The organism is Pseudomonas sp. P116 (assembly GCF_020149425.1).
Classification (GTDB): Bacteria; Pseudomonadota; Gammaproteobacteria; order Pseudomonadales; family Pseudomonadaceae; genus Aquipseudomonas; species Aquipseudomonas anatoliensis.
In genome coordinates this window covers 400,955-631,640 of record NZ_JACVHB010000004.1, presented here as the reverse complement: position 1 = coordinate 631,640, position 230,686 = coordinate 400,955, and the positions used below count along the sequence as shown (strand labels likewise).

General features: G+C 58.3%; 215 protein-coding genes and 1 pseudogene (2 of these 216 cut by a window edge). 80 read left to right on the top strand and 136 right to left on the bottom strand.

All coding sequences use genetic code 11. The features are described from left to right. The 3 genes from ICA15_RS17295 to ICA15_RS17285 form a co-directional block, all read right to left on the bottom strand. A protein-coding gene (locus tag ICA15_RS17295) for a hypothetical protein (RefSeq protein WP_210553934.1) crosses the window boundary here: on the bottom strand, positions 1-392 show its 5' end (the start). Its footprint begins 796 nt before the window's first position; only the first 392 of its 1,188 coding nucleotides appear in the window; the start codon lies at positions 390-392; its stop codon lies off the left edge, out of view. A gap of 157 nt (positions 393-549) precedes the next feature. Then, positions 550-1,347 (bottom strand): substrate-binding periplasmic protein, encoded by a 798-nt coding sequence (locus ICA15_RS17290; RefSeq protein ID WP_210553935.1) that lies wholly within the window; start codon positions 1,345-1,347, stop codon positions 550-552. 92 nt (positions 1,348-1,439) lie between these two features. Further along, positions 1,440-2,063, bottom strand: coding sequence for a TetR/AcrR family transcriptional regulator (locus ICA15_RS17285; RefSeq protein WP_150603388.1), 624 nt, complete (start codon positions 2,061-2,063; stop codon positions 1,440-1,442). A gap of 183 nt (positions 2,064-2,246) precedes the next feature. Here ICA15_RS17285 and ICA15_RS17280 point away from each other — a divergent pair, with 183 nt between their 5' ends. The 8 genes from ICA15_RS17280 (at position 2,247) to ICA15_RS17245 (ending at position 11,552) form a co-directional block, all read left to right on the top strand. Beyond that, positions 2,247-4,037, top strand: a complete 1,791-nt coding sequence (locus ICA15_RS17280; RefSeq protein ID WP_210553936.1) for an acyclic terpene utilization AtuA family protein — start codon at positions 2,247-2,249, stop codon at positions 4,035-4,037. A gap of 12 nt (positions 4,038-4,049) precedes the next feature. Next, positions 4,050-4,919 carry an SDR family oxidoreductase gene (locus tag ICA15_RS17275; RefSeq protein WP_150686748.1) on the top strand — a complete coding sequence of 290 codons (870 nt, stop codon included), beginning with the start codon at positions 4,050-4,052 and terminating at the stop codon, positions 4,917-4,919. A 3-nt stretch (positions 4,920-4,922) separates the two neighbouring features. After that, positions 4,923-6,539 carry an acyl-CoA carboxylase subunit beta gene (gene atuC, locus ICA15_RS17270; protein WP_210553937.1) on the top strand — a complete coding sequence of 539 codons (1,617 nt, stop codon included), beginning with the start codon at positions 4,923-4,925 and terminating at the stop codon, positions 6,537-6,539. A 30-nt stretch (positions 6,540-6,569) separates the two neighbouring features. After that, positions 6,570-7,727 carry a citronellyl-CoA dehydrogenase gene (gene atuD / locus ICA15_RS17265; RefSeq protein WP_042560224.1) on the top strand — a complete coding sequence of 386 codons (1,158 nt, stop codon included), beginning with the start codon at positions 6,570-6,572 and terminating at the stop codon, positions 7,725-7,727. Further along, positions 7,724-8,521, top strand: coding sequence for an enoyl-CoA hydratase/isomerase family protein (locus ICA15_RS17260; RefSeq protein ID WP_210553938.1), 798 nt, complete (start codon positions 7,724-7,726; stop codon positions 8,519-8,521). The genes atuD and ICA15_RS17260 overlap by 4 nt, the downstream gene beginning before the upstream one ends. A gap of 68 nt (positions 8,522-8,589) precedes the next feature. Next, entirely contained in the window at positions 8,590-10,551 is a 1,962-nt protein-coding gene (locus ICA15_RS17255) for an acetyl/propionyl/methylcrotonyl-CoA carboxylase subunit alpha (RefSeq protein ID WP_210553939.1), read from the top strand. A 70-nt stretch (positions 10,552-10,621) separates the two neighbouring features. After that, the gene (locus tag ICA15_RS17250; RefSeq protein ID WP_150615911.1) at positions 10,622-11,164 is read left to right on the top strand and encodes an exonuclease domain-containing protein; all 543 of its coding nucleotides are present in this window, start codon (positions 10,622-10,624) and stop codon (positions 11,162-11,164) included. 103 nt (positions 11,165-11,267) lie between these two features. After that, positions 11,268-11,552 (top strand): pyrimidine/purine nucleoside phosphorylase, encoded by a 285-nt coding sequence (locus tag ICA15_RS17245; RefSeq protein WP_003183665.1) that lies wholly within the window; start codon positions 11,268-11,270, stop codon positions 11,550-11,552. Positions 11,553-11,624: 72 nt separating this feature from the next. On the opposite strand, the gene ICA15_RS17240 is transcribed toward ICA15_RS17245, so the two are convergent. After that, complete coding sequence (locus ICA15_RS17240) at positions 11,625-12,431, bottom strand: MOSC domain-containing protein (protein ID WP_150603381.1); 807 nt, start codon at positions 12,429-12,431, stop codon at positions 11,625-11,627. A gap of 192 nt (positions 12,432-12,623) precedes the next feature. Beyond that, complete coding sequence (locus tag ICA15_RS17235) at positions 12,624-13,559, bottom strand: chemotaxis protein CheV (RefSeq protein WP_150603380.1); 936 nt, start codon at positions 13,557-13,559, stop codon at positions 12,624-12,626. Between the two features lie 453 nt (positions 13,560-14,012). Here ICA15_RS17235 and ICA15_RS17230 point away from each other — a divergent pair, with 453 nt between their 5' ends. From ICA15_RS17230 to ICA15_RS17220, 3 genes are all read left to right on the top strand, one after another. Beyond that, positions 14,013-14,483 (top strand): hypothetical protein, encoded by a 471-nt coding sequence (locus ICA15_RS17230; protein ID WP_150615913.1) that lies wholly within the window; start codon positions 14,013-14,015, stop codon positions 14,481-14,483. Positions 14,484-14,967: 484 nt separating this feature from the next. Further along, the gene (locus ICA15_RS17225) at positions 14,968-15,861 is read left to right on the top strand and encodes a sensor histidine kinase (protein ID WP_210554162.1); all 894 of its coding nucleotides are present in this window, start codon (positions 14,968-14,970) and stop codon (positions 15,859-15,861) included. After that, positions 15,858-16,514 carry a response regulator transcription factor gene (locus tag ICA15_RS17220; protein WP_150603378.1) on the top strand — a complete coding sequence of 219 codons (657 nt, stop codon included), beginning with the start codon at positions 15,858-15,860 and terminating at the stop codon, positions 16,512-16,514. The genes ICA15_RS17225 and ICA15_RS17220 overlap by 4 nt, the downstream gene beginning before the upstream one ends. Here ICA15_RS17220 and yegS read toward each other — a convergent pair. Then, entirely contained in the window at positions 16,498-17,415 is a 918-nt protein-coding gene (gene yegS, locus ICA15_RS17215) for a lipid kinase YegS (protein WP_150603377.1), read from the bottom strand. The two genes, ICA15_RS17220 and yegS, sit on opposite strands and share 17 nt — an antisense overlap. Positions 17,416-17,726: 311 nt before the next feature. Here yegS and ICA15_RS17210 point away from each other — a divergent pair, with 311 nt between their 5' ends. After that, the gene (locus ICA15_RS17210) at positions 17,727-18,026 is read left to right on the top strand and encodes a hypothetical protein (RefSeq protein WP_210554163.1); all 300 of its coding nucleotides are present in this window, start codon (positions 17,727-17,729) and stop codon (positions 18,024-18,026) included. 61 nt (positions 18,027-18,087) lie between these two features. On the opposite strand, the gene glp is transcribed toward ICA15_RS17210, so the two are convergent. Continuing rightward, complete coding sequence (gene glp / locus ICA15_RS17205) at positions 18,088-19,314, bottom strand: gephyrin-like molybdotransferase Glp (protein ID WP_210553940.1); 1,227 nt, start codon at positions 19,312-19,314, stop codon at positions 18,088-18,090. Then, positions 19,298-19,837 carry a molybdenum cofactor biosynthesis protein B gene (moaB, locus tag ICA15_RS17200; protein WP_150593175.1) on the bottom strand — a complete coding sequence of 180 codons (540 nt, stop codon included), beginning with the start codon at positions 19,835-19,837 and terminating at the stop codon, positions 19,298-19,300. Before moaB ends, glp begins: the two co-directional genes overlap by 17 nt. An 81-nt stretch (positions 19,838-19,918) precedes the next feature. On the opposite strand from moaB, the gene mobA reads away from it, so the two are divergent. Together mobA and ICA15_RS17190 are read left to right on the top strand one after the other, a co-directional pair. Then, positions 19,919-20,521 (top strand): molybdenum cofactor guanylyltransferase MobA, encoded by a 603-nt coding sequence (gene mobA / locus ICA15_RS17195; RefSeq protein ID WP_150615916.1) that lies wholly within the window; start codon positions 19,919-19,921, stop codon positions 20,519-20,521. 78 nt (positions 20,522-20,599) lie between these two features. Next, a complete protein-coding gene (locus ICA15_RS17190) occupies positions 20,600-20,821 on the top strand; it encodes a YgdI/YgdR family lipoprotein (RefSeq protein WP_016770600.1) in 222 nt (73 codons plus the stop codon). 80 nt (positions 20,822-20,901) lie between these two features. Here ICA15_RS17190 and ICA15_RS17185 read toward each other — a convergent pair whose 3' ends face one another. The 3 genes from ICA15_RS17185 to ICA15_RS17175 all read right to left on the bottom strand — a co-directional run bounded on the left by ICA15_RS17185 (position 20,902) and on the right by ICA15_RS17175 (position 22,530). Continuing rightward, the gene (locus ICA15_RS17185) at positions 20,902-21,792 is read right to left on the bottom strand and encodes a pseudouridine synthase (RefSeq protein WP_210553941.1); all 891 of its coding nucleotides are present in this window, start codon (positions 21,790-21,792) and stop codon (positions 20,902-20,904) included. A 71-nt stretch (positions 21,793-21,863) separates the two neighbouring features. Next, positions 21,864-22,181: a transcriptional regulator gene (locus ICA15_RS17180; protein WP_042560239.1), complete on the bottom strand. Its 318-nt coding sequence runs from the start codon at positions 22,179-22,181 to the stop codon at positions 21,864-21,866. Between the two features lie 112 nt (positions 22,182-22,293). Beyond that, positions 22,294-22,530, bottom strand: a complete 237-nt coding sequence (locus ICA15_RS17175) for a glutaredoxin family protein (RefSeq protein WP_150615918.1) — start codon at positions 22,528-22,530, stop codon at positions 22,294-22,296. Positions 22,531-22,737: 207 nt separating this feature from the next. Here ICA15_RS17175 and ICA15_RS17170 point away from each other — a divergent pair, with 207 nt between their 5' ends. After that, positions 22,738-24,450: a cation:proton antiporter gene (locus tag ICA15_RS17170; RefSeq protein ID WP_210553942.1), complete on the top strand. Its 1,713-nt coding sequence runs from the start codon at positions 22,738-22,740 to the stop codon at positions 24,448-24,450. On the opposite strand, the gene ICA15_RS17165 is transcribed toward ICA15_RS17170, so the two are convergent. Continuing rightward, positions 24,447-25,655, bottom strand: a complete 1,209-nt coding sequence (locus ICA15_RS17165; RefSeq protein ID WP_210553943.1) for an ammonium transporter — start codon at positions 25,653-25,655, stop codon at positions 24,447-24,449. The genes ICA15_RS17170 and ICA15_RS17165 overlap by 4 nt on opposite strands. A gap of 307 nt (positions 25,656-25,962) precedes the next feature. On the opposite strand from ICA15_RS17165, the gene ICA15_RS17160 reads away from it, so the two are divergent. From ICA15_RS17160 to ICA15_RS17125, 8 genes are all read left to right on the top strand, one after another. Beyond that, positions 25,963-26,277 (top strand): YqjD family protein, encoded by a 315-nt coding sequence (locus ICA15_RS17160; RefSeq protein WP_042560243.1) that lies wholly within the window; start codon positions 25,963-25,965, stop codon positions 26,275-26,277. A gap of 2 nt (positions 26,278-26,279) precedes the next feature. Next, on the top strand, positions 26,280-26,666 hold the full coding sequence (locus ICA15_RS17155; protein WP_150603369.1) for a phage holin family protein: 387 nt from the start codon (positions 26,280-26,282) through the stop codon (positions 26,664-26,666). Continuing rightward, positions 26,663-27,001, top strand: a complete 339-nt coding sequence (locus ICA15_RS17150) for a hypothetical protein (RefSeq protein WP_150603368.1) — start codon at positions 26,663-26,665, stop codon at positions 26,999-27,001. The genes ICA15_RS17155 and ICA15_RS17150 overlap by 4 nt, the downstream gene beginning before the upstream one ends. Before the next feature lie 123 nt (positions 27,002-27,124). Next, entirely contained in the window at positions 27,125-28,288 is a 1,164-nt protein-coding gene (locus ICA15_RS17145; protein ID WP_210553944.1) for an EAL domain-containing protein, read from the top strand. Positions 28,289-28,358: 70 nt separating this feature from the next. Then, on the top strand, positions 28,359-29,687 hold the full coding sequence (locus ICA15_RS17140) for a deoxyguanosinetriphosphate triphosphohydrolase (protein ID WP_042560247.1): 1,329 nt from the start codon (positions 28,359-28,361) through the stop codon (positions 29,685-29,687). Positions 29,688-30,071: 384 nt separating this feature from the next. After that, a complete protein-coding gene (locus tag ICA15_RS17135; RefSeq protein WP_150616398.1) occupies positions 30,072-30,698 on the top strand; it encodes a response regulator transcription factor in 627 nt (208 codons plus the stop codon). A gap of 8 nt (positions 30,699-30,706) precedes the next feature. Then, positions 30,707-34,351, top strand: a complete 3,645-nt coding sequence (locus ICA15_RS17130; protein WP_210553945.1) for a transporter substrate-binding domain-containing protein — start codon at positions 30,707-30,709, stop codon at positions 34,349-34,351. 48 nt (positions 34,352-34,399) lie between these two features. Continuing rightward, positions 34,400-37,345, top strand: a complete 2,946-nt coding sequence (locus ICA15_RS17125; RefSeq protein ID WP_210553946.1) for an HD domain-containing phosphohydrolase — start codon at positions 34,400-34,402, stop codon at positions 37,343-37,345. Here the strand turns inward: ICA15_RS17125 and ICA15_RS17120 are convergent, their stop codons facing one another. Together ICA15_RS17120 and ICA15_RS17115 are read right to left on the bottom strand one after the other, a co-directional pair. Then, complete coding sequence (locus ICA15_RS17120; protein WP_042560251.1) at positions 37,346-37,828, bottom strand: GAF domain-containing protein; 483 nt, start codon at positions 37,826-37,828, stop codon at positions 37,346-37,348. After that, entirely contained in the window at positions 37,825-38,715 is an 891-nt protein-coding gene (locus tag ICA15_RS17115; protein ID WP_150593165.1) for an ATP-binding protein, read from the bottom strand. Before ICA15_RS17115 ends, ICA15_RS17120 begins: the two co-directional genes overlap by 4 nt. Before the next feature lie 165 nt (positions 38,716-38,880). Here ICA15_RS17115 and ICA15_RS17110 point away from each other — a divergent pair, with 165 nt between their 5' ends. Beyond that, entirely contained in the window at positions 38,881-41,202 is a 2,322-nt protein-coding gene (locus ICA15_RS17110; RefSeq protein ID WP_210553947.1) for a response regulator, read from the top strand. Here ICA15_RS17110 and ICA15_RS17105 read toward each other — a convergent pair. From ICA15_RS17105 to msrB, 3 genes are all read right to left on the bottom strand, one after another. Further along, on the bottom strand, positions 41,186-41,647 hold the full coding sequence (locus tag ICA15_RS17105; RefSeq protein WP_210553948.1) for a MarR family winged helix-turn-helix transcriptional regulator: 462 nt from the start codon (positions 41,645-41,647) through the stop codon (positions 41,186-41,188). The two genes, ICA15_RS17110 and ICA15_RS17105, sit on opposite strands and share 17 nt — an antisense overlap. Then, a complete protein-coding gene (locus tag ICA15_RS17100) occupies positions 41,644-42,129 on the bottom strand; it encodes a glutathione peroxidase (RefSeq protein ID WP_150603361.1) in 486 nt (161 codons plus the stop codon). The genes ICA15_RS17105 and ICA15_RS17100 overlap by 4 nt, the downstream gene beginning before the upstream one ends. Before the next feature lie 212 nt (positions 42,130-42,341). Further along, a complete protein-coding gene (msrB, locus tag ICA15_RS17095) occupies positions 42,342-42,737 on the bottom strand; it encodes a peptide-methionine (R)-S-oxide reductase MsrB (RefSeq protein ID WP_150603360.1) in 396 nt (131 codons plus the stop codon). 225 nt (positions 42,738-42,962) lie between these two features. Here msrB and ICA15_RS17090 point away from each other — a divergent pair, with 225 nt between their 5' ends. Then, positions 42,963-44,174: a pyridoxal phosphate-dependent aminotransferase gene (locus tag ICA15_RS17090; RefSeq protein WP_042560257.1), complete on the top strand. Its 1,212-nt coding sequence runs from the start codon at positions 42,963-42,965 to the stop codon at positions 44,172-44,174. A gap of 304 nt (positions 44,175-44,478) precedes the next feature. Beyond that, the gene (htpX, locus tag ICA15_RS17085) at positions 44,479-45,366 is read left to right on the top strand and encodes a protease HtpX (RefSeq protein WP_042560258.1); all 888 of its coding nucleotides are present in this window, start codon (positions 44,479-44,481) and stop codon (positions 45,364-45,366) included. 198 nt (positions 45,367-45,564) lie between these two features. Here the strand turns inward: htpX and ICA15_RS17080 are convergent, their stop codons facing one another. Then, positions 45,565-46,221 carry a thiopurine S-methyltransferase gene (locus ICA15_RS17080; RefSeq protein WP_210553949.1) on the bottom strand — a complete coding sequence of 219 codons (657 nt, stop codon included), beginning with the start codon at positions 46,219-46,221 and terminating at the stop codon, positions 45,565-45,567. Between the two features lie 101 nt (positions 46,222-46,322). Here ICA15_RS17080 and ICA15_RS17075 point away from each other — a divergent pair, with 101 nt between their 5' ends. Further along, positions 46,323-47,090 (top strand): DODA-type extradiol aromatic ring-opening family dioxygenase, encoded by a 768-nt coding sequence (locus tag ICA15_RS17075; RefSeq protein ID WP_210553950.1) that lies wholly within the window; start codon positions 46,323-46,325, stop codon positions 47,088-47,090. A 153-nt stretch (positions 47,091-47,243) separates the two neighbouring features. Here ICA15_RS17075 and ICA15_RS17070 read toward each other — a convergent pair whose 3' ends face one another. After that, positions 47,244-48,917 carry a DEAD/DEAH box helicase gene (locus tag ICA15_RS17070; protein ID WP_210553951.1) on the bottom strand — a complete coding sequence of 558 codons (1,674 nt, stop codon included), beginning with the start codon at positions 48,915-48,917 and terminating at the stop codon, positions 47,244-47,246. Positions 48,918-49,339: 422 nt separating this feature from the next. On the opposite strand from ICA15_RS17070, the gene ICA15_RS17065 reads away from it, so the two are divergent. Then, the gene (locus ICA15_RS17065) at positions 49,340-50,131 is read left to right on the top strand and encodes a crotonase/enoyl-CoA hydratase family protein (RefSeq protein ID WP_210553952.1); all 792 of its coding nucleotides are present in this window, start codon (positions 49,340-49,342) and stop codon (positions 50,129-50,131) included. A 114-nt stretch (positions 50,132-50,245) separates the two neighbouring features. Here the strand turns inward: ICA15_RS17065 and ICA15_RS17060 are convergent, their stop codons facing one another. Continuing rightward, a complete protein-coding gene (locus tag ICA15_RS17060; protein ID WP_210553953.1) occupies positions 50,246-51,001 on the bottom strand; it encodes a spermidine synthase in 756 nt (251 codons plus the stop codon). A gap of 150 nt (positions 51,002-51,151) precedes the next feature. On the opposite strand from ICA15_RS17060, the gene ICA15_RS17055 reads away from it, so the two are divergent. After that, positions 51,152-52,498, top strand: a complete 1,347-nt coding sequence (locus tag ICA15_RS17055) for a class II 3-deoxy-7-phosphoheptulonate synthase (RefSeq protein ID WP_103304747.1) — start codon at positions 51,152-51,154, stop codon at positions 52,496-52,498. A 190-nt stretch (positions 52,499-52,688) separates the two neighbouring features. On the opposite strand, the gene ICA15_RS17050 is transcribed toward ICA15_RS17055, so the two are convergent. Both ICA15_RS17050 and ICA15_RS17045 read right to left on the bottom strand, forming a co-directional pair. Then, positions 52,689-53,915, bottom strand: a complete 1,227-nt coding sequence (locus tag ICA15_RS17050) for a winged helix-turn-helix domain-containing protein (protein WP_210553954.1) — start codon at positions 53,913-53,915, stop codon at positions 52,689-52,691. Positions 53,916-53,979: 64 nt separating this feature from the next. Beyond that, the gene (locus ICA15_RS17045; RefSeq protein WP_150615931.1) at positions 53,980-54,201 is read right to left on the bottom strand and encodes a DUF1127 domain-containing protein; all 222 of its coding nucleotides are present in this window, start codon (positions 54,199-54,201) and stop codon (positions 53,980-53,982) included. Positions 54,202-54,298: 97 nt separating this feature from the next. Here ICA15_RS17045 and ICA15_RS17040 point away from each other — a divergent pair, with 97 nt between their 5' ends. After that, on the top strand, positions 54,299-55,153 hold the full coding sequence (locus ICA15_RS17040; protein ID WP_191626448.1) for a LysR substrate-binding domain-containing protein: 855 nt from the start codon (positions 54,299-54,301) through the stop codon (positions 55,151-55,153). Here the strand turns inward: ICA15_RS17040 and ICA15_RS17035 are convergent. Continuing rightward, entirely contained in the window at positions 55,143-55,892 is a 750-nt protein-coding gene (locus ICA15_RS17035) for a sulfite exporter TauE/SafE family protein (protein ID WP_191626445.1), read from the bottom strand. The genes ICA15_RS17040 and ICA15_RS17035 overlap by 11 nt on opposite strands. A gap of 109 nt (positions 55,893-56,001) precedes the next feature. Between ICA15_RS17035 and ICA15_RS17030 the strand changes: the two genes are divergently transcribed. The 3 genes from ICA15_RS17030 (at position 56,002) to ICA15_RS17020 (ending at position 58,226) form a co-directional block, all read left to right on the top strand. Beyond that, complete coding sequence (locus tag ICA15_RS17030; protein WP_150615933.1) at positions 56,002-56,958, top strand: LysR family transcriptional regulator; 957 nt, start codon at positions 56,002-56,004, stop codon at positions 56,956-56,958. A gap of 73 nt (positions 56,959-57,031) precedes the next feature. Further along, a complete protein-coding gene (locus ICA15_RS17025) occupies positions 57,032-57,487 on the top strand; it encodes a MarR family winged helix-turn-helix transcriptional regulator (RefSeq protein WP_191626444.1) in 456 nt (151 codons plus the stop codon). Between the two features lie 319 nt (positions 57,488-57,806). Next, entirely contained in the window at positions 57,807-58,226 is a 420-nt protein-coding gene (locus tag ICA15_RS17020; RefSeq protein WP_042560269.1) for an organic hydroperoxide resistance protein, read from the top strand. Between the two features lie 144 nt (positions 58,227-58,370). On the opposite strand, the gene ICA15_RS17015 is transcribed toward ICA15_RS17020, so the two are convergent. Both ICA15_RS17015 and earP read right to left on the bottom strand, forming a co-directional pair. Further along, the gene (locus ICA15_RS17015) at positions 58,371-58,940 is read right to left on the bottom strand and encodes an elongation factor P (protein WP_007908599.1); all 570 of its coding nucleotides are present in this window, start codon (positions 58,938-58,940) and stop codon (positions 58,371-58,373) included. 48 nt (positions 58,941-58,988) lie between these two features. Continuing rightward, positions 58,989-60,131: an elongation factor P maturation arginine rhamnosyltransferase EarP gene (gene earP, locus ICA15_RS17010; protein WP_210553955.1), complete on the bottom strand. Its 1,143-nt coding sequence runs from the start codon at positions 60,129-60,131 to the stop codon at positions 58,989-58,991. Positions 60,132-60,255: 124 nt separating this feature from the next. On the opposite strand from earP, the gene ICA15_RS17005 reads away from it, so the two are divergent. Both ICA15_RS17005 and ICA15_RS17000 read left to right on the top strand, forming a co-directional pair. Then, positions 60,256-60,663: a hypothetical protein gene (locus ICA15_RS17005; protein ID WP_150615936.1), complete on the top strand. Its 408-nt coding sequence runs from the start codon at positions 60,256-60,258 to the stop codon at positions 60,661-60,663. 2 nt (positions 60,664-60,665) lie between these two features. Then, positions 60,666-61,148, top strand: coding sequence for a GreA/GreB family elongation factor (locus tag ICA15_RS17000; RefSeq protein ID WP_150593146.1), 483 nt, complete (start codon positions 60,666-60,668; stop codon positions 61,146-61,148). Positions 61,149-61,157: 9 nt separating this feature from the next. Here the strand turns inward: ICA15_RS17000 and cysB are convergent, their stop codons facing one another. The 5 genes from cysB to ICA15_RS16975 form a co-directional block, all read right to left on the bottom strand. Further along, positions 61,158-62,132 (bottom strand): HTH-type transcriptional regulator CysB, encoded by a 975-nt coding sequence (cysB, locus tag ICA15_RS16995; RefSeq protein WP_042560273.1) that lies wholly within the window; start codon positions 62,130-62,132, stop codon positions 61,158-61,160. A gap of 113 nt (positions 62,133-62,245) precedes the next feature. Beyond that, on the bottom strand, positions 62,246-62,749 hold the full coding sequence (locus ICA15_RS16990; protein ID WP_210553956.1) for a universal stress protein: 504 nt from the start codon (positions 62,747-62,749) through the stop codon (positions 62,246-62,248). 97 nt (positions 62,750-62,846) lie between these two features. Beyond that, positions 62,847-63,752: a 5'-nucleotidase gene (locus ICA15_RS16985; protein WP_150603346.1), complete on the bottom strand. Its 906-nt coding sequence runs from the start codon at positions 63,750-63,752 to the stop codon at positions 62,847-62,849. Positions 63,753-63,782: 30 nt separating this feature from the next. Continuing rightward, complete coding sequence (locus ICA15_RS16980) at positions 63,783-64,736, bottom strand: putative 2-dehydropantoate 2-reductase (RefSeq protein ID WP_210553957.1); 954 nt, start codon at positions 64,734-64,736, stop codon at positions 63,783-63,785. Next, complete coding sequence (locus ICA15_RS16975) at positions 64,737-65,123, bottom strand: thioredoxin family protein (RefSeq protein ID WP_210553958.1); 387 nt, start codon at positions 65,121-65,123, stop codon at positions 64,737-64,739. Here ICA15_RS16975 and ICA15_RS16970 point away from each other — a divergent pair. Both ICA15_RS16970 and ICA15_RS16965 read left to right on the top strand, forming a co-directional pair. Next, complete coding sequence (locus tag ICA15_RS16970) at positions 65,122-65,565, top strand: PilZ domain-containing protein (RefSeq protein WP_150603344.1); 444 nt, start codon at positions 65,122-65,124, stop codon at positions 65,563-65,565. The genes ICA15_RS16975 and ICA15_RS16970 overlap by 2 nt on opposite strands. Before the next feature lie 130 nt (positions 65,566-65,695). Further along, positions 65,696-66,772, top strand: a complete 1,077-nt coding sequence (locus tag ICA15_RS16965; RefSeq protein WP_042560279.1) for a 3-deoxy-7-phosphoheptulonate synthase — start codon at positions 65,696-65,698, stop codon at positions 66,770-66,772. Between the two features lie 60 nt (positions 66,773-66,832). Here the strand turns inward: ICA15_RS16965 and ICA15_RS16960 are convergent, their stop codons facing one another. Beyond that, positions 66,833-67,114: a GNAT family N-acetyltransferase gene (locus ICA15_RS16960; protein WP_003226804.1), complete on the bottom strand. Its 282-nt coding sequence runs from the start codon at positions 67,112-67,114 to the stop codon at positions 66,833-66,835. 636 nt (positions 67,115-67,750) lie between these two features. Here ICA15_RS16960 and oprI point away from each other — a divergent pair. Continuing rightward, complete coding sequence (gene oprI, locus ICA15_RS16955; protein ID WP_003183784.1) at positions 67,751-68,002, top strand: outer membrane lipoprotei OprI; 252 nt, start codon at positions 67,751-67,753, stop codon at positions 68,000-68,002. Between the two features lie 122 nt (positions 68,003-68,124). On the opposite strand, the gene ICA15_RS16950 is transcribed toward oprI, so the two are convergent. From ICA15_RS16950 to ICA15_RS16940, 3 genes are all read right to left on the bottom strand, one after another. Further along, positions 68,125-69,096: a L,D-transpeptidase family protein gene (locus ICA15_RS16950; RefSeq protein ID WP_150603343.1), complete on the bottom strand. Its 972-nt coding sequence runs from the start codon at positions 69,094-69,096 to the stop codon at positions 68,125-68,127. A 202-nt stretch (positions 69,097-69,298) separates the two neighbouring features. Beyond that, on the bottom strand, positions 69,299-69,592 hold the full coding sequence (locus ICA15_RS16945; RefSeq protein WP_007908575.1) for a hypothetical protein: 294 nt from the start codon (positions 69,590-69,592) through the stop codon (positions 69,299-69,301). Positions 69,593-69,649: 57 nt separating this feature from the next. Next, a complete protein-coding gene (locus ICA15_RS16940) occupies positions 69,650-70,255 on the bottom strand; it encodes an arylesterase (protein WP_047599834.1) in 606 nt (201 codons plus the stop codon). Positions 70,256-70,265: 10 nt separating this feature from the next. Here ICA15_RS16940 and ICA15_RS16935 point away from each other — a divergent pair, with 10 nt between their 5' ends. The 3 genes from ICA15_RS16935 to greB are packed head-to-tail and all read left to right on the top strand — an operon-like array spanning position 70,266 to position 73,985. Further along, on the top strand, positions 70,266-70,949 hold the full coding sequence (locus tag ICA15_RS16935) for an ABC transporter ATP-binding protein (RefSeq protein WP_150603341.1): 684 nt from the start codon (positions 70,266-70,268) through the stop codon (positions 70,947-70,949). After that, positions 70,949-73,453 (top strand): ABC transporter permease, encoded by a 2,505-nt coding sequence (locus tag ICA15_RS16930; protein WP_210553959.1) that lies wholly within the window; start codon positions 70,949-70,951, stop codon positions 73,451-73,453. Before ICA15_RS16935 ends, ICA15_RS16930 begins: the two co-directional genes overlap by 1 nt. A gap of 34 nt (positions 73,454-73,487) precedes the next feature. Further along, positions 73,488-73,985, top strand: coding sequence for a transcription elongation factor GreB (greB, locus tag ICA15_RS16925; protein WP_025113125.1), 498 nt, complete (start codon positions 73,488-73,490; stop codon positions 73,983-73,985). 6 nt (positions 73,986-73,991) lie between these two features. Here the strand turns inward: greB and ICA15_RS16920 are convergent, their stop codons facing one another. From ICA15_RS16920 to ICA15_RS16910, 3 genes are all read right to left on the bottom strand, one after another. After that, positions 73,992-74,300, bottom strand: coding sequence for a class I SAM-dependent methyltransferase (locus ICA15_RS16920; RefSeq protein ID WP_150615941.1), 309 nt, complete (start codon positions 74,298-74,300; stop codon positions 73,992-73,994). A gap of 247 nt (positions 74,301-74,547) precedes the next feature. Then, the gene (locus ICA15_RS16915; protein ID WP_047302390.1) at positions 74,548-74,982 is read right to left on the bottom strand and encodes a DoxX family protein; all 435 of its coding nucleotides are present in this window, start codon (positions 74,980-74,982) and stop codon (positions 74,548-74,550) included. 107 nt (positions 74,983-75,089) lie between these two features. Further along, the gene (locus ICA15_RS16910; RefSeq protein WP_210553960.1) at positions 75,090-76,511 is read right to left on the bottom strand and encodes a transglycosylase SLT domain-containing protein; all 1,422 of its coding nucleotides are present in this window, start codon (positions 76,509-76,511) and stop codon (positions 75,090-75,092) included. A 236-nt stretch (positions 76,512-76,747) separates the two neighbouring features. Here ICA15_RS16910 and ICA15_RS16905 point away from each other — a divergent pair, with 236 nt between their 5' ends. The 3 genes and pseudogenes from ICA15_RS16905 to ICA15_RS16895 form a co-directional block, all read left to right on the top strand. Beyond that, positions 76,748-77,554: a TatD family hydrolase gene (locus tag ICA15_RS16905; protein WP_210553961.1), complete on the top strand. Its 807-nt coding sequence runs from the start codon at positions 76,748-76,750 to the stop codon at positions 77,552-77,554. Between the two features lie 185 nt (positions 77,555-77,739). Continuing rightward, positions 77,740-79,221: a methyl-accepting chemotaxis protein gene (locus ICA15_RS16900; protein WP_210553962.1), complete on the top strand. Its 1,482-nt coding sequence runs from the start codon at positions 77,740-77,742 to the stop codon at positions 79,219-79,221. A 158-nt stretch (positions 79,222-79,379) separates the two neighbouring features. Beyond that, positions 79,380-79,610, top strand: a pseudogene (locus ICA15_RS16895) (terminase); the annotation flags it as partial. A gap of 21 nt (positions 79,611-79,631) precedes the next feature. On the opposite strand, the gene ICA15_RS16890 reads toward ICA15_RS16895, so the two are convergent. The 3 genes from ICA15_RS16890 to ICA15_RS16880 all read right to left on the bottom strand — a co-directional run bounded on the left by ICA15_RS16890 (position 79,632) and on the right by ICA15_RS16880 (position 81,791). Next, on the bottom strand, positions 79,632-80,426 hold the full coding sequence (locus tag ICA15_RS16890; protein ID WP_210553963.1) for an acyl-CoA thioesterase: 795 nt from the start codon (positions 80,424-80,426) through the stop codon (positions 79,632-79,634). A gap of 241 nt (positions 80,427-80,667) precedes the next feature. Continuing rightward, positions 80,668-81,432 (bottom strand): CHAD domain-containing protein, encoded by a 765-nt coding sequence (locus tag ICA15_RS16885; protein ID WP_210553964.1) that lies wholly within the window; start codon positions 81,430-81,432, stop codon positions 80,668-80,670. A gap of 80 nt (positions 81,433-81,512) precedes the next feature. Continuing rightward, entirely contained in the window at positions 81,513-81,791 is a 279-nt protein-coding gene (locus tag ICA15_RS16880; protein ID WP_150603333.1) for a hypothetical protein, read from the bottom strand. Positions 81,792-82,007: 216 nt separating this feature from the next. On the opposite strand from ICA15_RS16880, the gene ICA15_RS16875 reads away from it, so the two are divergent. After that, on the top strand, positions 82,008-83,054 hold the full coding sequence (locus ICA15_RS16875; protein ID WP_210553965.1) for a patatin-like phospholipase family protein: 1,047 nt from the start codon (positions 82,008-82,010) through the stop codon (positions 83,052-83,054). 251 nt (positions 83,055-83,305) lie between these two features. Here ICA15_RS16875 and ICA15_RS16870 read toward each other — a convergent pair whose 3' ends face one another. The 6 genes from ICA15_RS16870 to kdpF form a co-directional block, all read right to left on the bottom strand. Continuing rightward, positions 83,306-84,004 carry a response regulator gene (locus tag ICA15_RS16870; RefSeq protein ID WP_210553966.1) on the bottom strand — a complete coding sequence of 233 codons (699 nt, stop codon included), beginning with the start codon at positions 84,002-84,004 and terminating at the stop codon, positions 83,306-83,308. Positions 84,005-84,052: 48 nt separating this feature from the next. Then, positions 84,053-86,704, bottom strand: a complete 2,652-nt coding sequence (locus tag ICA15_RS16865; RefSeq protein ID WP_210553967.1) for a sensor histidine kinase — start codon at positions 86,702-86,704, stop codon at positions 84,053-84,055. A gap of 121 nt (positions 86,705-86,825) precedes the next feature. Next, the gene (kdpC, locus tag ICA15_RS16860) at positions 86,826-87,371 is read right to left on the bottom strand and encodes a potassium-transporting ATPase subunit KdpC (RefSeq protein WP_210553968.1); all 546 of its coding nucleotides are present in this window, start codon (positions 87,369-87,371) and stop codon (positions 86,826-86,828) included. Between the two features lie 155 nt (positions 87,372-87,526). Further along, positions 87,527-89,584 (bottom strand): potassium-transporting ATPase subunit KdpB, encoded by a 2,058-nt coding sequence (kdpB, locus tag ICA15_RS16855; protein ID WP_210553969.1) that lies wholly within the window; start codon positions 89,582-89,584, stop codon positions 87,527-87,529. 10 nt (positions 89,585-89,594) lie between these two features. Next, positions 89,595-91,289, bottom strand: coding sequence for a potassium-transporting ATPase subunit KdpA (gene kdpA, locus ICA15_RS16850; RefSeq protein ID WP_210553970.1), 1,695 nt, complete (start codon positions 91,287-91,289; stop codon positions 89,595-89,597). An 8-nt stretch (positions 91,290-91,297) separates the two neighbouring features. Then, the gene (gene kdpF / locus ICA15_RS16845; protein WP_007899818.1) at positions 91,298-91,387 is read right to left on the bottom strand and encodes a K(+)-transporting ATPase subunit F; all 90 of its coding nucleotides are present in this window, start codon (positions 91,385-91,387) and stop codon (positions 91,298-91,300) included. A gap of 423 nt (positions 91,388-91,810) precedes the next feature. Between kdpF and eat the strand changes: the two genes are divergently transcribed. From eat to ICA15_RS16830, 3 genes are all read left to right on the top strand, one after another. Beyond that, entirely contained in the window at positions 91,811-93,175 is a 1,365-nt protein-coding gene (gene eat / locus ICA15_RS16840) for an ethanolamine permease (RefSeq protein WP_150603326.1), read from the top strand. Positions 93,176-93,306: 131 nt separating this feature from the next. Then, the gene (locus ICA15_RS16835; protein WP_100847753.1) at positions 93,307-93,474 is read left to right on the top strand and encodes a DUF2897 family protein; all 168 of its coding nucleotides are present in this window, start codon (positions 93,307-93,309) and stop codon (positions 93,472-93,474) included. A gap of 136 nt (positions 93,475-93,610) precedes the next feature. Next, complete coding sequence (locus tag ICA15_RS16830; protein ID WP_210553971.1) at positions 93,611-94,168, top strand: TetR/AcrR family transcriptional regulator; 558 nt, start codon at positions 93,611-93,613, stop codon at positions 94,166-94,168. Here the strand turns inward: ICA15_RS16830 and fabF (ICA15_RS16825) are convergent. The 4 genes from fabF (ICA15_RS16825) to ICA15_RS16810 form a co-directional block, all read right to left on the bottom strand. After that, entirely contained in the window at positions 94,165-95,439 is a 1,275-nt protein-coding gene (fabF, locus tag ICA15_RS16825; protein ID WP_150603324.1) for a beta-ketoacyl-ACP synthase II, read from the bottom strand. The genes ICA15_RS16830 and fabF (ICA15_RS16825) overlap by 4 nt on opposite strands. A 32-nt stretch (positions 95,440-95,471) precedes the next feature. After that, positions 95,472-96,266, bottom strand: a complete 795-nt coding sequence (locus ICA15_RS16820) for an SDR family NAD(P)-dependent oxidoreductase (RefSeq protein ID WP_210553972.1) — start codon at positions 96,264-96,266, stop codon at positions 95,472-95,474. A gap of 211 nt (positions 96,267-96,477) precedes the next feature. Continuing rightward, positions 96,478-96,813 (bottom strand): ComEA family DNA-binding protein, encoded by a 336-nt coding sequence (locus ICA15_RS16815; protein WP_150615956.1) that lies wholly within the window; start codon positions 96,811-96,813, stop codon positions 96,478-96,480. 110 nt (positions 96,814-96,923) lie between these two features. Then, positions 96,924-98,918 (bottom strand): polysaccharide biosynthesis protein, encoded by a 1,995-nt coding sequence (locus ICA15_RS16810; RefSeq protein WP_210554164.1) that lies wholly within the window; start codon positions 98,916-98,918, stop codon positions 96,924-96,926. Positions 98,919-99,388: 470 nt separating this feature from the next. On the opposite strand from ICA15_RS16810, the gene ICA15_RS16805 reads away from it, so the two are divergent. The 9 genes from ICA15_RS16805 (at position 99,389) to ICA15_RS16765 (ending at position 112,686) form a co-directional block, all read left to right on the top strand. Continuing rightward, positions 99,389-100,300, top strand: coding sequence for a glycosyltransferase family 2 protein (locus ICA15_RS16805; RefSeq protein WP_224450888.1), 912 nt, complete (start codon positions 99,389-99,391; stop codon positions 100,298-100,300). Between the two features lie 660 nt (positions 100,301-100,960). Further along, a complete protein-coding gene (locus ICA15_RS16800; RefSeq protein WP_210553974.1) occupies positions 100,961-101,782 on the top strand; it encodes an ABC transporter permease in 822 nt (273 codons plus the stop codon). After that, positions 101,772-103,115, top strand: coding sequence for an ABC transporter ATP-binding protein (locus tag ICA15_RS16795; RefSeq protein WP_210553975.1), 1,344 nt, complete (start codon positions 101,772-101,774; stop codon positions 103,113-103,115). The genes ICA15_RS16800 and ICA15_RS16795 overlap by 11 nt, the downstream gene beginning before the upstream one ends. Before the next feature lie 130 nt (positions 103,116-103,245). After that, positions 103,246-104,334, top strand: a complete 1,089-nt coding sequence (locus ICA15_RS16790) for a DegT/DnrJ/EryC1/StrS family aminotransferase (RefSeq protein WP_210553976.1) — start codon at positions 103,246-103,248, stop codon at positions 104,332-104,334. A gap of 10 nt (positions 104,335-104,344) precedes the next feature. After that, on the top strand, positions 104,345-105,031 hold the full coding sequence (locus tag ICA15_RS16785) for a WbqC family protein (protein ID WP_224450887.1): 687 nt from the start codon (positions 104,345-104,347) through the stop codon (positions 105,029-105,031). Further along, entirely contained in the window at positions 105,024-105,959 is a 936-nt protein-coding gene (locus ICA15_RS16780) for a sulfotransferase (RefSeq protein WP_210553978.1), read from the top strand. Before ICA15_RS16785 ends, ICA15_RS16780 begins: the two co-directional genes overlap by 8 nt. Positions 105,960-106,052: 93 nt before the next feature. Beyond that, entirely contained in the window at positions 106,053-109,484 is a 3,432-nt protein-coding gene (locus tag ICA15_RS16775; protein ID WP_210553979.1) for a glycosyltransferase, read from the top strand. Positions 109,485-109,649: 165 nt separating this feature from the next. Further along, positions 109,650-111,149 carry an MBOAT family O-acyltransferase gene (locus ICA15_RS16770; protein ID WP_210553980.1) on the top strand — a complete coding sequence of 500 codons (1,500 nt, stop codon included), beginning with the start codon at positions 109,650-109,652 and terminating at the stop codon, positions 111,147-111,149. Positions 111,150-111,159: 10 nt separating this feature from the next. After that, a complete protein-coding gene (locus tag ICA15_RS16765) occupies positions 111,160-112,686 on the top strand; it encodes an alginate O-acetyltransferase AlgX-related protein (RefSeq protein WP_210553981.1) in 1,527 nt (508 codons plus the stop codon). A gap of 231 nt (positions 112,687-112,917) precedes the next feature. On the opposite strand, the gene ICA15_RS16760 is transcribed toward ICA15_RS16765, so the two are convergent. From ICA15_RS16760 to mtnA, 19 genes are all read right to left on the bottom strand, one after another. Beyond that, positions 112,918-114,300: an FAD/NAD(P)-binding protein gene (locus ICA15_RS16760; protein ID WP_210553982.1), complete on the bottom strand. Its 1,383-nt coding sequence runs from the start codon at positions 114,298-114,300 to the stop codon at positions 112,918-112,920. Then, the gene (gene cysC / locus ICA15_RS16755; RefSeq protein ID WP_210553983.1) at positions 114,297-114,890 is read right to left on the bottom strand and encodes an adenylyl-sulfate kinase; all 594 of its coding nucleotides are present in this window, start codon (positions 114,888-114,890) and stop codon (positions 114,297-114,299) included. The genes ICA15_RS16760 and cysC overlap by 4 nt, the downstream gene beginning before the upstream one ends. A gap of 120 nt (positions 114,891-115,010) precedes the next feature. Then, positions 115,011-116,015 (bottom strand): MraY family glycosyltransferase, encoded by a 1,005-nt coding sequence (locus ICA15_RS16750; RefSeq protein WP_210553984.1) that lies wholly within the window; start codon positions 116,013-116,015, stop codon positions 115,011-115,013. Next, positions 116,012-116,971: a UDP-glucose 4-epimerase family protein gene (locus ICA15_RS16745; protein WP_210553985.1), complete on the bottom strand. Its 960-nt coding sequence runs from the start codon at positions 116,969-116,971 to the stop codon at positions 116,012-116,014. The genes ICA15_RS16750 and ICA15_RS16745 overlap by 4 nt, the downstream gene beginning before the upstream one ends. After that, the gene (locus ICA15_RS16740) at positions 116,968-117,891 is read right to left on the bottom strand and encodes a glycosyltransferase (RefSeq protein ID WP_210553986.1); all 924 of its coding nucleotides are present in this window, start codon (positions 117,889-117,891) and stop codon (positions 116,968-116,970) included. The genes ICA15_RS16745 and ICA15_RS16740 overlap by 4 nt, the downstream gene beginning before the upstream one ends. A gap of 55 nt (positions 117,892-117,946) precedes the next feature. Beyond that, the gene (rfbA, locus tag ICA15_RS16735) at positions 117,947-118,837 is read right to left on the bottom strand and encodes a glucose-1-phosphate thymidylyltransferase RfbA (RefSeq protein ID WP_210553987.1); all 891 of its coding nucleotides are present in this window, start codon (positions 118,835-118,837) and stop codon (positions 117,947-117,949) included. After that, positions 118,834-119,715: a dTDP-4-dehydrorhamnose reductase gene (gene rfbD, locus ICA15_RS16730; protein ID WP_210553988.1), complete on the bottom strand. Its 882-nt coding sequence runs from the start codon at positions 119,713-119,715 to the stop codon at positions 118,834-118,836. The genes rfbA and rfbD overlap by 4 nt, the downstream gene beginning before the upstream one ends. Then, positions 119,712-120,788, bottom strand: coding sequence for a dTDP-glucose 4,6-dehydratase (rfbB, locus tag ICA15_RS16725; RefSeq protein WP_210553989.1), 1,077 nt, complete (start codon positions 120,786-120,788; stop codon positions 119,712-119,714). Before rfbB ends, rfbD begins: the two co-directional genes overlap by 4 nt. 223 nt (positions 120,789-121,011) lie before the next feature. Further along, complete coding sequence (locus tag ICA15_RS16720; RefSeq protein WP_210553990.1) at positions 121,012-121,251, bottom strand: lipopolysaccharide assembly protein LapA domain-containing protein; 240 nt, start codon at positions 121,249-121,251, stop codon at positions 121,012-121,014. A gap of 27 nt (positions 121,252-121,278) precedes the next feature. After that, positions 121,279-121,575, bottom strand: a complete 297-nt coding sequence (gene ihfB / locus ICA15_RS16715) for an integration host factor subunit beta (protein WP_003189779.1) — start codon at positions 121,573-121,575, stop codon at positions 121,279-121,281. A gap of 150 nt (positions 121,576-121,725) precedes the next feature. After that, positions 121,726-122,004, bottom strand: a complete 279-nt coding sequence (locus tag ICA15_RS16710; protein WP_210553991.1) for a hypothetical protein — start codon at positions 122,002-122,004, stop codon at positions 121,726-121,728. Between the two features lie 193 nt (positions 122,005-122,197). Next, on the bottom strand, positions 122,198-123,880 hold the full coding sequence (rpsA, locus tag ICA15_RS16705) for a 30S ribosomal protein S1 (RefSeq protein WP_007908431.1): 1,683 nt from the start codon (positions 123,878-123,880) through the stop codon (positions 122,198-122,200). 119 nt (positions 123,881-123,999) lie between these two features. Then, the gene (cmk, locus tag ICA15_RS16700) at positions 124,000-124,689 is read right to left on the bottom strand and encodes a (d)CMP kinase (RefSeq protein ID WP_210553992.1); all 690 of its coding nucleotides are present in this window, start codon (positions 124,687-124,689) and stop codon (positions 124,000-124,002) included. Further along, positions 124,686-126,893 carry a bifunctional prephenate dehydrogenase/3-phosphoshikimate 1-carboxyvinyltransferase gene (locus ICA15_RS16695; protein ID WP_241865730.1) on the bottom strand — a complete coding sequence of 736 codons (2,208 nt, stop codon included), beginning with the start codon at positions 126,891-126,893 and terminating at the stop codon, positions 124,686-124,688. Before ICA15_RS16695 ends, cmk begins: the two co-directional genes overlap by 4 nt. Before the next feature lie 28 nt (positions 126,894-126,921). After that, positions 126,922-128,034 (bottom strand): histidinol-phosphate transaminase, encoded by a 1,113-nt coding sequence (hisC, locus tag ICA15_RS16690; RefSeq protein ID WP_210553994.1) that lies wholly within the window; start codon positions 128,032-128,034, stop codon positions 126,922-126,924. A 13-nt stretch (positions 128,035-128,047) separates the two neighbouring features. Continuing rightward, complete coding sequence (gene pheA, locus ICA15_RS16685; protein ID WP_210553995.1) at positions 128,048-129,142, bottom strand: prephenate dehydratase; 1,095 nt, start codon at positions 129,140-129,142, stop codon at positions 128,048-128,050. After that, on the bottom strand, positions 129,142-130,227 hold the full coding sequence (gene serC, locus ICA15_RS16680) for a 3-phosphoserine/phosphohydroxythreonine transaminase (protein ID WP_150603299.1): 1,086 nt from the start codon (positions 130,225-130,227) through the stop codon (positions 129,142-129,144). Before serC ends, pheA begins: the two co-directional genes overlap by 1 nt. Before the next feature lie 226 nt (positions 130,228-130,453). Next, the gene (gene gyrA, locus ICA15_RS16675; RefSeq protein WP_150615977.1) at positions 130,454-133,228 is read right to left on the bottom strand and encodes a DNA gyrase subunit A; all 2,775 of its coding nucleotides are present in this window, start codon (positions 133,226-133,228) and stop codon (positions 130,454-130,456) included. A 488-nt stretch (positions 133,229-133,716) separates the two neighbouring features. Continuing rightward, a complete protein-coding gene (mtnA, locus tag ICA15_RS16670; protein WP_210553996.1) occupies positions 133,717-134,793 on the bottom strand; it encodes an S-methyl-5-thioribose-1-phosphate isomerase in 1,077 nt (358 codons plus the stop codon). A gap of 108 nt (positions 134,794-134,901) precedes the next feature. Between mtnA and ICA15_RS16665 the strand changes: the two genes are divergently transcribed. The 5 genes from ICA15_RS16665 to ICA15_RS16645 all read left to right on the top strand — a co-directional run bounded on the left by ICA15_RS16665 (position 134,902) and on the right by ICA15_RS16645 (position 139,811). Next, positions 134,902-136,236 (top strand): TRZ/ATZ family hydrolase, encoded by a 1,335-nt coding sequence (locus ICA15_RS16665; protein ID WP_210553997.1) that lies wholly within the window; start codon positions 134,902-134,904, stop codon positions 136,234-136,236. A gap of 58 nt (positions 136,237-136,294) precedes the next feature. Next, entirely contained in the window at positions 136,295-136,993 is a 699-nt protein-coding gene (gene ubiG, locus ICA15_RS16660) for a bifunctional 2-polyprenyl-6-hydroxyphenol methylase/3-demethylubiquinol 3-O-methyltransferase UbiG (protein ID WP_210553998.1), read from the top strand. A gap of 4 nt (positions 136,994-136,997) precedes the next feature. Beyond that, positions 136,998-137,669, top strand: coding sequence for an N-acetylmuramic acid 6-phosphate phosphatase MupP (gene mupP / locus ICA15_RS16655; RefSeq protein WP_150603294.1), 672 nt, complete (start codon positions 136,998-137,000; stop codon positions 137,667-137,669). Between the two features lie 113 nt (positions 137,670-137,782). Then, positions 137,783-138,523 (top strand): YciK family oxidoreductase, encoded by a 741-nt coding sequence (locus ICA15_RS16650; protein WP_042560369.1) that lies wholly within the window; start codon positions 137,783-137,785, stop codon positions 138,521-138,523. A gap of 361 nt (positions 138,524-138,884) precedes the next feature. Further along, on the top strand, positions 138,885-139,811 hold the full coding sequence (locus ICA15_RS16645) for a GGDEF domain-containing protein (RefSeq protein WP_210553999.1): 927 nt from the start codon (positions 138,885-138,887) through the stop codon (positions 139,809-139,811). A gap of 137 nt (positions 139,812-139,948) precedes the next feature. Here the strand turns inward: ICA15_RS16645 and ICA15_RS16640 are convergent, their stop codons facing one another. The 7 genes from ICA15_RS16640 to ICA15_RS16610 all read right to left on the bottom strand — a co-directional run bounded on the left by ICA15_RS16640 (position 139,949) and on the right by ICA15_RS16610 (position 147,971). After that, positions 139,949-140,710 carry a TenA family transcriptional regulator gene (locus ICA15_RS16640; RefSeq protein ID WP_215731397.1) on the bottom strand — a complete coding sequence of 254 codons (762 nt, stop codon included), beginning with the start codon at positions 140,708-140,710 and terminating at the stop codon, positions 139,949-139,951. A 79-nt stretch (positions 140,711-140,789) separates the two neighbouring features. Beyond that, positions 140,790-143,249 carry an EAL domain-containing protein gene (locus ICA15_RS16635; RefSeq protein WP_210554000.1) on the bottom strand — a complete coding sequence of 820 codons (2,460 nt, stop codon included), beginning with the start codon at positions 143,247-143,249 and terminating at the stop codon, positions 140,790-140,792. A gap of 201 nt (positions 143,250-143,450) precedes the next feature. After that, positions 143,451-145,277, bottom strand: coding sequence for an ABC transporter ATP-binding protein (locus ICA15_RS16630; protein WP_210554001.1), 1,827 nt, complete (start codon positions 145,275-145,277; stop codon positions 143,451-143,453). Continuing rightward, positions 145,270-145,872 carry a DsbA family protein gene (locus tag ICA15_RS16625; RefSeq protein ID WP_210554165.1) on the bottom strand — a complete coding sequence of 201 codons (603 nt, stop codon included), beginning with the start codon at positions 145,870-145,872 and terminating at the stop codon, positions 145,270-145,272. Before ICA15_RS16625 ends, ICA15_RS16630 begins: the two co-directional genes overlap by 8 nt. A gap of 35 nt (positions 145,873-145,907) precedes the next feature. After that, positions 145,908-146,849 carry a rhodanese-related sulfurtransferase gene (locus ICA15_RS16620; protein WP_150603288.1) on the bottom strand — a complete coding sequence of 314 codons (942 nt, stop codon included), beginning with the start codon at positions 146,847-146,849 and terminating at the stop codon, positions 145,908-145,910. A gap of 294 nt (positions 146,850-147,143) precedes the next feature. Further along, positions 147,144-147,443, bottom strand: a complete 300-nt coding sequence (locus ICA15_RS16615) for a BolA family protein (RefSeq protein ID WP_150603287.1) — start codon at positions 147,441-147,443, stop codon at positions 147,144-147,146. 12 nt (positions 147,444-147,455) lie between these two features. After that, the gene (locus ICA15_RS16610) at positions 147,456-147,971 is read right to left on the bottom strand and encodes a DUF2059 domain-containing protein (RefSeq protein WP_042560377.1); all 516 of its coding nucleotides are present in this window, start codon (positions 147,969-147,971) and stop codon (positions 147,456-147,458) included. 194 nt (positions 147,972-148,165) lie between these two features. Between ICA15_RS16610 and ICA15_RS16605 the strand changes: the two genes are divergently transcribed. Then, positions 148,166-149,560 (top strand): class II fumarate hydratase, encoded by a 1,395-nt coding sequence (locus ICA15_RS16605; RefSeq protein WP_210554002.1) that lies wholly within the window; start codon positions 148,166-148,168, stop codon positions 149,558-149,560. Positions 149,561-149,647: 87 nt separating this feature from the next. On the opposite strand, the gene ICA15_RS16600 is transcribed toward ICA15_RS16605, so the two are convergent. Further along, entirely contained in the window at positions 149,648-150,601 is a 954-nt protein-coding gene (locus ICA15_RS16600; protein ID WP_210554003.1) for a DMT family transporter, read from the bottom strand. 213 nt (positions 150,602-150,814) lie between these two features. On the opposite strand from ICA15_RS16600, the gene ICA15_RS16595 reads away from it, so the two are divergent. Next, positions 150,815-151,009 carry a DUF6316 family protein gene (locus ICA15_RS16595; protein ID WP_042560379.1) on the top strand — a complete coding sequence of 65 codons (195 nt, stop codon included), beginning with the start codon at positions 150,815-150,817 and terminating at the stop codon, positions 151,007-151,009. A gap of 123 nt (positions 151,010-151,132) precedes the next feature. Here the strand turns inward: ICA15_RS16595 and ICA15_RS16590 are convergent, their stop codons facing one another. Both ICA15_RS16590 and pap read right to left on the bottom strand, forming a co-directional pair. After that, positions 151,133-152,317, bottom strand: a complete 1,185-nt coding sequence (locus ICA15_RS16590) for a thiolase family protein (protein WP_210554004.1) — start codon at positions 152,315-152,317, stop codon at positions 151,133-151,135. A 103-nt stretch (positions 152,318-152,420) separates the two neighbouring features. Beyond that, on the bottom strand, positions 152,421-153,935 hold the full coding sequence (gene pap / locus ICA15_RS16585) for a polyphosphate:AMP phosphotransferase (RefSeq protein WP_150603282.1): 1,515 nt from the start codon (positions 153,933-153,935) through the stop codon (positions 152,421-152,423). 377 nt (positions 153,936-154,312) lie between these two features. Between pap and mnmC the strand changes: the two genes are divergently transcribed. Then, positions 154,313-156,292: a bifunctional tRNA (5-methylaminomethyl-2-thiouridine)(34)-methyltransferase MnmD/FAD-dependent 5-carboxymethylaminomethyl-2-thiouridine(34) oxidoreductase MnmC gene (mnmC, locus tag ICA15_RS16580; RefSeq protein ID WP_210554005.1), complete on the top strand. Its 1,980-nt coding sequence runs from the start codon at positions 154,313-154,315 to the stop codon at positions 156,290-156,292. Between the two features lie 3 nt (positions 156,293-156,295). Here mnmC and ICA15_RS16575 read toward each other — a convergent pair whose 3' ends face one another. Then, entirely contained in the window at positions 156,296-161,110 is a 4,815-nt protein-coding gene (locus ICA15_RS16575; protein ID WP_210554006.1) for an NEL-type E3 ubiquitin ligase domain-containing protein, read from the bottom strand. Between the two features lie 366 nt (positions 161,111-161,476). Here ICA15_RS16575 and ICA15_RS16570 point away from each other — a divergent pair, with 366 nt between their 5' ends. The 5 genes from ICA15_RS16570 (at position 161,477) to ICA15_RS16550 (ending at position 168,748) form a co-directional block, all read left to right on the top strand. Next, positions 161,477-163,246, top strand: coding sequence for a dermonecrotic toxin domain-containing protein (locus tag ICA15_RS16570; RefSeq protein WP_210554007.1), 1,770 nt, complete (start codon positions 161,477-161,479; stop codon positions 163,244-163,246). Between the two features lie 222 nt (positions 163,247-163,468). Further along, positions 163,469-165,241: an N-acetylglutaminylglutamine amidotransferase gene (locus ICA15_RS16565; RefSeq protein WP_150615988.1), complete on the top strand. Its 1,773-nt coding sequence runs from the start codon at positions 163,469-163,471 to the stop codon at positions 165,239-165,241. A gap of 3 nt (positions 165,242-165,244) precedes the next feature. Continuing rightward, positions 165,245-166,993, top strand: coding sequence for an N-acetylglutaminylglutamine synthetase (gene ngg / locus ICA15_RS16560; protein WP_210554008.1), 1,749 nt, complete (start codon positions 165,245-165,247; stop codon positions 166,991-166,993). Between the two features lie 167 nt (positions 166,994-167,160). Beyond that, a complete protein-coding gene (locus tag ICA15_RS16555; protein WP_150596250.1) occupies positions 167,161-168,351 on the top strand; it encodes an osmoprotectant NAGGN system M42 family peptidase in 1,191 nt (396 codons plus the stop codon). 169 nt (positions 168,352-168,520) lie between these two features. Further along, complete coding sequence (locus ICA15_RS16550) at positions 168,521-168,748, top strand: YheU family protein (protein WP_003236706.1); 228 nt, start codon at positions 168,521-168,523, stop codon at positions 168,746-168,748. A gap of 4 nt (positions 168,749-168,752) precedes the next feature. Here the strand turns inward: ICA15_RS16550 and csrA are convergent, their stop codons facing one another. The 3 genes from csrA to ICA15_RS16535 all read right to left on the bottom strand — a co-directional run bounded on the left by csrA (position 168,753) and on the right by ICA15_RS16535 (position 170,298). After that, entirely contained in the window at positions 168,753-168,938 is a 186-nt protein-coding gene (csrA, locus tag ICA15_RS16545) for a carbon storage regulator CsrA (RefSeq protein ID WP_150605426.1), read from the bottom strand. A gap of 148 nt (positions 168,939-169,086) precedes the next feature. Then, positions 169,087-169,419: a YnfA family protein gene (locus ICA15_RS16540; RefSeq protein ID WP_003226957.1), complete on the bottom strand. Its 333-nt coding sequence runs from the start codon at positions 169,417-169,419 to the stop codon at positions 169,087-169,089. 63 nt (positions 169,420-169,482) lie between these two features. Further along, positions 169,483-170,298 (bottom strand): SDR family oxidoreductase, encoded by an 816-nt coding sequence (locus ICA15_RS16535; RefSeq protein WP_150615990.1) that lies wholly within the window; start codon positions 170,296-170,298, stop codon positions 169,483-169,485. A 322-nt stretch (positions 170,299-170,620) separates the two neighbouring features. Here ICA15_RS16535 and ICA15_RS16530 point away from each other — a divergent pair, with 322 nt between their 5' ends. Next, positions 170,621-170,779, top strand: coding sequence for a DUF3309 family protein (locus ICA15_RS16530; protein WP_191626519.1), 159 nt, complete (start codon positions 170,621-170,623; stop codon positions 170,777-170,779). A 70-nt stretch (positions 170,780-170,849) separates the two neighbouring features. Here ICA15_RS16530 and ICA15_RS16525 read toward each other — a convergent pair whose 3' ends face one another. The 10 genes from ICA15_RS16525 to ICA15_RS16480 all read right to left on the bottom strand — a co-directional run bounded on the left by ICA15_RS16525 (position 170,850) and on the right by ICA15_RS16480 (position 180,281). Next, on the bottom strand, positions 170,850-172,943 hold the full coding sequence (locus ICA15_RS16525; RefSeq protein ID WP_150605424.1) for an LTA synthase family protein: 2,094 nt from the start codon (positions 172,941-172,943) through the stop codon (positions 170,850-170,852). A gap of 315 nt (positions 172,944-173,258) precedes the next feature. Next, positions 173,259-173,864 (bottom strand): START domain-containing protein, encoded by a 606-nt coding sequence (locus ICA15_RS16520; RefSeq protein ID WP_150615992.1) that lies wholly within the window; start codon positions 173,862-173,864, stop codon positions 173,259-173,261. A gap of 41 nt (positions 173,865-173,905) precedes the next feature. Further along, the gene (locus ICA15_RS16515; protein ID WP_150605422.1) at positions 173,906-174,160 is read right to left on the bottom strand and encodes a YkgJ family cysteine cluster protein; all 255 of its coding nucleotides are present in this window, start codon (positions 174,158-174,160) and stop codon (positions 173,906-173,908) included. A gap of 166 nt (positions 174,161-174,326) precedes the next feature. Beyond that, complete coding sequence (locus ICA15_RS16510; protein WP_150605421.1) at positions 174,327-174,803, bottom strand: translation initiation factor 2; 477 nt, start codon at positions 174,801-174,803, stop codon at positions 174,327-174,329. 78 nt (positions 174,804-174,881) lie between these two features. Beyond that, a complete protein-coding gene (locus ICA15_RS16505) occupies positions 174,882-176,321 on the bottom strand; it encodes a PLP-dependent aminotransferase family protein (protein WP_042560395.1) in 1,440 nt (479 codons plus the stop codon). A gap of 201 nt (positions 176,322-176,522) precedes the next feature. Next, a complete protein-coding gene (locus ICA15_RS16500) occupies positions 176,523-177,335 on the bottom strand; it encodes an OmpA family protein (RefSeq protein ID WP_150605420.1) in 813 nt (270 codons plus the stop codon). Beyond that, positions 177,332-177,688 carry a DUF4398 domain-containing protein gene (locus tag ICA15_RS16495; RefSeq protein WP_042560397.1) on the bottom strand — a complete coding sequence of 119 codons (357 nt, stop codon included), beginning with the start codon at positions 177,686-177,688 and terminating at the stop codon, positions 177,332-177,334. Before ICA15_RS16495 ends, ICA15_RS16500 begins: the two co-directional genes overlap by 4 nt. A gap of 9 nt (positions 177,689-177,697) precedes the next feature. Further along, positions 177,698-178,519: a substrate-binding periplasmic protein gene (locus tag ICA15_RS16490; RefSeq protein ID WP_150615994.1), complete on the bottom strand. Its 822-nt coding sequence runs from the start codon at positions 178,517-178,519 to the stop codon at positions 177,698-177,700. 80 nt (positions 178,520-178,599) lie between these two features. Further along, complete coding sequence (locus ICA15_RS16485) at positions 178,600-179,529, bottom strand: electron transfer flavoprotein subunit alpha/FixB family protein (RefSeq protein ID WP_042560399.1); 930 nt, start codon at positions 179,527-179,529, stop codon at positions 178,600-178,602. Positions 179,530-179,531: 2 nt separating this feature from the next. Then, positions 179,532-180,281: an electron transfer flavoprotein subunit beta/FixA family protein gene (locus tag ICA15_RS16480; protein WP_007908338.1), complete on the bottom strand. Its 750-nt coding sequence runs from the start codon at positions 180,279-180,281 to the stop codon at positions 179,532-179,534. Between the two features lie 550 nt (positions 180,282-180,831). Here ICA15_RS16480 and ICA15_RS16475 point away from each other — a divergent pair. Further along, positions 180,832-182,496: an electron transfer flavoprotein-ubiquinone oxidoreductase gene (locus ICA15_RS16475; protein WP_210554009.1), complete on the top strand. Its 1,665-nt coding sequence runs from the start codon at positions 180,832-180,834 to the stop codon at positions 182,494-182,496. A 182-nt stretch (positions 182,497-182,678) separates the two neighbouring features. On the opposite strand, the gene ICA15_RS16470 is transcribed toward ICA15_RS16475, so the two are convergent. Further along, positions 182,679-183,569, bottom strand: a complete 891-nt coding sequence (locus ICA15_RS16470) for an AraC family transcriptional regulator (protein ID WP_150605416.1) — start codon at positions 183,567-183,569, stop codon at positions 182,679-182,681. A gap of 189 nt (positions 183,570-183,758) precedes the next feature. Here ICA15_RS16470 and ICA15_RS16465 point away from each other — a divergent pair, with 189 nt between their 5' ends. After that, a complete protein-coding gene (locus ICA15_RS16465) occupies positions 183,759-184,811 on the top strand; it encodes an NAD(P)-dependent alcohol dehydrogenase (RefSeq protein WP_150605415.1) in 1,053 nt (350 codons plus the stop codon). Here the strand turns inward: ICA15_RS16465 and ICA15_RS16460 are convergent, their stop codons facing one another. The 9 genes from ICA15_RS16460 to ICA15_RS16420 form a co-directional block, all read right to left on the bottom strand. After that, entirely contained in the window at positions 184,812-185,615 is an 804-nt protein-coding gene (locus ICA15_RS16460; protein WP_150605414.1) for an IclR family transcriptional regulator, read from the bottom strand. A 60-nt stretch (positions 185,616-185,675) separates the two neighbouring features. Next, the gene (locus tag ICA15_RS16455) at positions 185,676-186,986 is read right to left on the bottom strand and encodes an MFS transporter (protein ID WP_042560404.1); all 1,311 of its coding nucleotides are present in this window, start codon (positions 186,984-186,986) and stop codon (positions 185,676-185,678) included. A gap of 180 nt (positions 186,987-187,166) precedes the next feature. Continuing rightward, a complete protein-coding gene (gene dgoD, locus ICA15_RS16450) occupies positions 187,167-188,315 on the bottom strand; it encodes a galactonate dehydratase (RefSeq protein ID WP_210554010.1) in 1,149 nt (382 codons plus the stop codon). A 46-nt stretch (positions 188,316-188,361) separates the two neighbouring features. After that, the gene (locus tag ICA15_RS16445; protein WP_210554011.1) at positions 188,362-188,982 is read right to left on the bottom strand and encodes a 2-dehydro-3-deoxy-6-phosphogalactonate aldolase; all 621 of its coding nucleotides are present in this window, start codon (positions 188,980-188,982) and stop codon (positions 188,362-188,364) included. A gap of 19 nt (positions 188,983-189,001) precedes the next feature. Next, positions 189,002-189,991 carry a 2-dehydro-3-deoxygalactonokinase gene (locus ICA15_RS16440; protein ID WP_210554012.1) on the bottom strand — a complete coding sequence of 330 codons (990 nt, stop codon included), beginning with the start codon at positions 189,989-189,991 and terminating at the stop codon, positions 189,002-189,004. Between the two features lie 98 nt (positions 189,992-190,089). After that, positions 190,090-190,974: a hypothetical protein gene (locus ICA15_RS16435; RefSeq protein WP_210554013.1), complete on the bottom strand. Its 885-nt coding sequence runs from the start codon at positions 190,972-190,974 to the stop codon at positions 190,090-190,092. Between the two features lie 152 nt (positions 190,975-191,126). After that, positions 191,127-191,627 carry a hypothetical protein gene (locus ICA15_RS16430; protein ID WP_210554014.1) on the bottom strand — a complete coding sequence of 167 codons (501 nt, stop codon included), beginning with the start codon at positions 191,625-191,627 and terminating at the stop codon, positions 191,127-191,129. After that, a complete protein-coding gene (locus ICA15_RS16425; RefSeq protein ID WP_224450886.1) occupies positions 191,627-192,352 on the bottom strand; it encodes an alpha/beta hydrolase in 726 nt (241 codons plus the stop codon). Before ICA15_RS16425 ends, ICA15_RS16430 begins: the two co-directional genes overlap by 1 nt. A gap of 6 nt (positions 192,353-192,358) precedes the next feature. Continuing rightward, entirely contained in the window at positions 192,359-192,853 is a 495-nt protein-coding gene (locus ICA15_RS16420) for a PAAR domain-containing protein (RefSeq protein WP_042560408.1), read from the bottom strand. 29 nt (positions 192,854-192,882) lie between these two features. Between ICA15_RS16420 and ICA15_RS16415 the strand changes: the two genes are divergently transcribed. Beyond that, complete coding sequence (locus ICA15_RS16415) at positions 192,883-193,074, top strand: hypothetical protein (protein WP_210554016.1); 192 nt, start codon at positions 192,883-192,885, stop codon at positions 193,072-193,074. A gap of 101 nt (positions 193,075-193,175) precedes the next feature. On the opposite strand, the gene ICA15_RS16410 is transcribed toward ICA15_RS16415, so the two are convergent. After that, positions 193,176-193,658, bottom strand: coding sequence for a GNAT family N-acetyltransferase (locus ICA15_RS16410; protein WP_042562173.1), 483 nt, complete (start codon positions 193,656-193,658; stop codon positions 193,176-193,178). Between the two features lie 233 nt (positions 193,659-193,891). Between ICA15_RS16410 and ICA15_RS16405 the strand changes: the two genes are divergently transcribed. From ICA15_RS16405 to ICA15_RS16390, 4 genes are all read left to right on the top strand, one after another. Next, positions 193,892-194,545 (top strand): HD domain-containing protein, encoded by a 654-nt coding sequence (locus tag ICA15_RS16405; RefSeq protein ID WP_210554017.1) that lies wholly within the window; start codon positions 193,892-193,894, stop codon positions 194,543-194,545. 110 nt (positions 194,546-194,655) lie between these two features. Continuing rightward, positions 194,656-195,852 (top strand): MFS transporter, encoded by a 1,197-nt coding sequence (locus ICA15_RS16400; protein WP_210554018.1) that lies wholly within the window; start codon positions 194,656-194,658, stop codon positions 195,850-195,852. 82 nt (positions 195,853-195,934) lie between these two features. Beyond that, positions 195,935-196,270 (top strand): hypothetical protein, encoded by a 336-nt coding sequence (locus ICA15_RS16395; protein WP_210554019.1) that lies wholly within the window; start codon positions 195,935-195,937, stop codon positions 196,268-196,270. 44 nt (positions 196,271-196,314) lie between these two features. Beyond that, positions 196,315-196,569 carry a hypothetical protein gene (locus ICA15_RS16390; protein WP_150593055.1) on the top strand — a complete coding sequence of 85 codons (255 nt, stop codon included), beginning with the start codon at positions 196,315-196,317 and terminating at the stop codon, positions 196,567-196,569. A gap of 185 nt (positions 196,570-196,754) precedes the next feature. On the opposite strand, the gene ICA15_RS16385 is transcribed toward ICA15_RS16390, so the two are convergent. The 27 genes from ICA15_RS16385 to ICA15_RS16255 all read right to left on the bottom strand — a co-directional run bounded on the left by ICA15_RS16385 (position 196,755) and on the right by ICA15_RS16255 (position 221,596). After that, complete coding sequence (locus tag ICA15_RS16385; protein WP_210554020.1) at positions 196,755-197,684, bottom strand: PfkB family carbohydrate kinase; 930 nt, start codon at positions 197,682-197,684, stop codon at positions 196,755-196,757. Beyond that, the gene (locus tag ICA15_RS16380; protein ID WP_150605245.1) at positions 197,677-199,143 is read right to left on the bottom strand and encodes a purine-cytosine permease family protein; all 1,467 of its coding nucleotides are present in this window, start codon (positions 199,141-199,143) and stop codon (positions 197,677-197,679) included. Before ICA15_RS16380 ends, ICA15_RS16385 begins: the two co-directional genes overlap by 8 nt. 168 nt (positions 199,144-199,311) lie before the next feature. Beyond that, positions 199,312-200,310 (bottom strand): ADP-ribosylglycohydrolase family protein, encoded by a 999-nt coding sequence (locus tag ICA15_RS16375; protein ID WP_210554021.1) that lies wholly within the window; start codon positions 200,308-200,310, stop codon positions 199,312-199,314. Beyond that, positions 200,307-201,020: a GntR family transcriptional regulator gene (locus ICA15_RS16370; RefSeq protein ID WP_150593050.1), complete on the bottom strand. Its 714-nt coding sequence runs from the start codon at positions 201,018-201,020 to the stop codon at positions 200,307-200,309. The genes ICA15_RS16375 and ICA15_RS16370 overlap by 4 nt, the downstream gene beginning before the upstream one ends. Positions 201,021-201,210: 190 nt before the next feature. Beyond that, positions 201,211-202,179, bottom strand: coding sequence for an L-arabinose ABC transporter permease AraH (gene araH / locus ICA15_RS16365; RefSeq protein WP_042562174.1), 969 nt, complete (start codon positions 202,177-202,179; stop codon positions 201,211-201,213). A 12-nt stretch (positions 202,180-202,191) separates the two neighbouring features. After that, positions 202,192-203,736 carry an L-arabinose ABC transporter ATP-binding protein AraG gene (gene araG, locus ICA15_RS16360; RefSeq protein ID WP_210554022.1) on the bottom strand — a complete coding sequence of 515 codons (1,545 nt, stop codon included), beginning with the start codon at positions 203,734-203,736 and terminating at the stop codon, positions 202,192-202,194. Positions 203,737-203,791: 55 nt separating this feature from the next. Next, entirely contained in the window at positions 203,792-204,796 is a 1,005-nt protein-coding gene (locus ICA15_RS16355; protein WP_150605241.1) for a substrate-binding domain-containing protein, read from the bottom strand. A 135-nt stretch (positions 204,797-204,931) separates the two neighbouring features. Further along, positions 204,932-205,750: an SDR family oxidoreductase gene (locus ICA15_RS16350; protein ID WP_210554023.1), complete on the bottom strand. Its 819-nt coding sequence runs from the start codon at positions 205,748-205,750 to the stop codon at positions 204,932-204,934. Positions 205,751-206,020: 270 nt separating this feature from the next. Further along, complete coding sequence (locus tag ICA15_RS16345) at positions 206,021-206,896, bottom strand: SMP-30/gluconolactonase/LRE family protein (RefSeq protein WP_150605239.1); 876 nt, start codon at positions 206,894-206,896, stop codon at positions 206,021-206,023. A gap of 131 nt (positions 206,897-207,027) precedes the next feature. Further along, complete coding sequence (locus ICA15_RS16340; protein ID WP_150616008.1) at positions 207,028-207,744, bottom strand: FadR/GntR family transcriptional regulator; 717 nt, start codon at positions 207,742-207,744, stop codon at positions 207,028-207,030. Positions 207,745-207,885: 141 nt separating this feature from the next. Then, a complete protein-coding gene (locus ICA15_RS16335) occupies positions 207,886-208,446 on the bottom strand; it encodes a DUF1285 domain-containing protein (protein WP_042560423.1) in 561 nt (186 codons plus the stop codon). Positions 208,447-208,462: 16 nt separating this feature from the next. Further along, positions 208,463-209,068 carry a DUF4823 domain-containing protein gene (locus tag ICA15_RS16330; RefSeq protein WP_150593043.1) on the bottom strand — a complete coding sequence of 202 codons (606 nt, stop codon included), beginning with the start codon at positions 209,066-209,068 and terminating at the stop codon, positions 208,463-208,465. 124 nt (positions 209,069-209,192) lie between these two features. Beyond that, the gene (locus ICA15_RS16325) at positions 209,193-210,161 is read right to left on the bottom strand and encodes a GTP 3',8-cyclase MoaA (protein ID WP_210554024.1); all 969 of its coding nucleotides are present in this window, start codon (positions 210,159-210,161) and stop codon (positions 209,193-209,195) included. 137 nt (positions 210,162-210,298) lie between these two features. After that, positions 210,299-210,937 (bottom strand): TetR/AcrR family transcriptional regulator, encoded by a 639-nt coding sequence (locus tag ICA15_RS16320; protein WP_007908276.1) that lies wholly within the window; start codon positions 210,935-210,937, stop codon positions 210,299-210,301. 473 nt (positions 210,938-211,410) lie between these two features. After that, positions 211,411-212,202: a TatD family hydrolase gene (locus ICA15_RS16315; RefSeq protein ID WP_150616011.1), complete on the bottom strand. Its 792-nt coding sequence runs from the start codon at positions 212,200-212,202 to the stop codon at positions 211,411-211,413. Positions 212,203-212,216: 14 nt separating this feature from the next. Next, a complete protein-coding gene (locus ICA15_RS16310; RefSeq protein ID WP_042560427.1) occupies positions 212,217-212,573 on the bottom strand; it encodes a PilZ domain-containing protein in 357 nt (118 codons plus the stop codon). Positions 212,574-212,630: 57 nt separating this feature from the next. Then, positions 212,631-213,614, bottom strand: a complete 984-nt coding sequence (locus ICA15_RS16305; RefSeq protein ID WP_210554025.1) for a DNA polymerase III subunit delta' — start codon at positions 213,612-213,614, stop codon at positions 212,631-212,633. Next, a complete protein-coding gene (tmk, locus tag ICA15_RS16300) occupies positions 213,607-214,239 on the bottom strand; it encodes a dTMP kinase (protein WP_150605233.1) in 633 nt (210 codons plus the stop codon). The genes ICA15_RS16305 and tmk overlap by 8 nt, the downstream gene beginning before the upstream one ends. A gap of 19 nt (positions 214,240-214,258) precedes the next feature. Then, on the bottom strand, positions 214,259-215,434 hold the full coding sequence (mltG, locus tag ICA15_RS16295) for an endolytic transglycosylase MltG (RefSeq protein WP_210554026.1): 1,176 nt from the start codon (positions 215,432-215,434) through the stop codon (positions 214,259-214,261). A 3-nt stretch (positions 215,435-215,437) separates the two neighbouring features. After that, positions 215,438-216,253: an aminodeoxychorismate lyase gene (gene pabC, locus ICA15_RS16290; RefSeq protein ID WP_210554027.1), complete on the bottom strand. Its 816-nt coding sequence runs from the start codon at positions 216,251-216,253 to the stop codon at positions 215,438-215,440. Next, complete coding sequence (fabF, locus tag ICA15_RS16285; RefSeq protein ID WP_150605230.1) at positions 216,253-217,497, bottom strand: beta-ketoacyl-ACP synthase II; 1,245 nt, start codon at positions 217,495-217,497, stop codon at positions 216,253-216,255. The genes pabC and fabF (ICA15_RS16285) overlap by 1 nt, the downstream gene beginning before the upstream one ends. Positions 217,498-217,605: 108 nt before the next feature. Further along, complete coding sequence (gene acpP / locus ICA15_RS16280) at positions 217,606-217,842, bottom strand: acyl carrier protein (protein ID WP_003442511.1); 237 nt, start codon at positions 217,840-217,842, stop codon at positions 217,606-217,608. Between the two features lie 196 nt (positions 217,843-218,038). After that, complete coding sequence (gene fabG, locus ICA15_RS16275; protein WP_042560433.1) at positions 218,039-218,779, bottom strand: 3-oxoacyl-ACP reductase FabG; 741 nt, start codon at positions 218,777-218,779, stop codon at positions 218,039-218,041. 16 nt (positions 218,780-218,795) lie between these two features. Next, the gene (fabD, locus tag ICA15_RS16270) at positions 218,796-219,734 is read right to left on the bottom strand and encodes an ACP S-malonyltransferase (RefSeq protein ID WP_150616015.1); all 939 of its coding nucleotides are present in this window, start codon (positions 219,732-219,734) and stop codon (positions 218,796-218,798) included. 123 nt (positions 219,735-219,857) lie between these two features. Then, entirely contained in the window at positions 219,858-220,868 is a 1,011-nt protein-coding gene (plsX, locus tag ICA15_RS16265; protein ID WP_080896053.1) for a phosphate acyltransferase PlsX, read from the bottom strand. 4 nt (positions 220,869-220,872) lie between these two features. Beyond that, positions 220,873-221,055 carry a 50S ribosomal protein L32 gene (gene rpmF / locus ICA15_RS16260; protein WP_008152339.1) on the bottom strand — a complete coding sequence of 61 codons (183 nt, stop codon included), beginning with the start codon at positions 221,053-221,055 and terminating at the stop codon, positions 220,873-220,875. A 13-nt stretch (positions 221,056-221,068) separates the two neighbouring features. Continuing rightward, on the bottom strand, positions 221,069-221,596 hold the full coding sequence (locus ICA15_RS16255; RefSeq protein ID WP_150616016.1) for a YceD family protein: 528 nt from the start codon (positions 221,594-221,596) through the stop codon (positions 221,069-221,071). A gap of 105 nt (positions 221,597-221,701) precedes the next feature. Between ICA15_RS16255 and ICA15_RS16250 the strand changes: the two genes are divergently transcribed. Next, positions 221,702-222,280, top strand: a complete 579-nt coding sequence (locus ICA15_RS16250; RefSeq protein WP_210554028.1) for a Maf family protein — start codon at positions 221,702-221,704, stop codon at positions 222,278-222,280. A 118-nt stretch (positions 222,281-222,398) separates the two neighbouring features. Here ICA15_RS16250 and sppA read toward each other — a convergent pair whose 3' ends face one another. The 3 genes from sppA to rluC are packed head-to-tail and all read right to left on the bottom strand — an operon-like array spanning position 222,399 to position 225,021. Continuing rightward, entirely contained in the window at positions 222,399-223,388 is a 990-nt protein-coding gene (sppA, locus tag ICA15_RS16245; protein WP_210554029.1) for a signal peptide peptidase SppA, read from the bottom strand. A gap of 24 nt (positions 223,389-223,412) precedes the next feature. Next, on the bottom strand, positions 223,413-224,075 hold the full coding sequence (locus ICA15_RS16240; RefSeq protein ID WP_150616019.1) for an HAD-IA family hydrolase: 663 nt from the start codon (positions 224,073-224,075) through the stop codon (positions 223,413-223,415). Beyond that, a complete protein-coding gene (rluC, locus tag ICA15_RS16235; RefSeq protein WP_150605224.1) occupies positions 224,062-225,021 on the bottom strand; it encodes a 23S rRNA pseudouridine(955/2504/2580) synthase RluC in 960 nt (319 codons plus the stop codon). The genes ICA15_RS16240 and rluC overlap by 14 nt, the downstream gene beginning before the upstream one ends. Positions 225,022-225,719: 698 nt before the next feature. On the opposite strand from rluC, the gene rne reads away from it, so the two are divergent. After that, entirely contained in the window at positions 225,720-228,953 is a 3,234-nt protein-coding gene (gene rne, locus ICA15_RS16230) for a ribonuclease E (protein ID WP_210554030.1), read from the top strand. A gap of 207 nt (positions 228,954-229,160) precedes the next feature. Here the strand turns inward: rne and ICA15_RS16225 are convergent, their stop codons facing one another. Together ICA15_RS16225 and ICA15_RS16220 are read right to left on the bottom strand one after the other, a co-directional pair. Continuing rightward, positions 229,161-229,751 (bottom strand): nucleotidyltransferase family protein, encoded by a 591-nt coding sequence (locus tag ICA15_RS16225; RefSeq protein ID WP_210554031.1) that lies wholly within the window; start codon positions 229,749-229,751, stop codon positions 229,161-229,163. Then, a protein-coding gene (locus ICA15_RS16220) for an XdhC family protein (RefSeq protein ID WP_210554032.1) crosses the window boundary here: on the bottom strand, positions 229,748-230,686 show its 3' portion. 42 nt of this gene lie beyond the right edge of the window; 939 of the gene's 981 nt are visible here — the last part of the coding sequence; its start codon lies beyond the right edge, outside the window — the gene reads right to left on this strand; its stop codon occupies positions 229,748-229,750. The genes ICA15_RS16225 and ICA15_RS16220 overlap by 4 nt, the downstream gene beginning before the upstream one ends.

Below are 230,686 nucleotides of genomic sequence, written 5' to 3'. Positions count from 1 at the left end.
TCGATTAGAGTCACATCTGGAAGTGCCGGGGCAGGGAGATCAGACATATCCAGATATTGCACCTGGAGTTCAAGCTTCTGTGATTCCCATGAGGTATTGCCTCGAGAAACCTCATACCAGACAAAAAGGGTTTTACCGATGCAGGCACCGATCGTGCAGGCAAGAATCCCGAAATCAACGCTTCCACTTTCATTACCTTGTTTTTCCTCGAAAGTGGGAACCCCTATACCTGCCGGCCCCTCGCAATGAAAAATAATGGTATCGGTCTTCTCCATCTTATATTTGACGGTCGCTGTTGCCCCGTCAAAAGCGTCCATTGGATAGAGCGTATTATTAGTAAGCGCTTCTTTTACTTCCGGGACTGGTAAATCCATTTCCATGAAATGTGTCATTACTCAAACTCCTGCAAGATAAGGTCGTACACCGAGAGTCAGGTACGATCACGATTCAAACAGGAATAATCTGCCCCAACCACTGTCAGGTCTGACAGGTTAAAAAGCCTTCGCTGGGTGGTAGGCTGGCATGTTCAGAGTACCAACAGCATCCCTGTCAGTGATCATGCACCGGCACCACGGCAATCCGATAGGGATCGAAGATCTTCAGCATTTCGCCATTGTCGCGCAGGCCTTGCAGCAACTTGCTGAACGCTTCGCCGGTTATCGGCGCGGCCGGACGCAGGATGGCGTAATGGTGATAGACCTGATCGATGCGCTGGGACACCAGCAATTCATCGCGCACCTTCTCGTTGCGCAGCAGGTAGTCACTCAAGTACGAACGGGTCACCAGCGCAATATCCGCGCGTCCGCGCAGCACCATCAACAGGTTGCTGTCGTGGGAATAGGTCAGCGTGGCCTTGAAGTTTTGCGCGAGGAATTTCGGGTCGGCATTGAAGTTGGCGAACTCGTAGTGATAGCCACTGAACAGCGCCAGACGCTTGCCGCCGAGGTCGGCAAAATAGTTCTGCTGCCGGCCGTCTTCGCGTTGGGCGACAAAAATCTCGGCATCCTCAAGCCCCATGTCGACGTCGTTGTGAGGGATTTCCTTCCAGCCCCACTCAGGGTTCTCGAAGATCGCCATGTCGATCCGGCCCTGCTTGAAATCACCGAAACGGCGCGGAATCGAAGTTGGCACGAGGACGAACTGATAGTCGCTTTGCAGCCGGTTCAAGGCCTCGACCATCTGTGGCAACAGACCGGTGTCGGCACCGTTTTCGGGGCGAACGGTATAAGGCGGAAAGTGCGCTGCACCAACCCGAACCAATTGCGCTGCCTGAGCGGGCAATACCCATAATGCAGCCAGCGCTGCGAGCAATAACCTCGCGGCGGTCCGACTTGGCAAAGACTTCAAAACACCCCACTCCCCGAAAAAATACCGATCAATGCATTCAAGCTAGGCGGTTTCGCCCAGTTAGCCAGTTTCCCGGCCCGATAGAAAGCGCTTCAACGCTCTTCAAGCACCAGAATCAGCGCCTCATCAGCCAACTGATCAAGACTCAGACTGCCGCCGGCACGGAACCAGGTGGTGGTCCAGGACAGGGCACCGGTGAGGAAACGCCGCGTGACAAATACGTCCCCACGAATGAACCCGGCCTCCTTGGCTTCACCGAGCACCTGTAGCCAGATTTCTTCATAGACATCGCGCAAGGCGAGAACCTTGGCCTGGCCTTCTTCGGACAACGAGCGCCATTCATAGACCAGCACCGCCATGGCTTCGCCGCTGCCGCCCATGATCGATTGCAATTCACAGCGAATCAGCGCCAATACGCGCTCGCGCACATTGGTCGCATCGGCGAGCGCCGCGCGCATCAATGCGGTGTTATAGCGGATGGTTTCTTCCATCACCGCACGGAGAATTTCGTCCTTGCTTTTGAAGTGATGAAAAATGCTCCCCGACTGAATACCCACCGCGCCGGCCAGATCGCGCACCGTAGTACGCTCATAACCTTTGTTGCGGAACAGGTGAGCCGCCACTTGCAGCAGTTTGCCGCGGGCGCTGTCCGGGTCGGTCAACTGGCCTTGGTCGACCAATTCGCGCATGACCCTCAGGGCTTTTTGCTCGTCCACCCGTTCTCTCCTACAGTCGATCAGTCTGTTGCCCCCTGAAACCGCAGGGTTGCGCGCAATTTAAGCCGCGGACGGCAACCAAGCAAGCGCTCGGGCAGAAGATATTTCAACTGTTTACAAACCAAGCGCTTGCTTGGTAGCCTCCAGACACTTCTGTCGCAGGTCCCTGAGTCGGAGATGAAAATGCCAACCACCGTTCGCATCGGATGCGCCAGTGCTTTCTGGGGTGACACCTCTACCGCCGCCGCTCAACTGGTGGACGGTGGACGCCTGGATTATCTGGTGTTCGATTATCTGGCCGAGATCACGATGTCGATCATGGCCGGCGCGCGCATGAAGGATCCGCAAGGCGGGTTCGCCAGCGACTTCATCGAAGTCCTCACCCCGCTGCTGCCGCAACTGGCCGAGCAGAATATTCGCGTCATCAGTAACGCCGGCGGCGTCAACCCCCAGGCCTGCGCCGCCGCGTTGCAAGCCGCCTGCGATACAGCCGGCATCAAGCTGAAAATCGCCGTGCTGCTGGGCGATGACCTGCAACCGCAATTCAAGCAACTCGCCTCTCAGGGCATTAGCGAGATGTTCACCGGTACGCCATTGCCTGCGATGTGCGTCTCGACCAACGCCTACCTCGGCGCGCCGGGCATTGTCGAAGCGTTGCGCCTGGGCGCCGATATCGTCATTACCGGACGCGTGGTCGACAGCGCCGTCGTCAGTGCCGCGTTGGTGCATGAATTCGACTGGTCGTGGCACGACTACGACAAACTCGCCCAGGCCGCACTGGCCGGGCACATCATCGAATGCGGCGCGCAGTGTACCGGCGGTAACTTCACCGACTGGCGCGAAGTGCCGGACTACGAGCACATCGGCTTTCCAATCGTTGAAGTCAGTGCCGACAGCCAGTTCATCGTCAGCAAGCCCGAGGGCTCCGGCGGGCTGATCACGCCGCTGACCGTCGGCGAACAGATGCTTTACGAAATCGGCGATCCGCAGGCCTATTTGCTGCCCGATGTCATCTGCGATTTCACTCAGGTCAAACTTCAGCCGCGAGGCAAGAACGCGGTGCAGGTACAGGGTGCCAAAGGCCTGCCGCCCAGCGACAAATACAAGGTCAGTGCCACGTATCCGGACGGCTTTCGCTGTACCGCCAGTTGCCTGATCGCCGGCATCGATGCGGTGGACAAGGCCCGTCGCGTCAGCCAGGCGATCATCGACAAGACCTCGGAAATGTTCAGCCAGCGCGGCTGGGCACCTTACAGCGAAACCCACATTGAATTGCTCGGCAGCGAAGCCACCTATGGCCCTCACGGGCAGCGCCACGACACCCGCGAAGTGGTAATCAAACTTGCCGTGCGCCATCCGGACAAGCAGGCGCTGATCCTGTTCTCCCGGGAGATCGCCCAGGCTGCAACCGGCATGGCTCCGGGCCTGACCGGCATCGTTGGCGGGCGGCCGACGGTCTATCCGGTTATCCGCCTGTTCTCGTTCCTGATCGACAAAAGCGCCTGCAACGTGCACATCAACATGACCGGTGAGAAGCACCCGTGTGCCCTACCCGCGCAGACCGCACTCGACAGCCAGGACTTGCCAATCGCCGAGCAACCACCCAAACCCCAAGGTCGCGCTGACGCCAGCGTACCGTTGGTGAAACTGGCCGTGGCGCGCTCCGGTGACAAGGGCAATCACAGCAATATCGGCGTCATGCCGCGCAAGCCCGAATACCTGCCGTGGATCGCCGAAGCGTTAACGCCAGCGGTCATTGTCGACTGGATGAGCCACGTCCTGGACCCGATTTACGGCCGGGTCGAACGCTGGTATCTGCCCGGCACCCACAGCCTGAACTTCCTATTGGAAAACGCCCTCGGCGGTGGTGGTGTGGCCAGTCTGCGCATCGACCCGCAAGGTAAAGCCTTCGCCCAGCAACTATTGGAAATCCAGATCCCGGTGCCACAAAGCATCGCCGAACAGTTCGACTAGAGGAGGGTTTGCATGGCTTACGCGTCGATTTTCAATGCTGATTTGTTCCGCGGCCAGACCATCATCGTCACCGGCGGCGGCAGCGGCATCGGGCGCTGCACCGCCCATGAACTGGCAGCGCTCGGCGCCCATGTGCTGCTGGTCGGGCGCAAACCTGAAAAGCTGCAAAAAGTCGCCGCCGAAATTGCCGAGGACGGTGGCTGCGCGGATTGGCAGGCTTGCGATATTCGCGATGAGGAAGCGGTCAGACAACTGGTCAGCGAATTGATCGCTGAACACGGGCCGATCCATGGATTGGTCAACAATGCCGGCGGCCAATACCCGGCGCCGTTGGCTTCGATCAATCAGAAAGGTTTCGAAACCGTACTGCGCACTAATCTGGTCGGCGGTTTTCTGATGGCGCGGGAAGTGTTCAACCAGTCGATGAGCAAACACGGCGGCAACATCGTCAACATGCTCGCCGACATGTGGGGGGGCATGCCCGGCATGGGCCATTCGGGCGCGGCGCGTGCGGGCATGGACAATTTCACCAAGACCGCCGCGTTCGAGTGGGGCTACGCCGGGGTGCGGGTTAACGCGGTGGCGCCGGGGTGGATCGCGTCCAGCGGCATGGACACTTATGAAGGCGCGTTCAAAGCGGTGATCCCGACCCTGCGCGAACATGTGCCGCTCAAGCGCATTGGCACCGAATCGGAAGTCAGCGCGGCGATCGTGTTTTTGCTCAGTCCGGCGGCGGCATTCATCAGTGGCAGTACCTTGAGAATCGATGGTGCGGCCAGCCTTGGCAGTCGGGCCTGGCCGCTACACAAGGCGTCTCATAGTGAGTCGTTCAATGGTTTTCACCGGGCCTACCTTCCCGATGTGCTCAAGGACAAGGAGTAAGCCATGGCGCAGATCCAGTCCCGACTCGACCCGCACAGCGAAGCGTTCGCCCGCAACCGTGCGGCGATGCTTACCGCCATCGAGCAAGTGCAACAACTCGAACAGAACCTGCTGAACAAGGCCGGCGAAGCCAAGGCGAAATTCGACAAACGCGGGCAATTGCTGCCCCGCGAACGCCTCAATCTGCTGCTCGACCCCGGCGCACCTTTTCTCGAACTGGCCAGCCTCGCCGGTTACAAACTGCATGACGACAAGGACGGCAGCGCGGCCGGTGGCGGCTTGATCGCCGGCATTGGCTACGTGTCAGGCATCCGCGCGATGGTCGTCGCCAACAACAGCGCAATCAAGGGCGGCACGATTTCGCCCAGCGGCCTGAAAAAATCCCTGCGCCTGCAACAGATCGCCCAGGAGAACAAACTGCCGGTCATCACCCTCGCCGAAAGCGGTGGCGCCAACCTCAACTACGCAGCGGAGATTTTCGTCGAAGGTGCGCGCAGCTTTGCCAATCAGGCACGGATGTCAGCGATGGGTTTGCCGCAGATCACCGTGGTGCATGGCTCGGCTACGGCGGGCGGCGCTTATCAACCGGGTTTGTCGGATTACGTGGTGGTGGTGCGCGGCAAGGCCAAGCTGTTTCTGGCCGGCCCCCCGCTGCTCAAAGCCGCGACCGGCGAAGTGGCGACCGATGAAGAACTGGGGGGCGCCGAGATGCACGCGCAGGTCGCCGGCACAGCCGAATATCTGGCCGAGAACGATGCCGATGGCGTGCGACAAGTGCGCGAGATTCTGCGGATGCTGCCATGGAACGAGCAACTGCCGTGGCTACCGGAGCCGCAATACAAAGAGCCGCTTTACCCCATCGAAGAACTGCTCGGCTTGATCCCGGACGATCCGAAAAAACCTTACGACGTGCGCGAAATCATTGCGCGGATCGCTGACGAATCGAACTTCCTCGAGTTCAAGGGCGAGTTCGACCAGCAAACCATTTGCGGCCAACTGAAAATCCAGGGCCGCGCCTGCGGCTTCATCGGCAACAACGGCCCGATCACGCCGAACGGTGCGAGCAAAGCTGCGCAGTTCATTCAGCTGTGCGATCAGAGCCAGACGCCGCTGCTGTTTTTCCATAACACCACGGGGTTCATGGTCGGCACCGAGTCCGAGCAGCAAGGGGTGATCAAACACGGTTCGAAACTGATTCAAGCGGTGGCCAACGCGCGAGTGCCTAAACTGACGATGGTCGTCGGCGGCTCCTACGGCGCCGGCAACTATGCGATGTGTGGGCGCGGCCTTGATCCACGGTTCATTTTCGCCTGGCCCAACAGCCGCACGGCGGTGATGGGCGGCGCGCAGGCTGGCAAAGTGCTGCGCATCGTCACCGAAGCCAAACAGCTCAAGGACGGCCTGGTACCAGACCCGAAAGTGCTCGACATGCTCGAACAGGTCACCGCGCAGAAACTCGACAGCCAGTCCACCGCGCTCTACGGCAGCGCCAACCTGTGGGACGACGGATTGATCGACCCGCGTGACACTCGCACCCTGCTCGGTTACTTGCTGGATATTTGCCACGAAGCCGACATTCGCGCACTGCAACCCAACAGCTTCGGCGTCAGCCGCTTCTGACGGCCACGGATCTTACGGAGAACAATAAAAATGATCTTCACCCCGGAACACGAAGCACTGCGCCGCACCGTCCGCCAGTTTGTCGAACACGAGATCAACCCGCACGTCGATGAATGGGAAAAGGCCGGACGCTTTCCGATCCACGAGATCTTCCGCAAGGCCGGCGACCTCGGCCTGCTGGGCATTTCCAAGCCAGAAAAATTCGGCGGCATGGGCCTCGATTACAGCTACTCGATTGTCGCGGCTGAAGAGTTCGGCACCATTCATTGCGGCGGCATCCCGATGTCGATTGGTGTACAGACCGACATGTGCACCCCGGCGCTGGCGCGGTTCGGCTCGGATGAACTGCGCGAAGAGTTCCTTCGCCCGGCAATCACCGGCGAGCAGGTTGGCTGCATCGGTGTTTCCGAAGTCGGTGCCGGCTCGGACGTCGCGGGGTTGAAAACCACTGCGCGCAAGGACGGTGACGACTACGTGATCAATGGCAGCAAAATGTGGATCACCAACTCGCCGAGCGCCGACTTCATCTGCCTGCTGGCCAACACTTCGGACGACAAGCCGCACATCAACAAGTCGCTGATCATGGTGCCGATGACCACGCCCGGTATCAGCCTCAGCTCGCATCTGGACAAGCTCGGCATGCGCAGTTCGGAAACCGCGCAGGTGTTTTTCGACGATGTCCGCGTGCCGCAGCGCAACCGCATCGGTCATGAAGGCGCAGGCTTCATGATGCAGATGTTGCAGTTTCAGGAAGAACGCCTGTTCGGCGCGGCGAACATGATCAAGGGTCTGGAGTATTGCGTCGACAGCACCATCGAGTACTGCAAGGAACGCAAGACCTTCGGCAATGCACTGATCGACAACCAGGTCATCCATTTCCGCCTCGCCGAATTGCAGACTGAAATCGAATGTTTGCGCGCATTGGTTTATCAGGCCACCGAGCAATACGTTCGGGGCCAGGACGTTACCCGACTGGCGTCGATGGCCAAGCTCAAGGCCGGCCGGCTCGGCCGCGAAGTCAGCGACAGTTGCCTGCAATATTGGGGCGGCATGGGCTTCATGTGGGACAACCCGGTGGCACGCGCCTATCGCGATGTGCGGCTGGTATCGATTGGCGGCGGCGCCGACGAAATCATGCTGGGGATCATCTGCAAACTGATGGGCATCCTGCCGGGGAAAAAGAAATGAGTGGCCTGCCCGAGTGCCAGACGCTGATTCTGGAATTGCATGGCGGTGTGCTGCACATCACCCTCAATCGCCCGGACAGCCGCAATGCGATGAGTCTGCAAATGGTCAGCGAACTGCGCGCGGTGTTGGCGGCCGTTCGCGATGACCGTGCTGTTCGCGCCTTGGTGCTCAGCGGTAGCGGCGGCCATTTCTGTGCCGGCGGCGACATCAAGGACATGGCCAATGCCCGTGCCGAGGGTGCCGAGGCTTACCGTGATTTGAATCGGGCGTTCGGCGCGCTGCTGGTGGAAGCCCAGCACGCACCGCAAGTGTTGATCTGCGTGCTGCAAGGCGCGGTGATGGGCGGCGGGTTTGGCCTGGCCTGTGTCAGCGACGTAGCGATCGCAGACCACAAAGCGCAATTCGGTCTGCCGGAAACCAGCCTCGGCCTGCTACCGGCGCAGATCGCGCCGTTTGTGGTGCAACGCATTGGCTTGACCGAGACACGCAGACTGGCGTTGACCGCTGCGCGTTTCGATGGTCATCAGGCGCGGCGCTTGGGGGTTGTGCATTTTGTCGAGCAGGATGCGCAGGCATTGGCCGAGCGACTGGATGAGGTGTTGCAGCATGTCTTGTGTTGCGCGCCGCAGGCGAATGCCGTCACCAAACAACTTCTGCTGGCCAGTGCCGGGCAACCATCGACTGAGTTGCTCGATGAAGCGGCGCAGTGGTTCAGCGAAGCGGTGACTGGCGCCGAAGGCATCGAGGGCACCATGGCGTTCATGCAAAAACGCAAACCGGGCTGGGCCATCTGACCCTGTGGGAGCGGGCTTGCCCGCGAAGAGGCCAGATCATCTAGCACAAAACCAAAGGGAAAAAGCCCATGCCCATCATCCACAAAATCCTGATCGCCAACCGCGGTGAAATCGCCTGCCGTATCCAGCGCACCGCACAGGCCCTTGGTTACCGCACCGTCGCCATCTTCAGCGACGCCGACGCCGATGCGCTGCACGTAAAAATCGCCGATCAAGCCGTGCGGGTTGGCCCGTCGCCGGTGCAGCAGTCCTACCTGAACATTCCGGCGATCCTCGACGCCGCCCGCCGCAGCGGCGCCCATGCGATCCACCCCGGCTATGGTTTTCTCTCGGAAAACGCCGGGTTCGCCCGCGCCTGCGAACAGGCCGGCCTGACTTTCATCGGCCCGAGCGCCGAGGCGATCGAACTGATGGGCAGCAAACGCCTGTCGAAACTCGCCATGCTCGACGCCGGCGTGCCGTGCATCGCTGGCTATCAAGGTGCAGCGCAGGACGACGCCACCTTGCTGAGCGAAGCCGAACGCATCGGCTACCCGTTGATGATCAAGGCCAGTGCCGGTGGTGGCGGTCGCGGTATGCGGCTGGTGCACAACGCTGCGCAACTGCCAGCGCAACTGCGCACCGCGCGCTCTGAAGCCCTGAATGCATTTGGCAGCGACGAATTGATTCTCGAACAGGCGCTGATCGACCCGCGACACGTTGAAGTGCAACTGTTTGGCGATCACCACGGCAATCTGATCTATCTCGGCGAACGCGACTGTTCGATCCAGCGTCGGCACCAAAAAGTCATCGAAGAAGCGCCCTGCCCGGTGATGACCGCCGAGTTGCGCCAAGCCATGGGCGAAGCCGCATTGAAAGCCGGCCGCGCAGTGAATTATGTCGGCGCCGGCACTGTGGAATTTCTGCTCGACGCGCGCGGGCAGTTCTATTTCCTTGAGATGAACACCCGCCTGCAGGTCGAGCACCCGGTGACCGAACTGATCACCGGGCTCGATCTGGTCGCCTGGCAATTGTCGGTGGCCGAAGGGCGGCCTCTGCCGTTGACTCAGGCGCAAGTCCAGCTCAATGGCCATGCCATGGAAGTGCGGCTTTATGCTGAAGATCCCGCGCAAGATTTCCTGCCGCAAACCGGGTGCATTCAGGCGTGGGAACCAGCGTTGCAACACGGCGCGCGGATTGACCATGGTTTGCACGAAGGGCAAACGGTCAGCCCGTTCTATGACCCGATGCTCGGCAAACTGATCGCTCACGGTACCACGCGTGAAGAGGCCCGCCGCAAACTGCTGCGCGCGGTGCAGGACACGGTGTTGCTGGGCGTGCAAAGCAATCAGCGCTTGCTCGAAAGTCTGCTGCAACATGCACAATTCATCAGCGGTGAATTCAGCACCGGATTCATTCCCCGGCATTTCAGCGATCACCAAAGCTTGCATGCCTACACGCCGAGTGCCGAAGAACTGGCCATCGCTGCCGTGCTGTTTTATCTGGCATCGGCGCAACAACACCGCGCGCCATTGAGCGGCTGGCGCAACAACGCCAGCGTGCCGCTGCATTATCGGCTGGGTCTTGATGAACAGAACTGGACCGCACAACTGCTCAGGTGCGCGGGGGATGTGATTGAGGTGCAAATCGCTGAACGCGCCCTCGAGCTGAAACTCATCGACCACAGCGCATGCTCAGTGACACTTGAAATCGATGGCCTGCGCCAACGCCACGCCTATCGCCTCGATGCCGGGCAGCTCTGGCTGTTCACCCATCCCGGCAGTCTGCACCTGGAGGATCGAACTCACGCGGTAATCGGCAGTCAGACCAGCGTCAGCTCCGGCACCTTGAAGGCGCCGATGGACGGGGCCATTGTCGACGTCCTCGTCAGCGAAGGCAGTGCGGTCAGCAAGGGTCAATTGCTGGTGGTGCTGGAGGCAATGAAAATGGAGCATCCGCTCACGGCCGGCATCGACGGCGTGCTCAAGCGGGTGCAGGTCAAGGTCGGCGATCAGGTAAAAAATCGTCAGGTTCTGTTGCAGGTCGAGTAGTCGCCCGAGCGCATCCGCGGGGTTTGACTACGCTCTGAATTATCAGAACGCGGAAATCAGGAACCCTGCGATGCCACACTGGCTGGTCATTGATCTGGAAGCTACCACCGACGAGGGTGGCTGGCCGGTCACGGAAATGGAAATCATCGAGATCGGCGCCACGCTGGTCGATCGTGCCGGACGCGAGCAGGATCACTTTCAGCGCTTCGTCAAACCGACACGGCGGCCCTTGCTGACGCCTTTCTGTCGCCAGCTCACGCACATCACCCAGGCCAATATCGACGCGGCACAGACCTTGAACGAAGTCTGGCCGGCGTTCGAACGCTGGCTCGCCCAGCATCAGCCACGTCTGGAAGGCTGGGCCAGTTGGGGCGATTACGACCGCAAGCAATTGCTGCAGGAATGGCAGCGACTGGCAATCGACAGTGGATTGAGCAAAGTGCCGCACATGAATCTCAAGCAACGCTTTGCCAAGGCCCGGCGTCTGGAACGGCCGCTGGGGCTCAACGGTGCGCTGGCGCTCGCCGGCATGCAGTTCAGCGGCCAGCAACATCGGGCGTTGGAGGACGCGCGCAATACGGCGCGATTGTTGCCTTTGGTATTGCCACTCTAGGGTCAATTCTCGACCTGCCGGACAGGCGCCGGGCAGGTGACGGCGTGGAAAGCCTTGTGCATACTGGCCGCCCCACTTTTTAGCCCTTTTCGAGGAATCGCCCATGTTTAAAGTCAACGAGTACTTCGACGGCACCGTCAAGTCGATCGCCTTCGGCACCGCTGAAGGTCCGGCGACCATCGGCGTCATGGCCCCGGGCGAATACGAATTCGGCACAGCCCAGCGTGAAATCATGCACGTGGTGTCCGGCGCACTGACGGTCAAACTGCCAGACAGCACCGACTGGGAAACCTTCGCCGCCGGCAGCCAGTTCAACGTACCGGCCAACAGCAAGTTCCAGCTGAAAGTCGCCGTCGACACTGCTTACCTGTGCGAATACCGCGGCTAAACCGCTGGTTTCAAAGCACCAATGAAAATGCCCGTGTCCAAGGACACGGGCATTTTTTGTTTCAGTGAGGGGTTATTCGAGAATCTCCACCGGCATCCCGACCTCAAGACGACCGTTGCTGTCATTCACCAGGTTCTGCCCAAACATCGCGCCGTCAGCCTGCGCGCGGGTCTTTTGCAACGTCGCCAGCGGTTCGCGGTCAGCACTGCGCTCGCCGGTTTGCGGGTCGATGGTGGTGAGGATGCAGCGTGAGCACGGCTTGACCACGCGGAACTCGACGTCGCCAATGCGAATCCGCTTCCAGCCATCCTCGGCATACGCCTCACTGCCTTCTATCACCAGATTCGGCCGAAAACGCAGCATTTCCAGCGGACGCCCAACCGCCTGCGACAAATGCTGCCGCGATGCCTCACCGATCAGCAACAACGGGAAACCGTCGGCTAACGCGACCTGATCGTCATCCTTGCCAAAACCTGCCTGAGTCATCCGCGCGCGATCCAGCGGCATTTGCACCAGACGGGTCGGTTTACCAATGAACTCACTGACCCATTGCGCCGCCTGATCACCCGCATCCGGCATTCGCAAGGTGTCGCGCCAAATGGTCACGCCGCGAAGTTCGGCGTCGTTGCCGGGCAAGTCGATTTCGATCAAAGCACGCTCGGGCGCACTCAGGGTCAGGCCGCCTTGGGCATTCCACAGCGCCGACAGCTGACTCATCTTCGCTTCGGCGCGCTGGGTCAGGAACCGCCCGCTGGCTTCGTCCACCAGCATCCAGCGTCGATCCCCCTCAAGCCCCAGCTTGTCCAGGTTGATTCCTTGCAGAACCTCGCCCTTGCCGGATTTCAACGGATAACGATAAAGCGCGCTCAGACGCAGCATGGCCAGCTCCCTGGTGGGCAAAAAACGCCACCCTATACGAGCTTCAGCGGCGAATCAAAGACAGAGTTTGGATACTGCTGGCAATCCATGCAGGAGCTGCGGCACGCTGCGATCTTTTGATCTGGTTTTAAAGATCAAAATATCGCAGCCTCGTTTCACTCGACAGCTCCTACAGAAGCGGTGGTGTTGCGATCAGGCCGGTACTTCATCAAGCATCAGGCGCTGACGCACCACGTCGACCAGTTTGTCCGGCTGGAACTTGGAGAGGAAGTTGTCGCAGCCGACCTTCTTCACCATCGAGTCGTTGAAACTGCCGGACAGGGATGTGTGCAACACCACGTACAGCCCGCGCAGGCGTGGGTCATTGCGTATTTCGGTAGTCAGGCGATAGCCATCCATTTCCGGCATTTCTGCGTCGGTGAAGATCATCAGCAGTTTGTCGGTCATGTTCACGCCGGTGTCGGCCCAAGCTTTGAGCATGTTCAGCGCCTTCAAACCGTCGCTGGCAATGTGCATTTTCACGCCGAGCTGACCGAGGGTGTCACGCAACTGCGAGAGCGCCACGTTGGAGTCGTCCACCAGCAACACTTCGCGGCCACGAGCGCGCTCCAGCACCGGATCATCGAGCTTTTCGCGCGAGACCTTGGCGTTGTACGGAACGATCTCGGCGAGCACTTTCTCGACGTCGATGATTTCCACCAGTTGATCGTCAACCTTGCTGATCGCCGTCAGGTAGTGCTGACGGCCGGCGCTGGCCGGTGGCGGCAAGATGGCTTCCCAGTTCATGTTGACGATGCGATCTACACCTCCGACGAGGAAGGCCTGCACCGAGCGGTTGTATTCGGTAACTATGATGGTGCTCGTCGGGCTCGGCACCAATGGACGCATACCGATTGCCTGCGAAAGATCGATCACCGGCAACGTCTGCCCGCGCAGGTTGACCACACCGCAGACAAACGGGTGACGCTGAGGCATCAGGGTCAGCTTCGGCAGTTGCAGCACTTCCTGAACCTTGAACACGTTGATCGCAAACAACTGGCGCCCGGCCAGTCGAAACATGAGTATTTCCAGGCGATTCTCACCCACCAGTTGCGTGCGTTGGTCTACCGTGTCGAGAATGCCGGCCATCAATGACTCCTGGGCTTGTTCTGATGAATTCACTAAGAGGGGTTATCGGCTGCGAATGCCGAATCTTGATCCCCGCAGCAATCGCTCTGAAAATGCCATATCGGGGCATTGATGTCACATTAACATCATGCTTTACTGGCGCTGCATTTTTCATCTGCTAAAGTCTTTGCGGCGCGACCACGGTTCGCACGTTAGGTTCCCGCGCCTAAGGGATTCCCCTAGTATCAATCAGGCCCAACCTGATATTCGCAGTATCCAATAGCCATTAATGTGACGCCATTCTCATTGCATGAACGGAGTCAGGCTATTGTGTGCGATCGCAGTTCAGCGGAAACAAACCCTCTGGAACCTCTCAGTCTGTGCACCTGCACGTCTGGGCGCGATCTCCCGACGATCCACGATCGTCGTCACACACGGCATCCCCTCAGTAGCCATGATGTTGTGGAGATAAGCATGCCGATCGACCGTAAAGAGTGGGCGCAACGCTTCCCCGAATTTCTTGTCGAGGCTGAAACGCTCCTGGCCAAGTCCGAAGAATGCCTCAGCCATCTGCAGATGATCAGCAACGACAAGGACGCTATCGACTGCATGCTCAGTACCCTCCTCAAACTCGCAAGCAGGGCTGAAGCTCTGGCGCTTGAGGCGATTTCCGAGTTTTCCCTGCATATCTACGGTCTGCTCAATCTGGCACAGGATCACGTAGATCTGCACGAGCAGGCCCTGGAGGCGTTGAAGGAATGCTTCACACTGATGGCCTGGCAGCTTGAACTGGTCGATCATAAAACCGGGCAACTGAGCCTCGATAAAACCGAACAGACCTCACTGCTCGAAGCGTTTGCCTCTCAGGTCGGACAAACTCAGTTTCAACCAGCGCTGAAAACCAAACGTTTGCCATTGCTGAACTATTCGGACCGCCAAGCCTGATTCGGCGTGACAGGGCTCGGCGAGGCTGACACACCGCAACGTCAATGTCGCAATTGAATAGCTCGTAGCTGCCAGCGACAAATCGAATAAATATTCATACCGGACAACAGCGTGTATTTCCTGCCGGGCTAAGGGTTTGCCTGTGTCTGAAGAGTTCAACTTCTGGCGATGCAGATACCATCGAACTCAATAAATCGATAATTTCATTATGGAACTCGCGTCCAACATGACGTATTTCCTGACGCATTGGACATATATAGCAAACGCGACCAACGGTATCTTAAGTGGTATTATGCCGCCCATTAAATGCTGCCAAGTTAATGGCACAGTGACTCCAGAGACAGGCCTCCACCCGAAGTTGGTGATCCTGTACATTCACTGAGTCACGTTGAAATCCTAAACATTATTGACACCCTTTACAGACAGAGACCCGCCAGCCACCGGCCGGTCTACCCGCAGCGAACATCCATTGGCTCCATCCGTTATGTACGCCAGCCTCAAGTCAATCACTACATGGCCTCCCTCCCGGGAAAACGCGCGTCGGTTCACACTCATATTGTGCGTCGCGGCAGCACTTGGCAGCCTGCTGACCTACGGGTTTTCCGCGCAACTTCACCTGGGAGTACTGTTGCTGAACATTGCCGCCACCGCCTGTGTCTGGGTGCAATATCGGCTGTCACGCAAATCGATAAAATTCCAGCCACAGGAACTTGCTGACCGTTTGCTGGAAGTCCAGGAAAACGAGCGTCACCGCCTCAGCCGCGAATTGCACGATGATATCGGCCAATTGCTGACCGCCGCCAAGCTGCAAGGCGACTGGCTCAAACGACGAATGCCGGAAGATTTACAGGAACACTGCAGCACACTTTGCGAAACCCTCGAAGAGACGCTGAACAAAGTGCGCGATGTATCGGCCATCCTCAATCCCCGCCAGTTGACCAGCCTCGGCCTTGAGGCCAGCCTGCGAGCGCATCTGCTCAAGACAATGACCAACACCAGCGTGCACTGGAGTCTCGATTGTCAGCAACGCCTCAACGGCATCCCGGAAGAAATGGCGGTCGCCGCTTTCCGCATCACCCAGGAAGCCGTCACCAATATTTTGCGTCATGCACAGGCGAAAAACCTGCTGATACGCGTGCAGCGTCTGCCGAAAGGCCTGACATTGCTGATCAGCGATGACGGCCTGGGATTTGCCCCGGCTGCCAACCCGGGTCGTGAAGGACAGCGGGGCATGGCCGGGATGGCCGAACGGATCGAGCAATTGGGTGGCACCCTGAGCGTTACCAGCGAGCCGGGCAAAGGCACTCAAATCGAAGCACTTTTCCCCTGGGCGCCGCGGGCACTCGAGCGGGCCAGTACGAATAAGGTTATGCGTTGACTTGTAACTTACTTCTGGTGGATGACCACTCGCTGATCAGGGCCGGCGTTCGCGCTCTGGTGCTGGATATTCCCGGTTACGCGGTTGTTGGCGAAGCCAATGATGGCTCGCAACTGCTCGAAATGTTCGAGCAGCTCAGCCCCGATATTGTGCTGCTGGATATTTCCATGAAGCACACCGGTGGCCTGGAAGCCCTGCAACGACTCAAGCAAGTGCGGCCACAGAGCAAAGTGCTGATTTTGTCGATGCACACCGATCCTGCGTTGATCATGCAGGCACTGGAGTCCGGCGCTCACGGCTACCTTCTCAAAGACACCACGGCCACCGAACTCGAACACGCGCTGGAAGCCTTGCGCAATAACGAGCGTTACCTGAGTCCGGCCATCGCTCATACCGTGATCAACCAGGCACTGACTCGCAATCAGAAGCAGCCGGAAATCGCCGATTCGCACAACCTCACGGCCCGACAACTGGAAATCCTGCGCCTGATCGTGCGTGGAAAATCCACCCGGGAAATTGCCAATGGCCTGGGCTTGAGCATCAAAACTGTCGAGACCCACCGCTCGCAGATCATGAAGCGTCTGCAAATCTACGATGTAGCGGGCCTGGTGCTGTTTGCTGTACGCGAACAGATCATCAGTCTGGACGATTGAGCGCCAGATTTTCGCTCAACAGCGGCGAGTCCTTCGGCAGATGTATCTGCAACGCCGCCGGGCGCGCCTCGAAGCGCATGCTGTCGCCTTCCAGTGGCTCCCCATCAAGATTGATGTAGAGCCCCTCGGCCACCTTGATCTCGACCCAAGGCAAGCGGGTTCGGACAAACATGTTGTCGATGCCGAATCCATCGCTGAGCAGGCTTTTCAGTGTGCCCACCAGCTCCTGTGGCGCAGGCAGGATGCTGATATCCAGCAACCCGTCGTCAGCCAGCGCCTGCGGGCATAAAACATGCCCGCCGCCAGCCTGGCGACCATTGCCTATCCCTAATGCCAGCAGCTCGCCACTCCAGTGAAAGTCCGGCCCCTGCAGCTCGCCATACGCGGCGTGCAATTCGCTGAACCGCGACAAACCAGTGAACAGATAGGCCGCCCCGCCCAGTACCTTTTTCAGATCCTCTGAAGTATTGGCCGTGACCTGACTGCCGAAACCGCCGGTGGCCATGTTGAGGAAAATCTGCCCGCCCACTTCACCCAGATCAATGTCACGCGGCGGTACATCGAGGAGTTCAAGCGCCTCGGCCGGCTCCAGCGGAATCCCCGCCGCGCGGGAAAAATCGTTAGCGGTACCCAAAGGCAAAAGGACAAGGCTGGCTTTCCCCGGGTGCGCCGCAAGGGCTTCGGCGATGTCGCGCAACGTACCGTCTCCGCCGCCGGCAATAATTTTCGTGTACCCGTCCGCCAATGCTTGCTCGACCCAGCGTTGGGCATCCCCCGCCTCCCAAGTCAGGCGCACCGCCAACTCCCAGCCTTGCTCGCGTTTGTCCTCGACCGCGGTGCGAACCGCCTCGTTGAGTGCCTGCTTGCCATGCAGGATCAACAGTGCCCGGCGTTCACTCATAGCGTCACTCCCTGAATTGAATCGGTTGAAACATCTTGACCACCGTGGCGCGCAAAAAAGCCCAAAGAATGACAAATAATTCCTTCGTCTGGCTGCGGCGTCCTACACAGCGGTATTTTTTCTTACAAAACATGAGGAATCGGCTTAATTGACCCGGTATGACAGTTGGTTCACCGTGTGCCAGCGGTATCAATCATCAATTCGACTACACAAGGACGTGCATGTAATGAGAGGTTACTCAAGGGTTTTTAACAGTTGGAGAGAGGGCAAAATTTGCAGGAACGGGTTTGAAGCAGCAGATGGATATTTCCATGCCAAGCCGTGAAGCCAGAAAACCAGTGAATCCGATCGCCCCCCTCGCCGAATGTCGCACGAATCACAAGTCCGATTTCAAGAAGACCACTGGAGCAGTTGATATGGAACCACGTGTGACCGAGCTGGAAACCCACCTCAAATATATTCGACGGGACATGGATGAAGTCCGCAGTGACGTCAGAACCATCAAGCATCGCCTGGCCTACTCAGCAGGTGCAACCGCCGTAATAATGGGTCTGCTGGGTTGGGTGGCCAATAGCCGATTCGACCAGCTGGTTACACTGTTGAGCCATTGACCGAATGAAACCTTGCAGGCACCGGCTGGATCAGCCCATGCCTGCATTTGCGAGACAGGATTCAGCCCAAGAGCTCACTTAGCGGGATGAAGACGACGGCGTCTCCTTCAAGCAGAGTGCGACCCTCAAGCACTTCCACCAATCCGTCTGCCCACGCGGCGCTGCGCAGCACTCCCGAGCTCTGGTTGCGGTAGATAGTCGCCCGCCCCTGCTCAAGGCGGCCCCGCAGGTATTCGCGCCGATTACCGGCAACAGGCCAGACAAAGCCTGCTGGCACCGTGAACTTCAAAGGCTCGACGTCCTGCACACCCTGACGTCGCAACAGGTAAGGCCGAGCCAGTAACGCAAACGTGACCAACGTCGAAGCCGGATTGCCGGGCAACCCGATAACCGGCACATCGCGGAAATGGCCGAATGTCAGCGGTTTACCGGGCTTGATCGCCAGTTTCCAAAGGGCCAGTTCCCCTTCTTCTCGCAAGGCGATACCGAGAAAATCAGCTTCACCCACCGAGACGCCACCGGTGGAAAGAATCAGATCAACATCCTGCAACTCACCCAAACGGGCACGGGTGGTGGAAAGATCATCCGGAAGAATACCGGCGTCGATCACTTCGCAACCCAGGCGCTGCAACCAGCTGCACAGCAACACTCGATTGCTGTTGTAGATCTGACCCGGCCCCAGTGGCTGCCCCGGTTCGACCAACTCGTCACCGGTGGAAATCACCGCCACGCGAACCTTGCGCACAACCTTGACGCCGGCACAGCCCAGCGACGCAACCAAGCCCTGCTCTATCGGGCCAAGCTGGGTTCCGGCCGGCAAAATCAACTCGCCGACAGTAGTTTCCTGCCCTTGCGGGCGAATATTCTGTCCAATCTTCATCGGCTGGATGAAGCGCACGCTTCCATCGGCCTGGACCTCGGCGTTTTCCTGCATTTCCACGCAATCGGCACCCGGCGGTACCGGTGCCCCCGTGAAAATCCGCGCACACGTGCCGGGTTTCAGGGTTTGCGGAGATTGTCCGGCGAACACCTTTTGACTGACCGTCATGGCTTCACCCGTCCAGTCGGCCAGGTTCAGGGCATAGCCATCCATGGCACTGTTGGGCCAGGGCGGTAAATCCAGGGTCGAAATGAGGTCCTCGGCCAGCACTCGACCCTCGACCTGCGCCAGCGGCAAATATTCTTGCTCGGCAATCGGCGACGCCTCGGCCATTTCCAGCAGACGCGCCAGCGCAACCTCGACGGGCATCAACGAGCCCGTCTTGCCCGGCTTATCCACGGGATTCACAAGGCGCGGCCTGCTTCAGATGAGGGACGAAATTGCATGGACGGTGGCGCGCGTCCAGTTGCTCACCGAGAATGCCGTCCCAACCCGTGCGCACGGCGTTGGTCGAGCCCGGCAGACAGCAGACCAGCGTACCGTTGGCCAGACCGGCCAGCGCTCGGGACTGCACGGTAGAGGTGCCGATATCGGCCACCGATATCTGTCGGAACAACTCGCCAAACCCATCCACTTGCTTGTCGAGCAGGCAAGCCACGGCTTCCGGTGTACTGTCGCGGCCGGTGAAGCCGGTGCCACCGGTAATCAGTACAACCTGAACAACATCGTCGGCGATCCAGTTGGCGACTTGCGCGCGAATTTTGTAGAGGTCATCTTTAAGCAGGACCCGCGCCGCCAGATTGTGGCCGGCCGCTGCCAGGCGGTCGACAAAGACCTGGCCTGAGGTGTCGGTTTCCAGAGTACGGGTATCACTGACAGTCAGCACCGCGATATTGAGCGGCACGAAAGGTACATCAGCCTTGGCTTTCATAGGCTCGTCCAGTTGTAGGAGAAACGGTGCGGTGTTATATCACAGCGCCCTGTTTTTTCGCCGCCCCTGTGGAGAGCTGCCATGACCTTTGAGACGCAACTGCCGCCCTGCTCCATTCTGCTACTGGCGGGCGGGCGCGGCCAACGCATGGGCGGTCAGGACAAAGGTCTGGTGCAATGGCAGGGCGAACCGTTGATTGCGCATTTGCATCGCAAGACTCGTCCGCTGACCGATGACCTGATCATTTCCTGCAACCGCAATCGCGAGCGTTACGCGCCGCTGGCCGATCAATTGGTGGAGGATGACGAAGGCGACTTTCCAGGACCGTTGGCCGGTATTCGCGCAGGCCTGAAAGCCGCGCGACGTTCGCACTTGTTGGTACTGCCTTGCGATGTCCCGCTGATCGACGATGCGTTGCTGCAAAGCATGCGCGAGTCCGCCAATCAGAATCCTGAAAAACCTTTAATGTTGTGGCATGACGAACATTGGGAACCCCTGTTGTGTGTAATTCCGGTAGCCCTTTCACCGGCATTCGAAAACGCCTGGAACGCTGGTGAACGCAGCCCCGGCCGCGTCATGCGCGGGCTCGGTGCCATGGCGCTGAAATGTCCCGACAACGACCCGCGACTGGCCAACCTCAACACCCCCGAACTGTTAAATGCTCACAACACTGTGTCAGACTGACACTATTCAAGGAACTCTAACGCCTTGTATACGTCTCAAGCTCAGTAACCAAAAGTATTCCCATTCGGAGACACACTCATGACTCAACGGACCCTCGCCACTTTCATGCTCGCACTGGGCCTTGCTACCCTCGCCGGTTGCTCCTCGCCTACAGTGATCACCTTGAATGACGGTCGCGAAATCCAGGCCGTCGACACCCCGAAATACGATGACGATTCGGGCTTCTACGAGTTCCAGCAACTGGACGGCAAAGAAACACGCATCAACAAGGATCAGGTTCGTACCGTTAAAGAGCTGTAAGCTCGACGTCGATCCCGGATACAGAAAAGCCCGCATTGATTGCGGGCTTTTTCATGGGCGCTCGAAAAGTTGCAGCAACCTCACCACTGTAAAGTGATGCGACTTTCGAACTCACGTTCCTCGCCGGTCACCGGATCGATAAAACGCAACCCTTGCGCCAGAAGCTTCAGCGGATGAGCATAGTCATCCTCAACATCCTTCAGTACGTCCGGGTAAAACGGGTCATTGCAGATACTCGCGCCAAGTGCAGTCATGTGTACCCGAAGCTGATGTTTTTTGCCGGTCACCGGGTACAGGCCATAACGCCAAAAGTCGCCGTTCTTTTCCCGAACCTCTACCGCCGTTTCGGTGTTACTGACACCGGGCCCTTCCTGCATACGGAAAAACGGTTCGCCATCGACCAGACGGCTTTTATGCACCAAGGGAAAATCGAGTCCAGGCAATGCCGGGGCAATGGCTTCGTAACGCTTGTCGATCTGTCGCGTTGGGAACAGCGACTGATAGGCGGAACGGGTTTGCGGGTTGGCCGAGAAAATCACCAGCCCCGCCGTATGCCGGTCGATCCGGTGCAGGGGCACCAGATGGGGATTGTCCAGACGCCGGATCAGCCTGCGCAGCAAGGTTTGCTCTACGTACTCGCCGGCCGGCGTCACTGGCAGAAAATGCGGCTTGTCAGCCACCACCAGATGCTCATCGGCATAGAGAATCGACTCGACAACAGGGATCGGTTTTTCGTCCGGCACTTCGCGAAAGTAGTGAATGCGCAGGCCTTCCTTGTAGGGCAAATCCAGCGCAATCGGCTGACCGTGAGCATCCAGCACCCGCCCCCGAGCGATCCGGTCCAGCCACTGCTCGCGTCCAATGGCGCTGAAATGCTCGCACAAGCAATCGAGTACAGTCAGCCAGGCGCCGGGCGGCAGATAAAGCGTGCTGGCCTGATTCTGTGCAGCGGAAAACGTTGACGTGGACATATGAAAATTCGAACCCTCAAGGCAGGCCGGCATTATCCAGCACTGAGGGAAACGAACCTAGCGCAGAATCCTCAAGCCGGAATCGATTTGAGCGCCGCCGCGTCGGTAAACTCCTTGAGCCAGCGCAACACGTCGACAGCTTCCCAGCGGCCCGGGTCATACAAGGCGTACATCAGGCCCTGATACCCGACCACGTCCAGTTGCTTGTGATAACCGGCGCGCTGAAACAAGGCTTCGATCTCTGCAAAGCAGGTATTGAAATGCAGCTTGTTGAATGGCGTCTTGCCTTCCGTGACCAGCCCGTCCAGGCGCAATTCGAGAACCGCCTCGCGCACCACGTCAACCGACATCCGGTTCACGCTGTTCTTCAACTGTTCGACATTGACCACGGTTCGTCCCTCTGACCCAATTACTGTATGAACATACAGTAACCGAATAAGCCGGGAAGTGCCAAGGGATGGATTTGTGCCGGCGACCAGCGGGGCGCTGCGGGAAAACAGCTTAACGCAGGAACGCCACCACCTCGTCGGCGCTGAACGGCCAGCCAAGCTCCGCCCCGGTGTCGACTCGCCGCAGCACCGGAATCCGCAGGCTGTAAGCCTCATACCAGGATTCGTCTTCAGTGATGTCTACCAGTTCCACCAGCAGACCGCGTTCGACAAACTCCATCAGCATGGATTCAGCGACTTCACACAGATGACACCCCAGGGTGCCGAACAGCTGACATTCAGGAAGCATGTGCGCTCAACCACAGATTAATCCGCCTATTCTAGGCCGCCACCGAAAACCCGTCGAGCCACCGCCGCCCAAAGGCTTGAGCGCAGCCGCAAAGGCACATGCGCAAAACCCTGATGCAAATCAGCTCGCAAAAAAGCCAATCAGGCGATGCTCCCGGTCTTTTTGCTTCTACGCTTGAGAAGCCAGAGCCTGACCTCGGAGTGTCTAGTGTTTGCCAACCTGTTGATCATCCTCGCCTCGTCCCTCGTGGTGATTGCACTTTTTCGCCACCTGCGGCTGCCACCGGTCTTGGGATATCTGTGCGTTGGATTGCTGGTCGGACCCAATGCATTCGATTGGGTCAATGAAAGTGAACATCTGCCCGACGTGGCGGAACTGGGCGTGGTGTTCCTGCTGTTTTCCCTCGGCCTCGAGTTTTCCCTGTCAAAGATGATCGCGCTGCGCCAAGTGGTGTTTCGCCTTGGCAGTCAGCAAGTGTTGATCAGCACGGCCGTGCTGGGCCTGTTATTGATGCTGTTGGGCATGCCGATAACGCCAGCATTGCTGCTCGGTGCCGGGCTTGCGTTGTCCTCTACGGCGATCGTCACCAAGGAATTGGGCAGCCTCGGTGAGGTGTTCAGCAGCCACGGTCAGAATGCGGTCGGCGTCCTGCTGTTTCAGGATGTGGTTGCGGTATTGCTGCTGACCCTGGTGCCGGTGTTCGCCGGCAGCAGCGAGCAGGCCTGGTACTGGGCATTACCGCTGACGCTGGCGAAAACCGTGGTGTTGTTTGTCGGTCTGCTACTGGCCAGTCGTTGGTTGCTGCCCCGACTGTTCCATGAAGTCGCGGCCTCACGCTCGGCAGAATTATTTGTGCTGTTGGCGCTGGTGATTGTGCTGCTCACCGCATGGCTGACTCACTTGCTCGGTCTGTCGCCCGCGCTGGGTGCTTTTCTGGCCGGCATGTTACTGGGTGAAAGCCATTACCGGCATCAGATCGAGGCCGATATCCGGCCCTTCCGCGACATACTGCTCGGGGTGTTTTTTGTCAGCATCGGCATGCTGATCGACCTGCAATTGTTCGTCAGCGATGGCCTGCTGATCCTCGGCCTGACTGTCGGCTTGATGATTATCAAAGGCATCGTTGTGGCGTTGCTGGTGAAGTGGCGCGGCAGTGACAGTGAAACCGCATGGCGCAGTGGTCTGGCCCTGGCTCAGGGGGGCGAATTCTGCTTCGCGCTGATGGCGCAGATGCAACAGAACAGCATGCTGCCCGAAAAGCTTGGCGCCTTGCTGCTTGCAGCGACTTTCTGCTCGATGCTGCTGACCCCCATCCTGTTACGCGCAGCCCCACGCATCGCCACGGCCCTGCACCGCAAACCCAATGAGGAAGCACAGATCGAGCACATCAGCGCGCTCAACGCCGGCCTCGACCAGCATGTGGTGATTTGCGGGTACGGACGGGTTGGTCAATCCATCGGTCGCTTCATGCGTAACGCAAAGCAGCCTTACATCGCTTTGGACAATGACCCGGTGCGGGTACAGGAAGCTGCCACCGAAGAAAGTGACGTGCATTACGGCGACTCATCACGCGGTGATTTGCTCATCGCCGTCGGCCTGCTGCGCGCAAAACTGCTGGTGATTGCTGTGGATCAAACCGACGTTGCCCTGCACATTCTCAGGGAGGCACGCCGCCTCAATGATCAGATACCGATCCTGGTACGCACCCGCGACGACAGCCAATTGGCCGAACTCAAAGCCGCCGGCGCTACTGAAGTAGTGCCGGAGCTGTTGGAATCAAGCCTGATGCTCGGCTCTCACGCCTTGATCATGCTCGGCTTGTCGGCGCGCCAGGTACAAGAGAAAGCCGATCAAGTGCGAAGAGACCGCTATCGCCTGCTGCACGGCTTTTATTCCGGAGCCAATGATGAAGAAACCTAATCCTGGCTCACCGCGCCGATCTTGTGCACGGACAGATCGGCACCGTAATACTCTTGTTCCTGACTCAGGCGCAGCCCATGCAGCGCCTTGATCACGCCGTACACGGCAAAACCACCGATCAACGCCACCGCCACGCCGAGCGCGGTGCCGATCATCTGGCTGATCAGGCTGACGCCGCCAAGCCCGCCGAGCGCGGTCTGGCCGAAAACCCCGCAGGCAATCCCGCCCCACACGCCGCACAAACCGTGCAACGGCCACACGCCCAGCACATCGTCAATGCGCCACTTGACCTGCGCGGCCGTAAAGCACCAGACAAACAGCGCGCCGGCGATGGCTCCGGTCACCAGAGCACCGACCGGATGCATCAGATCGGATCCCGCGCAGATCGCCACCAATCCGGCCAGAGGGCCGTTATGCAAAAAGCCTGGGTCATTGCGGCCGACGAGCAATGCCGCCATGGTGCCGCCGACCATCGCCATCAACGAGTTGACCGCCACCAGGCCGCTGACGCCTTGCAAAGTCTGCGCGCTCATCACGTTGAAGCCGAACCAGCCGACAATCAGAATCCACGAGCCCAATGCCAGAAACGGAATGCTCGATGGCGCGAAGGCCACCAGTCGTCCGTCTCGATAACGCCCATTGCGCGGGCCCAGCAACAGTACCGCCGCCAGCGCCAGCCAACCGCCCATGGCGTGCACCACCACGGAACCGGCAAAATCATGAAACGCCGCGCCGAACTGAGTGGTCAGCCAGGCTTGCAGGCCATAGTTGCCGTTCCAGATCATTCCTTCGAAAAACGGATAGATGAACGCGACGATCAGCGCCGTGGCGCACAACTGCGGAACGAAGCGCGCGCGTTCGGCAATGCCCCCGGAGATGATCGCCGGGATCGCCGCAGCGAAGGTCAGCAGGAAGAAAAACTTCACCAATCCATAACCATGATCAGCACTGAGCACTGCTGCCGGCTGCATGAAGGTCACGCCGTAAGAGATCCAGTAACCTATAAAGAAATAGGCCAGGGTCGAGACAGCGAAATCGCTGAGGATTTTCGACAGCGCGTTGACCTGGTTTTTCTGGCGCACCGTACCGACTTCCAGAAAGGCGAAGCCAGCATGCATCGCCAGCACCATCACCGCACCGATCAGGATGAACAACGTATTGGAGCTGTGAACCAATGTTTCCACAGCGCTTTGCAGATTTTCCATAAAGAGGCAGACCTGAAAGATAAAAAGGCACCAAAGCAGTTCATGCACACATTTCTTGCACCAAGTTGCGCCCACGCAGTCATGAACCCGAAGGACCGATGAACCGATTTGGCGCACAAGATCGATGTGCTGGCACGAACCGCTATTATTCGCGTCAGGCTTTTGCGGCCTGTACGCCCGGCAACAGCGCACGACTGACGAACGACGCACCACGACACAGCAAAAGTTGTACCAGTCATTTGTACTGAACCTTCGCGCAAGGCTCATACTCGAACGTTTCAGAAGCCACTTATACGGAGATCCACCCATGGCCAGCATCAAGGCAAAGACTGCTCAAGACATCCTGATGAACGACTTCCAGACACTGGTCGCCGACACCGAGCGGTTGCTCGAGCACACCGCCACTCTGGCCGGTGATCAGGCAGATGAGCTGCGTGCACAGATCCACGACAGCCTGCTGCGTGCACGCGAAACCCTGAAGCTGACCGAAGACACCCTGCGCGAACGCGGCCAGGCAGCGGTTACCGCCACCGAAGATTACGTGTCGGCCAATCCATGGCAGTCCGTCGGCATCGCTGCCGGCGTGGGCTTTTTGATCGGCCTGCTAGCTACTCGGCGCTGATTATGTCGATCGGTGAATCCGGCCCGGCTGCGGGCACCTCATCATCTACGCGGCGTCTGGGCGCCGCTGTCCTTGGCTTGTTGCACAGTCATGTCGAGTTGTTCGGCATCGAACTGCAGGAACAGAAAGCACGCACGGTCAGCCTTTTGCTGTTCGCAGGTTTGGCATTGGTGTTTGCCTTGTTGTTGCTGGTCGGCTTGTCGACGCTGGTGCTGATCTTGTTCTGGGACACGTACCGCCTGCCTGCGATCATCGGCCTGTGCGTTTTCTATACCCTTGCGGCAGCCTTTTGCGGGTTGCGCCTCAAGGCTGCGGTGTTCGATGAATCCTCACCCTTCCATGGCACGCTCGAAGAGCTGGCCAACGACCGGGAGCGCCTGCTGCCATGAGCCTGCCTGAACTTCCACATAACAGCTCACGTCGGGAAATGCGCAAGGCACTGATTCGCCTGCGCATGGAAATGCATCGGCAGGAAATTCGCCATGAGGCCGGGCAAGTACTGCAACCTTTGCAGCGCATGCGTGGCATGTCGCAAAACCTGCAAGGCGGATTCGGCATCAAACACGCGCCGTTATGGGGTGTTGCCGCGGTCACGCTGTTGGGTTTCATCACCGGCAAAGGCGCGAAAAGCGGCGGTGTCGGTGGCCTGACCCGTCTGATTCGCCTCGGTACCAGCCTTGGGCCGTTGATCAGGCTGGTCATGCAGAGCTCTGGCAAGCGCTGAACTGACGTATCTGGCTACATTCTTGCAATGTCGGCGGGATTAACCTCTTTACCTGGAGGTTCAATCCCGCGTGCCTACCCGGTCGGCGGGTTCACTCAGAACAACAACGACTAAGGAGGCCTCGTGATCGACGGGCAACCGCTCGCCTGCTTTCAACCCTTCATCGATACCGCCACCGGACGTATTGCAGGCGTCGAAGCACTTGGCCGCCTGCGCCAGGCTGATGGACAACTGACATCGGTCGGGCCGCTGTTCGCCGATCCGCGTACGCCGGCCATTGCCCTGCGTCGCCTCGACCGACAGATCCGCGACAACGCTTTGAGCCGTCTGCACGAAGCACCGGCAGACTGGTTTCTCAGCCTGAACATGTCGCCCCACTGGATCAGCCGTCTACGCCCCGACCAAGCGCTGCCCAGCCTCAAACAAATGGCGCGACACAATGTCGATCCGCAACGCATCGTGTTCGAGATCACCGAACTTGGCGGCAACAGCCAACGTCTGGCCGAAGTGGTTGGCCGTTATCGCAAGGCGGGGGCGCGAATCGCCATCGACGATTTTGGCGCCGGTCACTCGCAGCTCGACCGGGTGCTGGCCCTGCAACCGGACATTCTCAAACTCGACATGCGCCTGTTTCAGGCAGCCGCTTTAGGCGGGCCAAGCAGCGATGTGGTCAAGGCTCTGGCGCAGATGGCCGAGAAGACAGGTTGCTGGATCATTGCCGAGGGCGTCGAGACCGAGGCTCAGCTGAATTTCGCCCTGGAATGCGGATCGCGTTACGTGCAGGGTTTTCTGTTCGCGCGGGCGCAAGAGGCGTTCTTTGCCACCGACGCGTTTGTGCAACGTTTTGCCGAACTGCGCCAGCGTTACGTTCAGCAGAAGCTCGCCGAGCGAGGACGATTGATGCAGATGCGCCACCAACTCAGCGAATTGATGGCGATCCTGCAGAACTGGGCACACGCTCGTGCGCCACTCAGCGCATTACCGCAACTGGACGCTTTCCCATGGCTGCTGCGGTTCTACCAATGTGATCGTCACGGCACGCAACTGACCCCCAATCTGGAATGGCGCCATAACGGCTGGGTCTCCGACGACCGCTATCTGGGGCACAACTGGTCGTGGCGCCCGTACTTCTACCATTTGCTCGCCGAAGGCTGGGAGGAGCGGCGCCTGACCCTGTCCAACACCTACCGCGATGCCACCAGCAACCAGTATTGCCTGACGGCCGGGCAATTTTTCGACAATGGTGAGCGGTTGCTGTTGATCGACATTGATGCGGCGGGACTGTAGTTGCACTTGCAGGCGCAGACCTGAACCCGGAAGCTAGGGCAATTCATCCATCAGACGGAGAGAATCAGCCTTGGATTGGCAAACCCTGCTCAACCGCGAACGTCTCGGAAAGCCGCTGCACAGTCCGCAAGAACTTGGCCGCAGCCCTTTTCACAAAGATCATGACCGCATCATTTTTTCTGGCGCCTTCCGCCGCCTGGGCCGTAAAACCCAGGTGCACCCGGTTACCAGTAACGATCACATTCACACTCGCCTGACCCACTCGCTGGAAGTCAGTTGTGTGGGCCGCTCGCTGGGTATGCGCGTCGGCGAAACACTGCGCAGTGCGCTGCCGCAATGGTGCGATCCGAGTGATCTGGGCATGGTCGTGCAATCGGCCTGCCTGGCTCATGACATCGGCAACCCGCCGTTCGGCCATTCCGGTGAAGACGCGATTCGCCATTGGTTTCAACAGGCGGCCGGGCGCGGCTGGCTGGATGGCATGAGCGAAGCCGAGCGCGGTGACTTCCTCAATTTCGAAGGCAATGCCCAGGGTTTCCGCGTGCTCACTCAGCTTGAGTACCATCAGTTTGACGGCGGCACGCGCCTGACTTACGCCACCCTCGGCACTTATCTGAAATACCCGTGGACGGCCCGACACGCGGACTCCCTCGGCTACAAGAAACACAAGTTCGGTTGCTATCAGAGCGAACTGCCGCTGCTGGAGCAGATTGCTCACAAGCTTGGCCTGCCACAACTCGAAGATCAACGCTGGGCGCGCCATCCGTTGGTGTACCTGATGGAAGCCGCCGATGACATCTGCTATGCGCTGATCGATCTCGAAGACGGCCTTGAGATGGAGCTGCTGGAGTACGCCGAAGTCGAGTCGCTGCTGCTTGGACTGGTGGGCGATGACCTGCCGGAAACCTATCGTCAGCTTGGTCCGCAGGATTCGCGGCGGCGCAAACTGGCGATCCTGCGCGGCAAGGCCATCGAACATCTGACCAATGCCGCGGCGCGGGCCTTCGTCGAGCAACAGGACGCGTTACTGGCCGGCACGCTGCACGGCGATCTGGTCGAGCACATGCATGGTCCGGCCAAACGCTGCGTGTTGAACGCCAAGGACATTGCCCGCAAGAAGATCTTTCAGGACAAACGCAAGACGCTGCACGAAATCGGCGCCTACACGACACTGGAGATCCTGCTCAACTCGTTTTGCGGCGCCGCACTGGAACAACACAATGGACGCACCCCGTCGTTCAAGAGCCGGCGCATCCTCGATCTGCTGGGCAACAACGCGCCTGATCCGCAAGGTTCGTTGCACACCTCATTTTTGCGCATGATTGATTTCATCGCCGGCATGACCGACGGCTACGCCAGCGACATGGCACTGGAAATGACCGGTCGCTCCAGTCACTGACCTCGCCCCGTTCAGCCGGCCAGCAACCCGGGCCGGCTGAATGCAAGGCGCTCACCCTGCCCGATGCCATTATCAACGGCAAACTCTTGTCGATTTATGACGCAATGTAACCACTAAAAACAACCGGCCAACCCGCCAGATCTCACCAGACTTAAACACTATTGAAAGCCAATTACAGCCGGCACTTGCAAAACAAAAAAGGCGAACTATAAGCCAATACGTTTCTTGCACTTCCTTACGCTCGACCTAGTTCAGCTGTAGTCTTTTTCCTTATTAAATGTAGGAATTATCCGATAACACAACTGAAGTCATGTCAGCTCATGCGAGCGCTCATTCATCTGAGCTAAGGTGCGCGCTTTATTCGTGCTTGTATGGGATTTGATTATGAACTCCGTTTTTATTGTCGATGATCACCCGGTCATTCGTCTTGCCGTACGCATGCTGCTGGAACATGAAGGTTATAAGGTCGTCGGTGAGACCGATAACGGGGTTGATGCCATGCAGATGGTGCGCGAGTGCATGCCTGACCTGATCATTCTCGACATCAGCATTCCAAAGCTCGACGGACTGGAGGTGCTGGCCCGATTCAACGCCATGAGTTCACCTTTGAAAACCCTGGTGCTGACCGCTCAATGTCCGACCTTGTTCGGCATTCGCTGCATGCAATCCGGCGCCTCCGGGTATGTATGCAAACAGGAGGATTTGAGCGAACTGGTCAGCGCGATAAAAGCCGTACTTTCCGGCTACAACTATTTCCCCAGCCAGGCGTTGAATCCGGTTCGCAGTGACGATGTTCGTTATACGGAACTGGAACTCTTCAAGTCCGTCAATGATCGCGAATTGATGGTTTTGCAATTGTTTGCCCAAGGTCGCACCAACAAGGAAATAGCCAAGGGAATGTTTCTTAGCAATAAAACCGTCAGCACTTACAAAAAACGTTTGATGCAAAAACTCAAAGCCAAATCCCTTGTAGAACTTATCGAGATGGCCAAACGCAACGCACTCGTGTGAGACCCCGCATGCACAGCCGTTTAAAGGACTATCTAATTGCGTTGAGTGCAGGTCTTTTCCTGAGCGCCAACGTGTTCGCCATGCAGGGCGGCTCACCGGACTACACCTTGCTCAGCCGGTCGGCAAACGAGTCGATGCCGGTAGCGTTTGAGCAGTCTCAACGACAGTGGCTGCAAACCCGCAGCGAGCTGCTACTGGGCACTTCCGCGCCGAACTATCCGCCTTTCGACATGACTGTCAGTGGCCAGGACTACGAAGGTCTGACCGCCGACTATGCAGGGATTATTGGCGAGGCCACCGGGATGCCGATCCGGATCAAACGCTTTCCCTCCCGGGAGGCCGCGATTCGCGCGCTGGTCGATGGTCAAATCGACCTGCTCGGTACGGCCAACGGCTATGAAGCCGGCAACGCCAACCTTGCGCTGTCCGAACCGTATGCCAATGATCAGCCGGTGCTCGTCACCCGCGAGGACGAAAGCCGCACATTGACCGAAGGCCTGGCAGGATTGCGCCTGAGCATGGTGTATCACTATCTGCCGCTGCATGAGGTCAAGGCGCTGTACCCCAAAGCCCTTATTACCTGCTACCCCTCCTACCAGAATGCAATCAACGCCGTCGCGTTCGACCAGGCCGATGTATTTCTCGGCGATACCATTTCCACGCACTACATGATCAACAAGGGCTACCTCAACAACGTACGCATGGCCAATTTCGGCAAGCAGGAAGCCCACGGTTTCAGCTTCGCCGTACGCCGCAACAATCCGCAGTTGTTGAGTATCATCGACACCGTGCTCAAAGCGGTGCCGCGTAGCGAGCGTGAAAATATCGCCAAACGCTGGAGCGCCGGCAGCGATCTGCTGCTCACCGACAAGAAGCTGCAACTGACCCAACGCGAAGAAGCATGGCGCAACCGGCATCCTGTCGTCAGTGTGGTCGTGAATGAGGCCTATGCGCCGCTGACCTTCTTCGACGGCGACGGCAATTTTCGCGGGATCAGCGCCGACCTTCTCGAACTGATCCGCCTGCGCACCGGTCTGCGTTTCGAGATCCGGCGCAGTCGTAGCGACGCGGAGATGATCCAGCAGATAGACAGCCATCAGGCCGACCTTATTGCAGCCCTCCTTCCGACTGCCGAACGGGAAAAAACCCTGAACTTCAGTCGACCCTATCTGGAAAACTCCTATGTCCTGCTGACGCGCAAGAGCGCCGACAGTCCGACCAATCTGGGCCAGCTCAAGGGCAAGCAACTGGCGATCGCCAAAGGCAATCCGATGGTCGAGTACTTGCGAAGCGAGTATCCGCGTATTCAACTGGTTGAGACGGCGGATACCTTCAGCGCTGTCTCCCTGCTGGCCGAAGGTCACGTCGACGGCGCGGTCAATTCACTGGTGATCGCCAACTACTTCATCTCCTCGCAAATCTTCGAACGAGCGTTGCAAATCACCACCACCATCGGCACCGGGCAGGCTGCGTTTTCTCTGGTAACCGCGCGTGATAACCCGGAACTGAATTCGATCATCAACAAAGCATTACTGAGCATTTCCCCCGAAGAACTGGGCGTAATCAATGGCCGCTGGCGGGGTTACTCCACGGCTTCGCAAAATATCTGGCGCAACTACCAGCGGCTGTTCTATCAAGTAATCATCGGCGCCTGCCTGCTCCTGCTGCTGTTGTTGGCGTGGAACGCCTACATGCGCCACCAGATCAAACAACGCCAGGCGGCGGAGCGGGCCCTGAGCGACCAGTTCGAATTCATGCGCTCGCTGGTCAACGGCACACCACATCCGATCTACGTTCGCGACCGCCAGGGGTTGCTGCAAAGCTGCAACGACAGTTACCTCGAAACGTTCAATGCCAAGCGCGAGGACGTCATTGGCAAAAGCGTCATGCAGGGTACCGTGAGCAACGCCTTTGAGGCTCAAGCCTTCCACGCCGATTACCAGCGAGTCGTCGCTGAAGGCATTCCGCTGTTACTCGACCGGCCGTTGCACATCGGCAACCGACGTCTGACGATCTATCACTGGATAATTCCCTATCGCGATTCCAGTGGTGACGTGAAGGGCATCATTGGCGGCTGGATCGACATCAGCGAACGCCGTCAGCTGTTCGAAGACCTGCGGGCAGCCAAAGAGCAGGCGGATGAGGCCAACCGAGCCAAAAGCACATTCCTCGCCACCATGAGCCATGAAATCCGTACGCCAATGAATGCCGTGATCGGCATGCTCGAACTGACCCTCAGGCGCATGGACCAACAGCATCCGGATCGCTCCTCGATAGACACCGCCTACCATTCGGCCAAGGATCTGCTGGGGCTGATCGGCGACATTCTCGACATCGCCCGGATTGAATCCGGGCGTCTGAGCCTGTGCCCGGAACGGGTCAACCTGGTCGATACGGTGACGTCTGTCGCAAGAATCTTCGACGGCCTCGCCCGACAAAAGAACCTCGCACTGCAAGTCATCTTCAACCCGCCGGATCTGGCAGTCGATGTGCATCTGGACCCCCTGCGCTTCAAGCAGGTGCTGTCGAATCTGGTCAGCAATGCCATCAAGTTCACTGAGCACGGACACATCAGGATCACCCTGGACCTCATGAGCACGGACGTGCCTGCGCCTGCGTTGATGCAACTGACGGTACAGGACAGCGGCGTCGGTATCAGTGCGGAGGATCAGCAGCGATTGTTCGAACCCTTCGCACAGGCGCAGAACAGCCATCAACTGGCCCGCAGCGGTGCAGGCCTGGGGCTGGTCATCAGCCGCAACCTCTGCGAAATGATGGGCGGCCAACTGCAACTGAGCAGCCAGCCCGGCATCGGCACTCAGGTTTGCGTTTCCCTGCCGCTGGAAACTTTTCCGGCGCAGGTGAGCACCGCCAGGAGCGAACCCTCGATCAAGACCTCACAGACACCCTTGCGCGTGTTGGTGGTGGATGACCACCCGGCAAATCGCTTGTTGATGTGTCAGCAGCTGGAGTTCCTCGGTCATCACTTCAGCATCGCCGAGAACGGCCGCAGCGGCTTTGAGCTGTGGAAGGATGGCGGCTTCGACCTGGTGATCGTCGACTGCAACATGCCTTTGATGAACGGCTATGACATGACCCGCGCCATTCGCCAGCACGAGCTGCAGAACCGCTGCCCGCCCTGCACGGTGCTGGGCTTCACCGCCAACGCGCAACCCGAGGAAGTACAACGCTGCAAACAGGCCGGCATGGATGACTGCCTGTTCAAACCCTTGAGCCTGAGTCAGCTCGGCCAGTGGGTCGACGGCATCACCCCGTTATCACCGACACCGGCATTCAATTTGCAAAGTCTGAACATGTTGACCGGTGGCAGCCCCGTACAGGCTCGGCGTCTGCTGGTGGAACTGCTCAAAAGCAGCCGTCTCGATCGTCAGGAGTTACTCACGCTGGCGCTGGAACATGATCGCGACGCGCTGGCGGTGGTCGCCCACAAAATCAAAGGCGCCGCGCGTATTGCCCAGGCATCGCGCGTGATCGAATGCTGCGATGCCCTCGAACAAGCCTGCGCGCAGGCATTGGCAAAAGAGGAGATTGGCCGTCGTTGCGAGGCGAGCAATCAGGCAATGCTCGAACTGGAGCAAGCTCTGCAGCAACAACTGGTTTTGTCCGATCAAGGCGCAATGAGCTTGCCTTAACTATGCTTAGGCGCTGAGCAGTGAGTCAAACGTCATGGAGAACCGGAAATGCCCAGCCCACTGCGCCCGGAACAACGCCGTTTCCCGCTGCACGTGCACATCAGCGTCATGTTCACGTTTCTCCTGCTGCTCACCGGCGTGGTACTGGGGTTGTTCAATTATCGCCAGACCACGCACATCATTCTGTCGAGCAGCGAGAAGCTGTTCAACCGGATCGAACAGGACGTGCGCCTGGACATATCCGCCACCTATCAGCCGATCCGGCACCTGCTGAGCCTGCTGGCGGACTACCCTGCCACTCAAGCGTTGAACCTTGAACAACGCTTGCCGCTGCTCAAGCCGTTCAGCCAGTCGCTCACGGACAACCCGAGTCTGGCTTCGCTCTATATGGGTTATGCCAATGGCGATTTCTTCATGGTGCGTCCGCTACGCACCGCAGCCCTGAAATCGCTGTTCAACGCTCCCGACGCCGCCGCTTACCAGGTCTGGAGCATTGAGCATGACTTGCAGGGTAAAGCGCGCTCGCAATCGCTGTTCTTTGATCAAACGCTGACTCAGCTCAGCCGCAAGGACAATCCCGTAGACTCATACGACCCGCGCAGCCGAGCGTGGTTCGTCAATGCCCGCCAGCAAACCGAACAGATCACCACCGAGCCCTACGTATTTTTTTCAACCCGCAATGTCGGCACCACGCTGGCCCGACGCAGCGGTGAAAACGCGGTAATCGGGGCCGACCTGACATTGGCCGCGCTGTCTGCCACCCTGACCAAACATGTGGTGACGCCGTCTACCGAAATTGCCTTGTTCGATGCCAAGGGCAACGCCGTGGCCTACCCCGACAGCAGCCGTCTGATCGTCGATGACAGTACCGCGCACCTGGTAAAAGCAGCCGACCTGAGCCCGACTTTGCACGCGCTGCTGTCCGATGCCCCCACCGCCAATCGCCTTGAGGCCGATGGCCGGCAATGGATCGTAGCCCGCAGCAGCATTCAGGAAGGCGGGCCGCAAGGTTTGCAACTGGCCCTGCTGGTGCCGGAAGACGAACTGCTGGTCGATGCCTATCGCATGCGCTGGCAAGGCGCGTTGATCACCCTGGCTACGCTGCTGATGTGCCTGCCACTGGGTTGGCTGATCTCACGAATTCTGGTCAAACCGCTGCATGCGCTGGTCAAGGAAGCCGATGCAATCCGCAGTTTCGATTTCAATTTTCCCCTGACTCGACGCTCACCGGTGCTGGAAGGCGACCAACTGAGCGTGTCGATGGCGCGAATGAAAGACACTCTGGCGAGCTTCTTCCGCATCACCGATACCCTGGGCGCCGAAACGCGCTTTGCCCCGCTGCTGCAACGTGTGCTGTTTGAAACGGTGCAAATCGCCCAGGCTCAGGCCGGGCTGATTTATCTGCGTGAAAACGACAGCAGTCGCATGGAGCCTTACGGACTGATCATCGACGGCGCACCGCAGTTGTTGGAGGCGTTCGATATTCAGGGTCACGACTTGCAGAAAAACAGCGGTCCGGCGTGGTTCGAAGAATTGGTCAGCGCCAATAATGTGGTGAGCAATTTCGGTGTCGATCAGGCTGGTGACCTGCAGCGAATCCTGCTGGCAATGGCCTCGCCCCGCGTTCATCTGATCGGCATCCGCCTGCACAACCGCCACAACGAAACCATTGGCTTGCTGATCCTGCTGGTCAACGACAGCGGCACGCCGGCCGACATGGAAAAACTGCGGCCCGACCGCATCGCCTTCTTGCAAGCGGTGTCCGGCGCCGCTGCAGTGAGTATCGAGAGCCAGCGTCTGCAGGACAGACAGAAGCAATTGCTTGATGCGTTCATTCATCTGCTCGCCGGCGCCATCGACGCCAAGAGCCCCTATACCGGCGGGCATTGCCAGCGGGTGCCAGAGTTGACCCTGATGCTCGCCCAGGCTGCAGCGGCGAGCACAGCGACCCCCTTCAGCGCCTATCAACCCACCGAGGATGAATGGGAAGCCTTGCACATTGCCGCGTGGTTGCACGATTGCGGCAAGGTCACGACGCCGGAATACGTGGTCGACAAGGCCACCAAACTGGAAACCATCAACGACCGGATCCACGAGATTCGCACCCGTTTCGAAGTGCTCAAGCGTGATGCCTGGATCAGTTACTGGCAGGCGCGGGCCCTGGGCGGCGACGAACCATCACTGGCTGAACTGCGCGATACCAACCTGTCGGCACTGGACGAAGACTTCGCCTTTATCGCTCGCTGCAATCTGGGCAGTGAGGCGATGGCCGAGGCCGATCTGCAACGCCTCGACAAGCTTTCCCGTCTCACCTGGATGCGCACACTGGATGACCGTCTGGGCGTTTCATGGGAGGAAAACAAGCGTCAGGCACGCACGCCTGCACCGACTTTGCCGGTCAGCGAAAAACTGCTGGCGGACAAACCCGAGCATTTGCTTGAACGCAACGAAAACGAGCTGATTCCCGAAGACAACCCGTGGGGATTCAAACTGGAGGTGCCGCGTTACAAATACAATCGCGGCGAGCTGTACAACCTGAGCATTGCCCGGGGCACGCTGACCCGCGAAGAGCGCTACATCATCAATCACCACATGGTGCAGACGATCATGATGCTCAGCCACCTGCCCTTCCCCAGCCACCTGGACAGCGTTGCCGAAATCGCCGGCGGCCATCACGAAAAAATGGACGGCAGTGGCTACCCGAAACGTCTGAAACGCGAAGAAATGAGCCTGCCGGCACGGATGATGGCAATTGCCGATATCTTCGAGGCGCTGACCGCAGCCGATCGCCCGTACAAAAAGGCCAAGTCGTTAAGCGAAGCGCTGGGAATCATGGCGACCATGAGCCGCGAGGCACACATTGATGCGCAGCTGTTTGGTCTGTTCATCAACGAAGGCGTGTACCTGCAGTACGCCGAGCGTTTTCTCGACCCACAGCAGATTGATGCCGTGGACCCGGCCAGCCTGTTGCACAAGGCTGGCCTCGACGCATGATCAGCAGTCGGTCAGGCGCAGGAAAATCGCCGCCAGTTGCTCAATGCCAGCCTGATCGTGCACACCAAAACGGGCGAGCTTGGGGCTGTCGAGATCGAGCACGCCGATCAGGCGACCGTCCTTGACCAGCGGCACCACCAGTTCACTTTCCGACGCACTGTCGCAGGCGATGTGGCCGGGAAACGCATGAACGTCTTCAACCCGCTGCGTCTGCAGAGTGGCCGCAGCAGCGCCGCAAACACCGCGACCAAACGGAATGCGCACGCAAGCGATCTGCCCCTGGAACGGCCCCAGCACCAGCTCTTCGTTGCGATTAAGGTAGAAGCCGGCCCAGTTCAAATCGTCGAGCTGGTTGAACAGGAACGCCGAAAACTGCGCGGCGTTGGCGATAAAGTCGCGTTCGTCCGCCAGCAGCGATTCCAGTTGTGCGGCCAACATGCCATAGCCTTCGAGGCCCTGGCCGCTCTGTTGCAAATCAATCATGCCTTGTGCTCCAACAATTTCAGTCCCACCCAGTATCGGGCGAATTGGTACGCGCAACGTCCGTTGCGATTGCCGCGGCCGGTGGCCCAGCGCACGGCGAGAATCTCGAGCTCTTCGTCGCGTTGCCAGCTCAAACCGGCCTTGGCAGCCAACTGGCCGATCCAGTGCTCGACGACGTTCAGGAAGTGTTCTTGCGTAAACGGGTAAAACGACAGCCACAGACCAAACCGGTCCGACAGCGCGATCTTGTCCTCCACCGCTTCGCTGGGGTGCAGCTCGCCGTCGACGCGCTTCCAGTTCTCGTTATCGCTTTCCTTCTCCGGCACCAGATGGCGACGATTGGAGGTGGCGTAAAGCAAGACGTTGTCCGGTGCCTGCTCCAACGAACCGTCGAGCACGCTCTTGAGGACGCGGTAATCGCCTTCGCCGGATTCGAACGACAGGTCATCGCAGAACAACACGAAACGTTGTGGCAGTTTGCCGATCTGCTCGACCACCCGCGGCAAGTCGGCCAGATGGTCGCGCTCGATCTCGATCAGGCGCAGGCCCGCCTCGGCGTGTTCCGCGAGCAATGCGCGCACCAGCGAGGATTTGCCGGTGCCACGCGAGCCCCAGAGCAAGGCATGGTTGGCCGGCATGCCATCGAGAAATTGCCGGGTGTTGCGCCCCAGCTGCTCCAGTTGACGGTCGACGCCGATCAGATCGGACAGGCGCATGTCGAGGCTGACTTCCAGCGGCAGCAGGTACCCGCTGCGTCCGTCACGCTGCCAGCGCGCGGCCAGGCAGGTGCCCCAGTCAATCACCGGGCGCGTTGCCGGCAACAAGGGTTCGATCCGCGCCAGAACCGACTCGGCGCGTTCAAGAAAAGCATTTAATCGGGAATCCACGTCTTCTCCTCGGGCACGTTCACAGTGATGATGGCGATCCAGCGACGACACGCAGATAAAATTCCCGCTCCGTGCCTTGTTACAAGGCGATTCGGGAACCTCGGTATCGATGCATGATCGACTATGCTTGAGCAGCGAAGGGAAACGAAAGTGGTTCAACACCCCATGGATATCAAATTCACCCACCGGCTGTCGTACAAGCAAGCCAGGCTTACCGTGCTGGTCGGGTTCATTCTGGGCACGCTGCTCAGCCTGCTGCAAATCGGTATCGATTATGCCAGCGAAGACGCCTCCATCAATCGTGAAATCCTGTCTTTGCTGGAAATCAGCCACAACCCGGCATCACGCATCGCTTACAACATCGATGCCGAACTGGCCCAGGAACTCACGTTGGGGCTGTTGCGCTCACCGGCAATCATTTCTGCGCAGCTGACCGACAACAACAATACGGTGCTCGCCAGCGTCAAACGCCCGGAGCTGCAAAGCGGCTATCGGGTCATCAGTGATTATCTGTTCGGCGCCAAGCGCCAGTTCGAAGATCGCCTGTATCTGGATCATCTGCCCAACGAATCGCTGGGGACCCTGAAGCTTGAAGTCGACACCTATGCATTCGGCAGCCGCTTCCTGCGCCGGGCGGAGGTGACTCTGCTCAATGGCTTCGCCCGCAGCCTGCTCCTGACCGGCATCCTCCTGGCGCTGTTCTATGTGATGCTGACCAAACCACTGGTGCGGGTGATCCGTGAACTCAGCGGGCGTGATCCGCGCAGTGCGGAACCTACAACCCTGGAATGCCCGAGCGGGCACGCCAACGATGAAATCGGCGTGCTGGTCAAAGTCGCCAATCAGCAATTCGAGAACATCGCCACCGAGATCCAGCAGCGACGCAATGCCGAAAACCGTCTGACCGATTACCTCGGTCAACTGGAAAACATCGTCTCGGCACGCACCGTCGAGCTCAAGACGATCAATGCCCGGCTCAGTCAGTCCAACGAAGAACTCGAAGTCGCCCGCAGCACTGCACTGGAAATGGCCGAAGCCCGCTCGGCGTTCCTTGCCAACATGAGCCATGAGATCCGTACGCCGCTCAATGGCCTGCTGGGGATGATCGCCCTGTCACTCGACGGACCGTTGAATGCCGAACAGCAGCAACAGCTGTCGATCGCCCACGACTCCGGCAAGGTGCTGGTGGAATTGCTCAACGATATTCTCGATTTGTCGAAGTTCGATGCCGGGCAACTCGAGCTTGAACACATTCCGTTCGATCTCGGCTCACTGATCGAGGACACCGCCAACCTGCTGTCGCAAAACGCGGCGCCCAGCGTCGAGCTGACTTGCCTGATTGATCCGCACTTTCCGGCGCTGGTGCTGGGCGATCCGACAAGGGTTCGGCAGATCGTCAGCAACCTGCTGTCCAACGCGCTGAAATTCACCCGTTTCGGTCGGGTCGATGTGCGTTTGTCGGCTTACAAGGAGGGTGTGCGTATAGAGGTTTGCGACACCGGTATCGGCATCGCGCAGGAAGCCCAGATGCGAATCTTCCAGCCGTTCACCCAGGCAGGCGCCGGTATCACCCGCCAATACGGCGGCACGGGGCTGGGACTGGCGCTCACTTACAACCTCTGCGAAGCGATGCAGGGACGCTTGACCATCAGTTCAGAGATCGGCTTCGGCAGCCAGTTTTGCGCCGAGTTGCCCCTGCCTTGCCATACCCGCGCGCTGGCCCCGCCGCCCTTGCATGGCAAAATTCTCGCCATTACCGCGGCCAGCAGTGGTCTGGCGGAGTTGCTGAAGAATCTGTTGCCGGTGTGGGGCCTGACCTACGAACAACGCACCATCGACGACTCGCTGCTGGGTGTTATGCCCGACGTGGTGATCACCGATTGCCCGGAGTGCCTGTTCGGGCTGCGTCCGACACTTGTCGCGCCAATCCTGCTGGTGACCGCCTACGGCAGTTTCCTGCCCAGTGAGGAGGCGGCAGCCCTCGCCCCGTTGCAACAACAAGCACGGCCTCTGGCGCGCAATGCGCTCTACCAGAATCTGCGGCGCACCCTGCAACCTGAAGCCGCCACCCTCAACGCTGCACAGCTCGAAACGTCGACACTGGTCGAACGCGCGAAGGTGTTGCTGGTCGAGGACAACCCGGTCAATCAACTGGTGGCAAAAGGCATGCTCGGCAAACTCGGCTGCGATGTCATCGTCGCCGCACATGGCGCCGAAGCACTGGATCAATTGGAGTACCACGAGTTCGACCTGGTGCTGATGGACTGCAACATGCCAGTGATGGACGGCTACGAAGCCAGCCGACAGATACGCCAGAGCGGACGCTGGCCAAACCTGCCGATCGTTGCGCTGACCGCCAACGCCATGTCCGAGGAACGCGAGCGCTGCCGGGCTGCCGGCATGAGCGACTATCTGGCCAAACCGTTTCGCCGTGAAGAACTGGCGGCGCTGCTGGATCAGTGGATACCGACTAGGACAGCGCCTTGATCTGCACGAGCAGTTGATCAAGACCGTTACGCAGTTCGTTGAGCCGGTCCAGGTCCACCCCGCTGTCGCAAAGCAATCGGGCCTTGAGTGGCCCGACCTGTTCACGCAGCGCTTGCCCTTGCGGCGTCAGGCTCAGATGCACTTCGCGCTCATCGCGCGCCGAGCGCTGGCGCTGCACCAGTTGTAACTGCTCCAGACGCTTGAGCAGCGGCGTCAGCGTGCCGGAATCCAGCGCCAGACGCTCACCCAAGGCCTTGACCGTCGGCTGCTCCGGCGCGGCTTGCTGCCATTCCCACAACACCAGCATCGCCAGATATTGCGGATACGTGAGGCCGAGCTGATCGAGCATCGGCTTGTAACCACGAATCACTGCCCGGGACGCGGCGTACAACTTGAAGCACAACTGACTGTCGAGCCTCAGCGAATCAACGGACAGGCTGTTCATTTGAGCAGGGCTTCAATCTCGCGGCTCAGGTCCTGCGGCTTGGTCGCCGGGGCGAAGCGCTTGACCAACTGGCCATCCTTGCCGATCAGAAACTTGGTGAAGTTCCACTTGATGCCTTGGGAACCGAGTACGCCCGGAGCACGCTTCTTCAATTGCACAAACAGCGGATGGGCGTCAGCGCCGTTGACTTCGATCTTTTTGAACAGGGGGAAACTGACACCGAAATTCAGTTCGCAGAACTCGCTGATCGCGCCCTCATTGCCCGGCTCTTGTTTGCCGAACTGATTGCACGGAAAGCCCAACACCACCAGACCTTGATCCTTGTAGGTCTGCCACAGCTCTTCAAGGCCTTTGTATTGCGGGGTGAAACCGCACTTGCTGGCAGTGTTGACCACCAGCACGGCTTTGCCGGCGTAATCGGCCAGGGTTTTCTGCTCACCTTTGATGGTGGTGCACGGGATATTCAGCAGGTTGTCGCTCATGGGACGGTCTCCGCAGATAGTCGAAGGGCAAACATAGCGAGCAATTAAATTGCGTGCAATTTAATTAATAGGATTACCCCCGTGTAGGAGCTGCCGAAGGCTCGGGCCGCGTTCGGACGATCTTTTGATTTTGTTTTTACAGACAAGATCAAAAGATCGCAGCCTTCAGCAGCTCCTACAGAAACGTCAATCAAACCGCTCGACTGTGCAACTTATTCGCGGGGCACCAGATCCAGGCACACCGAGTTGATGCAATAACGCAGACCGGTCGGTGGCGGGCCATCAGGGAACACGTGCCCCAGGTGCGCATCACAGCGGGCGCACTTCACTTCGGTGCGAATCATGCCGTGGCTGACATCGCGAATCTCGGTCATGGCGCTTTCGCCGATCGGCGCATAGAAGCTCGGCCAGCCGCAGCCTGAATCGAATTTGGTCTGGGAATCGAACAGCGGCTCGTTGCAGCAGACACAGTGATAAACACCGTCGGTTTTGGTGGCGTTGTATTTACCGGAGAACGGTCGCTCGGTCGCACTGAGGCGGCACACGTTGTATTGCTCGGGGTCGAGCATGGCTTGCCATTCTTCCAGAGTTTTTTCCAACTTTTCCATCATCACACCTCAGCGGCTGAAAAAGCCCGATCTGTACCTTTTCCACGGATCGGGCGGCACGTATGATTGCGCCTCGTTACGCGCCAGTCTGGCAGCCAGACCGGGCGCATTCAAACGGATTCTTGGAGCCACGCGCTCAAGACGTCCGTCTGTGTGTAAACGCAGGAATCCCAGTACGGTTGTCCATCCGCCGCCTGGATCGTTCATTTTCGGGATCACATCGCCATGCAGTTCAGCAAATCGAACAAGCTCGCCAACGTCTGCTACGACATTCGCGGCCCCGTGCTCAAGCACGCCAAACGTCTGGAAGAGGAAGGCCAGCGCATCCTCAAGCTGAACATCGGCAACCCGGCGCCGTTTGGTTTCGAAGCGCCGGACGAAATCCTCCAGGATGTGATCCGCAACCTGCCGACCGCGCAAGGCTACAGTGACTCCAAAGGCCTGTTCAGCGCGCGCAAGGCCGTGATGCAGTATTACCAGCAGAAGCAGGTCGAAGGTGTCGGTATCGAAGACATCTACCTGGGCAACGGCGTCTCCGAGCTGATCGTGATGTCGCTGCAGGCGCTGCTCAACAACGGTGACGAAGTGCTGGTACCGGCGCCGGATTACCCGCTGTGGACCGCGGCCGTCAGCCTCGCCGGCGGTAACGCCGTGCATTACCTGTGCGACGAAGGCGCCGACTGGTTCCCGGACCTGGCCGACATCAAGGCCAAGATCACGCCGAACACCAAGGCAATGGTGATCATCAACCCGAACAACCCGACCGGCGCGGTGTATTCGAAAGAAGTGTTGCTGGGCATGCTGGAGCTGGCCCGCCAACACAATCTGGTGGTGTTCTCCGACGAAATCTACGACAAGATCCTGTACGACGACGCCGTGCACATCTGCACCGCATCGCTGGCCCCGGACCTGCTGTGCCTGACCTTCAACGGTCTGTCGAAATCCTACCGCGTGGCCGGATTCCGCTCTGGCTGGATCGCTATCTCCGGGCCGAAACACAATGCCCAGAGCTACATCGAAGGGATCGACATGCTGGCCAACATGCGTTTGTGCGCCAACGTGCCGAGCCAGCATGCGATCCAGACGGCGTTGGGTGGCTATCAGAGCATCAACGATCTGGTGCTGCCGCAGGGTCGCCTGCTGGAACAGCGCAACCGCACCTGGGAGTTGCTCAACGACATTCCGGGCGTGAGCTGCGTCAAGCCGATGGGCGCGCTGTACGCTTTCCCGCGGATCGACCCGAAAGTCTGCCCTATCCACAACGACGAAAAATTCGTCCTCGACCTGCTGCTTTCCGAGAAGCTGCTGGTGGTGCAAGGCACGGCGTTCAACTGGCCATGGCCCGATCACTTCCGCGTCGTCACCCTGCCCCGGGTCGATGAGCTGGAAATGGCCATCGGCCGCATCGGCAACTTCCTCAAGTCTTACCGCCAGTAACTGGCCAGCAGTGCGCAACGGCCGAACGTTGCGCACTGTCTGATTCAGCAACACTTCTGCATTCCCTGCTTCCGCTCGCCTTCTACACTTGCGATTCATACCGGTCACATGCGTCTGACGCAATGGCGACGGGTCGCGAGTGTTCGTCATCCGTGTCGGTGTCTGCTGTGGGAAATGGGGTTGCGTGACGAAGAATCAGCTGTAGGACACAGTTTGAAATAGTCACCCGGTTGAATAGCCCGGTGCAGCACCTTATATACCCCGCAGTACGCTACATCTTTAGCTTGAGGAGATTTCTACAACCATGATGCGCATCCTGCTGTTTTTGGCCACTAACCTGGCGGTCGTGCTGATAGCCAGCATCACCCTGAGCCTTTTCGGCTTCAACGGGTTCATGGCGGCCAACGGGGTTGATCTCGACCTCAGTCAGCTGCTGGTTTTCTGTGCGGTCTTTGGTTTCGCCGGCTCGCTGTTCTCGCTGTTCATCTCCAAGTGGATGGCGAAAATGAGCACTGGCACCCAGATCATCAGCCAGCCACGTACCCGGCATGAGCAATGGCTGCTGCAAACGGTCGAGCAACTGTCCCGCGAAGCCGGGATCAAGATGCCCGAAGTCGGTATTTTTCCGGCCTACGAAGCGAATGCGTTCGCCACTGGCTGGAACAAGAACGACGCACTGGTCGCGGTCAGCCAGGGCCTGCTTGAGCGGTTCTCGCCCGATGAAGTGAAAGCCGTGCTGGCTCACGAGATCGGTCACGTCGCCAACGGTGACATGGTGACCCTTGCGCTGATCCAGGGCGTGGTGAACACCTTCGTGATGTTCTTCGCGCGAATCATCGGCAACTTCGTCGACAAGGTGATCTTCAAGAACGAAGAAGGCCAGGGCATCGCTTACTACGTGGCGACCATCTTCGCCGAACTGGTCTTGGGCATTCTCGCCAGCTCGATCGTCATGTGGTTCTCGCGCAAACGCGAATTCCGTGCCGACGAAGCCGGTGCACGTCTGGCCGGCACCAGCGCAATGATCGGCGCCCTGCAGCGCCTGCGCGCCGAACAGGGCCTGCCGGTGCACATGCCCGACACCCTGAATGCCTTTGGCATCAACGGTGGCATCAAACAGGGCTTCGCCCGCATGTTCATGAGCCACCCGCCATTGGAAGATCGTATCGACGCCCTGCGTCGTCTCGGTTGATTCAACCGGTAAAAACAAGAAGGCCCGCAGAGATGCGGGCCTTTTTTGTGGGGGCCATGTACTCGGCTGTTCATGCAGGCCTTATCGCTGGCAAGCCAGCTCCCACAGGGTTGTGTGGTGTTATCCCAATCTTCGATACACCGCAATTCACTGTGGGAGCTGGCTTGCCAGCGATGAGGCCGGAACAGCCAACACAACCTAACGAGTCGAAACCCGATAAACGCGCTCCTCCAGCCGCGTCACCCCTGCCTGCAAAAACTTCCCACTCTCCTGCAACACATCCTGCACTTGCAGCGTCTGCACCTGCCAACCAGTGCCCAGCAACCGCTGCACCTCATCATCCCCCACCGCAAACGGTGGTCCGGGAATCTGCGCCTGATCGTAATCCAGGGTGATCAGCAGCCCATTCAAGCCTTGCGGCAGAATCTGCTGGAGCTGCGCCGCATAGCGCTCGCGCATCGGCGGTGGCAAGGCAATCAACGCGGCGCGGTCATACAGCGCCGTGCAATCCGCCACATCGCTTGCCTTCAAGGCAAAGAAATCGCCGCACCACAGCTCGATGGCGTCAGCGCGATAGACCTTGAATGCACCGCTCTCGCTAATCTGTGGCTGTAGTTGATGCTCAGTGAAAAAGTCTTCGACAGCCTTCTGTGACAGCTCAACCCCGAGCACCTGATGACCACGCTCGACCAGCCACAGCAAATCCAGACTTTTCCCACACAGCGGAACCAGTACCCGCGCCGATGCGCGAATGTTCAGATCCGGCCAGTGCCGTTGTAAATGCGGGTTCACCTGCGGCAGATGAAAGCCGATCTGGTGCGACGCCCACTTCTTGTGCCAAAACTCAGGCTGCATGAATGACTCCCGATAATTCGATCAAAAAGCGTTAAAACTTATATTAGATTTAGATCAATGACTGTCTGAAGATGGGGCATCTTACCGCTCAGGAACCCATCATGTTTCCCAGCCTGTTTATTTCCCATGGTTCTCCCATGCTTGCCTTAGAGCCCGGCGCCAGCGGCCCGGCGCTGACACGATTGGCCGCCGAGCTGCCCAGGCCCAAAGCCATCGTGATTGTCTCCGCTCATTGGGAGAGTCACGATCTGCTGGTCAGCAGCCATGCACAGCCAGAAACCTGGCACGACTTCGGCGGTTTCCCCCGCGCGCTGTTTGAAGTGCAGTACCCGGCGCCGGGCGATCCGCAACTGGCTGCTGAAGTCGCTGACCTACTTACATCCAGCGACCTGCCTGCGCGTCTTGATCCGCAACGACCGTTCGACCATGGCGTGTGGGTGCCACTGTCGCTGATGTACCCGCAGGCGGATATTCCCGTGGTGCAGGTTTCGCTACCGAGCCGTGGCGGTCCGGCGCTGCAAACCCGCGTCGGTCGAGCGTTGGCAGGCTTGCGCGAGCAAGGGATTCTGTTGATCGGCTCAGGCAGCATCACTCACAACCTGGGGGAACTGGATTGGCACGCAGGCCCGGAAAGCGTTGAGCCGTGGGCCCAGGACTTCCGTGACTGGGTGATAGACAAACTCGCGGCCGGTGATGAGGCAGCGCTGCATGACTACCGCCAGCAGGCTCCGAACGCGGTGCGCAGCCATCCGAGTGATGAGCACTTATTGCCGCTGTATTTTGCGCGGGGTGCCGGAGGAGCGTTCAGCGTGGCGCACAAGGGATTCACCATGGGCGCGCTGGGCATGGATATTTACCGGTTCGGTTAAACAGCCAGAGCAAAAGATCGCGCTCCCCCACTGTAGGAGCTGCCGAAGGCTGCGATCTTTTGATCTTTGCTCTTTGCCCTTGAAAAGCAGGCAAAAAAAATCCCCGAACCAGTCGGGGATTTTTTATGTTCGATCAATCAGCCCAAGGGCGGATCAATCTTCGCGATAGCGACGCAGCTTCAACTGCTTACCAGCAACGCGAGTGTCCTTCAGCTTGGTCAGGAGCTTGTCCAGACCATCTTCCGGCAGCTCAACGAGGCTGAAGCTGTCACGCACCTGGATGCGACCGATCGCTTCACGGGCCAGACCACCTTCGTTAAGGATGGCGCCCAGCAGGTTTTTAGCGGCGATACCGTCACGCGCACCCAGCGCGGTACGGCAACGAGCGCGGCCTTCGCCCAATGGAATCGGCGCGCGACGCTCGCGATCACCACGGTCCGGACGATCACCGGTACGCTCAGGACGGTCGCCACGCGGTGCGTTGTTCGGCACCAGTGGACGTTCCTTCTCGATCGCAGCCAGAGTCAGCGCCTGACCATTGGTGGCCTTGCGCAGCAGAGCAGCAGCCAAAGCACGCGGCGTGCAACCGATGTCTGCAGTCAGACGATCGAGCAGGTCACCGTGAGTCGATTCAGCATCGGCAACCAGCGGCGCCAGGCTGTTGGTCAGTTTCTTGATGCGCGCATCGAGAACTGCCTGAGCGTCCGGCAGGCGAACCTCGGCAACTTTCTGACCGGTTACACGCTCGATCACTTGCAGCATGCGGCGCTCACGTGGAGTCACCAGCAGCAGGGCACGACCTTCGCGGCCGGCACGGCCAGTACGGCCGATACGGTGCACGTAGGACTCTGGATCGTACGGCATGTCAACGTTGAACACGTGAGTGATACGCGGAACGTCGAGACCGCGAGCAGCAACGTCGGTCGCCACAACGATGTCCAGACGGCCATCTTTGAGCGAGTCGATTACGCGCTCACGCTGGTTCTGGGCGATGTCACCGTTCAGCGCAGCGGCTTTGTAGCCTTTTGCGTCGAGGGCGCTTGCCAGATCCAGGGTCGCTTGCTTGGTACGCACGAACATGATCAGAGCGTCGAAATCTTCCACTTCCAGCAAGCTGAGAACGGCCGAAGTCTTCTGGTCAGCGTGAACCAACAGGTGAGCCTGTTCGATCGCGGTAACAGTCTGGGTCTTGGTCTGGATCTTCACGTGTTGCGGATCGCGCAGATGGCGTTCGGCAATGGCGCGGATCGACTGCGGCAGGGTCGCCGAGAACAAAACAGTCTGACGGGTAGCAGGCAGAGCCTTGAAGATAACTTCGAGGTCGTCCATGAAACCCAGTTTGAGCATTTCGTCTGCTTCGTCGAGAACCAGGTGGTTCACGGTCGACAGTACTTTTTCGTCACGACGCAGGTGGTCGCACAGACGACCCGGAGTGGCGACAACGATCTGTGCGCCATTACGGATTGCTTTCAGTTGTGGGCCCATAGGCGCGCCGCCGTAAACGGCCACAACGGTAACGCCCGGCATTTGCTTGGCGTAGGTTTCGAAAGCGGTTGCAACTTGCAGCGCCAACTCACGGGTTGGCGCCAGGATCAGGGCTTGCGGTTCGCGCTTGGCAGGATCGATGCAATGAAGAATTGGCAGAGCGAACGCGGCGGTTTTACCCGTACCGGTTTGCGCCTGACCGATCATGTCCTGGCCGGCCATGATGATCGGGATCGATTGCTGCTGGATAGCCGAAGGCTCTTCGTAGCCAGTCGCGATGACGGCTGCAAGAATGTTCGGATTAAGATTAAAAGCGGCGAATCCGCCGGTTTCCTGGGTCATGGGTCTGCCTCTAAGTGCATCCGCAAAGACCCATGCTCCAAAGCTGCGCATGCCGTGTAAGACTCAAGAGTCGCCCTGGCAGCTTTGTCGGCGGGGATTTGCGAAAACGAATGAAAGAAAAAAAGAAACGTCCAGGAAGAGCCCGCAGTGCGGACATGCAGCCGAAGCTGACTTCGGGGAATTGCGCTACCTTGACGCGGCCTGGCTAAAGGCCGGCGCGCACTATACCGGAAATTACCGAAAAAGGGAGCTTTTTTTATCGCCTGAATCCGTCCGTCACCGTTGTGTAACGGGGTTTTGCGGATAATCGTGCGAAGGTCTATTTTCCAAGGGCCCGGCCCTGCTGAAGATACTGCTTAAACGCTTCACCGATGTGCGGCATGTGGTCGCGGCCCCCTCCCTCCCCGCTCGAGGAAATTCCCATGAATCAGTCCTGTCCTGGCCGCGTCAGCCGGGAGCGCCGTGGTCACCTGCATATGATCGGCCTGGATCGAGCGGCCAAGCGCAATGCCTTCGACCTCGACCTGCTCAATGAACTGAGCCTGGCTTATGGCGAATTCGAGGCTGACAGCGAGGCGCGGGTGGCGGTGGTGTTCGGCCATGGCGAGCATTTTACCGCCGGTCTGGATCTGGTGAATGCCAGCACCGCCCTCGCCCAAGGCTGGCAGGTGCCGACCGGCGGTTGCGATCCATGGGGTGTTTTTGTCGGGCCGAGGGTCAGCAAACCGGTGATTGTCGCGGCACAGGGTTACTGCCTGACCATCGGCATCGAATTGATGCTGGCCGCCGACATCAACCTCTGCGCGAGCAATACCCGCTTCGCGCAAATGGAAGTACAGCGTGGGATTTTTCCTTTTGGTGGCGCGACTTTACGTTTTCATCAGGTGGCCGGCTGGGGTAACGCGATGCGCTGGTTGCTGACCGGGGACGAGTTCGATGCGCACGATGCGTTGCGTCTGGGATTGGTGCAGGAAGTGATGGCCAGCGAAGATCTGCTGCCCCGCGCGATTGAACTGGCTGAGCGGATTGCGCGACAGGCACCGTTGGGGGTGCAGGCGACGCTGATGTCGGCGCGACAGGCGCGGTATGAAGGCGAGACAGCGGCGGCACAGGGCTTGCCGCCACTGGTGAAGAAGTTGCTGGCCAGTGAAGATGCCAAGGAGGGGGTGCGCTCGCTGGTTGAGCGACGGCCCGGGATCTTCAAAGGGCTCTGAGCCATTGCACAAACCCTTGTAGGAGCTGCCGCAGGCTGCGATCTTTTGATCTTGAAAAATCAAAGTCAAAAGATCGCAGCCTGCGGCAGCTCCTACAGGGGCTCAATTCGCCATTTATGTAGCCGGGCGAATCGCCTTGATCAGCGACTGCAACGAATATCCCAAACTCGGTGCCAACGCCTCAGCCCGGGCGGCGACCGCTTCCATATCCAACGTCTGATCCAGATCCGCCGGCACCAGCAGAATCACATTGCCCTCCTTCACCGGCAGTTCCCAGTAATGGCGGTGATAGAGCCCGCGCAACAGTGCCGCGCCCAACGGCTTGCCATCATCGGTGGCCCATTGATTGATCACCAGCCAGCCGCCCGGATTCAAGCGTTTCTGACAGTCACCGAGGAAACTCCAGGCCAGATGTCCGACACCGGGGCCGACGTCGGTATAGAGGTCGACGAAGATCAGGTCCGCAGGCTCAGCAGTGGGCAGCAAATCAAGGGCATCGCCGACGCGGATGTACAAGCGCGGATCGTCATCCAGGCCAAGGTATTCAACGGCCAGACGCGGGACGTCCGGGCGCAGCTCGATCGCCTCGACATCTTCCAGCGGCAGAAACTTGAGGCACGCCTGCGTCAGCGTGCCCGCGCCGAGCCCGAGGAACAGCGCACTCTCCGGGTGCTCGTGGCACAACGCGCCAATCAGCATCGCCCGGGTGTAGTCATATTCCAGCCAGCTAGGATCGGCAGTGAACACGCAGCTCTGCTCGATCGCATCGCCGAATTCGAGAAAGCGGTAATCGGCCACTTCCAGCACGCGAATCACGCCGAACTCATCCTGTACTTCGGCGAGCAGATGCTCGACGCGCTCCTCAGTCATCTTGTCTCCTGGTGGTCACCGGGCGCGGTGACGCGATGGCACCGCAGTGGCGCCGTGGCAAAGCGGCGATTGTCGACGAAGGGGCGGGAGCAGGTCACGCACTAATTGCTGCTAACATGGCCTTCCGTGCGTAGAACCTTAGAGACCGTGATGAGCCAACCGTGGAGCCCTGATAGCTGGCGCGCCCTGCCGATCCAGCAACAACCCCAATACCCGGACGCCGCGCATCTGCGCCAGGTCGAGCAGACCCTGGCCAGTTATCCGCCGCTGGTATTTGCCGGCGAGGCGCGGGAACTGCGTCGTCAATTTGCCGAAGTGACTCAGGGCCGCGCGTTCCTGTTGCAGGGCGGCGATTGCGCCGAAAGCTTTGCCGAATTCTCCGCTGCAAAGATTCGCGACACTTTTAAAGTGTTGCTGCAAATGGCGATCGTCATGACCTTCGCGGCAGGTTGCCCGGTGGTCAAGGTCGGACGCATGGCCGGCCAGTTCGCCAAACCGCGCTCGGCCAACGACGAAACCATTGATGGCGTGACCCTGCCCGCCTACCGTGGCGACATCGTCAACGGCATCGGCTTCGACGAAAAGAGCCGCGTGCCGGACCCGGAACGTCTGCTGCAGTCGTATCACCAGTCCACCGCGACGTTGAACCTGCTGCGCGCCTTCGCCCAAGGCGGTTTTGCCGACTTGCATCAGGTGCACAAGTGGAACCTCGACTTCATCGCCAACTCCGCGCTGGCCGAGAAGTACAGCCACCTCGCCGACCGCATCGATGAAACGCTGGCATTCATGCGCGCCTGCGGCATGGACAGCTCGCCGCAACTGCGCGAAACCAGTTTCTTCACCGCCCACGAAGCGCTGCTGCTGAACTACGAAGAAGCGTTCGTGCGCCGCGACAGCCTGACCAACGATTATTACGATTGCTCGGCGCACATGCTGTGGATCGGCGACCGCACCCGTCAGCTCGACGGCGCACACGTCGAATTCCTGCGCGGGGTGAACAACCCGATCGGGGTCAAAGTCGGCCCGAGCATGAACCCCGACGACTTGATCCGCCTGATCGACGTGCTCAACCCGAGCAACGACCCCGGGCGTCTTAATCTGATCGCGCGGATGGGTGCAAACAAGGTGGGCGATCACCTGCCGGCGCTGATTCGCGCGGTGCAGCGTGAAGGCAAGCAGGTGCTGTGGAGCTCTGATCCGATGCACGGCAACACCATCAAGGCCAGCAGCGGCTACAAGACTCGCGATTTTGCGCAGATCCTTGGCGAGGTTAAGCAGTTCTTCCAGGTGCACGAAGCCGAAGGCACTTATGCCGGCGGCATTCACATCGAAATGACCGGGCAGAATGTCACCGAATGCATTGGTGGCGCGCGGCCGATCACTGAGGACGGCTTGTCGGATCGCTATCACACTCACTGCGATCCGCGGATGAATGCTGATCAGTCGCTGGAATTGGCGTTTTTGATTGCCGAAACCCTGAAGCAGGTTCGGCGCTAAACCGCGTCACCCTGTATTAAGGGGTCGACCGCCCCCCCCTGTAGGAGCTGCCGAAGGCTGCGATCTTTTGATCTTGATCTTCAAAGACAAGAGCAAGATCAAAAGATCGCAGCCTTCGGCAGCTCCTACACTGGTTTTTGTGGGCAACACAGATCCCTGTGGGAGCTAGCCTGCTGGCGATTAAGCCAGTTCAGACACCCTCGATCTGCGCCAACGCCACCCGCAACCGCCCCGCACTCACACGCTGGCAATTGAGCTGCACCTGCGCCAGTCCCAACCAATCCGCCATTCGCCGCAAATTTGCAGCCAGCGCCGACATCCCCTCATCATCCAGTCCCGGCTCTTCCTCGTGCACCGCATGTACCGCCAACCGCCCCGCTGCCCGCTCGGCACGCAAATCCACCCGCGCGGCTATCCGCTCGTTGTGCAAAAACGGCAGCACGTAATACCCATAAACGCGTTTGTCCTGCGGCGTGTAAATCTCCAGCCGATAGCGGAAATCGAACAGACGCTCGGTGCGACTGCGCTCCCAGATCAACGAATCGAAGGGCGACAGCAGTGCACTGGCCGCGACCTTGCGCAGGACTTTCGGCTCCGGCAGGCAATAAGCGATTTGCCGCCAACCGGCGACTTCGCACATCTGCAATTGCCCCGCCTCGACCAGCTCGGCCAGTCGCGGACGTGCATCAGCGGGGTTCAAGCGAAAGTAATCCCGCAGGTCTTTTTCCGTGCCGACGCCCAGCGCCCCGGCCGCATGCAGCAACAATCCACGCTGCGCCTGCGCTTCTTCAGGCAACGGTTGTTGCAAGATCGCCGCAGGAATCACCCGCTCCGGTAAATCGTACAAACGCTCGAAGCCACGCCGCCCGGCCACGGTCACTTCACCGGCGGCGAACAACCATTCCAGCGCATGCTTTTCCGCACTCCAGTCCCACCACTGCCCAGGCTTGTCTTCGCGAGTCGATAAACTACCGGCGCCCAACGCGCCCCGCTCTTCGACCGCGCTCAAAACCCGGCGAATAACATCCTGTTGCTGAAGACCAAACTTCGCCAGTTGCTGATAAATATCTTTGCCGCTCTTGGCCCGCTGCATGCGCCAACCCATAAGCGGATACATCGACAACGGCAACAACGACGCCTCATGCCCCCAATACTCGAACAGCGTACGACGACGCCCCGAACTCCAGGCAGCCTGGTCGAGCAGATCGAAAGAATAGGAACCAAGACGAGAAAACAGCGGCAGATAGTGCGAGCGCACTACAGCGTTGACGGAGTCGATTTGCAGCAGGCCCAGCCGTTCGATCAGCCGGTTGATGTGGGGCGCCTTGACGGTCGGCGGCTGGCGCCCGTTGAACCCTTGGGCAGCCAGCGCCAGACGTCGAGCCTGTTTGAGGGAAAAGGACAGTGTCGCGGGCATGAGCATCTCCTTGTCTGCTCGCAACCTACCTCAGTCCAGAAGGTTTTGTGTAGCGATGGCCTCATCATTTATGCATCGGATCATCCCAGAACGGCCGCACTGACTCGTGCTCGACGTCGGCACGACTGACCCCGATGTCTTTCAACGCTTCGTCGCTCAGACTGGCGAGCAATTCACGCTCACGGTGAAGTTCGTACCAGCGGCTAAACTTGTGCAGCAAGTCAGAAACCATGTGGCCATGGCCGGAAAATTTTTCTTCGCCTACATACTCTCTTTGACCTTTCATCGTTTTGCTCTCCGTTGTGGATGGCTCAAGTCTCGCGCCAGCGCTAAGATCAATCCAACGAATGTTTCTGATGGTATGCATCACGGAGATTCATCAATTGTCGGCTTACCCCAGTATCGATACCGATGTCCTGCGCACCTTTGTCGCGATAGCCGATCAGGGCGGTTTTACCCGCGCCGGCGAAATGGTCAACCGCACGCAATCAGCGGTTAGCATGCAGATGAAGCGCCTGGAAGAAGACGTGTTGCAGCGCCAATTGTTCGAGCGTGACGGGCGGCAGGTGCGGCTGACTGCCGAGGGTCAGGTGCTGCTCGGTTACGCGCGGCGCATCCTCAAACTGCACAGTGAAGTGTTCAATACCCTGCGCGAGCCACACATGGTCGGCACCGTGCGGATCGGCACGCCGGACGATTACGTGATGCGTTTTCTACCGGGGATTCTGTCGCGGTTTGCGCAGTTCTATCCGTTGATCCAGATCGAAGTGCATTGCGAATCGAGCAAACAGTTGTTGCAGCGCACCGATCTCGACTTGTCGATCGTCACCCGCGAACCGGGCAACGAGATCGGCCAACTGCTGCGCAAAGAGCGTTTCGTCTGGGCCGAGGCACAAAATTTCAGCGCCCACGAACAGACGCCGTTGCCGCTGGCGATGTTCAACAGTGATTGTTTCTGCCGCTTGTGGGCGTGCAATGCGCTGGACGCGATGGGCCGCGATTACCGCATCGCCTACAACAGCAGCAGCCTCTCGGCGCTGATGGCCGTAGTGAGCGCGGGTCTGGCGATCACCGCGCAACTGGAAAGCCTGATAACCCCGGACATGCGCATTCTCGGTGCCGATGAAGATCTGCCGCAACTGCCCGAGGCCAGCATCATGCTGATCCGCAATCTGAACAATCCATCGCCGATCACCGAATGCCTGGCCGAACACATCGTCGAAGGCTTCAAACTTTAAAGGCGAGCATCACCGCGCACAGCACCAGGAAACCACAGAACAGCCCACGCAGAAGTTTTTCCGGCATGGCGTGGGCGACTTTTACCCCCCAACTGATGCTGGCCAGACCGCCAATCGCCAGCGGCAAACCGATCATCCAGTCGACTTCGTGGTGCACCGCGTAAGTCACCAAAGTGACGCCGGTACTCGGCAATGCCAGCGCCAGCGACAAGCCTTGGGCGACCACTTGTGTGGTGCCAAACAGGCTGGTCAGCACCGGCGTCGCGACCACCGCCCCGCCGACACCGAACAACCCGCCCATGGTCCCCGACGCTGCGCCGAGTACGCCCAGCCATGGCCAGGAGTAACGCATCTCGGCCGTCGGCGCCGGGCGCTTGCCGAACATTTTCAGCAGGTTGTAAACCGAAAGCACCACGAGAAACGCGACAAAACCGATGCGCATGGTTTGCGCGTCAATGCCTACGGCCCAGATCGAACCGATCCAGGCAAAGCAGAACCCCATCACCGCCAATGGCAACGCGTGACGCAGTTCGATGCGATTGCGCTGGTGATAGCGCCACAGCGCCAGCATCACGTTCGGCACCACCATCACCAGCGCCGTGCCTTGGGCGATCTGTTGATCAAGCCCGAACCACACGCCGAGCAGCGGGATCGCGATCAAGCCACCGCCAATGCCGAAGATGCCACCCAGTGTGCCCAGCGCGGCGCCAAATAGCAGGAACAACAAAAACTCCATCACAGCCGAATTCCTCTTACGTCAGGCGACTCATCCTACGCAGTCGCGGCTGGCGGGGAAACGCATAGCAACGCACAATGGCTGTGCCGATTTCGCACAAGCGTTGAATAACATGAATCCCAATCAATTGACCGATCAACTCGGACTGTTTCTCGATGTGCTGGAAAGCGGCAGTTTCTCTGCCGCGTCTCGCCGTCATCCACTGACGCCTTCGGCTGTGGCGCGGCGCATCGACAGTCTGGAAAGCGCGGTGGGCAGCCAGTTGTTCATTCGCAGCACCCATGCCGTACGCGCCACGCCGGCAGGTCTGGCCTTTGCCGAACGGGCGCGGCGGATCGTCGCCGAACTGCAATTGGCCCGCGCCGAAGCCGTTTCCTTGAGCAGTGCACCGGAAGGCTTGATCCGCATCGATGCGCCAGCAGCGTTCGGACGCCGACATCTGGCGCCAGTGATTGCTGATTTTCTGGTGATGTATCCGGGCCTGGATGTGCAACTGCACCTGATCGACAGTTTCGTCGACATGCACGGCTCGAATCTGGGCAAGGTCGATCTGGTGCTGCGCGCCGGGCAACTGGCCGACACCCGACTGGTTGCTACGCCACTGGCGAGCATGGTGCGCATCGCCTGCGCGAGCCCCGATTATCTCAAGCGGCGCGGTGTACCGAATCATCCCGCGCAGTTGAGCGAACATGACGGCCTCGACTGGGATGGCCTCGCCCCGCCCTTCGCCTGGCGTTTCGAGCAAGACGGGCAGATGCAGTTGCACCGCCCGGCGCGCATCCGCATGAGCGCCAATAACGCTGAAGCACTGGTGTGCGGCGCGTTGGCCGGGTTGGGCATCGCGCACCTGCCGACGTGGCTGGCCAGCGAATATCTGCTGCGCGGCGAACTGCTGCCACTGTTCTGCGAAAACGGTCTGCCGCAACCCGAGAGTACCGGCATCTACGCCTTGCGCATGGAGCAGCAGACAAACTCGCGCAGCCGTTTGTTGCTGGAATACCTCAAGACCCGCTTCAGCCCGGTGCCGCCGTGGGATCTCGCGTTGCAACGGGATTTGGGCAGACTTTGATGTCTGGAAAATTATCTGGCGCATTAAACATTCGAACGCTAGATTCATGAGCATTACTGATCAAGGCTTTAACATGACGACCGACCGCGACACCTGCGATGACCTGCTGCTGGATAATCAGGCTTGCTTCGCCCTGCACTCCACTTCGCTGATGATGACCAAAGTCTACAAACCGATGCTGCAAGCCATCGGCCTGACCTATCCGCAGTATCTGGCGATGATGGTGCTGTGGGAGAAGGATGGTCTCACCGTGGGAGAAATCAGCACGCGGCTGCTGACGGATCCGGGATCGCTGACCCCCCTGCTCAAGCGACTGGAGGGTGAAGGGTTACTCAGTCGCACACGCAGCCGTGAAGATGAGCGCGTAGTGATTGTCGAGTTGACTGCGCAGGGCCGCGCTCTGCGAGACAAAGCTCAAAGCATCCCGCAATGCATCCTCGGCGCCAGCGGTTTCAGCCTGGAGCGTTTGCAGAATCTGCAAGCCGAATTGCAGGCATTGCGCAGTCATCTGCAAGAAAGCTTGATCTGAACCCGGGCTGGACCGAATCCATGTAGAGCTGCGGCACGCTGCGATCTTTTGATGTTGTTTTTAAAGATCAAAAGATCGCAGCGTGCCGCAGCTCCTACGTTTGAACCCTGCGCTGTGCAATTTTCCCACTCCCTGTTCAATGCTGAGAACTGATCTGGATCGAGGGTTCTGACGCTCTTGGCGCTCCTCCCGGATCAACGAAGCCAACTTTTTTCAAAATTTATCTTGCGCACTAAACATTAGCGAGCTACATTCACCTCGAACTTACTTAGCGCGCAAACAATTAGCGCGACAACTCACACCCATCGAGGCTCACACCATGCAAACTCTCTATACCGCAATCGCAACCTCCACCGGCGGCCGTGACGGTCGTGCGATCTCCAGCGACAACGTGCTCGACGTCAAACTTGCCACCCCGAAAGAACTCGGTGGTGCTGGCGGCGCGGCGACCAACCCTGAGCAACTGTTCGCCGCCGGCTACTCGGCCTGCTTCATCGGCGCGCTAAAATTCGTCGCCAGCCAGACCAAACGCAAAATCCCGGACGACGCCTCGATCACCGCCCACGTCGGTATCGGCCAGATCCCTGGTGGTTTCGGTCTGGACATCGACCTGCACATCAGCCTGCCGGGCCTTGAACAAGCCGACGCACAAAGCCTGGTCGACGCCGCTCACCAGGTCTGCCCGTACTCCAACGCCACGCGTGGCAATGTCGAAGTACGTCTGCACGTCACGGTGTAAACAAAGAAAAAGATCGCAGCCTGCGCTAGCTCCTACATGAACAGGTGTAGGAGCTGCAGCAGGCTGCGATCTTTTAATCTTTCTTGCAGGCACAAAAAAGCCCGACTCAATGGTCGGGCTTTTTCATTCCGCAAAAAGCAGTGCTTATTTGGCACGGCCTTTGTAGGAACCGCCTTCGCGGGTGTCGATTTCGATCTTGTCACCGATTTCGATGAAGTCAGCAACTTGCAGCTCGGTACCGTTGGCCAGTTTGGCTGGCTTCATTACCTTGCCGGAAGTGTCGCCACGAGCCGAACCTTCGGTGTAGTCAACGACGCGCACGATGGTGGTCGGCAGTTCTACCGAAACCAGACGCTCTTCGAAGAAGATCGCTTCGCAAACATCGGTCATGCCTTCTTCAACGAAAGGCAGAACGGCTTCGATGTCTTCGGCGTTCAGTTCGTACATGGTGTAGTCAGTGGTGTCCATGAACGTGTAGGTGTCGCCGCTGATGAAGGACAGGGTCGCTTCTTTGCGGTCGAGGATTACGTCGTCCAGTTTGTCGTCAGCGCTGTAAACGATCTCGGTCTTGTAACCGGTCAGCAGGTTTTTCAGCTTGGTCTTCATGATCGCGCTGTTACGGCCCGACTTGGTGAATTCAGCTTTCTGAACCAGCCAAGGATCGTTTTCGAGACGGATCACGGTACCGGGTTTGAGTTCTTTACCAGTTTTCATTGCGAATATCCGAATTTGGATGGGATTTACATAAATCTAGGCCGCGTATCATATCCAATTTAGGTAAAACTGTACCAGCGCTGCGGCAAGATCGGCCTGCAAGCCTTGTTCCAGACACCATGTCTCGGCATTTTCCTGCAGTTCTGGCCAGTGTTTACGGGCGCTGAGCCATTGATCGCCAATTGGCTGACCCGCACTCCACGCCTGCCATAGACCGTTCATCGCCTGCGCCGCTGCGGGCGAGAGGCCTTTCGTATACAGGGCAAGGAAGGCGTCGAGCTTGTCCAGATGGATGTCTTCGTCCTGCTGATAGATGTGCCACAGCATCGGCCGCCCCGCCCACTGCGCCCGGACGAATGAGTCCTCACCGCGCACCGCGTTGAAATCGCAGCACCAGAGCAAGTGATCGTATTGATCCTGACGAACGAACGGCAGCACCTGCACGGTCAGCGCCTGACGCACCTCTATCGCCCCGACGGTCAAGGTTTCCACGCCGAGCCAGCGCGCAACGTCACCGAGAATCCGCCCTTCCGGCACCAGCAAATGCGTGGGCGTCGCGCCAGCCGCCAGCACGTCGAGCCAACTGGCCAGTCCAGCGTTCTCGTAGGCAAACAACGAGATCAGTTGTGCATCGGGAGCACGCTCAATGCCCAGACCTTGCAGGAATTGTCGCTGCGCCTGGTCATCGCGCTGAAACTGCCGACGCTGTTCGAGCAAGCCTCTTTCGCGCAGCAGTCCACCAGTGCCGGGGCGGAACCCCGGGAAGAAGAAGATTTTCTGCACCGACTTGTATTTGACCGACGGCAGGCCGTGGCAGCCGGTGACCCAGTCTTCGGCGCTGAGATAGTCGAGGTTCAGCCACAACGGCGGCTTCTCCCGCTCGGCCATGACGTCCATGTAAGCACTCGGTAACTGGCAGGCGAACGCTGCGATCACCACGTCAGCGGCGTCGATGGGCAACCACTCGCTCGGCCAGTGCCGCACCTCTACACCTTGCTGCCATTGTTGCGCGGCGTTGATATCGATCTCTGGGCAAATACGTTCGAACGCACGCAGATCATCAACCCACAGCCGCACGGCCAGCGAATGTTCGGCCACCAATTGCCTGGCCAGACGCCAGGTCACGCCGATGTCGCCGTAGTTGTCGACGACGGTGCAAAAAATATCCCAGCGGGTATTCAGTGACGGCATTCAAGACTCCCGTTGGCAAAAGCACCGATTGTCCGCATTAATGAGCGAATGCAGAAGAGCCGACGGCGATTAATCTTCGTGCGACAATCGCCACTTGCCCGCAACCATCCGCCAGGAGGCAGCCATGCCCTATCGTCCCAACCCGCGTCGCCCCTTGCCTGTTCAGCTTAGCGCGCTGCAATTGACCGGCAGTATTGCCTTGGGCCTGTGGCTGGGTTTCCTCGCGATTGCGCTGACCTGCTGGCTGCTCTCGCGTTTTGTGTTCAATGAACAATTGGCGCCGGTGGCCCAGGCAGTTCAGCAACTGGCCACTCCACCCGTGGTGCAACCGGTGCCGGACATTGCGCCGCAGAGTCCGCTGTTCGATCAGTACGAAGAAAACCTGCGCAAGAACGAGCAACAGAATCGTCTGGATCAGGCACGCGACAGCCGCCGCAATCTGTCGAACCCCAAATGTCAGTTCTGGTTGCAACAGGACCAAACCGCGCCAAGCGAAAAAAGCCGCGCCAACGTTTTGCAATTCTGCGATTGATCATGAACAAACACAGCGTCCACCAACTGATTCTCGACAAGCTGCGCATCGACCTCGATATAGCCGAACGCGCTGCGCAAACCGCTTACGAAACCGCGACCCACGAAGAGAACATCGCCGAGAACAAGTACGACACGCTTGGACTTGAGGCATCGTATCTGGCGGCAGGGCAAGCGAAACGCGTCGAGGAAATCCGTCAGTCACTGGCGCTGTGCCAGAACCTGACGCTGCGCGCCTATGACGAAAACCGTGGCATCGAGGTCGGCGCCCTGCTCGGTCTGGAGGACGAAAAAGGTCGCGAGCAATGGCTGTTCCTGGCACCGGATGCGGCAGGCCTGAAAATCGATGTGGTGGGTCAGCCGATTACCGTCATCACGCCGCGCTCGCCGCTGGGCAAAAGCCTGCTGGGCAAGTTCGAGGGTGATGAGGTAGAGATTCTGGTGGCGGGCACCCGGCAACAATTTGCTGTTACCGAGGTGCTCTGAAGCAGTGGATCAGTGGACCGGCAGTTCGACGCCGTCGAACAGCTCTTCCAGCTCCTGCTTGTTGTGGCACGCGATGGCTTTGGCCATCACTTCGCGGGTCAGGTGCGGGGCAAACTTCTCGATGAAGTCGCACATGAAACCACGCAGGAAGGTGCCGCGACGGAAACCGATCTTGGTGACGCTCGATTCGAACAACTCGCTGGCATCCAGCACCACCAGGTCGCTGTCGAGTTTGGTGTCGACCGCCATTTTGGCGACGATGCCCACGCCCAGGCCCAGACGCACATAGGTTTTGATCACGTCGGCGTCGGCAGCGGTGAACACCACTTTCGGCGTCAGACCACGATGGCTGAAGGCTTCGTCGAGTTTCGAACGGCCGGTGAAGCCGAACACGTAAGTCACGATCGGGTATTCGGCCAGCGCTTCCAGAGTGAGCTTCGGCAGCTTGGTCAGCGGGTGGCCCTGTGGTACGACCACGCAGCGGTTCCAGCGGTAGCACGGCATCATCACCAGATCGCCGAACAGTTCCAGCGCTTCGGTGGCGATGGCGAAATCGACGGTGCCGTCAGCCGCCATTTCGGCGATCTGCATCGGCGAGCCCTGGTGCATGTGCAGCGCCACATCCGGATATTGCTTGATGAAGTTGCTGATCACCGGCGGCAGCGCATAACGTGCCTGAGTGTGAGTGGTGGCGATCGACAGAGTGCCTTTCTTCTCGTTGGAGAATTCCTGAGCGATCTGCTTGATGCTTTCAACCTTGCGCAGAATCTCACCGGCGGTGGTGATGATGCGCTCGCCGGCAGGGGTGACGCGGGTCAGGTGCTTGCCGCTGCGGGCAAACACTTCAACGCCGAGTTCGTCTTCCAGCAGTCGGATTTGCTTACTGATGCCCGGTTGCGAGGTGTAAAGGCTTTGGGCTGTAGCGGAAACGTTGAGGTCGTGGTGCGCCACTTCCCAGATGTAGCGCAATTGTTGAAGCTTCATATGTATCCCTCAAAGCAGATAGACGCCACGGGCATCAGCGACGGTATATAACTATATTAATGGTTTGAAGAATAAATCTAGAACTTTTTTATCAAAGCGCCATTATTCCCGCTTCAGCGATCTTCGCGTCGCCGCCGCTCCACCAACGGCACCAGATAGACCGGCACCTTGGCCAGTTGCAGGACCCGCGCCGCCGTGCGCCCCAACGGCGTTTCAGCGCCCACCCCGTGGCTGTGACTTCCTACGATCAGCAAATCGACAGAGAGTTTCTGCGCCTGCTCGAGAATCACCTGCGACGGATCGCCCTGCACCACGCGCACTGCACGAATCCGCTGCAAATCCTGCTCGCCCTCTTCGCCAAGCTCTTCGCGAAAACTCTCCAGCACGCGCTGCTCGATATTGGCGATGACTGTTTTCAGACCCTGGCTATGAAATTCGTTCAGCGACTGCTCGTCGAGATAACTCTGCAACACCGATTCGGCGAACAGCCCCATCGGTTCCACCGCGTGCACTACATACAGATCGGCATTGAACGTTCGCGCCAACGCCAGGGCATGCTGCATGACGAAGGGTGCGTACAGACCGAGGTCAGTGGCATACAGCATCGAACGAATCATATGACCTCCTCGCAAGCCAACATGGCGGAGATTTGATTCAGCTTAGCAGTGCCTTGGCGAGTACGACGGGCAACGCAACGTCTTGAAGCACAGGGCTTTAGATCGACGGCTCGTTGCTGATGCCATGCGGCACATGGCCGGTGGCGACCACTTCACGGGCCAGTTCGCAATGACCGGCCTGATCGTCGAAGAACACGTCGGCGGCAAACGCTTCGAGGAACGCCGATTTGGTCAGGCCACCGAGAAACAATGATTCGTCGAGGCGGATGTCCCATTCACGCAACGTACGAATCACCCGCTCATGGGCCGGTGCCGAACGCGCGGTGACCAGCGCCGTGCGGATCGGGCAGTCGTCGTCAGGGAACTCGCGTTGCAACAGGTTGAGCGCCGCCAGAAAGCCCTTGAACGGCCCGCCGCGCAATGGCTCGCGCGCCGATTCGCGCTCCTTGGCCTGAAAGGCTTCGAGCCCACCGGACTGATAAACCCGCTCCGACTCGTCGGAAAAAATCACCGCGTCACCGTCGAAAGCGATGCGCAATTCGTCGCTGGCGGCGCGGCTGGCGCCTCCGGACAAAATCGTTGCCGCAGCGAAACCGGCATCCAGCGCCGAGCGTACGTCTTCGGCGTGCGTGGAGAGAAACAGGTCGCAACCAAACGCTTTCAGATAAGGATAAGGGCTGCGCCCACCGACGAACGCCGCGCGGGAAATGGCCAGACCATAATGGTGAATCGAATTGAAAACGCGTAGGCCAGTGTCTGCGCTATTGCGCGACACCAGAATCACCTCGACACGCGCACGGCCGAGGCGACTGTTCAGGCTCAGGAGTTTCTCCACCAGCGGGAAAGCATCACCAGGGGCAAGAATTTCGTCTTCGTGTTCGATCTGATATTGCCGGTAGGCTTCGACGCCGCTCGACAGGTAGACCTTGTGGCTCTCGCTCAGGTCGAACAAGGCACGCGACGAAATCGCCAGCACCAGTTTGTCATCGATGTTTTTGGCCATACGTTCCCCCTCCTTGTGCAAAAAACCGACTCACGTGTTGCGCCGGTCAATAAAACTCAATGTTCGATACAACGCTTCGATGCGCGGCAGTTCACAGCCTGCCGCTTTCGCCGCCGCCAAGGGTCGGGCATAAATCGCTTCAAGTTCCAGCGGACGCTTGTGTAAAAAGTCGTGGTACATGCTCGGCCAGTAGTCGGGCATTTTTTCGGTCATCGTGAACAGGAAGTCGGCGTAACCGGGCGCCACGTCCTGGCCGCAAGCCTTGGCGCCCTGCACGACCTCGGCCATCAACGCCTGAATCAACGCGCGGCTGTCGGCATCGGCCATCAGGGGCGTGGTGCCCGCGCCGAGCAGCACCGAGAGACCGTTGTAGGGAATGTTCCAGACCAGTTTTTGCCAGCGTGCCTGATGCAGATTGGGCATCGCCTGGGAATCAATGCCTGCAGCACGGAACAGCCCGGAGCCCTCCTCGACGATCGCCATACGTGCGCCGTCATCGCTTGCTGGACCGCTGTGATAACCAACGTTGACTGCGCCGAGCGCCTGATGGGTGATCAGACCCGGGCCGTCGCGATGCACGCAGATCAGGCACAGACCGCCGAGCAGATGCAGTGTGTCAGGCAACAATTGCCGCAGGCTGTCTTCGACGTCGAGACCGTTTTGCAGTACCAGCACTTTCGCGCCTGGCTTGGCCGCCGCAATGATCGACGGCGCCAGCCCGGCATTGCTGGTGGTCTTGGCGCCGACCAGTAGCCAGTCGCATTTGGGCATGTCTTCGGCCGCAGAATAGGCCTGTACCGGATCAAGCTTCAGCAGACCATGCACCGCACTGTCCACCTGCAAGCCGCGTTCGGCGACGGCAGAAAACTCGCTGCGCAACAGAAAGTGCACATCGAACCCCGCCCGCGCCAGCATCAACCCGTAGAACCCGCCAATCGCACCGGTGCCGATAATCCCCACCACCGGTTTGTTGATTGTCCCCATTTATGGCAACTCCTCTGCAATTCGACCCAGTGCCTGCGCCAATGCCGTGTTGAGTGCATCGGCTGTCAGGCGCGTGTGCAATGCGCCAAAGAATTCGCCGTCGCGCACCACAAACAGCGCCGGCAAATGAAAGACCTGATATCGCTCGACCAGACCGCCGTTGTTGCCGGCATCGATCCAGCACAGACGATCCACCGCCAGTTCGAATCCCGGCAACACCTCGCGGGCGAAGCGGCAACTGGCGCAGCCGACGCTGGTGAAAATCACCAGCGAAACGCCACTCATCGCCAACAGCCTTTGGTCGGCGTCGAAATCGGTCAGTTCGGATTCGACCACTATACTGGGGGAAACAATGTCAAATGGCTGACACAGGGAGTCTGTGCTCATGGGACGTTTCATTCCTCATCCGGACGAAGTGCCGGTTGAACTGACGTTGCTCAAGCCCGAATGTATTTCCAGGCAACAGCTGCACACTATCAGCCTCGGCGGCATCGCTTGCAATTACCACCGCGCCTGGCGCCATGGCACCGCGTTGCAAGTACGCCTGCCGACTCTCAACGCCGACCTCTGTTTTCCGGGCTATGTGGCGTGGTGTCTGCGCCGCAAAAAAGGTTATCTGGTGGGCATCGCCTTCACCGACGAACAAACGCTGTTCAGTGCACGAATGGGTGAGCAGGTGTGTCAGATTGAACGCTACTGCCGCATCAACGACGCCCACGATGGCCTGCAGAATATTCAAGCGGCGGCCCTGCAATGGGTCGAACAACATGCCGACGAGTTCTCCCACGATAGCGTGAGCAAGGCCTTTACCCTGCCAGTGCTGGATTAAAGCGGCGTTTGCCCATTGTCGAGCAGGCGCGTAACGCGCTAAGGTTCCGCTCCCCGACGCGCTTAAATCCGCTGTGCTCCGCCGCGCGGGGATCGCTGGCGGCCGGCACCCGTGACCTGACGAGTAAACGATGGCTGATTTACCGATCAACGACCTAAACGTCGCCTCTAACGAGACCCTGATCACACCTGATCAGCTCAAGCGTGATATCCCTCTGAGCGACGCTGCCCTGCGCACCGTCACCAAGGGCCGCGAAGTCATTCGCAACATTCTTGATGGCACCGACCACCGTCTGTTCGTAGTGATCGGCCCGTGCTCGATCCACGACATCAAGGCTGCCCACGAATACGCCGAGCGCCTGAAAGTGCTGGCTGCGGAAGTCTCCGATACCTTGTATCTGGTCATGCGCGTGTATTTCGAAAAGCCGCGCACCACCGTCGGCTGGAAAGGCCTGATCAACGATCCGTACCTGGATGACTCGTTCAAGATCCAGGACGGTCTGCACATCGGTCGTCAGTTGCTACTGGATCTGGCTGAAAAAGGCCTGCCTACCGCAACCGAAGCCCTCGACCCAATCTCCCCGCAGTATTTGCAGGACCTGATCAGCTGGTCGGCCATTGGCGCGCGCACCACCGAATCCCAGACCCACCGTGAAATGGCTTCCGGCCTGTCCTCGGCAGTCGGTTTCAAGAACGGCACCGATGGTGGCCTGACCGTGGCGATCAACGCCTTGCAGTCGGTCTCCAGCCCGCACCGTTTCCTGGGGATCAACCAGGAAGGTGGCGTGTCGATCGTCACCACCAAAGGCAACGCCTATGGTCACGTGGTGCTGCGTGGCGGCAATGGCAAGCCGAACTACGATTCGGTCAGCGTTGCGCTGTGCGAGCAGGCGCTGAACAAGGCGAAGATCAAGCCGAACATCATGGTTGACTGCAGCCACGCCAACTCCAACAAGGATCCGGCCCTGCAACCGCTGGTGATGGAAAACGTCGCCAACCAGATCCTCGAAGGCAACCAGTCGATCATCGGCCTGATGGTCGAGAGTCACTTGAACTGGGGCTGCCAGGCGATTCCGAAGGACCTCGCCGATCTGCAATACGGCGTATCGATCACCGATGCCTGCATCGACTGGTCCGCTACCGAAAACACTTTGCGCAGCATGCACGCCAAGCTCAAGGATGTTCTGCCAAAACGCCAGCGCAGCTGATACGCGTTTTTCAGGCATAAAAAAACGCCGGGCATTGCCCGGCGTTTTTGTGTGTGCGATTCAGATCTTTGCGGCGCGGCGCTGATGACGTTCCATGTAGCGCTCGACGTACGAGCAGGATGGAATCACCGTGTAGCCCATTTCTTCGGCATATTGCAGCGCGCTTTCGGTCAGCGCCGCCGCAATGCCACGACCGCGCAAGGCGTTGGGCACGAACGTGCGATAGATATCCAGGGTCTGTTTCCCCAGATCCATATAGGTCAGGTAGGCACGATGACCGTCCACATTGGTCTCGAACTGATGACCAGCCTGGTCATGGTGGATGGACAACGCCTCGCTCATCACTACTCCTCGCGGGTCTTGGATTCTGACCCCTACCTTACCGATGTTTTTCCGGCGAAGGAACATCTACGCCACCCCGTGCCTGATCGACAGCGAGAAGAGACACACCGATCTCGTACAACCGAGCACCTGATAAATAGTAGGCACCATTGGCAAAATTGCTCAAGGTGCGCTCGTCATCAAGCGGTTGACGGTGTTGGCTCCGATGGACGCAGGTGCGGTTTGGGAGAAGATCTTCCCGGGCCGCTCACCTGAACATTGCCGGATGTTGAGACTTAAGACGTGCGACCTTTTTTAAAGTCACCTCAACATGGATAAAGATAAGCGAAGCAGCACGCAAAATCGGAACAAAAGTGTGGACGAATTCATCTAGAAAGACTTTAGCCAACACTGCAAAAACAACACGCCATGACGGGAACTTTTTCTGATTGACTCGCTCAGTGCGGGGCTTGCAGCTGGATGTTTTTTATACAGCGCAGTTAAAAGTTGCTCGAAAAAGAATCAGCGCCTACAATTTTTTTTGCTTCTTGCTATACGTCAGTTTACTTACTACAAGTAATGGGTAGTATGTACGCCGGCTATTTCCTCAATCGGAGGAGACAGCCACTTAATTGAAAGTCCTTGAAGGGGAACACGATGAACAACGTTCTGAAATTCTCTGCTCTGGCTCTGGCCGCAGTTCTGGCTACCGGTTGCAGCAGCGCATCGAAAGAAACCGAAGCACGTCTGACCGCTACTGAAGACGCAGCTGCTCGCTCCCAGGCTCGTGCAGACGAAGCTTACCGTAAAGCTGATGAAGCTCTGGCTGCTGCTCAAAAAGCACAACAGACTGCTGACGAAGCTAACGAGCGTGCTCTGCGCATGCTGGAAAAAGCTAGCCGCAAGTAATAGTCCTTCGGGATTGTTATCAAGCCGACCCATTTTTTGGGTCGGCTTTTTTGTGCCGGATGCTTTTGTCCGGACAATAAAAAACCCGCCGACGCTCACGCATCGGCGGGTTTTTTTTGAGCTTACTGCTGTAGATCGATCGGGGCGCTGGAGACCATCGGCGCCGAGGTGCCAGGCGTACCGATTTCGGTTGGCAGGCCATCTTCGGCTGCGACCACATCACGCACCACATCCCAATTCATGCGCAAGTTATTGGTGATGTCTTCACGCTTGAGCATCGCGTTGATCACCGCAGTGTGCTTGTCGACCACTGACGGATTGCCTTTGTCGTCGATCGGCGTGTGCGCTTCCAGATAGACCTTGCCGCCACTGCGACCGAACTTGTAGGCATCATTGAGGATGCGCACCGAAGTCCCGACCGGCACCATGCCGGCCATTTCCAGCACGTTGTTGTTGAACATGCGGAAGCAACCGTGGCTGGTGCGCATGCCAATGCCGAACTTCTTGTTCGAACCGTGGATCAGGTAGCCCGGCGTGCCCAGGGTGAACTTGAACGGACCCAGCGGGTTGTCAGGACCGGCCGGCACCACGTTTGGCAGCGGATCACCATCAGCAGCGTGTTCAGCCTTGATCGACGCTGGAGGCGTCCAGGTCGGATTAGGAGTTTTGGCGGTGATGGTGGTGTGCGCGATCGGCGAACCCCAGCCCTCACGGCCGATACCCAGCGGGAAGGTGTACACCACGTTCCGGCCTTTCGGGTAGTAGTAGAGGCGGTATTCGGCAAGGTTGATGACGATACCTTCACGCGGGCCCGGCGGCAGAATGAAACGTGTCGGCAGCACGATCTCGGTACCGGCACCTGGCAGCCAGGCATCGATGCCCGGATTGGCCGCGACCATTTCCGAATAGCCCAGATCGTAGGTGGTGCCCAGATCGGCGAAGGTGTCTTCGTACTTGGCTTTGATCACCTGCACCTGGCCGACGATGTCTTCACCGGGTGGTGGCAGGGGAAGCTCCAATGCAGCAACGGGACCGGCCACACACAGGGCGGCAAGTGACAGGCAGCGGGTGACGGCAGGAAAGCGCGGCAACATCCGGAAAATCCTTCGCATGATCATCAAGGGTATAAGAGCGCGATTGTACACTGCACTTTGAATATTCGGGGAGACAGGCCGATAGACCGCGCTGAGTGCGAAAAGATCGTCCGATCGCGGCCCGAGCCTTCGGCAGCTCCCTTATAGAAGACTGCATTCCAAATGTAGGAGCTGCCGAAGGCTGCGATCTTTTGATCTTATCTTAGAGCTCGAAACGCAACTCAGGCCAGATCGGCGAAGTCCCGCGCTTCTGCGACTCAAGAATCGCCCGGCACAGCGAGCACAGGCGCTGGTCCTGAAACACCCGGCGATCCACGCTCGACCAGCGTGGTTGCGCCGGCAGCAGGCTGCCGCACAGGGTGCGATCGGCCGAGCCGCCGAGTTCGAGTTGACGGGTCACCAGATGCACCCGCACTTCCTGGCAGGCGAACAGATCCAGCTGCTCGTCAGGCTCGATCAGTTGATAGGCAAAAAGGGACCAGGCAGAACGCGACATCGGGGCCTCCGATTAAGGGGGCGCCACATTAGCCGAAAGCCTGCCGCTAGAAAAGCCTCAAAGCAGCGGTTTTAGCGTCGGCCAGACATTTTCCAGCAACTTGCCCTGAGCCCCGGCCGCCGGGTGCAGACCATCGGCCTGCATCAGGTCCGGATGGCCGCCCACGCCGTCGAGGAAAAACGGCACCAGCGGAATTTTTTTATCATCGGCGAGTTTGCCGTAGACCTCGGCGAAAGCATCGGTGTAGCGCTTGCCGTAGTTGGGCGGCAGTTGCATGCCCAGCAGCAGCACCTTCGCGCCGCTTTGCCGCGAGCTGTCGATCATCGCCGCAAGGTTTTGTTGCAATTGCGTTGGCGGCATTCCGCGCAGGCCGTCATTGCCCCCCAGTTCAAGGATGACCAGCTCAGGCTTATGCTCTGCAAGCAGCGCGGGCAGCCGCGCCTGGCCTCCGGCACTGGTGTCGCCGCTGATGGAGGCATTGACCACTTTATCGTCGAAACCCTCCTGTTTGAGCCGTTGCTCCAGCAACGACACCCACCCCAAACGGGTATCCAGGCCGAAACCGGCGCTGATACTATCGCCAACGATCAGGACAGTACCCGCCGCTGCGTTCTGGGCCATGCACATCAAGGCCAGGCCAGCACTCAAAAACCATACACGCATCGGATTCTCCATGGGCGCAAGCATTCTCACCGCGAAGAACCTCAGCAAAGTGGTTTCCAGCGCGGAAGGTGAACTGACTATCCTGCACGAACTCAGCCTGGAACTGAACAAGGGCGACAGCCTGGCCATCGTTGGCGCGTCCGGTTCCGGCAAATCCACCCTCCTCGGCCTGCTCGCCGGGCTCGACCTGCCCAGCAGCGGCGAAGTCACGCTGGCCGGCCAGGGCCTGAGCGGTCTCGACGAAGACCAGCGCGCGCGCATCCGTGCCGAGCACGTCGGTTTCGTTTTTCAGTCATTCCAGTTGCTCGACAGTCTCAATGCACTGGAAAACGTCATGCTGCCGCTGGAACTCGATGGCCGCAAAGACGCTCGTGAGCGCGCAACCCAATTGCTGCAACGGGTCGGACTCGGCCAGCGCCTGACGCACTCGCCGCGCCAATTGTCCGGTGGTGAGCAACAACGCGTGGCGATTGCCCGGGCGTTTGCTGCCGAACCTGACGTACTGTTCGCCGATGAACCCACCGGAAACCTCGACAGCCACACCGGCGAGCGCATCAGCGACTTGCTGTTCGAATTGAATAAGGAACGCGGCACCACCCTGGTGCTGGTGACCCACGACGAACGCCTGGCCCATCGCTGCCGGCGTCTGATCCGTCTTGAAGCCGGGCTGTTGGTCGCCCCTCTGGAGCCTTGATGGCACGTCTGCCGCTGTTGCGTCTGTTCAGTCTCGCCATCCGCCAACTGCTGCGCGATGCCCGCGCCGGAGAATTGCGGGTATTGTTCTTCGCCCTCGTCGTGGCGGTGGCGGCGAGTACCGCCATCGGTTATTTCGGCGCTCGCCTCAACGGCGCCATGATGTTGCGTGCCACCGAGTTTCTCGGCGCAGACCTGGTGCTTGAAGGCAGCTCACCGGCTCGTGAGGAGCAGATCAGGAGCGGCACCGAACTGCGCCTGAACCATGCGCAGGTGGTGGAGTTTTCCAGCGTCATCGCCACCGACAACGGCATTCAGTTGTCGAGTATCAAAGCGGTTGATCGCGCTTACCCATTGCGCGGCGAGCTGAAAAGCGCCCCGGCGCCCTTCGCCACTGAAGAGCCCGGCGGCGAACCACAACCGGGCGAAGCCTGGGTCGAGGCACGTCTGCTGACTGCGCTGGATCTGAATATCGGCGACAGCATCGATGTCGGCTCGAAGACATTGAAGCTGACCCGGGTGCTGACCTACGAGCCGGATCGCGCCGGCAACTTCTACAGCCTGACGCCACGGGTGCTGATCAATCTCGACGATCTTGCCGCTACCGCAGTGGTGCAGCCCGGCAGTCGGGTGAGCTACCGCGAACTGTGGCGCGGCGAGCCGCAAGCGCTGGAAACCTATCGACAGTTGATCAAACCGGGGCTCGCGGCGAACCAGCGGATTCAGGATGCCCGCGACGGCAACCGGCAGATTGGTGGCGCGTTGGGCAAAGCCGAGCGCTATCTGAACATGGCCAGTCTGGTCGCGGTGCTGCTGGCCGGGGTGGCCGTCGCTTTGTCAGCAAATCGCTTCGCCAGCCGTCGTTTCGATGCCAGTGCCTTGCTGCGCTGTCTCGGGTTATCACGTCGGGAAACCATGCTGCTGTTCAGTATTCAACTGACGGTGCTGGGGTTGTTCGCCGCCATTGGCGGTGCGCTGCTCGGCTGGTTGGCGCAACTGGGTTTGTTTGCGCTGCTGCATGATCTGTTGCCGAGTGATGTGCCAGCGGGCGGCCTGTTTCCGGCCATCGCCGGGATCGGCACCGGGTTGGTGGCGCTGGCCGGTTTCGCCCTGCCGCCGCTCGCCGCGCTGGGTCGTGTACCGCCATTGCGCGTGTTGCGCCGTGACATGCTGCCGATTCCATCGAGTACCTGGATGGTTTACGGCGCCGCTTTGGGCGCTCTCGGCTTGATCATGTGGCGCCTCAGCCTTGATCTGCTGCTGACGTTCGCACTGCTCGGCGGTGGTATCGTCGCTGCGCTGGTGCTCGGTGGTCTGTTGCTGTTATTGCTGCAAAGCCTGCGGCGGATGCTCGCCCGCGCATCGTTGCCGTGGCGTCTTGGCCTCGGCCAACTGTTGCGCCATCCACTGGCCGCAGCGGGTCAATCGTTGGCGTTCGGCCTGATCCTGTTGTCCATGGCGCTGATCGCGCTGTTGCGTGGCGAACTGCTCGACACCTGGCAAAACCAGCTGCCCAAAAACGCACCGAACTACTTTGCCCTGAATATTTTGCCGGCGGACAAGCAGGCGTTCACCGATCACCTGATCAAGGTGTCCGCGCAAGCGGCGCCGCTGTACCCGGTCGTGCCGGGACGGCTGATCAGCATCAACGGCGACCCGGTGCAGCAAATCGTCAGCAAGGATTCTGCCGGCGACCGCGCGGTACAACGTGACCTGAGCCTTACCTGGGCCGCGGATATGCCCGCCGGCAACAAACTGACTGCCGGAACGTGGTGGACCGAACAGCCAACCGGCGATGTACCGGGCGTGTCAGTGGAGGGCAAAGTTGCCGAGAGCCTCAAGCTCAAACTGGGCGATCACATGGTGTTCAGTGTTGGCGGGGTCAATCGCGAAGCGAAAGTCACCAGTCTGCGCGATATCAACTGGGACAACTTCCAGCCGAACTTCTTCATGATCTTCCAGCCTGGCACATTGAAGGACCTGCCAGCGACCTACCTGACCAGTTTCTATCTGGCCGCGGGTCACGACCAGCAGATCGTCGAACTGTCGCGCGCCTTCCCGGCGGTGACCATTCTTCAGGTCGAAGCCTTGCTTGAACAGCTGCGCAGCATCCTCGCCCAGGTCACCCTGGCGGTGGAATATGTGTTGTTGTTTGTCTTGGCGGCGGGCATGGCCGTGTTGTTTTCCGGGTTGCAAGCGACGCTGGATGAACGCATTCGCCAAGGCGCGCTGCTGCGTGCCTTGGGTGCGGAGCGGCAATTGCTGATCAAGGCTCGGCGCATCGAGTTCGGCCTGCTCGGCGCGGTCAGCGGTTTGCTCGCGGCGATTGGCTCGGAAGTGGTAAGTCTGGTGTTGTATCGCTACGCGTTCGATCTGCCGTGGCATCCGCATCCGTGGCTGCTGGTGCTACCGCTGATTGGCGCAGTGCTGATCGGCGGCGCTGGTGTGTTCGGCACGCGCCGGGCACTCAACGCAAGTCCGCTGACAGTGTTGCGCGAGGGTTGATAGACTCAAGCGCTCGTCACCACAAGAAGTTGCCATGAGCCGTTATCGCCCTCCCCGCACCGCCGGCACCGCGCTGATCACCCCTGAAGGTGAAGCGCGGATGCGCGCCGAATTCCATGAGTTGTGGCACGTGCGCCGCCCGCAAGTGACGCAATCGGTCAGCGAGGCGGCGGCCCAGGGCGATCGCTCGGAAAACGCTGAATACACCTACGGCAAGAAGATGCTGCGCGAAATCGACAGTCGTGTGCGCTTTCTTACCAAACGTCTCGAAGCGCTCAAGGTAGTCAGCGAAAAACCCAGCGATCCGAACAAGGTCTACTTCGGCGCCTGGGTCACCATCGAGGACGAAGACGGCAAGCAATCGCGCTACCGCATCGTTGGCCCGGATGAACTGGATCTGAAACTGGGTTTAATCAGCATTGATTCGCCGTTGGCCCGAGCCTTGATTGGCAAGGCGCTGGATGCCGAAGTGCGTGTGCAAACTCCGACCGGCGAACAATGCGTTTACATCGTGGCGATCGATTACCCGTGAGCGCGATCAGCGACGGGTAATCAGCCCCTGCCGCGCGACACGCACCAGTTGCTTGATCATTTCAGGCGCATCTTCCTCACTCGGTGACTGAATCACCGCCAGATCGAAACTGTCACTGGCGAAACGCGTCAGCGACTCGCCGTCTTCAACGAACTGGATCAGGAACGCGGCAGGACCTCCGCTGCGACGTGGCCAGCCATCGAGATAACGCAACAGCGTCGGCTGATGTTTACCGCCAAGGAGGATTTTTGGATTGCGCTGGGTGATATGTGCCGTGATCGGCGCGGGACGTGCTGGAGGGCGTAGTGCATTCATTGTGTCGTGTCTCTGCCTCAAAAGTCTGCATGGCAGGTGAGAGGCAACACCGAACCAGCGCTTTAGCGGTATTTCGAAGCCCTGTTCCGGCTTCTGACGGTGACTGATCGAGTCACCTGGCGCCCCGCAAGTAGCTGTTTAAATCGGCGCATGGGCAACATCCTAGAGAACGTGACCGATCAGTGTCAAGAATCAGCGCCAACAAAAAAGGCCCGCACAATGCGGGCCTTTGCTTGAGCCAGAGCGGTCAACCGGCGATGGCGCGGTCCACCGAAAGCTTGCCGGCACCTTCGATCAGCACCGCGAGGCTGCCACCGAGCAAAGCCAAGGCGAACTCGTAACCGTTGTTGGCCATGAACAGGCCGTTGCTGATGTGCACGGTGAAGATCGCCACCAGCGACAGGACGGTCAGACCCAATGCTGCCGGACGGACCAGCAGGCCGATGATCAGCGCCAGGCCAGCGAAAAACTCGGTACCACCCGACAGAACGGCCATGGCATAACCCGGCGTCAGACCCAGACTCTCCATGTACTGCGCGGTGCCGGCAAGGCCATACCCACCGAACATTCCGAAGAGTTTCTGCGCGCCATGTGCGGCGAAGATCACGCCGACTACGATGCGCAGGATGGTCAGGCCGTAGCCAGCGCGGGTGAACAGTACCTTGTTGATCAGAGAGCTCATGCTGCGTTCCTTGTTTTGCGAAAGTGTGTGTGGGTTGGCCGCTATATTAATCAGTTATTTTCATGTTTAAAGCGCAAATATTTCGCCATAACAATCGATTTATTTGATTATTTCCGTGAGACAACTTTCTGTCCACCGGGCTCCAACGACTCCCGCTCCCGATCGAACGCCAAGTAATACTTGTTCACGCTATTAACATAGCTGACGGCCCCCATTCCCACCTGCTCCATGGCAATGCGCTCGACCTGGAAGAACCACTGGTTGGGATTGAGCCCACGGCGCCGGGCTTCGGCGCGCATGCCCTGCACTCGCTCGGGGCCGATGTTGTAGGCCGCCAGCGTGAACGCCATGCGTTCGCGCTCGTTAAGTTTGGGGCTGTTGAAGAACTTGCGGCGGATCAGCGCCAGGTACTTGGCCCCGGCCTGCACGTTCGCATCGAGATTCTGGATATTGTTCACACCGACGCGCTGGGCGGCGGATGGAGTAATTTGCATCAGCCCGGTCGGGCCACTGCCGCTGCGGGCGTTGGGCTGCAGCGCCGATTCCTTGAACGCCAGCGCTGCCAGGTTCAACCAATCCATATTTTGCGCAGCGGCGTGTTTTTGCAGGGTCGGGCGCAGTTTTTCAAGACGCTGACGGTCGGCCTTGGCCAATGGATAGTGAACCTGATAGAGCCGGCGATAAATGCGCAGAAACGCCGCATCTTCGTTCGCCGGTTTCTTGTAACCGCTGATGAAGCGGTCGACGCTGGCCCGCAACATCGACGCATCACGGCGCACGAACCAGTTTTCCTCACCCGGTTCGCTGATCACCAATTGTCGATCGACACGCAGCTTGGGCAGGATCTTGCCCCAGCGCTCGGCAATCGGCAGTTCAACGACGGTCAGGTCAAAGATGCCGCCCTGCACCATCTCCAACACGTCTTCCACGGCCAGCGTCGGATCGACCCATTCGATCTTGATCGGCGCGAGTTTGCGTAACGCCAGTTTCTGATTGAGTTGACTGACCGCCTCCCCAGCAGCGCTGCCGGTGGGTAACGCAAGGGTTTTGCCGGCAAGTTGCTCGACCTTGGTGTAGCGCCGCTCGCCCTTGATGCCGACCAGTACCAACGGCACGTTAGCGGCAATCGGCTCACTGCTGGCTACCGCATAACCGGCATGCAGATCGAGCAACTCCCCAGGGGCGACCAAGTCACCTTCGCCACGCTGCAACGCGCCGAGCAGTTGATCCTTGGCTTTGGGAATGATCTTGAGGGTAATTTCCTGGCCATCGCGGGAATGGCCATTGAGGTATTGCTCGAAGGCGCGCAGACGATGGTATTCGACGCCGATGGCCTGACCCTGGACTTCACCGGAACTGTTACGGCTCTGGTTGACCAGCACCCGCAACACGCGACTGCTGCGAATCTCCGAAAGATCGCGGACCTTGGCGGCAGGCACGGCTTGTAGCGGCCCGGGCAGACGCGCAACCGCCGTCATTGGCAGTAGCAACGATGCGCAAAACAGCAGCAAAACCGAGGGACGAATCATCCACTCTCCGGAAAGAATACGGGGCGAAATCACCACGAAACGGTTGAGATCACCGACGAAAACAGAGCGCCAGGAGCGCTGGCATGGTGCGAGAGACTGGCACAGTGATGGCATTGCTGCCAACCCACGCTGCGTCGCGGCATCAAAAGACCGCGATAACTCATTGTAGTTCTTGGCTTTTCTTATGAATCTACAGCTCTGGTATGCTTTCCGGCCTTCGGCCCGAGGTAGCAACCATGCAACTCATCGATATCGGCGTCAACCTGACCAATCCAAGTTTCGCCGACAAACACCAGGCCGTACTCGACCGCGCCTATGCCGCCGGGGTCTGCCAACTGGTGCTGACCGGCACCAGCATCGAGGGGAGCGAGCAGGCGCTGGAACTCTGCCAGCAGCTGGATGAAAGCGGCCAACGACTGTTCGCCACCGCCGGGATTCACCCGCATTCGGCCAGTGACTGGAACGCTGACAGCGCCCGACGCCTGCGCAGTTTGCTGAAGGAATCCAGCGTGGTCGCAGTGGGTGAATGCGGTCTGGATTTCAACCGCGATTTCTCGCCGCGCCCGCAGCAGGAAAAAGTCCTCGAAGAACATCTGGCACTGGCCGTTGAACTGCAATTGCCGGTGTTCTTGCACGAGCGCGATGCCAGTCAGCGGCTGCTGGAGATTCTCAAGAATTTCCGCGATCAACTGCCCGCCGCCGTGGTGCATTGCTTCACCGGCGAGCAAAAGGCGTTGTTCAGCTATCTCGACCTGGATCTGCACATCGGCATTACCGGCTGGATCTGTGACGAGCGCCGAGGCACGCATCTGCATCCGCTGGTCAAAGAGATCAAGCGCGGACGGCTGATGCTCGAAAGCGACGCGCCGTATTTGCTGCCACGCACCTTGCGACCGAAACCGAAGAACGGACGCAATGAGCCGGCGTATCTGACTGAGGTGTTGCGTGAGGTGGCGTTGCATCGGGGTGAGACCGAGGAAGATCTGGCGGCGCACACGACCGCTTGTAGTCGGGCTTTTTTTGGTCTTCCTGAATTGGCCTGAGCATCAAAAGATCGCAGCCTTCGGCAGCTCCTACATGGACGGCATTCCCTTGTAGGAGCTGCCGAAGGCTGCGATCTTTTTCTTTCACCACCGGATCTGTTGACCCACATCAAATCGGCTCCCCTGCATAGCAGCACAATGCTGGCACCTTGCCAAAACTGTTTCCGCTATCAGAGAAGACCTCCATGGGTGCCTGGCTTAGCAATATCTCGCTGAAATACAAATTCTGGGCGGTCAACGCGGTCGCCTTCGTCACTACCCTGCTGCTGGTGCTGTATGCCGTTCAACTCGAACAGCAGGCCCGCAGTCAAGCGGCGCAATCGTCGGCGCAAGCTCAGGCGCAGTTGCTCAAGGCCTGGCCGGCCGGGCAGCCGCTGCCCAAGGCCGAGCAAGTGCTGACGTTTAAACGCGGCGAAGTACCGCGCTTCAACGATCAGCCGCTGTTGGAGATCACCGATAGCAACGGCTGGCACGAGCTCAATCACTTGCCACTGTTCGGCGACAACCTGCTGATCGGCGCTGAAGTGTTCAGCCGCGCCGACGGTCAGCAAGTCGCTGTCGTCGCCTATGGCCCGAGCCTGACTCAAGTATTCGGTGAGCGCTTCGCCAATTACGCGGTGGCGGTGTTCATCCTGATGCTGGCGATGCTCGGCGCTTCGCAATTGCTGATTCGCTTCCTGCTCAGCCAGCTGAACACGTTGAAAGACGTGATGCTGCACGTTGAAAAAAGCGGCGACCTCTCCGCCCGTGTGCCATTGGCCTGCAAGGACGAAGTCGGGCAGATGGCCAATGCGTTCAATGCGATGCAGGCCGGTTATCAGCGCGTCGTTACCACTGTCGCCAATACCGCACGGCAACTGGATGTCGGGGCGGCGCGCCTGGCGTCGAGCATGAACGAAGTGCGTCACGGCATGCTTGGCCAGCAGAGTGAAACCGATCAGGCAGCCACGGCGATCAACGAAATGACCGCCACCGTTTATCACATCGCCCAGCACGCCGGCGCCACCCGCGATCTGTCACAAACCGCCGATGCCCTCGCCGGCAGCGGCCAGCAGGTGGTGGCGCGGGTGCAGCATTCGATTACCGGCCTGTCCAGCGGCGTGCAACAGACCGCGCAGATGATTCAACGGCTGGCCGAGGACAGCCAGAAGATCAACGGCGTGGTCAGCGTGATTCACAGCATCGCCGAGCAAACCAATCTGCTCGCGCTCAACGCCGCCATTGAAGCGGCCCGCGCCGGTGAGATGGGCCGTGGGTTTGCGGTGGTCGCCGATGAAGTGCGCAACCTGGCCAAACGCGTGCAGGCCTCAACTGACGAGATCACCACGATGGTGTCGGCGTTGCAGGCCGGCACTCGCGATGCGGTGGATTTCATGCAAGAGAGTTCGTACAAGGCTGACGATTGTGTGCAGCAGGCGCAGGAGGCTGGCGAGGCACTGGCGGAAATCACTGGAGCGGTGGCGCAGATGCGTGAGAGCAACACGCAGATCGCCGTGGCGGCAGAGCAGCAAAGTCAGGTCGCCGAGGAGATGAATCGGGCGGTGGTGAGCATTCGCGATGTGACCGAGAACACCGTGCAGCAGACCGTGGATTCGGCGACGACCAGTAATGAGTTGGCGACGTTGGCTGGGGAATTGAGCAAGGCGATCGGACAATTGAAACTTTGAGGCCCTCATCGCGGGCAAGCCCGCGATGGCGTCAGCTGAATCGACATCGAATTTAGCCATTGTCACTATCACTTCAATAGCCAACCTTGATTCGCCGCCCTCCCCGCCCCGGCCTATTCTTCACCCATGTGTTCAACACGGATCGAGGAGTAGCAGACATGGGCAGACGTCACCCCAACCTTCCCGCGTGGCAATGGCGCACGCACCCGGGCAATGACCAGCATCCGACCCATCAGGTGCTGCACTTGATCGCAGTGCCGCTGTTCATCGTGGCGTTTCTGCTGATCGTTTCCGGCGTGTTCAGCCTGAGCCTGACCAGCGTGGCCATCGGTGTGATTGGTATCGTCGCGGCGGCAGGTTTACAGCGCCGCGGCCATCACCTGGAAGCGTGAGCGCCCGTCGGCATCGCGTCAGGCGAAGATCGTGACAGTCTGGCGACTCATGGCGATCAGTTCCCCTTGCGCGCTCCACAGCTTGGCGGCGACATGACCGTAACCGTCGGCAGCGTACTCGATGTCTGCCAGATATTGGCACCAGTCCAGCGTACTCAAGTCGCGTAGCGGCTGAACGAATTCGATGGTCCAGGTCAACGTGCTGCCCGGCGCAGGCTTTTTCAGATACGGCAACAGCGCGGGTGGCCACGCATCCACCAGCGCCAGCAGATGCGCTTCACTGACCGGCTCTTCTTTCACATCCCCACGCAGTCGTACCCAACCACCCATCAGCCGCGATGGGGTGCCGGTAAACGGCATGCCGCCGGTAGTCCAACGCATCGCCAGATGGCGCATGAACTCCGGCGTCACGCCTTTTATGTACGGCAACTCCTGGCATTCGTCCCAGTGCTTCATTTGCGGCGCGGGATACGCTTCAACCGCTACTTCCGATGGTCGCGAGGCACCAAAGCTGCCCTGAACGATCGTCACCACCTGACCGTTCTGCATCGCCCGGCCCAGCACCTGGCTGACGGCTTTGCCTTCTCGCAGCACATCGACTTCAAAACTCACCGGCACTTCGGGCTCGACCGGGCCGACAAAGGTGATCGCCAGCGAACGCACCGGGCGATCCGCCGGCACCTTGGCGCGCATGGCTTCAAATTGCAGGGCGGCGACCAGGCCACCGAAACTGGCGCGGCCCTGTCCCCATTCGGCAGGGATAGTCAGCGTCGAATCGCGGCGGACCGCATCAAGCAGATCGCTAAAGCGCATGGCAACCTCAGAAAGCAAAAATGAATGCCGGGATCTTAACCAGCCACGCAGAGCGCCGCAGCGTCTATTCCGGTCAAATGGGCAGACAGATAGGCCTTACACCGATTTCAAACCCAATGAAAAACCCTGTAGGAGCTGCCGAAGGCTCGGGCCGCGATTGGACGATCTTTTGATCTAGTTTTTAAAAACCAAAAATCAAAAGATCGCAGCCTTCGGCAGCTCCTACAGGGGGATTGCGGGGTTATTTGAAGCAGGAGGAACTGAGTTTTTCGAGCACCCGATCTGCCTTGGCTTCAGCCTTGATCATCGTTGCCTGCCACGTCGCGACACACGGCTGAAGGTCCGCCTCCAGCTCGGCCCGCGCCAGCCACTGCCAGCAATCGTGCCAATCGCCCAAGGCACCTTGCGCGGATTTCAGCCGTTCCAGCGCTGATTCGGGCAAGCGATCCAGTTCGGGATAGGCTTCGATGCCATAACGCACACGCTTGATCAGCAGTCGCAGGCGATGCCGGTCATGGGCCGGATCGTGCAGCGCCTGGTCGAGATTCTTCCATTGTTTGCCGAGGCGTTTTTCGATGCGCTTGCCCAGACGTTTGAGCAAGCCCTGACGCTGCGAGGCACGCAAAAAGCGCGGGAAAGCGTCGAGGATCATCAGCAGCGAGGCCACTTCCTGGCTCGCCGCCAGCGCCGGATAGGCTTCGGCCATTTGCGCCATGCGCCGTTGTGCGGCTTCAGGTTGATCGTGTTCGAGCAGGTACGCCGCCAGCACTTCGCGATCTCGCCACGGCGTGGTCAACTGGCCGACCGCCGACGCCGCGTCTTCCAGTTGCTCGACACCCGGCAAGCCGCGCAACGGCCGCAACAGGCTGCGCAAGCGCCGCACCGTAGTGCGCAGATCGTGCAGCGCCTCGGGGTCGGTCCGCGCGGTGAGGCGCGCCTGACAGACCAGCAATCGCACTTCCAGGCTCAAGACATGAGCCACCAAGCCGTCAACCAACGCAGACATCACTTGCTCCCTGATTCAAAAAGCCTGTCGACTGAGTCTGCAATGTCGCAGCCTCAGTCGACTTGTGCCAAGTCAGCAGCTTAGCGGCCGGCGCGAGATTCGCGAATGTAGAAACGCGCCTTCTCGGCTTTGCTGGCGCAACCTTCGAAGCCTTCAAATTGTTGTTGAGTTTTGGCGGCGGTCAACAATGACAGCGCTTTGGAATAACTCACGGTGCCGGCAAAGCCTTCGGCCTTGGCCAGGTCCAGCTCATGCCACGCGGTGTCGAGCTGGCTGCCGCAGCTGTCGCGGTAAGCGGTCTTACCGGCGCAACCGGCCAATGCCAGAGCCAACAACGGTACACAGATCCAGGCTTTCATCACTCACACCTCAAAGATAGGTCAACAGTCGTGCAGGTAAGACGATAAGGCTGAGAAAAAGTGCCTTGTCGCCCCATGAATATGCGATGGCGAAAGGATAGCGCCGAGTGGTCACACAGTATCGAAAAAACGACGTCATCGACGCGCTGAGCGACCTCGGCGATTGAGCCACCTGCTCGATGAGTGCATTGTGCAACCTTGTCGGGAGGAAGTTTGATGAAAAAGCGTGTCGCACTGGTGCTGGGTTCCGGAGGCGCCCGGGGCTACGCCCATATCGGAGTCATTGAAGAGATTGAACGACGCGGTTATGACATTGCATGTATTGCCGGATGTTCGATGGGCGCGGTGGTCGGCGGGATCTACGCCGCCGGCAAGCTCGATGAATACAAACACTGGATCGAAAGCCTCGATTACCTGGACGTGCTGCGCCTGGTCGACGTGAGTTTCCGTCTCGGCGCGATTCGCGGTGAAAAGGTCTTCGGCCAGATCCGCAAGATCGTCGGCGATATCAATATCGAAGACCTGCGTATCCCTTACACCGCGGTCGCCGCCGACCTCACCAACCAGCAGGAAATCTGGTTTCAGGAAGGCTGCCTGCATCAGGCCATGCGCGCCTCGGCGGCGATTCCCAGCCTGTTCACCCCGGTGATGCAAGGCAACCGGATGCTGGTGGATGGCGGGATTCTCAACCCGCTGCCGATCGTGCCGGTGGTGTCGAGTCATTGCGATCTGATCATCGCGGTCAATCTCAACTCGACCAACCAGCGGCATTACAAGTTACCGGTGATCCAGCGTCCTGCCGCCTTTCGTTCTCGGTTCGACAGCCTGATCAGTTCGCTCGGTTCGAAGCTGCCATTCCGCCGCACCCAGGCCGAGCAACTGCTGCGTCTGGAACAGGAAGCACTGCGTGCCGAAGCGGCGAGTATCAACCCGTGGCTCGAAGGCGCCGAACCCGAATCGCAACAACCCGCCGCGGCTCCCGAACGCGAAGGCGCACCGAAATCCGCGACAGGTTCATTCATCATCGATAACGTTGGGCCCGCGTCATTGCTGGACTTGATCAACCAGAGCTTCGAGGTGATGCAGACCTCGTTGGCGCAGTACAAGATTGCCGGGTATCCGCCGGACATCCTGATCAACGTGCCGAAGCGGGTGTGCCGCTTTTTCGAGTTTTACAAGGCGCCGGAGTTGATCGCTTTGGGAAGGGAAATTGCTCGGGATACCTTGGATCGGTATGAAGAGGAGCAAAACAGAGAACCCTGAAATTCTCTGCTGAATGCAAAGCCCTCATCGCTGGCAAGCCAGCTCCCACAGTGGTCTGTGTGAAACACAGTTTTCAACCACACCCGAGATACCTGCGAGAGAGTCCTGAAGTTCTCCGCTGAATGTCAGGCCCTCATCGCTGGCAAGCCAGCTCCCACAGTGGTCTGTGTGAAACACAGTTTTCAACCACACCCGAGATACCTGTGGGAGCTGGCTTGCCAGCGATAGGGCCAGAAAAGGCCACACAAAAACTACAGACTGCTCTCACTCAACAGCCGATACCCAACCCCCGCCTCTGTCACGATAAACCGCGGCCGCGTCGGATCATCCGCCAGTTTCTGGCGTAAATGTCCAACCACGATTCGCAGGTAATGGCTGTCCTCGGTGTGCGTCGGCCCCCAGATCTCCTTGAGCAATTGCTGCTGGGTGATCACCCGACCCGGATGCCGCGCCAATTGCGCCAGCACCGCATATTCCTTGCGAGTCAGCGCCACTTCGACGCCATCAAGCAACACCCGCCGATAGGCCAGATCCACCGTCAGCGGGCCGAAATTCAGCGCTGCCTGCTGCGCCTCCCCTGCCGGCGCCTGACGCAACAACGCGCGCACCCGCGCCAGAAACTCCTGAATGCCGAACGGTTTGGTCACGTAGTCGTTGGCGCCGCCGTCCAATGCCTCGACCTTCTGCCCTTCGCTGGCGCGCACCGACAGTACCAGCACCGGCGCCGTGGCCCACTCGCGAAACTCGCGCAGCACTTGCTGGCCGTCCATGTCCGGCAGGCCGAGGTCGAGCACCAGCAGGTCCGGTTTATTCAGCGCGGCTTGCGCCAGACCCTCGGCGCCGGTGCCGGCCTCGAGCACTTTGTAGCCTTGTGAAACGAGGCTGATGCGCAGGAACTTGCGGATCTGCGGTTCGTCGTCGATGACCAAAATGGTCGCGGTCTGGCTCATGAATTCACATCAACACAAAAGATTGACAAGAGAGTAGCGCAGTCGGATTCAAGCTTCATCGTCCATCCCCGGTTGCGCCTGCAATGGCAGGTGCAAGGTGATGCAGGTGCCGCGCCCGTCAATGCCGTCGGCAACGCTGATTCGCCCGCCATGTGCACCGACCATGCCCTGACAGATCGCCAGGCCGAGTCCGGTGCCCTGGCCGCCGCGATCACCGCGTGCGGCGGTATAGAACATATCGAAAATCTTCGCCCGCTCGTCTTCGGGAATCCCCGGTCCTTCGTCGCTGACCGAGAAGTAAATTTCGTTGTCGTTCGCGCCGGCATTCAATTGCAATTGGCCGTCAGGTGGCGAGAAACGTGCGGCGTTTTCCAGCACATTGACCAGCGCCTGCTCGATCAACGCCGCGTGCACGTAAAGCAACGGCAACTCGGCCGGCACCTCGGTGCTGACCTGCAACGGCGCGAGCACTGCGCGCAGACGATTGAGCGAACTGCCGACGATATCGGCCGGCGACACCCAGTCCCGCGCGAGTTTCAGCGCGCCATGGCCCAGGCGTGTCATGTCGAGCAGATTCTGGATGTAGCGGTCGAGGCGTTCGGCTTCGTCACGGGTACCCTCGAGCAGTTCGCGTCGATCCTCTAGCGGGATCGCTTCGCCGAGCGCCAACAGGCTGTCGATGCTGCCACGCATGGACGTCAGCGGCGTGCGCAAATCATGGGAAACCGAGGCCAGCAGTGCGCTGCGCAATTGCTCGGTTTCGCCGTGCAGGCGCGCCGCTTCCAGATCATCCGCCAACTGCGCGCGAGCCAACGCCTGTGCCAATGGCTGGCTGAGCGCGGTAAGCAAACGGCGCCGCTGGCCGCTCAAGGTCTGGCCCTCTTTGGCGCACACCCCGAGCAGCGCCAGCGGACCGTCCTCGACCGACAGCGGCCACCACCACCAGCGACCGAACGGCAGCGTGCCGGTGCCCATCCCGGCCGGTTGATCGTGCTGCCAGGCCCAATCGGCGGCAGCGCGTTCGGATTCGGTGAATTGCAGCGGGCCGCCGGTTTCAACTTTCCAGCCACCCTGCCCGTCGCGATTGAGCAAGCAGATTTGCAGATCGCTCCAGCCATTGAGGTGCTGCGCGGCGGCATTGACCACGGCCTGGCGGTCGGTGGCGGCGGTGAGTTTGCGCGACAGATCGAGCAGCTCGGAAGTTTCTTCCTGGGTGTCGCGCAACGCCTGCAATTGCCGACGCTGACGCGCAGCCAGGTTGCCAGTGAGCGCCGCCATCAACAGAAAGAACAGCAAGGTCAGCACGTCTTCTTCACGCTGGATGCTGAAAGAAAAATTCGGCGGAATGAACAGAAAGTCGTAGGTCAGAAACGACAACGCCGCACAGGCCAGCGCCGGGCCGAGACTGCTGCGCACCGCCACCAGCAACACGGCCGCCAGGAACACCAGCGAGATGTTCGGCAGCGGCAACACACTCGACACTGCCCACGCCAGTGCAGTGGCCAACACCGTGGCGACCAGCGCCAGCAGGTAGTCGAACCAAACCAGTGTCAGTGGATTGCGAGTACGCGGTTGATCCTGTTGTTGATCGCTGTCGAGGACGTTGATTTCCAGCCCATGGGCCTGGCGCAGCAACCGAGCGGCCAGACCACCACCGAACAGACGACGGCGCAGACGCGGGCGGGACTGCCCGACAAGGACCAGACTCGCACGGCGTTCGGTAGCATGCTGGATCAGGGTTTTCGCCACCTCGCCGGCGCGCAGCAACACCACTTCGCCACCGAGCCGTTCGGCGAGTTGCTGAGCACTTTGCAGACGCAAACGTGATTGCTCGTCGCGCACGCTGCCGTTGTCGACGTGCACCAGACTCCACGGCAAATGCCGACGCTGCGCGACGCGGCTGGCGTGACGCACAAGACGCTCGGCCTGGGCATCGCCATCAATGCCGACCAGCAAACGTCCGCGCACCGCCGGCGCTGCCTGACCCATTTGGCGATAGCCTTGGGCGAGGTCGTTATCGACCTGTGCCGCTGCCGTTTGCATCGCCAGTTCGCGCAATGCGGTGAGGTTGGTCTGGGTGAAGAATGCATCGATTGCCGCCCGCGCCTGCTCCGGCACATAGACCTTGCCTTCGCGCAGCCGCTCGAGCAATTCACGCGGCGGCAGGTCGATCAGCAACAGCTCAAAGGCTTCTTGCAGCACCCAGTCCGGCAGGGTTTCGCGCACCTGCACGCCGGTGATGCCGCGCACCTGATCGTTGAGGCTTTCGAGGTGCTGGACGTTGACCGTGGTGAACACATCGATGCCGGCCGCGAGCAGTTCCTGAATGTCTTGCCAGCGTTTCGTATGGCGGCTGCCGGGGGCGTTGCTGTGGGCCAGTTCATCGACCAGCACCAGCTTCGGTTTGGCGGCGAGGAGGCCGTCGAGGTCCATTTCTTCGAGCATCACGCCACGGTATTCCGAGCGCACCAGAGGTTGCTGCGGCAAGCCGCCGAGCAACGCTTCGGTTTCGGCTCGGCCGTGGGTTTCAACGACGCCGGCGATGACTTTCACACCTTGACGCAGTTGGGTGTGGGCGGCCTGGAGCATGGCGTAGGTCTTGCCGACACCGGGCGCGGCGCCAAGGAAAACCTTGAGCCGGCCTCGGCCGTCGCGGGGCAGGTCAGCTAACAGTGCGTCGGCGCGGCCGGAGTCGCTCATCTGGGATTGCCTTGTTCGGTTTGAGATTGGTTGAAGCGTTAAAAGATCGCAGCCTTCGGCAGCTCCTACAATGGAACGGCGTACACCCTGTAGGAACTGGCGAAGCCTGCGATCTTTTGATCTACAGCTTCTCGAGCGCCATGTTCAGCGCCAACACATTCACCACCGGCGGCCCCACCAGCGGCTGCTCGATGTGTGCATCAAGCAGTTGCTGCACGGTCGACACCGGCAGGTTACGCGCTTGCGCGACACGCGCCAGTTGATAGGCAATTGCCGCCGGAGGCAAGTGCGGATCGAGGCCGCTGCCGGAGGTAGTCAGCAGCGCCAGCGGCACCGGGCCTTGGCCGGGCACCTGTAACTTGTTGGCGTCGTCGATCACCCGGGTGGCCAGTGCCGGATTGCTCGGCGCCAGGTTGCTTGCGCTACTGGAAACAGTGGCAAAGGCACCGGCCGATGGACGCGGATGGAACCACGCATCGCCAACAAAATCCTGGGCGATCAGCGATGAACCGCGGACCTTGCCGGCGGCGTCGTGCACCAGGCTGCCGTTGGCCTGCTCGGGAAACGCGACCTGCGCGACGCCCGTGACTACCAGCGGATAGGCAACGCCGGTGACGAGGGTCATCAGCACCAGCAGGCTCAGGGCCGGACGTATCATTGTGGACATTTCATAATCCTCGAATTCAAAAAGCATATATCGCATTAAGTCAGGTGGATCGAGTCGAGTTCATCGCCAGCAGGCTGGCTCCCACAGGGGAATGCATTTCAAATGTGGGAGCCAGCCTGCTGGCGATGGCGGCATGCCTGGCACGCCACTCAAAATCACACCAAGTGCAACGCCGTGAGCAGCATGTCGATCGCCTTGATCCCCACAAACGGCACCAAAATCCCGCCAACGCCATAAATCAGCAGATTGCGTCGCAGCAACGCCGCCGCACTCGCCGCTTGCACGCGTACACCGCGCAGAGCCAGCGGAATCAGCACTACGATGATCAACGCGTTGAACACAATGGCCGACAGAATCGCGCTCTGCGGACTGCTCAGGTGCATGATGTTCAGCACGCCCAGTTGCGGGTAGATCGAGGCGAACAGCGCCGGCAGAATCGCGAAGTATTTGGCGATGTCGTTGGCGATGGAAAAGGTCGTCAGCGCACCACGGGTCACCAGCAATTCCTTGCCGATCTGCACCACGTCCAGCAGTTTGGTCGGATCGCTGTCGAGGTCGACCATGTTCGCCGCTTCGCGTGCGGCTTGCGTGCCGTCGTTCATCGCCATGCCGACGTCCGCCTGCGCCAGCGCCGGGGCATCGTTGGCGCCGTCGCCGCACATCGCGACCAGACGACCGTCGTTCTGCTCAAGACGAATACGCGCCAGTTTCTTCTCCGGTGTGGCTTCGGCGAGGACGTCATCGACGCCCGCTTCAGCCGCAATCGCAGCAGCGGTCAGCGGGTTGTCACCGGTGACCATCACCGTGCGAATCCCCAGTTTGCGCAGCTCGGCAAAACGCTCGCGGATACCCGGCTTGACCACGTCCTTGAGGTGGATCGCGCCGAGCAATTTACCGTCGACACAGACCAGCAACGGCGTGCCGCCGCTCTGGGCGATTTTGTCGATTTCCCGCGACAGGGCCGGGGCCAGATCGGCGCGTTGCTGACCTATGAAGCTCAGCAGCGAATCCACCGCGCCCTTGCGGTAAACACGGCCCTGATAGTCGACACCGGACAAGCGGGTTTCAGCGCTGAACGGCACAACAGTCAAGGTTTCCGGCGAAGGCTCAGGTTGCGGGTGCAGGCCGCGCAGGTACTCGACGATGGATTTGCCTTCGGCAGTTTCGTCACCCAGTGAGGCAAACAACGCGCCCTCGGCCAAGTCCCGGCCCGTCACACCCGGCGCGGCATACACCGCGCTGCACCGACGGTTGCCGAAGGTGATGGTGCCGGTCTTGTCGAGCAGCAGCACATGCACATCGCCCGCCGCTTCCACCGCGCGACCGGATTTGGCAATCACGTTCAGGCGCACCAGACGATCCATCCCGGCGATACCGATCGCCGACAGCAGGCCGCCGATGGTGGTCGGAATAAGCGTCACCAACAGCGCCACCAAAAACACCAGCGGCAGGCTGCCGTTGGCGAAGTGGGCGAAGGGTTGCAGGGTCACCACCACCAGCAGAAAGATCAGCGTCAGACCGATCAGCAGGATATCCAGCGCGACTTCGTTCGGGGTCTTCTGGCGCTTGGCGCCTTCGACCAAGGCGATCATGCGGTCGAGGGTCGATTCACCGGGATTGGCGGTGATCTGCACCAGCAACCAGTCAGACACCAGTCGGGTGTTGCCGGTGACGGCCGAGCGGTCGCCACCAGACTCACGAATGACCGGCGCCGATTCACCGGTAATCGCCGCTTCGTTGACCGCCGCGATGCCTTCGATGACTTCGCCGTCACCCGGGATCATCTCCCCCGCTTCGACGCGAACCACATCGCCCTTGCGCAGACTGGTCGCCGGCACAACCTGGAAGCTGCCGTTCGCCTGTTTACGTCGAGCGCTGAGGCCTTCGCTGCCAGCCTTGAGGCTATCGGCGCGGGCCTTGCCGCGACCTTCGGCCAAGGCTTCGGCGAAGTTGGCGAACAGCACGGTGAACCAAAGCCACAGGGCGATTTGCGCGGCGACGAACGTCGGCACATCAGCGTCGGGAATGAAGCACAACACGGTGGTGAAAATCGCGGTCAGTTCGACCACCAGCATCACTGGCGAACGCTTTAGTTGCCGAGGGTCGAGCTTGACGAAGGCTTGCACCAGCGCCGGACGCCACAGGGCCGAGATTGCGGTTTTCGCTTGTTCCGGTGCTTTGGCGGCAGCGGGTTTGATTGCGGGCATATTCATCATTGACTCCTTAGAAGCCCAGGCTCAGATGTTCAGCGATCGGACCCAACGCCAGCGTCGGCAAAAAGGTCAGGCCGCCCACCAGCAAAATGGTCACGGTCAACAGGGTCACGAACAGCGGGCCATGGGTCGGGAAGCTGTTCTGGCCGATCGGTGCGGTTTTCTTCATTGCCAGGCTGCCGGCCAAGGCCAGAACCGGAAGGATGTAGCCGAAGCGACCGATCAACATGCCCAGGCCGAGCATCAGGTTGTGGAACGGCGTGTTCGCGCTCAAACCTGCGAATGCCGAACCGTTGTTCGCACTGGCCGAGGTGTAGGCGTAGAGCAACTGGCTGAAACCGTGCGGGCCGGGGTTGCTGATGGTTGCCGCAGGGCCTGGCAAGGTGGCGGCAATCGCACCGAGTACCAGCACGCCGACCGGCATCACCAGCAGCGTGACCACGAGCAATTGCACTTCTCGCGCCTGGAGTTTTTTACCGAGGTATTCCGGCGTCCGACCAATCATCAGACCGGCGAGGAACACCGCGATCAACACGTTGAGCAACATGCCGTAAAGCCCGGCACCGACGCCGCCGAAAATCACTTCGCCGACCATCATGTTGACCAGCGCAACCATGCCGCTCAGCGGATTGAGGCTGTCGTGCATGCCGTTGACCGAGCCGTTCGACGCCGCCGTGGTGGTCACCGACCACAGCACAGTGGCGGTGGTGCCGAAGCGCGCTTCCTTGCCTTCCAGCGGTGCGATCTGTTCGACGGCAGCGTTGTTCAGAGTCGGATTCGGCTGGTACTCAGCCCACAGCGAAGTCGCGCCGCCGATCAGGAACAGCGCCAGCATGCAGGCGATGATCGCGCGGCTCTGACGCAGGTCCTTCACGTAATGGCCGAACGTGAACACCAGCGCCGCCGGGATCAGGATGATCGAGGCGACTTCAAACAGGTTGCTCCACGCGGTCGGGTTCTCGAACGGATGCGCCGAGTTGACGCCGAAGAAGCCACCACCGTTGGTGCCCAGTTGCTTGATCGCAATCTGGCTCGCCGCCGGGCCCAGCGGGATCACTTGATCAACGCCCTGCAGGGTCACCGCATTCACATACTGCGCGAAGGTTTGCGGCACGCCCTGCCAGACCAGATACAGCGCCAGCAGCAGGCACAGCGGCAACAAGCCGTAGAGGGTAGCGCGGGTCATGTCGACCCAGAAGTTGCCCAGTGTCTTGCTCGACTTGCGGCCGATGCCACGGCACAGCGCGACCAACACGGCGAGGCCGGTGGCGGCGCTGACGAAGTTCTGCACGGTGAGGCCGACCATCTGACTCAGGTAGCTGAGCGTCGCTTCACCACTGTAGGACTGCCAGTTGGTGTTGGTCATGAAACTGACCGCAGTGTTGAACGCCTGAGTCCATTCCTGGCCCGGCAGGTTCTGCGGGTTCAGCGGCAAGTGATCCTGAAACAGCAGAATCGTGAACAACAGCAGGAAACCGGCAAGGTTGAAAGCCAGCAGCGCCAGCGTGTATTTCTGCCAGCTCTGTTCATCCTGCGGATTGACCCCGGCCACGCGAAAACAGCCGCGCTCGACCGGGCCGAGAATCGGCGTCAACCAGGTGCGCTGGCCTTCCATCACTTTGTAGTAGAAGCGCCCGAGAAACGGCGCCGGCAGCAAGACCAACGCGAAGAACGCGAGGATCAGCCAATAGTCATAACTGTGCATAGCCGCTCCTAGTTCCGATCCGCGCGCAACAGCGCAACCAACAGATAAATGAACAGCCCCACTGCCAATAGCAGTGACACCCCGTCCAGAACGCTCATGGAAGATCTCCGTGTTACGGCGTATTGCCGCGTGTGGAGTGATTGTCGGGAAGGAGGCTGTAAAGGAACGAGAGCGAGGGGTGTGGCGGGGCATAAAGAAAGCGTAAAGAGTGGGTTTATGCGGGCTTTACAGCCGATTTTTGCGTTGTCCGGACTGGCCTCATCGCGGGCAAGCCCGCTCCCACAGGTTCAGCGTCAGGTCGCAGTTGTGTGCTCGACGCAGATCCCTGTGGGAGCGGGCTTGCCCGCGATGGCGGCATTACAGACTCCACCGCACCCGACTGGCGCACAAAAATGCCAACATCCACCGCCGAACATCCCCGATACGACAAATTCAAGCCCATTACGACCCGCCAATACAAAATGGCACGCCCACTGCACACGCCCTCCCCCGAGCTTTCCAACCGTTCAGGGAGCAAACGCATGAACACACAACTCAAACCCACGCTAGGCACGCTGCACCTGTGGGGTATCGCCGTGGGGCTGGTGATTTCCGGGGAATACTTCGGCTGGAGTTACGGCTGGGGCGTGGCCGGGACGCTGGGTTTTCTGGTGACTTCGTTCATGGTCGCGACCATGTACACCTGCTTTATCTTCAGCTTCACCGAACTCACTACCGCGATTCCCCACGCTGGCGGGCCGTTTGCCTACAGCCGTCGAGCATTCGGTGAAAAAGGCGGATTGATCGCCGGGCTGGCGACGCTGATCGAGTTCGTCTTCGCACCGCCGGCGATTGCTCTGGCCATCGGCGCCTATCTGAATGTGCAATTTCCGGCACTTGATCCGAAACACGCGGCAGTCGGCGCGTACATCGTCTTTATGGGATTGAACATCCTTGGGGTGAAACTGGCGGCGACCTTCGAGCTGATCGTCTGCGTGCTGGCCGTTGCTGAATTGCTGGTTTTCATGGGCGTCGTCGCACCAGCGTTCAGCTTCAGCAACTTCGCCCTCAATGGCTGGGCCGGCTCGGACGTTTTCGGCGCGCCAGCGATTGCCGGGATGTTCGCCGCGATTCCGTTCGCTATCTGGTTCTTCCTCGCCATCGAAGGCGCAGCCATGGCCGCCGAAGAAGCCAAGGATCCGAAACGCACGATCCCCAAGGCTTACATCAGCGGCATTCTGACTCTGGTGCTGCTGGCAATGGGCGTGATGTTCTTCGCTGGCGGAGTAGGTGACTGGCGCACCCTGTCGAACATCAACGATCCACTGCCGCAAGCGATGAAAACCGTGGTCGGCGACAATTCCGGCTGGCTGCACATGCTGGTATGGATCGGCCTGTTCGGTCTGGTGGCGAGCTTCCACGGGATCATTCTTGGCTACTCGCGCCAGTTCTTCGCCCTCGCCCGCGCCGGCTACCTGCCCGCCTCGCTGGCAAAACTGTCGCGCTTCCAGACGCCGCATCGGGCGATCATCGCCGGCGGAATTATCGGCATCGCCGCGATCTACAGCGACGGCCTGATCAACCTCGGCGGCATGACCCTCACTGCCGCGATGATCACCATGGCGGTGTTCGGCGCGATCGTGATGTACATCATGAGCATGCTCAGCCTGTTCAAACTGCGTAAATCCGAACCGAACCTTGAGCGCACCTTTCGCGCGCCGTGCTATCCGTTGATTCCGATGATTGCATTGGTATTGGCGGTGGTGTGTCTGGTGGCGATGGCGTGGTTCAACACACTGATCGGGCTGATTTTCCTCGGCTTCATGGCGGTCGGTTTCGGCTACTTCCTGCTCACCGGCCAACTGCGTGCCAACGCCCCGGCCGACGCAATGCTTACCGGTCAATGAGGGATTGATCGGGTGCGCCGGGCATAACGGGCCTAGAATGGAACCACTGCGAGTTCACTTCGCTCAAAAGTTGTATGCAGCGGTTCACGGCGAAATCCTCGCCCACCGATCTGCCTTTAAGGAGAGCCGTTATGCCTTGGTATGCCTGGTTGATTCTGGTCGTTGCAATCGGCTCGATCGTGGGCGGGTTGATGATGTTGCGAGACACCGCCAACAAGGTCGAACTGACCGATGAAGAACGCAAGCGTGTCGCTCAACGCAATGCCGAAGCGGACGCGAAAGAAGCGCAAGACCGTTGAAACCAACCCCGCCTAACTGGCGGGGTTTGTTTTTCAGATCCGTATCCGCCCTTCTGTGTGTTTTTTAGAAGTAGAAGTACAGTCACCATTTAATTTTCCATGGTTAATATGGGGGTATTGTTGCGGAGAGATCCAAATGCGTTACTCGCAGGACCATAAAGCCCAGACACATCGACGGATAATCAAGGAAGCCTCAGCACGATTCCGCAAGGATGGAATCGGTGCGACAGGCCTGCAGCCGCTGATGAAAGCGCTGGGGCTGACCCACGGCGGTTTTTACTCGCACTTTCGATCGAAGGACGAGTTGGTCGAAAAGGCATTGCAAGAAGCAAGCGACCAGGTTGATGGGCTATGCGCTGAAATCTTTGCCCAGGAACATCCGCTGCAACTGTTTATAGACACTTACCTGTCCGAATGGCATCAGACGTCTCCACAGGAAGGCTGCCCTCTCCCGACCATCTCTGCAGAACTGGGATTGCGCGGACAACCCAGTCCAACCAGTGACGCCGTGCTTAACGCACGACTGGATCAGATCGAAAACACCCTCGAAGGTGACAATCGCGCCGACCGGGCCATCGTCATCATGTCGACCCTGGTTGGCGCGCTACTGCTGTCACGCAGTGTCGCGGATACCGAGTTTGCTCAACGCATCCTCGACGTCACCAGCGAGCACCTCAAACAATCCGAAAACTAAGCCTGCCAACGCTTGAACAACACGCTGGCATTCACACCGCCAAAACCGAACCCGTTGGATAACGCATATTCGATCGGCATCGGCCGGGCCTGACCATGGACGATGTCCACGCCTTCACTGGCAGGATCCGGATTGTCAAAATTGAGCGTCGGCGGCACCACCTGATCGCGAATCGCCAATAACGTGAAGATCGCCTCAAGTCCGCCCGCAGCACCCAGCAAGTGACCGGTGGCGGATTTGGTCGAGGTCACGGCAATTTTGTTCTGCACACCGAACAACGCCTTGATGGCCGCCAGTTCGCCGAGGTCGCCAACCGGCGTGGACGTCGCGTGCGCATTCAGATGCTGGACCTGATCCGGCGTGATGCCGCCCTGAGCCAGGGCCAGCGCCATTGCCCGCCGTGCACCACTGCCGTCTTCCGGCCCAGCGGTCAGGTGATAGGCATCGGCCGTGGTGCCGTAACCGACCAGTTCGGCCAAGGGCTGCGCGCCACGAGCCAAGGCATGTTCAAGGGACTCGATCACCAACAGGCCGGCGCCTTCACCCATGACAAAGCCATCACGCCCACTGTCGAATGGACGTGAGGCGCGCTCCGGGGTGTCGTTATAGCCGCTGGACAGCGCTCGTGCCGCGGCGAAACCCGCAAGACTGACGCGATCGATCGACGCTTCCGCGCCGCCGCACACGGCGATATCGGCTTCACCGGATCGAATCAATCGCGCCGCATCACCAATCGCCTGAACACCGGCGGCGCAAGCAGTTACTGGCGCCCCCAACGGTCCTTTGAGGTGATGCTGAATGGATACGTGCCCGGCTGCGAGATTGACCAGAAACGACGGAATGGTGAATGGCGACAAACGACGCGGGCCACGGCTATCAGTCGTACGCACCGCGTCAGCGATGGCACCGAATCCGCCGACACCGGACCCGATGATTGTCGCTGTGCGTTCTTGATCCGTCGCATCGGCTGGATGCCATCCCGCCTGCTCCAACGCCTGCCGCGCCGCTTCCATGGCAAACATGATAAAGCGGTCCATCTTCTTCTGTTCTTTCGGCGCGGTGGCGCGATCCGGGTCGAAACCGGCCTCGGCGTCCTCTTCCAGAGTCGGCACTCTGCCGCCAACACTCGTTGGCAAGTCAGCGACCACTGCTTCAGGCAAATTGCGCAACCCCGAACGCCCCTGCAGCAAACGTTGCCAAACAACCTCAACACCGCTGCCCAAGGGTGAAACCAGGCCCATGCCCGTGACGACTATTCGACGCTGATCCATACCGCATGTACCTCTAACTGATTCAGAAAAACTTACTTGTAACGGCTGGCAGCCGAACTGCGGGACAGGTTCGGCGCCATCACCATCCGCGCAGCCACAAAGGCTTGCCACTCACCCGCATCCGGAAGGGACGGGATGGTAATGAGCTCGCCCTGATCCAGACCTGCCAGCGCGGCATCGACCATCTCGCCAGCGTCCATGACCATTTCGGCCGGTATGCCGCTGGCGTCGATTCCGGAACGCTCCCAGATTTCAGTGCGGGTAACGCCGGGCAGCACCGCCTGGACTTTTACACCGGTGCCGTCGAGTTCGGCGTTAAGCGATTGAGTCGGGCTCAGCACATAGGCTTTGCTGGCGCTGTAAGTGGCGTTGAAACGCTCTGGAAACAGGGCCACAACCGAGGCAATGTTGATGATCGTGCCGCGACCAGCCTTGGCAAAACTCGCCGCAGCGGCCGATGCCAGCCGGGTGACCGTGGTGACGTTGAGCTGGATCAGACGCTCAAGATTGTCTAAATCTGCATTGGCCAACAGACCATCAGCCGCAACGCCGGCGTTGTTGACCAGCAGGCTGATGCTGGAATCACTGCGCAGACGCTGCTCAAGTTTGAGCACATCATCTTTTTGCGTCAGGTCCGCCTTGAGCACTTCGACCTGAATGCCATGGGCATCCCGCAACCTGCTTGCGGCACTGTCCAGACGCTCTTGGTCACGGGCCACTAACAACAAGTCAAAACCGCGCGATGCCAACCGCTCTGCGTAAATCGCACCGATACCAGACGATGCACCAGTGACGAGAGCTGTACCTTGAGACGCAACAGAATTCATGACAGGACTCCTGGAATACTTGGGGGATCGCCCTCTGGATCTCGGTGATACAGAGCGCGCGGTAATTATTATAGGCATAATCCTAGCGCAATATGATAGCCGTAATTTTTAACTGGCAGACGAGCGTGCTTCTGGTTTCCTCAGGCAAACGCGCTACCTGAAAAACAAAAAGGCCGGTCAATGACCGGCCCCTTGGCGTTGAACAATCAGCTTAGTTCACTTCCAGCTTGTCGCGATTGCGATCCAGGATCGCTTTTCCAATACCCTTCACTTCCAGCAACTCGTCCACCGATGCGAACGGCCCATTTGTTTCACGATATGCAACAATCGCTTTGGCTTTGGCCTCTCCTACACCGGACAGTTCTTTTTGCAGCGTTGCCGAGTCGGCGTCGTTGAGATTGATTTTTGCGCTTTGTGAAGACGGCGCAACGTCAATGACGATTGGCGCCTTCACTGGCTCCGGTGGCGACAGAGGCGCAGCAATCGCGGCTATCGAGGCACTTGTAAGCAGGGCAAACATCAAGGAGTAAAAGTAACCGGTACGCATAGGTGACGCTCCATCATCATTTGAGAAAGCAGCTTTTCCGAAGCTGCTCTTCAAAAGTAGGCCATGACGGGCGCAAGTCAAAAATGCGTGCGTTACAGGATGTGAAACAATCAGGGCTCGAGGCGGCGTTGCTGGTAGATCCAGTCGACAATTTCGCCATCGGGGGTGTAGCCGCTGACGGTTTCGCGCAGGAGTTGGCGGACGCGGGTGTAGTCGTCTTTTTCTACAGCGATGAGCAACTCATCTAACTTGGCCTTCAATACCTCCCAAGGGAGGTGGTCTTCATTGGCTGTCATGATCATCGGGTGCGATGTTGCTGCGACGTTATCGCCGATCAGCAGCTCCTCATAGAGCTTTTCTCCCGGTCGCAAGCCGGTGAACTCGATGGAAATATCACCTTGCGGGTTGCGGTCGGAGCGAATGCTCAAGCCGGACAGATGGATCATCTTCTCTGCCAACTCGACAATTCGCACCGGTTCGCCCATATCCAGAACAAACACATCGCCACCCTGCCCCATTGAGCCTGCCTGAATGACCAACTGCGCGGCTTCCGGGATTGTCATGAAGTAGCGGGTGATTTTCGGGTGGGTGACTGTCAGTGGACCACCGGATTTGATCTGACTGTGGAACAGTGGAATGACCGAACCTGACGAGCCCAGTACGTTACCAAAGCGGACCATGGTGAAGCGGGTCTTGTTGACCCGAGACACATTGGCGCTGTCACCAAACAGCACTGGAGCGACTTCACGACTCAGCGCCTGGAGAGTCATCTCCGCCAGACGTTTGGTACTCCCCATGACGTTGGTCGGACGAACCGCCTTATCAGTTGAAATCAGAACAAAGTTCGATACGCCAGACTGCAAAGCCGCTTGAGCCGTGTTAAGCGTTCCGATTGCGTTATTCAGGACGCCTTCAGCAATATTATGCTCGACCATCGGTACATGTTTATAAGCGGCTGCGTGGTAAACGGTGTCCACCTGCCAGGCTTTCATCACATCCAGTAACTTTTCCTGATGCCGGATAGAACCGAGAATCGGTAGCAGACGGATAGGCGCCGACTCTCGCGTACTTCGCTGCTCCAACTCTGAGAGAATGCTATATAGATTGAATTCGCTATGGTCGAACAGTAGAAGCTCAGTTGGCCCCAGCGAAAAAATCTGTCGGCACAGCTCCGAGCCGATCGAACCGCCGGCGCCAGTAACCATGACTGTCTTGCCCTTGATGCAGCGCTCCAGCAATTCCGGCTGCGCTGGAACGGCGTCGCGCCCCAGCAAATCGGCGATATCAACTTCCTGAATATCCTCAACCTTAACTCTGCCGCTGGCCAAGTCGGTGAAGTTGGGAACACTGCGTATGTGGAGCGGATAAGCTTCAAGAAAATTGAGGATTTCCCTGCGTCGTGCTCGAGTTGACGAGGGCAGCGCCAGGAGTATCTCCTGCGCGCCCGTGACATCGATCATCTGCTGAATATGCTTGGGTTTGTAGACCTGGAGACCAGAAATGGATCGATCAGCAATATTGGTATCGTCGTCGATAAACGCCACAGGCCGCATGACCCTGCCCATCCGTAATGCAGCAACCAATTGGTTGCCCGCAACGCCTGCACCGTAGATGGCGACCTTGGTCAGGCCATCATCGCGATTGGTGAACGGCACGTGCTGGGCAGCCGTGAACCAGTCCCCCATGAAATATTGACGCATGCACAGGCGCAGGCCACCGATGATGACGAGGCTCAGCCACCAGTAATTGAAGATAATAGAACGAGGTACTACGGCTTCATGGTTGCTGTACCAGTAAACAACTACAGCAAGAATCAGCGATGAAAGACTAACGGCTTTGATGATTGCAATAAGAGCGTCATTGCCAAAATAACGCATTACGGCACGATACATGCCGAAGCGAATAAAAAGGGGAATAGCGATCACCGGAGCGCAAGCGAACAGCCAAAAATGTATTTTTAGCGGGTTGTACATGTCGTCTATTCCCAGACGAACGATAAACGCCAGCCACAAAGCGATCCAGACCAGGAAAACATCGGTAGCGACCTGAATCAGACGCTTGCGCCGTCGGGGCAGATTCACCAGATAAGTCCTGACTTTGTCCATAAATACCTCGCTCACCTCAAACTTCTCCTTTCCGCGGCTGCATTACCGGTCGAGCTCCGGACAGCATACCGCATTGACCTGAAGAATCTGAACGGCTCGAATCTGAAACTTTCTCGGTCAAGGGGAGTTTGATAGCCGATGAGAAGTCAACGAATGCACACCTTCTCCAATCCGTGAGGCGCATGAGCCGCGTTACCGTAGAGTCGGACCAACGCGGAGGAGAAGTGTTTCACTGAAACGACGAACGCACCCGAAAACGTTAACTGCTCCCGGCGTGTACATCTGTTTTGGCACGCCACTGCCTGATGCGGCTTATGCCGTGTAATACCCGGACAAACACGATAAGCTAACAAGCCTAGCTGTGATATCAAAGCTTTACTCGCCACCATGGAAAGAGCGTAAGACCTGTGCCAAATGACTCCTGCTCCCCTGCCGCCGCTACGAGTAAGCCAGCGATAGAAATTGAATGCGTGGCGATTCTTCTGTGCACCTACAATGGCGGTAGCTTTCTCAAGGATCAGCTGGACTCGATCGCTGCTCAAAGTCACGAGCGCTGGGTCGTATACGCATCCGACGACGGCTCGACGGATGACACCCTCGAAACCCTGCAGCGCTACCGTGAAGCCTGGGGTCAGGATCGCTTGATTATCCTGCAAGGGCCAGGACGCGGTTTTTCAAACAATTTTCTGTCCGTGCTGGGTCATGCGTGCGGTCGTCAAAAATATTACGCCTTCTGCGATCAGGACGATTACTGGCATCCCACGAAACTGCAACGAGCAGTGGCATGGCTGAAATGCCAGCCCGTCGACACGCCCGCGCTTTATTGCGGACGCACTCGAATTGTCACTGAGACAGGTGAGTTCGCCGGACTGTCTCCTTTGTTTTGCAAACCTCCGAGCTTCGAAAACGCGTTGATGCAGAATCTGGCTGGCGGCAACACGATGCTGATTAATCAGGCAGCCTGTTCTCTACTGAACATGACTCCGCCGGCCGCACCATTGGTATGTCATGACTGGTGGACCTATTTGTTGATCACCGGCTCTGACGGCAACGTCCATTACGATCCGACCCCCACGCTGGATTATCGTCAACATTCGCAAAACGTCATCGGCGCCAACACCTCGGTCAAAAGTCGCCTACTTCGAGTCAAGCGGATGTTCCAGGGTTCAATGAAAGAATGGAACGATGCCAACATCGCCGCCTTGACGCTTCTTTCCGCGCATTTGAGCGAACGCAATGTGGAGACGTTCAAGCAATTTGAGCGCGGCCGCAATGCCGCACTTTTCAGCAGAATCAAAATGATGATTTCCAGCCGCTTTTATCGTCAGACTTTCATAGGCAATGTAGGCCTGGCTTTAGCGATCTTAATTAACAAAATGTAATCAGTAGATTGATTCACCCTCGCAGGAGTAACACTACCTGCTGATCGAAAGAGCCCTGATCATTGATTGGAACGCTCTGATCGAGCTCGACACCAATCAATTGCGCATACACCAGACATCATGGTCACGTGCCTGATCTCAGGAAGCTGCTGGCAAAACTTCAACCACGCCTTTGCGAGGGCCGCTCGACTGATACCGGCCACTCATTAGCCACCATCGGGCTCAGGCCATCCACGCATGGGACAGCCTTTGGAAAGCCCAGCAAAATCTCTGTCCTTTCCGCTTGCCAAGCTCTGAAACACTTCAGTTGAGCAACGACCGCTAGCCCTGAAACGCCATGTCCTGTTAATCTTGAGCGGCTATGCTCTGGGAATATTTCCCCAAATAAAGTTAGCTCCAGCCACGACCTACAGGTGGCGGCTGCCTCCCAAAGCGGCTAAAGGCTTTTAAGCATCAGGTATATTGAAGAGACAACTCAAAAATGTCGTATCTGTCACCCTCCAAACCGCCATATTCGATGTTTATCCAAGCGGCGGGATGCATAATGCGTGGTCCGACACTCGCTTCGATGAGTCGTCAAGCCGGTCAAATCACTAAAACAGCAACCACCCCTTCCTGTATTCACCCCGGCGGGCACTCACTTGTCGAGGTTGTCGGTTAATGCGTATCTTCCCAGCTACACCGGTTGAAATGGTGGCAAGCCTGTGGCGCCATCGAGCGCTAATTCACGCCTCAGCCAAACGCGAGGTATTAGGCCGGTATCGCGGCTCAATGCTCGGTTTGCTGTGGTCATTCTTCAATCCACTACTCATGCTTCTTGTATACACGTTTGTATTTAGCGTCGTATTCAAGGCTCGCTGGGGCACCGGCGGAGAGGGTTCAAAAATTGAGTTCGCCCTGGTGTTGTTTGCCGGACTGATCGTCTTCAATTTATTCGCCGAATGTGTAAACCGGGCACCATCACTGATCCTGTCCAATGCGAACTACGTTAAAAAAGTGGTGTATCCGCTGGAAATACTACCGTTCGTGGGGTTGCTGGCAGCGTTCTATCACGCTGCAATCAGCGTGACAGTGTGGCTTGTCGCCTATGCCCTTCTCATCGGCGCCCCTATGATCACGGCACTTTACCTGCCCTTGGTCCTGATTCCCTTCGCCCTGTTCATCATGGGCCTATGCTGGACACTGGCATCACTTGGAGTATTCCTGCGTGACGTGTCCCAACTGATCGCCGTAGTAACATCCGTCCTTATGTTTTTAAGCCCGATCTTTTATCCGGCCAGCGCCTTGCCCGACGAGTATCAACACATCCTTTATTACAATCCTCTTGTGCCCGTGATTGAGATGGTCAGGGACATTCTCTACTGGGGCAAATCGCCCGACCTGAACGCGCTGGCAATTTATACCCTGGCTGCTGCGGTTATCGCCTGGCTAGGTTTTGCTCTGTTTCAGAAGACAAGAAAGGGGTTCGCAGATGTCCTCTGAAATCGCTATCAAGATAGAAGGTCTGAGCAAGTGCTACGAGATCTACAACACGCCACGTGATCGCCTGAAGCAGTTCATTTTGCCAAAATTGCAGAGCACTTTAGGCATGCAGGCTCAGCAGTACTATCGCGAATTCTGGGCATTGAGGGATATATCCTTCGAAATCAAAAAGGGCGAGACCGTCGGTATTATCGGCCGCAACGGCGGGGGGAAATCGACGTTGCTGCAGCTTATCTGCGGCACACTCAACCCAACCGGTGGATTGATCGAGACCAACGGACGCATCGCGGCGCTGCTTGAACTCGGCTCTGGCTTCAATCCCGAGTTCACGGGCCGGGAAAACGTCTATTTGAGTTGCGCTCTGCTTGGGCTCACCAAAGAACAGACCGACGCGCGCTTTGATGATGTTGCCAGCTTCGCGGATATCGGCGATTTCATCGAACAACCGGTCAAGACATATTCAAGCGGAATGTTCGTCCGCCTCGCCTTTGCGGTGAACATCGTGTCCCAACCAGACATCATGATTGTGGATGAGGCATTAGCCGTTGGCGATATGAGTTTCCAAGCCAAATGCATGACTGCACTTCGCCGCATTCAAGATAACGGTGCAACCGTACTTTTTGTCAGCCATGACATCGGCAGCATTCGCAGTCTGTGCTCCCAGGCAGCGTATCTTGAACAAGGCAGGCTCAAGAGTTTTGGCAAGGCAAGCACTCTCACGGAAGAATATATTCGCGTCACCCGCGAAGAAATGAACAGTGAAGTGCTCAAATATTTGCCGGAAATAAAAAATCCGAAAGCCGACAAGACCGAGGTCTTGTCGACCTCCGCCAGCACTCATGGGTTTAAAGAATCCCAGGAGTTCGATCGTCGCGCCGCCGGCTTCCGATATGGCAAAGGTGGTGTACGAATTGCCTTTGCGGAATTGATAGACGCCTCTGGCGAGCCTGTGGTCGCTGCTGAGTTCAACCAGAAAGTAACCATCAGAATCTATATTGAAGCTGAAGAGCAGACGGAATGCTCAGTCAACTACTACATCCAGGACGACAAGAAGATTCAGATTCTTGGTGCTGGATTCAGAACGGCTGGACTACCGCTTCTGGAATGCGTGGCGGGCGGGCGGTACATTGTTTCCTACACTACCCTACTGCCTTTGCAAGAAGGCAATTACAGCATTCAGATTCAAATTTCAAAACCGGTGGTTTTAGAGCAAAGTGCCGAGTTTCTCGATGTCATTGATGACGCGATCGTTTTCAATGTGCAGAGACGCGCCGCGGGGCGTATCTGGGCCAAGGCGTATGTGGAAAACACTATCGAGGTGCAGAATCTATGAGCACGTCCACACTGAACGTTACAAGGCGCTTACAGCTGTCAAATGCTGGCACAGGGTGCGCCGCTGAACCGGGTACTCCTGTGCATCCAGGCCGCCAATCCTCGCGCATCCTGCTCGTTGTAACTGCATCATGATTCCGGTTACCCGAACGCACCTGCCAGAACTGGATGTCTATACCGCGTACCTCAAGGGTATGTGGGAATCCGGGGTGCTGACAAACAATGGTCCGCTGGTGAAGCAACTCGGCGCAGAGCTCTCCAGTGCGCTCGGCGTAACCCACCTGCAACTCGTTACCAACGGCACGCTGGCACTACAACTGGCTATCAAGGCCCTTGGATTGCAAGGCGAGATCATCACCACGCCCTACAGCTACGTAGCTACGACAAACTCTATTCTTTGGGAGGGCTGCACGCCGAGATTTGTCGACGTGGACGCTGAATCCTTCTGCATTGACCCCTACTTGATCGAGGCTGCAATCACAGAAAAGACATCCGCTATTTTGGCAACGCATGTATATGGCTACCCATGCGATGTCGACAGAATTCAGGAAATCGCGGACCGTCATGACCTGAAGGTCATCTACGATGCCGCGCACGCGTACGGTGTGCGCCTGCACGGGCAATCAGTGTTAAATCACGGTGACTGCAGCACCCTGAGCTTCCATGCTACAAAGCTCTTTCATACGGGTGAAGGCGGTGCAATCGTATTTCGCGATAAGGAAGTAGCCGACGGGGCGTTCCTGATGAGCAAGTTCGGTCATTTGGGCGAGGATGACTACATTGATCTGGGCATCAATGCAAAGATGTCCGAATTACATGCAGCCATGGGGCTTAGCATGCTACCGCATGTCAGCTCGATCATCGAGGCGCGTCGCCAATGCTCGGCTTGGTACGATGAATTTCTGGCAGGTACTCGACTACAACGGCCACAAGTTGTCAGTGGGCTTGATTACAACTATGCGTACTACCCTGTCGTTTTCGAAACTCATCAAATAGCAATGGCAGTACGAGAAGCCCTGAACGAACGCGGCGTATTTCCACGTCGTTACTTCCACCCTTCTCTCAACACCCTGCCATTTCTGGATGATGCTACCCGTAGCCTGTGTCCCACCTCGGAATCACTGGCGAGCCGCGTCCTGTCGCTGCCACTTTATACTGCGCTCTCTCAGAAAGAAATCTCGATGATTTCTACTTGCATCAAGAATGTGCTTGAGTCCTGAGGTGGAACATTTGAAGCTGGCGATCATGCAACCTTACCTGTTCCCGTATCTTGGCTACTTTCAGCTGATGCGAGCAGTTGATGCATTTGTTGTTTACGACGACGTCAACTTCATCAAAGGTGGCTGGATCAACCGCAATTACATTCTCTCCAATGGTGACAAGCAGCTGATCACACTGCCGCTGCAGGGTGCCAGCCCAAACAAAATGATCAATCAGGTCGACATTGGTACTCAGCACAAGATCTTGCAGAGCATTCGGCAGAATTACAACAAGGCGCCCTATTTCGAGTGTGTCTTCCCCATGCTCGAAAAAATCCTCAGATACAACCACCGCAATCTGGCGGAGTTTCTTGATCACCAACTAAGAGTTCTATGCGGCTATCTCAACCTAAGCCCGGAGTGGCATATCTCCTCCGCACTCAAAAAAAATATCGAACTGCGTAGCCAAGACAAAGTAATCGCCATCTGCCGCGAGCTTGGAGCTACACACTACATCAATACGGCTGGAGGTAAGGCGCTTTATGATGCGCAATCCTTCGCCTCACATGGCTTGAAGCTTTCCTTCATTCAGTCACGCCCCATCAGCTATTCACAGTTCGGCAAAGAATTTCTGCCCAATTTGTCCATCGTCGATGTGATGATGTTCAATGACCGAGAGCAATGCGCTCAATTGCTTCAGGAGTACGACCTTGTCTGATGAACGTACGGCCAAATTTCGCCGCAACGAGTTGCTGGAAAATTTCCTCGCGGAGTTGAACAAGGATTTGCAGCCGTCTGAACAAGCCTTGTTGAAGCAACAGGGCAGCTTGGACGCCGACCACCCAGTGATATTCGTGATGGGCCCTCTTCGGAGTGGAACCACGTTATTTATGCAATGGCTCGCAAACACTGGCTTGGTTGCGTACCCGACCAATCTGCTGTCGCGCTTCTATCAGGCACCTGTGATCGGCGCCAAAATTCAACTTTTGTTAACCGATCCGCGGTTTGACTTCCGGGGCGAGTTGTCCGAGTTCGCACAGCAGACTCAGTATCGCTCCGAGAACGGCAAGACTGAGGGCGCTCTGGCCCCTAACGAATTCTGGTATTTCTGGCGCCGCTTTCTCGCTGAACCTTCACGCGATGTGTGGAGCGACCCAGAGTTGAAGCAGAACATGGATACCCAGACCATGCTAAGCGAGCTTCGAGGGATGATGGATGTTTTCCAGAAGCCATTTGCAGCCAAGGGAATGTTGTTCAACTACAACATTCCCTTCCTTGACTCAGTCTTTAATAAGGTACTCTTCGTTCATATCGTCAGAGACGAAGTGACGAATGCCGAGTCCGTGTTGGAAGCGCGCAGACGGCAACTGGGCGATGAAAAAGCCTGGTATTCGTTCGACATCCCGGAAAAAGAGCAACTGATGCACCTCAGCCCATCTGAGCAAGCGCTAGGCCAGGTTCGCGCCATCAATCAAGCCGTTGAGACTGGTCTGAAACACGTTGCCGAGTCTCGGAAGATGGTCGTCCAATACGAAGACTTCTGCGCTTCGCCTGCGAAGTATTTTGAAGCGTTGTCGAGAAAGCTGGGAATGACTGACGCGCCATACACCGGCACTGCAGCATTTGAAGTAACGAGAAAACGGTGAGCTCAACTCACAACGAGATCGCACGTGTGTTTTCAGGATTGCATGTTCAGCACCAAGGCGCTTTAAAACACACCTAAAACAATGGTAATGGTCATGTTGCAAGCCCCTACAGTCTCCGTCATTTTGACCTCTTTTAATCACTCGAAATATTTGCGAGCGGCGATTGAAAGCGTTCTGAACCAGACGTACGAGAATTTCGAGCTGATTATCTGGGACGATGCGTCTCAGGATGAATCGTGGGAAATTATCAACAGTTACGCCGATGCGCGAATTAAACCCTTTCGAAACAGCAAATCGAAGCGTGGCGTCTATGGCATCAACAAGGCCATTGCTGATGTTGCGCAAGGTGAATACATCGCCATTCACCACTCCGACGATGTCTGGGAAGCCGACAAGCTTGCCAAGCAAATAGGCTTTCTGAACACCCACCCGTCAGTCGGCGCAGTATTCTCCAACGCGCGGGCAATCGACGAAGACGGGGCAATCCATCCGGATACCTCGCATTACTATTCTTCTGTGTTCGATCGAGAAAACCGTTCACGCCAGGAATGGCTGCGCTTATTCTTCGATCAAGGTAATGCGCTTTGCCATCCGAGCGTGCTTATCCGTCGGCAATGCTATGACGACTGTGGCTTGTACCGTTTGGGTCTGGCACAGCTTGCCGATTTTGATATGTGGATCAGACTCTGCCTGAAATACGAGATCCACGTCCTGCCGGAAAAACTTGTCAAGTTCCGGGTGAGAGACAACGAGGCAAATTCCAGCGGGAATCGACCAGAAACACGCGCTCGTGTACTCTTTGAGTTCAGCATGCTACTGCCGCTTTACGGTCAGATCACTGACAAAGACGATCTTCTGAAGGTGTTTCCTGAAGCCGAGGCATTCCTCAGCGAGGAAGGCACTTGCGTGCATTACGCAATGGCAAGAGCCATGCTCGAGGTCAAGACATTTGACATTGTCGTACCTTTCGCCTTGACAGATCTTTTCAAAATTCTGAATTCGCCTGACAAAAAAGTGCCAGCAGAATTCAGCGTAACTGAGTTCGTCAGACTTACTGCAGAGCTTGATCCATTGAAGATGGGTCATTTCGACCACGTTGCCAAGGTGGCAGCTGAGCACGAAGCTGAGGTTTACAAGCGTGACGAGCACTTGGCCGAGTGCGGCATCGTGATTTCAGAACGTGAATCTCAGATTAAAGAAATTTCAATTGCGTTGTCGAAGCGCGAAGCACAAGTCGCCGAACTGGACGCACTGCTGTTGGAACAGCAGGCAAAGATCACTGACCGTGACTCCCAGCTGACACATCGCGAGCAGCAAATAATCGAGCGTGATGAAATGATAGCTCAGCGTGACGCGCAGATAGTTGAGTTTAGCGCAGTGATCTCCGAGCGGGACGCGCTGATAGATGGGTTTAACGCAGTGATCTCGGAACGTGACGCGCTAATCAATGAGCGTAACGCAGTGATCTCCGAGCGGGACGCGCTGATCAATGAGCGTAACGCGGTGATCTCCGAGCGGGACGCGCTGCGTAAAGCAATGATCTCCGAGCGGGACGCGCAGATTGATGGGTTTAACGCAGTGATCTGCGAACGGGACGCGCTGATCAATGAGCGCAACGCAGTGATCTCCGAGCGGGACGCGCAGATTGATGGGTTTAACGCAGTGATCTGCGAACGGGACGCGCTGATCAATGAGCGCAACGCAGTGATCTCCGAGCGGGACGCGCAGATTGATGGGTTTAACGCAGTGATCTCGGAACGGGACGCGCTGATCAAAGAGCGTAACGCAGTGATCTGCGAACGGGACGCGCAGATAGATAGGTTTAACGCAGTGATCTCGGAACGTGACGCTCTGATCAATGAGCGTAACGCAGTGATATGGGAGCGTGACGTGCAGATCAATGAACGTAACGCAGTGATTTTGGAGCGTGACACAAGGATAGAAGCGATTTACAAATCCAAAAGTTGGTGCGCCACGAAGCCACTTAGAACACTCAGCACTCTCTTCAAGAAACGTACCAAGCAAGAATCTGGAAAGGATGTTATGAAACAGCAAGCCAAGATCAGTCTGTTGTACAAACTTATAAAACTCAGCATTGCCAACCCCGGCTTTTTCGTGCGTAACCTCAACATGGCAAACGTACGCCGGTTCTTTGCCGCCGTACCCCGACACAATGAGGAAACTGTAATAAATCTGGCCAAGGACAAAATCGAGCAAGACAAGGTGCTTGCCCGCGTTCACCAGGCCGATGAAACCTCGCACCCAGGTTTGCTCAAGGCTCAGGCACTGGAAAAGTGCTACCCGGGTATCACGCAACCAGTTGGCCTGGGAAACATTTTCCTGCTGGAAGAAAAAATCTCCGCTCCACCGTTTGTAGTTGATCCTCTGGCACCTTCGCGGGTGAATGTCCTGTTGCCGCAACTGGATCCATTGATCATGTTCGGCGGCTATATCGCTTGCCTGCAGTTCATCTCGAAAATCCAGTCCGAGGGTTTTCAGGTCAGGATTCTACTCACCGAGTCTGATCGATTTGACCGCGAAGCCGTGGATTCAAAACTTGCCTCCAATCCGGCTTTGCAGAAAGCAGTCGCCGCTGCTGAAGTTGAAGATATTACGCAAGGGACGCACGAGCTGGTGATATCTCCAGGCGACGCATTTGTCGGCTATTCCTTCTGGACGTGTATCAAAGCGCACCATTTGGCCAAGGCAATCGGAAAAGAGTTCATCTTCTTTTTGCAGGAATATGAACCAATTTTCCACCCGCACGATTCCTTGTATGCCATTGGCAGTTATGTATATCGACTACCTCACAAGGTGATTTTCAATACCGAGTTGCTCGCCGACTATTTCCGCAGTAAACAACTAGGGGTGTTCTCGCGCCACGAAGGCGAAGAGCTGGAGGATCATTACGTTGCTTTTCAGCACGCCCTGACGCCTACAACACCGCCTTCGGTTGAGCAGCTGGCGAAACGCGAGACAAAACGCTTGTTGTTTTACGGACGTCCAGAAGGCCACGCTCGTCGTAATATCTTCGAGATCGGCATCCTCGGGCTCAAAGCTGCTATCGCCAACGGCGTGTTCGATAGCGATTGGGAATTCTATGGTGTTGGTACGCTGGGTCCTGACTACGATGTTGAATTGGGTCACGGCCGCGTGATGAAACTGAGCGGAACGCTTCCGCAGAGCGATTACGGTAAAGCCTTGGGTGAATTCGATATCGGCTTGAGCCTGATGCTGGCTCCGCATCCGAGTATTCTGCCATTCGAAATGGCATCGGCTGGTCAGGTCGTCGTCACCAACACCTATGAATCTCGTACCGCCGACGTGTTACGGTCTATTTCCTCAAACATCGAACCGTGCGAGGCCGATCCGTTCTCGATCGCCGAAGCCCTGGAAACTGCAGTGGCGCGCGCCAGTGATAGCGAAGCTCGCATTCAAGGGGCATCGTTCGACTGGGTTCGTGATTGGGATGATGCGTTCAATCCTCAAGTAATCGATAAGATCTCCAGGATCTTGCGGGCTTGAGTACTGCGGTACCTGGATCAAACTCTCATCTGACGCCAGTGGTGGCATTAACCATCGGTACGATGGATGAGGATTCCGGATACTGCGATTGGCTTGTTTTTAAAGCTCCGGCGATCTCAAAGCCATCGCCGGACCTTTCCCTTCATCCCATCAGGCATAACCAACATGATTTTCAGTTCGTGGCAGTTTATTCTGCTTTTTCTGCCCATCTCATTCTTCGTCTATTTTTGGTTAAACGACCGACGTTTAATCGTGGCAGGAAAGGTCTGGCTGGTTGCCGTCAGCCTGTTTTTCTATGCTTATTGGGACGTTCACTACCTCCCCCTCATATTGGGCTCGATTTTCCTGAACTTCGCGATAGGTACCGGCCTCGCCCAAGCGCACAAAGCCTCCCTTGACGATATCAAGAAGTCACATCACGCGATTAACAGAAAAGTTGTTCTGACAACTGGAATCGTGGCTAACCTGGTGCTCTTGGGGTATTTCAAGTACACCGACTTCCTGATTGGCAACGTTAACGCCGTTTTCGGCACTGACTACGCCATTCAGCATATCCTGCTGCCGTTAGCGATCAGCTTCTTTACCTTCACCCAAATCGTTTACCTGGTGGATAGCTATCGAGGCGAAACCGCAGAGTACGACCTGCTGAATTACTCGCTCTTCGTGACATTCTTTCCACATCTGATTGCCGGTCCGATTGTTCATCACCGCCAGATAATGCCGCAGTTTGCTTCGCGCTGGACACTGGTGCGCAGGTATCCGAACATCCTCAAGGGCTTGTTTATCTTTGCGATCGGCCTATTCAAAAAGGTCGTCATTGCGGACAGTTTTGCCGTCTGGGCCACTGCGGGATTCGATGGTAGTCATAGCCTCGGATTCTTCGAAGCATGGGCAACCAGTCTGGCTTACACATTCCAGCTTTATTTTGACTTCAGCGGCTATTGCGACATGGCCATTGGGGCATCGTTACTCTTCAATATCTGGCTGCCAATAAACTTCAATTCGCCTTACAAGGCCCTGAGCATCCAGGATTTCTGGCGGCGCTGGCACATAACGCTCAGTCATTTTCTGCGTGACTACCTCTACATCCCCTTTGGTGGCAATCGTTCTGGCGAATTTCGTACCTACATCAATCTCTTCGCCACATTCTTGCTCGGCGGTCTCTGGCACGGTGCAACGTGGATGTTTGTAATCTGGGGAGCGTTGCATGGCGCCGCCCTGGTCATCCATCGCTTATGGTCACAATTGCGCCGCCCCATGTCTCCGATACTTGGCTGGTTTCTGACCTTTATGTTCGTGAACGTGACATGGGTATTTTTCCGCGCAAAGACCATGGACGACGCGATGCGCGTGCTGAGCGGCATGGTTGATGTGAGCTCGGCATTTGGACACACAGCGGCTACCGTGCCAGTAGCAGATTTGGCTTGGGGAGGCAGTCTGTCCGATGTCGCATTGAACATCATGCCGGCAACACTGGTGGGTCAACTGCCAATTTTTGTGGCCATTGCTCTGGCGTTTATCATTGTTGCTCAAAAAAACTCGCTTGAAATGGCAAAAGGAGTGATAGGTAAATGGAGGCTGGCTTACGGTGCAGCCCTATTTTCGGTAGCGATGTGTTTCATGCTCGCTGCTACTAGCTCTGTATTTCTTTACTTCAACTTTTGATGGCGTCGACATGAAACGTATCGCACTTATTTTCCTATCATCAATTTTGCTCATACTGTTGTTTATTCCAGCAATAAACATCATAAATGCACCAAGCAAAAGCGCCATAAAACTTACTGAGAAGTCTTTTCTGTACAACATGGACTTCGTTGCCCGGTGGACGTCGAAAATACTCTATCCGTTCGGTATCAGCATAGATTCCAAACAGGTAATTATCGGCAAGGATGATTGGCTTTATCTGGGTGACATGTACCACGAAACCCTATCAAATAACCGACGTACCGCGACAGATTCGGACATTGTTCTTGCGAAAAGAATTGCCGCGGCCACCAAGAATTGGAACTCCTTCTTGGCAGATAGAGGCGTCAAAGTCTTCCGCATCATGATCGGACCAGACAAAGGCAGCATTTACCCTGAACATTTGCCATCGTGGGCTAAGACAGCCTCGTTCAATCCGACTGATGCGCTTCTTGCTGAAGCCGAGCCAGGGACCTTTATTGACCTGAGGCCAACACTGTTGGCAGCGAAAAAGACACACCCTGAGAATCTTTATTTTAAAACAGATACTCACTGGAATGCGCTGGGTGCCGGATTGGCATTTCGGGGTTTTGCTTATGAAGTTGCAAAAGCTGCCCCCGAACTTAAATGGCCTTCAGAGGAGGCGTACGGGATTGCACAAATCAAAAATATACATGGTGGTGATTTGGCAAACTTTCTTAGGCTGTCAGCGAGTCTTTCCGATAGCGAACCGCTCATAAATGCTGGCAACCTGCCGATAAAGACGACAAGAATTGACTTCGAAACCAAAAAAATTCTTTTTGAGGGTGGCAACCCGGAAGTCGGTCCTACCAGTAAAGCATTTATTGTAAAGTCTGAAGGTGCATTGAATAACAAAAAAGTGCTATGGCTGAGGGATTCATTTGGGAACAGCCTGTCGCCTTTGATGGCTGCGACGTTTAGCGAAGTGCTTCAAATTCATTGGGGTAACGCAACAGGGCCTGACGGTAACTTCACTGAACTGGTTGAAAAGTGGAAACCGGATTACGTTTTTATGACTGTAGTTGAGCGCGAGACGCCGTCACTTTGGTCGAGCAGCATGCCTGCAATCAGTGTGATCCCTACAGGTGAAAATTTCCAGGTTGGGAGCATCGCGTCGACCGCCAAAGTAAATCAATTGGCAACCGGACCGTCCGTTAATGAGTATGAAATCAATGGTGATGACGCCTACGTTGATTACTCATTCTCCAGTAAGGATGCGCGGATCAGTGCTCAGTACCTCAATATCAATCTGACGTGTACTGACGGCTCTCCAACCGTTCCGCTACAGTTGTTCTGGATGGAAGATGGGCAGGCCTACTACGATGAAGCGCATAGCACTCGGTTGCTGTTGCGAACCGGGCAGTCTTTGATCAACCTGAAAACAATTCCGAATTGGCCAGTAGGAGCTGACATCAAACGTGTTCGTGTGGATGTCGAGGCAGTTAAGAACTGCACTCGCTTTACGCTCGGCAACCCAAGTTTCGGTGTGCAGAATTGATCCTCTGAAAACTCAAGAACTGAATGGCAGCACCGAAGGTTATTGATGGGTTGCTGCCCTTCTCCTCCAGGTTCGATGCGGAAACTCACGGCATCCAGTTGTCTTTTGAAAAGACCAATAGCTTAAGATGCTATTGGTCTTTTTTTGCTATCAACTCTCGTCTGATCCTGAACAATGAAAAAGCCCTCAACCGCGTGACGGTTGAGGGCTCCAAGTGTTCAGAGAAAACTACTATTCAGCCTCGGGTTCATCCTTTGAAAAGCTTTTAACAACTTTGCTCGCCAGAGCACGGGCATGCTGACGAAGCTCAGGAACCGCCGTGGCTTCCCACAAATGAGCCTTAAGCATAGGGCCGACATAACTTAACCAATCCAGACTTTTCCCGGACCGATCAATAACTGCGTAATCGTCAGCAACTTTGATGCCGAGGTGCAGATCGTCGGCGCAAATTACAGACTCTTTCAGTAAGTAAGAAATGAACGGATCAGTAATTTTACAGACATCTGTGCACGGTCCCGTACAATTGATGACCTGATCGAACTGACGCTCGAGAATATTATCAGTGCCTCTTAATTTGATTTGCGCTGAGACACACGTTCCTTTGATGTCAATCGCTACGATTCGACCAGCGATCGAACTGACAGTGGACGCTGCAAACGCTTCCTGAAAAATCCTGAAAGTCTGCGGTGCGACTCGGTGACGGTAAACATCCCAGTGCGGTTGCAGGTGACGCAAAAAGCGTTTCCGCTCATTAACAGGCAGGCGCTCCCACAAAATAGAGGTAATGGGCCTGAGTGCCGCCACAACTTCACGCCAGTGCTCTGGGGAGCGGGAAACTTCCCTGCGAATTAGCTGGGTGTACACGGAAACAACAGGATCGGCGGCAAGCAGGTCATCACAGATCGTTGTCTTGAATCCAGGTGCAGGCAGCCGCACTCTATGTGCAGTCGGCAATAAGCCACGGCGCGAAACCATAGTTACTTTGGCATCCGGATGTGTACGACGCAGAGAGATCAAAGTATCAACTGCGGTCAGGCCACTTCCAATCAATAAAACAGTGGGTGCTTCTTGATTCATCTCGGCAGCGGGTGCAGACCAAGGATCTCCTAAATATGCTGGGCACTCGTCGAGTTTTTGTAACCCTTGAGGCTTGGCTGGCGAAAAATTCCCGAATGCCAACACCACATGATCCGCAACAATCCGCTCTCCGGTATGAATTTCTAATACCGCCCCGGTTCCCGAAGGCTCAATTGACAAGACCTCGCCCGTCATACGCGAACATTGGACTTCAGACTCTTTTTCAGCCTGAGCCAGCAACTCACTCAGATACGCACCGTACATTTTGCGCGAGACAAAACTACCGGAATGTACTTCTGGATCAAAATTGCGACAAAATTCAAGAAAGGAGTCGGGATCACCTACAAGTGCAGACATATTGCCTGCGGGTACATTCAGCAAGTGGTCAGGACTGCTGGTTCCATAAGCCAACCCACGCGCCATCTTGCCTGAACGGTTGATAATGGTGAGTCGGGATCCCTTGGTGGCGTGTTTGAGAAACTCAATAGCCGTTACTGCCCCGCTAAAGCCTGCGCCAATGATGACTAAACGCTTCACTTGGTATTCCATTGTTTCAAGTAAGCCATGATGGTATCCACCCCATCATCTATTGAATGAGTCAGTGTATCGATTTTGACGTGAGGAGAATCAGGCACTTCATAGGGCGAGTCGATACCGGTGAAGTTCTTGATAAGCCCCTGCCGAGCTTTGCTGTAAAGGCCTTTTGGATCCCTTCGCTCACACTCGCTCAGCGGTGTATCAAGATAGACTTCGATAAAGGACTCCTCACCAATCACACTGCGGGCAAGCGCACGATCGCGGTGGAACGGAGATATAAAGGACGTAATGACAATTAGCCCGGCATCCATGAAAAGATTAGCTACTTCCGCCACGCGACGGATGTTTTCCGTTCGATCCTGATCACCGAACCCTAGGTCCTTGCACAGCCCCATTCGTACGTTATCGCCATCAAGCAGATAAGTGTGGAAGCCATTCGCTATGAGCCGCTGCTCAAGCGCATCGGCCAGAGAAGACTTGCCTGAGCCGCTAAGACCGGTCAGCCAGATTACTACGGGACGCTGATTTTTTTGCTCGCCGCGCACCCGACTGGTCGTCGAGATAGGCTGGCAAGTGAGATTATTCTGCATAATTTCTCGTCATTTTGATGTCTGACCGTTTTCGAGTGCAGCCCCTGACCGACTGAATGACGCTCGGACAGCCTGCATCCACATTGTAAACGCCCCACTCGCTACAGATACCTTACGACTTCAAGCCTTGCCAGCACCAAAGCGATAAGCGAGATAAATCAGCGGAGTAAAAGCAATGAGCAGAGCGGTTATTACGCTCAACATGCCCAATGCAACGAACATCGATAAAGGCAGCAGGAACAGCACGTTTATCATCACAACGGCGAGCGTGACTTTCTTGTGACCTACACTTCGAGCAGCATGCTGGTAAGCGTGCGAACTGTGTGCCTGATAAACCTTGTCACCTCTGAGCAAGCGTCGACCGAGAGTCCATGTCGCATCCACGATGAAGACACCTAACAGGATAACCCAGCTGAACAGCAATTCAGGCTTGCTCCAGGCTCCTTGGAGAGACAAGACGGCTAGGATGATACCGAGAAAGCCACTCCCCGCATCGCCCATGAATATCTTCGCGGGAGGGAAATTCCACCACAGAAATCCTCCAACGGCCGCCGCTAGCATTAGTGGTGGCCAGATCAGCTCAACGCATCCAAGGACATAATAAACCAGACACATGCCCAGGCAGACGCTCATCGCTTCAGCGCTGGCCAATCCATCGATACCGTCCATGAAGTTGTAGAGGTTGAGCATCCAGACCAGATAAATCAAAGCGAGAAAGCACCCGATCCATCCCGGATCAAAGTTGATACCCCAGAGCAGGATCGCAGGCAGTCCATTGAGCCAGTACAACGCCCAGGCGGCAGCAACAAAATGGCCGATCAACCGCCATCTGGCAGCAATATGCCCGTGATCATCAATGAATCCGAGAACGGCTATCAACAAACCTGAACCCGAGAGCCCCCAGAGCGCAGCTGGGTTGATTAGATTCAACTGGGCAAGAACTGGTAAGACAAGTAGAAAGGCGGCAACGATCGCAACGCCCCCGCCCCTTGGAGTAGGCACAGAGTGGGAGCTACGTTCATTGGGTATATCCATCAAACTCTTCGCCAGAGCGTATCGACGCAGAATCATTGTCAAAACCCACGACAACACGAATACCGCCAGTAATAGGCTCCAAACAGTCATCTCTTTACGTTTTCCAGATAATGATCAGCAGTCTGTCGCATAGCGTCGTCAACGCTGACGGGCGGCGTCCAGCCCATTAATTCTCGATTTTTACTAATGTCAACATGCAACGAACCGCATAGTCGCTGAGCGAAAGCTTGCTTACCCAATGTGATGGCCGCCAGCTTCAAAAGCCAGGCTGGCACTGGCAAAAGTCGTGCAGATCTACCCATTGCTACCGAAAGGCGACGCAGCAATTGCGTTGTGGACAGATCTTCGCCGTCGCTTACCAAAAATGTCTGATTGGCCGCCATGGGGTGATCAATGCATACGACGATCAAATGCACGAGATTGCCAATTGCTACAAAACTTCGTTGATTGCGGATTGATCCCAGAGGCAGCGGAATACCCTTATCCAGCCACATCATCATGTTCAGAAAGTTGGCCTTCACCCCAGGCCCATAAACCAAGGGCGGCCGAATAATGACAACCTCCATCCCGGTATCGGAGTGTAGTTTCTTCAACGCTTCTTCGGCTTCGTATTTGGAGATGCCATAGGGATCCACAGGATTCGGCCGACTGTCTGCTTCGTAAGGTCTGGATGGGACTGTGCCTTCACCGTTGACCTTGATTGAACTGACAAAGATGAAACGTTTGACTCCCGATTCCGCTGCGCGCCGTGCCAGCCTCAAGGTTCCTTGCACGTTGACCTTGCGGAACTGCGCGAGAGCATCTTCTGCCGTTTCATTCATGACATGCACCCGAGCCGCAGCATGAACGACTACTTGAACATCATCCAGCGCAGGCAAAACATCGGCATTCATATTGAAAGGCTGGACGGAACACAATCCATTTAAGCGGGTGGCACTGCGCGATGCTGCGATCGGACAAAATTTCCCGTCCATCAACAACCTGAAAACCACAGCTTCTCCGACAAAACCGCTCGCCCCGGTTACCAAAACCTTTAGGGCAGTCATTGGGCCTTATTCCCAATCAACGCAGTGACCCAGCAAATACAAAAGAAAAAAACTTTATCCCTTACCCGACGGCGACACTGCCAGGCACTGAATGAAAGTTTAATTAATTGCCTGCGGCGCAGTTTGAGCCAAGTCATTACAAATGGATTTTTATCCTGTCCGACCAAGTGCACAATTAATTGAACTTGAGTGAACCACCAGCCGTCATGGATAGTTTTATAACGCGCAAACAATGGCGCCAACCCCTTGTTGGCGCCTACCTGGTTACGCTCATGCTGGCGATAGTCCATCGTCGGCTCAGGATCTATGTACCAAAGAAAACCATGGCTACGAGCAAAGGAATAGCAATACCAATCGTGCAGACTGACATCTTGTAACAGATGCCAATTACTGATCATTGACACCTTTAATGAGTCAGCGAGCCTTTTGTTCATAACATAAGTGCAGCCAGGCCCCGCCGCTTCAAAAAGAAAGTCCCAGTCAACCTGAAGCTGCGCCTTATCCAACAAATGGGTTTTTCCATCAGGCCAAAAAGCCGTGACATTGCTGGAGTAGGCGTCGACATGACGACTTTGGATGGCATGAGTCGCACGCTGCAACTTATCTACGTGCCAAATATCATCCTGATCAGCAAAGGAAACGAAATCGAAAGTTTCAAACTCAATATCGCGGATGAGTCGGAAGAAATTACGAGATGCGCCACCAAAGTTACCTGCTGGCGGCAAGACCCGAACTTGCGGGTGATTGGAGGCATAAACTGCACACCACGCTTCAGTACCGTCGGTAGAGGGGTCGATGCTTATATAAACGGTTACATCGACTGCTGACTGGCCAAGGATCGAGGCCAACTGCTCCTCGATCCACTGCATGCCATTATAAGCAGCCAGCAAAACTGCAACCTTGGGACGTTTTACTGGCATGCCATTCCTGCTGCACTGAAAAAACGCTGATGTTCGACGGGAACTGGTGTTTGAATCAGTGCGAAGGTGAATCCAGAAGTTTCTGGAGGTACTGACCGTAGCCAGTCTTTTTCAACGCGTTGGCTTGTTCACCCAACTGCTCGGCAGAAATCCAGCCGTTGTGGTAAGCGATCTCTTCCAGGCAAGCGACTTTCAGACCTTGGCGCTGTTCGATGGTGTGCACAAAGTGACTGGCCTCGAGCAACGAGTCGTGAGTGCCCGTGTCGAGCCAAGCGAAACCACGACCAAGCATTTCGACACTGAGGGACTTGCGCTCAAGATAAACGCGGTTTACGTCGGTAATTTCCAGCTCACCACGCTCAGACGGTTTGATGTTCTTGGCTATTTCCACAACTTCGTTGTCGTAGAAATAAAGACCCGTTACTGCGTAGTTGGATTTTGGGTTTAGTGGTTTCTCTTCAATGCTGAGCGCTCGGCCCTTAGCATCGAACTCGACTACACCAAAACGCTCGGGATCTGAAACGTGATAACCGAACACGGTCGCGCCGCTCTTCTGTTCGGTCGCCGAACGCAAATTGTCCGAGAAGTGCTGGCCATAGAAAATATTGTCGCCGAGGATCAGGCAGCAAGGATCCTGACCAATAAATTCCTCACCGATAATGAACGCCTGAGCGAGACCATCCGGAGTAGGTTGTTCTGCATAGGTCAACTTGATGCCATACAGGCTGCCATCGCCCAACAACTTGCGGAATAACGGCAAGTCCTCAGGCGTGGAGATAATCAGGATTTCGCGCATCCCTGCCAGCATCAGGACCGACAGCGGATAAAAGATCATCGGCTTGTCATAGATCGGCAGCATTTGCTTGGAGACACCAAGCGTGAGCGGGTGCAGACGCGTTCCCGATCCGCCAGCGAGGATGATGCCTTTACGATTTGTCGTGGTCATTTGTTCAGAACTTCCCTAAGCATTCGGGTTACACCACTTTGCCAATCCGGCAAGTGTAGAGAAAAATTGTCGCGCAGTTTCTGAGTATTCAATCGGGAGTTCAGGGGACGACGCGCAGGTGTTGGATACGCAGAAGTATCAATCGGATTGATCGCCGTAACGGCGAGTTCCTCACCATTTGTCTGCGCAAAATCGATCACATGACTGGCGTAGCCATGCCAAGAAACTTCGCCGCTGGCGGCCAAGTGATATAGGCCCGCCAATTCAGGGCGATGCATGACCTGCTGAATAGCCGATGCAGTCACGTCGGCAATCAGGTCTGCACCCGTCGGCGCACCAACTTGGTCGGCGATAACGCTAAGGGTTTCGCGATCCTTGGCCAGACGCAACATGGTTTTAGCGAAATTGTTGCCACGAGCGCCATACACCCAACTGGTGCGGAAGATCAGATGCTTGCAACCCGATGCGATAATCGCTTGCTCACCAGCCAGCTTGCTGGCGCCATAGTGATTCACGGGGGCGACTTGATCAGTTTCCTGCCAGCGCTGAGAACCTTGACCGCTGAACACATAGTCGGTCGAGTAGTGAATTAACCACGCGCCCAGGAACATGGCCTCATCAGCCATGACCTGACATGCCCCACCGTTGACCCGGTCGGCCAGCTCGGTTTCTGACTCAGCCTTATCAACCGCAGTGTAGGCGGCAGCGTTGACAATAACATCAGGTTTGACCAGGCGAATGGTCTCGCGTAATGCGTCCAAGTCGGACAGATCACCACCCGAGTTGCGGTCAAGGGCAATCAATTCACCGAGCGGTGCAAGAGAACGTTGCAGCTCCCAACCCACCTGGCCGTTTTTTCCTAAAAGCAGGATCTTCATGCTTTGCTCGAGCGATCGCTATAGTTCTGATCGATCCACTGCTGGTAGCTACCGCTCTTCACGTGCTCAACCCATTCAGTGTTGTTCAGATACCATTCAACGGTCTTGCGAATACCGGTTTCGAAGGTTTCTTCCGGAGTCCAGCCCAGTTCGCGCTGGATCTTGCTCGCATCGATTGCGTAACGCTGATCGTGACCCGGGCGATCCTGAACATATGTGATCAAGCTCGAATGTGGCCGATGCGCCGAATCCGGACGCAATTCATCGAGCAATGCACAGAGGGTATGCACCACTTCGATGTTTTGTTTTTCGTTGTGACCACCAATGTTGTAAGTCTCACCGATCACACCTTCGGTAACGACTTTGTACAACGCACGAGCGTGATCTTCTACATACAGCCAGTCACGAACTTGATTGCCTTTGCCATAAACCGGCAGCGGCTTGCCTTCCAGCGCATTGAGAATGATCAGCGGGATCAACTTCTCAGGGAAGTGGCATGGGCCATAGTTGTTCGAGCAATTGGTTACCAGTGTTGGCAGGCCATAGGTACGCGCCCAAGCGCGAACAAGGTGATCGGAACTGGCCTTGCTGGCCGAATATGGCGAGCTTGGCTGATACGGCGTGGTTTCGGTGAAGAGATCTTCCGGACCTTCGAGGTCTCCGTAAACTTCATCAGTCGAAATGTGATGGAAGCGGAAGTTAGTCTTGCGCGCATCATCCAACGCAGCCCAATAATGGCGTGCGGCTTCCAGCAAAGTGTAAGTACCGATGATGTTGGTCTGGATGAACTCTGAAGGGCCGGAAATCGAGCGATCAACGTGAGACTCCGCGGCCAGGTGCATGATTGCATCCGGCTGGTGCTCACGCAGAACACGGTCGATCTGATCGCGATCACAGATATCCACGCGCTCAAATGCGTAACGCGAATCCTGACTGACTTCTGCCAGCGACTCGAGGTTACCGGCGTAGGTCAGCTTATCGACGTTAACGACGGAGTCGGTGGTATTGGAGATGATGTGACGAATGACTGCCGAGCCGATGAATCCGGCGCCGCCGGTAACTAGAATTTTCACGCGAAACGATACCCTTGAGCTGCGGACAGAGCCAACAAAGAGCGCTGTCTAATCCATGAATGCAGAAGCCATCAAGTAGTGGCATCCGTCAGTGTCAGTCTGAAACGACGTGCAACAAGGCACTATCGAACAAGGGTTGCATTTTACAGCTTAATGACGGTTTTACTAATGGATAAAGATAGGTTGGAGAGCAATTTCGACAGATGCCCTGCACCTCTCGTTCTCAGACCAGTCGTTTTCGCGCAGCCCTGGAGGAACGCCCCAAGAACCAGCCGAGTATTGGCCCGATCAACATACCAATGAGCAACGCCAGTACGACGACCAACGAGACTGGCAACTGCGGACCAGACAGCCCAAGAAACAACAAAGATACCGACTGCTGATTCTCAAGCACAAACGCCAAAATCACCAACACCAGCAAAAGAATAAAAACGCCGAGAAGTATGCGCTTCAAGTTACGCATGACCAGCTCCCTGAAAGATTGCCACTGTCAAACCCCCTCCTCCTCTTCTTCGTTCACACGATCGCGCAGTTCTTTGCCCGGCTTGAAGTGCGGAACGAATTTGCCATCCAGACTGACGGACTGGCCGGTCTTGGGATTGCGACCAACGCGCGGCGCGCGATAGTGCAGGGAGAAGCTGCCGAACCCACGGATCTCGATGCGATCACCAGTGGCCAGGCATTGGGACATTTGTTCAAGCATGGTCTTGATGGCCAGCTCCACATCCTTGGATGAGAGCAGCCCTTGATGGGTGACAATTCGTTCGATCAACTCCGACTTCGTCATATTTTTCCCTTCTTTTTCAAGCAGCTAGATCAGCGCTTGAAAGGTTTTAGCACGCCCGGAAGAATTTGAACAGCCCAGGGATTGACATATCTTCCTCCGCGTCCAAACGCCCATTTTCAGGGCATCAACACCTGACCGGATCACGCGAGATCAGCGACAGATCACCACCATGGTCCGAGTCACGAAGCCCGCAGGGTTGAAGCCGAACGGGTAATCATCCTCATCCTTGGCATCGTCAGATCGCGTAATGACTTTGTAACCTGCACCCTTGCACTCCTTCGCCGCACGCTTTTGGCACTTCTCCCAGCCAGAGCCCAGTCCGGAACAGTCGACCTCTATACCACTGACGCCGCGCACGGCATGGGTCTTCGCACTTGTGGTGCAACCTGCCAACGCCAGCAACACTGCAATGACAATAAACTTGTTCATCCACTTCCTTATGCCAGGCCATGCCCGACGACTACACGCTTAAGACCAAGCTTAGTCGTGAATAGACGATTGATCCGATTAAAGAAACAGACCTACGAGCAAAGGAATTGGTTTCACGCGCTGAAGCAGTGCATCAAATCGCAGGCACAAAAAAGGGCGACCGAAGTCGCCCTTTTTAATGATCAAGCAGAACTTAGTTCTGTTTGGCCATTGCCTGGCGCAGCAGTGCCGCCATGGTGGTGTCGCCAGCAGGAGCTTCTTCAGCCTTCAGGCTTTGGATAGCTTCTTTCTCTTCAGCATCGTCTTTCGACTTGATGGAGAGCTGGATTACGCGGCTCTTGCGATCAACGCTGATGATCTTGGCTTCTACTTCCTGGCCTTCTTTCAGAACGTTGCGCGCGTCTTCAACGCGGTCACGGCTGATTTCGGAGGCTTTCAGAGTCGCTTCGATATCGTCGGCCAGAACGATGATGGCGCCTTTGGCGTCAACTTCTTTCACAGTACCTTTAACGATTGCGCCTTTGTCGTTCTCTTGAACGTACTCGGAGAACGGATCGCTTTCCAGTTGCTTGATACCCAGGGAGATACGCTCGCGCTCTGGGTCAACCGACAGGATAACGGTGTCCAGCTCGTCGCCCTTCTTGAAACGACGAACAGCTTCTTCGCCAACTTCGTTCCAGGAGATGTCGGACAGGTGAACCAGGCCGTCGATGCCGCCGTCCAGACCAATGAAGATACCGAAATCGGTGATCGACTTGATGGTGCCGGAGATTTTATCGCCCTTGTTGAACTGGCCAGAGAAATCTTCCCATGGGTTAGATTTGCACTGCTTGATGCCCAGGGAGATACGACGACGCTCTTCGTCGATGTCCAGAACCATAACTTCCACTTCGTCGCCGACTTGTACGACTTTCGAAGGGTGGATGTTCTTGTTGGTCCAGTCCATTTCGGAAACGTGTACCAGACCTTCAACGCCTTCTTCCAGCTCAGCGAAGCAGCCGTAGTCGGTCAGGTTGGTTACACGAGCGGTAACGCGAGTGCTTTCTGGGTAACGGGCTTTGATAGCAACCCATGGATCTTCGCCCAGCTGCTTCAGGCCCAGGGAAACACGATTGCGTTCGCGATCGTACTTCAGAACCTTAACGTCGATTTCGTCACCAACGTTGACGATCTCGGAAGGATGCTTGATGCGCTTCCAGGCCATGTCGGTGATGTGCAGCAGGCCGTCCACGCCACCCAGATCGACGAATGCGCCGTAATCGGTGAGGTTTTTGACGATACCTTTGACTTGCTGGCCTTCCTGCAGGGATTCCAGCAGAGCTTCACGCTCGGCGGAGTTCTCGGCTTCCAGGACGCTGCGACGGGAAACGACAACGTTGTTGCGCTTCTGGTCCAGCTTGATGACCTTGAATTCCAGCTCTTTGCCTTCCAGGTGCGTGGTGTCGCGCACTGGACGGACGTCAACCAGGGAACCTGGCAGGAACGCACGGATGCCGTTAACGTCGACAGTGAAGCCGCCTTTAACCTTACCGTTGATAACGCCCTTGACCACTTCCTCGGCTGCGAAGGCAGCTTCCAGAACGATCCAGCATTCAGCGCGCTTGGCTTTTTCACGGGACAGCTTGGTTTCACCGAAACCGTCTTCAACCGAGTCCAGAGCAACGTGAACTTCGTCACCGACATTGATAGTCAGATCGCCAGCGTCGTTGTAGAACTGCTCAAGCGGGATGAGTGCTTCAGACTTCAGGCCAGCGTGAACGGTTACCCAGCGAGCTTGGTAATCGATATCAACGATAACACCGGTGATGATGGAGCCTGCCTGAAGGTTCAGGGTTTTTAGGCTTTCTTCAAAGAGTTCCGCAAAGCTTTCGCTCATTTTAATTCCTGTAAATGAGGGCGAAGGATACGCCCATCTCCACACCCCAGACGGTGTGGGTTAGTTTCATATAGAAGAAGCGCCGCAGGACTATGACTGGTCCCCTGCAACCTTCTTGGTCACCCGGCGATATCGCGAATGGCGATCTCGCTCATGATGCGTTCAAGCACCTGATCGATGGACAACTCCGTGGAATCCAGCTGTATGGCATCAGCCGCCGGCTTGAGCGGGGCTACTGCGCGCTGGGTATCACGCTCATCGCGTGCACGGATCTCATCTAGCAGACTCGACAGACTAACACCCTCGACTTTGCCCTTCAACTGCAAATATCGACGGCGCGCTCTCTCCTCGGCACTGGCGGTCAGAAAAATCTTCAGTGGTGCGGTCGGAAAAACCACCGTACCCATGTCGCGACCATCGGCCACCAGACCCGGCGCCTCCTGGAACGCGCGTTGACGCTGCAGCAGCGCCTCGCGCACGGCGGGCAATGCAGCCACTTGAGAGGCGCCGGAACCGACGCTTTCAGTACGAATGACATCGCTGACTTCGTCACCTTCCAGAATGATGCGCTGCAGCTGACCGTCGGTCGCCGCGATGAATTGCACATCCAGATGAGCGGCAAGTTTCTTCAGCAGCTCTTCATTGGTCAGGTCGACACCGTGATTGTGCGCAGCAAACGCCAGCAAGCGGTAAAGCGCACCGGAATCCAGCAGGTTCCAGCCCAGACGTTTGGCCAGAATCCCGGCTACCGTGCCTTTGCCCGAGCCGCTTGGCCCATCAATGGTGATGACCGGTGCAATTTTTTTCACGACTGAGCCTCTTGTGCCACACGAATACCGACCTGCGCACACAGCGCGAGGAAGTTCGGGAACGATGTCGCGACGTTGGCGCAATCATGGATGCGAATCGGCGCAGTGGCGCGCAACGAAGCCACGCTGAATGCCATGGCGATACGGTGATCGCCGTGACCATGCACTTCGCCGCCGCCGATCTGGCCGCCGTCGATGATGATGCCGTCCGGGGTCGGTTCGCACTTGACACCCAGCGCCAGCAAACCGTCCGCCATGACCTGGATGCGATCCGATTCCTTGACCCGCAGCTCTTCGGCGCCGGTCAGCACGGTGCGCCCTTCGGCACAGGCCGCGGCCACGAACAGCACCGGGAACTCGTCGATGGCCAGCGGCACCAACTCTTCAGGAATCTCGATACCTTTGAGCTTGGCTGCTCGCACACGCAGGTCAGCCACTGGTTCGCCGCCGACTTCACGCTGGTTTTCCAGAGTAATGTCCGCGCCCATCAGGCGCAGGATGTCGATGACACCGGTACGGGTCGGGTTGATACCGACGTGCTCAAGCACCAGCTCGGAACCCTCGGCGATCGAAGCCGCCACCAGGAAAAACGCGGAAGACGAGATGTCGCCCGGCACTTCGATATGGGTTGCGGTCAGCTTGCCGCCGGACTCGACCGATGCAGTCGCGCCTTCAACGCTCACCGGGTAACCGAAGCCGCGCAACATGCGCTCGGTGTGATCGCGAGTTGGCGCTGGCTCGGTGACGGTGGTCTTGCCTTCAGCGTACAGACCCGCCAGCAGCAAGCAGGATTTAACCTGAGCACTGGCCATCGGCATGGTGTAGGTCAGACCTTTGAGCTTGTGCCCGCCACGAATAGTCATCGGCGGACGCCCTTCGGCGGCGGTTTCAATCACCGCGCCCATTTCACGCAGCGGGTTGGCCACGCGATTCATCGGACGCTTGGACAGGGAAGCATCGCCGGTCAGGGTGCTGTCGAAATTCTGCGCCGCCAACAGGCCGGACAGCAGACGCATCGACGTACCGGAGTTGCCCAGATAGATCGGACCCGGCGCAGGTTTCAGGCCATGCAGGCCGACACCGTGAATGGTCACGCGGCCGTGATGCGGGCCCTCGATGACCACGCCCATGTCGCGGAACGCCTGCAAGGTTGCCAGGGCGTCTTCACCCTCAAGGAAACCTTCGACTTCGGTGACGCCTTCGGCCAGCGAGCCGAGCATGATCGAACGGTGGGAAATGGATTTGTCGCCCGGTACGCGAATCCGACCGGACAGGCGGCCACCAGGTTGAGCCAGGAAGATCAGATCGTTGGAATTCATAGCGTCCACATAGGCCCTGCGGGCCAGGATTTTACTGAAATGCTCACGAGCAACCCGGGCGCGAGTGAAAACGCCCAACAATTGGTGCCCATCCCCTGCATCGACCGCGTCGCGCAAGGCGTCGAGGTCGCTGCGAAATGTATCGAGTGTGCGCAGAACAGCCTCGCGGTTGGCGAGGAAGATGTCGTGCCACATCACCGGGTCGCTTCCGGCGATTCTTGTGAAATCGCGGAAACCACCGGCAGCGTAACGGAAGATCTCAAGGTTTTCATTGCGCTTGGCCAACGAGTCAACCAGACCGAAGGCCAGCAGGTGCGGCAAATGACTGGTTGCGGCCAGCACTTCATCGTGACGTTCGACCTGCATGTGCTCGACGTCGGCACCCAATTCGCGCCACAACCGATCAACGATCGCCAGCGCAGCCGGATCGGTTTGCTCAAGCGGCGTCAGGATCACTTTATGACGACGGAACAGTTCGGCATTGGAGGCTTCCACCCCACTCTGCTCGGAGCCGGCAATCGGATGGCCCGGCACGAACCGCGCCGGCATGCCGCCAAACGCCTCGGTCGCCGCGCGCACCACATTGCCTTTGGCACTGCCGACATCAGTCAGAATCGCCTGACCCAGATCCATGCTCGCCAAACGTGCGAGGACTTTTTCCATGGCCAGAATCGGCACCGCCAACTGAATCACGTCAGCGCCCTGACAGGCAGCCGTCAGATCGTCTTCACAGCGATCCACCACACCCAACTCAACCGCCAGCTTGCGCGATTGCGCATCGAGATCGACCCCGACCACTTCGCGACAAACACCACTTTCACGCAAGCCTTTGGCGAACGAACCACCGATCAACCCCAGACCGACCACTACAAGGCGACCGATCATAGGTGCAGCAGATTGCAGAGCAGTGACATCACCCACGAGCCAGAACCTTGCGCAGCGCTTCGAGGAAACGGCTGTTTTCGGCCGGCAGACCAATGGTGATCCGCAGGTGATTCGGCATGCCGTAATTGGCCACCGGGCGCACGATCACCCCTTCGGCCAGCAAGCCCTGGAACACCGGAGCTGCCACCTGAGCGAGATCGACGCAGATGAAGTTGCCTTTGGACTCGATCCAGCCAAGACCCAGCTCACGGAAACCGGCTTGCAACTGCTGCATGCCGGACTCGTTGAGCTGACGGCTTTGCGCCAGATACTCCTCGTCTTTCAACGCCGCACAGGCAGCCGCAAGGGCCAGGCTGTTGACGTTGAATGGCTGGCGAACACGGTTCAGCACGTCCGCCACTACCGGAGTCGACAGACCGTAGCCAACGCGCAATGCCGCCAGACCATAGGCCTTGGAGAAGGTGCGCGAAACCAGAAGGTTCGGGTACGCCGCGAGGAAATCCAGACCATCCGGCAAGTCACTGCCTTCGGCGTACTCGATGTAGGCCTCATCCAGGACCACCAGTACATGCTCCGGAACATCCTGCAGAAACTCGTCCAGCGCCTCGGCGCCGAACCAGGTGCCGGTCGGGTTGTTCGGGTTGGCGATGAACACCACGCGGGTGTTGGCATCGATGGCCGCCAGCATTGCAGGCAGGTCGTGCCCCCAATCCTTGGCTGGCACTACTTTGGCCTGAGCGCCGACCGCTTGAGTCGCGATCGGATACACCGCGAACGCATGTACGCTGAACACAGCATTCAGGCCCGGCGCCAGATAGGCGCGCGCCACCAGCTCAAGAATGTCGTTGGAGCCATTGCCCAGCGTGACCTGGTTCAGCTCGACGCGGCACTGTTCGGCCAGCAGCGACTTGAGTGCGAAACCGTTACCGTCAGGATAACGAGTCAGCTCGGCTAGCTCTTCGCGAATCGCCGCCAAGGCTTTAGGACTGGCGCCCAATGGGTTTTCGTTGCTTGCCAGCTTGACGATTTTCGCCGAATCCAGATCCAGCTCGCGCGCCAGTTCGTCCACAGGCTTGCCCGGAACGTACGGCGAAAGTTGTTGCACGCCCGGCTGTGCCAGAGCGAGGAAATTGCCACTCATTTACTACCGCCCCTTACAGAACTGCTTTCGGGTAGGAACCCAGCACTTTGAGTGCTACTGCTTCCTGACTGATCTTTTCCAGTACACCTTTGATCAAGGGATCACGGTGGTGGCCGACGAAGTCGATGAAGAACACGTAGGTCCATTTGCCGCTGCGCGACGGCCGGGTTTCGATGCGAGTCAGGTCGATCCCGTTGTCATGGAAAGGCACCAGCAGCTCATGGAGCGCGCCGGGTTTGTTGCTCATGGACACGATGATCGAGGTCTTGTCGTCGCCGGTCGGCGGCACTTCCTGGTTACCAATCATCAGGAAGCGCGTGGAGTTGTCCGGGCGATCTTCGATCTTTTCGGCCAGACGCGTCAGACCATACAGACCGGCCGCCATGTCGCCCGCAATCGCCGCAGAATTCCACTCGCCTTTAACCCGCTTGGCCGCCTCGGCATTGCTGGACACTGCAACGCGCTCGACATTCGGGTAATGCGCGTCCAGCCACTTGCGGCACTGGGCCAGCGACTGAGCATGGGAATAGATGCGGGTGATGCTGTCGGTCTTGGTGTTTTCACCGACCAACAGGTGATGGTGGATGCGCAGCTCGACTTCGCCACAAATCACCATGTCGTGCTCGAGGAAGCTGTCGAGGGTATGGTTGACCGCGCCTTCGGTGGAGTTTTCCACCGGCACCACGCCAAAATTCACCGCACCGGCCGCCACTTCACGGAACACTTCGTCGATTGCCGCCATCGGCTTGCTGATCACTGCGTGACCGAAGTGTTTCATGGCCGCAGCCTGAGTGAAGGTGCCCTCAGGGCCGAGGTAAGCCACTTTCAGCGGCTGCTCCAGCGCCAGACACGAAGACATGATTTCGCGGAACAACCGCGCCATTTCTTCGTTGCCCAACGGCCCCTGATTGCGCTCCATCACTCGCTTGAGCACCTGGGCTTCGCGCTCAGGACGATAGAACACCGGCACTTCGCCTTCGGCCAGCGAGGCCATCTTTACTCGCGCGACTTCCTGGGCGCAACGCGCACGCTCACTGATCAGCTCCATGACTTTGGTGTCAAGAGCGTCAATGCGAACGCGCAGTGCCTTGAGTTCTTGCTCGGACATCAGCCGTGTTCCTTCTCGAATTCAGCCATGTACGCCACCAGCGCATTAACGGCGGTGATGTCGACGGCGTTGTAGATGGAGGCGCGCATGCCGCCCACCGAGCGGTGACCCTTGAGGTTGAGCAGACCGCGCTCTTCGGCACCGACCAGGAACGGCTTGTCGAGACGATCATCAGCCAGACGGAACGGCACGTTCATCCACGAGCGATCCGACTTGTTGATCGGGTTGCTGTAGAGGCCGCTGGCGTCGATGAAGTCGTACAGCGTGCGCTGTTTGGTGTCGTTCAGCTTGGCGATGGCTTCGACGCCACCCTGCTCTTTCAGCCACTGGAACACCAGACCGGACAGATACCAAGCCAGCGTCGGCGGCGTGTTGTACATCGAGCCGTTATCCGCCGCGACTTTGTAGTCGAGCATGGTCGGACACAGCGCACGCGCCTTGCCGAGCAAGTCTTCGCGAATGATGTTGACGACGATGCCGCTCGGGCCAATATTCTTTTGTGCGCCGGCGTAGATCATGCCGAAACGCGAGACATCGACTGGACGCGACAGAATGTCCGAAGACATGTCCGCCACCAATGGCACGTCACCGACTTCCGGAATCCATTGGAATTCCAGACCGCCAATGGTTTCGTTCGGCGCGTAGTGAACGTAAGCGGCGTCTTTCGACAGGTTCCACTCGTTCTGGCCGGGGATGGCGAAATAGTCGTAAGGCTTGGCGGTGGCGGCAACGTTGACATGGCCGTAGCGCGAGGCTTCTTCGATGGCTTTCTGCGACCAGATACCGGTGTCGATATAGTCGGCCGAGCCGCCTTCAGGCAGCAGGTTCAGTGGAATCTGCGCGAATTGCTGGCTGGCGCCACCTTGCAGAAACAGCACTTTATAGTTCGACGGGATATTCAGCAGGTCACGCAGATCCTGCTCGGCCTGGGTGGCAATGGACACGAACTCATCGCTGCGATGGCTCATTTCCATGACCGACAAGCCCTTGCCATGCCAATCAAGGAGTTCACCCTGGGCGCGCTGCAGGACAGCTTCAGGAAGCGCCGCAGGACCGGCGCAGAAGTTATAGGCTCGCTTGCTCACATCCAATCTCGCTCTGATTTGGTGGTATCACAATAAATCTGTAAATCGATAATTCTGCACATCTACCTCTGCAGGAGTTGCCGAAGGCTGCGATCTTTTGATCTTGATTGTAAAAAACAGGATCAAAAGATCGCAGCCTTTGGCAACTCCTACAGGGTCTTGCGTTATTTTCATACGGGACAAATAACAAGGGGGCGAATTCTCATCCGCCCCCTCGCTTGTCCGCTTATTCTTGCGGTTCTTCGTCTGCTGCGGCGTCGAGCTGCTGGTCTTCGGCAGCGTCGTCAATCACGACATTGCCTTCGAACTCCTCGCCCTCTTCACCTTCGAGCTCTTCACCTTCGACTTCCGAAGGCTCTTGCACCCGCTCCAGGCCGACCAGGGTTTCATCCTTGGCCAGTTTGATCAGCGTGACACCTTGAGTGTTACGACCCAGGCTCGACACTTCGTCGACACGGGTACGCACCAGCGTGCCCTGATCGGAGATCAGCATGATCTCTTCGCCGTCCTGCACCTGAACCGCACCGACCAGACGGCCGTTACGCTCGTTGCTGACCATGGCGATAACGCCCTGACCGCCACGCTTGTACTCAGGGAACTCGGTGATGGCGGTACGCTTGCCATAACCGCGCTCGGAAGCGGTGAGAATCTCGCTGCCTTCTTCCGGGATCAGCATGGAAATCAGCTTCTGACCTTCCGGCAGACGCATACCACGCACACCGCGGGCGGTACGGCCCATGGCGCGAACTTCGGATTCCTTGAAGCGAGTAACCTTGCCGCCGTCGGAGAACAGCATGATCTCCTGCTCGCCGTCGGTGACGGCTGCGGAAATCAGGATGTCGCCTTCGTCCAGCTCCAGCGCGATCAGACCAACGCTACGCTGACGGCTGAAGGCCACCAGCGGGGTCTTCTTGACCGTACCGTTGGCAGTCGACATGAAGATGAACGGTGCCTTCTTGCGGTCGGCAGCCTTGATGCGCGCGCGGCGCTCTTCGTCGGTCTCGTTGCTGTTTTCGATTTCTTCTACATCAGCCTCGGCGCCTTCGGCTTCTTCTTCATCAGCCTGACGCTTCATGGCTTCGAGATCGACCGGCAGCATGGTGGTGATGTATTCGCCCTCGCTCAATGGCAAGAGGTTGACCAGCGGACGACCACGGGCAGCGCGGGACGCTTCCGGGATCTCGTAGGTCTTGAGCCAGTACACCTTGCCCTTGCTGGAGAACAGCAGCAGCGTGGTGTGGCTGTTGGCAACCAGCAGGTGAGCAATGTAGTCCTCATCCTTGACGCCGGTCGCCGATTTGCCTTTACCGCCACGACGCTGAGCCTGGTACGCAGCCAATGGCTGGGTCTTGGCGTAGCCACCGTGGGAGATGGTCACGACACGCTCTTCTTCCGGGATCATGTCACCCAGAGTCAGATCGAGGCGCGCATCGAGAATTTCGGTGCGACGCACATCGCCGTATTCGGCACGGATCACTTCCAGCTCTTCGCGGATCACTTCCATCAGGCGCACGGCGCTGTTGAGGATGCGGATCAGCTCCCCGATCTGGTTGAGGATCTCTTGATACTCGGCCAGCAGTTTCTCGTGCTCCAGACCGGTCAGACGGTGCAGACGCAGTTCCAGAATGGCTTGCGCCTGCTCTGGCGACAGGAAGTACTTGCCTTCACGCAGACCGTATTGCGGATCGAGGGTCTCCGGACGGCACGAATCAGCACCGGCACGCTCAACCATCGCGACCACAGCGGAGGATTCCCACGCGGTCTTGATCAGCGCTTCCTTGGCTTCCGACGGGGTCGGCGAAGCCTTGATCAGGGCGATCACCGGGTCGATGTTCGACAGGGCAACCGCTTGACCTTCAAGGATGTGGCCACGCTCACGGGCTTTACGCAGTTCGAACACGGTACGACGGGTGACGACTTCGCGGCGGTGACGAACGAAGGCTTCCAGCAGATCCTTGAGGTTGAGGATCCGCGGACGGCCGTCGATCAGCGCGACGATGTTGATGCCGAACACCGCTTGCAGCTGGGTCTGGGCGTAGAGGTTGTTGAGGATCACCTCAGGCACTTCGCCGCGACGCAGTTCGATCACGACGCGCATACCGTCCTTGTCGGACTCGTCGCGCAGCTCGGTGATGCCTTCCAGCTTCTTCTCTTTGACCAGCTCGGCGATCTTCTCGATCAGACGCGCCTTGTTCAACTGGTAAGGGAGTTCGGTGATGACGATCTGCTGACGACCACCGACCTTGTCGATGTCCTCGATGATCGAGCGGGCACGCATGTAAATGCGCCCGCGACCGGTGCGGTAGGCTTCGATGATGCCGGCGCGACCGTTGATGATCGCGGCGGTCGGGAAGTCCGGACCGGGGATGTATTGCATCAGTTCATCGACGGTCAGCTCAGGGTTGTCGATGAGCGCCAGGCAACCGTCGATGACTTCACCGAGGTTGTGCGGCGGAATGTTGGTCGCCATGCCCACGGCGATACCGCTGGAGCCGTTGACCAGCAGGTTGGGAATCCGCGTCGGCATGACCGCCGGGATCATCTCGGTGCCGTCGTAGTTCGGCACCCAGTCCACGGTTTCCTTGTGCAGGTCGGCCAGCAGCTCGTGCGCCAGCTTGGTCATGCGTACTTCGGTGTATCGCATGGCCGCGGCGTTGTCGCCGTCCACCGAACCGAAGTTGCCCTGACCGTCGACCAGCAGGTAGCGCAGGGAGAAAGGCTGAGCCATGCGGACGATGGTGTCGTACACCGCAGTATCACCGTGCGGGTGATACTTACCGATCACGTCGCCGACAACACGGGCAGATTTCTTGTACGGCTTGTTGTAGTCGTTGCCCAGCTCGCTCATCGCGAACAGTACGCGACGGTGCACGGGCTTGAGGCCATCGCGCGCATCCGGCAGTGCACGGCCGACGATCACGCTCATCGCGTAGTCGAGGTAGGACTGCTTCAGCTCGTCTTCGATATTGACCGGGAGGATTTCTTTGGCCAGTTCGCCCATGAGAAGCCTGATTCCTTTTTCTGGTGAAACTTCGTCATATCCATGTGGGAGCAACGAAGCTCGTCGGGCACGGCCGAGTGCCGTGCGCCGACTTACGACAAATCAACAATCCGGAGAGTGGATTTGCGCAGTAAAGACAGCTCCGTGGAGCTGCCTCGGAAAACGCCGGATGTTATCACAAAGGCCGCCACGCACCTATCCCCCAGACGCGCATGGAGCATAGTTAGTTGACTGGTGACAGGCTTAACGGGGACGAGAGAGGCTCAGAGCTTCTTTGAATGCAGAATTCGGGGTTGGTTTGAGGATGTTTATTGACTTTTAGGGCCCCATCGCGAGCAAACCCGGTCATCTATGACGACTCACATCCCTGCAGGAGCTGCCAAAGGCTGCGATCTTTTGATCCTGCTTCTTTGACAGCAAAGTCAAAAGATCGCAGCCTTCGGCAGCTCCTACATTGAATAGGTGTCAACGGTTTGAACGTGTCAGCGTCAATGCAGGCGCTTGCGGCACATCAGCTGGGCCATTTTTGCCGTGTCCGGCCGCTCGACGATGCCCTTTTCGGTGACGATGGCATCGATCAGGTCCGCCGGTGTCACGTCAAACACCGGGTTGAACGCCTCAACGTCCGCGCCGACACGCTTGCCGCCGACTTCCAGCAATTCGGCACCATCGCGCTCTTCAATCGGAATTTCGTCGCCGCTGGCCAGATTCATGTCGATGGTCGAACTCGGCGCAACGACCATGAAACGCACGCCATGGTGCATGGCATTGACCGCCAGTTGATAAGTGCCGATCTTGTTGGCCACGTCGCCATTGGCGGTGATCCGGTCAGCGCCGACGATCACCCAGGTCACGCCTTTGGTTTTCATGATGTGCGCGGCGGCAGAATCGGCATTCAGGGTGACCGGAATGCCTTCGTTGGCCAGTTCCCATGCTGTCAGGCGCGAGCCCTGCAGCCACGGCCGGGTTTCGTCGGCATAAACGCGCTCGACCATGCCCTCGAGATATGCCGCACGAATGACGCCAAGCGCCGTGCCAAAACCGCCGGTCGCCAGAGCGCCGGTGTTGCAGTGGGTGAGAATCGCCTGAGCGTTGCCCTGATGCTTGCGGATCAGATCGACGCCGAGCTGGGCCATGGTCAGGTTAGCCTCGCGGTCACTTTCGTGGATGGCGATGGCCTCGGCTTCCAGCGCCGCCAGCGGATCGGCATTGCCTTTGAGGCGATCGAGCCGATCGTGCATGCGGCCCAGCGCCCAGAACAGGTTGACCGCCGTCGGCCGGGAAGCGGCCAGCAGGGCAAAATCCTCTTCCAGCGCCGCGTACCAGTCGCCGCCTTCGGCTACCCGGGTACGGGCCGCGAGGACAATGCCATAAGCGGCACTGATGCCGATCGCCGGGGCGCCACGCACCACCATCGAACGAATCGCCTCGGCCACGCCGGCAGCGCTGGTGTAAGCGAGCCAGGTTTCCTCGAACGGCAAAATACGCTGATCCAGCAGGTGCAGCGCGCCATCTCGCCAATCGATGGCCTTCACTTTCTCCGCAGCCAACAGTCGATCGCGCATCCCACACCCCGCACTCATGAACAAAAGCCGCCGATTATAGCGATCCCCCCGCGAAGACGCTCGGGTATACTTCGCCATCCTTTACAAAAGCACTGGAACCGACCCTCGATGCCGAAACCTGCCATTGCGCTCGACTTATTATTGCTGCCGACCTGGCTGGTACCCGTCGAACCCGCAGGCGTTGTGCTCAAGGAGCATGGCCTGGGCATCCGCGACGGTCGCATCGTGTTTATCGGCCCGCGCAGCGAGGCGTTGAAGTGTAACGCCACTGAAGTACGCGAATTGCCGGATGTGCTGCTCAGCCCCGGCCTGATCAACGCCCACGGTCACGCGGCTATGACGCTGTTCCGTGGCCTGGCCGATGATCTGCCGCTGATGACCTGGCTGGAAAACCACATCTGGCCGGCCGAAGCCAAATGGGTCGATGAAGACTTCGTTCGTGACGGCACCGATCTGGCCATCGCCGAGCAGATCAAGGGCGGCATAACCTGCTTTTCGGACATGTATTTCTTCCCCAAAGTCGCCAGCGAACGCGTGCATGACAGTGGAATGCGCGCGCAGATCGCCATTCCGATCCTCGACTTCCCGATTCCCGGCGCCGCCAGCGCCGATGAGGCCATTCGCCAAGGTGTCGAGCTGTTCGGCGATCTGAAGCATCACGAGCGCATCAAGATCACCTTCGGCCCTCATGCACCCTACACCGTCGGCGATGAAAATCTCGAGAAAATCCGCGTGATTGCCGAGGAGCTGGACGCGTCGATTCACATGCACGTCCACGAAACGGCGTTCGAAGTGCAGCAAGCGGTCGAGCAGCGCGGTGAACGGCCGCTGGCCCGTCTAGGCCGACTGGGCCTGCTCGGCCCGCGCTTCCAGGCGGTGCACATGACGCAGATCAGCGATGACGACCTGGCGTTGCTGGTAGAAAGCAACACCAGCGTGATCCACTGCCCGGAATCGAACCTGAAGCTGGCCAGCGGCTTCTGCCCGGTCGAGCGTTTGTGGCAGGCTGGCGTGAATGTCGCGGTCGGCACCGATGGTGCGGCGAGCAACAATGACCTCGACCTGCTCGGCGAAACCCGTACCGCAGCGCTACTGGCCAAAGCTGTCGCCGGTTCCGCCACCGCGCTCGATGCCCATCGTGCGTTGCGCATGGCTACGCTCAACGGTGCCCGGGCACTGGGAATAGAGGCGCAGGTTGGCTCGCTGGAAATCGGTAAAGCCGCGGACATCGTCGCCTTCGACCTGTCCGGCCTGGCGCAGCAACCGGTCTATGACCCGGTTTCGCAGCTTATATATGCCACCGGGCGCGATTGCGTGAAACACCTGTGGGTCGCCGGCAAACAACTGCTCGACGACCGGCGCCTGACGCGCATGGATGAACAACAACTGGGCGCCACCGCCCGGGCCTGGGGCCAGCGCATCAGCGGACACACCGAATCGTAAACACCTCGCAGCCAACCTGCGGGGCTACAGCCTTTTTCAAGTTTTAGAGGATTGAACCATGAGCAACGTCGACCACGCCGAAATCGCCAAATTCGAAGCCCTGGCCCATCGCTGGTGGGACCGTGAGAGCGAGTTCAAACCGCTGCACGACATCAACCCGCTGCGGGTCAACTGGATCGACGAACGGGTCAATCTGGCCGGCAAGAAAGTCCTCGACGTCGGTTGCGGCGGCGGCATCCTCAGCGAAGCCATGGCCCAGCGCGGTGCCACCGTCATGGGCATCGACATGGGCGAGGCGCCGTTGGCGGTCGCGCAGTTGCATCAACTGGAGTCCGGCGTCAGCGTCGAGTACCGCCAGATCACCGCCGAAGACTTGGCCGAAGAAATGCCCGAGCAGTTCGACGTCGTGACCTGCCTGGAAATGCTTGAGCACGTGCCTGATCCATCGTCGGTCATCGCCGCTTGCTACCGCATGGTCAAGCCGGGCGGTCAGGTGTTCTTCTCGACCATCAACCGCAACCCGAAGGCTTATCTGTTCGCGATCATCGGCGCCGAATACATCATGAAGCTGCTGCCGCGCGGCACCCACGACTTCAAGAAATTCATTCGTCCATCCGAGCTGGGCGCCTGGAGCCGCATCGCCGGCCTGACCGTCAAGGACATCATCGGCCTGACCTACAACCCGCTGACCAAGCACTACAAACTGGCCAACGACGTTGACGTCAACTACATGATCCAGACCCTGCGCGAGGAATAAGCCGATGGCCATCAGAGCAGTTCTTTTCGACATGGACGGCACCCTGCTCGACACCGCGCCGGACTTCATTGCCATCTGCCAGGCAATGCGCGCGGATCGCGGCTTGCCGCCGATCAACGACAAGCACATTCGCGACGAGATTTCCGGTGGCGCCAAAGCCATGGTCGCGGTGACGTTTTCGATGGACCCGGAGTCGCCGGGCTTTGAGGAACTGCGTCTGGAGTTCCTGGAGCGTTACCTCGTCGGTTGCGCGGTGCACAGCAAACTGTTCGACGGCATGAGCGAACTGCTGGCCGACATCGAAAAGGCCAACCTGATCTGGGGCGTGGTCACCAACAAGCCTGTGCGTTTCGCCGAGCCGATCATGCAGCAACTGGGGCTGGCCGAGCGCTCGGCGCTGCTGATCTGCCCGGATCACGTGAAGAACAGCAAGCCGGATCCGGAACCGCTGACCCTCGCGTGCAAGATGCTTGATCTGGATCCGTCGACCGTTCTGTTTGTGGGCGATGATCTGCGCGATATCGAATCGGGGCGCGATGCCGGGACCAAAACGGCCGCGGTAACCTACGGCTACATCCATCCGGACGACAACCCGCGGCACTGGGGCGCGGATGTGGTGGTGGATCATCCGCTGGAGTTGCGCAAGGTGCTGGATAGCGCGCTCTGCAGCTGCTGATCAAAGTCAAAAGATCGCAGCCTGCGGCAGCTCCTACAGGGGGAGTTACCCAACTCATGTAGGAGCTGCCGCAGGCTGCGATCTTTTAGCTATTAATGGATTGTGAGGTTTTTATGTTTGATTATTCCGCTCGTCCCGAATTGCTCAAGGATCGGGTCATTCTGGTCACCGGTGCCGGTCGTGGCATTGGCGCGGCCGCCGCGAAAACCTATGCCGCCCATGGCGCCACCGTATTGCTGCTGGGCAAGACCGAAGCCAATCTGACGCAGGTCTACGACGAAATCGAAGCTGCCGGCCACCCGCAACCAGCAGTAATACCCTTCAACCTCGAAACCGCCCTGCCCCATCAATACGATGAACTGGCAGCGATGATCGAAACCGAGTTCGGCCACCTCGACGGCCTCCTGCACAACGCTTCGATTATCGGCCCGCGCACGCCGATCGAGCAGTTGTCCGGGGAAAACTTCATGCGTGTCATGCAGGTCAACGTCAACGCCATGTTCATGCTGACCAGCACGCTGCTGCCGCTGCTCAAGCTGTCGCAGGATGCGTCGGTGGTGTTCACCTCCAGCAGCGTCGGTCGCAAGGGTCGTGCGTATTGGGGCGCTTACGGTGTGTCGAAGTTCGCCACCGAAGGCCTGATGCAAACCCTGGCCGATGAGGTCGACGGCGTGGCGCCGGTGCGCTCCAACAGCATCAACCCGGGCGGCACCCGCACCAGCATGCGAGCGCAGGCTTATCCCGGCGAGAACCCGCTTAACAATCCGACACCGGAGGACATCATGCCGGTCTACCTCTACTTGATGGGCCCCGACAGCACGGGTATCAACGGTCAGGCATTCAACGCGCAGTAATGCCATACGTCGCTTTTGTTGCCGCGGCGGATTCCCGTCGCGGCAGGCATTTGCCGCTATCGGCCGTCACAATAAAGTCAAATATCCAGCACCTCCCCACCCAATGTTTTCACAAGCCATTGATTCATATGGGTTTAAATAAAACCGAACTGAATGGCACGACTTTCGCTCTAATTTCCCACAAAGCATGCCGTGTGAAGGCAGTGGGGCGAGGCCTGGTTCGATAGCTTACTAATCGTCATCAGGCAGACTAAACTTACGCCAAATGTCCTACGGGACTGATGGATCAGTACGACGCGCAGCCCATAGCCGCTCTCACCCAGCCTGTAAGACAGACTTACTGCTTAGGGGCTCACGCCACATGAAATCACCCTCCCAGACCAATGCAATTGACTTTGACAGTGCCAAATTGCAACGCCTGGGCTTTGGTCAGCTTCCTCCACTTCTGGAACGCCCGACCAGCCTGACGCAATTGCGCCAGCAAATGAGCCTGCAACTGCAAACCAGTCTCGAACCGCAACGCATACTCGGTCTGTTTTTCCGCGAGGTTCAACGCCTTGTGCCGCTGGACGCCTTGAGCTACGAGCACAAGGGCAGCGACTTGCGCCTGGAGTTCGGCGCACGCGGCCACCATTCCGTCAGCTACACCCTGAGCCACGAAGGCGAGCACATGGGCGAAGTGGTATTTCGCCGCAATCAGCGCTTCAACGAGCAGGATCAGGGCAATCTCGAATCGCTGCTGTCGTCGTTGCTGTACCCGATGCGCAATGCCTTGCTGTACCGAGCGGCCACCCAGAGCGCGTTGCGTGATCCGCTGACCGGCGCTGGCAATCGCATCGCGATGGAGCAGACGCTGCACCGTGAGATCGAGATGTCTCGACGGCATGTGCAACCACTATCGGTGTTGATGCTGGATATCGACCACTTCAAGCGCGTCAACGACAGTCACGGCCACAGCGCAGGCGATGACGTGCTTAAAGCCGTAGCGGCGTCGATCAAGGGCCAACTGCGCAACGTCGACATGGTCTTTCGTTATGGCGGGGAAGAGTTTCTGATCATGCTGTCCAACACCAGCCGGGAAGCCGCGGCGATGGTCGGCGAGCGTCTGCGTTATGCGGCGCAAGCGGCGGAGTATTACGCCGATGGAAAACTGATCGAGCTGACGGTCAGCCTGGGTTGCTCCACCCTGCTACCGGGTGAATCGGCAGAAAGCCTGTTGCGCCGTGCCGACAGCGCGCTGTACGTGGCCAAGCGTGAGGGGCGGAATCGGTTGGCAATGGCGGGCTGAGCCCCTTCAGACACCCTAAAACAACTGTAGGAGTGAGCCTGCTCGCGATGCGGTCTGACATTCAACAATGATGTTGACTGACAATCCGCCATCGCGAGCAGGCTCACTCCTACATTTTTTTGCGTTGTACCGAGCAATCAGTTCTCGAGCACAGCCCTGCGCTCACGGCTTACCAGCAAACGTTCGGACGTTTCCAATTGCATGCACCGCTCCAGGAACAGGTACATGTAGTCGTAGCTCTTGCAGATTGCCTGACGCAATTCGGCCTGCAAGGCCTCGCTCGGGTTCATGCCCGCCAGGGTGCAGATGATTTCCAGCGCCTCCCATGGGTGAGCATCGTCGTACTGGGCGTGCATCTTCAGCCACTTCATCGCACGCTTGCGATCTTCTTCAGGGAATGCCGCGGCGTACACGCCATCGGAACAGACCAGCGCCGACCACTCCCCGGTCGCGCCCTCAATGGCGTAGTTGGTCGCGGCGATAGCGACGATCAGTGAATCGGCGGAACTGGTATGCCAGCACCAATGACTCAAGGCATGTAATTCGGGCGGCACATGCTGGGCCTGAAGATCCTCCAGGCTTACCCCATGCGCGCGACTCCAGTGCACCCAGTAATCGGCGTGATTGAGCTCGACGCGAATGTTGCGCATCAGCCAACGCCGCGCCATGTCTTCGCCGGGATGACGGGCAAACCTGGTTTTGGTCAGGTTCTGCGCCATGTACAAGGCGAACTGCTCAACAACAGGCCAGCCCCCGATCAGGTACTGGCGCATGGTTTTGGCGCTGAGTTTGTTGTCACGCATGCGCAGGTAAAGTTCATGTTCGACAACCCGGCGCTTGCTCTCGCTGCAATCATCTATCAGCTGTTGTGCCCAGCCTGGATAACTTGCGGCTTCCATGAGTGGTCCGGTTCGGTTGAATGTGTCGATCACTGTTCGGCTCCTTTTGATTTGTGATTGTAAGGATCGGCGAGAGACTTCAACGGAACGTGCCAGGCGCTTTGAATAACAGCGGTTGCGGTCTGGCGGGCCGACTTTGCAAACTGTCACAGGTAAATAATTGCGGACGCTCAATAACATAACCTTGAGCGTAATCCACACCAATTTCAAGCAATGCCTGCTCGATCTGAGTTGTTTCAACAAACTCGGCAATTGTCTGTTTACCCATGACATGCCCGATGTGATTGATCACTTCGACCATTGCGCGGTTTATCGGGTCGTCCAGCATATCCTTTACGAAACTCCCGTCGATCTTCAGGAAGTCTACAGGCAAATGTTTCAGATAAGCGAACGAAGACATTCCGGCACAAAAGTCATCCAGTGAGAAATAGCAACCTAAGCCTTTGAGTTCATTAATAAATCTAATTGCACTGCCCAAGTTTGAAATTGCACTGGTTTCAGTAATTTCAAAACAAATCATTTCAGGCGGTATTGAATACTTAACAAACTGCTCGCGCAGAAAGTGCAAAAACGCGTCATCTCCTATAGTAATGCCTGACAGATTAATCGCACACATCGCTAAAGGACCTTCATGCTCTTGCGCAATACATTGAGCAATTACCTTGAATACTTTTTGCACTACCCAGCGATCCAACTGAGTCATCAAGCCATAGCGTTCTGCGGCGGGAATGAAACTGTCGGGCAGAATCATTCGCCCGGCTTCATCATGTAGACGCAGCAGAATTTCAATGTGCCCGCCCTTGCCTACACTCGGTTTCAGGGGGGAGATTTCCTGGGCATAAAGGCAAAAACGGTCTTCTTCCAGCGCCATGTGCAAACGCTGGACCCAGGCCATTTCACCGAAGCGCAGCGACAGTTCGGAGTCGTCGGCGTGATAGACCTGCACCCGGTTGCGGCCCTTTTCCTTGGCCATGTAGCAGGCCATATCAGCTGCACGCAGCGAGGTTTCGAGGGTCGTTGGCGTCTGCGTGATATGCACCAGGCCGATGCTGACGGTGGTCAGGAATGGCCGCCCTTTCCAGACAAAGTGCAGGTTCTGAACGGTCTGGCGCAGCGCATCGGCAATTTTCTCCGCCGCCTCCGGCGCGCAGTTCTGCAGCAGAATACCGAACTCGTCACCGCCTAGCCGCGCCAGCGTATCGCCCTCGCGCAGGCCCGATTGCAGCAGCGTGCAGATGTGTCGCAACAGTTCATCGCCCGCCGCATGGCCGCAGGTGTCGTTGACCAGTTTGAACTGATCAAGATCGAGGAACATCAATGCGTGCCGCCCCGCCTGCCGCGTGAGGTTGTGCAGCACCTGCTCCAGGCGATATTCGAACTCGCGACGGTTGGCCAGCCCGGTCAGCGCATCGTGGGTGGCCTGCCAGGAGAGATTGGCGATGTACTGGCGTTCCTGGGTCATGTCGTGCAGCACCAGCACCGTGCCGCTGACCTTGCCGGCATTGCGGATCGGTGCGCCGACCAGCGTCACCGACAACGTACTGCCGTCCAGGCGCTGGATCAGCTTGGAGTGTTCACTGCCGCCACTGAGCTGACCGCTGAGAATGTGCTCGATCAGTGCCAGGCCTTCGGCCTGGGCGTTGTCATCAAGCAAATTGAACAGCGCCGCCAGCGGCAGACCGGCGGCATGTTCGGCTTTCCAGTGGGTCATGGCTTCGGCGGCGGGGTTCATGTAATCGATGGCCCCCGTCACGTCGGTGGTAATCACGCCATCGCCGATCGATTGCAGCGTGACGTGCGCGCGATCCTTTTCCAGTTGCAGCGCCTCGGCAAAGGCGTGGCGCTGCTTGAGCAATTTCTGGGTGCGCAACAAGGCCAGCACGATCAGCCCCAGCGCCGTGGCCAGGTTGATCACCAGCAACAGGCGCAGGATCATCCGCGAGCCTTCGCCCAAGGCATCGCTGAAGGCTTTTGCCGCCGGAGTCACGGCATCATTGATCGCAAAGATCTGCGCCTTCCAGCGCAGGATATCGGCACTGCTGGCGGTATTCTCGGAAATACTGCGGTGCATCCCGCGCGCGAGCTCATCCAGCTCGACCAGATAAGCGTCACCCACCGTCCAGCGGTCGATGGCGGTCTCCAGGTAACTGAAATGACGGAAGTTGAGGTACAACCAGATTACGCTAGAGACATCGTCCGGATGGTTGCCACCCTTCAGAATGCCTTCGCGTGCGGCGGCCAGATCCGGCGGTTGACGATCCAGCGCCAGACGCAGCTGATGACCGCCCTGAGGGACGCCAATCGCGGTCCGGTACTTGAGGAATATCGTTTCGTCACGACTGTCTGCGTACAGATTGAGGTAGTAGATGGCATCTTTCTGGCCCTTGGACCAGAGACTCTCCCCCGCCACGTAACCGCGAACGGCCGACAGCACGTAAAGACTCACGCCCCCCAATAACGCTTGAAACAACACGACGGCAATAAATGGCCAGACGATGCCCAACAACCGTGGCGTTCCGAGAGTCCGCTTTTGCTCCATGAGATCCCTTGCGCAAGTACTGCCAGATGAACAACCGTAAAATCCCGCTCCTGACAGCTCAGCCTAGGCTAATTTTTGATATGTCAAAGGGACAGGTTGGCCGTCTGCAACGCTGATCGTGCAACCGACTGATCTTTAGAGGCTTTCCGAGCAGGTTTACTCAATGAGATTCACACACTGAGGGCAAAAAGGGCTGGAAGCTCAGGGACGCTGAATCTGCTGCAAATGGCCATACAACTTGGCGTACAGCCCGCCGTCGGCTATCAACTGCTGGTGATCGCCATCCTCGGCAACCTGTCCGCCATCGAATACCAACACCCGATCCGCCTGCTTCACTGCCGATAACCGGTGCGCGATGATCAACGTGGTGCGGCCATGGAGGAACCGCGCCATGGCTTGATGCAGGTTGTATTCGGTGGCGGCGTCGAGGGCCGAAGTGGCCTCGTCGAGGATCACCACTTTCGGCTCGGCGAGAATCATCCGCGCGATCGCCAGGCGCTGGCGCTGTCCACCAGACAAGCGCACACCGGAACGCCCAACAATGCTGTCGAGGCCTTCCGGCAAGACCCGGATGGCGGGTTCGAGCTGAGCGATTTCCAGCGCCTGCCAGCAGGCTTCGTCGCTGCGCGTGCGGCCCATGGTCAGGTTGGCGCGTACGGTGTCATTGAACAACGCCGGATGCTGCAACACCACCGCGACGTTTTCCCGAACCGTCTCCAGACCGATTTCCTGCTGGGTCGAACCGCCAAAGCGAATCGTCCCGGACAGCGGCGTGTACAGCCCCAGCAGCAATTGCACCAGGGTGCTTTTGCCACCGCCACTGGCGCCGACAATCGCGACTTTCTCACCGGGCGCGATGGACAGATTCAACTGATCCAGCACCGGTTCATCGCCGTAACCGAAGCTCAGGCCTTGCACCTCGATGCCCACGGTGTCGCGGCCCTTGAACGGATCGACACCGCCCGGATACTGCGGCTCATCGGCCCGCGCCAGCAGTTCGTTGATCCGCGCCAGCGCCCCGCCCGCCGCGTAATAGGCGTATTGCAGGTTGAGCAGTTGTTCCACCGGGCCGATCATGAACCACAAGTAACTGAACACCGCGAGCATCTGCCCGATCGACAGATCAGAGAACAGCACGGTGAGCATCGCCGCCGCGCGAAAGATGTCGATACCGAACTGGAACAGCAGGCCACTGGCACGGTTGGAGGCGTCGGTTTTCCACTGCGAGTTGATCGCGTAGTTACGCACTTCCTGCGCCCGCAACCCGAGCCGGCCGAGGAAGAAACCCTGACGGTTGCCCGCCCGTACTTCCTGAATCGAGTCGAGGGTTTCGCTCAGCGCCTGGGTGAACCGCGCGGTGCTGTCGTTCTCGAGTTTCTTCAGGTGTTTGACGCGTTTGCCCAACTGCACCGTGGCGTAGATCACCAGCGGGTTGAACAGCAGAATCAGCAGCGCCAGTTTCCAGTGCATCCACATCAGGATGCTCGCGGTGCCGACCAGCGTCAGCATCGCCACCAGAAACCGGCTGAGGGTTTCACCGACAAACTTGTCGAGGGTATCGAGATCGGTGACCAGATGGGTGGTCACCGTGCCGCTGCCCAGACTTTCATATTCGGCGAGGGAAATCCGCTTGAGCCGTTCGATCAAGCGCACGCGGATGCGATAGACGATGTCCTTGGCCAGACGCGCAAACAGCCGCGACTGCAACACGCCAAAGCCCAACGCGCCGCAGCGCAGGGTCAAGGTGACCACCAGCATCAGGCCGATATAGCCCGCCGCTTGCTGCCACATCGTCGGTAACAGGTGATTCATCACCTTCAGCGCCGCATCGCCATGGCCGAGCAGCACTTCGTCCACCAGCAATGGCAGCAGCAACGGAATCGGCACGCTGCACAGCGTCGCCAGAACGGCGACGCCGTTGGCGATCCACAGGGATTTTTTGTGAGTGAGTGCCAGTCGCCGGACTTCTGCCCAGCTCAGCCGGTCGACACGCTTTACGGCTGGCGTGTCATCGGCCCGGTCAGGCACAGGCTGCGCGCTCCAGCCATCGGCCGAGCAATGGCGACAGTTCACTGAGCGGCTGGTAACCGTTGGTCAACAGCGCCAGTTGGCCGTTGCGTTCGGCGAGCAGCGTGGGGAAACCGGCGATGCCGAGGTCCTGCACCCAGGTGAAATCGGCCTGAGTGGCTTTGTGTTGATCGGCATGATCGAACAACGCAGCGAATTCGATGCGCGGCACGCCCGCCTGCTCCGCCAACTCGACCAGTACGCTGGCCTGAGTGACATCGCGACCTTCAGCGTAAAACGCCTGCTGGATCAGTCCGACCAGTTTCCACGCACAATCCGGTGCCAGGCTGCGTGCAGTGACAATTGCACGGCAGGCAGGCTCGGTGTCGTAGACAAAACCGTCGGGCAACGCACCGTCAAGCTTGAACGGCTGTCCCGTGGCCTCGGTGACCGCTTGCCAGTGTTCAAGAATGTAGCGGCGGGTGCTCGGCTCCAGCGCCGAACCGCTGCCGGTGCGCAATCCGCCCACCACCAGATGCAGCTCGACCCCGGCTGCCTGCGCTTGCTCGACCAGTGCCTTGGCCACCGGAGCAAATCCCCAGCACCACGAACACATCGGATCCATCACATAGAGCAGGCGCGCAGACATGGTTAAGCCTCGGTAGATGCTTGCTTATAGTTAAAGCCGATCGGGTGCGGCTGGTTGCGGGCCTTGGCCAGTTCGATCTGCTTCTGCCGGTCGATGGCGCTGCGGCGAGTCTTCTCGCTCAGCGTGTTCCAGCAATGCGGGCAACTGACTCCAGCGACGTAGTGTTCGGAGGTGCGATCTTCAACGCTGATCGGTGTGCGGCAAGCATGACATTGATCGTAGTCGCCTTCGCTGAGGTCGTGGCGCACGGTCACACGGTTGTCGAACACAAAGCAGTCGCCCTGCCACTTGGTTTCTTCCTGCGGCACCTCTTCGAGGTACTTCAGAATGCCGCCCTTGAGGTGGTAAACCTCTTCAAAGCCTTCGCCCAGCATGTAGCTCGAGGCCTTTTCGCAGCGGATGCCACCGGTGCAGAACATCGCGACTTTCTTGTGCACGGCCGGGTCGAAGTGCGCTTTGATGTAGTCGGGGAATTCGCGAAAACTGGTGGTTTTCGGATCGATGGCGCCTTCGAAGGTGCCGATCGAAACTTCGTAATCGTTGCGTGTGTCGATCAACAGCACTTCAGGGTCGCTGATCAACGCGTTCCAGTCTTGCGGATCAACGTAGGTGCCGACTTTTTTGTTCGGGTCGACGCCATCGACACCGAGGGTGACGATCTCTTTCTTCAGTTTGACCTTGGTGCGGTAGAACGGCTGGTCGTCGCAATACGACTCTTTGTGGTCGATGTCGATCATGCGCGGGTCGTTCTTCAGCCAGGCGAGCAGGCCGTCGATGCCTTCGCGAGTGCCGGAAACCGTGCCGTTGATGCCTTCTTCGGCAATCAGCAATGTGCCTTTGATGCCGTTGTCGACCATCGCTTGCAGCAGTGGCTCGCGCAGGTTGACGTAATCTTCGAGGGTGACGAACTTATACAGTGCCGCCACGACAATCGGTTGTGTCATGGGTATTTCTCCAGGTGGCTACCCTCGTAAAGGGTGAACCGGATGCGAAAAAAAACGCGCCGGGTGAGCGGCGCGTTGCGGATTCTAGCAAAAACAGGATCGTTATAGGATGTGCCGAGAACTCTGTGGCGAGGGGATTTATCCCCGATGGGCTGCGAAGCGGCCCCAAAACCTGCGAATTCAGTCTCTCAGGGATACCGCATTCTGTGGGTTTACGACTGCTGCGCAGCCGATCGGGGATAAATCCCCTCGCCACAAAAGCTCCCACACCACAAAAAGCCCGTTACATACAAATCAGTGCTTGCTACCGCCGGCACAGGTCGGCGACGCGGGGGCGGCGCCGGTCTCTGCCCATTCCTGCGGGGTGTAAGTGTGCAGCGCCAACGCATGGAACTCGCCCATCAGCTCGCCGAGCGTGCCGTAGACTTTCTGGTGGCGCTTGACCCGGTTCAGCCCTTCGAACTGCGCGCTGACTACCACGGCCTTGTAGTGAGTCTGTAACCCACGACTGTGCATATGGCTTTCATCCAGCACCTGCAGATGTTCAGGCTGAAGCAGCGCCAGCGTCGATTCAATGCGTTGTTGCATGGTCATCACGAACTCCGCTTACTTCTTCTTGGCCGCAGGAGCTGCAGGGGCCAGCTCTTTGGTCATGTCTTCCAGCAGCTTGTTGACCACCGGCACGGCGCTTTCCAGCTTGGCCTGAGTCATCTGGGCCGATTGCTGAGTCAGCTGCGGCATTTTTTCCAGGACTTTCTTGCCCAGTGGCGACTTGTAGAACGCGACGAGGTCCTTGAGCTCGGACTCGCTGAAGTTGGTGGTGTAGAGCTTGACCATGTCCGGCTTGAGCTTGTTCCAGCCGATGGCCTGGTCCAGCGCAGCGTTAGCCTTGGCCTGATAGGTTTCCAGCACGGCTTTCTTGGCTTCCGGGGCTTTGGTCTGCTCAAAACGCTGGGCAAACATTTGCTGTACTTGCATGTACACCGGGGTGCCCAGTTTGTCAGCGTGCGCCAGGGTCAGGAAAGCTTCGGCACTGGCGTTGTGGCTGGCGGTATCGGCGAGGGCCTGGCCGCTGGCGCAAACCAGGGCTACTGCGGTACAGATGGCACGAAGACGAGTCATCGAGTTTCCTTTTCAGCTAGGCGAGGTAAAACCCCAAGGGCGCCCATTCTGCGCCTAACATTCATCGCGGCTCAACCCCCCAAGCCTTGCCGCGCTTGATTGGCGGGGTTTTACCGGTCAACAATCGATTCGAGGGAACCACCTGGGCCGACACCGGCCTAAACTGCGCAAACAGACCAACAGGAGTGTGCACGATGAGCCGTATCGAAACCGACAGCCTGGGCCAGATCGAGGTCCCGGACGACGCATACTGGGGTGCTCAGACGCAACGCTCGCTGATCAACTTCGCCATTGGTCAGGAACGCATGCCGCTGCCGGTACTGCACGCCCTGGCCCTGATCAAGAAAGCCGCCGCGCGGGTCAACGACCGCAACGGTGATCTGCCCGCCGATATTGCCCGCTTGATCGAGCAGGCTGCCGACGAAGTCCTCGACGGCCAGCACGACGACCAGTTCCCGCTGGTGGTCTGGCAGACCGGCAGCGGCACCCAAAGCAACATGAACGTCAACGAAGTGATCGCCGGTCGCGCCAACGAACTGGCCGGCAATCCACGCGGCGGCAAGACCCCGGTCCACCCGAACGATCACGTCAATCGCTCGCAAAGCTCCAACGACTGCTTCCCCACTGCCATGAGCATCGCCACGGTCAAAGCCGTGCAAGAGCATTTGCTGCCATCGATTGCCGAGCTGTCAGGTGGCTTGGCTGAATTGGCCGCGCGGCACATGAAACTGGTGAAAACCGGCCGCACGCACATGATGGACGCGACGCCGATCACCTTCGGTCAGGAGTTGTCGGGCTTCATAGCGCAACTGGATTACGCCGAGCGCGCGATCCGCGCGGCACTGCCGGCGGTGTGTGAGCTGGCGCAGGGTGGTACCGCCGTCGGCACCGGGTTGAATTCGCCGCACGGCTTTGGCGAGGCAATCGCGGCGGAGCTCGCTGCGTTGTCCGGCCTGCCCTTCGTCACCGCGCCAAACAAATTTGCTGCGCTGGCTGGTCATGAACCGCTGACCAGTCTGTCCGGCGCACTGAAAACCCTCGCCGTGGCCCTGATGAAAATTGCCAACGACTTGCGCTTGCTTGGCTCCGGCCCACGCGCAGGTTTCGCTGAAGTGCGCTTGCCGGCCAACGAGCCGGGTAGCTCGATCATGCCCGGCAAGGTCAATCCGACCCAGTGTGAAGCGCTGTCGATGCTCGCCTGTCAGGTGCTGGGCAATGACGTGACGATCGGCATTGCCGCGAGCCAGGGTCACTTGCAGTTGAACGTGTTCAAACCGGTGATCATCCACAACCTGCTGCAATCGATCCGCTTGCTGGGTGACGGTTGCAGCAACTTCCAGCAGCACTGCATTGCAGGACTCGAGCCGGATGCGCACGTCATGGCTCAGCATCTGGAGCGCGGTTTGATGCTGGTGACGGCGTTGAACCCGCACATCGGCTATGACAAATCGGCGGAAATCGCCAAGAAGGCTTACAGCGAAGGGCTGACCTTGCGCGAAGCGGCGGTGGAGTTGGGCTATCTGACGGATGAAGAGTTTGATGCGTGGGTGCGGCCGGAGAACATGATCGAGGCTGGCGCCAAAGGCTAGAAGCAAAAAGATCGCAGCCTTCGGCGGCTCCTACAGGGGAACGCATTCCAACTGTAGGAGCTGCCGCAGGCTGCGATCTTTTGACCTTCAAGCCATCCGCAGGCGCCGTGCCTTGAGCCCGGCAAGCAACGAAGGCCCCAACGCCACCAGCGCCGAACCCAGCACCACCAGCACCGCCCCGCCATACCCCAGCGCATTGATTTGCTCGGCATGCACGTATTCCGGCCAGATCCTGGCCGCAATCGCCACCGCCACGAATGTCACCAGCGGCGTGATCGCCAGCGTCGCACTGACACGCGAGGCCTCCCAATGTGCCAGCGCTTCGGCAAACGCGCCGTAGGCAATCAGCGTGTTCATGCAGCACGCCAGCAGCAGCCAGCCCTGCACCGGGCTCAACTCAAGCGCTTCGAGCGGATGCACCCACGGTGTCAGCAACAACGCGCAAAACAGGTAAATCACCATCATTACCTGCAGCGAATTCCACACCGTCAGCAACTGCTTCTGGCCCAGCGCATAGAACGTCCAGACCGTCGACGCCAACAAAACCAGCAACACGCCTGCGGTGTAATCCGACAGCGACGTCAGCAACTCCGCCAGTCGCTGATTGAAAAACAGCCCGAAACCGATCAGCAATACCGCCAGACCCACGCCCTGACCAATGCTGAAACGCTCTTTGAACACAAACAGACTGGCGATCAGCAACATGATCGGGCCCATCTGCACCACCAGTTGCGCCGTGCCGGGGCTGAGCAGGTTAAGACCCATCAGGTACAGCACATAGTTGCCGACCAGCCCGAGCACCGCCATCAGCACCAGCCAGCTGCCCTTGGGCCCGAGCACCTTGCGGCTCGGCAAGCGTTTGACCGCGGCCAGATAAATGAACAGGCAGCCGCCGGACACCAGCAGACGAAACCAGGTCACCGTGACCGGGTCCATCACCAGCAACACCTGTTTGAGTTTGATCGGCAGGATGCCCCACAGAAATGCGGTCAGCAGCGCCAGGAACAAACCGTAAACCCAGCGACCGGATGAAATGTGCATGTGAACCCCAAAGCCTGCTGACTAGAGCGCTCATTCTAGGCTTCGCGCCTGATGCAACACAGGGACAGTTAGGGTCGGGCCGCTAATGAAACTGTGCAGGTCGCAGCATTAAATTGACGCAACGCCGTTGATCGGCTGGTCAGGCGGGCCAAGTGGTTCAGGCATAAGCTCATTCGATCCAGCCCAAGCGCTGCATCAGCAGGGAGATCGATCATGTTAGGCATGCGCGCCCAAGACCCCGCCCCCGCCACGCACTTTCGCAGTGACCGAGTGTGTCGGGTCAATGGCGAACTGTTTTTCAGCACCCGGGAAAATACCCTTGAGGGGCCGTTTGACAGCCATGAGAAGGCTGAGCAGGAGATCAAGGCTTACATCGCGCGGATGCAACTTCAGGATTCCAACCGCTAATCCGAACAGGACCCTGTGTAGGAGCATTCGAGTGAAACGAGGCTGCGATCTTTCGATTCTGGCTTTATTAGAGCAAGATCAAAAGATCGCAGCGTGCCGCAACTCCTACAGGGGTGCGGTGAGTCAGCGCACCGCCTCAAACAACCCCGTCGCCCCCATCCCGCCGCCCACGCACATGGTGACGATGCCGTAACGCAAGTTACGCCGCTGCAACTCCCGCACCAGATGCCCGACCTGCCGCGACCCGGTCATGCCGAACGGGTGACCGATGGAAATCGAGCCGCCATTGACGTTGTATTTGTCGTTATCGATCTCCAGCCGATCACGGCTGTACAAGCACTGCGAGGCAAACGCCTCATTCAGTTCCCACAAATCGATGTCAGCCACCTGCAAGCCCTTGGCCTTGAGCAGTTTCGGCACCGAGAACACCGGGCCGATGCCCATCTCGTCCGGCTCGCAACCGGCCACGGTGAAACCACGGAAAAACGCTTTCGGCTTGAGCCCCAGTTGCAGCGCCTTTTCCAGGCTCATCACCAGCGTCATCGACGCGCCGTCGGACAGTTGCGAGGAGTTGCCCGCCGTCACCGAACCGTCCTCGGCGAATACTGGTTTAAGCCCGGCGAGGCTTTCATAAGTAGTGTCCGGACGGTTGCAGTCGTCACGCTCGACGACGCCATCGAGGATCTGCACCTCGCCCGTGTTCTTGTCCTCAACGCGATACTTCACCGCCATCGGCACGATTTCATCGTCGAACAAACCGGCGGCCTGGGCTTGCGCGGTGCGCAGCTGACTTTGCAGGGCGTAGCGATCCTGGACTTCACGGCTGACACCATAACGACGCGCAACCACTTCGGCGGTCTGGCCCATCGTGTAATAGATGCCCGGGGTTTGCTGCTTGAGCAGCGGGTTGATCAGGTGATCGGTGTTGACGCTTTTTATCGTCAGGCTGATCGATTCGACGCCGCCCGCGACGATGATGTCGCTGCAGCCAGAAGCGATCTGGTTGGCGGCAATCGCAATGGCCTGCAAGCCTGAGGAACAGAAACGATTGAGGGTCATGCCGGCGGTGCCGGTGCCCAGACGCGAAAGCACCGCGACGTTGCGACCGATGTTGTAGCCCTGCGCGCCTTCGTTGGAGCCGGCACCGACGATGCAATCCTCGACACTGGCCGGGTCGATGTCATTGCGCTCAAGCAGCGCGTTGACGCAATGAGCCGCCATGTCATCGGGACGGGTCTGGTTGAACTTGCCGCGAAAGGATTTGGCCAGGCCGGTCCGTACGCTGTCGACGATCACCACTTCACGCATGGCATACCTCATTGTTGTTGTCGGTTGAGAGTGGACCTGAGCATAAGTCCACCCGATTACCGACCGCGACAATCATTCACCCCGCGTATGCGTGCCCATCGTTTCAGTCCTTGTGTTTTTTCGCTTTCTTGTCGGATTTCTCGAAGGCTTCTTCCAACGCAAGGTTGATCGTGCGCAACACTTTGACCCGCGCCCAGCGCTTGTCATTGGCCTCGATCAATGTCCACGGTGAGATCTCGGTGCTGGTGCGATCAACCATGTCGCCCACTGCGGTGCGATAGGCGTCCCACTTGTCGCGGTTGCGCCAGTCGTCTTCGGTAATTTTGAAACGCTTGAAGGGGATTTCCTCACGTTCCTGGAAACGCTCCATTTGCGTGTCCTTGTCGATCGCCAACCAGAACTTGACCACGATCACTCCCGCATCGGCGAGCTGCTCTTCGAAGTCGTTGATCTCGCTGTAGGCGCGCAACCAGTCAGCCGGCGGGCAGAAACCTTCGATGCGCTCCACCAAAACCCGGCCGTACCACGAACGGTCGAACACGGTGAACTTGCCCCGCGCCGGCAGATGCCGCCAGAAACGCCACAGATACGGTTGCGCGCGCTCCTCTTCGGTCGGCGCGGCAATCGGTACGATGCTGTACTGGCGCGGATCGAGTGCCGCCGCCACCCGGCGAATCGCCCCGCCCTTACCCGCCGCATCGTTACCTTCAAACACCGCCACCAAGGCGTGGCGGCGCATGCGCTTGTCACGCATCAACCCGGACAGCCGTGCCTGCTCGGTGATCAATTGTTCTTCGTAGTCTTTCTTGTCCAGTTGTTGGCTCAGGTCGAGGCAGTCGAGCAGGTTCAATTGATCGACCGCAGTGCCCAGCGGCGCGGCGCTGACTTCGTGAGGATGAACGTCCGGACGCTTCAGAGCCGCTTGCAAACCTTCAAGGAGAATCTTGCCCACCGCCAGGCTGCGATAGTTGGCATCCACGCCTTCGATAACGTGCCACGGCGCATAGTCGCGGCTGGTGCGGCGCAACACACGCTCGCCGTATTTGACGAACTTGTCGTAGGTTTGCGATTGCTGCCAGTCCAGCGGGCTGATGCGCCAGCTGTGCAGCGGATCGTCAGCGAGGGCCTTGAGCCGCGCCTTCATTTGTTTTTTGGACAGGTGAAACCAGAACTTGAAAATCAGCGCGCCTTCATCACAGAGCATCTTTTCCAGACGCTCGGCGCCGGCGATCGCCTGATCCAGCCGCGGGTCCTTGAACAAACCATGAACCCGGCCCTGAAGCATCTGGCTGTACCAGTTGCCGAAGAAAATCCCCATCCGCCCCTTGGCCGGCAGCATCCGCCAGTAGCGCCACGCCGGTGGACGCGCCAGCTCTTCATCGGTCTGCTGGTCGAAGGTGCGCACCTCGATCAGTCGCGGGTCCATCCACTCGTTGAGCAACTTGACCGTCTCGCCCTTGCCCGCACCTTCGATGCCGTTGATCAAAACGATCACCGGGAAACGCTTTTGCTGCTGCAGTTCGAACTGGGCTTCGAGCAGTGCTTCACGCAGCGCAGGGACGGCAGCCTCGTAGGTATCTTTGTCGATGGCATGACCGATTTCAGCGGATTCAAACATAGGACGGCTCCTTCCAGAATTCAGCAAGACTAGCGGATTGGGCACGGCTACAGGGCACAAATTCCCGAGGATCACACACAGATACTTTTGTGAATAAGAAACCTGTGGCGAGGGGATTTATCCCCGATGGGCTGCGAAGCAGTCCCCAAACCATTCACCCCGGTTACTTCAGTCAAACCACATGTGCCGGGTTTGGGGCCGCTTCGCAGCCCATCGGGGATAAATCCCCTCGCCACAGGGATCTCCGCCACATAAATCCTTATATCCAGTCCTGAACCATCGATTGTCCGTGAGCTGTCCACCCTGCACTTTGCCATGGATCAAGCGCCCTGCTCCTGATCGGCTAGAATGGCCGCCTTGTCGTTGCCGAGCCTGCCATGAAACCTGTATCGCCCCACGCCCAACTCGACTGGGATGACCACGGACGTCCGCGTTCGCGGGAGTTCGATGACGTGTATTTTTCCGATCAGTCGGGGCTCGATGAAACCCGTTATGTGTTCCTTGAACAGAACCGTCTGGCCGATCGTTTTGCCGCGTTGCCGGCAGGTGGACGGCTGGTCATCGGCGAAACCGGATTTGGCACCGGGTTGAATTTTCTCTGCGCCTGGCAAGTGTTCGAACAACACGCCGTGGCGGGTGCGCAGTTGCATTTTGTCAGCGTCGAAAAGTACCCGTTGAGCCCGGCGGATCTGCACCGTGCTTTGGCGTTGTGGCCGGAACTCAAGCCGCTCGCCGATCAGTTGTTGAAGCATTACGTGGCCATTCATCAAGGTTTCCAGCGCATCACGCTGGCCAATGGTCGCGTCACCCTGACACTGCTGATCGGCGATGCCCTTGAGCAATTGCCGCAGCTCGATACCCAGATCGATGCGTGGTTTCTCGACGGCTTCGCTCCGGCAAGAAACCCCGACATGTGGACGGCCGAACTGTTCGCCGAACTGGCACGTCTGGCGGCGCCCGGCTCGACCATCAGCACCTTCACCAGCACCGGTTGGGTGCGGCGCTTGCTCAATGCCGCCGGGTTCAAGATGAAGCGCACGCCGGGCATCGGCCACAAATGGGAAATCCTGCGGGGTGAGTTCCTCGGCTGGCCCGAAGGCGTTGCGCCGCCCGCCGCCGAGAAACCCTGGTTTGCGCGCCCGGCCCCCTTGACCGGTGAACGGCGGGCGCTGGTGATCGGCGCCGGTCTGGCCGGCTGTGCCACGGCGGCGAGCCTCGCGTCACGCGGTTGGCAAGTGAGTGTGCTGGAGCGTCACGCGGGCGTTGCGCAAGAAGCCTCGGGCAACCCGCAGGGTGTGCTGTATTTGAAACTGTCTGCCCATGGCACCGCGCTGTCGCAACTGATCGTCAGCGGTTTCGGCTACACCCGACGCCTGCTCGAAACCCTGCAACGCGGCACCGACTGGGACAATTGCGGCGTGCTGCAACTGGCGTTCAACGCCAAGGAAGCCGAACGCCACGCGCAGTTGGCTCAGGCGTTCCCGGAAGATCTATTGCAGTGGCTCGAACAGCCCGAGGCGCAAAACCGCGCCGGTGTCGGTCTGGCCCATGGCGGTTTGTACTACCCCGAAGGTGGTTGGGTGCATCCGCCCGCGTTGTGCCAGGCACAAGCGACGCACCCGAATATCAAACTGCTCAGCCATCAGGAGGCTGTCGAACTGCGCAGGGTCGATGATCAGTGGCAAGCCTTCGACGGTGACCATCTGCTCGCCAGCGCGCCGGTCGTGGTGCTGGCCGGCGCTGCCGAGATCAAGCGTTTCGCCCAAAGTGCCGAGTTACCGCTCAAGCGCATTCGCGGTCAGATCACTCGCCTGGCGCAGACAGTGCAAAGCCAGGCGTTGGCCACCGTGGTCTGCGCCGAAGGTTACGTTGCGCCTGCGCGATTGGGCGAACACACCCTCGGTGCCAGCTTCGATTTCAATAGCGATGACCTGACCCCGACCACCGCCGAACACCTGGGCAATCTGGCGATGCTCGAAGAGATCTCAAGCGACCTCGTCGCCCGTCTGCACATAGCCGATCAGAATGTCGAAGACCTTCAGGGCCGCGCGGCTTTTCGCTGTACCAGTCCCGACTATCTGCCGATTGTCGGCCCGCTCGCCGATCGCGAAGCCTTCATTCAAGCCTATGCAGCGCTGAGCAAGGATGCCCGACAAGTGCCGGACATCCCCTGCCCCTGGCTCGACGGTTTATACGTCAACAGCGGCCACGGTTCGCGCGGGCTGATCACCGCGCCGCTGTCCGGCGAATTGCTCGCCGCCTGGCTCAACAACGAACCGTTGCCCGTGCCGCGCAGCGTCGCCGAGGCCTGTCATCCGAACCGCTTCGTGTTACGCCAGTTGATTCGTGGCAAGTAACCCTTACACATCGGTCATCGCACAGATGCCCAGATCCACCCTGCGCATCGCTTCGTCGGTCAGTTGCTTGATCACCGCGTCCTCGGCTTGCTCCTGTTCGAGCTGGATGGCTTCCATCTGGTTGCGGTAGTCGGCAGAACTCAATGAACTCGCCTTTTCGTACAACTCGTTCATCCGTGGCGGGTAAGTTGCGTCGATGCTGGCGAATTTCTGGCGCTGACTACGCTTGAGGTGGTCGCGCCAAAACGCCTGTTGCATCACGAATGCCTGCAGCTGAGGCGTCAGTTCTGCGGTAATGACCGCAGTTTTCGCCGCCGCCAGATCGGCTGTTGTCACTCCGGCGAGCGCGGCATAGCGCATGTGCTGCGGCTGGTTGGGCAGGCTCAGTTCATTGACCAATCCAGTGCGATAGGCGAGCCCCACCTCCAGCGGATCGACCCCGGGGTTTTTCTTGATATGCGCCTGGGCAATCTCGTCAAGTTGCGCCAGCCGAAACAGGCCGCGCCCAAGCTCGAGCAACCGCTCAGGGTTATCCGCCGCCCGGCTGACCTCCACGACGATTTCCACATCACTGAAATTCATCGCCGCGGTGTCCGTGCAGTTGATCGGCGAAGCGGCCACGTCCATTACCTGCGCGGACAACTGCGCATCCGGCTCGGCGGCCTCAAGTACCCGCCACACACGTCGATGCATGTCCTCTTTGACCCTCTCGGAGTCGGCGGTATCGCCCAGCTCCGAGAGCAAATGGAACAAGCCATCGGCCCTTTGATCATCCTTGAATGCCGTCCAGATCCGGTTGCGTCGCTCCCATTCCTGGCCGGCCTTATCGGTGAACCACAACGAACGTGCCTGGTATTCGTCCATACGGGCAATGTCGTTCTCCAGATAGCCCATGCCGATGCCGACGTTGTTGCGATAGTCGGCCAGATGCGTCTGGCTGACGAGTGACAAGGGGTTACCGCGCAGATTGAGCGCGCGACTGAAACGCTTGCCGGTCTTGAACAACCAGTCCGGCAAGTCCTTGATTTCATTGTTACGCAGATCCACCCAGTCCAGATGCGGCAAGCGTTGCAGCCCCAAGGGCAACTCGGTGGCGTGGGTATCGTTCAGACAAAGCGTGCGCAGATCAGCCAGTTTTTCGACTTTGAGGGTCGCACCCAGCGGATTCTTGTCCAGAATCAAGGTGCGTAATGTGCGCAAGTTGCCCAACTTCGACAGGGTTTGTTCGGTCAACTTGATGCGGTTGCGCGCCAGACTCAAATGCGTGAGCATGGGCATTTGCGACAGCACCTCCGGCATGCGGGTCAGTTGATTGCCGTCGAGTTCCAGCGACACCACCTGCTTGAATGACTTGAGGAAATACGCAAGGTCATCGCCCTGCGCCATGTTCTTCAGCGACAAATGTTCGATATGGTCAAAGTTGAGCCCTGGCGGCAGCGTGGGTAACTTACCCCCCTGTAACCCGTCAAGATTGAGTGTGCAGACAAGCCTGCCGCTTTCATTCTTCTCCATGAACAGTCGCCGGAAGCTGTCTTCGATCTGTTCTGCCATCATCGTGCGGCTCTGTTGCACCTCGCGCACGTCGCCACCCAACGCCTTGATGGCCGCGTCATCGCCGTCCCATGCCTCCAGCACGTCACGCAGTTGCTCCAGATTACGGCGCAACGTTTTCACCCGGATCGCGCGGGTCAACGGGTCGGCACCCAGGTCGTCGATGAATTCGCTGGCCTGCACCTCGCTCAAGAGCGGGTAAAGTTTTCTGACCTTGCGCAGCAACGCAAGCGGATGCAGCGATGCTGTTGCCGGCGGGTTGGCCTGCATACACACAGGCTCATTGACCCGCGGATCCAGCTTGCCGTCCGCCAATACCTGCGTGCAGGTCTCACGATTATCGAGCGCAACGTCCAGCAGTTTGCCGCGCAGCCGCGCACTGTCGGCGTCCACAGGATTGGGGAAACCGACAGCACTGCGCTGGCGTGTTGGCAGCGCCTTGAGAATGGCTGCGTACAGGCTATCAGGGCCGGGGGCAACGCGACCGAGGGATTGACCGTCACCGGCAAATGCCTCGTAGCCTTCGCCGGACTTGACCAGCGTACAAGTGTGCAAAGGTGTCGCTGCCTCGTCGCCGATGGCTTCCAGCACCGGCCCGGTCAGCGTTTTGTCGCGCACCGTCAGGCGCAGTCGCGCGTCCCAGCCACTCAGCCGAGGCAACAACTGGATTGCCAGCTTTTGATTGTCGGCGTTGGCGATCTGCGGCACGTGAAACCCGCTCAGCGCGCGATCCACTCGCACTGCGGCAATGGCCCTTTGAACCTTCTGCCCCAGGCGCAAAGGCACTCGCCCGGTCGAGCGCAAATGCACTCGCTCGATACTCGGCGCCTGATCAATCAAGCGCTGGGCATAACGCGCCGGAATGTCGGCGAATACCTGGCGCAATTTTTTCACCTCGTCAGCATCACTCTGGTCGTAGCGCTGGTACATCCGCTCGAACACCCCACGCCGATCAGCGTTGAATGTCGCCCCCAGCTTCCTGGCCAAGGCCTGTCTCTGGTTGCCGGCACTGACCTTGGCCCCGAGCAATGTTTCGACCTCTTTCGGGGACAGGCCATCAATCACCTTCTGCAATAACCGCCCCTCCTCAAGCTGTTGCTGGCTGACCAGCACACTGAGGGTCTCGTTACTCACCGCGTTAGCGGGATAGGTCGCGGTGATCCCACCCTTGGCATCAGTGATTTTGAGGTAACGGTCAGTGGGCCAGCCTGGCAGTTTCGGCAAACCCTGCAATTGTTCTGGCAACGGCTGGGCTGCGTGTGTTTCACCGCTCGCAAGCTCGCGGATCAACTTATCCAGCTGCCGTTCGATCCGCATGCGTTGTACGGTGTCGCGCAAGCGAGCGGACAGCGCGAGATTATCGTTGTAGGTGCGATTCAACTCGTCATGGGTGGCACCGCCGAGCCGGCGGATCACGTCCAGATCCTTGTCGCCGAACTCGCACAAACCTGGATCAATACGTTTGAGTGTGTAAGGTGCGCTGTTCCATTCTTCGGCATCTTCAGCCGGAAGGCGCCAGCCCCCTTCAACGTGTTGGTCCAGCCTGGGCGTATAGGCCTGAGTACGTGCGGGATGTTCGAGGTGCCAACGGCGGGCGGTCGCATCATATGTCCCGGAAAAGATCCGGTGATCAACACAGCCAACGCTTTTGTCACGGACTTGATACAACTGCACGGAGTCGTCCGCCACCGTGAACCCTGGTGGCAGGCGATGCTCGTAAGCCGTGAGATCAGGCTTCCATAGACGCGATTTTCCGGCGGAGTTGAGAATCGCGGTGAACTCACTGAAAAACTCCGGGTGGGCACGAACCAGTTTGCGCCCCAATGCTCCAACCACCTTCTGCCCCGCAGCAAACACGCCCATCAGCGCAATGTTTTCCGCCACGCTTAGCAGATGTGACAGTGCCTCCTGCTGATCGCCCCGCTGCCAGTCCTCGTAACCTTCATACACTTCGCCAAGGATTTGCCCGACAGCGACGCCCATCATCAACTGCCCTACGACCGGAACGAAAAATCCCGCCACCGTCGCCACCGTCACACCCAGCTCAATAAAGTCGAGCAGGCGCTTGCGTCGCACATCCTCATCGATCTCTGCCGTCGGTACGGCGAGTTTGCAGGCGTCGATCTGCAACTTGCCGAGGTGACTTTGCACCATGAACTCGAACAGCGGCACGGTGATTGACAACTGTTTGATGTGTCCAAGGTCTACGGTCTTCTTCAGGGCTTTGAAGAAGTCCGCCTTGTCATCTTCGTCAATACTGTTGGCCAGATAATCCTTGTAGCTTTGCGTACGCAGACTCTGCGCCAGGTATTGCTTGAACGCGGTGAAACTCTGGTATTCGTACAAAGGTCTTTGCGGCTCTGCGGCCATGTAAACCACGCACTTTTCGTCTGGGTACAACTCGAACGAGCGCTGGGAAAACACCACGACGCCCCAGATGCAACTGTCGAGGACCTCAATGCCTTGCATGATCCAGGGACGTTTCCGGTAATGCAGGGTTTTCGCCGATACCACCCCGTCCGCGGCAATCAGTCTTTGCATCATCTGCGAGCCTGCTGGCGTGATGTGCTGCCTGAGCCCGGCCAGGTGCATATCCAGGTGCAGCAGGTGTTTTTTCATTGTTGCGATGTCCCGCGTTACCGGGCTGGTGGCCACCACCTTGCCTGCAGCGTCGCTGAGGCCGAACACCTCCTGAAAATGTTCCTGGTAGCGTTTGCCCAGATCCAGTTCGCGACAGAACTTTGCAAACGACGCCGGAGTCAACCCGGCCACGCCGGCAGGCGCACTGCCCACACGCACCAGGCTGCCGACGGGGTAATCGTTGGTCTCTTCGTCTTTGCTGAAATTCTGCATCGCCGCTTGCAGCAACGTCTGCGTGGCGTGGGGGAAAGTCTGAATACCCTCCTTGTCGGTAGCGCTGGGCGGGCAGCCACACTCGGCTCCCGGCAGACTCAGCAGGTCTTTTTCAACATCAAAAACGGCTGTCCACCTGGAATTCAGCGCCTTGATCAGTTGGCTTTTGCAGAAGGTGTGCAACGGTTGCAGCTTGCTCAGTTCCTTATCGACTGCCAACTGAGCGGCGTGCAGGTCGCGGGCCGTTTGATCGAGTGCGACCAGAGTTGCGGCCGAACTTTTGAGCAGTATGTCCGGCAGGCTTTTTTGCAGCGCTTCGGCGCTGTCCAGATCGCCCGTGCTTTCCAGTAGCACGCCAAGAACTTCGTTACTCGTTGGTGGCTGAGGGTTGGCCTGGTTTTGTGTAGTGAGCATCGGCAATATTCCTTTATTGCAGGTTTGAGTTACAACCATATCGATACCAGACAAAATAAAAAACATAAAACCGGATATATTTAACCAATAGCAGACCGAGCACATTTGAAAAATAATTGTGCAATACATACCTATATCAATAATTCAAAATCCCGCTGAACTCACCCGCAAAACCATTAAATAATGGCGTTATTCTTTCACAAAGAAAGCACCTAGCATGACGCTGCCTTGCGGAAACAGACTACGGCCCGCCGGACAAGACTTTCAAAACCCGCAAACTCCGGGCAACAAACTATTGTTATTGGCGTTTATCTATCCAGCCTACACGCGCAAGACAACTTCAACCCATTAGACGGAACAACTTACATGACACTATTCAACTGGACAATTACCAACTGCTTCCCGCCCATGGGAAATACTACTTCCAGAAAAAACCGGTACAAAGCGCTGCTTGTGGAAGAATTCATGTCCACAAAGATGAAAAATTTCGACACGTCACACAACACCAGGATTGATGAATACCGTACGGCACTGGAAGAAGCATTTGTGCTTCAGTGCACACTCGAAGGGTCGCTTTCTACACTCGAGACACCCGTCGTCTTCTGCAAGCGAAAGCTCCGCGAGGCATTGCGAAAAAAATCCACAGCCCGGTTCAGGCCCAAGGACAAAATCAAGCTCAAACCCAATACCGCCGTAGAGGATGCCGGACACAGCATTACCCTGCTACAGGCTGCCATGTTGAACTTTACCGGTGACGAAATCGCACCGGATTACTACTCTAGCGACAGCGGCGTCTCATCCAGTGCGCAGGGTTCGCCTGACGAATCTCCAAACGAGAAAATCACCGCGCAGGCATTTGCCGAACTGAGCCGCAGTCTTGATATGGGCAGCGAATACCAAAAAATGCTCAAGGACAAATTTGATACTCCAGAGGCCCGCGAAAATGCCGTGAAACTGGCCATACTCAATATGAGAGTGGCGGCATACAGCAAGTTCTTCAGCGGTGAAATCAATGAAGAAACCTGGTTAACAATAAAAAAACTGACAGACAGAAAAGTCGACATTGTTAACGGTAGCGAACTCAAGAGCGAGCCGATTGTTTTTCACGCCGTGAGCCTTTTAGACAAGTACGTGGCGAATGCCGTAGCGCTGTTAGTTCGCGGAAAAACCCCTTCGACAAGCCAATACATCATATATGTACCCGATGACAGCGGGCCTGGCTTCCATGTGTACGACACCCCGGTGGAGTATCTCTCCAAGATGGATCACCAACTAAGACACGGCACATCACTGGCCAACTTCCTGGCGTCCCGAATGAGCCTGGTCGACCAAGCAACTTTCCTGAATGAGCTAAAGACATTTGACAAAAAAAAAGACACACAGAATGAGGATGTGGATCTGGCTGAAAAAAAACTTCCTGGGGGCGGATTATCCGGCAAGGACCGGGTAGCGTTCATTCCATTAAAGGAAAAAGGCCTGTTCGCCTATATTTCCACTCTGAATCTGAATACGTTTATATCCGACAGCAAACGAATTGCCGTTCCCGTAAACGAAGTCAACCAACCCATCCATGCCGACCGTCGTGCAAATTGTCATTCACATTCACGCCCAACGGTGTCCGAAAAGATCACCTATTCCTTCCGCACACGCCAGCGGTCGGCTCCAGTGGATTCTCTGTTGAACGAACTGTTTACAGGGGTAGAGAACTGGACGATTGAAGAAAAGCAACGGCAATTGTGCCAATTACTGGAACTGAGGAAGCTGCTTAATCAGAAGAATACGCCCTCTATCAACAGCGATATTCAAACCCGGTTCATCGATTACTTCAAAGATTTCGAGCTGGTAAAAAACTCAAGGTCTGAAAATAAAAGTCTTCTTCTACTGTGGAAACGCGACCTGTCGGGTTACCAACAATCTGCGCTTGTGGCAAATCGACTGAAAAATTCAGGCAAACCCTCTAGCAATAATGACCGGACTTTAGACCTTAACGGCAAACACTATATTTGGATCAAGGACAGTGCCTATGAGGTTCAGCACACCTCCCAAGGTTGGCGAGTTATTCACCCGCTCGATAAAAGCGCATTCAGACCGCCCGTAATGCACTCGACAACCAGCGGATGGCATTTGCCACAGTAAGCGTAGGCCGCTACAGGCAGGCGAAACTCAAAACAGACAATCACCTGCGCCGGATGACAAACGTTTAGGGGCCTCAGCTGCGCCCGGCAGTCGCCGTACTGGCAGCCTTATAACTTATCGTTCTAAAACTCCATTTACCGGGGCGGGTCAGTTTCTGAGTACCCGCCCTTTTGGCGAGGTAGCGTTTGACCCCTCCCCAACGGAAAAACCGGTAAGGATTTTATGTGTGGATTAGCTGGCGAGTTACGTTTTGATCAACAACCTGCAGACCTTGCAGCCATTGAAAGAATCACCCATCACCTGGCCCCTCGCGGCCCTGACGCGTGGGGTTTCCATGCCCAAGGGCCGATTGCCCTGGGCCATCGTCGCCTGAAAATCATGGACCTGTCGGACGGCTCGGCGCAGCCGATGATCGACAGTCAACTGGGCTTGTCCCTGGCCTTCAACGGCGCGATCTACAACTTCCCGGAGCTACGTGCCGAACTCGAAGCGCTGGGTTACGCCTTCTATTCCGGTGGCGACACCGAAGTGTTGCTCAAGGGCTACCACGCCTGGGGCGAAGCACTGCTGCCGAAACTCAACGGCATGTTTGCCTTCGCCATTTGGGAGCGCGATGCACAGCGTCTGTTTATCGCCCGTGACCGCCTCGGCGTGAAGCCGCTGTACCTGTCGCGCACTGGCCAGCGCCTGCGTTTCGCCTCTGCACTGCCGGCGCTGCTCAAGGGTGGCGACATCAACCCGATCCTCGATCCGGTGGCGCTCAACCATTACCTGAACTTCCACGCCGTTGTACCGGCGCCGCGCACTCTGTTGGCTGGCATCGAAAAACTGCCGCCAGCGACCTGGATGCGCGTTGAAGCCGATGGCACCACCGAGCAGAAAACCTGGTGGACCCTGCCCTACGGCCCCCGCGAAGACGAGAAAAACCTCAACCTCGAAGACTGGGTCGACCGCGTGCTCGACAGCACCCGCGAAGCCGTGGCGATTCGTCAACGTGCGGCGGTGGATGTCGGTGTGTTGCTGTCCGGCGGTGTTGATTCGAGCATGCTCGTCGGTCTGTTGCGTGAAGTCGGTGTGGAGAACCTGTCGACCTTTTCCATCGGTTTCCAGGATGCCGGTGGCGAGCGCGGCGACGAGTTCCAGTATTCCGACCTGATCGCCAAACACTACGGCACCCAGCATCACCAACTGCGCATCGACGAGAAAGAGATCATCGAGCAACTGCCCGCCGCGTTCCGCGCGATGAGCGAGCCGATGGTCAGCCACGACTGCATCGCCTTCTATCTGCTATCCCGCGAAGTGGCCAAACACTGCAAAGTTGTGCAGAGCGGTCAGGGTGCCGATGAGTTGTTCGCCGGTTATCACTGGTATCCGCAGGTGGATGGCGCCGCCGATCCTTATACGGCGTATCGCAATGCATTTTTCGACCGTAGCTACGACGACTACGCTGCCACTGTGCAACCGAAATGGCTGACCGCCAATGACGCTGCCGGCGACTTCGTCAAAGAACATTTCGCCCAGCCCGGTGCTGACGCCGCAGTGGACAAAGCCCTGCGCCTGGACAGCACGGTGATGCTGGTCGATGACCCGGTCAAACGTGTCGACAACATGACCATGGCCTGGGGTCTGGAAGCGCGCACGCCGTTCCTCGACTATCGACTGGTTGAACTCTCGGCCCGTGTGCCAGGCAAGTTCAAGCTGCCCGATGGCGGCAAGCAAGTGCTGAAGGAAGCTGCGCGACGAGTCATTCCAAGTGAAGTGATCGACCGCAAGAAAGGCTACTTCCCGGTGCCCGGCCTCAAGCATTTGCAAGGCGACACATTGAGTTGGGTGCGCGAGTTGCTGCTCGATCCAAGTCAGGATCGCGGCCTGTTCAACCCGGCCATGCTCGACAAATTGCTGACTGACCCGCAAGGCCAACTGACCCCATTGCGCGGCTCGAAGCTGTGGCAACTGGCAGCCCTGAACCTGTGGCTCAGTGAACAAGGAATCTGATTGATGAAACCCCACGCCACAGCCATCAACCAACGCCTGCTACGCGGCCAGACACCGTCGTATGAACGATTACAGGCGCGTCTGGCTGAAGACGGCAGCGAACTCAACACCGCCCCGATTGCCGTGCATTGCGGCTGGGGCCGGTTGCTGATCGGTCACACGTTTCCCGACCCTGGGTCATTGGCCCAGGAACTGCTCAACGAGCAGCCGGGCGAGCGTGATATCGCCCTGTACGTCGCCGCGCCGCAGCAGATTCTCGGCCTCGAACCGACGCAGTTGTTTCTCGACCCGTCCGACACTCTGCGCTTGTGGTTCAGCGACTATCGTCCGGCCACTCGCGTGTTTCGTGGCTTTCGCATTCGTCGTGCGCAAAGCGAAGCGGACTGGCAGGCGATCAATCAGCTGTACCAGGCGCGCGGCATGTTGCCGATCGATCCCGCGCTGCTGACCCCGCGTCATGAGGGCGGCCCGGTGTACTGGCTGGCTGAGGACGAGGACAGCGGCGCGGTGATCGGCAGCGTCATGGGCCTCAATCATCGCAAGGCGTTCAACGATCCGGAAAACGGCAGCAGCCTCTGGTGCCTGGCAGTTGATCCACAGTGCTCGCGGCCCGGAGTCGGCGAAGTGCTGGTGCGGCACTTGATCGAGCACTTCATGAGTCGCGGCTTGAGCTACCTGGATCTGTCGGTACTGCACGACAACCGTCAGGCGAAAAACCTCTACGCCAAACTCGGTTTCCGCAACCTGTCGACCTTCGCGATCAAGCGCAAGAACGGCATCAACCAGACACTGTTCCTCGGTCCGGGACCGGAAGCCGATTTCAATCCCTACGCGCGGATCATCGTCGAAGAAGCCCATCGGCGTGGCATTGATGTGCAAGTGGATGACGCCGACGCCGGCCTGTTCACGCTCAGTCACGGCGGGCGCCGCGTACGCTGCCGCGAATCGCTGAGCGACCTGACCAGCGCGATCAGCATGAGCCTGTGTCAGGACAAAAGCCTGACCCACAAAGTACTCAAAGGCGCCGGACTGAAATTGCCGTCGCAGCAATTGGCGGGCAATGCCGACGACAATTTAGAGTTCCTCGATGAGCATCAGCGGGTGGTGGTCAAACCGCTCGACGGCGAACAGGGTCAGGGCGTTGCTGTGGATTTGCAGAGCATCGAAGAGGTGCAGCAGGCCATCGAAACAGCGAAGCAGTTTGACAGCCGTGTGCTGCTGGAAAGCTTTCACGAAGGTCTGGATCTGCGGATTCTGGTGATTGGTTTTGAAGTGGTGGCGGCAGCAATCCGTCGACCGGCCGAAGTGATCGGCGACGGTCAGCATTCGATTGGCGCGCTGATCGAAGCCCAGAGCCGACGCCGGCAAGCGGCCACGGGCGGCGAAAGCAAAATCCCGCTGGACCATGAAACCCAGCGCACGCTGCATGCGGCGGGGTTCGACTACAGCAGCATCTTGCCGGCCGGCGAGCATTTGTTCGTAAGGCGTACGGCGAACCTGCACACCGGCGGCACACTGGAAGACGTTACGGCAATTCTGCATCCGACGCTGGTCGATGCGGCTGTGCGTGCGGCACGGGCGCTGGACATCCCGATGGTCGGCCTCGATCTGATGGTGCCGGCGGCGGATCAGCCGGAATACGTGTTTATCGAAGCCAACGAGCGGGCCGGTCTCGCCAACCATGAACCGCAGCCGACGGCTGAACGCTTTGTGGATTTGTTGTTTCCGCACAGTCAGCCGGTTGTTTCTTGATTGCTTGGTTGCTGGACTGACGCTATCGCTGGCAAGCCAGCTCCCACAGGTTCCCAGCTGCACACAAAACATGTGGGAGCTGGCTTGCCAGCGATGAGGCCCGATCAGGCAATACAAATTCTTTTCTCATCGAAACCATCGATGTGCTCAACCCATCAGGAGTTTCCATGACCCTCCAAACCCCCGAACCGGATCTCAACTATCTGCAAAAAGTCCTGCTGGAAATGCTCGCCATTCCCAGCCCCACCGGGTTTACCGACACCATCGTGCGCTATGTTGCCGAACGTCTGGAAGAGCTTGGCATTCCGTTCGAGATGACCCGACGCGGCACCATTCGCGCGACGCTCAAGGGTAAAAAGAACAGCCCCGACCGCGCCGTTTCCGCGCACCTGGACACCATCGGTGCCGCCGTGCGCGCGGTGAAAGACAACGGTCGCCTGACGCTCGCACCGGTCGGCTGCTGGTCGAGCCGTTTTGCCGAGGGCAGTCGCGTCAGCCTGTTCACCGATAACGGTGTGATTCGCGGCAGCGTGTTACCGCTGATGGCTTCCGGGCATGCGTTCAACACTGCCGTGGACGAGATGCCGATCAGTTGGGATCACGTCGAATTGCGCCTGGATGCCTACTGCGCAACCCGGGCCGATTGTGAGTCGCTGGGCATTAACGTCGGTGACGTGGTGGCGTTCGATCCATTGCCGGAATTTACCGAAAGCGGCCATATCAGTGCCCGTCACCTCGATGACAAGGCGGGTGTTGCCGCGCTGCTGGCAGCTCTCAAAGCCATCGTCGACAGCGGTCAGGAACTGATGATCGACTGTCATCCGCTGTTCACCATTACCGAGGAAACAGGTAGCGGTGCAGCGGCGGCATTGCCGTGGGACGTCAGCGAATTTGTCGGCATCGACATCGCGCCGGTCGCGCCGGGCCAACACTCCAGCGAACACGCGGTGAGTGTGGCGATGCAGGATTCCGGCGGGCCGTACGACTATCATCTGTCGCGGCACTTGCTGCGCCTGGCCAGTGAAAACGAGCTGCCGGTGCGCCGTGATCTGTTCCGCTATTACTTCAGCGACGCCCATTCGGCGGTAACCGCCGGCCACGACATCCGCACCGCCCTGCTCGCCTTTGGCTGCGATGCGACTCACGGCTATGAGCGCACGCACATCGACAGCCTGGCGGCGCTGAGCCGCTTGCTCGGAGCGTACATCCTGAGCCCACCGGTATTCGCCAGCGACGCGGCGCCGGCGAATGCTTCGCTGGATCGCTTCAGTCATCAGATCGAGCACGACACGCAGATGGAAAGCGATACGCGGGTGCCGCCGGTGGACAGTCTGGTGGGGCAGCGTTCAGATAGCTGATTTTTTATTGACTGGACTATGGCTATCGCGAGCAGGCTCACTCCTACAGGGGAACGCATTCCAATGTAGGAGTGAGCCTGCTCGCGATGCGGCCGTATCAGGCAACACAAAACTGGCAGGTAACCCGCAATCGCCGTAGCATCCCGACATTGATTTAGCCGAGGTGCCCATGCTCATTCCTTACGACGCTCTTGAAGTCGACACCCTCACCCGCCTGATCGAAGATTTCGTGACCCGCGACGGCACCGACAACGGCGACGACACGCCGCTGGAAACCCGCGTACTGCGTGTGCGTCAGGCGCTGACCAAGGGCCAGGCATTGATTGTTTTTGATCCCGACAGCGAGCAGTGCCAGTTGATGCTCAAGCACGACGTGCCCAAGCATCTGTTTGACTGAAACCTCAACGGGCCTTTTCCAGGGCCTGTTTGCGCTGGATCCGTTCATAGACTTCCGCGCGATGCACATTGACCTTCTTGGGTGCCTCGACGCCAAAGCGCACACTTGCACCGTTCACTGACAGAACGCGCAGGGTGATGTCGTCACCAATTGAAATCAACTCACCAACGACACGGCTGAGTACAAGCATGAGATTCGTCCTTCAGGGTTAGCGAGCAATGAAGATGCGCGGCTTGCGGCGCCGGTTCAATGCATCGCGGACAAATCAGTAATGCCCTACAACCCTTCAGCGCGCCGCCCTTCAGACGTTTCCCGCAAATGGTTAAACAGCCTTTATCTCAAGCGGCAGAAAAGCGCGGCCCGAACAGAATCACGCTGGCACCGATCACGCACAGTGCCACGCCGATCCAGTCCGACCCCAATGGCCGAACCCGCTCGACTACAGCCAGCCAGCCAATAGACGCCACGATGTAAATCCCGCCGTAAGCGGCATAGGCACGCCCGGCGTAGGCCGCTTCAACACGCGTCAACAACAGAGCAAACAACGTCAGGCTGAGCAGCGCCGGGATTACCCACAGCGCACTTTTGCCCTGACGCAGCCACATGAAGAAGGCGAAACAACCGGCGATTTCAAACAATGCCGCGAGGAAGAACCACAAGTAATTGAGCATCAGCGCGTCTCGACAGGGTGACCATTGCGGCCACCCTAACGACGGTGCGTGTAACGGACAAGATCAACCGTTGTTTTGTTTGGCCTTGGCGCGCATTTTCTCGGCCATGGAGGTCATCTCGTTGTAGAGCAGTTGCGGATTCTTCTGCTTGATCGCCCATGCCATGCGCCCTTGTTCGTGGGGCAAGATCATGAATTCGCCGGCCGCTACTTGCTGATAGATGTAGTCGGCGATGTCCGCTGCGCTGATCGGCGAACTTTCCAGCAACTTGCCGACCTGGGCTTTCATCGCCGGGGTCGGGCCACGGAACGAGTCGAGCAAGTTGGTCTGGAAGAACGACGGGCAGACCACATGCACGCCGACTTCCTGTTGCGCCAGTTCAATCAACAGGCTTTCCGACAATGCCACCACACCCGCCTTGGCGACGTTGTAGTTGCTCATGGCCGGGCCTTGCATCAACGCCGCCATGGAGGCGATGTTGATGATCTTGCCTTTGCTTTGCTCAAGCAGTGGCAGGAACGCTTTGCAGCCCTTGACCACGCCCATCAGGTTGATCGCTATCTGCCAGTCCCAGTCTTCCAGCGACAGTTCGCTGAAGAACCCGCCCGAAGCAACACCGGCGTTGTTGACGATGATATCGATACCGCCAAGTTTCTCTTCGCAAGCCTGGGCGAACGCGGTGAGCTGGCTGTAATCACGCACATCGCAGCGCTGGATAAAACCGTCGCCGCCGGCCTCGCGGACCAGTTTCAAGGTTTCCTGCAGACCGGGTTCGCTGACGTCGGACAAGGCCAGTCGCCAGCCTTCACGCGCCCAGCGCAGCGCGATTTCGCGACCCAGGCCTGAGCCTGCGCCAGTGATCATCATGCGATTTTGCATAGCAGACAGCCTTGTTGTTCCGGGAAAGATTCGCCGAGTGTAGCGAAGGAACGGTGTCCACCCACGCTCCATCAAGTTGCTGAATGCAAGATCAAAAGATCGCAGCCTTCGGCAGCTCATACATGGATCGGTGTAGAAGCTGCCGAAGGCTGCGATCTTTTGATCTTAGGCTTCAAAGGAAATAAGCAAGCAATCCAAATAACTTAAAAAAACATTGAATTTTCTTTCATTCAGACCGGTCGGAATTTGTAAGCCGTCTGGAATTACTTAGTCTCCAGTCGCCCTAGAACACCAAGACTTCTCGAACGCTATCAACAAGGAAATCGCCATGGGCACAATTCTTATCATTATCCTGATCCTGTTGCTGATCGGCGGTCTGCCGGTCTTCCCGCACTCCAGAAGTTGGGGTTATGGTCCATCGGGCATTATCGGCGTGGTGTTGGTCGTGCTGCTGGTGCTGCTGTTACTCGGTCGGATATAACGATTCAAGCGTAAAAAAAAGAGGCCCTTTTCAGGGCCTCTTTTTTATTGTGCGGATCTTTGCAGCTGGATCAGTCCGGCTTGCCGTGGATTACACCGGCGGTGTTGTCCATCAGACTCTTGGTCGCCGTTTGCAGGAACGCTTCGAGTTTGAGTTTCAACTCGGCAGTGCGCGGTGCATTCGGCACGACCTGGGCACCTGGATTGGCACCCAACTGGTAATTCCAGATCTTCGGCCCCATATCCTTGTCTCTCGGCAGCACGAGGATCTGGTCAGCGGTAACGATCGCGGTGGTCTGCTCGCTGCCCGACGGCTTGATCACACCGAAACCGGTGTCGCCTTCCGGCAGATCGAGCAAATCCCGACCCCAGCATTGATGACGCACTTCGCCACCGAGGCGACCCATGATGGTCGGCACGATGTCGATCTGCGTGCCCACGGTGTGGTCACGCGTACCAAACTTCTCCTGGATGCCCGGTGCGATCATCAGCATCGGCACGTTGAAGCGACCCAGATCCATTTCGGTGATCTGGCGCTCGTTGCCGAAACCGTGGTCACCGACGATGACGAACAGGGTTTCCTTGAAGTACGGCTCTTTGCGCGCCTTCTCCATGAACTGGCCTAGCGCCCAGTCGGAGTAACGCATGGCGGTCAAGTGCTCGTTCAGCGAGCCTCGGTCGGTCACGCGCTCAACCGGCAATGGCGTCGGCAAGGCGTACGGCGTGTGGTTGGACAGGGTTTGCAGCAGCGCGTAGAACGGTTTGCCGTTTTCCCGCGCCTTGAGCTCCTGCAGGCCACGGTCGAACATGTCCTGATCGGACACGCCCCACGTCGGATCGGAGAACACCGGGTTGACGAAGTCGTTACGGCCAACGAAGTTGGTCATGCCCTGGTTGCTGAAGAAGCCCGACTGGTTGTCCCAGGCAAAGTCGCCGTTGTAGACGTAGACATCGTCGTAGTCACGGGCACTGAGCAACTGCGGCAGGCCAGACAGCTTGTGACTGCCTTCCGGGGTCTGCATCAGGTATTCGAAACCCGGCAGGTTCGGGAAGCAGGCCATGGTCGCGAACATGCCCTGGTGGGTGTGCGTGCCGTTGGAGAAGAAGCGGTCGAACAGCAGACCTTCCTTCGACAGCTTGTCCAGATACGGCGTGATGTTGCCCGGTGCACCCAATGCGCCGACCGAGTGACCGGCCATGCTTTCCATCAGGATCACGACGACGTTCTTGATCGGCAGGGTCTTGTCGGCGAGCGGCGTGTAGTCGCGGCGCACGGCGGCGATGTCGGCATCGACCAGTTTGTCTTGCGGCATCACCAGCATGTCGCGGACGATTTGCTGCGCTTGCTCTTGCGGCAGCGTGGCTTTCCAGATGTTGTCGCGGTCCTCGCCCATGCGCGACTTGGCGGCAGCGATCAGCGACAGCGTGCCGTTAAGGCCGAGCTGGTTGGCGAAGTTGGAGTCGGTGGTGTACACGTCGCCCCAGCGCATTGGCGGGCCTTGACGCAGGGTGCCGCGCGCAGCGACCACGCAGATCAGCAGACAAACCACGAACACCGCAAGACGGGTGTACCACGGCGCCACCTGACGGGAGCTGACAGTGCCGCCGCTGAAAGGTCCGCGTGGACGCGTGGCACGGTCGGCGCCTTTGAACGCCAGCGTCAGAATCACCGTGCCGATGACCCACGCCAACAGATAGCGCACCACGGGGAAACCGTACCAGAGCATGCTCATCACGGTTTTCGGGTCTTCCTTCACGTACTGGAACACCAGGCCGTTGAGGCGCTGGTGGAACTCACGGTAGAAGTCCATCTCCATCAGACCGAGGAACAGCGCGATGCTCGACGCAACGGTCAGCCACAACCGGAAGAAGCCGCGCGCCGCCATGGCCCGGGCGCTGAACAGTGCCAGCACCAGCGGAATGCTCAGATAAACCACCAGGCGCAGGTCGAAACGCAAGCCGTTGGCGAACGCTTCGAGGAACGTTGCAGCCGGGGTGTCGAGGATCATCTCGCGGTTGTAGACCAGCAGCGCGAGGCGCAGCACGGAAAACATCACCATCATGACCAGCGCACAAAGCAGCGTGTAGGCCAGATGCGATTTGACGGTCGGTTGCAGCAGGCGACTGGAAGATCGCTGCTGATTCAGGGCGTCCGGGTTTGCCATGTCGTTTTAGGACCCATTGGAAGTTGAAGTTGCAAAAATACAGCGGCGCCATGCCCTCTATTGGTCATTCCAGACCCCGGGGCGTGCGCAGTGCGCAAATGTTGCACGATCACCGGCACCATTGCCATTGATTAGTGCCCTGTCGCCAGACGCATTCATTTGATGCATCGGCCACGGGAACGCTTGGAAATAGCGCGGGCGGATTGTCTTGAACGCGTTGTGAAAATTTCGTTCAACGCATATCTGGAAACACAATATAAACCGCAAGACAAAACGCCCCGAATCAATCGGGGCGTTTGGCTTCAGGCATGAGGATTACTTCTCGGCGCGCTCTTTCAGGGCTTTAAGGGTATTGAAAGGAGCATCGACGACAAACTTGTTAGCAACCATCGCCGGGACGCTGCCACCTGGCTCGGTGTGCACTTGATAGGTCACTTCAACCTGATCGCCCTTGGGCACGAACTTCCAGAAGCCCTTGACCTGGGCCACGCGGACAAAGCCTTTTTCTTCCGGAACGTATTTCGGCACACCTTCAAGCGTGCGGGTCAGGCTGCCATCGGCGCCTTCGACGGTGGTGACATGTGTTGCCGAATCACGCGGAGTCACGGGCCACGGCGTATTGAACTGGGTGTAAGTCCAACTCTGATCGCCTTCGTGCTTGAGCAGCTTCTGGGTTTTGCATTCGTAAATCCAAGCACAAGCGCCCGTCACATCGTCCTGAAGTGCGCGCAACTTGGCGACAGTGGTCTTCATCAAGGCTACGCCCTGATAGGACTTGTAGTCCGAGCCTGGCACTTCACTCAGGGAAACCTTGATGCCGTCCTCGTTCTTGGCGACTTTCCAGTCTTCAGCCTGCGCCAGCGGCGTGGCCAGTACGGCGGTCAAACCACACAACACAGCGATACGATGCAGCGAACCCATAGTCTTATTCCTTATTGTTGAAGTTCCGTTCGTTTGACACATCAGGCCGCCGTCATTTGCTCCCACCAGCCGATCAACTTGATCGCCTCTTCCTGGCTATCGCCACAGACTTCGATATCAGCGGCAAAGCCCGAACAGACAGCCGGGCGCTCCGGGCGGCCGAAAATGCTGCACAGGTTTTCGACCGAGAGTTGCACGCAACGTTCGCCGGCAGGTTTGCCATCAGGCATGCCGGGAATCGCCGAGCTGATGGAAGGGGCAATGCAGCAGGCGCCACAGCCTTCACGGCATTTCATGACGAACAAATCCTCGCGACGGGCGATGTGTGAAAGGGACACGGAACAGGGTAACCGCTAAAACGGCTGTTTAAAATTCCCTGCACCGGGGTTTTTACGGATAAGTGAATGTGACTGACCAGTCTCCGACAAAGCGTCTGGTTCGCGGGTCACAGATGCATTGGATTTACTGTTTGAATTCGAAATCCAGGGCTGCGCCTTCGACTTCATGGCGGTCTTCATTGCGCAGTTGCAACTGCATTTCGTTGCTGAGCAAACGGCCATTAAGCTGGAATCCGCTGTTCTTCTCGCCAAACATCTGCGGCAGGATCGGTTCGCGCTTGGGCAGAATGACCGTGCCGGGCGGTTTCAATTCTTCAACCATGTCCTTGGGCAAGCTCAAGTCGAGTCTGGCTGAGGGCAGTCTGGTTTTCGCCACTTCGCGGGCAGATTTCGACTTGGATGCCACTGGCGCACGCTTCTTCACCGGCGCAGCTTTCTTCTTCTGCGCATTGGCCGGAGTATTTTTTTTGCTCGCCAGCGGTTTCTTCTGGGTCGCCGCCGCGGCCGGTTTTTCCTGAACCGCAGCCGCCATGACATCCGGCGAATGACTGATCATCAGCAAGCAAAGGACAATCCCGGCGGCAGAAAAAATCGCTTTCATGAACCCAACGACACTAACGGCAGAGGGCCATATGCTCGCTTGTTGAGCGTCACAAGACAAGCATGTCCGTACGTTCGTTCAGAAACCGACCGCCGTTTCCTGACACAGTTGGGTTGCGAGCATTCCAAGGGTCATCAACGCCCGCTCCGCCTCGCGGTTCCACGGAATGCCGCAGTTCAGGCGGATACAGTGGTTGAATTGCTCGGTATTACTGAAGATCAGCCCGGGGGCAATACTGATGCCCTGCTGCAACGCGCGCACGTGCAACTCCTGAGTATTGACCCGCCCCGGCAGACTCACCCAGAGGATAAAACCGCCCGTGGGCCGGGTCATTTGCGTGCCTTCGGGGAAGTGCTGCTGCACCGCCAACTGGAAGGCGCTGAGGTTTTTCCGGTATTCCTGGCGGATGTACCGTAAATGCCGGTCATAACCGCCGTTTTCCAGGTAGGCGGCAATCGCCATTTGCGTCACGCTGCACGCCGAATGGGTGCTGAAGGTCTGCAAACGCTGGATTTCCTGCTGGTACTTACCGGCAATCATCCAGCCGATCCGCACACCAGGCGACAAGGTCTTGGAGAAGCTCGAGCAGTAGATCACTCGGTCAAGTCGGTCATACGCCTTGAGGGCCTTGGTGCGGCCTTGTTCAAACATCAACTCGCCATAGATGTCGTCTTCGACGATCTGGATATCGAAATCCGAGGCCAGGCGCAGCAGTTGTTTCTGCCGCTCTTCCGGCATGGTGCCACCCAAAGGATTGCTCAGGCGCGTGGTCAACACCAACGCCTTGATCGACCACTGGTTGGCGGCCAGCTGCAGCGCTTCGAGGCTCATGCCAGTGGCGGGATCGCTGGGGATCTCGATGACTTTCAGGCCCAGCAGGTCGGCCAGTTGCAGCAGCCCGTAATAGGTCGGCGACTCGGCGGCGATCAGATCGCCCGGACGGGTGAGCACCCGCAGCGACATCTGCAACGCATCGACACACCCGTGGGTGATCACCACTTCGGACGGGTCGACCACCACACCCGCATCGCGCATGCGGATCGCCACTTGCCGGCGCAGCGGTTCGAAGCCGGGGCTGAACATGTAGCTGAACGCTCGCGGGCTGTGGAAGCGAGTGACTTTGGCCAGTTGCTGGTGCAGTGCCCGCACCGGCAAATAGTCCACGCTCGGCACTGCGGCGCCCAACGGAAATACGCCTTCGCGGCGCGACTCGACCAGAACCTGCTGAATGATGCTGCTGCGCGTGACCAGCCCTGGCCGTTCGACCCGGGCGATGTCCGGCGTCGGTGCCGTCAGCGCGGGCGTCTGGTGCACGTAATAACCGGACTGCGGCCGTGCGCGAATCAGGCCTTGGTCTTCGAGATTGGCGTAAGCCTGCAACACCGTCGCATGGCTGACGTTGAGCTGCGAACTCATCTTGCGTACCGAGGGCACGCGCTCCCCCGGTTGATAGACACCACGGCGGATGTCTTCGGCCAGTTGCTGAGCTATACGTTGGTAAAGCAAGAGATTGGTCATGACGCAGCACTCGATTTCACGGGCATTTTATTCTTGTGTGAAACAATACCGGAACAGTTTAGAAGTGTACTGGGACAGTTGTCACCATAGACGACCATACAGTGGGTTGTCTGCCACAACTGTACTGATTTGCGAGCAATTCGACAGGTGTAAAAAAGCCCGGCACTGCATGACAGTCCGGGCTTTCCAGAGACGCAACCCTCAACGGGCGGCGCCGAGCTGGCCTTTTTCGTCGGAGAACACAATTTCCACACGACGGTTCTGTGCTCGCCCACGCTCGGAAGCGTTGACGTCCACCGGGTATTCGTCGCCGTAACCTTCGACCTGAATACGTTTGTCGTCGATGCCCAGGTCCATCAGCACATCGGCCACCGACTGCGCGCGGTCGCGGGACAGTTTGAGGTTTTCCTGTTTGCCGCCGGTGCTGTCGGTGTAGCCCTCGATACGCACCACGCGTTTCGGATTCAGCTGCAGGAACTGCACAATCTTCAGGACCACGCGGTTGGCCGAGTTTTTCAGCTCCGCTTCACCGGTGTCGAACAACACGTCACCCAAAGTCATCACCAGACCACGATCAGTCTGCGTGGTGGCCAGCGCAACAATCTGCTCTTCGAGCCACTTGCCCTGCTGCTGCACGCTCAGCAGTTTCGATTCACGCAGGGCCAGTTGCAGGCGCTGACGATCCAGTTCGAGCTTGGCTGCACGCTCTTCGTTGAGCACTTGATTGGTGTGTTCGCGGGCAATCGCGCTGTAACGCTGGCTCAGGTAGGCGTAGTGCACCACGTCCGAACCGCTGCCCCAGTAAGTAGACAGGCGATCGGCACGAGCCAGGGATTCACCGGCGCGGATCACGTCTTTCGGCGCAATGCGCAGCACGTTGGAATCTTCCTTGACCTTCTGGAAGTCGGCGCCGGCGTCTTGCAACGCGGACTCACTGTGCTGACCGGCGCAGCCGAACAGGCTCGCGCAACCGGCGAGGATCAGACCACCGAGGACCTTGGATTTGAGGCTCATTGGGCATCTCCCAGTTGCTTGCGCAGACGGACGATGCGGGTGTTCAGCACATTCAACTGTTCTTCGCTTTTCTGGGTCAGTACTTTGGCTTCTGCCAGACGTGCGTCGAGTTCGGCCTGTTCGGAACGCATGCGCGCGTTCCGAAAGGATTCGTCTGCCATATTGCCTTTGGCCCGGTTGTACTTGGTTTCGGCCAGTTTCATTTCCGGCACGTCATCGCCAGTGGCACCGACGGCCTTGGCTTGGGCGATGGCCTGCTCGGTCAAACGCATTTGTTCAATGGGTGCCGGATCGGTCGCGCAACCGGCCATGGCCAGAACGGCCACCGCCGCGAAAAGAGGTCGAATACTCACTAAGAATCCCTACTGTTTTGGGGCACTGACAGGTTGTTGCGGCTGTTGCTGCTGCGCCTTCCAGCGCTCGATATTGCGTTGCAGCGCGGCTTCCGTCAGTCCGGACGCGGGCAATTCTGTCATCTTTTTGGCCAGCTGTCCGCGCAACCACGGATCGTTGCACGCCGAGTTATGGGAAACCGCGAGGAACAGACCCGGTCTGTCGATGGGTTGCTCGAACGCCAAGAGGTCATTGGCCATGCCCAACGCCTGCGCGGCGGCCATGCCCGAGTAGCGTCCGGCGAGTACATATTCCACTTCGCCCAGCAGAAGTTTCTGAAAGGCCTGGGTGAGGTTTTCTGTCCGGACAAGGGTCAATTGCTGATCGGCGAAAGTGCCAAATGCCTGGGTCATCCGAGACTTTTCCGACACGCCACCGGTATGACCGTGCAGGTCACCGGCTTCGCTGTAGGTCAGCGTCGAGCCTTTGCGCGTCCACACCAGGTAGTCGTTTTCCAGCAGTGGCGGATGGATGTAGTCGAGATTCTCCAGCTCATTGAGCGTCAGCGGCGCGTCGGCCAGCATGTCCATGCGCCCACTGCGCACCTCATCGAGGGCCTGCGAGCGCTTGCCGGCGTAGAGCAACTCGACCTTGATGCCCAAGTCCTTGGCCACTTGCTGCAACAGGTCTGCGCTGGCACCGATCAATTGCTTGGGGTTTTGCGGATCCTGCCACAGATACGGCGGAGCATCCGGGCTGCCGGTAACGATCAGGCGCTCGCACTTGCCCGCAGCCGCGGCCAATCCTGGCAACAGGGCCAATCCCAACAACAATCCGCAGCGCAGATCCATGGCGAAACGCTCCCACTCAAACCCGAGACAAAAAAAAGCCCGACCAAAAGGTCGGGCTCTTTATAAGTGAAGCCGCTGGATTAGACCAGCTTCTCCAGCTCAGGGATTGCTTCAAACAGGTCCGCTACCAGACCGTAATCAGCTACCTGGAAGATCGGCGCTTCTTCGTCCTTGTTGATCGCAACGATCACTTTGGAGTCTTTCATGCCGGCCAGATGCTGGATCGCGCCGGAGATACCGACGGCGATGTACAGCTGTGGCGCAACGATTTTGCCGGTCTGACCGACCTGCATGTCGTTCGGTACGAAACCTGCATCGACTGCGGCGCGCGAAGCACCTACAGCAGCGCCCAGCTTGTCGGCCAAGGCGTACAGGTGTTTGAAGTTGTCGCCGTTCTGCATGCCGCGGCCGCCGGAAACGACGATCTTGGCAGCGGTCAACTCAGGACGATCGGACTTGGCCAGCTCTTCGCCGACGAAGCTGGAAGTGCCCGCATCGTGAGCAGCGCCAACAGCTTCAACAGCAGCCGAACCACCTTCAGCAGCAACCGGATCGAAACCGGTGGCACGCACGGTGATCACTTTGATCGCAGCAGTCGATTGCACGGTAGCGATGGCGTTACCGGCGTAGATCGGACGCTTGAAGGTGTCAGCGCTTTCTACCGAGATGATCTCGGAGATCTGGTCAACGTCCAGCTGTGCAGCAACGCGCGGCAGGATGTTTTTGCCGTTGGAAGTGGCGGCAGCCAGAATGTGGCTGTAGCCAGCGCCGAGTTCTGCAACCAGAGGAGCAACGTTTTCCGGCAGCTGATGCGCGTAAGCCGCGTTGTCAGCGTTCAGGACTTTGCTCACGCCAGCGATTTTCGCAGCGGCTTCAGCCACGGCGCCAGCGCCCTGACCTGCAACCAGCACGTGGATGTCGCCGCCAATTTTGGCAGCAGCAGCCACGGTGTTCAGCGTGGCCGGAGCCAGCACTTTATTGTCGTGTTCAGCGATTACCAAGATAGTCATGGTCAGATTACCTTCGCTTCGTTTTTCAGTTTCTCGACCAGTTCAGCCACCGACTTGACCTTGATGCCTGCGCTGCGTGCAGCCGGCGCTTCGACTTTCAGGGTCTTGTTGGTGGAGGCGGTGGAAACGCCCAAAGCGTCCGGAGTCAGCACTTCGAGAGGCTTCTTCTTGGCTTTCATGATGTTTGGCAGGGACGCGTAGCGCGGCTCGTTCAAACGCAGGTCGGTGGTGACGATCGCCGGCAGTTTCAGCGAAACAGTCTGCGCGCCGCCGTCGATTTCGCGGGTCACGGCAACGCTGTCGCCGGAGACTTCGACTTTCGAGGCGAACGTGCCCTGACCGTAGCCGCTCAATGCAGCGAGCATCTGGCCGGTCTGGTTGTTGTCGCTGTCGATGGCCTGTTTGCCAAGGATCACCAACTGAGGCTGTTCCTTGTCGACCACAGCCTTGAGCAGCTTGGCCACGGCGAGCGAGGTCAGATCTTCAGCGGATTCGACGAGGATGGCACGGTCGGCACCCAGAGCCAGTGCGGTACGCAGCTGCTCCTGAGCGGTGGTCGGGCCGATGGAGACGACGACGATTTCAGTCGCAACACCTTTCTCTTTCAGGCGTACGGCTTCTTCCACTGCGATTTCGCAGAACGGGTTCATCGACATCTTGACGTTGGCGAGGTCTACGCCGGAATTGTCCGCCTTGACGCGGACCTTGACGTTGTAATCCACAACGCGTTTGACAGCTACAAGAACCTTCATGGATTCCTCGTTACTCTCCGGTGAAAAGAAAGTCGCCTAGGCGAACCTGGCGGTTGATGCTCATCGGGCTACAAGGGCACCTCTAAAAACGCCGGCCTGTGTACGAGATGATTCCACGCTGCGAAGTGCTGTGACCGTTCGTCAGTGGTGACCGACAAGTCATGCCTCTTCACGGTGTGTAAACTGCGCGCCGGACCTGCGCTGCGCATCACCTTGTACTGCCTACGCCCTGTCTTTAGAGGTGCTCTTGAAACCGCCAGTCTGCCTACGGCGAGCGCAAAACCGCCCGTATCTTGACCGGAACGCCTATTCCGGTCAATACAGCAAAATGACCATTCATAAGCCGCGCTTCTTTGATTTATCTGGGCTGGAGCCGATTCAAACAAACGTTTGTATTGGACGCTAGGAGTGGTGTAGATATAATGCGCCCCCTAGAGAGAAAGGTGGCTTCTCCTTTATCCCCTTGACGTTAACGTAAAGGCGTAGCGGAAGCGACATCAAACCTCCATATTAGAAAAAAAACTGTTGAGCCTTGAGTAGGAGATAGCCTGTGGAACGCGAATACATGGAATTCGACGTGGTCATCGTCGGTGCCGGCCCCGCTGGCCTGTCCGCCGCCTGCCGCTTGAAGCAGAAGGCCGCCGAAGCCGGTAAGGAAATCAGCGTCTGCGTGGTCGAAAAAGGCTCCGAAGTCGGCGCACACATCCTTTCCGGTGCCGTATTCGAACCCCGCGCACTGAACGAACTGTTCCCGGACTGGAAAGAACTTGGCGCCCCGCTGAACACGCCGGTTACTCGCGATGACATCTTCGTGCTGAAAAACGCCGAAAGCGCGCAGAAAATTCCAGACTTCTTTGTGCCCAAGACCATGCACAACGAAGGCAACTACATTATCTCCCTGGGCAACCTGTGCCGCTGGCTCGCCCAGCAGGCCGAGAACCTGGGCGTAGAAATCTACCCGGGCTTCGCTGCTCAGGAAGCGCTGATCGACGAGCAAGGCGTGGTTCGCGGGATCATCACTGGCGACCTCGGTGTCGATCGCGAAGGCAATCCGAAAGAAGGCCTGTACACCCCGGGCATGGAACTGCGTGGCAAATACACGCTGTTCGCCGAAGGTTGCCGTGGCCACATCGGCAAGCAACTGATCAAGCGCTACAACCTCGACAGCGATGCCGACGCCCAGCACTACGGCATCGGCCTGAAAGAAATCTGGGAAATCGATCCGGCCAAACACCAGCCAGGCCTGGTGGTACACACCGCCGGTTGGCCGCTGGACATCATGGGCACCGAGAACACCGGCGGCTCTTTCCTCTACCACCTGGAAAACAATCAGGTAGTGGTCGGTCTGATCGTTGATCTGTCGTACAGCAACACCTACCTGTCGCCGTTCGACGAGTTCCAGCGCCTGAAACATCACCCGGTGCTGGCTCAGTATCTGGAAGGCGGCAAGCGCATCAGCTACGGCGCCCGCGCAATCAGCAAAGGTGGCCTGAACTCGCTGCCGAAGATGGTTTTCAAGGGCGGCGCGCTGATCGGTTGCGACCTCGGCACCCTGAACTTTGCCAAGATCAAAGGCAGCCACACCGCGATGAAATCCGGCATGCTCGCCGCCGAATCGGTGGCTGACGCGCTGTTCGCTGAAAAGTACGGCACTGAAGAGCTGACCACTTACGTCGACGCCTTCAAGAAGAGCTGGCTTTACGACGAACTGTTCGCCAGCCGTAACTTCGGCCCGGCGATCCACAAGTTCGGCGCCATCGTCGGCGGCGGTTTCAACTGGCTGGATCAGAACATCTTCGCCGGCAAACTGCCGTTCACCCTGCACGACACCAAGCCGGATTACGCCTGCCTCAAGCTTGCGGCCGACTGCAAGAAGATCGACTACCCGAAACCCGACGGCAAACTCAGCTTCGACAAACTCAGCTCGGTGTTCATCTCCGGTACCAACCATGAAGAAGAACAGCCTTGCCACTTGAAGCTGACCGACCCGAGCATTCCGATCAGCAAAAACCTGCCGCTGTACGACGAGCCGGCGCAGCGCTACTGCCCGGCCGGCGTGTACGAGGTGATCACCAAGGAAGACGGCGAGAAACGCTTCCAGATCAACGCCCAGAACTGCGTGCACTGCAAGACCTGTGACATCAAGGACCCTTCGCAGAACATCACCTGGGTGACGCCGGAAGGCGCTGGCGGCCCGACTTACCCGAACATGTAAGCCGAACCGCTGAAAAACAAGGCTCCCGAAATGGGGGCCTTTTTGTTGCCGCAATTCAGTGCATCACATCAAACCCTGTGGGAGCTGGCTTGCCAGCGATGGCGGTGGATCAGGCGACATCTATGTTGAATGTGCCGGCCTCATCGCTGGCAAGCCAGCTCCCACAGGGATTGTGTAAATCCTCAGGCAGCGCGCTCATCACCCGGGCTGCGCTCAAAGTAGCGCTTATATTCACGACTGAACTGCGAAGTACTCTGATACCCGACCCGATGCGCCACCTGCGCCACACCCAATCCCTCAGCCACCAACAGCGTCTGCGCTTTCAACAACCGTAAACGTTTCAAATACTGCACCGGCGACAACAACGTGCTGCGTTTGAAATGCTCATGAAAGGTCGACACGCTCATGTTCGCGCAACTGGCCAACGTTTCGACGTTCAACGGCTCAGTGTAATGCGCGTGCAAATGACTGATCGACGCCGCCACCCGGGCGAACTGCCCCTGCTGCTCAACCAGCGCACGCAACACATCGGCCTGCGGTCCGCGCAAGGCGACGAACAGCAACTCGCGAATTCGCGCCGGGCCCAGAATCTGACACTCCAGCGGATCGTGCAGACAACTGAGCAACCGTTCGACACAGCCGCGCATGTCATCGTCGAGCACCACCGACGTCATCGACTCCGGCGTCTGCGCGGGAATATGCCGCCCCGGCGCCAGCCCCATGGCCAGCACCAGCTCGCCGAGCAAAACACGGTCGATCGCCACCGACACACCCAGCAGCGGCGCATCCGGCAAGGCAAAGGTTTCACACTCGAAAGGCACCGGCAGCGCCTGAATCAGATAATGTCCGGCGCCATATTCCATGGTGCGCGGCCCGAGAAACGCCAGTTTGCTGCCCTGGGCGATGATCATCAGGCTCGGTTCATAGATGTGCGGGCCACGGGCAACATCGCAACTGGCGCGCAGCACCTGCACGCCCGGCAGCCCGGTCGGGGAATAACCGTCGCGCAGTGCCAGCGGTTCAATCAGCGAAACCAGCGTGGCGTTGGCATCAAGGTGACGAGTTAATTGCATCGAGGTTCTTCAGAAAAAAGTAACGGAAAAAGGCATGAAAGCATCATCGCAGATCCTTTTGCCAATGCGACTGAACAAACCCGCTTGCCGGAGGATTAGGCATGAGACCCGGAGGAATCGCCATGGCCGGACAGTCGCGCGGCGCCCAAAATGCGCCGCCTCACTTGTCACTGCTTTGCGAGGTTTCACATGTATACCGCTATCGGCTATGCCGCCCAATCGGCCACCACGCCCCTCGCCCCGATGAAATTCGAACGCCGCAGCCCTCGCGCCGACGACGTCGCCATCGAAATTCTGTACTGCGGCGTGTGCCACTCCGACATCCACCAGGCACGCAACGAATGGGGCATCGCTGTTTACCCGTTGATGCCCGGCCACGAGATCGTCGGAAAAGTCACCGCAATTGGTGCGAATGTCACCCAACACAAAGTAGGCGATCTGGTCGGCGTCGGCTGCATGGTCGACTCCTGCCGCAGTTGCGAAGCCTGCCAGTCGAACCTCGAGCAGTATTGCCTCGAAGGCCCGACCATGACGTACGCCACCCCGGACCGTGTCGATGGTAGCAACACCATGGGCGGCTACTCCGACAGCATCGTCGTCAGCGAGCACTTCGTCGTGCGCATCCCGGAAAAACTGGCTCTGGCCAGCGCTGCGCCAATTCTCTGCGCCGGCATCACCACTTACTCGCCGCTCAAGCATTACGGCGTCAAGGCTGGCGACAAGGTCGGGATTCTCGGCATGGGTGGTCTCGGCCACATGGGCATCAAGTTCGCCAAGGCGATGGGCGCCGAAGTCACCCTGTTCACCCGTTCGGCGAGCAAGGCTGAAGAAGGTCGTCGTCAGGGCGCCGATCATGTGATCGTGTCCACCGATGCCGAGCAGATGAAGGCTGCCGCGGGTTACTTCGACTTCCTGCTGGACACCATTCCGGTGCAGCACGACCTCAACCCGTACCTCGACACCCTGCGCTTTGATGGCGTGCACATTCTGGTCGGCCTGATCGAACCGGTTGATCCACCGGTACACGCCGGCAAACTGGTGATGAGCCGTCGCGTACTCGCCGGCTCGTTGATCGGTGGCATTGCCGAAACCCAGGAAGTGCTGGATTTCTGCGCCGAGCACAACATCACCTGCGACATCGAAATGCTCGACATCCGCCAGATCAACGAGGCTTACGCCCGCATGATCGCCGGCGACGTGAAGTACCGTTTCGTGATCGACATGGCAACGCTCAAGGTTTAATCACACCTTTAAACCCAGCTCCGCCGATAGCCGGGCTGTGACCCCTTTGATCAGGGGAATCAGCTCGGCCATTTTCTCCAGCGGCATATAGGGCACGGTGCTGGCGATGCTGATCGCCGCCACAATGCCCTTGCTCGCATCACGAATCGGCGCCGCCACGCAGCGGATCGACGGTTCGTTGTCTTCCAGATCGAACGCGTAGCCACCGGCCACGTATTCGGTCATGCGTTGTTCAAGCTGTTCCCACGACTGTTGGGGATGCTGCGGCCAGAACTGACTTTTCCCACCCGCCGGAAGGCTGATGTCGTAAAGGCGCTGCCAATCCTGTGGCGAGTCATCGAGCATCAAGGCCTTGCCGATCCCCGTGCGTGCCAGCGGCATACGATGGCCGACCCGCGAACGCATTTCCGGGCCGTTGCGCCCCGGGTTCTTCAGCAGATACAGCACTTCATCGCCTTCACGAATCCCCAGGTGAACGGTGTCACCGGTCAGTGCCGACAACTCATCCAGATAGGGCCCGGCAAGGCTCACCAGCGGTAATTCTTCGCGCGCCTGGAAACCCAGTTCGATCAGCTTCGGCCCCAACAGATAACCGACTTGCGGCACCACGCGCAGATAGCGCTCGTCGACCAGACAACTGGCCAGACGGTGGGTGGTGCTGCGCGTGGTGCCGATCAGCCGGGCAATCTCCTTGAGATCACGCGCGCCACTGGCCACGGCTTGCACCACGCCCAGTCCGCGAAGCAGCGTCTGGGTGCCAGTGGGTGCGGCGTCCTTGGTTTTTTCCGGAGCGTCTTCCTGCATATCCAGCCTTTACCGTTGAGCGAGGGAACGGGCGGCATTATGGTCGCCCGACGCTAAGCACTACAACTCGATACGTTCAACCTTGCCCACCAGCAGCACGTAGGACAAAGCACCGATCAACGCCAGAACCGCGATATAGGTGATCGCCGGGGCGAACGAATCACCGCTGGCGAGGAACCCGATCACGATTGGCGTGGCAATCGCCGACAGGTTGCCGATGAAGTTGAACACCCCACCGGTCAAGCCGAGCAGGCGTGCCGGCGCCAGTGTCGACACCAGCGACCAGGTGATCGATGCCAGGCCATTGCCAAAAAACGCCAGCGCCAGAAAGGCAATCACCAGCGGCGTCGACTCAACAAAGTTGGCGCCGATGATCGAAGTGGAAATCAGCAGCCCGCCAATGATCGGCAACTTGCGCGCAAACCCGATGGTGTAACCGCGACGAATCAAGAAGTCGGAAAAGAACCCCGAGCACAACACGCCTACGAACGCGGCGAGAAACGGCAACGAGGCCAGCAAGCCAGACTTGATGAAGTCCATGCCGCGATATTTCACCAGGTAGGTCGGGAACCACGTCAGGAAAAACCACAACGTCGAGTTCAGGCAGAACTGGCCGAGGTAGATGCCCCACAACTTGCGTTTGGTGAGAACGATGCCGAGATCGGTCCAGCTGAATTTGGCTTTGACCTTGGCGCTATCGGCCTGGATATCCACCAGCCCGCCGCCCTCGCGGATCAGCTCGATTTCTGCATCGTTGGCCCCTTTGAAATCCCGTGGCTCGCGATACACCGCGTACCAGATCGCCGCCCAGATAATGCCCACCGCACCTGTCGCGACGAACACCATGTGCCAGCCGAATTCGTGTTGCAGCCACGCGAGAACCGGCGTGAGGAAGGCCAGCCCGACAAATTGCCCGGAAGTGTAAAAACCAATCGCCGTGGCGCGTTCACGCTCCGGAAACCAGGTGGTAACCACGCGACTGTTGATTGGATAGGCCGGTGCTTCCAGCGCGCCGACTGCCATGCGCAGGACGAACAGCGCAATGAAACTGGCGGCGAAACCAAGCATCACGGTGGCGATCGACCACAACAGCAGTGCGACGCTATAAAGAATGCGTGGCGGCACGCGATCCACCAGCCAGCCACCGGGGATTTGCATGGCAGCGTAGGTCCAGCCGAATGCGGAGAAGATCAGGCCAACGTGAATCGGGTCGATGCCCAGCTCGCTGGTCAGGGCCGGCGCGGCAATCGACAGGTTGCTGCGGTCGAGGTAGTTGATGACCACGGTGATAAACAGCAACACCATGATGAAAAAACGCTTTCGGCTGGGCGCGACTAAAGACGCCTGCCCGGTGAGGGTTTGCGGTTGCATGAGAGATGCCTCTTCTTATGTTTATTTGAGGTCCTGACGCAAATCTCCCATCCATGGAGATCAATTGTGGGAGCTGGCTTGCCAGCGATAGCGGTACATCTGTCACATCAGTGTTGGACGTGCCGCCGTCATCGCTGGCAAGCCAGCTCCCACAGGGATTAGTGGTGTGTCAGGCGGGACTCACCACTCGGCAAAACTGCCATCGGCATGGCGCCAGATCGGGTTGCGCCAGCGGTGGCCGACGGCCGCGCGTTCGATCACATATTCCTCGTTGATCTCGATACCCAACCCCGGGCCGTTCGGAATCTTCACGAAGCCTTTTTCGTAATGGAACACCCGCGGATCCTTCACGTAGTCGAGCAAGTCATTGCTCTCGTTGTAATGAATGCCCAGGCTCTGCTCCTGAATAAACGCGTTGTAGCAAACCGCATCCAGTTGCAGACACGCCGCCAGAGCAATCGGTCCCAGCGGGCAATGCAACGCCAGCGCCACGTCATAGGCTTCGGCCATGTTGGCGATCTTGCGGGTTTCGGTAATACCGCCGGCGTGGGAGGCATCCGGCTGGATGATGTCGACGTAGCCTTCGCTCAACACGCGTTTAAAGTCCCAACGCGAGAACAACCGCTCGCCGAGGGCAATCGGCGTGCTGGTCAGCGGAGCCAGTTCTTTCAACGCTTCGTAGTTCTCGCTGAGCACCGGCTCTTCGATAAACATCAGTTTGTAGGGGTCGAGTTCCTTCATCAGCACCTTGGCCATCGGTTTGTGCACGCGACCATGGAAATCGACGCCGATGCCGACATTCGGCCCGACCGCATCACGCACGGCGGCGACGTTGGCCAGGGCGAGGTCGACTTTTTCAAAGGAGTCGAGAAACTGCAGCTCTTCCGTGCCGTTCATTTTTACTGCGGTAAAACCACGGCTCACGGCCTCTTTCGCCGCACGCGCGGTGTCGGCTGGCCGGTCGCCGCCGATCCACGAATACACGCGGATCTTGTCGCGCACCTGACCACCGAGCAGATCGCTGACCGACACACCAAGCGCCTTACCCTTGATGTCCCACAGCGCCTGATCGATACCGGCCAGCGCACTCATGTGGATCGCGCCGCCACGGTAGAAGCCGCCGCGATACAACACCGTCCAGATGTCCTCGATGTTGCGTGGGTCTTTGCCGATCAGGTAGTCGGACAATTCCTCAACAGCCGCCGCCACCGTGTGCGCGCGACCTTCAACCACAGGCTCGCCCCAACCGGTCACGCCCTCGTCGGTTTCGATCTTGAGGAAGCACCAGCGCGGCGGAACGATGAAGGTTGTGAGTTTGGTGATTTTCATCTTGTTGTCTCTCTTATAGATGTAGCGCTCGCAGCGCCAAAAAGTCTTAGCGAAGGGCTTTCCAGGCAGCCACATAGGCCTTGGCATTCGCCGCTACTTGCTCAACGCTCATCCCCGATTTGAATAGCCCCGAGCCGAGACCGAAACCCTTGACGCCAGCGTCGATGAACACCTGCATGTTGTCCGGGGTGATGCCACCGACCGGCGCCAGAATCGTCCCGGCCGGCAATACCGCCAGCCAGGCTTTGACGACCGCCGGGCCCATCTGCTCGGCCGGGAACAACTTGAGAATGTCCGCGCCCTCCTCCAGCGCCGCGAAGGCTTCGGTCGGCGTGGCAACGCCCGGCGACAGGTACAGCCCCGCCGCTTTCGCTGCGCGCAATACCTTGGCATCGCTGTGCGGCATGACGATGACCTGGCCGCCGGCCTCCTTCACCAATTCGACCTGTTCCGGGGTCAACACCGTACCGGCACCGATCAGGCAATCGGCGGGCAAGGCCTTACGCAGGATGGCGATACTTTCGTACGGCGAAGGGGAATTGAGCGGTACTTCGATGACGCGAAATCCGGCCGCATACAGGACTTCTCCCACAGCGGCAGCTTCCTGCGGATGCAGGCCACGCAGAATCGCGATCAGACCGTTTTGCGCCAATGCTTGCTTGAGCATGTCAGGCCTCCAGTCGGGGTTAACGGGATGAGGAATCGATCAGTCCGGCAGCCAGTGCCAGTTGCCACAAGCCACGCTCGGTGGCCTGCTCGGCCAGCGTCACGTTGGCGAAGCCACAGGCGTCAAGGGCACGGCTATAACGTGTGCACAATTGCGCATTGCCAATGAGGATGATCGAGGGAAGATTCGGATTGTCACGGCGACGGCGCTGAGCGGTGGCAAGTGCCGCCAACTCATGACCAATCATCAGGCCGGACAAGTAATCCGCTTGCGCCGTCGGGCTGAGTTCGCCGGTCAGGCCCAGGGTACGGGCACTGAACAATGTAGAGAGCACACCGAGTTCACCGTCCGCCGACAGCGCAACCTGCACGCCGCGGTCAAATGCCTGACCATCGAAAGCGGCACCTTGCTGTTGGGTGCGGCCGAGAATGCTGTGTTCGCTGAGCACGGCGAACACTTCGCCGGTCATGAAGGTGTCGAAATGGGTGATGCAGCCATCGACCACCTCCACCCATTTCGAGTGGCTGCCCGGCAGGCCGATCAACAGATCACCGCCCGCCTCGACAGGTAGATTCTGCAGAACGCCCAGCACTTGGGTCTCTTCGCCGCGCATCACGTTCGGCAGACGCGAACGCTGAATCACGCCCGGCACGATATGCACTCGCGTACCGCGAAGAGTGACAACTGTTTGTAGGGAGTTTCCGAGATTGGCGACGTTCGCCGGCGTGTCGCAGTAGGCAGCTTCGCGCCAGCCTTGCGCGCTGCCGACCATGCCGCAGGCGATCACCGGCAGATCCGGCTGCGCCTCGAGCCAGTCGCCACAGGCCTCATCGAAAGCCAGTTCAAAACCGTCGGCACATTCGCGACCGTTGATGACTCGCGGGGTCTTCGGCAGTTGCATGATCCCGGACGACAGCGAGCGCTGTTCCAGCACCACACCGCCCGCCGCGAGTTTGTAAGCACGTAATGAGGTCGTCCCCCAATCGAGCGCGATCAATTGCGCCAGCATCGCTTCACCTGTTTTGTTTTTGGCAGTGAGTGCGACGGACTATAGACCTCTCAGCAGCAAAATCTCAATATGTAATTTCACATCCCACATTATGGGAACTACTGTATCGCCGACGCCCTCAAGCCATCCTCAAACAAAAACAGCTTAAAATTTTCAGGGCGATTCGAGCCAAACACATGAGTATCGCCCCGAGCGTCACTCAGACCTTCCTCTTCGCGACCATCCGGGCGTTTGATCATGTACCTGACGTCCGCCTTGGGCTGCTGGGTGCGGGTATCAAAAATGCGGAATTTTCCATTCCGGGGTGCAAAAGAACTCAATATGCTGCTGTAGGGCATACTGCTGCACACTCCACCATGAACAATAATGTCTCCGCCGTGGTAACGCTTATCTGTAATGCATATCTGTTCAAAAGTCAGCCATGACAATGGGCGCAGTCCAGGCGGCAAAATTACATATTCCGGCGCTGTAATTTGATGCTGCACCTCTTTCATAATTCGAGAGGTTGGAATATACATAATCTTTGAATAATAGGCTTTATAGAAGGTAGCGGTAGTGGTAGTCCGACAAGGTATGTAATCTTGTGCCTTCAGCATTGAAAGCAACACTTCCTTTCTAATGGACAAGGAGCTAGAGCCGTGACTTACGTCCTCCTTGAATCTAAGGTTAACGTTAAACTCATAACGGCGATCACCTTCAACAGTACGAACTTCATCAACAACACCATTTGCAGTGTAACGAATGTGATGCAGAATTGAAAAATCGTTATCACCATCAAGCGAACATATTAGCCACGTACCGACTTGAGCGCTTATCCCATGCGCATCGTACAAATTGACCAGATCTCTATCAGATCTAAAGCGCAGATTGTAATGCCCCGAATCGTATTCGACAGAAGTGAATTCTATCCTTGGTGAAGGCACATTCAACTGCATACATGAGGAACATAAGGCAAATAAAACCACCAATAGCAACCTAGCCATTACCACTCCAAAAAGAAAATAACACAGCAACTAAAACCCAGCGAATAATGCACGCAACTGACAATTCCTTGCTTACACGCGCATGGCATCTATCAATGACGCCCTGCCCGTGACCAAGCGAACTCCAGACCTTTATTTTTTTGTTTAGTGGCTCAGTGCTTATCCACTGCCTTGAGTATCTCTTCCACTGGTACATACATAGCACTGGAAAAATAAGTATCGATCATTGTCGCACTGGCAAAAAACTTACAAACCACAAACTTTCTATTCACCAACAAATTTTTTATTTCTTCGGGAGACAAATTTCTTTGACTGTTCCCATTGGCTACCGATTCACTGAAAACGACGTGCGACACAAAATCAAGATGAGTTCCAGACTTATCATCAGTAACCGAACCGCTCATAAACTTCTTCATCTGATGACCTTCACTAAAGTCAGGATCATCTTCTAACGCACAAAGCAGACCCACTCCAATCAACGATTTATACGGCCCCAAAACATCGACATCCGAAGTAAAATGCAGTTCATACAGACCTGTATTCGCAACACGCTCAATCTTAGAGAACTGAAGATTCGCAGGAGGCTTAGCTTGTTTGAATGTACATCCTGCAGACGCCATCACAAGCAGCAAAAAGACTATTCTGAATATCATCACATTTCGCCCCTGAAATGTTGATTTACCGAATTTATCATATAACTCAAAGCTGATTTCCCATCCGCCAATGCCGTGGTATACATGACGCCTGCAGCTTCATGATTAACGTCCATGATACTGTTCACGTTCGGCCCACTTTCAAGGCGCCATTGTTCGCCGATCCCAGCGATCCAGTCAGACATATTAGAATCTGAAGATTGAGCCAGAATATTTATCCACAATCCCGCCCGAGGCTGCGGCGTATCGGAATAGATATTAGAAATACCGCCAACCAGTGCCCCCTTTCCAACTGGATCGAGGGTAATCAGCATCTTAACGGAGTAACCCAAACCACTCAAATGGTTCGACAGGTGGGCGCCGTTCCACCCTCCTAGACTGTGCCCAACAATGTAAACAGCGTCACTTTTACAAAGCTCTTGAAGCACATTCGTTTTAATATTTTCCTCACCAATAACTTGATTGTACCCAAGATGGTAAGACTTCACGCCAGGGGCATAATTGGCTTGAATGACTGAGTTATCAAAGGACTTTTGTGCACGAGCCACGTTATTCTTCGGCCCAAAACCGTAGTAACTTTCCTTATCACCTGCTCCTCCGATGAAGAACGCAGCAGCACGCCGCATGTATTTAAACTGTTTAACTGCTTCGTCTGTTGGGCAGGTTAGCGTGTGTGAACCAAGATTCTTCTTGTCGCCATCCGCAGTAGAGGTATCCGTTCCCAATTCCAATCACTCCGCGAATAGTTCGATAGTTTCCGCAAGATGCGAGCTCACAGCATGTGTGAAACCTGCTGCGTCCGTTATACCGTGCTCTTCACTGCCATTCCCACGTTTGATGGTGTAAGGATGATTAGCGACAGGTTCTCCTGAGAATTCATCGACCAACTGCATCTTGTCCGTAAAATGCACCGGCATCGGCAGCAACCCACTAAACGCCGCCCCTCCGCCGCTCTGGCCGATAATCACCGTCCCCGAACCACCGATCACGACATTGCCGTGACCTCCGGTGCTGTCGAGCGTTGCGGCGTTCAGGCCATTGATGAAAACGGTGCCGGAGACAGCGCCGGTGATCGGACTGCCACACGCAGATTTATCAGTCATGCGCGCGGCGGCGAGGCCGTCGAAGAAGACGTTCGGCGAGCCGGAAACAATCGGGTTAGTGCCATGGCCAGGCAGTGGGCAGGCGGTTGGGTCGGTGACGCGGGCGGCGGGTTTTCCACTCAATTCAAAGCTCCTTGCTTCAGAGGTTCCGGGTGTGGCTGGTAGATGTCGACGTCGGTCGCGGCGAAGCGCCAGCGATTGTCGACGGGGTCGAACAGTGCGTGACGATACTCACGACTGTTCGGGTATGGAGTGGTTTGCAGTTGTTGCCAGGCATCGTCGAGTGGGTCACGGTCCTCGCTGACGCAGCGAAGGCTCCACGGGCGTGGAGAATTTTTGCCTGAGGCATTGCGGGTGTCGTCCGTGAGCGCGCAAAAATGCGCGCGTAGAATGCCGGACTAGAGCCTTGGCGACAATCGAATAAACACTAAATGGCCATCATCGTTCACTGGCCCTCGGCGAACTCGCGCAACACTTTGCCGTCCATGCGATAGCGCACCCATTCTTCCTGCGGTTGTGCGCCGAGGGATTTGTAGAATTCGATGGCCGGGGTGTTCCAGTCGAGTACGCTCCATTCGAAGCGTCCACAGTCATTGGCGCAGGCGATTTTCGCCAGTTGCCGCAGCAGGGTTTTGCCCGCGCCGCCGCCGCGTTGTTCGGGGGTGATGTAGAGGTCTTCAAGGTACAGGCAGTTGCTGCCGAGCCAGGTCGAATAACTGAAGAAGAACACCGCGAAACCGATGGGCAAGCCGTCGCGCAGGCAGATCAGACCATGGGCGGTCGCGCCTTCGCCGAACAGGCTGCGCTCGATGTCGGCAACGCTGGCGATGACTTCGTGGCGAGCCTTTTCGAAATCCGCGAGTTCAGTGATGAAGGCGAGGATTTGTGGTGCATCGCTGGGAGTCGCCGGGCGGATCTCGATCGTCATGGACGGGCCTTGTCGGGGGAGGAAAACGCCATAGTAAATCGGTGCACGGTGCTCGTCACATGGCAATACACTGCTTCCCTGACTCCATCGGCCATTGTGGTGAGGAGGTTTACTCCCGATGGCCTGCGCAGCGGGCCCTTTTTTCAGGGCCGCTTCGCGCCCCAACGGGGATAAATCCCCTCGCCACAAAAGCTTGAACGACACGATATGCACGTAAATCTGAAGGGATTCACATGAACCTCCAAGCCTTCACACCGCTGTCTTCTCTTGCGGCAGAACTGCTGCCCCACGCCCTCGAACCCTCGGATGACGGCGCGCACGACATCGCACACCTGCAACGTGTCTGGCACAACGTGCGTACTTTGCAAACCGAAGAAGGTGGCGATCTGGAAGTGCTGCTGGCCGCCGTGCTGCTTCACGATTGCGTAGCCGTCGAAAAGAACTCGCCACTGCGCTCGCAAGCTTCACGTCTGGCAGCGGAAAAAGCGTTGGCGGTGCTGACGGAGTTGAACTGGGCCGACGCTAAAATCGAGGCCGTCGCCCACGCCATCGAAGCCCATAGTTTTTCCGCCAACATCGCCCCGCTCACCCTCGAAGCGAAACTCGTCCAGGACGCCGATCGTCTCGACTCGTTGGGCATGCTCGGCGTTGCTCGCACGTTCTATGTTGCCGGGCGCATGGGCTCGGCGCTCTACGACCCGCAAGATCCCGAAGCGAGGGAGCGCGACTACAACGACACACGTTTTTGCCTTGATCACTTCCAGACCAAACTGCTGCACCTCGCCGACGGTTTCCAGACCGTCGCCGGCCAGCGTCTGGCGCAGATTCGCCATCGGCGCCTGAAGGGTTTCATGGAACAGTTCAAAGAAGAGATCGGCATCGTCTGAAGCAATACTCCGGCCTGGTGCGATCCTGACTTCGCCAACCTCGCACCTAATCCCTGACCATGGCGTGGTAAACAGATGCTGTTCACCTTCTCGGGTCAAGGAACCGCGTCATGTCTCAAGCAACACCCCAAGTGTCGGGCAAGCTGTTCGGCTTGTTCTGCCTCGCCAGTTATCTGCTGTCGCTGTCCTACGGCTCGACGTTTTTGCTGGCGCTGTTGATCGGTTCTCGCGGTGGCAATGAACACGATGCGGGCAGCGTGATTTCTGCGGCGATGCTCAGTACGTTTGTCGCGGTGCTGGTGTCCGGGCATTTGTCGGATCTGCTGGGGGCGGCGCGTTCGATTGCCCTGTTTGGTCTGATGCTTGTTGCCGCGAGCCTGGGCTTTGCGATGACGCCGGGGTTTGGTCATCTCTTGCTGTTTTTCGGTTTGCTGCTCGGCCTGGGCTGGGGTGTGTTTTACACGTTGGGGCCGATTATTGTGGCGAGTCTGGTGACCCCGGCGCAGCGGGCGAAGTACTTTGCCTTGCTGTCCGGCAGCATGATGACCGGAATCGGCAGCGGTCCACTGCTCGGGCGTGCGGCCAGCGCGCTGGAGTTGCCAGTGACCTCGGCGTTTTATCTGGCAGCGGCGGCGAGCCTCATCGGTGTGCTGTTGTTCTGGCGTCTCGGCTCGCGATTGAAAGGTAATCAAGCCACAACAGCCGCAAGCATCACTTGGCCAGCGATGACTCAGGTGCTCGGTTCCCGCGCAGTGTTTCCAATCATCATGGTCGGTCTGGGTGGCTGCGTATTCGGCGGTTTGTCGAGTTTCCAGACCAGTTATGCCGCCGCCCACTCGCTGGATTATTCGCTGTTCTTTCTCGGCTTCATGAGCGCGGCGATCAGCAGTCGCCTGTTGATCGCCGGGTTCGTGGTCAAGCGTGATCCCTTGCGGGCGTCGTGTCTGTTGTCGGGTTTGATGCTCGGCTCGATTGTGCTGTTCGCCTTCGGCGTGCACAGCGCTTTCAGCTATCTGCTGGCGGCAGTCATGCTCGGTGTCGGATACGGCCTGACCTATTCGGTGATCAACGGATTGGCGGCCAACGAAGCGCCCGTCGGTACCACTTCACAGGCCTTGTTGCTGTTCAGCCTGGCGTACTTTATCGGCGTGTTCGGCTTTCCGCTGCTGGCCGGAAAGATCATCGTCGAACACGGTATGTCGGCGCTGCTGTACACCGTATTGGCTGTGGCGCTGATCAACTGGCTGATCACCATCGGCCGTTTGCTCTGGCGACGCCTCAACATCAGAACCGCGCCAGCGATCTAGACCGTTCGTCGCTCATCAGGCACCAATCGACGACGCGGGCAGACCAACAAAGGGTATGGATTCCAATCACTGGAGAAGCCCTATGATCCCGTCAAGGTTGACCGCTTTCGTATTCAGCGCCCTGCTCTGCCCCGCGGTGTTCGCCGCCACCGCTGCGGGCACCGGCCCTACCGATCCGACACCGCCCCGAGCCCCCGTCATCAACAGTGCCCCCGGCATTAACACCGATGGTTCTGGCGTCCCCCTGATCAATCAGACACCTGCCACCGGTACTGACCCGCGCACGCAGGGCAGTGATCCCGGTCGCCAGGGTGGCATGAACACCCCCGATGCTCCCGCCACGCCAGACAATGCGGGCCCGGGCGTCGGTTCGAAAACCACCACCGGTGGCTCCGGCTCCGAAGGATCCGGCCAGTAGTTCGCCGACGCGAGCGTCCTATTTACACCCATGAAGAGGTAACCATGAACGTCGATAAAAACCTGGAAAAAGAAGTCCTCACCCGCCTGCTGCACGCCCACCCGAGTGGACTGGGCAAAGAGGTGCTGGACAATTACCGGGGCGAAAAGGTCGTGGCCAGCGCCCTCGCCTCACTGCAGGAACGCGGCTTGATACACCATGGCCATATCACCTGCAACGAGGCCGGTGAACACTCGCTGAATTTGCCGATCAAGCTCAGTGCGGCCGGGGTTGAAGCAGCGCGCAAACTCGATAGCTGAGTCGTGTAAACGTGTAACCCTGTAGGAGTTGGCGCAGGCTGCGGTCTTTTGACTTTGCCTGAAAAAGACAAGATCAAAAGATCGCAGCCTGCGGCAGCTCCTACAGGGGTTGCGTAAACGACATGAACTTTATGTGAACGATGTAGCCCCCCTGTGGGAGCTGGCTTGCCAGCGATGGCGGTAAATCATTCGCCGCAAGTCTCGCGGATCAGCGCATCTACCTCAGCAGTCCCCGGCGCTGTCGCCGGCCCCCACCGAGTCACCGCCAAAGCCGCCGCCGCATTCGCTCGCCGCGCCGCTTCAAATGCAGTCAAACCCTGCGCCAACCCCGCAACAAACACCCCGGCATGCGCATCGCCGGCACCGTTGCTGTCCACCGCTTTGACGGCAAACCCGGGCACATGCCGACGCTCGTCACCTTGATGAATCCAGCAGCCCTGCGGCCCATCGCGCACCACCATCAACACGTCTTGCGGCAGATGCTCAGCCAGACAATCCAGCGCAACATCGATGTTCTCAGCCCCGGTAAAACGCAGCGCCTCGACGCTGTTGCTGGTCCACACATCAATGCGCGGCAGCAGCGCCTCCATCAGCGGTGAATCCGGCGATTCCACCAACGGGCCCGGATCGAACACCACGTGGATCGTGGCGGGCAATGCCAACGTCCAGGCAAGCAAAGCCTGCGCCTTACCCTCGTGCAGCAGGCTGTAACCGCTGAGATAAACATAGTCCCCGGCCTCAAAAGCCACGCTGTTCAAATCATCGACAGTGACCTCGCCTTCGGCGCCGATGTAGGAAATGAAACTGCGCTCGGCCGACGCATCGGTCAGCGCCACACACAAACCCGTGTCGCGCTGCGCAGGCTGGCTGATACCGATGTGAATCCCCTCGGCATGCATCGCCTGCCGCGCCAGGTCGCCGAAACGCCCGGTGCCATGGCGACCGAGGTAAACCACCGGCAGGCCATTACGCACCGCCGCCGCCATCACGTTGAAACCGCCACCGGCCTCGAAACCGGCGGACTGCGCCAGTACGTCGCCGCCAATCTGCGGCAGTTTATCCACGGCCATGACCAGGTCGATGATGACCTGGCCGGTGTGCAACATCTTAGGCATGAGCATTCTCGACTGGCGCGGCGCGGCGATCTTTTGCCCCGCCGAGAAGGAAATAAATGCCGCCGGCGACCACGAACGTCACGATCCAGCCGAGGCCGTTGTGGCCCAGCCACGAGTCGGACAGGAAACCTTTGAACCAGACATTCTCAGCGGTGGTGCCGATGGTGGTGAAGCTGAAACCGAGCACGATGGCAATCGCCCAAGCCCCGAATGCGCGCCACTCGATACCGCCGCGATACCAATAGGCGCTGCTTGGGCTGACGTCGAGCAGGTCTTGCGGGCTGTAGTAGTGACGATGAATCAAGTCGATCACGAAGATCCCGACCCACGCGGTGATCGGCACCGCCAGCAGGGAAATGAAGGTAATGAACGGGCCGTAGAAACTGTCGGCGATCAGCATGAAGTAGATCGAACCGGCGAAGATCGCAACGATGTCGACCACCACGGCGTAGACGCGTTTGACCTTGAGGCCGAGCGTCAACGTGGTCAAACCGGCGGAGTACACCGACAGGTTGTTCGACAGCAGCAGACCACCGAACGCCGTGATCAGGTACGGCACGGCCATCCAGGTCGGCAGCATGTCGCGGATCGCCACGATCGGGTCAGTCGCCGAGGCGAGATCGTTGTTACCCACCGACAGCAGGCCGCCGAGGGTAATCAGCAGCACCAGCGGAATACCGGCACCGAACGCTGCGGAAGCGACCAGACGCACGGCTTTGACGCTGCGATGCTGATAGCGCGACATGTCGGCGCCCGCGTTGGCCCAACCGATACCGGTGCCGGCCGCCATGGTGCCGATGCCGATGATCATTGCGCTGACCGGCGCCGGTGTGGCGTTGAACACCGCGCTCCAGTCGATGGTGGCGCAGAGAAAGCCGCCGACCAGAATGTTCAGCGCGCCGAAGACATACGTCGCCCACTTCTGGATCACCAGCAAGGTCGCATGGCCGAGGCCGGAGACCGCCAAGGTCAGCAGCACGAAAATCGCGATGAAGAGCAGCGTCAGCACGGGTGCGCTTTTCGCTTCAACCGGTGAGCCGAACAGGATCGAACACAGCGACAGCAGCACGAATGCAGCGGTGGTGGTGTTGACGGTTTCCCAGCCCAGACGCGACATCAGCGAGACCAGTGTCGGGCCGATATTGCCGCGCACGCCGAAGATCGCCCGCGACAAGGTCAGGCTCGGCGCGCGGCCACGGCGGCCGGCAATCGAGATGATCCCGACCACCGCAAACGAACCGGCGGCACCGATGATCGCGACGATGATTGCCTGCCAGATCGCCAGACCGCGAAACGCAACCAGCGTGGCACCCAGCGGCAGTCCGAGAATGGAAATGTTGGCGGCGAACCAGACCCAGAACAGTTGCAGTGGATGACCGTTGCACTCGGCTTCCGGTACCGGCTCGATGCCACGGGTTTCCAGTTGCCCGGCGCTTTGCCCGGCGTTCGATGAACTCATGAAAATGCTCCTGTTTGCCTTTTTTGTGGTTGTGGGCAATTTATCAACCTGCACCCTCTCCTGTAGGAGCTGCCGCAGGCTGCGATCTTTTGATCTTTATTTTCTGGCTGCCTGAAAACTGCTGAAGATCAAAAGATCGCAGCCTGCGGCAGCTCCTACACAGGTACCTCAGCGCAGGGTGAGAAGTCCTTTCACCAGGGGCTCAAGCTGCAGATGATTGACGGCTTTCACCGTCTCGATCATCTCGGTCGGCCAACACTCAAGACCCAGGCAGGCCCCAAGCATGGCGCCGAGAATCGCGGCGATGGTGTCGGTGTCGCCACCGAGACTCGCCGCCATGCACAACGCATCGAACGCGCTCATTTCACCGATGGCCACCTGCTGCGCCAGGGCGAATGAGACCACCACTGATTCCTGCGACGCCACCGAGGTGCCGATCACGTCGTAGAGCAGATCGGCCAGCAACGCTTTGTCGCTGTCGACGCTGATGCTGCGCGCCCAACTGATGCGCGAAGCGATGCGCCCACCGGCCACCCAGTGACCGTGTACCTCGGCTTGTTGCGCGATTTGTTGGCCGAGGTTCAGCGCCTCGCCCAGATCCATGCCATTGATCCCGGCCGAGACCACCGCCGCCACCGCCGCCGCGCTGGAGATCCCCAGCGTGGTGTTGTGGGTGACCTGACAGGCCTGCACGACTGCGGCGATAAACCGCTGAGGATCGCTGACGTCTGCCGCGATCCCCACCGGGGTAATGCGCATGGCCGCGCCGTTGGTGGTGCCGTAGCGCCCGGACTCCTCCGGCGAATGACCCGCGAGGATCATTTCAATGGCGCGCTTGGTCGACGGACCCAGCAGGTCCTGCGAGCCTTTGGCCTGCATCTGCGCTTCCCACTCGATCAGTCGTTGCGCGAGGATGGCCGGCTCGATATGGCCCTTGCCTTCGACCAGCAGCTCGCCAACCAGAATCGCCTGTTCGGTGTCGTCGGTGATCGAGCCTTTGGGCATGTTTGCGGCGATCGGTTGCAAGGGGCCTGCGTCTTGCAGATCGGTGATCTGGCCGAAGCGCGTCTTGATCGTTTCGCGGTTCAGCGATTGGGTCGGCATGCCCAGCGCATCACCGAGGGCCAGGCCATAAAACGCACCCAAGGCACGGTTGAGCGGGGTCATTTCGAATCTCCAAATTGCAGGTGCAGACGGAAATGCACCGGGTCGAGCAGGCTTTCGACCTGTTCCATGAAACGGTTCTGCCGGTCGTAGGTGGTGCGCAGGGCTTTGAGGAATACCGTGCCTGGCGGACGGCCGAGCAATTCGGCGTCTTCGGCATTCAAGGGTTCGGCGCCGAGCCACTGATCGCCGCGCTCGCCGATGTAACCGTAGGCGGCCAGGGTGATGGTCAGGGAATTGTCGATCAGGCCGACGCGCGGCAGGCTTTCCAGGCCTCCGTTGGCCGGCATCAGCGAGCGTTCGAGGGAGACCAGCGTGCCGTCGTTGGAGCGGCGACGGCGCTCGAGCAGGATGAATTGATCGGAGCCGAACACAGCCGAAAGATCGGTCCGGGTCACGGCTTCGAGGCGTAATACTTCGGTGTTGATCAGTGCGCCCGTGTCTGCCAGTGCCTGAGCCCAGCCGCTGCGCTGGTCGAGGACCACACCGTCAAAGGTGACGATGGAACCGACGCCGCTTTGCGTGGCGATGTATTTACGCCGCTTCAGTTCGGCCAGCGCTTCGCGCAACGTGCCACGGCTGACGTTGAATTCTTGAGCCAACTGATGCTCGCCGGGCAACAGAAAGCCGTCCTCCATGAGGCCGCTTTCGATGCGCCGGACGAGCTCGTCGACCACCCGTTGTTTCTTGTCGAATCGTACCTGTCTAATCATGTACAAAGTGATAACCGAAACGGTCGGTGGCGGGCAAGAAATATTTAAGGAAGATGACGGAAGGCGGGCAGTTGATGCGCTCCCCTGTAGGAGTGAGCCTGCTCGCGATGACGTCGACACATTCAAGAACAATGTGTCTCAAAGAACGCAATCGCGAGCAGGCTCACTCCTACATAGAGCGGAATACGGTTTACCGTTGTTTCAAACGATCGATAACCACAGCCAACAACAAAATCGATCCCCGAATCACATACTGATAAAACGTATCGATGTTCTTCAGGTTCATCGCATTCTCGATGATCGCCAGAATCAACACCCCGGCAATCACATGCCGAATCATGCCGATCCCGCCGCTCAGCGACACCCCGCCCAGCACGCACGCGGAAATCACTGTCAGCTCGAAACCCTGACCAATCATCGGCTGCCCCGAGGTCATGCGCGATGCCAGAATCACCCCGGCCAGCGCACCGATCACACCGTGCACGGCGAAGATGATGATCTTGGTGCGATCAACGTTGACCCCCGCCAGCAATGCCGCTTCCTGGTTGCCACCGATGGCCATGGTGTTGCGCCCGTAGGTGGTGTAATTCAGCAGCCAGCCGAAAAACAGGAAGCAGACGATGGTGATCAGGATCGGTACCGGCACGCCGAACAACTGGCCGTTGCCAAACACGAAGAACGATTCCTGCGACACGCCCACCGCTTTGCCGTTGGCAAAAATGTAAGCCAGACCACGCACGATCTGCATAGTCGCCAGCGTCGTGATCAACGCATTGACGCGCAACTTGGCAATCACAATCCCGTTGATCAGCCCGACAATCAGGCCCATCACCAGCGCCGCACCGACGCCAAGGAATACGCTGTCGGTGTCACGCATCACCACCGCCGCCACCACCCCGGCGCAGGCAATCACCGAGCCCACCGACAAGTCGAAGTGCCCCGACGCCAAGCAATACAACATGGTGCAGGCGGCGATGCCAGTGGTGGAAATCGCCAGGCCCAATCCGCGCATGTTCAGCGGCGAAAGGAAGTTGTCGATCAGCAGAGTACAGGCAACAAAAATGCCCACGGCCGCCAGCAGCATGACCCAGTCATCGAGGAAGCGGCGCATGTCCAAAGGTTTGCGCTCTTTCGGCAGGGTTTCGTTTTGGGTTGTCATCATAGTCACCTCTCAGTTCGCCACGCCGTCAGCGCGGTGGCGCGGCAAAGCCAGTTGCAGCAGGTTGGATTCATTGGCCTGGTCGCGGCTGACTTCGCCGCGCAGGGCGCCTTCGCACAGCACCAGGATGCGGTCGGAAATACCCATCACTTCCATCAGGTCGCTCGACACCACAATCACCGAAATACCGTCAGCGGCGAGGTTGTGGATGATCTGGTAGATCTCGGCTTTGGCGCCGATGTCGATGCCACGGGTCGGCTCGTCGAGCAGCAGAACTTTCATCGGCATCGACAGCCAGCGACCGAGAATTGCCTTCTGCTGATTGCCGCCGGAAAGAAACTTGATCTGCTGGCCGGCGTGGGGCGTTTTGACTTTCAGTGCCTTGATCTGTTTGTCGGCGTTGCCCTTCTCCCACAGACCGCGAATCAGGCAGCCAAGCCCCGAATGCGCGCCGCGCGCACTGATGTTGATGTTCTCGGCGACGCTGGCCAGCGGAATAATCCCTTCCTTCTTGCGATCCTCGGGGCACAGCAAAATCCCGGCGGCAATGGCATCGCGCGGTGAGCGCAATTTCAGTTCATGGCCTCGCAGTTCAAGGCGTCCGGCGGTTTTGCGCTCCAGACCACTGAGCAAGCGAAACAACTCGGTGCGCCCTGCCCCGACCAATCCGAACAAACCAAGAATCTCGCCTTTGTGCGCCTCGAAACTGATCGGCTCACGCAGGCCCGGACCGAGCAGGCCGTTGACTTTCAGCGCCACTGCGCCGCGTGGGCGATTGCGGTAATCGTAGATGTCCTGAATGTCGCGGCCGACCATGCAGGTCACCAGTTGATCGTGGGTCAACTGGCTCATGTCCTCGAAAGTGCGCACGTAGCGACCGTCCTTGAACACCGTCACCGCGTCGCAGATCCGGAACACTTCTTCCATGCGATGGGACACGTAAAGCACGACTTTGCCTTCGTCGCGCAGGCGCCCGATGATCGCCATCAAACGGTCGATCTCGCGCGCCGAAAGGCTGCTGGTCGGTTCGTCGAAGGCGATCACATGGGCGCCACGCGACAGGGCTTTGGCGATCTCCACCAGTTGCCGTTGGCCCAGCGACAAACGTCCGACTTTGGTCTGCGGATCGATTTCATCGGCCAGGCCTTTGAGGCAATCCAGTGCTTGCTGACGCAGCGTGCCGCGATTGATCAAACCGAAACTGGCCGGCAGATGACCGAGGAACAGGTTTTCGGCGACGGTCATTTCCGGCACCAGATGCAGCTCTTGGTGAATCACCGCCACGCCGCTGCCGATGCTGTCGGCGGTCGACTTGAACGCCATCGTCTGCTCGCCGATCTGCAACTCGCCGCTGCTCGGAATGTAAGCGCCGCCGAGGATTTTCAGCAGGGTCGACTTGCCGGCGCCGTTCTCGCCCATCAAGGCGTGAACCTGGCCGGGATGGGCGACGAAGCTGATGCCGTCCAGCGCTTTCACGCCGGGAAAGGTTTTGCCGATCCCGTTGAAGCGCAGGCTGCCGCCGTTGCGTTGTTCTTGTGTTTGTACTTGCGCGTGCATTTAAGCCACCTCTTCACACCGTTCAAACGGCCCGGTTGCCCGGGCCGTCGCTACGTCAGTTCCACAAGCCGATTTTTTCCAGCTCTTGCTTGAAGTTCTCGCGGGTGATCAGGGTGACGTCGTCCATGGCGGTGTATTTCGGTGGCTCTTTGCCGGTGGTGACCCACTCGTACATCATCTCGGCGGTTTTGTAGCCTTCGATGTGCGGGCTCGGCAGCATCGAACCGAAGAAGCCACTGTTAGGCTTTTTCAGTTCGCCGATGGCGTCGGTGCCGTTGATGCCGATGCCGATCACGTTGGCCGCGGCGAACCCGGCGGCTTCTGTGGCGCGGACGCCGCCGAGCACGGTGTTGTCGTTCATGCCGCCAATGATCAGGTTCTTCGCCGCGCTCGGCAGTTTCACCAACGCCGAGTTGGTGGCATCCATGCTGCCTGGCACATCGAGGGTTTTCAGCGCGGCGAAGAGGATGTGATCCTTCGGCATGCCGGCGTCTTCGAGGGACTTGACCGAGCCGTCGGTGCGCTTCTTGCCAGTGTCGAGTTCGTTGTAGGTGTTGACGACCGCGTAGGTGTCTTTCCAGTCCCAGTTGCGTTTTTTCGCTTCGGCGACCATCGCGGCGCCCTGCTTCTGACCGACTTCAAACGCGGCCATGCCGAGGTACGGCACGTCCTCCATGAACTTGCCGTTGGCGTCGACAAAACGGTCGTCGACGGCAATCACCTTGAGGTCATTGAGTTTGGCTTTGGCCATGATCGCCGGGCCGAGCGACACGTCCGGCGGGCAGATCACAAAGCCTTTGGCACCGTTGGCGGCAAGGCTGTCGATGGCCGACAGGGTTTTTTCGCCATCCGGGACGGCGATCTTGATCAGTTCAAAACCCCTGTCCTTGGCGGCTTTTTCGGCGAAGGCCCACTCGGTCTGGAACCACGGCTCCTCGGCCTGTTTGACCAGGAAACCGATCTTCACCGCATCGGCGGCGAGCAGCGAACTGCTCAGGCTGAACGCGGTGACCGCGAGCGCGGCACTGCACAGGGTACGAATCCCGAAACGACGTTTCATAAGCTGACTCCTTGTTATTTTTTTTGAGCAATGTTTGAAAAGCGGTAAAGCACGTTCCTGCAAAGCCTGTTGAAAATAGTCATATCGTATGATGATTGGATTTCAGGCGGATTTCTTCGCGTGGAATCCGATCGATCAGTCGTGGTACATCACCGAGCGGCCACCATCGATGGTGATGCACGAAGCATTGATGAATGGCGCTTCATCGCTGGCCAGGAACACCGCCGTCATCGCCACTTCAAGCGGTTGACCAATGCGTTTGGGCGGGTGCAGGTCGAGGGCACGTTGACGCTCGGCATGCGGGTCGGCGAAACCATTCCAGTAATCGACGTTCAGTTGCGTTTCGATGTAGCCCGGTGCGATGGCGTTGACGCGAATGCCCTTCGCTGCGTATTCGATACCGAGTGCGCGGGTCAGTCCCAGCAACCCGTGTTTGGCCACCGGGTACGGGAAACAGCCGGGAATAATGTGCGAAGAATGGGTTGAGGCAATGTTGATGATGCTGCCGATACCCTGCTCGATCATTTGCGGCAGGACCGCTTTGCAGCCGTACCACGCGCCGTCGAGGTCGATGGCGAAGCAACGGCGCCAGTCTTCTTCGGTCATCTCCAACGGATCGCGGAACACATTGACCCCGGCGCAGTTGACCAGCACGTCGATGCGCCCGTGCAGTTCAACGGCGCGTTTGGCCATGGCGTGCAGATCAGGTTGGCACGAAACGTCTGCCTTGATCGCCTGAACGTCAAAGCCTTGCTCGCGCCAATGGGCGGCAACCTTCTCGACTTTTTCGGCCTGGATATCACTGATCAGCAGCTTGGCTTGCTGCGAAGCGAAGGCTGCGACGATGGCTTCACCGATGCCCTGAGCGGCACCGGTGAGCAGCACAACCTTGTTTTTCAGGCGCTCGCCCTTCGGCGGTGCGGGCACCGGCGGCAGGGAAAGAGGTTCAGCCATGGCTCAGGACTCCTGTTCGCAAGCGCAAAAAAACCGGGCATCTGACGATGTCCGGTCTGGAGAGCGTTTAGAACTGAACAGGCAGGCGCCACTGACGGCATTGGACCGTTGCGTGGCACGGACTCCGCGTGGGAGTGCGATGGAAATTCGCTGCATCACTTCACCTGTTTTGTTCTTTTTAAGTGTGAGTGCGTGTTACTGCTGGAGCCGACTATAAACCCGACCGCCAAATAATCTCAATATATAATTTTGCATCCCATATTTTGGGATTTATCCAGCGAAACGCGTACAGAGCTTTCCTGCAACATCAACCCGCATCGACAGTACCGCGCCGTCCAGCGGATGGTTGTGCGGGCTCATGGCGCTGGTGATGTACAGGGTTTTCAGGTCCTCGCCGCCGAACACGCAACTGGTCGGGCGACTGATCGGCAGATCGATTTTGCGGTCGACCTTGCCATCCGGCGACAGTCGCAAAAGACAGCTGCCGTCCCAACGGGCGTTCCACACATAGCCTTCGGCATCCATCGCCGAACCGTCAGGACCGCCATGTTGGTCGGGGCCGTACCAGATGTTGGCGGTGTCGAGGTTGCCGTCGGTGTGGATGAAGTAGCTGTACAACGTGGCGTCCATGCTGTCGCCGAACAACACCCGGGTGCCGTCGTCGCTCCACAGCAGCGTGTTGGGAATCCCCAGGTTGCGCAGCAACGGCGTGACGCGTTTGTCGGGATCGATACGGAACAGGGCCCCGGAACGCCGGACGATCGGCAGATCTTCGCCCTGCTCGCCGATGTTGTTTTGCATGGTGCTGAGCCACAGTCGGCCTTGCCCGTCGCAGCGGGCTTCGTTGGGTCGATTGCCGGGTTGCGGGTCGGCGACGCAGAACAGCGTCAGGCGCGGTTCAAGTCCCGGGGAGTCGAGGTCAAGACGATAGACGCCGCTGCTCAGGGTAACCAGCGCATCGCCGCTGGCGCAGGGGATGAACGCGGAAACGTGCTCGGGCATTTGCCAGATCTGCACGTTTTGGTCGATCAGGCGCAGGGCTTGTTGGCCGGCGATATCGACCCAGTACAGCGCCTGGGTCGGCGCGTCCCAGAAAGGGCCTTCACCGAGTTGGGCGCGGTGCTGGGTCAGTGCGGTCCAGGTCATATCGACTCCTTCGTTATTGTTTTTATCTGTAGGAGTGAGCCTGCTCGCGATGGGACCGTGTCAGTTGAAATTAAAGTCACTGATCTACCGCTATCGCGAGCAGGCTCACTCCTACAATGGGACATGTGTTTTCAGCCGGCTTTTTTGTCGGCCATGACTTTGGGGTAAAACCGTTTGATCGCCAGATCTGCGTTGTCGATCAGGGTCATGCAGGCCCACACACCTCGCGCAGAATCGCGAGCGGCGATGGCGTCGGCCATGTCTTTGTGAATCGGCAAGGTGCGGCGCAGTTCATCCGGATCGGCCGCCGAGACTTCGAACGAGACTGCCAGCAACGCGCCCAGCGCCGGGACCATTTGTTCGATGAACTGATTATGGCTGGCGGCAAGGATGCATTCGTGGAAGGCCTGATCGGCGCGGTTGTAATCGCCGCCGCTGTCTACCGCGCGCTCGAGGGCGTTGTAGGCCAGTTGCACGGCGTCGATCTGCTCCAGCGTCGCCCGTTCGCAGGCCCAGCGCACGGCCATCGGTTCAATGGTGCGGCGCAGGTCGAGCAAGTCATCGACGAAGTTTTCCGGCAGACCATTGCGTGACAGCCAACCGACGACCTGCGGATCGAACAGGTTCCAGCGGCGCACCGGCAACACGCGGGTGCCGACCTTCGGCCCGACTTCAAGCATGCCTTTGGCAACGAGGGTTTTGATCGCTTCGCGGATGACCGTGCGGCTGACGCCGAGCTGCTCACCCAGATCCGCCTCGACCTTGATGGTCTGCCCCGGTTTTACCTGGCCAGCGGCAATCCAGCTGCCCAGCCAGTCAACCGTTGATGCATGAAAGCTGCTGGACATGAACACCTCAAAGCGGATCGCAATGGGTGATCAAGCTAATGATCATATGATTGGGTGTCAACGACAAAAAAAGATCGCAGCCTTCGGCAGCTCCTACAGGGAACGCATTTCCATGTAGGAGTCGCCGAAGGCTGCGATCTTTTAAGGTTCGAGGCCGATACGGAAGAACTCGCCGCCACTCCATACACCGAGCCAGTTCTGCCCATCAATCTTGCGACTGACAGCCAGTTCAACCAACTGGTAGAACACGTTGCGATGAATCAACGCTTCAAGGTTGGTGCGCACATGCACGTACGGTGCAGGCTCTTGAGTGACCGGATCGATCTCAACTCGAATCGGATGTTCGGGACCGGCTTCGGCAGTTTCGTCGACATTGGTGGTAAAGCGCAGCACCTGCGCCTCACCCTCGCCTTCAACCTCCACGGCAATCGCCACGAACGGCGCGTCGTCGACCTTGATCCCGACCTTCTCGACCGGCGTAATCAAAAAATAATCATCGCCGTCGCGGCGGATGATCGTGGAGAACAGCTTGACCATCGGCTTGCGCCCGATCGGCGTGCCCAGGTAATACCAGGTGCCGTCCCGGGCGATGCGCATGTCGATGTCGCCGCAGAAGTCCGGGTTCCACAAGTGCACCGGCGGCAGGCCTTTGGTTTTGGGGATTTGTCCCAACAGGTCATTGGCTTTTTGCGGGCCACTCATGGCGTACTCCTTGAAATTACTGGTTGCCGATCCCCAACAGGCTGCGCGCGTACTGCGCCAGCGGCGGGCCGATCAGGTCTTCGGGTTTGCTGTCGTGGAACGTCAGTAAACCGCCACGACTCTTGATCCGTGCAGTATCAATCAAATACTGGGTGCTGGTCTCGATCAACATGATCTGAATCACGCCACCGTCGATACCGAGACGATCCACCGCCTCCTCATCCAGCCACTCATCAGAGTTGCCGATGCGGTCATCAGCCTTGGCGAAGCGGGTGTAGAGCAGGTAATGCGCACCGGCGTCACGGGCTTCGCCCATTGCCTGATCGAGGCCTGCCGGCGCGCGGGCGCGGCGAACCATCGGGAAGTATTCGATAAAGCCTTTGAACGCTTCCTCAGCGACCACGTTAGGCCGCGGATACGAACCACCCGGCGGCGCAAATGCTCCCTGGGCGATGTAGATGAATGAGTCCGGCTGAATGCGGAAGTTGTTCACGCGGCGGCTGTCGCTGTGATCCAGCAGCCCCGCGTCGCTCATCTGATAGCGAGTGCCTTCGGCCATATCGCTGACAGTCATACAGCCGCCAAGCGCCAAAATGGCCAGCAGCAAAACCAGGCTACGCATCCTATTCCTCCAGAGGCCGGTGACGGAAAACCGGCGAATGGGCGTTGGATGCAGCTTTTGCGCCAGCTCGAAGAAGTCGTGATTTTATAGGTTGTCATCGCTAGCCTGCTAGCGATTGGATATGTCAGCCGCCGATGATTTTCATGATGGTTGCTCCGCCGGAAAACGCCACTTCCTGCTTGTCGCCCAAGGCCTTGACCAGCAAGCGCTGTAGCGCCGGCAGTGCCTCGTGACGCGGTTTGTCGAGCAGATCGCCGACGTAGTGGCGGTTGCTCGACGACAGGCAACCATGCAGCCAACCGGTCGACGACAGACGCAGGCGTGAGCAGGTGCGGCAGAAAGGCACGCTTTCATTGGCAATCACCCCAAAATTGCCCACCCCGGCAATCGCGTAACGCACCGCCGTAGCGTCGACAGGGGCATCAGCTTGCGCGTACTCGTAACGCTCACCGATCAGCTCCAGCAATTGTTGAAGACTGACAAACTGCTGCAGGAAGGCATTGGAGTCTTTGGCCAGATGGCCCATGCGCATCAGCTCGATAAAGCGCAGCTCATACCCGCGCTCCAGGCAGTAGTCGAGCAACGGCATGACCTGATCAAGATTCTGGCCGCGCAACGGCACCATGTTGACCTTGATTTTCATCCCCGCCGCTGCGGCCTTGTCCATGCCGTCGAGCACGGTGGCCAGGTCGCCGCCGCGGGCAATGCTGCGGAACGCGTCGGCGTCGAGGGTATCGAGAGAAACGTTGATCCGGCGCAGGCCGGCATCCACCAGCAGCGGAAGTTTCTTGGCGAGGAGTTGACCGTTGGTGGTCAGACTGATGTCTTCCAGCCCCATCTTGCCGACGGCGGTCATGAACGATTCGAGTTTGGGGCTGACCAGCGGCTCGCCACCGGTAATGCGCAAACGCTCGATGCCAGCAGCTTCGATCAGATACGCCACGCCGCGCGCCATGGCGTCGGCCGACAGCTCATCCTGCGCAGCCACCAACCGCTTGCCGTTGGGCACGCAGTAGGTACAAGCGTAATTGCAGGCTGAGGTCAGGCTGATCCGCAAATTGCGAAAACGCCTGCCTTGACGGTCAACGATCATGATCACTCCGGCGAAAGGAATTCGAGCGGCTAAAACTTGACTCACAAATCAAGTTTTAGCAAGCCCTATGCCTGAGTATATTCCTGCGGTACTGCGCCATGTAACGAAATCATCGCGCAATAAGGCAGCTGAATGGCTCAGCTGCTTGGCGTTTCCGGGTCGCGCTTGCGCTTGTTGCCCATGCGCACGCCGATGTCCATCAGGAACTGGAAGAAACCTTCCTGATCTTCCAGCACATTGCTCCAGAACGGCGAGTGGTACAGCGCGACCGCGCCGTGCACCAGCGCCCAGGACGCGCAGTAGTGGAAGTACGGCGGCACGTCTTCGAGCTTGCCTTCGCTGATGCGACCTTTGATCAACAGGGTCAGGCGTTCGAAGTTCGAGGCACGGATCTTGTGCAGCTCCTCGACCATCTCCGGCACCTGGTTGCCCTTGACCACCTTCTCTTCGAGACGATCGAACAGACGGTAGCGCTGCGGATCGCGCATGCGGAATTCGAAGTAGGCACGGGACAGTGCTTCCTTGTCCTTGTCGACATCGGCCGAATGCAGCAGCTCGTTCAAATCGCGCTCGTAGTCGAGCATCAGGCGCAGATAGATCTCGGCCTTGGACTTGAAGTGTTTGTAGATCGTGCCTTTGCCGATACCCACGGCATCAGCAATCATCTCGACGGTGACACTGTCTTCACCTTGATCGAGGAACAGCTTGAGCGCGGTATCGAGAATTTCTTGCTCGCGGCGACGAAACTCACGGACCTTACGAGGTTCTTTGTGCATAAGAAAAAGGTCTGAAGGGTCAAAATTCGAAGCCGCGTATTATGCCTAACTTGCGCAAAAATGCACGGATCATCCGACCATATCTGTGTTTCTTGTTCATTTTGAGAACGTTTTCGGCGCAATGAGAACTCAACTGAAGCGAACGTATTCCAAATTTGTTTAAAAACCACGACCCGCTAACTGGACTGCACGCCAGACTGATCAATACTTCAACTGTCGGGCGGCATCTCCCCCAAGTGCCGCGCCGATAAAGGTACCAACGGACCGCGTGCCTTTGTTTTACTCCTAATGGTCTTAACCCGGATTCACCCCCCAGAACCCGGGTTTTTTTTGCCTGCGATTTGGTGATCGACCGGCCTGCCCCGAACCTCACACTTGTAGGAGCTGCCGCAGGCTGCGATCTGTTGACCTTGCTTTTCAAAAAAACAGATCAAAACATCGCAGCCTTCGGCAGCGCCTACAGGTCGGCCGCTTTAACCTGAAGCTTTGACGTGCGCCAACGGGAACAGGCGTTTGAAGTTCTCGGTGGTCTGCTCGGCAAAACGCTCGTAATTCTCGCCGCGCAGCATCGCCAGGAACTCTGCCACTTCACGCACGTATTGCGGCAGATTCGGCTTGCCGCGATAAGGGATCGGCGCCAGGTACGGCGAATCGGTTTCAACCAGCAGACGATCCGCCGGGACTTTGCTCGCCACATCACGCAAGGCATCGGCATTGCGGAAGGTGACGATGCCTGACAGGGAAATGTAATAACCCATGTCCAGCGCGGCCTTGGCCATGTCCCAGTCTTCAGTGAAGCAATGCAGCACCCCGGCCTGTGGCAACGCGGCTTCACGCAGCAGTTCGAGGGTATCGGCACGGGCGCCGCGGGTGTGGATGATCACTGGTTTGCCGGTTTGCTGCGCCGCTTGCAGGTGCAGGCGGAACGACGCCTGCTGCAGCTCGGCGGCTTCCGGCTCGTAGTGGTAATCCAGACCGGTTTCACCGATCGCCACCACTTTCGGGTGGTTGAGTTCGTGCAGCAACCAGTCCAGCGCGGGGGCGGCGCCGGGTTGCACATCGAGAGGATGCACGCCTACCGAGCAATCGACATCGTCGTAACGCTCGGCGAGGGCTTTGACGTCAGCGGCGTTGTCGGCGCTCACGCCGATGCACAGAAAATGCCCTACCCCGCGCTCGCGGGCCGCATCGAGTGCGGCGTCCAGCGAGCCGTCATGGGCGGCGAGGTCGAGGCGATCAAGGTGACAATGGGAATCTACGAGCATAAAAATACGGCTACTTACATCGTATGAGTGGGACGGTCGGACTTGAGGGCTCCGGCCAGATGGGTTTCGATGCGACTGCGCGCGGTGTTGTCGCCGTCGTTGAACTGCACGCCGACACCGGCTGCGCGATTGCCTTGTGCGCCTTTGGGCGTAATCCAGGTGACTTTGCCGGCAACCGGGATCTTTTCCGGTTCATCCATCAGGTTCAACAGCATGAACACCTCGTCGCCCAACTTGTAGCTCTTGTTGGTCGGGATGAACAGGCCACCGTTCTTGATGAACGGCATGTAAGCGGCGTAAAGCACCGACTTGTCCTTGATTGTCAGGGACAAAATGCCGTTGCGCGGGCCCGGGCTGACGGGTTCATTCATGTTGACCTCCACTGCTGATGTTCAGAGTCTAGGCGCACACCGTCGTTTTTGCGGGGATCACCGCTGGCCTGGCAGTCCCGCCCATTGCACCAACAGCGCTTCCAGCAACAGCGCCGGATTGAGATTGGCTTTGCTCAACACTTTTTGGCGCTGCGCGAGGATCCAGTCCTGAATTTCGAGCACTTTGCCTTGGGCGCTTTTCTGCGCTAGGTACTGCACCACCTTGCGCATATCCGTCAGACCAAGGCCGGCTTCATCCTCAGTCAGTTGATAACGCAGGATCAGGCTCGACCAGTCACAGAACCAGTCGAACAAACGCAGCATCGGGATGTTTTTCCATTCTTCGGCCAATTGCGTGGGCGATTGCTGCTGCTTGAGCAACTTCTTCACCCCTTCGACCACTTGCGCGCGCTGTTCGCGTACGCCCTGGGACTGAAGAGTGACCGCCATCAACGGCGAACCAGCGGCCAGCGTCAGCAGTTCGACACGCTCCGCTTCGGAACTCTCCGGCAGCGCCTGAGCCAACCATTGCAGGCTCATCGCTTCGCTCGGCAACGGGCAGGCTTGCTGCACACAACGACTCTTGACCGTCGGCAACAAACGGCTCGGCTGGTGGCTGACCAGCAACAACACCGTATTGCCGGAAGGCTCTTCAAGGCTCTTGAGCAAGGCGTTGGCGGCGTTGATGTTCATCGATTCCGTGGGTTCGATCAGCACCACCTTGCGCCCGCCCAGTTGCGCGGTCTGCACCACGAAACTGACCAGTTCGCGCACCTGATCGACCTTGATCGCCTTGTCGGTTTCTTCCGGTTCGAGAATGTAATTGTCCGGGTGACTGCCGGCCTTGAGCAGCAGGCAGGATTTGCATTCACCGCAAGCCTCCGGCGTCGGGTGCTTGCACAACAGACTGGCCATCAACCGCTCGGCCAGTGCGCGTTTGCCGATCCCGGCCGGCCCATGCAGCAGATAAGCGTGAGCATGCTGGCTACGTCCGGCCAGTTGCTGCCAGAGGCTTTCTTGCCATGGATAGGCCTCAGCCACGAGCCAACTCCAGCAAATTCGGGAGCAAGGTATCCAGCGATTGTTGAACCTTGACCAATGGTTGACCGGCATCGATGCGCACATAGCGCGCAGGATCGGCTTCAGCGCGCTTGAGGAATGCACTGCGCACCGCCTCGAAAAATGCCCGACCTTCCAGCTCGAAACGATCCAGACGTCCACGAGCGCTGGCACGGGCCAGGCCGATTTCTACCGGCAGATCGAAAATCAGCGTCAGGTCCGGGCGCAGATCACCCTGCACGAAAGCTTCAAGCGTCGCGATACGCTCCAGCGACAAACCGCGACCGCCGCCCTGATAGGCATACGTCGAATCGGTGAAGCGATCACACAGCACCACCGCACCGCGTGCCAGTGCCGGGCGAATCACCTCGGCCAGATGCTGAGCACGCGCAGCGAACACCAGCAGCAGTTCGGTATCCGGGTTCATGACTTCGTCGGCCGGGGCCAGCAGCACATCGCGAATCCGCTCGGCCAGTGGCGTACCACCGGGCTCGCGGGTCAGCACGACCTCGACACCGGCGGCGCGCAAACGCTCGGCGAGGTATTCGCGATTGGTGCTCTTGCCGGCGCCTTCAGGGCCTTCCAGGGTAATAAACAAGCCAGTCACAGGCAGTCCTTAATCAAAGTCATTGCGTGTTTTGTGGTGCGTCGGCGTCAGGAGTCGGCGCGGATTCCTCGGTCGGAACCTGCGGCAGCGACTCGGGCGCAGTATCCGGCGATGCCGCAGGAATCGACTCCTCGGCGGCCGGTGCCGCTTCCGGCGTAGTTGCCGGCGCCGGGCTGGAGCGGTAATCGGCACGGCGTTTGAGCTGAAATTCACGCACCGCATTGTTGTGTGCATCGAGATCGTCAGAAAACACATGGCTACCGTCGCCACGGGCAACAAAGTAGAGGCTGGTGCCTCCCACCGGATTCAGCGCCGCGTGAATGGCTTCACGCCCGACCATCGCAATCGGCGTCGGCGGCAAGCCAGGAATCACGTAAGTGTTATACGGCGTCGGCTCCTTGAGGTGAGCGCGGGTCAACTTGCCGGTGTAGCGATCGCCCAAACCATAGATCACCGTGGGATCAGTCTGCAGCTGCATGCCCAGCGCCATCCGGCGCACAAAAACCCCGGCAATCTCGCCGCGTTCCTGCGGTACACCGGTTTCCTTCTCGACCAGGGACGCCATGATCAGCGCTTGATAAGGTTCTTTGTACGGTGCATCGGCAGCGCGTTTTTCCCACTCTTTGGCCAGCACTTCGTCGAGACGATCGAAAGCCTTTTTCAGCAGCTCGGTATCGGACACGCCGCGCACGAAACGGTACGTATCGGGGAAGAAACGGCCTTCCGGGAACAGGCCCTTGTGGCCAATCTTTGCCATCACATCGCTGTCGCTCAAACCATTGAGGGTCTGTTCGATTTTTTCATCTTTCGCCAGTGCGGCACGCACCTGGTGGAAATTCCAGCCTTCAACCAACGTCAGGCTGTACTGAACCACGTCGCCACGCTTCCACGAATCGATCAGACCGTTGACGGTCATCCCGGGCTGCATGCGGTATTCGCCAGTGTGAATCGGCGTACCAGCAAGATTGAAACGCCAATAGACCCGTAGCCAGAAAGCGTCTTTGATGACGCCATCGCTTTCGAGTCCAAGGAAGGTACGGGTCGGTGTAGAGCCTTTGGGCACATCCAGCAGTTCTTCCTGCGTGATGTTCAGGGGCTGTTCCAGCGCGGAGTGAATCTTCCAGGCGCTGGCGCCCAACAGCAGCCCTGCCAGAACCAGTCCGGTTTCCAGCAGCAGCAAAAATTTACGTCTCACAAATCAGGCATCCAGTAGGGCGCGGGCAATGGTTTGCAGTTTACGGGTGAGCGGGCCAACCGGCCAGCTCAGTGCAGCGTAGGCGCGTACCGGCCAGACGCCATATACGCTGTTGCAGACAAACACTTCATCGGCCCATTGCAGCTGTTCCAGGCCGATATCGACGGTTTGGGTGGGGATGGCCAATGACTCGGCCTGAAACAATATTTCCGCGCGCATCACACCGGCGACACCGCAGTGTTTCAGATCGGGCGTGATCAACACACCATCGCGCACCAGAAACAGGTTACTGAAGACGCCTTCGATGACGCGACCGGTCTGATCGAGCATCAAGCCTTCAGCGTGCTCGCTGTCTTGCCATTCGGCGCGGGCGAGCACTTGTTCCAGTCGATTGAGGTGTTTGAGTCCGGCAAGCAATGGCTGTCTGGACAGGCGCGTGTTGCACGGAAACAGGCGGATGCCGTGTTCGGCATGTGCCGTCGGATAAGCAGCCGGCGGATTGCCTTGCAGAATGCGTCGACCCGGCGCCGCAGGGTCAGGCGCGTAACCGCGCAAACCGTCGCCACGGGTGAGGATGAGTTTGAGCACACCCTCGCCCATTGCGGCAGCGTAGCTCAGCAGTTCGTGGCGAATCAGTTCGATATCGGCAGAGATAGCCAGACGCGAGCAGCCATCGGCCAGCCGCGTCATGTGTCGATCGAGCAATACCGGCTGGCCGTCATGCACGGCAATGGTCTCGAACAGACCATCGCCGTAAGCCAGGCCGCGGTCTTTCAGCGACAGAGTGTCCGCCGGTTGACCGTCGACCCAGCTGTCCATCAGCCTGCGAACCGACGGAACGCCAAAGTACCGTTGGTGCCGCCAAAGCCGAAGGAGTTCGACAGCACGACATCGATGTCCATGTTGCGCGCAGTGTGCGGCACAAAATCGAGATCACAGCCTTCGTCCGGCTCATCAAGGTTGATGGTTGGCGGCGCCACCTGACTGTTGATGGCCAGGATACTGAAGATCGCCTCGACCGCGCCCGCCGCACCCAGCAGGTGACCGGTCATGGACTTGGTGGAGCTGACCGCCAGTTTGTAGGCATGCTCACCGAACACCGACCTGATCGCGTTGGCCTCGGCAAGGTCGCCGGCCGGGGTCGAGGTGCCGTGAGCGTTGATGTACTGCACTTGATCGACGTTGATCTTCGCGTCGCGCAAGGCGTTGGTGATGCAGCGAGCTGCACCCGCGCCGTCGGCAGGTGGCGAAGTCATGTGGAACGCATCGCCACTGGTGCCGAAACCGATCAGCTCGGCGTAGATGGTCGCGCCGCGCGCCTTGGCGTGTTCGAGTTCTTCGAGCACCAGTGCACCGGCACCGTCGGACAGTACGAAACCGTCACGCCCTTTGTCCCACGGACGGCTTGCGCGAGTCGGTTCATCGTTGCGGGTCGACAGCGCACGGGACGCGCCGAAGCCGCCCATGCCCAGACCGCATGCGGCCATTTCGGCACCGCCGGCAATCATCACGTCGGCTTCGTCGTACATGATGTTGCGCGCCGCCATGCCGATGCAGTGCGTACCGGTGGTACACGCTGTAGCGATGGCGTAGTTAGGTCCCTGTGCGCCCAGATGGATCGACAGAAAACCGGAAATCATATTGATGATCGAGCCTGGCACGAAGAATGGCGAGATTCGACGCGGGCCCGTCTCATGCAAAGTACGGCTGGTTTCTTCGATATTGGTCAGACCGCCGATGCCCGAACCCATGGCCACGCCAATGCGCTCACGGTTGGCGTCCGTAACTTCCAGGCCAGCGTTGCGAACGGCTTGAAAGCCAGCCGCGAGACCGTACTGAATGAACAGGTCGAGCTTGCGCGCTTCCTTGACCGACAGGTATTCCTCGACATTGAAGCCCTTTACCGAGCCGCCAAAGCGGGTGGAATAGGCAGAAAGGTCGGTGTGTTCGATCAGACCAATGCCACTGCGGCCAGCCAGAATGCCCTGCCAACTGCTCGGCACATCCGTGCCCAGTGGCGACAACATACCCATACCGGTGACTACGACGCGTCTACGCGACACAGCACTCTCCTTTTTCAAATGACGACTTTGCATCAGGCCTAAAGAAAAAACCGCACGCCGTGATGGCAGTGCGGTTTTTCCATGACAGCAAGCAACGATTACAAGCTATTAAGCCTGGTGGTTTGTAACGTAATCGATTGCAGCTTGTACAGTAGTGATCTTCTCAGCTTCTTCGTCAGGGATTTCGGTCTCGAATTCCTCTTCCAGAGCCATCACCAGCTCAACGGTGTCAAGGGAGTCGGCACCCAGGTCTTCTACGAAGGAAGCGGTGTTAACCACTTCTTCTTCTTTAACACCCAGTTGCTCGGCAACGATTTTCTTGACGCGCTCTTCGATGGTGCTCATACCTTGTTTTCACTCCTAATGGACAAATTCAGGCAGCTGGCCAGTGGGTAAGTGTATAGAAAGACTTTTCAGTTTTTCAACTGAAAGCTTCACTCCTCAAACCCTGCGGCCCTCTGCCTATAAATAGATTGCAGCTTTATAACGGATTTTAGACAGCTCGTATGACATTTTTTTGAAGCAATCCGTCACATTTTACTTACATGTACATCCCACCGTTCACCGGGATTGTAGCCCCAGTTACGTATGCCGCACCGTCGGATGCAAGAAAAGCGACCACAGACGCGATCTCTTGAGCTTGTCCCAGACGACCCAGCGGAATCTGCGTCTGCAAGGCTTCACGCTGTGCTTCAGGCAGTTCGCGGGTCATATCGGTGTCGATAAACCCTGGGGTTACCGAGTTGACCGTAATCGAACGCGAACCGACTTCACGCGCCATTGCACGGCTGAAACCTTCCAGACCGGCCTTGGCGGCTGCATAGTTTACTTGGCCTGCGTTGCCCATGGCACCCACCACCGAGCCAATACTGATAATTCGACCCCAACGGGCTTTGGTCATGCCGCGCAGAACGCCCTTGGACAGGCGATACAGACTGTTCAGGTTGGTATCGATCACGTCGTACCATTCGTCATCTTTCATGCGCATCATCAGGTTATCGCGGGTGATGCCGGCGTTATTGACCAAAATCGCCGGTGCACCGAACTGCTCCTGAATGGTCGCGATCACCTTGCTGACGGATTCGTCGCTGGTGACATTGAGTTCCAGACCGGTACCCTGAATGCCGTGCTCTTTGAGCGTGGCGGCAATCGCCTCGGCACCCTTGGCGGAGGTTGCGGTACCCACAACGATGGCGCCCTGACGGCCCAGTTCCAGTGCGATAGCCTGGCCGATACCGCGGCTTGCACCGGTGACCAGTGCAACTTTACCTTGCAGACTCATGCAAGTTTCTCCTGATTCAGGCCTGCGCTGCACGAGCGGCAGCGAAAGCGTCTGGGGTATTGAGGTTGGAAGTCGAAACGCCTTCGGCGCAACGTTTGTTCAGACCGGCCAGTACTTTGCCCGGGCCACATTCGACCAGATTGGTCGCGCCGTTGGCTGCCAAAGTCTGGACAGACTCGACCCAGCGTACTGGCTTGTAGAGTTGTTCGAGCAGATCACGCTTGAGGGTTTCCAGATCGGCCGGCACTTGTGCGCTGACGTTCTGTACCACCGGGATCTGCGGCGCCTGCCAGTCAATGGCGGCGATGGATTCGGCAAAGCGCTCGGCAGCCGGACGCATCAGTTCGCAGTGCGACGGCACGCTCACCGGCAGCGGCATGGCACGCTTGGCACCACGCGCCTTGCAGCCTTCAATGGCGCGCTCGACGGCAGCCTTGGCACCGGCCACTACAACCTGGCCCGGGGAGTTGAAGTTGACGGCGCTGACCACTTCGCCCTGCGCCGCTTCAGCACAGGCCGCCAGCACGTCAGCGTCTTCCAGACCCAGAATGGCAGCCATGCCGCCCTGCCCGGCCGGAACCGCTTCCTGCATCAACTGGCCACGGCGCTCAACGAGCTTCACCGCGTCAGCCAAGGTCAGGCTGCCGGCAGCTACCAGCGCGCTGTATTCACCCAGGCTGTGACCGGCAACAAATGCCGGACGCGCGCCACCTTCAGCCAGCCACAGACGCCACAGGGCGATCGATGCGGTCAGAATGGCCGGTTGGGTCTTGTCGGTTTGGTTAAGCAGCTCTTCCGGCCCCTGCTGGGTCAGTGCCCACAGGTCATAGCCCAGAGCAGCGGAGGCTTCTTGGAACGTTTCGAGGATCAGTGGATGTTGCGCGCCCAGCTCGGCCAGCATGCCGAGGGACTGCGAACCTTGTCCTGGAAAGACGAATGCGAGGGAAGCAGACATGTAACAAGCCCCTAATGATCTTGTCGTCGGAAAATGACGCCCCACTGGGGGACGCAAGAAACTGACAGTTGGATGGCCCTTTGAACCGGGCGGTCACATTTAAGCATTGTCCGACGAAAACGCCTAAGACAACAAATCCTCGAGACGCCCGTGAAGGCGCTCGGGCAGGTTCTCCTGAATCTCGATCAGCGCACGCTGAATCGCACTCTGGAAGCCCTGAACTCCCGCCGAACCGTGGCTTTTCACCACAATGCCCTGCAAGCCAAGGAAGCTTGCGCCATTGTGTCGCGCCGGCGCCAGATCTGCCTGCAAGCGCTTCATCAATGGCAGCGCCAAGGCACCGATTGCGCGCGAAGCCATGTTCTTTTTGAACAGCGCCTCGATGCGCGCAGCAATCATCGTTGCCAGGCCTTCGCTGGACTTGAGCAGAATGTTGCCGACAAATCCGTCGCACACCACCACATCCGCCTCACCGCGATACAGACCGTCACCTTCGACGAAGCCGATGTAGTTAATGCCCCTGGCCGCCTGCAACAGCGTTGCCGCCAACTTGACCTGCTGGTTGCCCTTGATGTCTTCGGTGCCGATGTTCAGCAACGCCACCCGCGGTCGAGCAATACCCAACGTCTGCGCCGCCACCGAACCCATCACCGCAAACTGCAACAGATGCTCCGCACTGCAATCGACGTTGGCGCCAAGGTCAAGCAACTGGCAATAACCCTTCTGCGTCGGAATGGCGGCCACCATCGCGGGACGGTCGATACCCGGCAAGGTCTTCAACACATAGCGCGACAGCGCCATCAACGCACCGGTATTGCCAGCACTGACACAGGCTTGCGCCTTGCCATCACGCACCAGTTCAAGGGCGACACGCATCGACGAGTCCGGCTTGCCACGCAGGGCCTGAGTCGGTTTTTCGTCCATGGTGATGACTTCGCTGGCCGCAACAATCGTCAGGCGCGCGCGATCGGCAGCCGATTGGCCGTTGATCAATTCTTCAAGTAGGGAGGGTTGACCGACGAGGGTCAGGTGCAGCGAGGGCGTAGCAGACAGGCAAGCAAGGCTGGCCTGAACAATGCTGCGGGGACCGAAGTCCCCGCCCATTGCGTCAATCGCGATGACTTGAGCAGACAAGTGATTACTCGTCAGCGCCCTTGTCGATCACTTTACGGCCACGGTATACGCCTTCTGGCGATACGTGGTGACGCAGGTGAATTTCACCAGTGGTTTTTTCTACAGACAGAGTGCTCGCCGTCAGGGCGTCGTGCGAACGACGCATGTCACGGGCAGAGCGGGATTTTTTGTTCTGCTGAACAGCCATAATTGATTAACTCCTAAACGTTTGGGTCACGCTTTAACTGCGCCAATACACTGAACGGGTTGGACCGCGTTACCTCGTCCTCGCTCGGTTCGGGCTCATCTGACCCCGCCGGCTGCTGGCATTCTTCCGGATGATGAGCAGGCACGATAGGCAAGGCAAGCAAAAGCTCCTCCTCGACCAGTGACTGCAGATCCAATGGATCTTCGCCCAGTTCCAGCACGTCATAACCTTTCGGTAACGACTGGGTATTCGCACCCTCTTTCACCACAGCGTAACTGCATTCGCTGTGGATCGGCAGGGTGACCAGCTCAAGACAACGCTGGCAAACCATTTTGACCTCGGTGTCGATAAAGCTGTGAATTACCACAGATTTACGTTCATCTCGTTCAAAAACGAATTTCGCCTGCACCGTACCGACATTGTCGGAAAGCGGGTCGCAGAGTCTCTTCAAATCGGCCAGCAGCAGCTCACCTTGGATGGTGGTGCCACGATCAGCCAATTTGCGCGGGTCAACGTGAGGTGGAATCGGGTCATTCAACATAGGCGCAGCATTATAGGGATGCACCCACCCATGTCAAAGGAAATTGTGCCCTGTCCGTAACTTGCGTGCCTCCGCTAGAATTCACGCCTGCCTCAGGAGACGCAAATGCTGCCTTTATTACTTGCCTCAAGCTCGACTTATCGCCGGGAATTGCTCGCCCGCCTGCACCTGCCGTTCGTCTGCAGCTCGCCGGATATCGATGAAAGCCACCGTCCTGGCGAACCGGCAATCGAGCTGGTCAAACGCCTCGCCGAACAGAAGGCCCGAGCATTGGCCGACAGCCACCCCGCTCATCTGATTATTGGCTCGGACCAGGTGGCCGTACTCGACGACCAGATCATCGGCAAGCCGCACACCTTCGACAAGGCCCGCGAGCAACTGATGGCCGCCAGCGGCGCCAGCGTGACTTTCCTCACCGGCCTGGCGCTGCTCAACAGCCAGACGGGGCAAATTCAAGTCGACTGCGTACCGTTCACCGTGCACATGCGCCAGCTCGATCAGGCACGGGTCGAGCGTTACTTGCGCATCGAGCAGCCTTACGACTGTGCGGGCAGCTTCAAGGCCGAAGGGTTGGGCGTGAGCTTGTTCCAGTCCACCGAAGGTCCTGACGCTACCAGCCTTATTGGTCTGCCGCTGATTCGGCTGATCGACATGCTATTGGTTGAAGGCGTGCAGATCCCTTAAAGCAAAAGATCGCAGCCTGCGGCAGTTCCTACAGCGTTCGTGTCATCGCAAAAATTGCAAATGAACATCGAACCTGTAGGAGCTGCCGCAGGCTGCGATCTTTTGATCTACCAGCGACTCAGCGCAACGAAGGCCCGTGAAAACCCATCCACATCGCCAACTGCTCGGCCACACTGGCGCCAAGCTTCTTCGAGAAGCGGTCAAACGGCGATTCCTGGACGGTGAAGTCCACCAACTCTTTCTCGCCGACCACATCACGCGCCACCGAACTGGCATTGCCCAACCCATCGATCAAACCCAGCGGTAGCGCTTGCTCGCCAGACCAGACCAGCCCGGAGAACAGCTCCGGATGCTCTTTGTCCTTCAGGCGATCGCCACGACCCTGCTTGACGCTGCTGATGAACTGCTTATGCGTGGTGTCCAGCACACTTTGCCAGAACGCCGTTTCTTCAGGCTTCTGCGGCTGGAACGGATCAAGGAACGATTTGTGCTCGCCAGACGTGTACGTGCGACGCTCGACCCCCAGCTTCTCCATGGTACCGACAAAGCCGTAACCGGCCGCCGTCACACCAATGGAGCCCACCAGACTCGCCTTGTCGGCGTAAATCTGATCCGCGGCGCTGGCGATGTAATACGCACCAGACGCACCGAGATCGGAAATCACCGCATACAGCTTGATCTCGGGGTGCAAGCCACGCAGACGCTTGATCTCGTCATACACATAACCCGACTGCACAGGACTGCCACCCGGGCTGTTGATCCGCAGGATGACACCCTTGACCTTCTTGTCCTCGAACGCTGCGCGCAGGCTGCCAACAATGTTGTCGGCACTGGCCGGTTCTTTGTCGGCGATCACGCCGGTGACGTCGATCAGCGCGGTGTAGTTCTCGCCGCGAGTCGCGCTTTTTTCCATATCCATCAGCGGCGTGAACAGGATCAACGCGACAAACAGGTAAACAAACGTCAGAAACTTGAAGAAAATCCCCCAGCGCCGCGAACGACGCTGCTCCTGCACACCCGCCAGAAGGGTCTTCTCCAGCAGCTTCCAGCTCTTCTCGTCACCGCCGTCGGCACTTGCCTTGGCCGGTGCTTTCCATTCGTCGGTCATGCCATCCACCCCAGCAAAAACGTATTAAGCCTGCTGCGCCAGCCAGGCATGCAATTCAGAAAAACGGTCGATCGACAGCCGCGGCTCGAACCGTTGCAACGATTCGATCGATTGCGCGCCATAACTGACAGCCACCGAATCCATCCCCGCGTTACGCGCCATCAGCAGATCGAAGGACGAATCCCCGACCATCAGCGCCTGATCCGCACGCACACCGCAATGCGCAAGTATCTGCTCCAGCATAAGAGGGTGCGGCTTGCTCGCAGTTTCATCGGCCGCGCGGGTAATGTCGAAATACTCTTCCCAGCCATTGGCCTTGAGCACACGATCCAGTCCGCGACGATTCTTGCCCGTCGCGACAGCCAGGTGATAACCCTGCTCACGAAAGGACGTCATCGATTCGACGACGCCCTCAAACAGCGGCGAAGGCACGGCTTCCGCTGCAATGTAGTGATCAGCGTAATACTCGCGAAACAAGGTCATTTCAGCGTCACTGATTTCGGGATACAACGTGCGGATCGCCTCAGGCAGGCCCAGACCGATGATGCCCTTGACGGCAAAATCATCACGCAACTCGAAACCGGAGCGCCCGGACGCCGAATGCATCGCCTCGACGATCCGATGAATGGAATCGGCCAGCGTGCCGTCCCAATCGAAAATCAGCAGTTTGTAATCAGATGGGCGCACTCAATCGCTCCACGGTCTTGGCCCACATTTCATCGACCGGCGCCTGCAAGGTCAGCTTGCCGCCATCCGGCAGCGGCACGGTCAGCATGTAAGCATGCAGAAACAGGCGCTTGCCGCCCAGATCGCGGATTTCCTTGGTGAAACCCTCGTCGCCATACTTGCTGTCGCCAGCAATGCAATGGCCGGCATGCAAAGTGTGCACGCGAATCTGATGGGTGCGACCGGTAACCGGCTTGGCCTCGACCATGGTCGCGAAATCACCGAAGCGGCGCAGCACCTTGAACATCGTCAGGGCTTCTTTGCCTTCTTCATTGACTTCAACCATGCGCTCGCCGGAACGCAAGTTGCTCTTGAGCAATGGCGCGCTGACTTTCTTGATCGAGGTCGCCCAGTTGCCACGAACCAGCGCCATGTAGCGCTTGTCGATGCCATCGCCGCGCAACTGCTCGTGCAAATGACGGAGCATGCTGCGCTTCTTGGCGATCATCAGCAGGCCGGAAGTGTCGCGATCGAGACGGTGAACCAGCTCCAGCTCTTTGGTATCCGGACGCAACTGACGAAAGGCTTCGATCACACCGAAGTTCAAGCCGCTGCCACCGTGAACCGCAATGCCCGCAGGCTTGTTGATCACGATCAGGGCTTTGTCTTCGAAGACAATCGAGGCTTCCAGACGCTGCAACAGACCTTGGGCCAGAGGCACCGGCTCGTCACGCTCAGGCACGCGAACGGGCGGCACGCGCACGATATCACCGGCCTGCAGCTTGTATTCGGGCTTGATCCGACCTTTGTTCACACGCACTTCGCCTTTGCGCAAAATGCGGTAAATCAGGGTCTTGGGCACGCCTTTGAGCCGGGCGAGGAGAAAATTGTCGATTCGTTGGCCGGCATACTCCGGCGAGACTTCAAGCAGTTGAACGCCTGGAGTCGTAGGGGCAGTAGTTGTCATGGCGCGGATGATAACAATTTTTATGGAATTGAAGCACTTAATCATTGCTGCTATAGTCGCGAACGCCGCCAAAAGCGGCCTGGACAGCGGCACCACGGTCAAAAACCGGCCCTGACCAACGCAATTCACCAGGACGCGAGGCCGTCCTACGGGGCTTTCGCTACGTAACGGTGGAGTTTGCAGTTGTAACAAGCGCAGGTGACATAAGGCCTGAATCACACCGCCGAGCAGAGTTTTTACTCGCCTGGCAGGCAAACATTCAAGGCCAGTTCACAAAGTGCAGTCAGCTGTGAATGACCCCGAGCGAAGGCTTCGGAAACAACGCCTAAATTAGCCATGATGCGTGACCTCCCCTTTCGGAGCTCACGGTAAATGCCAACCCGTTGCGGATTCTGCGCGCGGCAGCACCCGAATTATCAGGGATACGTGTAGGGTGGAGATGCACAACCGCTGGACTGTGTAGCATTAGGCTTTATCAAGACGCTTCATCTCGTCCACAGCCGCCGGTTGATTCCTCCTCCTGACTGAGTGCTTAAGTAGCCACAGCAAGCAGGACGCGTACGTCGCGGTCTCGGCCCAATTGGTCGCAATCGCCAGACACGGGAATGGCCAACCACTCCCGACGCACCTGACACCGACCGTGAGAAGTCGTGTGTGCCGAACGCCGTTTCCGGCAGCCCGGAAACCGACGGTACTACATGAAAAGAATGCTGATTAACGCAACTCAACCCGAAGAGTTGCGTGTTGCACTGGTAGATGGCCAGCGCCTCTACGACCTGGACATCGAATCCGGTGCACGCGAGCAGAAAAAAGCCAATATCTATAAAGGCAAGATCACTCGCATCGAACCAAGCCTTGAGGCTGCCTTTGTCGACTTCGGCTCTGAGCGCCACGGCTTCCTGCCCCTCAAAGAAATCTCCCGCGAATACTTCAAGAAAACCCCTGAAGGCCGCGTCAACATCAAGGACGTCCTGAGCGAAGGCCAGGAAGTCATCGTTCAGGTCGAGAAAGAAGAACGTGGCAACAAGGGCGCAGCCCTGACCACCTTCATCAGCCTGGCCGGTCGTTACCTCGTGCTGATGCCGAACAACCCGCGTGCCGGCGGTATCTCCCGTCGCATCGAAGGCGAAGAGCGCAACGAACTGCGTGAAGCGCTGAACGGTCTGGTTGCTCCAGCCGACATGGGCCTGATCGTGCGTACTGCCGGCCTTGGCCGCAGTAGCGAAGAAATGCAGTGGGACCTCGATTACCTGCTGCAACTCTGGACCGCCATCAAAGAAGCCTCGCTGGATCGCGCCGCGCCATTCCTGATCTACCAGGAAAGCAACGTGATCATCCGCGCCATCCGCGATTACCTGCGCCAGGACATCGGCGAAGTGCTGATCGACAGCGTTGAAGCCCAGGACGAAGCCCTGACCTTCATCCGCCAGGTGATGCCGCAGTACGCCAGCAAGATCAAGCTGTACGAAGACAGCGTTCCGCTGTTCAACCGTTTCCAGATCGAAAGCCAGATCGAGACCGCTTTCCAGCGCGTCGTCGAACTGCCTTCCGGCGGTTCCATCGTTATCGATCCGACCGAAGCCCTGGTGTCCATCGACATCAACTCGGCCCGCGCCACCAAAGGCAGCGACATCGAAGAAACCGCCCTGCAGACCAACCTTGAAGCGGCTGAAGAAATCGCCCGTCAGTTGCGTCTGCGCGACATCGGCGGCCTGATCGTCATCGACTTCATCGACATGACCCCTGCCAAGAACCAGCGCGCCGTGGAAGAGAAAGTCCGCGAATGCCTGGAAGCCGACCGCGCTCGCGTGCAGATCGGCCGTATCTCGCGCTTCGGCTTGCTGGAAATGTCCCGTCAGCGCCTGCGTCCATCGCTGGGCGAAAGCAGCGGCATCGTTTGCCCGCGTTGCAACGGCACCGGCATCATCCGCGACGTTGAATCGCTGTCGCTGGCGATCCTGCGCCTGATCGAAGAAGAAGCCCTGAAAGACCGCACCGCCGAAGTCCGCGCTCAGGTGCCGATCCCGGTTGCTGCGTTCCTGCTCAACGAAAAACGCAACTCGATCACCAAGATCGAACTGCGCACCCGTGCTCGCATCATCATTCTGCCGAACGATCACCTCGAAACGCCGCACTTCGAAGTTCAGCGTCTGCGTGATGACAGCCCGGAAGCCGCTACCGGCCAGTCGAGCTATGAAATTGCCGCCGCTGCTGCCGAAGTTGAAGAAGTTCAGCCAGCCGCCGCGACCCGCACTCTGGTTCGCCAGGAAGCTGCAGTGAAAACTGCTCCGGCCCGTGCCAATGCTCCGGTCCCGGCCGAAGTGGCTGCCCCGGCACCCGCTGCTGCGCCAGTTGCCATGCCAGAGCCAAGCCTGTTCAAAGGTCTGGTGAAGTCGCTGGTCAGCCTGTTCGCTACCAAAGAAGAGCCTGCTGCTCCGGTTGTGGTTGAGAAACCGGCCACCGAGCGTCCGGCCCGTAACGAAGAGCGTCGCAACGGTCGTCAGCAGAGCCGCAACCGTAACGGTCGCCGCGATGAAGAACGCAAGCCGCGCGAAGAACGTGCACCGCGTGAAGAACGCGCCCCACGCGAGCCGCGTGAAGAGCGTCAGCCACGTGAAGCCCGTGAAGTTCGCGAGCCTCGTGAAGCCCGCACCGAAGCGCCAGCCGCCCGCGAAGAACGCGCACCACGCGCCCCGCGTGAAGAGCGCGCACCACGTGCTCCACGTGAAGATCGCAAGCCACGTGGCGAGCGTGAAGAGCGTGTACGTGAACTGCGCGAGCCACTCGATGCCGTTCCAGCTGTAGCCGCCGCTGCTGCCGTGGCCGCTGAAGAGCGTCCGGCCCGTCAGCCGCGTGAAGAGCGCGCACCGCGCCCGCCACGTGAAGAGCGTCAACCGCGCGCCGAACAGGCCGCTGCTGCCGTTGCTGATGAAGAAGAAGTCATCAGCAACGAAGAGCAACTGCAGGAAGACGGTTCGGAGAGCGCCGAAGGCGATCGCCCACGTCGTCGCTCCCGCGGTCAGCGTCGTCGCAGCAACCGTCGCGAGCGTCAGCGTGATGCCAATGGCAACGTGATCGAAGGTTCGGAAGAGTCCGAGTCCGACGAAAACGCTGAAGGCCCGAGCACTGCCGATCTGGCTGCTGGCCTGGCCGTGACTGCCGCCGTAGCCAGCAGCGTGATCAGCGCTCCGGCTGAAGCACAAGCTCACGAGCAAGCCGAACGCGCCACCGCCGCTACTCTGGAAACTGCTCCAGTAGAAGCACCGGTTGTTGAAGCCACCACTCCAGTGGAAGTGACAGCAGCTCCGGAAGTTGAAGTAGCACCGGTTCGCGAAACCCAGGCTCAGTTTGAAGCGTTTGCTGAACCTGCCGCCGAACCTGCGGTAGTCGTCGAGGCACCAGTCGTCGTTGCAGAGCCGGTTGTCGAAACCGTATCTGAAACCGTGACCGAAACCGTGCGTGAAGTTCGCGAAGAGCAGACTGCATTCAACTGGGTTGCCGAGCCTGCCGCCGCTGAAACACCAGCGCCTGCATACGAAGCGCCAGTGGTTGAAGAAGCCAAGGTTGCCGAACCGGCTCCAGCGCCAGTCGTCGAGGCTCCAGTGGTTGCCGAAGCACCAGCTCCAGAAGTGGAAGTTGCTCCGGTCAGCGCCCTGGCAGCAAACGGCCGCGCACCAAACGACCCGCGTGAAGTGCGTCGTCGCAAGCGTGAAGAAGAGCGTCTGGCGAAGGAAGCCGAGCTGGCAGCAGCCTCTGCTCCGGTTGTTGCCGAGCCAGTGGTTGCTGAAGTGGTTGAGGCAGCTCCTGCCCCTACTGCTGAAGAAGCTGCGGTTGAATCGGTGATCGCCGAAGCGCCACGCTCCGTTCAGGACGCGGCACAGCAACACGAAGAGGCCCAGGAAAAAGAACACGAGCCTAAACCACTCGTCTGATTCCGTAAGCCACTAAAAAGCCCCGCCTGATTCGTCAGGCGGGGCTTTTTTATGCGGTTTGGAAGATCAAAAGATCGCAGCCTTCGGCAGCTGCTACAGGGGATCGCATTTACATGATCGTTCCCATTTAGAGCGTGGGTATGATCAATATCTGGAATGCGATCCCCTGTAGCAGCTGCCGAAGGCTGCGATCTTTTGACTTTGCTGTTACTTAAATACCAAAGCCTCAGGCACATCGATATCCCACAACACCCCGGGATCATCCACCGTCACCTCAACGACCCTTCCCTGCTTGAACAAGGGCCTGGCCCCGCGATCACCGCTCAACGCCAGCAACCCCGAACCAAACGAACGTCCAAACCCTACCGGATGCCCAAACTCGCCATCCTGCACCGGCACACTCACCGCATCGTCCGCCATCGACGCCACCACCCGCTCGATACTCGACGGCAAGATAAACGGCATATCCCCCAGCACGATCAGCCAGCCATCAACATCCGGACAAGCCGCCACGCCCGCGGCAATGCTGTCGCCCATGCCGGTCGACTCAATCGAGACCAGCTCACAGCCATAAGCCTGCGCCATGCGCATCGCCTGCGGCCGCGCTTCAGTCGTCACCAGCACGCGCTTGTCGAGACTGGCCGGCAGGTTCACCAGCACTTGCTCGATCACCGAACGCACGGCGCCATCGCGACCGGTGCAATCGGCCAGCAACTTGTCCTTGTCCGCGCCCGCCACTTGGCGAAAGCGGCTGCCCTCGCCTGCTGCCAATACGATCACCGCGATGGAATGACTCATGCGCCCTCCACTGACTTCTTCTGTTTCAACTCGACCCCGTTCTTGATTGCAACGATCTCCGCGAGCAAGGACAAGGCAATTTCCGCCGGCGAGTGACTGCCGATATGCAAACCGATCGGCCCGTGCAATCGCTTGATCGCCTCTACTGACAAGCCTAGCTGAGCCAGATTCTCCCGGCGTTTCTGACTGTTGACCCGCGAACCCAGTGCGCCGACATAAAAGGCCGGCGAATCGAGCGCGGTGAGCAACGCCATGTCGTCCAGCCGCGGGTCGTGGGTCAGCGCGACAATCGCCGTGCGCTCGTCGGTCTGGATGCTCAGCACCGCATCGTCCGGCATACCCGGAACGAAACGACCATGCTGTTCTTCCCAGCCATAGACGAACTCGGTGCGCGGATCGCAGATCAGCACCTCGAAATCCAGTAGCCGCGCCATGTCCGCGACATATCGTGACAATTGCCCGGCGCCGATCAACAGCAGACGCCAGCGCGGGCCGTAAATCGCGCGCAGGGTTTTGCCATCGAACGCCAGCGAGTCGGATTTGCTCGCGGGCGCCAACACCACTTCACCCGTTTCAATGTTCAACTCACGGGCAACGATCTCGTGGGCTTCACATCGCGCAAGCAGTTCGGCGACCCACGCCGGGTCGCCGACCCGCTCTTCTGTCAGGCGCAACGTGCCACCACAAGGCAGGCCGAACCGCGCCGCCTCTTCACGCGTGACGCCATAGGTGATCAGTTGCACCGGTGGCCCGTTGGTAGCAATGCGCCCGTCGTGCAGCCGGGCGATCAAGTCATCCTCGACACAGCCGCCGGACACCGAGCCAATTACCACACCATCCTCGCGCAAGGCGAGCATGGCGCCGGGCGACCGCGGCGCCGTGCCCCAGGTCTGCACCACGCTGAACAGCACAACGCGCTGACCGGCGCGGCGCCA

What these genes read in the sequence shown, in the direction of transcription:
- ICA15_RS16225 (WP_210554031.1), bottom strand. Translation starts at nt 229,751, where the DNA reads ATGAGTCATTCCATCGCGGTGATCGTATTGGCAGCAGGCGAGGGCAGC.
- ICA15_RS17070 (WP_210553951.1), bottom strand. Translation starts at nt 48,917, where the DNA reads ATGACCCAGGAAACCGGCGGATTCGCCGCTTTTAATCTTAATCCGAAC.
- ICA15_RS16985 (WP_150603346.1), bottom strand. Translation starts at nt 63,752, where the DNA reads ATGGCCAAAAACATCGATGACAAACTGGTGCTGGCGATTTCGTCGCGT.
- ICA15_RS17100 (WP_150603361.1), bottom strand. Translation starts at nt 42,129, where the DNA reads ATGAGCGACAACCTGCTGAATATCCCGTGCACCACCATCAAAGGTGAG.
- ICA15_RS16515 (WP_150605422.1), bottom strand. Translation starts at nt 174,160, where the DNA reads ATGAAATGCCGTGAAGGCTGTGGCGCCTGCTGCATTGCCCCTTCCATC.
- rne (WP_210554030.1), top strand. Translation starts at nt 225,720, where the DNA reads ATGAAAAGAATGCTGATTAACGCAACTCAACCCGAAGAGTTGCGTGTT.
- ICA15_RS16695 (WP_241865730.1), bottom strand. Translation starts at nt 126,893, where the DNA reads ATGATCGGTCGCCTTGTAGTGGTCGGTCTGGGGTTGATCGGTGGTTCG.
- ICA15_RS16890 (WP_210553963.1), bottom strand. Translation starts at nt 80,426, where the DNA reads ATGCGCTTTAGCGATCTGCTTGATGCGGTCCGCCGCGATTCGACGCTG.
- ICA15_RS17090 (WP_042560257.1), top strand. Translation starts at nt 42,963, where the DNA reads ATGCAGTTCAGCAAATCGAACAAGCTCGCCAACGTCTGCTACGACATT.
- ICA15_RS17190 (WP_016770600.1), top strand. Translation starts at nt 20,600, where the DNA reads ATGACTCAACGGACCCTCGCCACTTTCATGCTCGCACTGGGCCTTGCT.
- ICA15_RS16510 (WP_150605421.1), bottom strand. Translation starts at nt 174,803, where the DNA reads ATGAAAGCGATTTTTTCTGCCGCCGGGATTGTCCTTTGCTTGCTGATG.
- msrB (WP_150603360.1), bottom strand. Translation starts at nt 42,737, where the DNA reads ATGGAAAAGTTGGAAAAAACTCTGGAAGAATGGCAAGCCATGCTCGAC.
- araG (WP_210554022.1), bottom strand. Translation starts at nt 203,736, where the DNA reads ATGCACGCGCAAGTACAAACACAAGAACAACGCAACGGCGGCAGCCTG.
- moaB (WP_150593175.1), bottom strand. Translation starts at nt 19,837, where the DNA reads ATGAAAGCCAAGGCTGATGTACCTTTCGTGCCGCTCAATATCGCGGTG.
- csrA (WP_150605426.1), bottom strand. Translation starts at nt 168,938, where the DNA reads ATGCTTGTACTCAGCCGTGTCGTTGGTGAGTTGATTTCAATTGGTGAC.
- mtnA (WP_210553996.1), bottom strand. Translation starts at nt 134,793, where the DNA reads ATGCGCGATCGACTGTTGGCTGCGGAGAAAGTGAAGGCCATCGATTGG.
- ICA15_RS16640 (WP_215731397.1), bottom strand. Translation starts at nt 140,710, where the DNA reads ATGGAAGCCGCAAGTTATCCAGGCTGGGCACAACAGCTGATAGATGAT.
- kdpB (WP_210553969.1), bottom strand. Translation starts at nt 89,584, where the DNA reads ATGAATATGCCCGCAATCAAACCCGCTGCCGCCAAAGCACCGGAACAA.
- ICA15_RS17235 (WP_150603380.1), bottom strand. Translation starts at nt 13,559, where the DNA reads ATGGCCGGCATTCTCGACACGGTAGACCAACGCACGCAACTGGTGGGT.
- ICA15_RS16355 (WP_150605241.1), bottom strand. Translation starts at nt 204,796, where the DNA reads ATGAAACGTCGTTTCGGGATTCGTACCCTGTGCAGTGCCGCGCTCGCG.
- ICA15_RS17210 (WP_210554163.1), top strand. Translation starts at nt 17,727, where the DNA reads ATGCCAAGCCGTGAAGCCAGAAAACCAGTGAATCCGATCGCCCCCCTC.
- ICA15_RS16905 (WP_210553961.1), top strand. Translation starts at nt 76,748, where the DNA reads ATGCAACTCATCGATATCGGCGTCAACCTGACCAATCCAAGTTTCGCC.
- ICA15_RS16650 (WP_042560369.1), top strand. Translation starts at nt 137,783, where the DNA reads ATGTTTGATTATTCCGCTCGTCCCGAATTGCTCAAGGATCGGGTCATT.
- ICA15_RS16940 (WP_047599834.1), bottom strand. Translation starts at nt 70,255, where the DNA reads ATGCGTGTATGGTTTTTGAGTGCTGGCCTGGCCTTGATGTGCATGGCC.
- ICA15_RS16820 (WP_210553972.1), bottom strand. Translation starts at nt 96,266, where the DNA reads ATGAATTCTGTTGCGTCTCAAGGTACAGCTCTCGTCACTGGTGCATCG.
- ICA15_RS16375 (WP_210554021.1), bottom strand. Translation starts at nt 200,310, where the DNA reads ATGACCCCGCTCAACCGTGCCTTGGGTGCGTTTTATGGCCTGGCCCTC.
- eat (WP_150603326.1), top strand. Translation starts at nt 91,811, where the DNA reads ATGAACACACAACTCAAACCCACGCTAGGCACGCTGCACCTGTGGGGT.
- ICA15_RS16570 (WP_210554007.1), top strand. Translation starts at nt 161,477, where the DNA reads ATGACACTATTCAACTGGACAATTACCAACTGCTTCCCGCCCATGGGA.
- ICA15_RS17075 (WP_210553950.1), top strand. Translation starts at nt 46,323, where the DNA reads ATGTTTCCCAGCCTGTTTATTTCCCATGGTTCTCCCATGCTTGCCTTA.
- ICA15_RS16325 (WP_210554024.1), bottom strand. Translation starts at nt 210,161, where the DNA reads ATGATCGTTGACCGTCAAGGCAGGCGTTTTCGCAATTTGCGGATCAGC.
- ICA15_RS16250 (WP_210554028.1), top strand. Translation starts at nt 221,702, where the DNA reads ATGCTGCCTTTATTACTTGCCTCAAGCTCGACTTATCGCCGGGAATTG.
- ICA15_RS16575 (WP_210554006.1), bottom strand. Translation starts at nt 161,110, where the DNA reads ATGCTCACTACACAAAACCAGGCCAACCCTCAGCCACCAACGAGTAAC.
- oprI (WP_003183784.1), top strand. Translation starts at nt 67,751, where the DNA reads ATGAACAACGTTCTGAAATTCTCTGCTCTGGCTCTGGCCGCAGTTCTG.
- ICA15_RS17020 (WP_042560269.1), top strand. Translation starts at nt 57,807, where the DNA reads ATGCAAACTCTCTATACCGCAATCGCAACCTCCACCGGCGGCCGTGAC.
- ICA15_RS16605 (WP_210554002.1), top strand. Translation starts at nt 148,166, where the DNA reads ATGAGCCGTATCGAAACCGACAGCCTGGGCCAGATCGAGGTCCCGGAC.
- ICA15_RS17055 (WP_103304747.1), top strand. Translation starts at nt 51,152, where the DNA reads ATGAGCCAACCGTGGAGCCCTGATAGCTGGCGCGCCCTGCCGATCCAG.
- ICA15_RS16950 (WP_150603343.1), bottom strand. Translation starts at nt 69,096, where the DNA reads ATGTTGCCGCGCTTTCCTGCCGTCACCCGCTGCCTGTCACTTGCCGCC.
- ICA15_RS17005 (WP_150615936.1), top strand. Translation starts at nt 60,256, where the DNA reads ATGCCCTATCGTCCCAACCCGCGTCGCCCCTTGCCTGTTCAGCTTAGC.
- fabD (WP_150616015.1), bottom strand. Translation starts at nt 219,734, where the DNA reads ATGTCTGCTTCCCTCGCATTCGTCTTTCCAGGACAAGGTTCGCAGTCC.
- ICA15_RS16750 (WP_210553984.1), bottom strand. Translation starts at nt 116,015, where the DNA reads ATGACTGTTTGGAGCCTATTACTGGCGGTATTCGTGTTGTCGTGGGTT.
- ICA15_RS16380 (WP_150605245.1), bottom strand. Translation starts at nt 199,143, where the DNA reads ATGAGTTCATCGAACGCCGGGCAAAGCGCCGGGCAACTGGAAACCCGT.
- ICA15_RS17015 (WP_007908599.1), bottom strand. Translation starts at nt 58,940, where the DNA reads ATGAAAACTGGTAAAGAACTCAAACCCGGTACCGTGATCCGTCTCGAA.
- rfbA (WP_210553987.1), bottom strand. Translation starts at nt 118,837, where the DNA reads ATGACCACGACAAATCGTAAAGGCATCATCCTCGCTGGCGGATCGGGA.
- ICA15_RS17280 (WP_210553936.1), top strand. Translation starts at nt 2,247, where the DNA reads ATGCCAACCACCGTTCGCATCGGATGCGCCAGTGCTTTCTGGGGTGAC.
- ICA15_RS16440 (WP_210554012.1), bottom strand. Translation starts at nt 189,991, where the DNA reads ATGCTGGCGCAATTGATCGCGCTCGATTGGGGGACGACCTCATTACGT.
- ICA15_RS16980 (WP_210553957.1), bottom strand. Translation starts at nt 64,736, where the DNA reads ATGGGGACAATCAACAAACCGGTGGTGGGGATTATCGGCACCGGTGCG.
- ICA15_RS16900 (WP_210553962.1), top strand. Translation starts at nt 77,740, where the DNA reads ATGGGTGCCTGGCTTAGCAATATCTCGCTGAAATACAAATTCTGGGCG.
- pap (WP_150603282.1), bottom strand. Translation starts at nt 153,935, where the DNA reads ATGTTTGAATCCGCTGAAATCGGTCATGCCATCGACAAAGATACCTAC.
- ICA15_RS16465 (WP_150605415.1), top strand. Translation starts at nt 183,759, where the DNA reads ATGTATACCGCTATCGGCTATGCCGCCCAATCGGCCACCACGCCCCTC.
- ICA15_RS16470 (WP_150605416.1), bottom strand. Translation starts at nt 183,569, where the DNA reads ATGCAATTAACTCGTCACCTTGATGCCAACGCCACGCTGGTTTCGCTG.
- greB (WP_025113125.1), top strand. Translation starts at nt 73,488, where the DNA reads ATGAGCCGTTATCGCCCTCCCCGCACCGCCGGCACCGCGCTGATCACC.
- ICA15_RS16555 (WP_150596250.1), top strand. Translation starts at nt 167,161, where the DNA reads ATGACCCTCCAAACCCCCGAACCGGATCTCAACTATCTGCAAAAAGTC.
- rpsA (WP_007908431.1), bottom strand. Translation starts at nt 123,880, where the DNA reads ATGAGCGAAAGCTTTGCGGAACTCTTTGAAGAAAGCCTAAAAACCCTG.
- ICA15_RS16430 (WP_210554014.1), bottom strand. Translation starts at nt 191,627, where the DNA reads ATGATATTCAGAATAGTCTTTTTGCTGCTTGTGATGGCGTCTGCAGGA.
- ICA15_RS16505 (WP_042560395.1), bottom strand. Translation starts at nt 176,321, where the DNA reads ATGACCAATCTCTTGCTTTACCAACGTATAGCTCAGCAACTGGCCGAA.
- yegS (WP_150603377.1), bottom strand. Translation starts at nt 17,415, where the DNA reads ATGAGTGAACGCCGGGCACTGTTGATCCTGCATGGCAAGCAGGCACTC.
- ICA15_RS16445 (WP_210554011.1), bottom strand. Translation starts at nt 188,982, where the DNA reads ATGCTCAAGCAAGCATTGGCGCAAAACGGTCTGATCGCGATTCTGCGT.
- ICA15_RS16540 (WP_003226957.1), bottom strand. Translation starts at nt 169,419, where the DNA reads ATGCTCAATTACTTGTGGTTCTTCCTCGCGGCATTGTTTGAAATCGCC.
- ICA15_RS16460 (WP_150605414.1), bottom strand. Translation starts at nt 185,615, where the DNA reads ATGCAGGAAGACGCTCCGGAAAAAACCAAGGACGCCGCACCCACTGGC.
- fabG (WP_042560433.1), bottom strand. Translation starts at nt 218,779, where the DNA reads ATGAGTCTGCAAGGTAAAGTTGCACTGGTCACCGGTGCAAGCCGCGGT.
- ICA15_RS16410 (WP_042562173.1), bottom strand. Translation starts at nt 193,658, where the DNA reads ATGACGATCGAGATCCGCCCGGCGACTCCCAGCGATGCACCACAAATC.
- ICA15_RS16370 (WP_150593050.1), bottom strand. Translation starts at nt 201,020, where the DNA reads ATGATTAGACAGGTACGATTCGACAAGAAACAACGGGTGGTCGACGAG.
- ICA15_RS16810 (WP_210554164.1), bottom strand. Translation starts at nt 98,918, where the DNA reads ATGGACAAAGTCAGGACTTATCTGGTGAATCTGCCCCGACGGCGCAAG.
- ICA15_RS16635 (WP_210554000.1), bottom strand. Translation starts at nt 143,249, where the DNA reads ATGGAGCAAAAGCGGACTCTCGGAACGCCACGGTTGTTGGGCATCGTC.
- ICA15_RS16615 (WP_150603287.1), bottom strand. Translation starts at nt 147,443, where the DNA reads ATGACCATGCAACAACGCATTGAATCGACGCTGGCGCTGCTTCAGCCT.
- ICA15_RS16945 (WP_007908575.1), bottom strand. Translation starts at nt 69,592, where the DNA reads ATGTCGCGTTCTGCCTGGTCCCTTTTTGCCTATCAACTGATCGAGCCT.
- pheA (WP_210553995.1), bottom strand. Translation starts at nt 129,142, where the DNA reads ATGTCCGAGCAAGAACTCAAGGCACTGCGCGTTCGCATTGACGCTCTT.
- ihfB (WP_003189779.1), bottom strand. Translation starts at nt 121,575, where the DNA reads ATGACGAAGTCGGAGTTGATCGAACGAATTGTCACCCATCAAGGGCTG.
- sppA (WP_210554029.1), bottom strand. Translation starts at nt 223,388, where the DNA reads ATGACCGACGAATGGAAAGCACCGGCCAAGGCAAGTGCCGACGGCGGT.
- ubiG (WP_210553998.1), top strand. Translation starts at nt 136,295, where the DNA reads ATGAGCAACGTCGACCACGCCGAAATCGCCAAATTCGAAGCCCTGGCC.
- mobA (WP_150615916.1), top strand. Translation starts at nt 19,919, where the DNA reads ATGACCTTTGAGACGCAACTGCCGCCCTGCTCCATTCTGCTACTGGCG.
- ICA15_RS16795 (WP_210553975.1), top strand. Translation starts at nt 101,772, where the DNA reads ATGTCCTCTGAAATCGCTATCAAGATAGAAGGTCTGAGCAAGTGCTAC.
- ICA15_RS16390 (WP_150593055.1), top strand. Translation starts at nt 196,315, where the DNA reads ATGAACGTCGATAAAAACCTGGAAAAAGAAGTCCTCACCCGCCTGCTG.
- ICA15_RS16875 (WP_210553965.1), top strand. Translation starts at nt 82,008, where the DNA reads ATGAAAAAGCGTGTCGCACTGGTGCTGGGTTCCGGAGGCGCCCGGGGC.
- ICA15_RS17155 (WP_150603369.1), top strand. Translation starts at nt 26,280, where the DNA reads ATGTCGATCGGTGAATCCGGCCCGGCTGCGGGCACCTCATCATCTACG.
- ICA15_RS16590 (WP_210554004.1), bottom strand. Translation starts at nt 152,317, where the DNA reads ATGCGTGAAGTGGTGATCGTCGACAGCGTACGGACCGGCCTGGCCAAA.
- ICA15_RS17120 (WP_042560251.1), bottom strand. Translation starts at nt 37,828, where the DNA reads ATGATTGATTTGCAACAGAGCGGCCAGGGCCTCGAAGGCTATGGCATG.
- ICA15_RS17275 (WP_150686748.1), top strand. Translation starts at nt 4,050, where the DNA reads ATGGCTTACGCGTCGATTTTCAATGCTGATTTGTTCCGCGGCCAGACC.
- ICA15_RS17105 (WP_210553948.1), bottom strand. Translation starts at nt 41,647, where the DNA reads ATGAACAGCCTGTCCGTTGATTCGCTGAGGCTCGACAGTCAGTTGTGC.
- ICA15_RS16520 (WP_150615992.1), bottom strand. Translation starts at nt 173,864, where the DNA reads ATGGGTTCGCTGCATCGTATCGCTGTGTTGTGTGGTTTGACCGCCGTA.
- ICA15_RS17060 (WP_210553953.1), bottom strand. Translation starts at nt 51,001, where the DNA reads ATGACTGAGGAGCGCGTCGAGCATCTGCTCGCCGAAGTACAGGATGAG.
- ICA15_RS17135 (WP_150616398.1), top strand. Translation starts at nt 30,072, where the DNA reads ATGAACTCCGTTTTTATTGTCGATGATCACCCGGTCATTCGTCTTGCC.
- rpmF (WP_008152339.1), bottom strand. Translation starts at nt 221,055, where the DNA reads ATGGCTGTTCAGCAGAACAAAAAATCCCGCTCTGCCCGTGACATGCGT.
- ICA15_RS16745 (WP_210553985.1), bottom strand. Translation starts at nt 116,971, where the DNA reads ATGACTGCCCTAAAGGTTTTGGTAACCGGGGCGAGCGGTTTTGTCGGA.
- ICA15_RS16775 (WP_210553979.1), top strand. Translation starts at nt 106,053, where the DNA reads ATGTTGCAAGCCCCTACAGTCTCCGTCATTTTGACCTCTTTTAATCAC.
- ICA15_RS16485 (WP_042560399.1), bottom strand. Translation starts at nt 179,529, where the DNA reads ATGACTATCTTGGTAATCGCTGAACACGACAATAAAGTGCTGGCTCCG.
- ICA15_RS16885 (WP_210553964.1), bottom strand. Translation starts at nt 81,432, where the DNA reads ATGTCTGCGTTGGTTGACGGCTTGGTGGCTCATGTCTTGAGCCTGGAA.
- atuD (WP_042560224.1), top strand. Translation starts at nt 6,570, where the DNA reads ATGATCTTCACCCCGGAACACGAAGCACTGCGCCGCACCGTCCGCCAG.
- ICA15_RS16310 (WP_042560427.1), bottom strand. Translation starts at nt 212,573, where the DNA reads ATGAATGAACCCGTCAGCCCGGGCCCGCGCAACGGCATTTTGTCCCTG.
- ICA15_RS16480 (WP_007908338.1), bottom strand. Translation starts at nt 180,281, where the DNA reads ATGAAGGTTCTTGTAGCTGTCAAACGCGTTGTGGATTACAACGTCAAG.
- ICA15_RS16800 (WP_210553974.1), top strand. Translation starts at nt 100,961, where the DNA reads ATGCGTATCTTCCCAGCTACACCGGTTGAAATGGTGGCAAGCCTGTGG.
- ICA15_RS16720 (WP_210553990.1), bottom strand. Translation starts at nt 121,251, where the DNA reads ATGCGTAACTTGAAGCGCATACTTCTCGGCGTTTTTATTCTTTTGCTG.
- kdpA (WP_210553970.1), bottom strand. Translation starts at nt 91,289, where the DNA reads ATGCACAGTTATGACTATTGGCTGATCCTCGCGTTCTTCGCGTTGGTC.
- ICA15_RS16500 (WP_150605420.1), bottom strand. Translation starts at nt 177,335, where the DNA reads ATGAGCCTCAAATCCAAGGTCCTCGGTGGTCTGATCCTCGCCGGTTGC.
- ICA15_RS16920 (WP_150615941.1), bottom strand. Translation starts at nt 74,300, where the DNA reads ATGAATGCACTACGCCCTCCAGCACGTCCCGCGCCGATCACGGCACAT.
- ICA15_RS16960 (WP_003226804.1), bottom strand. Translation starts at nt 67,114, where the DNA reads ATGAGCGAGGCGTTGTCCATCCACCATGACCAGGCTGGTCATCAGTTC.
- ICA15_RS16830 (WP_210553971.1), top strand. Translation starts at nt 93,611, where the DNA reads ATGCGTTACTCGCAGGACCATAAAGCCCAGACACATCGACGGATAATC.
- ICA15_RS16550 (WP_003236706.1), top strand. Translation starts at nt 168,521, where the DNA reads ATGCTCATTCCTTACGACGCTCTTGAAGTCGACACCCTCACCCGCCTG.
- ICA15_RS16710 (WP_210553991.1), bottom strand. Translation starts at nt 122,004, where the DNA reads ATGAACAAGTTTATTGTCATTGCAGTGTTGCTGGCGTTGGCAGGTTGC.
- ICA15_RS16350 (WP_210554023.1), bottom strand. Translation starts at nt 205,750, where the DNA reads ATGGCTGAACCTCTTTCCCTGCCGCCGGTGCCCGCACCGCCGAAGGGC.
- ICA15_RS16620 (WP_150603288.1), bottom strand. Translation starts at nt 146,849, where the DNA reads ATGACACAACCGATTGTCGTGGCGGCACTGTATAAGTTCGTCACCCTC.
- ngg (WP_210554008.1), top strand. Translation starts at nt 165,245, where the DNA reads ATGAAACCCCACGCCACAGCCATCAACCAACGCCTGCTACGCGGCCAG.
- ICA15_RS16455 (WP_042560404.1), bottom strand. Translation starts at nt 186,986, where the DNA reads ATGCAACCGCAAACCCTCACCGGGCAGGCGTCTTTAGTCGCGCCCAGC.
- rluC (WP_150605224.1), bottom strand. Translation starts at nt 225,021, where the DNA reads ATGACAACTACTGCCCCTACGACTCCAGGCGTTCAACTGCTTGAAGTC.
- ICA15_RS17125 (WP_210553946.1), top strand. Translation starts at nt 34,400, where the DNA reads ATGCCCAGCCCACTGCGCCCGGAACAACGCCGTTTCCCGCTGCACGTG.
- ICA15_RS16405 (WP_210554017.1), top strand. Translation starts at nt 193,892, where the DNA reads ATGAACCTCCAAGCCTTCACACCGCTGTCTTCTCTTGCGGCAGAACTG.
- ICA15_RS17080 (WP_210553949.1), bottom strand. Translation starts at nt 46,221, where the DNA reads ATGCAGCCTGAGTTTTGGCACAAGAAGTGGGCGTCGCACCAGATCGGC.
- ICA15_RS16815 (WP_150615956.1), bottom strand. Translation starts at nt 96,813, where the DNA reads ATGCGTACCGGTTACTTTTACTCCTTGATGTTTGCCCTGCTTACAAGT.
- ICA15_RS16930 (WP_210553959.1), top strand. Translation starts at nt 70,949, where the DNA reads ATGGCACGTCTGCCGCTGTTGCGTCTGTTCAGTCTCGCCATCCGCCAA.
- mnmC (WP_210554005.1), top strand. Translation starts at nt 154,313, where the DNA reads ATGAAACCTGTATCGCCCCACGCCCAACTCGACTGGGATGACCACGGA.
- kdpF (WP_007899818.1), bottom strand. Translation starts at nt 91,387, where the DNA reads ATGAGCGTTCTGGACGGGGTGTCACTGCTATTGGCAGTGGGGCTGTTC.
- ICA15_RS16965 (WP_042560279.1), top strand. Translation starts at nt 65,696, where the DNA reads ATGGCTGATTTACCGATCAACGACCTAAACGTCGCCTCTAACGAGACC.
- ICA15_RS17110 (WP_210553947.1), top strand. Translation starts at nt 38,881, where the DNA reads ATGGATATCAAATTCACCCACCGGCTGTCGTACAAGCAAGCCAGGCTT.
- ICA15_RS16970 (WP_150603344.1), top strand. Translation starts at nt 65,122, where the DNA reads ATGGGACGTTTCATTCCTCATCCGGACGAAGTGCCGGTTGAACTGACG.
- ICA15_RS17165 (WP_210553943.1), bottom strand. Translation starts at nt 25,655, where the DNA reads ATGGAAAATCTGCAAAGCGCTGTGGAAACATTGGTTCACAGCTCCAAT.
- ICA15_RS16870 (WP_210553966.1), bottom strand. Translation starts at nt 84,004, where the DNA reads ATGAGCCAGACCGCGACCATTTTGGTCATCGACGACGAACCGCAGATC.
- ICA15_RS16645 (WP_210553999.1), top strand. Translation starts at nt 138,885, where the DNA reads ATGAAATCACCCTCCCAGACCAATGCAATTGACTTTGACAGTGCCAAA.
- ICA15_RS16335 (WP_042560423.1), bottom strand. Translation starts at nt 208,446, where the DNA reads ATGAGTGGCCCGCAAAAAGCCAATGACCTGTTGGGACAAATCCCCAAA.
- ICA15_RS17245 (WP_003183665.1), top strand. Translation starts at nt 11,268, where the DNA reads ATGTTTAAAGTCAACGAGTACTTCGACGGCACCGTCAAGTCGATCGCC.
- ICA15_RS16525 (WP_150605424.1), bottom strand. Translation starts at nt 172,943, where the DNA reads ATGGCAAACCCGGACGCCCTGAATCAGCAGCGATCTTCCAGTCGCCTG.
- ICA15_RS17025 (WP_191626444.1), top strand. Translation starts at nt 57,032, where the DNA reads ATGACGACCGACCGCGACACCTGCGATGACCTGCTGCTGGATAATCAG.
- ICA15_RS17230 (WP_150615913.1), top strand. Translation starts at nt 14,013, where the DNA reads ATGCCGATCGACCGTAAAGAGTGGGCGCAACGCTTCCCCGAATTTCTT.
- dgoD (WP_210554010.1), bottom strand. Translation starts at nt 188,315, where the DNA reads ATGAAAATCACCAAACTCACAACCTTCATCGTTCCGCCGCGCTGGTGC.
- cysC (WP_210553983.1), bottom strand. Translation starts at nt 114,890, where the DNA reads ATGCAGAATAATCTCACTTGCCAGCCTATCTCGACGACCAGTCGGGTG.
- ICA15_RS16600 (WP_210554003.1), bottom strand. Translation starts at nt 150,601, where the DNA reads ATGCACATTTCATCCGGTCGCTGGGTTTACGGTTTGTTCCTGGCGCTG.
- ICA15_RS17045 (WP_150615931.1), bottom strand. Translation starts at nt 54,201, where the DNA reads ATGAAAGGTCAAAGAGAGTATGTAGGCGAAGAAAAATTTTCCGGCCAT.
- fabF (WP_150603324.1), bottom strand. Translation starts at nt 95,439, where the DNA reads ATGGATCAGCGTCGAATAGTCGTCACGGGCATGGGCCTGGTTTCACCC.
- kdpC (WP_210553968.1), bottom strand. Translation starts at nt 87,371, where the DNA reads ATGTCCACAATGATACGTCCGGCCCTGAGCCTGCTGGTGCTGATGACC.
- ICA15_RS16935 (WP_150603341.1), top strand. Translation starts at nt 70,266, where the DNA reads ATGGGCGCAAGCATTCTCACCGCGAAGAACCTCAGCAAAGTGGTTTCC.
- ICA15_RS16665 (WP_210553997.1), top strand. Translation starts at nt 134,902, where the DNA reads ATGCCGAAACCTGCCATTGCGCTCGACTTATTATTGCTGCCGACCTGG.
- ICA15_RS17240 (WP_150603381.1), bottom strand. Translation starts at nt 12,431, where the DNA reads ATGCTGCGTCTGAGCGCGCTTTATCGTTATCCGTTGAAATCCGGCAAG.
- ICA15_RS16610 (WP_042560377.1), bottom strand. Translation starts at nt 147,971, where the DNA reads ATGACTCGTCTTCGTGCCATCTGTACCGCAGTAGCCCTGGTTTGCGCC.
- ICA15_RS16765 (WP_210553981.1), top strand. Translation starts at nt 111,160, where the DNA reads ATGAAACGTATCGCACTTATTTTCCTATCATCAATTTTGCTCATACTG.
- pabC (WP_210554027.1), bottom strand. Translation starts at nt 216,253, where the DNA reads ATGGACAGCTGGGTCGACGGTCAACCGGCGGACACTCTGTCGCTGAAA.
- ICA15_RS16910 (WP_210553960.1), bottom strand. Translation starts at nt 76,511, where the DNA reads ATGATTCGTCCCTCGGTTTTGCTGCTGTTTTGCGCATCGTTGCTACTG.
- ICA15_RS16865 (WP_210553967.1), bottom strand. Translation starts at nt 86,704, where the DNA reads ATGAGCGACTCCGGCCGCGCCGACGCACTGTTAGCTGACCTGCCCCGC.
- acpP (WP_003442511.1), bottom strand. Translation starts at nt 217,842, where the DNA reads ATGAGCACCATCGAAGAGCGCGTCAAGAAAATCGTTGCCGAGCAACTG.
- atuC (WP_210553937.1), top strand. Translation starts at nt 4,923, where the DNA reads ATGGCGCAGATCCAGTCCCGACTCGACCCGCACAGCGAAGCGTTCGCC.
- ICA15_RS16340 (WP_150616008.1), bottom strand. Translation starts at nt 207,744, where the DNA reads ATGTCCAGCAGCTTTCATGCATCAACGGTTGACTGGCTGGGCAGCTGG.
- ICA15_RS16740 (WP_210553986.1), bottom strand. Translation starts at nt 117,891, where the DNA reads ATGCCAGTAAAACGTCCCAAGGTTGCAGTTTTGCTGGCTGCTTATAAT.
- ICA15_RS17255 (WP_210553939.1), top strand. Translation starts at nt 8,590, where the DNA reads ATGCCCATCATCCACAAAATCCTGATCGCCAACCGCGGTGAAATCGCC.
- ICA15_RS16790 (WP_210553976.1), top strand. Translation starts at nt 103,246, where the DNA reads ATGATTCCGGTTACCCGAACGCACCTGCCAGAACTGGATGTCTATACC.
- ICA15_RS17260 (WP_210553938.1), top strand. Translation starts at nt 7,724, where the DNA reads ATGAGTGGCCTGCCCGAGTGCCAGACGCTGATTCTGGAATTGCATGGC.
- ICA15_RS16385 (WP_210554020.1), bottom strand. Translation starts at nt 197,684, where the DNA reads ATGCCTAAGATGTTGCACACCGGCCAGGTCATCATCGACCTGGTCATG.
- ICA15_RS17130 (WP_210553945.1), top strand. Translation starts at nt 30,707, where the DNA reads ATGCACAGCCGTTTAAAGGACTATCTAATTGCGTTGAGTGCAGGTCTT.
- mupP (WP_150603294.1), top strand. Translation starts at nt 136,998, where the DNA reads ATGGCCATCAGAGCAGTTCTTTTCGACATGGACGGCACCCTGCTCGAC.
- ICA15_RS16345 (WP_150605239.1), bottom strand. Translation starts at nt 206,896, where the DNA reads ATGACCTGGACCGCACTGACCCAGCACCGCGCCCAACTCGGTGAAGGC.
- ICA15_RS16320 (WP_007908276.1), bottom strand. Translation starts at nt 210,937, where the DNA reads ATGCACAAAGAACCTCGTAAGGTCCGTGAGTTTCGTCGCCGCGAGCAA.
- ICA15_RS16835 (WP_100847753.1), top strand. Translation starts at nt 93,307, where the DNA reads ATGCCTTGGTATGCCTGGTTGATTCTGGTCGTTGCAATCGGCTCGATC.
- ICA15_RS17000 (WP_150593146.1), top strand. Translation starts at nt 60,666, where the DNA reads ATGAACAAACACAGCGTCCACCAACTGATTCTCGACAAGCTGCGCATC.
- ICA15_RS17185 (WP_210553941.1), bottom strand. Translation starts at nt 21,792, where the DNA reads ATGTCCACGTCAACGTTTTCCGCTGCACAGAATCAGGCCAGCACGCTT.
- hisC (WP_210553994.1), bottom strand. Translation starts at nt 128,034, where the DNA reads ATGAGTGGCAATTTCCTCGCTCTGGCACAGCCGGGCGTGCAACAACTT.
- htpX (WP_042560258.1), top strand. Translation starts at nt 44,479, where the DNA reads ATGATGCGCATCCTGCTGTTTTTGGCCACTAACCTGGCGGTCGTGCTG.
- ICA15_RS16490 (WP_150615994.1), bottom strand. Translation starts at nt 178,519, where the DNA reads ATGGATCTGCGCTGCGGATTGTTGTTGGGATTGGCCCTGTTGCCAGGA.
- ICA15_RS16565 (WP_150615988.1), top strand. Translation starts at nt 163,469, where the DNA reads ATGTGTGGATTAGCTGGCGAGTTACGTTTTGATCAACAACCTGCAGAC.
- ICA15_RS16435 (WP_210554013.1), bottom strand. Translation starts at nt 190,974, where the DNA reads ATGGCTAGGTTGCTATTGGTGGTTTTATTTGCCTTATGTTCCTCATGT.
- rfbD (WP_210553988.1), bottom strand. Translation starts at nt 119,715, where the DNA reads ATGAAGATCCTGCTTTTAGGAAAAAACGGCCAGGTGGGTTGGGAGCTG.
- ICA15_RS16535 (WP_150615990.1), bottom strand. Translation starts at nt 170,298, where the DNA reads ATGCAAAATCGCATGATGATCACTGGCGCAGGCTCAGGCCTGGGTCGC.
- earP (WP_210553955.1), bottom strand. Translation starts at nt 60,131, where the DNA reads ATGCCGTCACTGAATACCCGCTGGGATATTTTTTGCACCGTCGTCGAC.
- ICA15_RS16255 (WP_150616016.1), bottom strand. Translation starts at nt 221,596, where the DNA reads ATGTTGAATGACCCGATTCCACCTCACGTTGACCCGCGCAAATTGGCT.
- ICA15_RS16330 (WP_150593043.1), bottom strand. Translation starts at nt 209,068, where the DNA reads ATGCGTAGCCTGGTTTTGCTGCTGGCCATTTTGGCGCTTGGCGGCTGT.
- gyrA (WP_150615977.1), bottom strand. Translation starts at nt 133,228, where the DNA reads ATGGGCGAACTGGCCAAAGAAATCCTCCCGGTCAATATCGAAGACGAG.
- ICA15_RS17250 (WP_150615911.1), top strand. Translation starts at nt 10,622, where the DNA reads ATGCCACACTGGCTGGTCATTGATCTGGAAGCTACCACCGACGAGGGT.
- ICA15_RS17030 (WP_150615933.1), top strand. Translation starts at nt 56,002, where the DNA reads ATGAATCCCAATCAATTGACCGATCAACTCGGACTGTTTCTCGATGTG.
- ICA15_RS17160 (WP_042560243.1), top strand. Translation starts at nt 25,963, where the DNA reads ATGGCCAGCATCAAGGCAAAGACTGCTCAAGACATCCTGATGAACGAC.
- araH (WP_042562174.1), bottom strand. Translation starts at nt 202,179, where the DNA reads ATGACAACCCAAAACGAAACCCTGCCGAAAGAGCGCAAACCTTTGGAC.
- ICA15_RS16315 (WP_150616011.1), bottom strand. Translation starts at nt 212,202, where the DNA reads ATGCTCGTAGATTCCCATTGTCACCTTGATCGCCTCGACCTCGCCGCC.
- ICA15_RS17175 (WP_150615918.1), bottom strand. Translation starts at nt 22,530, where the DNA reads ATGCTTCCTGAATGTCAGCTGTTCGGCACCCTGGGGTGTCATCTGTGT.
- ICA15_RS16395 (WP_210554019.1), top strand. Translation starts at nt 195,935, where the DNA reads ATGATCCCGTCAAGGTTGACCGCTTTCGTATTCAGCGCCCTGCTCTGC.
- ICA15_RS16990 (WP_210553956.1), bottom strand. Translation starts at nt 62,749, where the DNA reads ATGATTCGTTCGATGCTGTATGCCACTGACCTCGGTCTGTACGCACCC.
- ICA15_RS16975 (WP_210553958.1), bottom strand. Translation starts at nt 65,123, where the DNA reads ATGAGCACAGACTCCCTGTGTCAGCCATTTGACATTGTTTCCCCCAGT.
- ICA15_RS16880 (WP_150603333.1), bottom strand. Translation starts at nt 81,791, where the DNA reads ATGAAAGCCTGGATCTGTGTACCGTTGTTGGCTCTGGCATTGGCCGGT.
- ICA15_RS17065 (WP_210553952.1), top strand. Translation starts at nt 49,340, where the DNA reads ATGAATCAGTCCTGTCCTGGCCGCGTCAGCCGGGAGCGCCGTGGTCAC.
- ICA15_RS16625 (WP_210554165.1), bottom strand. Translation starts at nt 145,872, where the DNA reads ATGTGTTCGTGGTGCTGGGGATTTGCTCCGGTGGCCAAGGCACTGGTC.
- ICA15_RS16770 (WP_210553980.1), top strand. Translation starts at nt 109,650, where the DNA reads ATGATTTTCAGTTCGTGGCAGTTTATTCTGCTTTTTCTGCCCATCTCA.
- cysB (WP_042560273.1), bottom strand. Translation starts at nt 62,132, where the DNA reads ATGAAGCTTCAACAATTGCGCTACATCTGGGAAGTGGCGCACCACGAC.
- ICA15_RS17150 (WP_150603368.1), top strand. Translation starts at nt 26,663, where the DNA reads ATGAGCCTGCCTGAACTTCCACATAACAGCTCACGTCGGGAAATGCGC.
- ICA15_RS16595 (WP_042560379.1), top strand. Translation starts at nt 150,815, where the DNA reads ATGTTAGGCATGCGCGCCCAAGACCCCGCCCCCGCCACGCACTTTCGC.
- ICA15_RS17050 (WP_210553954.1), bottom strand. Translation starts at nt 53,915, where the DNA reads ATGCCCGCGACACTGTCCTTTTCCCTCAAACAGGCTCGACGTCTGGCG.
- ICA15_RS16400 (WP_210554018.1), top strand. Translation starts at nt 194,656, where the DNA reads ATGTCTCAAGCAACACCCCAAGTGTCGGGCAAGCTGTTCGGCTTGTTC.
- ICA15_RS17225 (WP_210554162.1), top strand. Translation starts at nt 14,968, where the DNA reads ATGTACGCCAGCCTCAAGTCAATCACTACATGGCCTCCCTCCCGGGAA.
- ICA15_RS16915 (WP_047302390.1), bottom strand. Translation starts at nt 74,982, where the DNA reads ATGAGCTCTCTGATCAACAAGGTACTGTTCACCCGCGCTGGCTACGGC.